General features: G+C 40.4%; 196 protein-coding genes, 8 tRNA genes and 2 riboswitches (1 of these 206 cut by a window edge). Of the genes, 114 read left to right on the top strand and 90 right to left on the bottom strand.

The annotated features are described in order from the left end of the window. The 8 genes from ACWPKD_RS05050 to ACWPKD_RS05015 form a co-directional block, all read right to left on the bottom strand. On the bottom strand, positions 1–334 hold the 5' portion of the coding sequence (locus ACWPKD_RS05050; protein ID WP_455411591.1) for a class I SAM-dependent methyltransferase. The gene continues 284 nt to the left of window position 1, outside the view; only the first 334 of its 618 coding nucleotides appear in the window; the start codon lies at positions 332–334; its stop codon lies beyond the left edge, outside the window. Next, positions 334–642 carry a rhodanese-like domain-containing protein gene (locus ACWPKD_RS05045; protein WP_455411590.1) on the bottom strand — a complete coding sequence of 103 codons (309 nt, stop codon included), beginning with the start codon at positions 640–642 and terminating at the stop codon, positions 334–336. Before ACWPKD_RS05045 ends, ACWPKD_RS05050 begins: the two co-directional genes overlap by 1 nt. Positions 643–697: 55 nt before the next feature. Then, on the bottom strand, positions 698–2,455 hold the full coding sequence (locus tag ACWPKD_RS05040) for an aromatic amino acid hydroxylase (protein ID WP_455411589.1): 1,758 nt from the start codon (positions 2,453–2,455) through the stop codon (positions 698–700). A gap of 109 nt (positions 2,456–2,564) precedes the next feature. Beyond that, the gene (locus ACWPKD_RS05035) at positions 2,565–3,530 is read right to left on the bottom strand and encodes a DUF6340 family protein (RefSeq protein WP_455411588.1); all 966 of its coding nucleotides are present in this window, start codon (positions 3,528–3,530) and stop codon (positions 2,565–2,567) included. A gap of 155 nt (positions 3,531–3,685) precedes the next feature. Beyond that, a complete protein-coding gene (locus ACWPKD_RS05030) occupies positions 3,686–4,072 on the bottom strand; it encodes a group III truncated hemoglobin (protein ID WP_455411587.1) in 387 nt (128 codons plus the stop codon). 121 nt (positions 4,073–4,193) lie between these two features. After that, positions 4,194–4,727 (bottom strand): DUF4136 domain-containing protein, encoded by a 534-nt coding sequence (locus ACWPKD_RS05025; RefSeq protein WP_455411586.1) that lies wholly within the window; start codon positions 4,725–4,727, stop codon positions 4,194–4,196. Positions 4,728–4,806: 79 nt separating this feature from the next. Then, positions 4,807–6,798 carry a urocanate hydratase gene (locus tag ACWPKD_RS05020; RefSeq protein WP_455411585.1) on the bottom strand — a complete coding sequence of 664 codons (1,992 nt, stop codon included), beginning with the start codon at positions 6,796–6,798 and terminating at the stop codon, positions 4,807–4,809. Positions 6,799–7,033: 235 nt separating this feature from the next. Beyond that, on the bottom strand, positions 7,034–7,213 hold the full coding sequence (locus ACWPKD_RS05015) for a DUF5522 domain-containing protein (RefSeq protein WP_455411584.1): 180 nt from the start codon (positions 7,211–7,213) through the stop codon (positions 7,034–7,036). A 28-nt stretch (positions 7,214–7,241) separates the two neighbouring features. Between ACWPKD_RS05015 and ACWPKD_RS05010 the strand changes: the two genes are divergently transcribed. Then, complete coding sequence (locus ACWPKD_RS05010) at positions 7,242–7,568, top strand: hypothetical protein (RefSeq protein ID WP_455411583.1); 327 nt, start codon at positions 7,242–7,244, stop codon at positions 7,566–7,568. A gap of 1 nt (position 7,569) precedes the next feature. Here the strand turns inward: ACWPKD_RS05010 and ACWPKD_RS05005 are convergent, their stop codons facing one another. From ACWPKD_RS05005 to ACWPKD_RS04990, 4 genes are all read right to left on the bottom strand, one after another. Next, positions 7,570–8,871 (bottom strand): hypothetical protein, encoded by a 1,302-nt coding sequence (locus tag ACWPKD_RS05005; RefSeq protein WP_455411582.1) that lies wholly within the window; start codon positions 8,869–8,871, stop codon positions 7,570–7,572. Between the two features lie 202 nt (positions 8,872–9,073). After that, the gene (locus tag ACWPKD_RS05000; protein WP_455411581.1) at positions 9,074–11,029 is read right to left on the bottom strand and encodes a hypothetical protein; all 1,956 of its coding nucleotides are present in this window, start codon (positions 11,027–11,029) and stop codon (positions 9,074–9,076) included. A 286-nt stretch (positions 11,030–11,315) separates the two neighbouring features. Continuing rightward, positions 11,316–16,100 carry a GEVED domain-containing protein gene (locus ACWPKD_RS04995; protein ID WP_455411580.1) on the bottom strand — a complete coding sequence of 1,595 codons (4,785 nt, stop codon included), beginning with the start codon at positions 16,098–16,100 and terminating at the stop codon, positions 11,316–11,318. A gap of 245 nt (positions 16,101–16,345) precedes the next feature. Then, on the bottom strand, positions 16,346–21,052 hold the full coding sequence (locus ACWPKD_RS04990; RefSeq protein ID WP_455411579.1) for a GEVED domain-containing protein: 4,707 nt from the start codon (positions 21,050–21,052) through the stop codon (positions 16,346–16,348). A gap of 632 nt (positions 21,053–21,684) precedes the next feature. Here ACWPKD_RS04990 and ACWPKD_RS04985 point away from each other — a divergent pair. From ACWPKD_RS04985 to hemL, 4 genes are all read left to right on the top strand, one after another. Further along, a complete protein-coding gene (locus tag ACWPKD_RS04985) occupies positions 21,685–23,499 on the top strand; it encodes a T9SS sorting signal type C domain-containing protein (protein ID WP_455411578.1) in 1,815 nt (604 codons plus the stop codon). 61 nt (positions 23,500–23,560) lie between these two features. Further along, entirely contained in the window at positions 23,561–24,460 is a 900-nt protein-coding gene (locus ACWPKD_RS04980) for a 1-aminocyclopropane-1-carboxylate deaminase/D-cysteine desulfhydrase (protein WP_455411577.1), read from the top strand. Between the two features lie 6 nt (positions 24,461–24,466). Then, complete coding sequence (locus tag ACWPKD_RS04975; RefSeq protein ID WP_455411576.1) at positions 24,467–25,297, top strand: glucosaminidase domain-containing protein; 831 nt, start codon at positions 24,467–24,469, stop codon at positions 25,295–25,297. Continuing rightward, positions 25,297–26,586: a glutamate-1-semialdehyde 2,1-aminomutase gene (gene hemL / locus ACWPKD_RS04970; protein WP_455411575.1), complete on the top strand. Its 1,290-nt coding sequence runs from the start codon at positions 25,297–25,299 to the stop codon at positions 26,584–26,586. Before ACWPKD_RS04975 ends, hemL begins: the two co-directional genes overlap by 1 nt. A gap of 58 nt (positions 26,587–26,644) precedes the next feature. Here hemL and ACWPKD_RS04965 read toward each other — a convergent pair whose 3' ends face one another. The 3 genes from ACWPKD_RS04965 to lysS form a co-directional block, all read right to left on the bottom strand. After that, the gene (locus ACWPKD_RS04965; protein WP_455411574.1) at positions 26,645–27,013 is read right to left on the bottom strand and encodes a hypothetical protein; all 369 of its coding nucleotides are present in this window, start codon (positions 27,011–27,013) and stop codon (positions 26,645–26,647) included. Positions 27,014–27,095: 82 nt separating this feature from the next. Further along, the gene (locus ACWPKD_RS04960; protein ID WP_455411573.1) at positions 27,096–27,536 is read right to left on the bottom strand and encodes a hypothetical protein; all 441 of its coding nucleotides are present in this window, start codon (positions 27,534–27,536) and stop codon (positions 27,096–27,098) included. A gap of 121 nt (positions 27,537–27,657) precedes the next feature. Next, positions 27,658–29,361, bottom strand: coding sequence for a lysine--tRNA ligase (lysS, locus tag ACWPKD_RS04955; protein WP_455411572.1), 1,704 nt, complete (start codon positions 29,359–29,361; stop codon positions 27,658–27,660). Between the two features lie 198 nt (positions 29,362–29,559). Between lysS and lipB the strand changes: the two genes are divergently transcribed. Next, positions 29,560–30,255 (top strand): lipoyl(octanoyl) transferase LipB, encoded by a 696-nt coding sequence (gene lipB / locus ACWPKD_RS04950; RefSeq protein WP_455411571.1) that lies wholly within the window; start codon positions 29,560–29,562, stop codon positions 30,253–30,255. A gap of 50 nt (positions 30,256–30,305) precedes the next feature. Here lipB and ACWPKD_RS04945 read toward each other — a convergent pair whose 3' ends face one another. Next, positions 30,306–30,905, bottom strand: a complete 600-nt coding sequence (locus ACWPKD_RS04945; RefSeq protein WP_455411570.1) for a ribonuclease HII — start codon at positions 30,903–30,905, stop codon at positions 30,306–30,308. 196 nt (positions 30,906–31,101) lie between these two features. On the opposite strand from ACWPKD_RS04945, the gene ACWPKD_RS04940 reads away from it, so the two are divergent. The 4 genes from ACWPKD_RS04940 to ACWPKD_RS04925 all read left to right on the top strand — a co-directional run bounded on the left by ACWPKD_RS04940 (position 31,102) and on the right by ACWPKD_RS04925 (position 39,114). Then, the gene (locus tag ACWPKD_RS04940; protein ID WP_455411569.1) at positions 31,102–34,113 is read left to right on the top strand and encodes a SusC/RagA family TonB-linked outer membrane protein; all 3,012 of its coding nucleotides are present in this window, start codon (positions 31,102–31,104) and stop codon (positions 34,111–34,113) included. A gap of 12 nt (positions 34,114–34,125) precedes the next feature. Further along, positions 34,126–35,571, top strand: coding sequence for a RagB/SusD family nutrient uptake outer membrane protein (locus ACWPKD_RS04935; protein ID WP_455411568.1), 1,446 nt, complete (start codon positions 34,126–34,128; stop codon positions 35,569–35,571). A 95-nt stretch (positions 35,572–35,666) separates the two neighbouring features. After that, positions 35,667–37,580 (top strand): putative porin, encoded by a 1,914-nt coding sequence (locus ACWPKD_RS04930; protein WP_455411567.1) that lies wholly within the window; start codon positions 35,667–35,669, stop codon positions 37,578–37,580. A gap of 172 nt (positions 37,581–37,752) precedes the next feature. Beyond that, positions 37,753–39,114 carry a pyridoxal-phosphate dependent enzyme gene (locus ACWPKD_RS04925; protein ID WP_455411566.1) on the top strand — a complete coding sequence of 454 codons (1,362 nt, stop codon included), beginning with the start codon at positions 37,753–37,755 and terminating at the stop codon, positions 39,112–39,114. Between the two features lie 53 nt (positions 39,115–39,167). On the opposite strand, the gene ACWPKD_RS04920 is transcribed toward ACWPKD_RS04925, so the two are convergent. Further along, the gene (locus ACWPKD_RS04920; RefSeq protein ID WP_455411565.1) at positions 39,168–40,844 is read right to left on the bottom strand and encodes a GLPGLI family protein; all 1,677 of its coding nucleotides are present in this window, start codon (positions 40,842–40,844) and stop codon (positions 39,168–39,170) included. A gap of 85 nt (positions 40,845–40,929) precedes the next feature. On the opposite strand from ACWPKD_RS04920, the gene ACWPKD_RS04915 reads away from it, so the two are divergent. The 23 genes from ACWPKD_RS04915 to ACWPKD_RS04805 all read left to right on the top strand — a co-directional run bounded on the left by ACWPKD_RS04915 (position 40,930) and on the right by ACWPKD_RS04805 (position 65,503). Continuing rightward, positions 40,930–41,343 carry a DUF2851 family protein gene (locus tag ACWPKD_RS04915; protein WP_455411564.1) on the top strand — a complete coding sequence of 138 codons (414 nt, stop codon included), beginning with the start codon at positions 40,930–40,932 and terminating at the stop codon, positions 41,341–41,343. Further along, a complete protein-coding gene (locus tag ACWPKD_RS04910) occupies positions 41,334–41,561 on the top strand; it encodes a PspC family transcriptional regulator (RefSeq protein WP_026979462.1) in 228 nt (75 codons plus the stop codon). Before ACWPKD_RS04915 ends, ACWPKD_RS04910 begins: the two co-directional genes overlap by 10 nt. 10 nt (positions 41,562–41,571) lie before the next feature. After that, positions 41,572–42,465, top strand: coding sequence for a ComEA family DNA-binding protein (locus ACWPKD_RS04905; RefSeq protein ID WP_455411563.1), 894 nt, complete (start codon positions 41,572–41,574; stop codon positions 42,463–42,465). A gap of 40 nt (positions 42,466–42,505) precedes the next feature. Beyond that, on the top strand, positions 42,506–43,681 hold the full coding sequence (locus ACWPKD_RS04900; protein ID WP_455411562.1) for an acyl-CoA dehydrogenase family protein: 1,176 nt from the start codon (positions 42,506–42,508) through the stop codon (positions 43,679–43,681). 184 nt (positions 43,682–43,865) lie between these two features. After that, positions 43,866–44,060 (top strand): 30S ribosomal protein S21, encoded by a 195-nt coding sequence (rpsU, locus tag ACWPKD_RS04895; RefSeq protein WP_313804417.1) that lies wholly within the window; start codon positions 43,866–43,868, stop codon positions 44,058–44,060. Positions 44,061–44,129: 69 nt separating this feature from the next. Then, positions 44,130–45,026, top strand: a complete 897-nt coding sequence (locus ACWPKD_RS04890) for a tyrosine-type recombinase/integrase (RefSeq protein ID WP_455411561.1) — start codon at positions 44,130–44,132, stop codon at positions 45,024–45,026. Between the two features lie 34 nt (positions 45,027–45,060). Next, complete coding sequence (gene hpf, locus ACWPKD_RS04885) at positions 45,061–45,363, top strand: ribosome hibernation-promoting factor, HPF/YfiA family (RefSeq protein WP_455411560.1); 303 nt, start codon at positions 45,061–45,063, stop codon at positions 45,361–45,363. Between the two features lie 91 nt (positions 45,364–45,454). Beyond that, positions 45,455–45,528: transfer RNA gene (locus ACWPKD_RS04880), tRNA-Thr, on the top strand. A gap of 33 nt (positions 45,529–45,561) precedes the next feature. Continuing rightward, positions 45,562–45,643, top strand: a tRNA-Tyr gene (locus ACWPKD_RS04875). A gap of 129 nt (positions 45,644–45,772) precedes the next feature. Next, a tRNA-Thr gene (locus ACWPKD_RS04870) sits at positions 45,773–45,844 on the top strand. A gap of 52 nt (positions 45,845–45,896) precedes the next feature. Then, positions 45,897–47,084, top strand: coding sequence for an elongation factor Tu (gene tuf, locus ACWPKD_RS04865; protein ID WP_455411559.1), 1,188 nt, complete (start codon positions 45,897–45,899; stop codon positions 47,082–47,084). Between the two features lie 50 nt (positions 47,085–47,134). Then, positions 47,135–47,206, top strand: a tRNA-Trp gene (locus ACWPKD_RS04860). Between the two features lie 15 nt (positions 47,207–47,221). Next, complete coding sequence (secE, locus tag ACWPKD_RS04855) at positions 47,222–47,419, top strand: preprotein translocase subunit SecE (RefSeq protein ID WP_455411558.1); 198 nt, start codon at positions 47,222–47,224, stop codon at positions 47,417–47,419. 10 nt (positions 47,420–47,429) lie between these two features. Continuing rightward, positions 47,430–47,981: a transcription termination/antitermination protein NusG gene (nusG, locus tag ACWPKD_RS04850; RefSeq protein ID WP_455411557.1), complete on the top strand. Its 552-nt coding sequence runs from the start codon at positions 47,430–47,432 to the stop codon at positions 47,979–47,981. A gap of 66 nt (positions 47,982–48,047) precedes the next feature. Further along, positions 48,048–48,485 carry a 50S ribosomal protein L11 gene (gene rplK, locus ACWPKD_RS04845; RefSeq protein ID WP_455411556.1) on the top strand — a complete coding sequence of 146 codons (438 nt, stop codon included), beginning with the start codon at positions 48,048–48,050 and terminating at the stop codon, positions 48,483–48,485. Between the two features lie 19 nt (positions 48,486–48,504). After that, positions 48,505–49,194 (top strand): 50S ribosomal protein L1, encoded by a 690-nt coding sequence (rplA, locus tag ACWPKD_RS04840; protein ID WP_455411555.1) that lies wholly within the window; start codon positions 48,505–48,507, stop codon positions 49,192–49,194. 22 nt (positions 49,195–49,216) lie between these two features. After that, positions 49,217–49,714, top strand: coding sequence for a 50S ribosomal protein L10 (gene rplJ, locus ACWPKD_RS04835; RefSeq protein ID WP_455411554.1), 498 nt, complete (start codon positions 49,217–49,219; stop codon positions 49,712–49,714). Between the two features lie 54 nt (positions 49,715–49,768). Continuing rightward, positions 49,769–50,140 (top strand): 50S ribosomal protein L7/L12, encoded by a 372-nt coding sequence (rplL, locus tag ACWPKD_RS04830; protein ID WP_026979450.1) that lies wholly within the window; start codon positions 49,769–49,771, stop codon positions 50,138–50,140. A gap of 248 nt (positions 50,141–50,388) precedes the next feature. After that, a complete protein-coding gene (gene rpoB / locus ACWPKD_RS04825) occupies positions 50,389–54,201 on the top strand; it encodes a DNA-directed RNA polymerase subunit beta (RefSeq protein ID WP_455411553.1) in 3,813 nt (1,270 codons plus the stop codon). Positions 54,202–54,453: 252 nt separating this feature from the next. Then, a complete protein-coding gene (rpoC, locus tag ACWPKD_RS04820; protein WP_455411552.1) occupies positions 54,454–58,758 on the top strand; it encodes a DNA-directed RNA polymerase subunit beta' in 4,305 nt (1,434 codons plus the stop codon). A gap of 99 nt (positions 58,759–58,857) precedes the next feature. Beyond that, the gene (locus tag ACWPKD_RS04815) at positions 58,858–59,169 is read left to right on the top strand and encodes a DUF3467 domain-containing protein (protein WP_455411551.1); all 312 of its coding nucleotides are present in this window, start codon (positions 58,858–58,860) and stop codon (positions 59,167–59,169) included. 166 nt (positions 59,170–59,335) lie between these two features. Next, complete coding sequence (locus ACWPKD_RS04810; RefSeq protein WP_455411550.1) at positions 59,336–61,414, top strand: hypothetical protein; 2,079 nt, start codon at positions 59,336–59,338, stop codon at positions 61,412–61,414. Positions 61,415–61,597: 183 nt separating this feature from the next. Further along, a complete protein-coding gene (locus ACWPKD_RS04805; RefSeq protein ID WP_455411549.1) occupies positions 61,598–65,503 on the top strand; it encodes a beta strand repeat-containing protein in 3,906 nt (1,301 codons plus the stop codon). Between the two features lie 47 nt (positions 65,504–65,550). On the opposite strand, the gene ACWPKD_RS04800 is transcribed toward ACWPKD_RS04805, so the two are convergent. Together ACWPKD_RS04800 and ACWPKD_RS04795 are read right to left on the bottom strand one after the other, a co-directional pair. Then, positions 65,551–65,766 (bottom strand): hypothetical protein, encoded by a 216-nt coding sequence (locus tag ACWPKD_RS04800; protein WP_455411548.1) that lies wholly within the window; start codon positions 65,764–65,766, stop codon positions 65,551–65,553. A 65-nt stretch (positions 65,767–65,831) separates the two neighbouring features. Beyond that, positions 65,832–67,421, bottom strand: coding sequence for a peptide chain release factor 3 (locus tag ACWPKD_RS04795; RefSeq protein WP_455411547.1), 1,590 nt, complete (start codon positions 67,419–67,421; stop codon positions 65,832–65,834). A gap of 258 nt (positions 67,422–67,679) precedes the next feature. Here ACWPKD_RS04795 and ACWPKD_RS04790 point away from each other — a divergent pair, with 258 nt between their 5' ends. The 3 genes from ACWPKD_RS04790 to ACWPKD_RS04780 all read left to right on the top strand — a co-directional run bounded on the left by ACWPKD_RS04790 (position 67,680) and on the right by ACWPKD_RS04780 (position 72,091). Further along, positions 67,680–69,653, top strand: coding sequence for a peptidylprolyl isomerase (locus ACWPKD_RS04790; RefSeq protein WP_455411546.1), 1,974 nt, complete (start codon positions 67,680–67,682; stop codon positions 69,651–69,653). Positions 69,654–69,689: 36 nt separating this feature from the next. Continuing rightward, on the top strand, positions 69,690–71,054 hold the full coding sequence (locus tag ACWPKD_RS04785) for a peptidylprolyl isomerase (RefSeq protein ID WP_455411545.1): 1,365 nt from the start codon (positions 69,690–69,692) through the stop codon (positions 71,052–71,054). Between the two features lie 83 nt (positions 71,055–71,137). Continuing rightward, on the top strand, positions 71,138–72,091 hold the full coding sequence (locus tag ACWPKD_RS04780) for an AAA family ATPase (RefSeq protein WP_455411544.1): 954 nt from the start codon (positions 71,138–71,140) through the stop codon (positions 72,089–72,091). A 41-nt stretch (positions 72,092–72,132) separates the two neighbouring features. Here ACWPKD_RS04780 and xrtN read toward each other — a convergent pair whose 3' ends face one another. The 3 genes from xrtN to ACWPKD_RS04765 form a co-directional block, all read right to left on the bottom strand. Then, complete coding sequence (gene xrtN, locus ACWPKD_RS04775) at positions 72,133–73,362, bottom strand: exosortase N (protein WP_455411543.1); 1,230 nt, start codon at positions 73,360–73,362, stop codon at positions 72,133–72,135. Continuing rightward, the gene (locus ACWPKD_RS04770; protein ID WP_455411542.1) at positions 73,363–75,879 is read right to left on the bottom strand and encodes an XrtN system VIT domain-containing protein; all 2,517 of its coding nucleotides are present in this window, start codon (positions 75,877–75,879) and stop codon (positions 73,363–73,365) included. A 76-nt stretch (positions 75,880–75,955) separates the two neighbouring features. Further along, the gene (locus tag ACWPKD_RS04765) at positions 75,956–77,413 is read right to left on the bottom strand and encodes a hypothetical protein (RefSeq protein ID WP_455411541.1); all 1,458 of its coding nucleotides are present in this window, start codon (positions 77,411–77,413) and stop codon (positions 75,956–75,958) included. A 455-nt stretch (positions 77,414–77,868) separates the two neighbouring features. Between ACWPKD_RS04765 and ACWPKD_RS04760 the strand changes: the two genes are divergently transcribed. Both ACWPKD_RS04760 and ACWPKD_RS04755 read left to right on the top strand, forming a co-directional pair. Further along, complete coding sequence (locus tag ACWPKD_RS04760) at positions 77,869–79,530, top strand: hypothetical protein (RefSeq protein ID WP_455411540.1); 1,662 nt, start codon at positions 77,869–77,871, stop codon at positions 79,528–79,530. A 17-nt stretch (positions 79,531–79,547) separates the two neighbouring features. Next, positions 79,548–79,823, top strand: coding sequence for a hypothetical protein (locus ACWPKD_RS04755; protein WP_455411539.1), 276 nt, complete (start codon positions 79,548–79,550; stop codon positions 79,821–79,823). Between the two features lie 59 nt (positions 79,824–79,882). Here ACWPKD_RS04755 and ACWPKD_RS04750 read toward each other — a convergent pair whose 3' ends face one another. Then, positions 79,883–81,019 carry a hypothetical protein gene (locus ACWPKD_RS04750; protein WP_455411538.1) on the bottom strand — a complete coding sequence of 379 codons (1,137 nt, stop codon included), beginning with the start codon at positions 81,017–81,019 and terminating at the stop codon, positions 79,883–79,885. Between the two features lie 32 nt (positions 81,020–81,051). Here ACWPKD_RS04750 and ACWPKD_RS04745 point away from each other — a divergent pair, with 32 nt between their 5' ends. From ACWPKD_RS04745 to ACWPKD_RS04735, 3 genes are all read left to right on the top strand, one after another. Then, on the top strand, positions 81,052–82,164 hold the full coding sequence (locus tag ACWPKD_RS04745) for an acyltransferase family protein (protein WP_455411537.1): 1,113 nt from the start codon (positions 81,052–81,054) through the stop codon (positions 82,162–82,164). A 260-nt stretch (positions 82,165–82,424) separates the two neighbouring features. Further along, positions 82,425–85,196: a bifunctional aconitate hydratase 2/2-methylisocitrate dehydratase gene (locus tag ACWPKD_RS04740; RefSeq protein ID WP_455411536.1), complete on the top strand. Its 2,772-nt coding sequence runs from the start codon at positions 82,425–82,427 to the stop codon at positions 85,194–85,196. A gap of 126 nt (positions 85,197–85,322) precedes the next feature. Next, a complete protein-coding gene (locus ACWPKD_RS04735) occupies positions 85,323–87,587 on the top strand; it encodes an aconitate hydratase (protein WP_455411535.1) in 2,265 nt (754 codons plus the stop codon). A gap of 235 nt (positions 87,588–87,822) precedes the next feature. On the opposite strand, the gene ACWPKD_RS04730 is transcribed toward ACWPKD_RS04735, so the two are convergent. Together ACWPKD_RS04730 and ACWPKD_RS04725 are read right to left on the bottom strand one after the other, a co-directional pair. Then, entirely contained in the window at positions 87,823–88,446 is a 624-nt protein-coding gene (locus tag ACWPKD_RS04730; protein ID WP_455411534.1) for a hypothetical protein, read from the bottom strand. 5 nt (positions 88,447–88,451) lie between these two features. Beyond that, entirely contained in the window at positions 88,452–89,282 is an 831-nt protein-coding gene (locus ACWPKD_RS04725; RefSeq protein WP_455411533.1) for a hypothetical protein, read from the bottom strand. Positions 89,283–89,595: 313 nt separating this feature from the next. Here ACWPKD_RS04725 and ACWPKD_RS04720 point away from each other — a divergent pair, with 313 nt between their 5' ends. Next, positions 89,596–90,756 (top strand): hypothetical protein, encoded by a 1,161-nt coding sequence (locus ACWPKD_RS04720; RefSeq protein WP_455411532.1) that lies wholly within the window; start codon positions 89,596–89,598, stop codon positions 90,754–90,756. Positions 90,757–90,910: 154 nt separating this feature from the next. Then, positions 90,911–92,263 carry a LysM peptidoglycan-binding domain-containing protein gene (locus ACWPKD_RS04715; protein ID WP_455411531.1) on the top strand — a complete coding sequence of 451 codons (1,353 nt, stop codon included), beginning with the start codon at positions 90,911–90,913 and terminating at the stop codon, positions 92,261–92,263. A gap of 7 nt (positions 92,264–92,270) precedes the next feature. Here the strand turns inward: ACWPKD_RS04715 and ACWPKD_RS04710 are convergent, their stop codons facing one another. From ACWPKD_RS04710 to ACWPKD_RS04695, 4 genes are all read right to left on the bottom strand, one after another. Next, positions 92,271–92,795: a GNAT family N-acetyltransferase gene (locus ACWPKD_RS04710; protein WP_455411530.1), complete on the bottom strand. Its 525-nt coding sequence runs from the start codon at positions 92,793–92,795 to the stop codon at positions 92,271–92,273. Beyond that, entirely contained in the window at positions 92,795–93,664 is an 870-nt protein-coding gene (locus ACWPKD_RS04705; protein ID WP_455411529.1) for an alpha/beta hydrolase, read from the bottom strand. Before ACWPKD_RS04705 ends, ACWPKD_RS04710 begins: the two co-directional genes overlap by 1 nt. Before the next feature lie 89 nt (positions 93,665–93,753). Next, entirely contained in the window at positions 93,754–95,202 is a 1,449-nt protein-coding gene (locus ACWPKD_RS04700) for a glyceraldehyde-3-phosphate dehydrogenase (protein ID WP_455411528.1), read from the bottom strand. A 131-nt stretch (positions 95,203–95,333) separates the two neighbouring features. Then, on the bottom strand, positions 95,334–96,725 hold the full coding sequence (locus tag ACWPKD_RS04695; protein ID WP_455411527.1) for a Do family serine endopeptidase: 1,392 nt from the start codon (positions 96,723–96,725) through the stop codon (positions 95,334–95,336). 133 nt (positions 96,726–96,858) lie between these two features. Here ACWPKD_RS04695 and dapF point away from each other — a divergent pair, with 133 nt between their 5' ends. The 5 genes from dapF (at position 96,859) to ACWPKD_RS04670 (ending at position 100,993) form a co-directional block, all read left to right on the top strand. After that, entirely contained in the window at positions 96,859–97,641 is a 783-nt protein-coding gene (dapF, locus tag ACWPKD_RS04690) for a diaminopimelate epimerase (protein ID WP_455411526.1), read from the top strand. 70 nt (positions 97,642–97,711) lie between these two features. After that, a complete protein-coding gene (locus tag ACWPKD_RS04685; protein ID WP_455411525.1) occupies positions 97,712–98,245 on the top strand; it encodes a GNAT family N-acetyltransferase in 534 nt (177 codons plus the stop codon). A gap of 7 nt (positions 98,246–98,252) precedes the next feature. Continuing rightward, positions 98,253–99,293, top strand: a complete 1,041-nt coding sequence (gene mltG, locus ACWPKD_RS04680; RefSeq protein WP_455411524.1) for an endolytic transglycosylase MltG — start codon at positions 98,253–98,255, stop codon at positions 99,291–99,293. Positions 99,294–99,306: 13 nt separating this feature from the next. Then, positions 99,307–100,254: a DUF2279 domain-containing protein gene (locus ACWPKD_RS04675; protein ID WP_455411955.1), complete on the top strand. Its 948-nt coding sequence runs from the start codon at positions 99,307–99,309 to the stop codon at positions 100,252–100,254. Between the two features lie 97 nt (positions 100,255–100,351). Continuing rightward, on the top strand, positions 100,352–100,993 hold the full coding sequence (locus ACWPKD_RS04670) for a peptidoglycan-binding protein LysM (RefSeq protein ID WP_455411523.1): 642 nt from the start codon (positions 100,352–100,354) through the stop codon (positions 100,991–100,993). Here ACWPKD_RS04670 and ACWPKD_RS04665 read toward each other — a convergent pair. Genes ACWPKD_RS04665 through dnaA form a run of 3 tightly spaced genes read right to left on the bottom strand, consistent with a single transcriptional unit; the run spans position 100,990 to position 103,606 of the window. Next, positions 100,990–101,706: an SAM-dependent methyltransferase gene (locus tag ACWPKD_RS04665; RefSeq protein WP_455411522.1), complete on the bottom strand. Its 717-nt coding sequence runs from the start codon at positions 101,704–101,706 to the stop codon at positions 100,990–100,992. The two genes, ACWPKD_RS04670 and ACWPKD_RS04665, sit on opposite strands and share 4 nt — an antisense overlap. A 3-nt stretch (positions 101,707–101,709) precedes the next feature. Beyond that, a complete protein-coding gene (locus ACWPKD_RS04660; RefSeq protein ID WP_455411521.1) occupies positions 101,710–102,177 on the bottom strand; it encodes a low molecular weight protein-tyrosine-phosphatase in 468 nt (155 codons plus the stop codon). 1 nt (position 102,178) lies between these two features. Next, a complete protein-coding gene (gene dnaA / locus ACWPKD_RS04655) occupies positions 102,179–103,606 on the bottom strand; it encodes a chromosomal replication initiator protein DnaA (RefSeq protein WP_455411520.1) in 1,428 nt (475 codons plus the stop codon). 190 nt (positions 103,607–103,796) lie between these two features. Between dnaA and ACWPKD_RS04650 the strand changes: the two genes are divergently transcribed. Then, positions 103,797–104,201: an acyl-CoA thioesterase gene (locus ACWPKD_RS04650; RefSeq protein WP_455411519.1), complete on the top strand. Its 405-nt coding sequence runs from the start codon at positions 103,797–103,799 to the stop codon at positions 104,199–104,201. Between the two features lie 6 nt (positions 104,202–104,207). On the opposite strand, the gene ACWPKD_RS04645 is transcribed toward ACWPKD_RS04650, so the two are convergent. The 3 genes from ACWPKD_RS04645 to ribD are packed head-to-tail and all read right to left on the bottom strand — an operon-like array spanning position 104,208 to position 106,459. Beyond that, on the bottom strand, positions 104,208–104,816 hold the full coding sequence (locus tag ACWPKD_RS04645; RefSeq protein WP_455411518.1) for an IMPACT family protein: 609 nt from the start codon (positions 104,814–104,816) through the stop codon (positions 104,208–104,210). Positions 104,817–104,822: 6 nt separating this feature from the next. Continuing rightward, positions 104,823–105,422: an HAD family hydrolase gene (locus ACWPKD_RS04640; protein ID WP_455411517.1), complete on the bottom strand. Its 600-nt coding sequence runs from the start codon at positions 105,420–105,422 to the stop codon at positions 104,823–104,825. Then, a complete protein-coding gene (gene ribD, locus ACWPKD_RS04635; RefSeq protein WP_455411516.1) occupies positions 105,419–106,459 on the bottom strand; it encodes a bifunctional diaminohydroxyphosphoribosylaminopyrimidine deaminase/5-amino-6-(5-phosphoribosylamino)uracil reductase RibD in 1,041 nt (346 codons plus the stop codon). The genes ACWPKD_RS04640 and ribD overlap by 4 nt, the downstream gene beginning before the upstream one ends. 27 nt (positions 106,460–106,486) lie before the next feature. Here ribD and ACWPKD_RS04630 point away from each other — a divergent pair, with 27 nt between their 5' ends. Together ACWPKD_RS04630 and prmC are read left to right on the top strand one after the other, a co-directional pair. Next, positions 106,487–106,972 (top strand): GNAT family N-acetyltransferase, encoded by a 486-nt coding sequence (locus ACWPKD_RS04630; RefSeq protein WP_455411515.1) that lies wholly within the window; start codon positions 106,487–106,489, stop codon positions 106,970–106,972. Positions 106,973–107,055: 83 nt separating this feature from the next. Next, on the top strand, positions 107,056–107,925 hold the full coding sequence (gene prmC / locus ACWPKD_RS04625; RefSeq protein WP_455411514.1) for a peptide chain release factor N(5)-glutamine methyltransferase: 870 nt from the start codon (positions 107,056–107,058) through the stop codon (positions 107,923–107,925). A 47-nt stretch (positions 107,926–107,972) separates the two neighbouring features. On the opposite strand, the gene ACWPKD_RS04620 is transcribed toward prmC, so the two are convergent. Continuing rightward, on the bottom strand, positions 107,973–109,220 hold the full coding sequence (locus ACWPKD_RS04620) for an ABC transporter permease (RefSeq protein ID WP_455411513.1): 1,248 nt from the start codon (positions 109,218–109,220) through the stop codon (positions 107,973–107,975). Between the two features lie 243 nt (positions 109,221–109,463). On the opposite strand from ACWPKD_RS04620, the gene hisS reads away from it, so the two are divergent. Continuing rightward, the gene (hisS, locus tag ACWPKD_RS04615; RefSeq protein WP_455411512.1) at positions 109,464–110,888 is read left to right on the top strand and encodes a histidine--tRNA ligase; all 1,425 of its coding nucleotides are present in this window, start codon (positions 109,464–109,466) and stop codon (positions 110,886–110,888) included. Between the two features lie 41 nt (positions 110,889–110,929). Here hisS and ACWPKD_RS04610 read toward each other — a convergent pair whose 3' ends face one another. Genes ACWPKD_RS04610 through ACWPKD_RS04600 form a run of 3 tightly spaced genes read right to left on the bottom strand, consistent with a single transcriptional unit; the run spans position 110,930 to position 113,067 of the window. Continuing rightward, positions 110,930–111,880 carry a tRNA dihydrouridine synthase gene (locus ACWPKD_RS04610; RefSeq protein ID WP_455411511.1) on the bottom strand — a complete coding sequence of 317 codons (951 nt, stop codon included), beginning with the start codon at positions 111,878–111,880 and terminating at the stop codon, positions 110,930–110,932. A 9-nt stretch (positions 111,881–111,889) separates the two neighbouring features. Continuing rightward, entirely contained in the window at positions 111,890–112,576 is a 687-nt protein-coding gene (locus ACWPKD_RS04605) for a carboxylesterase family protein (RefSeq protein WP_455411510.1), read from the bottom strand. A gap of 32 nt (positions 112,577–112,608) precedes the next feature. Then, complete coding sequence (locus tag ACWPKD_RS04600) at positions 112,609–113,067, bottom strand: hypothetical protein (protein WP_455411509.1); 459 nt, start codon at positions 113,065–113,067, stop codon at positions 112,609–112,611. Positions 113,068–113,153: 86 nt separating this feature from the next. Between ACWPKD_RS04600 and ACWPKD_RS04595 the strand changes: the two genes are divergently transcribed. The 4 genes from ACWPKD_RS04595 to ACWPKD_RS04580 all read left to right on the top strand — a co-directional run bounded on the left by ACWPKD_RS04595 (position 113,154) and on the right by ACWPKD_RS04580 (position 119,005). Further along, positions 113,154–113,834, top strand: a complete 681-nt coding sequence (locus ACWPKD_RS04595) for a glycerophosphodiester phosphodiesterase (protein ID WP_455411508.1) — start codon at positions 113,154–113,156, stop codon at positions 113,832–113,834. Beyond that, entirely contained in the window at positions 113,831–115,042 is a 1,212-nt protein-coding gene (locus ACWPKD_RS04590) for an NAD(P)/FAD-dependent oxidoreductase (RefSeq protein WP_455411507.1), read from the top strand. Before ACWPKD_RS04595 ends, ACWPKD_RS04590 begins: the two co-directional genes overlap by 4 nt. Before the next feature lie 54 nt (positions 115,043–115,096). Beyond that, complete coding sequence (locus ACWPKD_RS04585; RefSeq protein WP_455411506.1) at positions 115,097–117,673, top strand: ligand-binding sensor domain-containing protein; 2,577 nt, start codon at positions 115,097–115,099, stop codon at positions 117,671–117,673. A gap of 225 nt (positions 117,674–117,898) precedes the next feature. Continuing rightward, entirely contained in the window at positions 117,899–119,005 is a 1,107-nt protein-coding gene (locus ACWPKD_RS04580) for a T9SS type A sorting domain-containing protein (RefSeq protein ID WP_455411505.1), read from the top strand. Positions 119,006–119,077: 72 nt separating this feature from the next. Here the strand turns inward: ACWPKD_RS04580 and ACWPKD_RS04575 are convergent, their stop codons facing one another. Together ACWPKD_RS04575 and ACWPKD_RS04570 are read right to left on the bottom strand one after the other, a co-directional pair. Further along, on the bottom strand, positions 119,078–119,605 hold the full coding sequence (locus ACWPKD_RS04575; protein ID WP_455411504.1) for a hypothetical protein: 528 nt from the start codon (positions 119,603–119,605) through the stop codon (positions 119,078–119,080). A 136-nt stretch (positions 119,606–119,741) separates the two neighbouring features. After that, positions 119,742–120,221: a TspO/MBR family protein gene (locus ACWPKD_RS04570; protein WP_455411503.1), complete on the bottom strand. Its 480-nt coding sequence runs from the start codon at positions 120,219–120,221 to the stop codon at positions 119,742–119,744. 100 nt (positions 120,222–120,321) lie between these two features. Here ACWPKD_RS04570 and ACWPKD_RS04565 point away from each other — a divergent pair, with 100 nt between their 5' ends. From ACWPKD_RS04565 to ACWPKD_RS04555, 3 genes are read left to right on the top strand one after another with little or no spacing between them, the layout of a single operon-like run. After that, a complete protein-coding gene (locus ACWPKD_RS04565; protein WP_455411502.1) occupies positions 120,322–121,407 on the top strand; it encodes a diphosphomevalonate/mevalonate 3,5-bisphosphate decarboxylase family protein in 1,086 nt (361 codons plus the stop codon). 52 nt (positions 121,408–121,459) lie between these two features. Beyond that, complete coding sequence (locus ACWPKD_RS04560) at positions 121,460–122,398, top strand: mevalonate kinase family protein (RefSeq protein WP_455411501.1); 939 nt, start codon at positions 121,460–121,462, stop codon at positions 122,396–122,398. A gap of 42 nt (positions 122,399–122,440) precedes the next feature. Beyond that, complete coding sequence (locus ACWPKD_RS04555; RefSeq protein ID WP_455411500.1) at positions 122,441–123,358, top strand: geranylgeranylglycerol-phosphate geranylgeranyltransferase; 918 nt, start codon at positions 122,441–122,443, stop codon at positions 123,356–123,358. A gap of 60 nt (positions 123,359–123,418) precedes the next feature. On the opposite strand, the gene ACWPKD_RS04550 is transcribed toward ACWPKD_RS04555, so the two are convergent. Beyond that, positions 123,419–126,742, bottom strand: a complete 3,324-nt coding sequence (locus tag ACWPKD_RS04550) for a glycoside hydrolase family 38 N-terminal domain-containing protein (protein ID WP_455411499.1) — start codon at positions 126,740–126,742, stop codon at positions 123,419–123,421. 181 nt (positions 126,743–126,923) lie between these two features. Here ACWPKD_RS04550 and ACWPKD_RS04545 point away from each other — a divergent pair, with 181 nt between their 5' ends. The 4 genes from ACWPKD_RS04545 (at position 126,924) to ACWPKD_RS04530 (ending at position 132,907) form a co-directional block, all read left to right on the top strand. Continuing rightward, entirely contained in the window at positions 126,924–127,826 is a 903-nt protein-coding gene (locus tag ACWPKD_RS04545; RefSeq protein ID WP_455411498.1) for a pseudouridine synthase, read from the top strand. A 40-nt stretch (positions 127,827–127,866) separates the two neighbouring features. After that, positions 127,867–128,229, top strand: a complete 363-nt coding sequence (locus tag ACWPKD_RS04540; protein ID WP_455411497.1) for a nuclear transport factor 2 family protein — start codon at positions 127,867–127,869, stop codon at positions 128,227–128,229. A 38-nt stretch (positions 128,230–128,267) separates the two neighbouring features. Continuing rightward, positions 128,268–130,034, top strand: coding sequence for a DUF885 domain-containing protein (locus ACWPKD_RS04535; RefSeq protein WP_455411496.1), 1,767 nt, complete (start codon positions 128,268–128,270; stop codon positions 130,032–130,034). Between the two features lie 101 nt (positions 130,035–130,135). Continuing rightward, the gene (locus ACWPKD_RS04530; protein ID WP_455411495.1) at positions 130,136–132,907 is read left to right on the top strand and encodes an AsmA family protein; all 2,772 of its coding nucleotides are present in this window, start codon (positions 130,136–130,138) and stop codon (positions 132,905–132,907) included. A gap of 47 nt (positions 132,908–132,954) precedes the next feature. On the opposite strand, the gene ACWPKD_RS04525 is transcribed toward ACWPKD_RS04530, so the two are convergent. Beyond that, the gene (locus tag ACWPKD_RS04525; protein WP_455411494.1) at positions 132,955–138,663 is read right to left on the bottom strand and encodes a PKD-like domain-containing protein; all 5,709 of its coding nucleotides are present in this window, start codon (positions 138,661–138,663) and stop codon (positions 132,955–132,957) included. A gap of 376 nt (positions 138,664–139,039) precedes the next feature. Continuing rightward, a tRNA-Met gene (locus ACWPKD_RS04520) sits at positions 139,040–139,113 on the bottom strand. A gap of 162 nt (positions 139,114–139,275) precedes the next feature. Between ACWPKD_RS04520 and ACWPKD_RS04515 the strand changes: the two genes are divergently transcribed. Further along, entirely contained in the window at positions 139,276–139,668 is a 393-nt protein-coding gene (locus tag ACWPKD_RS04515) for an START-like domain-containing protein (RefSeq protein WP_455411493.1), read from the top strand. 51 nt (positions 139,669–139,719) lie between these two features. Further along, a complete protein-coding gene (locus ACWPKD_RS04510) occupies positions 139,720–140,559 on the top strand; it encodes an aminotransferase class IV (RefSeq protein WP_455411492.1) in 840 nt (279 codons plus the stop codon). Here the strand turns inward: ACWPKD_RS04510 and ACWPKD_RS04505 are convergent. The 5 genes from ACWPKD_RS04505 to ACWPKD_RS04485 form a co-directional block, all read right to left on the bottom strand. Continuing rightward, positions 140,556–141,116, bottom strand: coding sequence for a YqgE/AlgH family protein (locus ACWPKD_RS04505; RefSeq protein ID WP_455411491.1), 561 nt, complete (start codon positions 141,114–141,116; stop codon positions 140,556–140,558). The two genes, ACWPKD_RS04510 and ACWPKD_RS04505, sit on opposite strands and share 4 nt — an antisense overlap. Positions 141,117–141,279: 163 nt before the next feature. Beyond that, on the bottom strand, positions 141,280–141,558 hold the full coding sequence (locus ACWPKD_RS04500; RefSeq protein ID WP_026979330.1) for an HU family DNA-binding protein: 279 nt from the start codon (positions 141,556–141,558) through the stop codon (positions 141,280–141,282). 186 nt (positions 141,559–141,744) lie between these two features. Continuing rightward, positions 141,745–142,692 (bottom strand): methionyl-tRNA formyltransferase, encoded by a 948-nt coding sequence (gene fmt, locus ACWPKD_RS04495; RefSeq protein WP_455411490.1) that lies wholly within the window; start codon positions 142,690–142,692, stop codon positions 141,745–141,747. After that, complete coding sequence (locus tag ACWPKD_RS04490; RefSeq protein WP_455411489.1) at positions 142,692–144,581, bottom strand: RecQ family ATP-dependent DNA helicase; 1,890 nt, start codon at positions 144,579–144,581, stop codon at positions 142,692–142,694. The genes fmt and ACWPKD_RS04490 overlap by 1 nt, the downstream gene beginning before the upstream one ends. Positions 144,582–144,614: 33 nt before the next feature. After that, positions 144,615–145,154, bottom strand: a complete 540-nt coding sequence (locus tag ACWPKD_RS04485) for an AAA family ATPase (RefSeq protein ID WP_455411488.1) — start codon at positions 145,152–145,154, stop codon at positions 144,615–144,617. 148 nt (positions 145,155–145,302) lie between these two features. Between ACWPKD_RS04485 and ACWPKD_RS04480 the strand changes: the two genes are divergently transcribed. From ACWPKD_RS04480 to ACWPKD_RS04465, 4 genes are all read left to right on the top strand, one after another. Continuing rightward, positions 145,303–145,587 carry a DUF493 family protein gene (locus ACWPKD_RS04480; protein WP_455411487.1) on the top strand — a complete coding sequence of 95 codons (285 nt, stop codon included), beginning with the start codon at positions 145,303–145,305 and terminating at the stop codon, positions 145,585–145,587. 9 nt (positions 145,588–145,596) lie between these two features. Beyond that, a complete protein-coding gene (locus ACWPKD_RS04475; RefSeq protein WP_455411486.1) occupies positions 145,597–146,322 on the top strand; it encodes a DUF4290 domain-containing protein in 726 nt (241 codons plus the stop codon). 9 nt (positions 146,323–146,331) lie between these two features. Then, positions 146,332–147,642 carry a UDP-N-acetylglucosamine 1-carboxyvinyltransferase gene (gene murA / locus ACWPKD_RS04470; RefSeq protein ID WP_455411485.1) on the top strand — a complete coding sequence of 437 codons (1,311 nt, stop codon included), beginning with the start codon at positions 146,332–146,334 and terminating at the stop codon, positions 147,640–147,642. 68 nt (positions 147,643–147,710) lie between these two features. After that, a complete protein-coding gene (locus ACWPKD_RS04465; RefSeq protein ID WP_455411484.1) occupies positions 147,711–148,475 on the top strand; it encodes a sulfite exporter TauE/SafE family protein in 765 nt (254 codons plus the stop codon). A 67-nt stretch (positions 148,476–148,542) separates the two neighbouring features. On the opposite strand, the gene ACWPKD_RS04460 is transcribed toward ACWPKD_RS04465, so the two are convergent. Continuing rightward, complete coding sequence (locus tag ACWPKD_RS04460) at positions 148,543–151,026, bottom strand: DUF5686 and carboxypeptidase regulatory-like domain-containing protein (RefSeq protein WP_455411483.1); 2,484 nt, start codon at positions 151,024–151,026, stop codon at positions 148,543–148,545. 49 nt (positions 151,027–151,075) lie between these two features. Then, entirely contained in the window at positions 151,076–151,489 is a 414-nt protein-coding gene (aroQ, locus tag ACWPKD_RS04455; protein WP_455411482.1) for a type II 3-dehydroquinate dehydratase, read from the bottom strand. A 347-nt stretch (positions 151,490–151,836) separates the two neighbouring features. Between aroQ and ACWPKD_RS04450 the strand changes: the two genes are divergently transcribed. Further along, positions 151,837–152,436, top strand: coding sequence for an outer membrane beta-barrel protein (locus tag ACWPKD_RS04450; RefSeq protein ID WP_455411481.1), 600 nt, complete (start codon positions 151,837–151,839; stop codon positions 152,434–152,436). Positions 152,437–152,580: 144 nt separating this feature from the next. Next, a complete protein-coding gene (locus ACWPKD_RS04445) occupies positions 152,581–153,180 on the top strand; it encodes an outer membrane beta-barrel protein (RefSeq protein WP_455411480.1) in 600 nt (199 codons plus the stop codon). A 52-nt stretch (positions 153,181–153,232) separates the two neighbouring features. Here the strand turns inward: ACWPKD_RS04445 and ACWPKD_RS04440 are convergent, their stop codons facing one another. Continuing rightward, a complete protein-coding gene (locus tag ACWPKD_RS04440) occupies positions 153,233–153,829 on the bottom strand; it encodes a porin family protein (RefSeq protein WP_455411479.1) in 597 nt (198 codons plus the stop codon). An 88-nt stretch (positions 153,830–153,917) separates the two neighbouring features. Between ACWPKD_RS04440 and xerD the strand changes: the two genes are divergently transcribed. Next, entirely contained in the window at positions 153,918–154,817 is a 900-nt protein-coding gene (xerD, locus tag ACWPKD_RS04435; RefSeq protein WP_455411478.1) for a site-specific tyrosine recombinase XerD, read from the top strand. 137 nt (positions 154,818–154,954) lie between these two features. Here the strand turns inward: xerD and rny are convergent, their stop codons facing one another. From rny to ACWPKD_RS04420, 3 genes are all read right to left on the bottom strand, one after another. Then, complete coding sequence (gene rny, locus ACWPKD_RS04430) at positions 154,955–156,517, bottom strand: ribonuclease Y (protein WP_455411477.1); 1,563 nt, start codon at positions 156,515–156,517, stop codon at positions 154,955–154,957. Positions 156,518–156,728: 211 nt separating this feature from the next. Then, entirely contained in the window at positions 156,729–157,022 is a 294-nt protein-coding gene (locus tag ACWPKD_RS04425; RefSeq protein ID WP_455411476.1) for a cell division protein ZapA, read from the bottom strand. 3 nt (positions 157,023–157,025) lie between these two features. Further along, a complete protein-coding gene (locus ACWPKD_RS04420; protein ID WP_455411475.1) occupies positions 157,026–157,316 on the bottom strand; it encodes a hypothetical protein in 291 nt (96 codons plus the stop codon). A 190-nt stretch (positions 157,317–157,506) separates the two neighbouring features. Here ACWPKD_RS04420 and ACWPKD_RS04415 point away from each other — a divergent pair, with 190 nt between their 5' ends. From ACWPKD_RS04415 to ACWPKD_RS04405, 3 genes are all read left to right on the top strand, one after another. Next, positions 157,507–159,228 carry a M23 family metallopeptidase gene (locus tag ACWPKD_RS04415; protein WP_455411474.1) on the top strand — a complete coding sequence of 574 codons (1,722 nt, stop codon included), beginning with the start codon at positions 157,507–157,509 and terminating at the stop codon, positions 159,226–159,228. Further along, positions 159,212–161,680, top strand: a complete 2,469-nt coding sequence (locus tag ACWPKD_RS04410; RefSeq protein ID WP_455411473.1) for a TonB-dependent receptor — start codon at positions 159,212–159,214, stop codon at positions 161,678–161,680. The genes ACWPKD_RS04415 and ACWPKD_RS04410 overlap by 17 nt, the downstream gene beginning before the upstream one ends. A 172-nt stretch (positions 161,681–161,852) precedes the next feature. Next, positions 161,853–162,575, top strand: coding sequence for a hypothetical protein (locus ACWPKD_RS04405; protein ID WP_455411472.1), 723 nt, complete (start codon positions 161,853–161,855; stop codon positions 162,573–162,575). Between the two features lie 56 nt (positions 162,576–162,631). Here ACWPKD_RS04405 and ACWPKD_RS04400 read toward each other — a convergent pair whose 3' ends face one another. The 5 genes from ACWPKD_RS04400 to ACWPKD_RS04380 form a co-directional block, all read right to left on the bottom strand. Further along, positions 162,632–163,333: a hypothetical protein gene (locus tag ACWPKD_RS04400; RefSeq protein WP_455411471.1), complete on the bottom strand. Its 702-nt coding sequence runs from the start codon at positions 163,331–163,333 to the stop codon at positions 162,632–162,634. Between the two features lie 89 nt (positions 163,334–163,422). Beyond that, positions 163,423–165,252, bottom strand: coding sequence for an ABC transporter ATP-binding protein (locus ACWPKD_RS04395; protein WP_455411470.1), 1,830 nt, complete (start codon positions 165,250–165,252; stop codon positions 163,423–163,425). Next, complete coding sequence (locus ACWPKD_RS04390) at positions 165,252–166,979, bottom strand: phospho-sugar mutase (protein ID WP_455411469.1); 1,728 nt, start codon at positions 166,977–166,979, stop codon at positions 165,252–165,254. The genes ACWPKD_RS04395 and ACWPKD_RS04390 overlap by 1 nt, the downstream gene beginning before the upstream one ends. Before the next feature lie 30 nt (positions 166,980–167,009). Then, on the bottom strand, positions 167,010–167,966 hold the full coding sequence (locus tag ACWPKD_RS04385) for a glycosyltransferase family 2 protein (protein WP_455411468.1): 957 nt from the start codon (positions 167,964–167,966) through the stop codon (positions 167,010–167,012). Between the two features lie 4 nt (positions 167,967–167,970). Further along, the gene (locus tag ACWPKD_RS04380; protein ID WP_455411467.1) at positions 167,971–168,504 is read right to left on the bottom strand and encodes a DUF4199 domain-containing protein; all 534 of its coding nucleotides are present in this window, start codon (positions 168,502–168,504) and stop codon (positions 167,971–167,973) included. 231 nt (positions 168,505–168,735) lie between these two features. On the opposite strand from ACWPKD_RS04380, the gene ACWPKD_RS04375 reads away from it, so the two are divergent. The 5 genes from ACWPKD_RS04375 (at position 168,736) to mtaB (ending at position 173,592) form a co-directional block, all read left to right on the top strand. Continuing rightward, complete coding sequence (locus ACWPKD_RS04375) at positions 168,736–168,987, top strand: type B 50S ribosomal protein L31 (RefSeq protein WP_455411466.1); 252 nt, start codon at positions 168,736–168,738, stop codon at positions 168,985–168,987. Between the two features lie 127 nt (positions 168,988–169,114). Next, on the top strand, positions 169,115–170,290 hold the full coding sequence (locus ACWPKD_RS04370) for a GlmU family protein (RefSeq protein ID WP_455411465.1): 1,176 nt from the start codon (positions 169,115–169,117) through the stop codon (positions 170,288–170,290). A 1-nt stretch (position 170,291) separates the two neighbouring features. Then, a complete protein-coding gene (locus ACWPKD_RS04365; protein ID WP_455411464.1) occupies positions 170,292–170,621 on the top strand; it encodes a hypothetical protein in 330 nt (109 codons plus the stop codon). A gap of 11 nt (positions 170,622–170,632) precedes the next feature. Next, positions 170,633–172,030 carry an aspartate ammonia-lyase gene (gene aspA / locus ACWPKD_RS04360; protein ID WP_455411463.1) on the top strand — a complete coding sequence of 466 codons (1,398 nt, stop codon included), beginning with the start codon at positions 170,633–170,635 and terminating at the stop codon, positions 172,028–172,030. A gap of 233 nt (positions 172,031–172,263) precedes the next feature. Beyond that, positions 172,264–173,592, top strand: a complete 1,329-nt coding sequence (mtaB, locus tag ACWPKD_RS04355; protein WP_455411462.1) for a tRNA (N(6)-L-threonylcarbamoyladenosine(37)-C(2))-methylthiotransferase MtaB — start codon at positions 172,264–172,266, stop codon at positions 173,590–173,592. Positions 173,593–173,726: 134 nt separating this feature from the next. Here mtaB and ACWPKD_RS04350 read toward each other — a convergent pair whose 3' ends face one another. Together ACWPKD_RS04350 and ACWPKD_RS04345 are read right to left on the bottom strand one after the other, a co-directional pair. Continuing rightward, on the bottom strand, positions 173,727–174,068 hold the full coding sequence (locus tag ACWPKD_RS04350; protein ID WP_455411461.1) for a hypothetical protein: 342 nt from the start codon (positions 174,066–174,068) through the stop codon (positions 173,727–173,729). A 63-nt stretch (positions 174,069–174,131) separates the two neighbouring features. Next, entirely contained in the window at positions 174,132–174,416 is a 285-nt protein-coding gene (locus ACWPKD_RS04345) for a GNAT family N-acetyltransferase (RefSeq protein ID WP_455411460.1), read from the bottom strand. 201 nt (positions 174,417–174,617) lie between these two features. Between ACWPKD_RS04345 and ACWPKD_RS04340 the strand changes: the two genes are divergently transcribed. The 3 genes from ACWPKD_RS04340 to ACWPKD_RS04330 are packed head-to-tail and all read left to right on the top strand — an operon-like array spanning position 174,618 to position 176,556. Continuing rightward, positions 174,618–175,274, top strand: coding sequence for an alpha/beta hydrolase (locus ACWPKD_RS04340; RefSeq protein ID WP_455411459.1), 657 nt, complete (start codon positions 174,618–174,620; stop codon positions 175,272–175,274). A gap of 16 nt (positions 175,275–175,290) precedes the next feature. Beyond that, positions 175,291–176,181, top strand: a complete 891-nt coding sequence (locus ACWPKD_RS04335; protein WP_455411458.1) for a lytic transglycosylase domain-containing protein — start codon at positions 175,291–175,293, stop codon at positions 176,179–176,181. Positions 176,182–176,190: 9 nt separating this feature from the next. Further along, positions 176,191–176,556, top strand: coding sequence for a sulfite exporter TauE/SafE family protein (locus ACWPKD_RS04330; protein ID WP_455411457.1), 366 nt, complete (start codon positions 176,191–176,193; stop codon positions 176,554–176,556). On the opposite strand, the gene ACWPKD_RS04325 is transcribed toward ACWPKD_RS04330, so the two are convergent. Next, positions 176,557–177,258, bottom strand: a complete 702-nt coding sequence (locus ACWPKD_RS04325) for a TlpA family protein disulfide reductase (RefSeq protein ID WP_455411456.1) — start codon at positions 177,256–177,258, stop codon at positions 176,557–176,559. Positions 177,259–177,407: 149 nt separating this feature from the next. Continuing rightward, positions 177,408–177,923 carry a DUF2892 domain-containing protein gene (locus ACWPKD_RS04320; RefSeq protein WP_455411455.1) on the bottom strand — a complete coding sequence of 172 codons (516 nt, stop codon included), beginning with the start codon at positions 177,921–177,923 and terminating at the stop codon, positions 177,408–177,410. 249 nt (positions 177,924–178,172) lie between these two features. Here ACWPKD_RS04320 and rpmH point away from each other — a divergent pair, with 249 nt between their 5' ends. Next, a complete protein-coding gene (gene rpmH / locus ACWPKD_RS04315) occupies positions 178,173–178,334 on the top strand; it encodes a 50S ribosomal protein L34 (protein ID WP_008464848.1) in 162 nt (53 codons plus the stop codon). Between the two features lie 101 nt (positions 178,335–178,435). Beyond that, on the top strand, positions 178,436–181,291 hold the full coding sequence (gene carB / locus ACWPKD_RS04310; RefSeq protein ID WP_455411454.1) for a carbamoyl-phosphate synthase large subunit: 2,856 nt from the start codon (positions 178,436–178,438) through the stop codon (positions 181,289–181,291). A 45-nt stretch (positions 181,292–181,336) separates the two neighbouring features. Here the strand turns inward: carB and ACWPKD_RS04305 are convergent, their stop codons facing one another. Next, on the bottom strand, positions 181,337–181,810 hold the full coding sequence (locus ACWPKD_RS04305) for a YdeI/OmpD-associated family protein (RefSeq protein WP_455411453.1): 474 nt from the start codon (positions 181,808–181,810) through the stop codon (positions 181,337–181,339). A 51-nt stretch (positions 181,811–181,861) separates the two neighbouring features. Between ACWPKD_RS04305 and ACWPKD_RS04300 the strand changes: the two genes are divergently transcribed. After that, complete coding sequence (locus ACWPKD_RS04300) at positions 181,862–182,818, top strand: ion channel (RefSeq protein WP_455411452.1); 957 nt, start codon at positions 181,862–181,864, stop codon at positions 182,816–182,818. Positions 182,819–182,866: 48 nt separating this feature from the next. Here ACWPKD_RS04300 and ACWPKD_RS04295 read toward each other — a convergent pair whose 3' ends face one another. Further along, positions 182,867–183,406 carry a YceI family protein gene (locus ACWPKD_RS04295; RefSeq protein ID WP_455411451.1) on the bottom strand — a complete coding sequence of 180 codons (540 nt, stop codon included), beginning with the start codon at positions 183,404–183,406 and terminating at the stop codon, positions 182,867–182,869. 12 nt (positions 183,407–183,418) lie between these two features. Continuing rightward, positions 183,419–183,775 (bottom strand): c-type cytochrome, encoded by a 357-nt coding sequence (locus ACWPKD_RS04290; protein ID WP_455411450.1) that lies wholly within the window; start codon positions 183,773–183,775, stop codon positions 183,419–183,421. An 88-nt stretch (positions 183,776–183,863) separates the two neighbouring features. Between ACWPKD_RS04290 and ACWPKD_RS04285 the strand changes: the two genes are divergently transcribed. Both ACWPKD_RS04285 and ACWPKD_RS04280 read left to right on the top strand, forming a co-directional pair. Continuing rightward, complete coding sequence (locus ACWPKD_RS04285; RefSeq protein ID WP_455411449.1) at positions 183,864–184,259, top strand: OB-fold protein; 396 nt, start codon at positions 183,864–183,866, stop codon at positions 184,257–184,259. A 296-nt stretch (positions 184,260–184,555) separates the two neighbouring features. Next, a complete protein-coding gene (locus ACWPKD_RS04280; protein ID WP_455411448.1) occupies positions 184,556–185,437 on the top strand; it encodes a DUF5777 family beta-barrel protein in 882 nt (293 codons plus the stop codon). 61 nt (positions 185,438–185,498) lie between these two features. On the opposite strand, the gene ACWPKD_RS04275 is transcribed toward ACWPKD_RS04280, so the two are convergent. The 8 genes from ACWPKD_RS04275 to ACWPKD_RS04240 form a co-directional block, all read right to left on the bottom strand. Continuing rightward, complete coding sequence (locus ACWPKD_RS04275; RefSeq protein ID WP_455411447.1) at positions 185,499–187,541, bottom strand: FG-GAP-like repeat-containing protein; 2,043 nt, start codon at positions 187,539–187,541, stop codon at positions 185,499–185,501. 35 nt (positions 187,542–187,576) lie between these two features. Beyond that, positions 187,577–188,710 carry a hypothetical protein gene (locus ACWPKD_RS04270; RefSeq protein ID WP_455411446.1) on the bottom strand — a complete coding sequence of 378 codons (1,134 nt, stop codon included), beginning with the start codon at positions 188,708–188,710 and terminating at the stop codon, positions 187,577–187,579. A gap of 97 nt (positions 188,711–188,807) precedes the next feature. Continuing rightward, on the bottom strand, positions 188,808–189,350 hold the full coding sequence (locus tag ACWPKD_RS04265) for an acyl-CoA thioesterase (protein ID WP_455411445.1): 543 nt from the start codon (positions 189,348–189,350) through the stop codon (positions 188,808–188,810). Beyond that, positions 189,337–190,725 carry a DNA recombination protein RmuC gene (gene rmuC, locus ACWPKD_RS04260; RefSeq protein WP_455411444.1) on the bottom strand — a complete coding sequence of 463 codons (1,389 nt, stop codon included), beginning with the start codon at positions 190,723–190,725 and terminating at the stop codon, positions 189,337–189,339. Before rmuC ends, ACWPKD_RS04265 begins: the two co-directional genes overlap by 14 nt. A 154-nt stretch (positions 190,726–190,879) precedes the next feature. Further along, a complete protein-coding gene (locus ACWPKD_RS04255; RefSeq protein WP_455411443.1) occupies positions 190,880–192,241 on the bottom strand; it encodes an RCC1 domain-containing protein in 1,362 nt (453 codons plus the stop codon). Positions 192,242–192,602: 361 nt separating this feature from the next. Continuing rightward, positions 192,603–193,442 carry a VOC family protein gene (locus ACWPKD_RS04250; RefSeq protein ID WP_455411442.1) on the bottom strand — a complete coding sequence of 280 codons (840 nt, stop codon included), beginning with the start codon at positions 193,440–193,442 and terminating at the stop codon, positions 192,603–192,605. Positions 193,443–193,453: 11 nt separating this feature from the next. Then, on the bottom strand, positions 193,454–193,861 hold the full coding sequence (locus ACWPKD_RS04245) for a VOC family protein (RefSeq protein ID WP_455411441.1): 408 nt from the start codon (positions 193,859–193,861) through the stop codon (positions 193,454–193,456). A gap of 9 nt (positions 193,862–193,870) precedes the next feature. Further along, a complete protein-coding gene (locus tag ACWPKD_RS04240) occupies positions 193,871–194,296 on the bottom strand; it encodes an SRPBCC family protein (RefSeq protein ID WP_455411440.1) in 426 nt (141 codons plus the stop codon). Positions 194,297–194,452: 156 nt separating this feature from the next. On the opposite strand from ACWPKD_RS04240, the gene ACWPKD_RS04235 reads away from it, so the two are divergent. Next, entirely contained in the window at positions 194,453–195,424 is a 972-nt protein-coding gene (locus ACWPKD_RS04235; protein WP_455411439.1) for an acyltransferase family protein, read from the top strand. 31 nt (positions 195,425–195,455) lie between these two features. Here the strand turns inward: ACWPKD_RS04235 and ACWPKD_RS04230 are convergent, their stop codons facing one another. Beyond that, entirely contained in the window at positions 195,456–196,280 is an 825-nt protein-coding gene (locus tag ACWPKD_RS04230) for a hypothetical protein (protein WP_455411438.1), read from the bottom strand. A 208-nt stretch (positions 196,281–196,488) separates the two neighbouring features. Between ACWPKD_RS04230 and ACWPKD_RS04225 the strand changes: the two genes are divergently transcribed. Then, entirely contained in the window at positions 196,489–196,920 is a 432-nt protein-coding gene (locus ACWPKD_RS04225) for a VOC family protein (protein WP_455411437.1), read from the top strand. 140 nt (positions 196,921–197,060) lie between these two features. Continuing rightward, positions 197,061–198,041: a Na/Pi cotransporter family protein gene (locus ACWPKD_RS04220; RefSeq protein ID WP_455411436.1), complete on the top strand. Its 981-nt coding sequence runs from the start codon at positions 197,061–197,063 to the stop codon at positions 198,039–198,041. On the opposite strand, the gene ACWPKD_RS04215 is transcribed toward ACWPKD_RS04220, so the two are convergent. From ACWPKD_RS04215 to ACWPKD_RS04200, 4 genes are read right to left on the bottom strand one after another with little or no spacing between them, the layout of a single operon-like run. Continuing rightward, complete coding sequence (locus ACWPKD_RS04215) at positions 198,042–198,812, bottom strand: dienelactone hydrolase family protein (protein ID WP_455411435.1); 771 nt, start codon at positions 198,810–198,812, stop codon at positions 198,042–198,044. 52 nt (positions 198,813–198,864) lie between these two features. Further along, positions 198,865–199,644 (bottom strand): ABC transporter ATP-binding protein, encoded by a 780-nt coding sequence (locus ACWPKD_RS04210; protein ID WP_455411434.1) that lies wholly within the window; start codon positions 199,642–199,644, stop codon positions 198,865–198,867. 13 nt (positions 199,645–199,657) lie between these two features. Further along, positions 199,658–200,689: an iron chelate uptake ABC transporter family permease subunit gene (locus tag ACWPKD_RS04205; protein ID WP_455411433.1), complete on the bottom strand. Its 1,032-nt coding sequence runs from the start codon at positions 200,687–200,689 to the stop codon at positions 199,658–199,660. A gap of 1 nt (position 200,690) precedes the next feature. Then, positions 200,691–201,833 carry an ABC transporter substrate-binding protein gene (locus ACWPKD_RS04200; RefSeq protein ID WP_455411432.1) on the bottom strand — a complete coding sequence of 381 codons (1,143 nt, stop codon included), beginning with the start codon at positions 201,831–201,833 and terminating at the stop codon, positions 200,691–200,693. A 94-nt stretch (positions 201,834–201,927) separates the two neighbouring features. On the opposite strand from ACWPKD_RS04200, the gene ACWPKD_RS04195 reads away from it, so the two are divergent. From ACWPKD_RS04195 to ACWPKD_RS04120, 16 genes are all read left to right on the top strand, one after another. Next, positions 201,928–202,290: a DUF5522 domain-containing protein gene (locus ACWPKD_RS04195; protein ID WP_455411431.1), complete on the top strand. Its 363-nt coding sequence runs from the start codon at positions 201,928–201,930 to the stop codon at positions 202,288–202,290. Positions 202,291–202,377: 87 nt separating this feature from the next. After that, positions 202,378–202,893, top strand: coding sequence for a bifunctional adenosylcobinamide kinase/adenosylcobinamide-phosphate guanylyltransferase (cobU, locus tag ACWPKD_RS04190; RefSeq protein WP_455411430.1), 516 nt, complete (start codon positions 202,378–202,380; stop codon positions 202,891–202,893). After that, positions 202,890–203,534, top strand: coding sequence for a Dph6-related ATP pyrophosphatase (locus ACWPKD_RS04185; protein ID WP_455411429.1), 645 nt, complete (start codon positions 202,890–202,892; stop codon positions 203,532–203,534). Before cobU ends, ACWPKD_RS04185 begins: the two co-directional genes overlap by 4 nt. 17 nt (positions 203,535–203,551) lie before the next feature. Further along, positions 203,552–205,234: a nicotinate-nucleotide--dimethylbenzimidazole phosphoribosyltransferase gene (gene cobT / locus ACWPKD_RS04180; RefSeq protein WP_455411428.1), complete on the top strand. Its 1,683-nt coding sequence runs from the start codon at positions 203,552–203,554 to the stop codon at positions 205,232–205,234. Positions 205,235–205,262: 28 nt separating this feature from the next. Beyond that, positions 205,263–206,060: an adenosylcobinamide-GDP ribazoletransferase gene (locus ACWPKD_RS04175; RefSeq protein WP_455411427.1), complete on the top strand. Its 798-nt coding sequence runs from the start codon at positions 205,263–205,265 to the stop codon at positions 206,058–206,060. Beyond that, on the top strand, positions 206,045–206,566 hold the full coding sequence (gene cobC / locus ACWPKD_RS04170; protein WP_455411426.1) for an alpha-ribazole phosphatase: 522 nt from the start codon (positions 206,045–206,047) through the stop codon (positions 206,564–206,566). Before ACWPKD_RS04175 ends, cobC begins: the two co-directional genes overlap by 16 nt. Before the next feature lie 111 nt (positions 206,567–206,677). After that, a riboswitch (cobalamin riboswitch) is annotated at positions 206,678–206,883 on the top strand. 27 nt (positions 206,884–206,910) lie between these two features. Next, complete coding sequence (locus ACWPKD_RS04165; RefSeq protein WP_455411425.1) at positions 206,911–208,749, top strand: TonB-dependent receptor plug domain-containing protein; 1,839 nt, start codon at positions 206,911–206,913, stop codon at positions 208,747–208,749. Continuing rightward, the gene (locus tag ACWPKD_RS04160; protein ID WP_455411424.1) at positions 208,746–209,810 is read left to right on the top strand and encodes a DUF5074 domain-containing protein; all 1,065 of its coding nucleotides are present in this window, start codon (positions 208,746–208,748) and stop codon (positions 209,808–209,810) included. Before ACWPKD_RS04165 ends, ACWPKD_RS04160 begins: the two co-directional genes overlap by 4 nt. 25 nt (positions 209,811–209,835) lie before the next feature. After that, a complete protein-coding gene (locus tag ACWPKD_RS04155) occupies positions 209,836–211,125 on the top strand; it encodes a T9SS type A sorting domain-containing protein (RefSeq protein WP_455411423.1) in 1,290 nt (429 codons plus the stop codon). Between the two features lie 6 nt (positions 211,126–211,131). Continuing rightward, complete coding sequence (locus ACWPKD_RS04150) at positions 211,132–212,100, top strand: T9SS type A sorting domain-containing protein (RefSeq protein WP_455411422.1); 969 nt, start codon at positions 211,132–211,134, stop codon at positions 212,098–212,100. A 6-nt stretch (positions 212,101–212,106) separates the two neighbouring features. Beyond that, on the top strand, positions 212,107–213,096 hold the full coding sequence (locus tag ACWPKD_RS04145) for a T9SS type A sorting domain-containing protein (RefSeq protein ID WP_455411421.1): 990 nt from the start codon (positions 212,107–212,109) through the stop codon (positions 213,094–213,096). Between the two features lie 110 nt (positions 213,097–213,206). Further along, positions 213,207–213,400, top strand: a riboswitch (cobalamin riboswitch). Between the two features lie 77 nt (positions 213,401–213,477). Next, positions 213,478–215,394: a TonB-dependent receptor plug domain-containing protein gene (locus ACWPKD_RS04140; RefSeq protein ID WP_455411420.1), complete on the top strand. Its 1,917-nt coding sequence runs from the start codon at positions 213,478–213,480 to the stop codon at positions 215,392–215,394. Positions 215,395–215,548: 154 nt separating this feature from the next. Beyond that, complete coding sequence (locus tag ACWPKD_RS04135; protein WP_455411419.1) at positions 215,549–216,058, top strand: RNA polymerase sigma factor; 510 nt, start codon at positions 215,549–215,551, stop codon at positions 216,056–216,058. After that, complete coding sequence (locus ACWPKD_RS04130) at positions 216,045–216,485, top strand: hypothetical protein (RefSeq protein WP_455411418.1); 441 nt, start codon at positions 216,045–216,047, stop codon at positions 216,483–216,485. The genes ACWPKD_RS04135 and ACWPKD_RS04130 overlap by 14 nt, the downstream gene beginning before the upstream one ends. A 7-nt stretch (positions 216,486–216,492) precedes the next feature. Next, a complete protein-coding gene (locus tag ACWPKD_RS04125; protein ID WP_455411417.1) occupies positions 216,493–217,020 on the top strand; it encodes a DUF4252 domain-containing protein in 528 nt (175 codons plus the stop codon). Between the two features lie 3 nt (positions 217,021–217,023). Then, a complete protein-coding gene (locus tag ACWPKD_RS04120) occupies positions 217,024–217,557 on the top strand; it encodes a DUF4252 domain-containing protein (protein WP_455411416.1) in 534 nt (177 codons plus the stop codon). Between the two features lie 168 nt (positions 217,558–217,725). Here ACWPKD_RS04120 and ACWPKD_RS04115 read toward each other — a convergent pair. The 3 genes from ACWPKD_RS04115 to ACWPKD_RS04105 all read right to left on the bottom strand — a co-directional run bounded on the left by ACWPKD_RS04115 (position 217,726) and on the right by ACWPKD_RS04105 (position 218,122). Then, positions 217,726–217,807, bottom strand: a tRNA-Leu gene (locus ACWPKD_RS04115). Positions 217,808–217,845: 38 nt separating this feature from the next. Continuing rightward, positions 217,846–217,918, bottom strand: a tRNA-Lys gene (locus tag ACWPKD_RS04110). 131 nt (positions 217,919–218,049) lie between these two features. Further along, positions 218,050–218,122, bottom strand: a tRNA-Lys gene (locus ACWPKD_RS04105). Between the two features lie 128 nt (positions 218,123–218,250). Between ACWPKD_RS04105 and ACWPKD_RS04100 the strand changes: the two genes are divergently transcribed. After that, on the top strand, positions 218,251–218,769 hold the full coding sequence (locus ACWPKD_RS04100) for a shikimate kinase (protein WP_455411415.1): 519 nt from the start codon (positions 218,251–218,253) through the stop codon (positions 218,767–218,769). Here ACWPKD_RS04100 and ACWPKD_RS04095 read toward each other — a convergent pair. From ACWPKD_RS04095 to ACWPKD_RS04085, 3 genes are all read right to left on the bottom strand, one after another. Next, positions 218,761–219,255: a phosphoribosyltransferase family protein gene (locus ACWPKD_RS04095; RefSeq protein ID WP_455411414.1), complete on the bottom strand. Its 495-nt coding sequence runs from the start codon at positions 219,253–219,255 to the stop codon at positions 218,761–218,763. The two genes, ACWPKD_RS04100 and ACWPKD_RS04095, sit on opposite strands and share 9 nt — an antisense overlap. 104 nt (positions 219,256–219,359) lie before the next feature. Next, positions 219,360–219,941: a methyltransferase gene (locus ACWPKD_RS04090; protein WP_455411413.1), complete on the bottom strand. Its 582-nt coding sequence runs from the start codon at positions 219,939–219,941 to the stop codon at positions 219,360–219,362. Next, on the bottom strand, positions 219,928–220,314 hold the full coding sequence (locus ACWPKD_RS04085; RefSeq protein WP_455411412.1) for an RNA-binding S4 domain-containing protein: 387 nt from the start codon (positions 220,312–220,314) through the stop codon (positions 219,928–219,930). Before ACWPKD_RS04085 ends, ACWPKD_RS04090 begins: the two co-directional genes overlap by 14 nt. Before the next feature lie 78 nt (positions 220,315–220,392). Here ACWPKD_RS04085 and ACWPKD_RS04080 point away from each other — a divergent pair, with 78 nt between their 5' ends. After that, positions 220,393–221,442, top strand: coding sequence for an FKBP-type peptidyl-prolyl cis-trans isomerase (locus ACWPKD_RS04080; RefSeq protein ID WP_455411411.1), 1,050 nt, complete (start codon positions 220,393–220,395; stop codon positions 221,440–221,442). Between the two features lie 50 nt (positions 221,443–221,492). On the opposite strand, the gene ACWPKD_RS04075 is transcribed toward ACWPKD_RS04080, so the two are convergent. Further along, entirely contained in the window at positions 221,493–222,446 is a 954-nt protein-coding gene (locus tag ACWPKD_RS04075) for a transketolase family protein (RefSeq protein WP_455411410.1), read from the bottom strand. Between the two features lie 80 nt (positions 222,447–222,526). Further along, positions 222,527–223,378, bottom strand: coding sequence for a transketolase (locus ACWPKD_RS04070; RefSeq protein WP_455411409.1), 852 nt, complete (start codon positions 223,376–223,378; stop codon positions 222,527–222,529). A 241-nt stretch (positions 223,379–223,619) separates the two neighbouring features. Here ACWPKD_RS04070 and tgt point away from each other — a divergent pair, with 241 nt between their 5' ends. The 5 genes from tgt (at position 223,620) to dnaB (ending at position 229,443) form a co-directional block, all read left to right on the top strand. Continuing rightward, on the top strand, positions 223,620–224,750 hold the full coding sequence (gene tgt / locus ACWPKD_RS04065) for a tRNA guanosine(34) transglycosylase Tgt (protein WP_455411408.1): 1,131 nt from the start codon (positions 223,620–223,622) through the stop codon (positions 224,748–224,750). Positions 224,751–224,776: 26 nt separating this feature from the next. Continuing rightward, on the top strand, positions 224,777–225,853 hold the full coding sequence (locus tag ACWPKD_RS04060) for an LptF/LptG family permease (RefSeq protein WP_455411407.1): 1,077 nt from the start codon (positions 224,777–224,779) through the stop codon (positions 225,851–225,853). Beyond that, positions 225,840–226,724, top strand: a complete 885-nt coding sequence (locus ACWPKD_RS04055; RefSeq protein ID WP_455411406.1) for a DMT family transporter — start codon at positions 225,840–225,842, stop codon at positions 226,722–226,724. The genes ACWPKD_RS04060 and ACWPKD_RS04055 overlap by 14 nt, the downstream gene beginning before the upstream one ends. A 77-nt stretch (positions 226,725–226,801) precedes the next feature. Further along, positions 226,802–227,755 carry an acetyl-CoA carboxylase carboxyltransferase subunit alpha gene (locus tag ACWPKD_RS04050; RefSeq protein WP_455411405.1) on the top strand — a complete coding sequence of 318 codons (954 nt, stop codon included), beginning with the start codon at positions 226,802–226,804 and terminating at the stop codon, positions 227,753–227,755. 143 nt (positions 227,756–227,898) lie between these two features. Then, positions 227,899–229,443 carry a replicative DNA helicase gene (dnaB, locus tag ACWPKD_RS04045; protein ID WP_455411404.1) on the top strand — a complete coding sequence of 515 codons (1,545 nt, stop codon included), beginning with the start codon at positions 227,899–227,901 and terminating at the stop codon, positions 229,441–229,443. A gap of 70 nt (positions 229,444–229,513) precedes the next feature. Here dnaB and ACWPKD_RS04040 read toward each other — a convergent pair whose 3' ends face one another. Then, a complete protein-coding gene (locus tag ACWPKD_RS04040) occupies positions 229,514–229,936 on the bottom strand; it encodes a hypothetical protein (protein WP_455411403.1) in 423 nt (140 codons plus the stop codon). A gap of 164 nt (positions 229,937–230,100) precedes the next feature. Continuing rightward, a partial coding sequence (locus ACWPKD_RS04035) for a T9SS type A sorting domain-containing protein (RefSeq protein WP_455411402.1) occupies positions 230,101–230,686 on the bottom strand: 586 nt, incomplete at its 5' end.

Raw genomic sequence — 230,686 nt, 5'->3', positions numbered from 1 at the left:
GCCAAACAGCATATTGCTTTTCAGGGGTAAAATTGGTGATGTCACTTACAATCCAAGTTACCGATTCGGCTTTTTTTCCTAATCGTGCTTTGGCTTTTTCAATTGCTTTTTCGGAAATATCCAATACGGTAATATTCGTGTAGCCTAACTCCAGTAAATGGTCAGCCAGAAAACTGTCGCCTCCGCCTACATCAATAATCGCGTCATCCTTTTGAGCATATTTCTGAACAAATTCTAAAGAAGTTCTGGGAATAGGCTGGTACCAGCTCACTTCATTAAGGGCTTTGGTGTCATAAATGGTTTCCCAATGCTTTTTTCTGTTGAAGTTTTCCATTATAATTTTTGTTGAAGGGTTTCCCAGCCACCGCCATTAATTACGTCAACGCCTTTTTGCTTTAAAATACTGGCCGCCTGACCACTTCGCATACCCGAACGACAACAAACAATAACCGGTTGCTGAAGTTCTTTTATTTCGGAGGTACGCCCCGGTATAGCATCCAAAGGAATGTTTTTGGCTCCTTGAATATGGCCGGCTGCGAATTCGTTACCGGATCTTACGTCTATGATTACGGCGCCTTTTGCAACATACTCGGCAATAGTGTTGGATTTGTTGCTCAGCCCTAATAGTTCCAATAATCTCATGATTTAATTTTTCAACAAAGATACTGCCTCATAAGACGACAGTTTGTAACTTATGTTACGCTGTTGTCTTGTCAAAGATCAAATCCAGTCCGTTTGAGATTAAATGCGCTACTTCAGGACGGGAGATTTTTACGTTTTCAAGATGGTTTAAAACTTTTTCGGTTAAATCTGTATTGTCATCTTTTTGGGATAATTCCACAATTTCAACGCTTAGTAACCAGTCGTTATGATGGTTGGCCGAAACAGCAGCAAAAGCTTCCTTAAGAGTGATTTCGGCGTGTTTACCTTCGCGGATGTTACGCACGTTTTTGTATAAGTTTTCCAGTTCCTCGCGCTCCGGGGATTTTTTCTGTTTAATGGTTTTGGAAGACGGCACATGGCTGATCATGTCAAAGCTGTGCACATCCGCAGGGCCTGAAAAAGCAGAAGTTACTTTTTTACCTACAGCCATATCATAGGTTCCCCATTCTGGTTGGAAAAGAAGGGTGTCTTTATGTTTTACGGTACAGTTTTTAAAGCTGATGATGATGATTTCCCCACGCAGGTTACGAGATCCGGTTACTATTTCCCCGGATACGGTAATGTCGCCTTCGAATTCCAAGGTGATGGTTTCGCCTTCGTAGATGTCGTAAGCTTTTAAATCACGCGGGCTCATGTCTTCAATAGCCAGATTGATGCCTTTCAGTTTCCCGATTGGAGAACCGAAACCTTCTGCATGGTAATTTGTGCCATGTCCCACCAATTCTTTTTCACGGTAAGACAAAGCGGTTTTTCCGGTAGTCTGAACATAAACCGGTTTTCCTTCGTGTTCGATTACATTGGCGAAAACCCCTGAAATCTGTACACCGGTGCTTAATTCGATAGTTGCCAGAGCTTTGGATTTGATCACTTTTTGAATACCGCTTAAACCTCCGGTACGCAAAGCCATTTTATTGGCAAATTCTTCCAGAACTTCATTCAGGTACGCAAAATTTGGCGTCACGAACAATTGCGGTTGTGGTTTGGTGATGTCAAAACTCTGATTGGCAGCACTTATATCGTAAGGTAGTTTTTTTACGTTGTCGGTCATGCACCACGCACTTTCCCCGATAGAGGATAATAACCCGGCACCATAGATTTTCGGCTGATCAACGGTTCCGATTAAGCCGTATTCCACGGTCCACCAGTGCAGGTTTCGGATTTGGGCCATTTCCGATAATTCCCCCATGTCGTTTTGCAGTTCGTCGACGCGTTTTTCAGCGGCTTCAATTTCATCTTTTGGTGTACCTTCTGCTTCTTTTAAGATGGAAAGCAAACGGATGGCTTCGTACATTTCGTAATCTCGTGCCGATGAAATGGCTTTACAACCGATTTCTCCGAAACGACGCAAATATTCAGCATATTCCGGATTGGCAATAATAGGGGCGTGTCCGGCACCTTCGTGGATAATGTCCGGAGCGGGTGTGTATTCGATGTGTTCCAACTGACGGATGTCTGAAGCGATAACCAATACATTATACGCTTGAAATTCCATAAAGGCATTAGGCGGAATAAAGCCGTCCACCGCTACGGCAGCCCAACCGATTTCCTGCAGAATACGGTTCATACCATACATGTTGGGGATGCTTTCGATGTCGATTCCGGTCTGACGTAATCCGTCTAAATACGAGTCATGGGCAACTTTTCCGAGATAATCCACATTTTTACGCATTACATAACGCCAAACAGCCTGATTGATAGGAGTGTACTCGTTGTAATCCTGCGGTTTGATAAATTGTTTTAAATGCTTGGGTAATCTTTCGATTAGTGGGTTGGTCTCGAACGTTGTATTCATGGTTGTGGTGTGTTGATGTATTTCGGGGTAAAGTTATGAAATGTTTCAGGACCTTACAATGATTTTAGCATAGTCGCAACACTGTAATGCACTATCGAAATGCATTTCTTTACTGTACCTGCGATTCGAGTTGCTGCTTTTTCTGCACTCTGTTTTTTAATACGTTTAAATAGCGCAATGCCATTTTGTCGCCATAATCGGTATAGGATTTGGAAGCCCAGTTTACGGCTGCGTCCAGATTTCCGTTTATCTCGTTGATAATGGCCATGTTGTAACAGGCTCTTCCGGCAATTTGTGGGTTGACGTTGTTTACTTCTTTTTCCCAAAGCTCAGCCGCACCATCCCAGTTTCCGGTTTGTGCCCTGCGTTTGCCGATTTCAAAATTAGAGGTTCCTTTTACATAGTAATCTCTGGAAACCCTTATTTTATAGGGTAATGTTTTTAAAGCATAGTCGGCGCCTAAGTTGTTGCTCACCTGCAATACATTTTGCTTTCTGCCTAATATGGCTTCAACGGCTTTCATTGGGCTGATGCCCCTACCGACAGTTGTTGTTACGTTGTTGTTGCCCTGTTCGTCTAAAACGGTACGGTTTTTTACGTCATAAATGCGCCAACCGCTTTTGATCATAGTGGAGACAGTAGCCTGATGTTCAATTATAGGGATTTTTATACCCACCACATTCGCTTTCTCAACGGTTGCTGTTTTGTAATCGACTTTGGTGTCCGTGTCGTAAAAAGACAATTCAAACAGGTAATCTACTTTGTGCTGTTTCGAAATTTTATCTATGGTTTCCCATGGCAAAGTAGCCGGGAATACACTCATTCCCACGGATTTCAGATTGTTGTCCTCGACAAGTTTTACAGCCGTGAAGCCGTTGTTTTTTGTCAGTTCGTTTTGAAGCCCCAACAGGGATTCGTTGGCTCCGTCTTTGTCCAGGTCTTTGCCTTCTGCCGATAAGATTTTGTCGATGGCATCAAAGACTTCGTTTTCTTTGGCCGGAAGCGAACGGTTGATAATGCCGACGGATTTTCCTTTCGATTCAAGATATACAGGTGCCGGTTCGGTGACGTTCATCGTTAATACATTGGTGGAGCTGCACGAAAATAACAGCCCGGAAGCAAAAAGTATCAAGAATGTCTTACAGTAGTTTTTGGTCATGATTATCAACATATTGATTATTTACCAAATGTAAACTTTTTGCGAAAAAATCAAAATAAAAAATCAATTTCTTATGATAAAGGCTTCTGATTTGCCTTGCGGAAATATTCGATTTTGTAGTGGAACATTTCGGCCATTTTACCGGCACGCCATTTGGCTTCCTCAGCTATAGGTCCTGAAAATTGGTCGTCCATGTTTTTGGTGAAAATTTCTATCCAGCGTTCAAAATGCTCTTTACCTATGGGGAGTGTCGCATGCGGCGGAAACGGACTGCCGGAATAAGCACGTACATCCAGTAAGACGGTTTGCCAGAAACCATACATTCTTTCAAGGTGTACCGGCCAGCGGTCCTGTATCTTTTCATTGAATATAGGACCAATGAAATCATCCTCTCGTACTTTATCGTAGAAGGAGTTTACCATTAGTTTGATATCGTCTAAATTTTGTATGTCGTTCATCTGTGCTAATTTGCGGTAAAGATACTATAGTGCCGATAATGAAGATATGATAATTGTCAGCTTTCGGTTTTTTATTGTGATAAGAAAAAAAAGACTGCCCGAAGACAGTCCTGTTTTAATTTTATTTTTTTTCCGGAGGGAATTGCGCTAAAATTTTGGAGACAAATTCCTGAATTCGTTCTTCTTTTTTAGAGTTGTCTTCAGCTAGGTAGCCGCTTCCTTTTCCCTGCCAGATCAGTTCTTTTTTCTTGGCATCTATTAAATCGATGTACAAAGTGCCTTCAGTGGAGGTGGAAACATAGGTTCTTCCGCCCCAAAAGTAAGGGTTCCAGCCCCAGCCCCAACCGTAACCCCATCCGGCGTTGTATTGGTTGACATCAACACGTTCTCTTTCTTTGGTGAAAATATTAACCAACAAGTCCGGTGCATCATTTTTGGTGTAGCCTTTTTTGCCCATTTCGGTATCAATGGCGCGAAGGATTCTTCTTTTGTCTAAATCTGATATTTCGGCTTTGTCAATACCGCTTTTCTGAAAAGCATACGTTTTATACTGGCTGAAATCAACATTTTTGTCAAAATCAGAATCTACCCTTACGGAACTGCAAGCGCCTAATACCAAGAGTAGTGATAGTGCAAGTAATCTAATTGTTTTCATATTTAAATTGTTTCAGGTTTCTAATTACTTGGTTCAAGTTTTAAATCCCGGTCATAATCCGAAACCTGAAACTTGAAAACTAGCTATTCAATAAGGAATCATCCACGATGTTCGGGATGGTTACTTTTAATAACGGTTGAACCTCCATAGCGCGTTTTATGGCAAACATGGCGCCTTCGTTTCTGGCCCAGCTTCTGCGGGAAATTCCGTTGTTTACGTCCCAGAAAAGCATTGATTCTAAGCGTCTTGAGGCTTCTTTACTACCATCAAGAACCATGCCGAAACCACCGTTAATTACTTCGCCCCAGCCAACACCACCACCGTTGTGGATGGATACCCAGGTAGCGCCACGGAAACTGTCTCCGATTACGTTGTGGATGGCCATATCTGCTGTGAAACGGGAACCGTCGTATATGTTGGAAGTTTCTCTGTAGGGTGAATCGGTGCCGGAAACGTCGTGGTGGTCACGTCCCAATACCACATAACCGATTTCGCCTCTGGCAATCGCTTGGTTAAAAGCTTCTGCAATTTTGGTACGGCCTTCCGCATCGGCATATAGAATACGAGCTTGGGAACCAACTACTAATTTGTTTTCCTGAGCCCCTTTGATCCATTGGATGTTATCCGCCATTTGCTGTTGGATTTCAGCCGGTGAGTTTTTCATCATTTCTTCTAAAACATCGCAGGCAATTTTATCCGTTTTGGCTAAATCTTCCGGTTTTCCCGAGCAACATACCCAACGGAAAGGTCCGAAACCGTAGTCGAAACACATCGGTCCCATGATGTCCTGAACATAAGAAGGATATTTGAATTCTCTTCCTAAGGTTGGATTTTCAGCCATAACATCGGCTCCTGCTCTGGAAGCTTCCAGTAGGAAAGCATTTCCGTAGTCGAAGAAATAGGTGCCTTTGGCTGTGTGTTTGTTGATGGCTGCCGCATGACGACGTAACGTTCTTTGTACTTCAAGTTTGAATTGTTCCGGGTTGTTGGCCATCATCTCGTTAGCCTCTTCGAAACTAATGTCTACAGGATAATAGCCTCCCGCCCAAGGATTGTGTAGGGAAGTCTGGTCGGAACCTAAATCAATGTATAGGTTTTCCTCGTCGAATTTTTCCCAAACATCCACGATGTTTCCTAAATAGGCGATAGAAACCACTTCTTTGTTTTCTAGTGCTTTGCGAACGCGGATTACCAATTCGCTTAAATCTTCCACAACTTCATGGATCCAGCCTTGTTCGTGACGGATTCTGGTGATTTTCGGATTCACTTCGGCACAAACGGTTACACATCCGGCAATGGTTCCGGCTTTTGGTTGTGCGCCGCTCATTCCGCCTAAACCGGAGGTCACGAATAAATGCCCTGAAGGATTGGTTTTGATTTTACGGAAACCGTTCAATACTGTAATGGTGGTTCCGTGCACGATACCTTGCGGCCCGATATACATGTAGCTTCCCGCGGTCATCTGTCCGTATTGGGTTACGCCTAACGCGTTGAATTTTTCCCAATCGTCCGGTTTGGAGTAATTCGGGATCATCATACCGTTGGTAACGACTACTCTTGGTGCTTCTTTATGCGAAGGGAACAAGCCCATCGGGTGGCCGGAATACATCACCAAAGTTTGTTCCTCGGTCATTTCGGCTAAATATTTCATGGTCAGACGGTATTGTGCCCAGTTGCTGAACACCCCTCCGTTGCCGCCATAAGTAATCAATTCGTGCGGATGCTGTGCTACGGCGTAATCCAGGTTGTTCTGGATCATTAGCATGATCGCTTTTGCCTGTTCGCTTTTTCCCGGATAATCTGAAATGGGACGCGCCTTCATTTCGTAATCGGGACGAAGACGGTACATGTAGATACGGCCGTATTTTTCCAGTTCTTCCTTGAATTCAGGGATTAAGGTAGCGTGGTGTTTTGGTTCAAAATAGCGTAAGGCGTTTTTGAGAGCCAGTTTTTTTTCCTCGTCCGTTAAGATTTCTTTACGCTTCGGGGCGTGGTTGATTGCCGCTTCGTAGGCTTTTGGTTGTGGTAAAACCGATGGAATTCCTTCCAGTATTTGTTCTTGAAAAGTCATTTTTGTGTTTTTGAGTATTCGTTAATTTGTTCATTCGTAGGGAGAATGACGACTAAGGGTAACGAATGTCAGACCTGTGATAGGACTTGTGTATTTTGACTCTGTATTTTTGTAAATGGATGTCCATTTTTTATTGTTGTGTTGTTTTGTAGCCGGATTGCGTTAGGGATAAAAGCAAAGTACTGTGTACTTGCGGATAGCCCGACCTCGTTTTTTTTAACGAGGGAACGCCCAACTATTTTTTAGTAATCTGTCCTGTTTTTTTGTCAAAGCCATACGGACAATGACGGCAGCCACTTTTGCAGCAGTATCCGCGTTTTAAATGGTACTTTTCAGTAAAGCATTTATAACCTTCGGGCGTATAATAAAAATCTTCCCCTTCTTTTAAATTATTCGGGTTAATTTGTTCATTCATAAAGGCAAATTTAGGAACTTTACCGTTAATGATTATACTTGTAGTTAAATATTTAACGCCGAAAGGTTTCAGAGGTATCACTTTGTTTCCGTTTATCCTGCTGACCCGCAAAGAGGATAGGGAAGATGCGGTGATTGTCAACCACGAAATGATCCATATCCGACAACAGCTCGAGTTGCTTATCCTTCCTTTTTTTATTTGGTATTCCCTGGAGTTTTTGTTCCGATGGTTTCAATATAAAAACCGAAAGACGGCTTACCGGAACATAAGTTTCGAAAGAGAAGCGTATGCCAATGAAAAAGACCTTCACTATTTGAAGCAAAGGTCTTTTTGGAGTTTTTTGAAATTTCTTTGATTTATCTGTACCAGTTTACGCCATCTGACCAAAATTGAATATTGATACCCGCACCAGCCGCTGAATGCGCCGGGAGCGAAGTGGTAGCTGTAAGTGTACCATCCAGATTTTGTACGTTACTTGCTCCTACAGGATCTATGGTTATGGTTTTTGTGCCGGTTCCTCGGGAAATGCTTATCAAACGACCAGTGCACGTGGTGGGATCGGGCAGCTCTACAGTCAAGGTGCCCCCTCCGCTGGCATCAAGGATTACTTTGCTGATGGTGCCGGGTATTGTGTAGGTTGCACCTCCGGCTCCAACGGTTACCCTGACAACTCCAACGGCTATGGATCCGTTTACCTGTAATGTTGATGTTGGCTGTATGGTGGCCGATAGGTTTGTCGGATTTGTATTGATGCCGACTCTTCCGTCTTGGGCAATAATCATTCTTTCCAAATATGTTTCCGCACCGGAATTAGTGCTGAAAAGCATATGTCGGTTTCCGGCAGCTAACTGATAAGACCCTTTTCCTCCAAAAGTAGATGCTCCGCCCGTATTGACATAGCCAATATGGCCTCTGTAGGATGTATTTTGCATAAAGTATATTCCGCTGAACCCACCTGAAGTGGCATTGTCAATTGACATTACCCCATAACCATCCTGATCGTGACGAACCGATAATTTATAAGAAGCCGCAGTGGTTCCTATGCCCACATCGCCGTCTGCTTCGACTCTCATTCTTTCATTTCCGGCTGTTGCGGCCCCTAAAATATCGGCTCCGGGGCTGAAAAGCCCTGTGTTGGTGTCCGTTTGCCAAGAATAGGTTGGGAGGGCTGCCGTTCCTAAGGAATAGGATTGTAATTGCCCGCTGTTTGCATTGGAGATGTTCCAACGATCCACTCCACCGACTCCTGTTTTGATTCGTATGTCCTGAGCATCTGTGGTTCCTAAGAAATTCGTACCGACAGTTGTACCGGCATTTCCGCTTAAAGACCAATCCAATCCTCCAGGAGATCCTTCAAAAGAAACCCAACGGGTTCCGTCCCAGTAGTATAAACCCGGGATAACATTGTTAGGTGAGGCTCCGGCAGTAGCGGTGTTCCAGACGATTGTTCCGGAAATGGGAGCACCTCCCTGCGGATTTACTACAGGTGCAGATGCTGTTGTAGCGGTTAAAGCAACTTGAGGAGGAACAAAACCGTTTGTTGTGGAGTTGATTTCCAAGGCACCACGCGGCGTAGTTGTTCCAATACCAACCTGTGCGTTTGACAATACAAATGCAGATGTTGCTAATAGCGTAAAGAGTAATTTTGCTCGTTCCATATCCATATCATTTAGTTTAAACTTCTATGGGAGGCATGCGAACACTTTGGGTTTTTTGGAAATGTAAAGATATTTTTATTCCATGTGTTTTTTCTTAAATTTTATCTAAATCAGATGAAGTTGAAAAAAATGTCGATGAAGTAATATTGAGATGGTAAAAAAAAAGAGTTCCTGGAAGGAACTCTTTAATTGAAATATCTAATTATTTTTTCTTAGGGCTTTCTTTTTTCTGACTTTTAACAAAACCTTCCGGAATTCTTTCGAATCTCACGTTTTGACCGTCGTAATAAATAGGTGTCCCTTCTTTTTTAGTACCGTCGTCTTGCATTACACCGTTCATTTTCTCGTCAAAGTTGTTAGAAAGAACTGTGTTTGAAATTTCAACACCATTTTCAAAACCAGCTCTTGTTCCAATAGCGGTCCAATTGAAAGAAGCATTGCTGTTTCCGTTTCTGTTTTCTTTGATGTAGAAACCTTCAGCCGTTACTTTGCTTACATAAACGCCGTTAGTTTCCTGAGTTGGTGTTACGGTAACGTTGATTGCTTCTGATTTGGAAACATTGTTTTTGAAGGCTTGTTTGAATGAAATAAAAGCTTCGCCGTTGCTTAACTGACCAACACCTCTAGTGGTAATGTCCACTTCAGTAGAAGAAGCTAAGTACATTTTAGTTCTTTCGGCACCATTGCCTTCGGATAATTGAACAACCGGTTGGTTTACGATCGTGTTTCCTTGAACGTATATGCCAAATTCTTTACCGCTTGAAATCATTCCATATTGGTTACCTTTTACATAACCACCCATGAAACCACCGTTGATACCAAGTCCTACATGGTTGTTTGGGGAAGTGCTCTCTGAACCGGATTTACCAGTGTTGCCCGTTGCTATATCATCGTTTGCACCACCACCATAAACACTGTATCGAGTACCGGCTAAGCTGTTATAGCCTAACATACCGAATTGACCTGAACCTCCTGATCCGAAAACCCCTCCGGCTCCATCAGGAATTGAACCGCCTAGTGTTAGAAGGTCTCCGGCCACACCAAATGCATACATGTTTGTTCCTGAACTAATTCCAATGGAAGCATAGTTTCCGTAAGAACCACAGGTTACACCACTTGCAGTATATGGACCTCCGCTGAAACCTACTCCAGGGGTAACGTTGTTGTTTTCACCAGCTGTTCCCGTTGCTCTCCAAGTACCTGTTGTAGTTTCGTGGATGATACCGTGAACCCCAAGAGGAATGGTTGGTCCTCCGGTTGCTCCGTCAGTTTGACCAAGTACTCCTTCTCCTGTTTGTACGAAGTTGGAAATCGTACTTGGCTGTGTAAGTCCTACAACACCATACCCTGTTCTGTTTGCAAAACCAAACAATCCGATTCCGTTTGAATCAGCGTATCCGGAAACAGCTCTGTTTGCTGTGCTGTTAGGGTATCCTGTAATATTTTGATAAGCTGTTGCTGATGTGTGAGCAGAAATTTTATCTCTTGAATCTTCACCAGAAGCTTTCCCGACTACAGTTTGCCCTTCAATTCGTAATCCGCTTGTTGGCGCAGCATTGGCAGTTGCATACGTAGCTCCAACTGTTAAGTTGCTGTTGTTTCTTAATCTTACTCCTTCTACACCATTTGTTGTAAGTGAGATGTTGTCTGCCGCCGGTCTGAAAATACCGGTGTTTGTATCGCTATTCCAAGTAAAGGCCGGAGTTCCAGCTGCACCGGATGCATAAGTTTGAATCTGACCTGTTGTGTTTGAAATGTTTAAACGATCTGTGCTGTTTGTTTTGAAACGTAAATCTTGAGCATCCGTTGTTCCAATAAAGTTTGTTCCAGCTGCTGTTCCTCCGTTACCGGTTAAACTCCAGTCGCTTGAATTGCCTGTTGCGATTCTGATCCATTGCGTTCCTGACCAATAGTAGAAACCAGGAGTTACATCATTAATAGTAGCTGTATTGTATACAATTTCTGATGTAGTCGGTGTAGATACTGTGGCTGTTGTTGTGTTTACTAAAGCAACTCGAGGAACTAAAAGTCCGTCTGTAGTTGAGGTAATGTCCATAGCTCCCTGTGGGGTAGTAGTACCCACTCCAACCTGTGCTTGCGATGCAAACCCTGTAAGAATCAGAGAGAAAAATAACAATTTTTGGGATAAAAGTTTCATTATTTCAGTTAGTTTTATAACGCGCGAAAGTAGTGGTAAAACTCCAATATCAATTGTTAATATCGATAAAGTGCATTAAAATATCGATGAAATACACTTTTGTAAGAAAAGTAATCTAATATAATTCACAGTTGGCACTGTGAGTGTTATATTTTTACGAATTAATACATTGGTTAATTGATGAATAAATAACAAGAATCAATGTGTATGTGAAATATTTTCAATTAGTTAGCATAAAAAAAGGCTCCGAAATTCGGAGCCTTTTAAGGGTAGGTAAGTAGGTTTGTTAGTAGATGATCTTTTTACTGATTTCCATATCATTTTCCAATGTAATTTTGATAATCAAAGCATTGTTCGAAGAAGTTAATCGGAACAATTCCATTTGATTAGCAGCAACATTTTTGTATTCGTCAATCTTTCTTCCCAAGACATCATAAACCACAATGTTTTTAATAGGCTCAATAGAGGAAGTGATTTTAACAGTATTGTCGGTGAAAACATTTACCGATGCTGCAAGGTTGGCCACTTCTTCGTTGCCAAGGGTAGTTTGAGTGTAACGTAAGTAGAAACGATTATCAAAAGTTCCCGCTTGTGAAGAATAACTGTAAGGAGCTAACTTTAAGTTGTGAACCACATTTAAAAGTTTATCTTCAAGATACACATCAGTATTGCTAAATTCTGAGTCTAAATGATCGATTCCGATAGTGTAAGTACCCTGTGAAGTCGCTTTATATCCAAGAGGAACAACATCTTGCTGCTCAAATGGTAAAGGTCGTCCCTGAATGGTCAGTTTTCGGTTTTCAATCAAGGAATAGAATTTCACAGCATTACCGGCTAAAGACTCACCGTCCAATCCGCGGTCCCATCCTAAAGTGGCACTTTCGGCATATCCTACAAGAATCTGGCTGAAACCTCCGTTGTTATTCGAAAGGTTTAACCATAGACGCTGCTTGGTGAACGTGTCAGTCGTGTTTTCACCAGCAGTATTTCTGTAGAAATTCGAGTTGTTGTTTAAAACACGCATACTGTTATTGAAGGTAACATTTCCTGTTGTTCCGTTTGCCATGGCATTGTCCGCGCTGATAAAGAAGGATTGACCTGAAGCGATATAGGTAGTTGGCATAGTACCACCTGTCGTTGCTGTAGCAGTAGCTCCTAACGAGTTGACAGTAGCATAATCATTTACCGTATAGTTGTATGAATAGTTGCCATAGTACGGATCTGGTGAAGCAGCAGTCGGCAATGTATTGTGTGTCCACAGATAAACTGTTCCGTCAATAACCGGTACGTTGGCCGGATGGTTCAAGAAGCTTACAATGTCTATAGCAGAAGGGTAAGGGTTCCCGATAAGATTCCATTCGTCATCTGCATCTGTTACAACCGTTGAACCACCACTCGGCGTTGTGCTTCCGATATTGGCATTGGTTCCTTTTGAAATTGGCATGGTTACCGTTCCGTTGTTTGGTGTTCCGGTGAACGTAGCAGTATAAGTTTGTTTTGCTCCAGAGGTCGGGAAAGTTCCCGGTGCTCTTGCAATTACACCATAAGTAGGATTCATAACAGAACCTGCGCTTAAAGAGGCCCAAGTACCGTTTCCTCCAGCTACAGTTGGGGTGTAACGATAAATATAAGGAGAGTTTGCGTTAAGGTTTCCAACTGTAAATCCTGAAGCTGCAGTAACAGGGGAATTCCAGTAGGTGTAGTCCAAACGGTACATCGGTTGAGAATTTCTTCTGATGTGGGCAGTACCTGTGTTGGCAACGTTGTTAGTCTGTACCAAACTCGCCGAGTTTTGTAACACTAAATCTCCACCGGCATTGATGTTTACATAATCAACGATTGATAAGTTGTTGGCTGTATTAACCGTTAAAATTGCTCCGGTTTGAATCGTAAGGTTAAGTCCTAATCCGGTATAGCCTGAACCGCTAATAATTGGGTCGTTAGTAACGTTTGGAATTATTACACAGTCGGCAACTGTTGGTACTCCTGCCGGTGTCCAGTTGTTTGCTTTGCTCCAGTCTGTATCTACCGAACCATTCCATGTTTTAGCTGCTGAAACCGTAACAGTTGTCTGATCTGTTTCTTTTAAAGTAGTCCCGTTACATAAAGTGTAAGTTACTTCTGCTGTATAAGTTGTTGTTGCCGTTGGACAAACATTTAAAGTAGCTGTGGTTCCCAAAACAGGACCTGTGGTCCCGGCTCCTTCATACCATTTGAATGAAGTGATAGAAGTTCCGGACGGCACAAAACGCCAAGCTTCATTGGTTACGGTCCAATCTGTATCAAGACCGTTTCTTCCAGGTGCAGTAACAGCCTGTGTTCCCGCTGCATTTTGAACTCCAACGATTGCGTTTCCACCATTCCAGGTTCCGTCGATTCTTTTCTCTTTGATGTAAACTTCGATAATGTTTGTGTTTTCGTATAACACCATCATTCCTGTATATAGGATTGAGTTGTCTGAGAACATCGGAACATTACTCCAAGAAGCTACTAAGGCTCTACATCCTGAATTTAAGGTGATTAATTCCCATCCCACTTCACCGCCTACACTTGGGTCAATGTCATGATAAACACCATAGATGGTGTTGGCGAATAAAGCGCCAGTGGTACTAGGTAAGTTATTGCTGAAAGAATAGCCGGATGCTGTTCCAGCTCTTGTAGCATCGAAAGTTAAAACACCATTCGAACCAATCGAACACGTGTTGTAAGTGTTACCATAGAAACAGAAGTTGAATGGTAAGTTGATTAGCGGCGACCATACGTCATCCTGATTCACACTCACCGGATTGGCTAAACAGCTAAACTGGTAAGGAGGGTTGTACGGGATGGATTGCGCAGTATAGTTAGTAGTGCTTCCTAATTGTAAGTAGGTTGCTTCCAGATTCACACAGTTAGAACCTGATGTACATGTAATAGGAGCCGGATCTGCACCGTTCAGGCCAAGTCCTCCTGAAATTACATTCGGACATCCTAAAGTACTGGTTCCTGTTCCGCCTCCAGGCATACATGGAGTTGTAAAACTAACCGGCCCGATCCAAAGACCTTGACCTAATCCACCTCCGCAATTTGAGCGAACCCAAACATAATAAGTAGTAGATTGTGTTAATGCTGTTAAACCAGTTGTTAATACACCTGCTCCTGTTGATCCCGTTGGGGTAGTTCCTGCTGTAGGAGCCGTCGAACTCGTTGAAAGATAATATTGGTACCCGCTTGCAGGCGCTGGCGCTGCTGCAGTCCAGGAAACGGTTGCTGTTGTTGCGGTAATAGCTGAAACAGTGATATTAGAAGGAATTCCGGCACATGGTAGTGGTGCGGTTACCGTTAATTTGTAGTCTTTTGCCTCTCCATATGTAATGCTGGTACATGGATCAGGGTTGTTGTTGTTATACCAAGCTCTGATTCTCATTCTGTAGTCGCCAATTGGTGTTCCTCCGGGAACTGTAAAACTTCCGGAATGTCCGCCTGCGATGGCTGCAGATCCAAAAACTTTTTCACCTGCATCGGCAAAATCACCGTCATTGTTCCAGTCTACCCAAATGTTGAAACCGTGTGAACCACCTACATAGGTTTCGGAGAAGTTTAAACTTGCTCCAGCTGCCTGAGAAGCGCTGTATGTTGTATAGAAATCACCATAGCCTGCTGGTTGTGAAGAGGCTGATGAATGGCTGAAGTTTGAGAAACCGCCAGTGGTGGTGAAATTAGAGATGTAATCAAGTGTTGAAGTGGTAACAGGGGTACAATAAGCAATCCCCGTAGTTGCATTTCCTGTTAATGGCGTTGTGGTTAGATAAACAGGTCCTGCACAACTGCTGTTGTTATATGAAAACACAAAGAAATAATAAGTAGTGGAGGAGTTTAATCCTGATACTGAAAAGCTTGTGTTTGTGTCAATATCTGCTACAATATTTCCGGCTCCCACTGTTCCGCCAACAGTATACGTAGTATTGTTAGCAGGTGAAGGAGTAGCTCCGGTTGTGTTGTAGACCACTAAATAATTTGAAGGGGCCGGACTTGCCGCTGTGAAAGAACCACTGATGTTGCCGCCCGCTGGTGTTAAACTTAAAGCAGTTGGTTGAGCAGTTGGTGTAGCACATATCGGTCTGGTAGATGCACAAATGCCAAAAGTTCCGTTATTGTCATTTCCGTATTCCCAAAATCTAACGTAGATGGTAGCGCCAGGGGTTAAACCTGTACGGGTGATATACGGCATTAAGCCATTGGCACTGTCGTCGTCGTCACACTCTAATAAAGTTAACGAGCCACATGCTCCGGTATACCAAGCCATGCCACCGTCAGTCATTACGCCGGTTTGCGTGTCAATTGTTACTTCACCTGAAGCCGGTACTACGAATGAGAACCAAACGTCTGATCCTAAGTAGCTGGAGCAACCAGGAGCAGGAGGTGTTGAGGGTGTGGTTGAAGCCGTTGAATTTGCATTCGAATAAGTAGTGTACGTACAAGTTCCTGATGTATTAACCGTTAATGGAATTGCTCCCGTACAATCGTCGTTTGCCGGTGGTGATACTACACATAAACTGTTAAGTATCATGTCGTTGTTATTTCCAACGTTGGATACCTTAATATAATAGGTTCCGTTGTTTAAGGAAACGTTTGAAATGGTTTCTGTTTGTGCACTGTTTGTATTAGTGTCATTGTTGGCACATGCAATTTGAGCAATTCCAGCACATGCTCCAGTCTGAGAAATAAGTTGTATATATAAATTTCTGTCGGCTGAAGAGGCTGTTATGGTTACGTTTAGTGGACCACCGGTTACCGTAAAGGTGTACCAGCCTTCTCTTCTGAAAGTACCTGTTGCGCATACTGATCCATTTGGACCTGTTGATCCAACATTTGGTGCATTTTGACCGGTGTCAACAATTGTATGGTTTGTAATACAGGCACCATTAATTGTTATCGGGGTCGCATTTGAACATTGCGTTCCCTGTCCCCAAATCTGAAATGTAAAGAGCAGAAAAAAGAATAATAATAATAGCCTGCCCTTTTTGAGAAATGCATAATCCTGCTTATTCATTTCGTTTGGATGGCTGATAAAATAGTAGTTTTCCTTCATTTTGGTTGATTAATTTTTAATTTTTAGCAGTTAGTAATTGTTGTGAAAATATCGAAATCTCGCTAAAAGTATTAAATAAATCGATAAAAACTAATTTTTGTTAACATGTTGTGGTTAAATTATCGATGAAATACATGTTTTTTTGAAAAAATAACAAAATTTAAAATAATGTTAAAAAAACGTAAAAATTACCAATAAAAAAAGGCCTCAAAACTTTGAGACCTTTTTTTGTGAAGTTTTAGGATTTAGAAAATGACCTTTTTGGATACTACAACACCATTTTCAAGGGTGATTTTTACAACCAATGTACTCATTGTTGGAGCCAAGTTGTTTACCGTGAAATTGTTGTCGTTGATGTCGTTCTTCTCAACAATCAGTTTGCCCAGAATGTCGTAAACGGCAATTTCCTTAATTGGTTCCATTCCGGATTTGATGTTTAATTTAGAATCTGTGTAAACCAAAACACTGTTCGTTAGCTCACTTACATCGTTGTTACCCAAAGTGCTTTCTGTGAAATGCAGTTCGAAGCGGTTGTCATTTACTCCTGAATTAGTTGTGAATGAATATGGAGCAACTTTTAAATCGTGTGTTACATTAAGTTGCTTGTCTAACAAATAAATTTTTCGGGTTGTTTCTGCAAACATTCCGTCTACTGTTCCAATGGCAATTGTGTAATTTCCGCTTGTTGGAGCTTTGATTCCCAATGGAATAACATCAGCGCTGTCAAAAGGCAATCCTTTTCCTTGGATGTTGAATCTTTCATCGCCAATTAACGAGTAGATTTCAAAATCTGTTTTAACATCTAGAGCCGGAGCATCATAATAATGGTCTTTACCGTGCGTAGCGCCAGTGGCATAGCCTACAAGGGTTCTGCTTCCTGCATTGCTAGGAGAAATCAGGTCTAACCAGATACGGTGCTTTTCAGAAGTTCCTTCGCTATCTCTGAAAAACTGATCGTTACGATTAGCATTACTTCTTAATGTATTTGTAAAGGTTACATTCTCGGTTGTCGCGGCTGAAGTGTGGTTCATCAAGACAAAGAAACCTTGTCCGGCCGCAATCTTACCGTCAAATATTGGACTTAATGATCCCAGGTAGTTGAAAGTAATGTAATCCGCAACAGTATAATTGGCTACAAAGTTCTCATAGAACGGATCTGCAATGGCAGATGATGGTAAAGTTCCGTGCGTCCATAATTTGATAAAACCGGCTATGTTTGTATTGTTTGCCAAGAAAGTGTTCGCATCAATGGCAGACGGATATGGGTTACCGATCAGGTTCCAGTTGTCATCATCCTTAGTAGCCGGCGTTGTGGATACTCCTGTTGCATAATTGGCGCCGTTATAAGTTCCTCTCGAAATTGGTATCGTGATGGTACCGTTATTTGGAACTCCTGTAAAAGTGGCAGTGTAATTCTGCAGGGTCGTGGTGTACGCATTCGGTCCTCTTACAATATATCCTTTACCTAAAGTCATGGTTTCGCTAGTGCCTAACCAGTTTCCGAATCCGTTAGTGTTGGTAGGGATAGTCGGGGTCCATTTCCATTTGTAGCCTGTAGTTCCAGGAGATACATTGTTTAGTCCGAAGTTAGCAACCGGTGAAGACCAGTATACATAATCTAGTTTACGGATGTTAACATTGCGCTTCATGAAAATGTTGCCGGAATTGGCCACGTTGTTCACCTGGATTAAGCTTCCTGCATTTTCGATGTTGAAAATACCGCTGGCGTCAACAGTAACTCCGTCAGTCACTGTTAAATTATTGTTTGATAAAATCTGAAGATCACCATTTGGTCGAACCGTAAGTGTTCTTGCAAAAGCGTTACTTGCGGCAGTGTTGATTTTTGAGTCAAAAGGACCATCATAGATGAATACACAGGTATTAGCATCCGGAACACCTGCTGGTTCCCAGTTGTTTGGATTGTACCAGTTGCCATCCACATTACCTTTCCATAATTTGGTTTTATTGTTTACGGTAATTAATTTAGAAACCGGACATCCGTTAGAAAGCGTCGCGGTTGCTGTGAACGACCATGATGGACTGGTTAACTGTGCTCCGGTTGGTTTAACGTAAACAGTTGAAACGCTTTGCGCAACATATGGAATCGTACAAGCGGCATCAATAAAAGCGTTTACGGAACCTCCGCTCCAGGTGAAAGTCGTGTTCATCGGTCTTGTGCCGTATAGGCGAACATCATCAATGGCCCATCCGTCAGCCCATGCTGAACCACCTGCCAAATGATATCGGAAACGAACCATTAAACTTGGTGCTCCGGCATAAGCGGATAAGTCGAGGGTAACTTCGTTAAATAAACCTGCATATCCCTGAGTGGAAGTGTAAGACTGGATAGTTGTCCAAGCGCCACCTCCGTTAGTTGACACATCGATATCGGCCCACTGAGACGGCTCTCCTGCGTAATAAGAGAAATGATGTTTGAAGCTCAAATGTAAATCCGTGTAGACTGAAGCATTCAGAACAGCTGTTCTTAGAATCATGTCTTTTGGATTAGGGCTGGCAAAATCTGAAACTGATAAAGCGAACTGATCTCCTACGGTTCTGGAAGTTAAAGCCGGCTTCCATACGGCTCCTGTTGGAATGTATGGACTTGTTCTTACGGTCCATTGTGTATTGGCATCCGCAGCAACATTTTGTCTTACTAAGCTTCCGAAAGTACCGTCGTTGAAAGTTACGTTAACTAAGTCTTCGACCATTACATCTCCGGTTGCGCTAATGGATACAACATTGTTTTCGCCACAAACTTCCGGAGTGGAAGGGGTTACGCTGATTACGGATGAAAGGTTTACGGTTGCCACAACTTTCTCTCGGAATAAAGATTCGCAAGTTCCGTTGAAAGCAGCAACATAATAAGTTGTTGTGCTACTGATCGATGGTGTAGTCCAAAGGTTTGTATTGGATGTTCCAACCAATGCGCCGCCTGTTAAGGCATTGTACCATCTGTATTGTGTGGTTCCGGCTGTTCCGTAAGCATATAGATCTACAGTACCCGGCTCACATCTTGAACCGTCTGTAACGGATGTGATTTTAGCAGGGCAATCTGCAATTACGGTAACTGAATAGTCTTCGGTTTCTCCGTTTATTAAAACTCCGCAAGGGCCAAAAGTTTGGGAAGTCTCGTAAGTTCTGATTCTCATGCGGTAGGTCCCCGGTGCAGTCCCCATCGGAACTACAAAACCAAATGAACCGGCAATGGTTTGAACACCTCCCGTTGTGTAGACAAGTTCCGGTGCAGCATCTGTAAAGGTGCCGCTATTATTCCAGTCTACCCATACTTTCATGAATTGTCTTGATACGGCCAAAACATAATCTACGTTGATACCGCCTCCAGGGATTTGGGTTGTGGTAGGTAATCCGGTATAATCCGCGTATCCAGAAGCGGCTCTTCCGGTATTTAAGTTCGACATATTGGTTAAGTTTCCGATTGTCTGAACGCTGTTGATATATCTTGTGCTAACGCTTGAAGTTGCGCTGCAATATCCAGGGTTGGTTACACAAACCGTAAAGGTGCCCTGATTTGTTCCATTTGAATAACTGTATACTCTGATGTAGTAAGTTGCTCCAACGGTAAGTCCTGTTGCTGATGCGGATTCTGCACTGGAGCCTAATGTTGCGTCAATACATCCCATAGATGATAATGTGCCGCAAGTACCTGAGAATACCTGGAATACGACATCGCTCATGGTTCCCGGTGTAACAGTGATGTCTTGTGCAGTGTTTGCGGCCACAAAGCTAAACCATACGTCATCATCAGCTGTTCCTGCACAGCCGGCTTGTGACTGAGTTGCGGTAACTGAAGTGCCTGAGGTTGTTAAGGTACAACTTCCGTTGGTGTTTACGGTGATAGCAGTAGCGCCGGAGCAGTTGTCGTTTGCTATTGGTGTTGTGATGCAGATGTTGAAAGTTCCCTGGCCGGATCCGTTAGCGGCGCTGAATACTCTTACGTAATATGTGTTTCCTATTGTCAATCCGCTTAAGGTGGCTGTTTCTGCAGTAAATCCTGTTGTGGCATTTGTACATCCCAAGTCTGTTAATCCAGCGCATGATCCGCTAAAAGACTGAAATACTGCGTTGCTTAGAGTTGTAGGTGTAACTGTTACAGTATGGGATGTGCTTGTGGCAACGAAACTGTACCAAATGTCATCATCTGCCGTTCCGGTACAACCGGCTTGTGACTGTGTTGCACTGGCGGTCGTTCCAAATGTTTGGGTTGTACAGGTTAAGCCTGAGTTGACGGTTAATCCTATAGCTGCGGCACAATTGTCGTTGGCGGGAACTGGAGGTGTATATGTAATACGAAGTTCGCCTCTGGCGCCATTACCTCCATTATTTGCTCCTCTGGCTCCACCACCACCACCGGCTAAAGTTGATCCGGCGCTTCCGCTACCGTTCGTTGTTCTTCCGGCTCCTCCATTTCCACCACCTGTAGTTCCTCCGGTACCTGCAGTTGTTCCTGAACCACTTGTTCCTGGGTTGGCATTTCCGGCACCACCGCCACCGCCACCTGAATCTCCACTAACTACATTACCACCGCTACCGCCGTTGTAAGCGGTATCGGCTACGCAGTTTGTTGCCAGACCTCCTGCGCCTCCTGTGGCAGCATTTGTAGCTGGGCCTTTACCTCCAACTGCTAAAAATATTGTTGCATTGTTGAAATAGGAATCGCCTCCGTCTGTGGTTGTGCTTGTTCCGCCTGCACCAACGAACAGGTTGTACGTTACTCCTGGTGTTACGGCAATTACTTTTCTGGCGTAAGCGCCTCCACCACCTCCGGCACCTGCATTACCTCCGGTAGAGGATGCTCCGTGACCACCGCCTCCCCAGGCCTCTACAGTAATAGAGTTTACTCCAGGAGGTGCTGTCCATGTTCCTGCTCCTGTAGCTGTAAAGTTGTCTGTAACTGATTGGGCATTAGTTAATAAGGTAAAAAAAGTCATAAGTAGTGTTAAGACTAATTGACTCTCTTTTCGATTAAAAAGATTTAACTCTTTTAGAAATGCTGTTTTTGGTAAAGTAAAATTGGGGTAATTTTTTCTCATAAAATAAAATATTACATGTATTGTAAATTTATCATTTTTATCAAATAATTATTGCTTTATTCGGTATGGTTGCGTCATATTTCAATCATATCCTTAAATTTTTTTATAATTTGTTGTGAAAAACCCGGTTGCTTTTTGAGTCAAAGCCTTTGCGGGTCTTGATTCCTGTGTTTAAATAGATGCAAGCATAGTAAAAAATGAGGGGTTGCGTTAAATTAAAAAATGTTTTCACTGTAACAAAAAACATTGAAAATCACAATATTATAACAAAAAAAGTAAGATTGCACCTTCTTTATGTTATTAAATAGTTAGGTTTATACCTACAAAATTCAAGCTGTTTTTTCTACCGTTGCATCTTACTATTGAATAAGGGAATGAATTATTGTTTTTTAAGCGCCTGATTGTTTGAACTTTGTATTTCAACTGTTTTTTAAGCATTTTAAATAAAAAGTTAAAAATGGTTTGGTGTATAGAAAAAAATGCGATATTTTTGTTTTTAAGTGTCGAACCCTACTAAATTTTTAGCGCTTATGAAGTCAAGATTACTTAAAGGTTCATTGTTGCTGTTGGCGGCAATGTTTAATCAGGAGCAGGTGTCTGCTCAAATGTACGTGAGTCCGAACAGCTATGTGTTTGTTAATAATGAACAATTGTTCATTAAAGGCGATTTAGAACTGAATGCTGCGACAAGTAATATGTATCTGAGGAGTAACGCGCAATTGTTGCAGGGGACTACTGGTTCCGGAGTAAACAAAGGTGTGGGTGCTTTGTCTGTGTATCAGGAAGGTACTGCAGACGGGTTCGATTACAACTACTGGTGTTCTCCGGTAGGGAATGTGTTGTCCTCGACAGCGGTGAATAATCCTTTCGGTATTGCCCAATTGAAAGATGTTACCGGAATCACGACTGCTAACAACCCTGTTATTACATCAGCACTTAATGGTTTGGCATCTCCGCTAACTATTTCCAACCGATGGATTTATAAGTTTACTACTTCCAATGCCTATTCAAACTGGGTGTATGTTGGAAGCGGTAATACCATCAATGCCGGTGAAGGATTTACAATGAAAGGAACTGACGGTACCAGTGCGAATAACCCTGGAGCCAATCAACGATATGATTTCAGAGGAAAACCGAACGACGGAAATATTAATGTTTCAGTTGCCCCGGGGATGAGAACTTTAACTGGTAATCCTTATCCGTCAGCCATCAACCTTAACCTGTTTTTAAGAGATGCTGCTAACTTGGCATTTATTAACGGTACGGCTTATTTCTGGGAACATAACGATGCGACCAATTCACACTACCTTGTGGATTACCAAGGAGGTTACGGAACATATATCGCTAACAATGGTGATTATTCTCCGGGAACTTACACTGCTGCAACTTGGAATACTTATAATGGTGACGGTACTTTAAATACAACCGGAGCGTCAACAGGAAGTACATATAAAAGAATGTTTACTCCAATTGGGCAAGGATTCAAAGTGGAAGGTATTGCTTTAGGTAATGCTCAAATGAAGAACTCTTACCGCGTTTTCGTAAAAGAAGGAACTCTTAATAATTCCGACTTCGAAAGAGACGGAATGCAGGAGCGTGCAAACTGGGATCCTATTCAGAGTGTTCAGGGAGTGGATTATACTCAATATTCAAAAAGAGAGTTGCCTCAAATCAAAATCCATACTGTTATAAACAATCAGTATTCAAGAGAGTCAGCGTTGGCTTTCAATGATTTGGCAACTGATAATATTGATTTGGGAATGGATGCTAAATGTCCTGAGTACAATTTACCAAAAGATGCTTATTTTCCTTTAGATCAAACCAATCAGTACATCATTTCAACATTGCCTTTCGGTATTAGTAAAAGAATTCCTTTTGCTTTCAAAGCAAATGCTCAGACAACATTCAAAGTGACTGTTGGTAATCTGATCAACTTTGATATGGCTGAAAATATCTATATTTATGATAAGGTGGTAGATAAGTATTTTGACATCAAAAATGATTTCTTTGAAATTACATTGCCAGCAGGTACGGTGACAAACCGTTTTGAAATCACGTTTACTGAAGGAACATTATCTAGCAACGATACTGAAATTTCTCAGAGTTTTGTAGTGTATCAGAACAACAATACTAAAAATCTTGTAATCAGCAATCCTGAGATGATCAGTCTTAAAACATGTTCAGTGTACGATATCGCTGGTAAACTAGTGCTTACTAAAGCTGATTTGGGTAACAATACTGAGTATGCTCTTCCAACATCTTCTTTGGCAACAGGGGTGTATGTTGTAAGACTTAATACTGAGGATAACAAAGAAATTGGTAAAAAAGTGATTATCAACAACTAATAGTGTGATATCTAAATAATATAAAGTGCAGCCTTAGGTTGCACTTTTTTTATAGTTTAAAATGCAATCGACCAATCAGGAAGTTTTTTACGGTTTAAATGATGATGTAACGCTTTTTATTAAACGTGAAGATTTGTTGCATCCGTTTATTTCCGGCAATAAGTTCAGAAAACTTAAATACAATCTGGTAGAAGCTCGGGCTAAAGGTTGTAAAACGCTTTTGACTTTTGGAGGAGCATATTCCAATCATATTGCGGCAACAGCGGCGGCCGGTAGATTAAATGGATTTGCTACTATCGGAGTGATCCGTGGAGAAGAACTTGAGTCCAAAGTAGATGAAAACCCGACTTTGTCTTTTGCGTTGTCGCAGGGGATGAAACTTCATTTTGTTTCAAGAGACGAATATTCAGATAAAGAATCAGCTGCATTTCAGCAAAAATTGAAGGAGTATTCCGGCGATTTTTATCTTTTGCCTGAAGGAGGTTCCAATGCTTTGGCGGTAAAAGGCTGCGAAGAGATTTTGACGGAAAGCGATGCCGGTTTCGATTTTATATGTTGTTCTGCGGGAACGGGGACTACGGCGGCCGGGATTATAAATGCTTCAAAGGCAAATCAGAAGGTGTTGGTTTTTCCTGCGTTAAAAGGTTCGTTTTTATCTGATGATATTTGTAGATTTGCCAAAAATGATAATTGGGAACTGATTGAATCCTATCATTTTGGCGGGTACGGGAAAATTGATGAAGAATTGGTGCGGTTTTTGAACGATTTTTACCATCAGACCACTATTCCGTTGGATCCGGTTTATACGGGGAAGATGCTGTACGGTGTTCTGGATCTTGTTAAAAAAGGATTTTTTCCGAAAGGCTCTAAAGTGCTGTGTGTGCATACCGGAGGACTTCAGGGGGTGGCAGGAATGAATCAGTTGCTGAGTAAAAAAAAGATGCCCATAATAAAGTATTAGAAGTTGATGAGAAGAATTATTGTTTTGCTGACCGCCGTTGTTGTATACAGCTGTGGTTCCTCTAATAAGGTAAGGACAACGACTAAAATAACTAAGCCTACCGTAACGGTTAAGAAACCTGTGGTTCATAACAAGCCAAAACCGCAGCCGGAAAATAATACAGAAGTACTGGAGGCGACTTCCAAAGTGGGGGTGACCACAGAGTTGGTTAAACAGTATGTCGCGCAATACAGGGAGATAGCCAATGACAACATGCGAAAACATGGAGTTCCCTCAAGTATAACTTTAGCGCAAGGTATATTGGAATCGGGTGCCGGAACCGGTACTTTAGCACAAAAAGCTAACAATCACTTCGGAATAAAATGCCATACCGGATGGACGGGCGAAAGTGTGCGTCATGATGATGATGCCGAGCAGGAATGTTTCAGGAAATATGAACATCCGTCTGAATCGTATCGCGACCATTCCTTGTTTTTGACTTCGCGCAGCCGTTATGCTACCTTGTTTAAACTTGACAAAGGAGATTATGCAGCTTGGGCTAAAGGCTTACGCGCGGCGGGTTATGCGACAGATCCAAAATATCCGGACAAATTAATCGGTCTTATCGAACGTTATGAGCTTTATAAATTAGATGAAGAGGTCATCGGCAGCGGATATAAGCCCATTGCTAAAATATCGGAATTGCCTTTAGATGAAAAGTCTTATCGCGTAACACAGGGTGATACTTTGTATTCTATTTCCAGAAAATTCAATTTATCGGTTGATCAGTTAATCGAATTAAATAATCTATCTTCCAATGCTATTTCCATTGGTCAAATCCTAAAAGTTAAATCGTAATGTTATACCAAAGAAGCAGCGAACTTTTTGTTGAAGCTGCAAAAGTTATACCTGGTGGTGTGAATTCACCGGTTCGCGCCTTTAAGGCAGTAGGGGGAACGCCAATTTTTGTTAAAGAAGCCAAAGGGGCTTATTTATATGATGAAGACGGTAACCGTTTAATTGATTATATCAATTCCTGGGGGCCGATGCTTTTAGGGCATGCTCACGAACCCGTTGTTAGTGCAGTGATTGAAAAGGCGAAGAAAGGAACTTCTTTCGGTATGCCGACCGAGTTGGAAACCAAAATTGCAGAATTAGCGGTGTCGATGGTGCCTAATATCGATAAAATCCGTTTTGTGAATTCCGGTACCGAAGCTTGTATGAGCGCTATTCGTTTGGCCAGAGGATATACCAAGCGTGATAAGATTATCAAATTTTCAGGTTGCTACCACGGACATTCCGATTCGTTCCTGATTGCGGCCGGAAGCGGATTGAGTACGTTTGGAGTTCCGAATAGTCCCGGTGTAACGGAAGGAACTGCTAAAGATACCCTTTTGGCGAAGTACAACGACTTGGAGAATGTAAAGGCATTGTTTGAAGCTAATAAAAATGAAATAGCGGCCATCATCATTGAACCGGTTGCCGGGAATATGGGTTGCATTCCTCCAAAAGAAGGTTTTTTGAAAGGTCTGAGAGAAGTATGTGATGCGAATGGTACCTTGCTTATTTTCGATGAAGTAATGACCGGATTTAGACTGGCAAAAGGCGGAGCGCAAGAGTTATTTGATATCAAAGCGGATATTGCCTGTTTTGGAAAGGTGATTGGTGGCGGATTGCCGGTTGGTGCTTTCGCGGCCCGAAACGAAATCATGAATTATCTGGCGCCGGTAGGGCCTGTGTATCAGGCGGGAACTTTGTCAGGAAACCCGTTGGCTATGGCGGCGGGGTATGCCATGTTGAATGAAATTAATGAAGATGCTGAATTGTTCAAGCGATTAGAGGAGAAAACAGCCTATCTTGAAAAAGGAATCCGTGCAAAATTAAAGGAGCACCAAATCGTTTTTACCATTAACAGAGTGGGGTCGATGATTTCGGTTCATTTTGATGCCAATCCGGTTTATGATTTTCAGACGGCGGCCAACGGCGATAATGATACCTTTAAGAAATTCTTCCACGGTTTGCTGAAAGAGGGGGTGTATATTGCACCATCCGCCTATGAAACCTGGTTTATTACCGATGCGTTAAGTTATTCGGATCTTGATTTCACTATAGAAGCTGTGGGGAAAGTAGCTCAGGAATTAAAGTAAAACATATAAAAAAAACCACCTTTAAATAAGGTGGTTTTTTTATAACATATTTTTGTAATTATAAAGAAGTATCTGAAACAAGTTGCTTGTAAACCGATGGGTGGTTGCCAAGTTGTTTTAAGATATCCGGCCCTAATACTTTTTGAAGTTTTTTCTCGATGATGGCTTTGATTTCGTCTCTGCGTGCATCGGTCATGTTCGGTTGTGACAGGGCATCGTATTTTTTTCTAAGTACTGCAATTAAAGCATCTTGTGTTTCAGGAGTTAACTGAATTACTGCTGCAACCGCTTCGTAGTCTCTTTTGGCATTTACTTCATTGGCATCCGCAGTGTTTTGTGATTGCGCAGCGCCTTTGTTCTGTGTTTGTGCAGCAACACCAGAGGTGAAGGCTAAAAACAAAACGAAAAATGCAATTATTTTTTTCATAATTTTTTAGTGGTTAATAGTTATAGTTGTCAAATCTAAACTAAAAATGCAATAATTCCAAAATTACGTTAAAATAATAACATTATCTGCCTGATTTGTGATGCATCATTCTGCGTTTGTCCTGTAGGTGTTCTCTGCGGTTTTCCATGCGTTCTTCTTTGTTTTCTTCCCACTTCTGCATTTGCTTTTCGTTTAAGATTTTTTTCATTTCTCCTTTGAAAGCAATCTGTTCGTCCAGCATTTTGTTTTTCATGGCAAAACGTTCGTCGCTGGTTGGTGTTTTACCATCTGTTATGGCAGCCTCTCTTTTTGCTTTGGCTTCTTCTCTTTTTTTGCTTTGCGCAGTTAATAAGGACTTAACTTCTTTTTGTTGTTTGTCATTCAAATCCAGATCAAGGGTCATTTTTTTAACCTGAAGTTCCACGCGTTGCTCCGGAGTTAAATTTACCTGTTCCATTTTTCTTTCCTGTGCCTGAACGGTTAATCCGATAAAAGCAATTACTGCCACTGCTAAATTTTTCATGTCTTTATTTTTTTTGAGTTACAGCTATAGGACAGAGAAAGTTTAAAAAGGTTTAATCCGGGTAATGGAAAATAAAAAAGGCTGCCTTTCGACAACCTTTTCTTTGTATGTATGTTTGGCATTACATAGTCAATTCCACTACTTTGCTTTCCCCGTTAACGGCTACTTTTGTTAAGCCGTGTTGGGCTAAAGTTTTCATGGCTTTGTCCCATTTTTTACCGCTTAAGGCAGCCTGGGTTTTCAAATCGGCCAGTTCCATAGTGTTTTCATTTTTCTGTAACAACTCCACGATTAGTTTTTCTTCGGCTTCCAATTCTAACTGCGGTGTTTTTTTCTCCGGACGCATTTGTGGGAAGAATAATACTTCCTGAATTGACGGATTGTTGGTTAAGAACATGATCAAACGGTCCATTCCGATTCCTAAACCTGATGTTGGCGGCATACCATATTCTAAAGCTCTTAAGAAATCTTCATCGATAATGCCGTTGGCTTCGTCATCTCCTTTTGCTGCAAGTGCCATCTGGGCTTCGAAACGCTCACGCTGGTCAATCGGGTCGTTCAATTCCGAATAGGCATTGGCGATTTCTTTTCCGCAAACCATCAACTCGAAACGCTCGGTCAATTCCGGATTGTCACGGTGGGATTTACACAAAGGCGACATTTCTTTTGGATAATCCGTAATGAAGGTCGGCTGTATAAAGTTACCTTCGCATTTTTCTCCGAAAATCTCATCGATTAATTTTCCTTTACCCATGGTTTCGTTTACTTCGATTCCCATAGATTTTGCTGCTTCGCGTAATTCCTCTTCCGATTTTCCGGTAATGTCAAAACCTGTGAATTGTTTGATGGCATCGGTCATGGTAACTCTTGCATACGGCGCTTTGAAGTTTACTTTGTGTTCTCCGAAAGTAGCTTCAGTTGTTCCGTTCACCTGAGTTGCGCAGTATTCCAAAAGGCTCTCTGTCATATTCATCATCCAGTTGTAGTCTTTGTAGGCTACATAGATTTCCATTGCGGTAAATTCCGGGTTGTGGGTACGGTCCATTCCTTCGTTTCGGAAGTTTTTTGAAAACTCATAAACCCCGTCAAAACCACCTACAATCAGTCTTTTTAAATATAACTCGTTGGCAATCCTCATGTATAAAGGAATGTCTAAACTATTATGGTGTGTAATGAATGGTCTTGCTGCTGCACCACCAGGTATCGACTGTAAAACCGGAGTTTCTACTTCCATATACCCGGCCTCATTGAAGAAGGTTCTCATGGCGGTGAATAACTTGGTTCGTTTTATGAAAACATCTTTTACCTGTGGGTTTACCACTAAATCTACGTAACGCATACGGTAGCGTAATTCCGGGTCCACGAATTCGTCATAAACGTTTCCGTCGGTATCGGTTTTTGGTAATGGTAACGGGCGTAATGTTTTGCTTAAAAAAGTAAAGCCGGAAACACGGATACATTTTGCGCCTACCTGAGTAGTGAACAATTCGCCTTCCACACCGATAAAGTCGCCTAAATCGGTCAGTTTTCTGAAAACGGTGTTGTATAAGGTTTTGTCTTCATCCGGACAAATCACATCACGGTTGAAATACGTCTGGATTCTCCCTTCGCTGTCCTGAAGTTCCGCAAAACAGGCTTTTCCCTGATCGCGAACACTCATCAAACGTCCGGCTACTACAACCTTCTTTCCTTCTTCAAAAGTGTCCTTTATCTGTTTCGACGTATGGTCTACGGGAAACAAATTTGCGGGATACGGATTGATGCCAAGCTCTCTCAACTTGCTCAATTTCTCTCTTCTGATGATTTCTTGTTCTGAAAGTTGCATATAGTATTGATTTTTAAGGGTGCAAAGATAGGTATAATTTAAAAATGAGGCAATGGGATATTTTGGAAATGAGATAATAACGTGATTTGGTTTAAAACCACAGATCTGGTTGCTGCTAACTGACCACCGCTTTCTTTTCTTCGGAAACTATTTTGTACTTTTGTGTTCTGAAAAAAAATAATTTTTTTTAATACTGTCATGAATAAAAAAGTAAGCCTTCAGGATCTGGGGCAAAAAGATTATAAAGAAACCTGGGATTATCAGGAAGTGCTTTTTGCGGATATTGTTGCGCAGAAAGTAGCTAAGCGGGAACGTCCTGAAATTGCGACCAACAACCATTTTTTGTTTGTGGAACATCCGCACGTCTATACTTTGGGGAAAAGTGGGGATCTCTCGAATTTACTTTTAAGTGAAAAGCAGCTTATCGAAAAAGGTGCTACCTTTTATAAAATCAATAGAGGAGGAGATATTACCTACCATGGGCCCGGTCAGATTGTGGGTTATCCGATATTGGACCTGGAGAATTTCTTTACTGATATCCATAAGTATTTGCGTTTGTTGGAAGAAGCAATCATCCTGACTTTAGCAGAATATGGGTTGGAATGTGAAAGAAGTGAAGGAGAGACCGGAGTTTGGTTAGGTGTGGGAACGCCTTTCGCTAGAAAAATATGTGCAATGGGAGTGCGTGCCTCGCGTTGGGTGACCATGCATGGTTTTGCGTTAAACGTAAATGCAGACCTGGGTTATTTTGATAATATCATTCCGTGTGGGATTAAAGGAAAAGCGGTAACTTCTTTGCATGTGGAGCTGGGTGTGGATAAAGTAAACGAAGAAGAGGTGAAACAAAAAATCCTGGAGCACTTCGCTGCTCTGTTTGAAGCGGAAATTGTATAATATGTGTATTTGTATATATTAAGGTAAGGAAGTCGAAAGGCTTCCTTTTTTTATAGATCTAAAGAAAGTTGTTCCGGTAATAGGCGAAAGGACATTCTGTGGTATTTGGTTACGCCATATTTCTTAATGGCTTCGCGGTGTTCTTCGGTGGGATAACCTTTGTTTTTCTTCCAGTTGTACATAGGGAATTCTTCGTGGATGCGATCCATGTATTGGTCGCGATACGTTTTGGCTAAAACCGAGGCTGCTGCAATGCTAAGGTATTTGCTGTCGCCTTTTACGATACAGCTGTATGGAATGTTGTTGATAGGTTTGAACCGGTTGCCGTCTACTATAATATACTCCGGAATCGGGTTTAGCTGCACGATGCATTCCTGCATGGCTTTTATGGAGGCGTTTAAAATATTGATTTGGTCAATGATTTTGGGTTCCAGATGTGTTACTTTAAAACTAAGAGCTTTTTCTTCGATTAAGGGTTTTAGTTTTTCTCTGATTTTTTCGGACAATTGTTTGGAATCGTTCAAGAGTTCCAGTTCGAAATTTTCGGGGAGAATTACTGCTGCTGCGGTTACCGGGCCGGCAAGACAGCCGCGGCCGGCTTCATCTGTTCCGGCTTCTAATATGAAGGTGGAGTGATTGTTAAGTAGCATAATTGTTTTTTGCAAATGTAAAAAAGTTGCTTGTCTTTAGTGTTTTTTAATGGAATAAAAGTGGTGCATTTTTTTAATGTGGTATATTTCTGTAAAATATTTAACACATGGTAAAATGTATAAACCTCTAGTATTATTTGGTTATTTAAGAAAAATTTAAGAAGTTTGCGAAATAACTAACTCAAATAAAATTAATATGAGATCGAAGTTTAAATGGATTTTTGCGCTGTTATTGGCGTTTTCAATGCAGTTTTCCTTCGCACAAGAGAAAACTATTACTGGTACAGTTACCGAAGGTGGTATGCCGTTACCAGGTGTGAGCGTTGTTGTTAAAGGTACAACAAGGGGAGCACAAACTGACATGGATGGAAATTATACCATCAAAGCTAAGAACGGAGAGTCTTTGGTTTTTTCATTCATCGGGATGAAAGATCAGACTTTGGTTGTTGGCGCTGCAAGTAAAATGAATGTAGTGATGCAACCTCAAGCTACACAATTAGAAGATGTGGTTGTTTCTGTGGGGGTGTTTAAAAAAGATGTTAACAAAATTACATCTGCTATTTCAACAGTTGCCGGAGAAGAGTTTGTAAAACAGGCTCCATCATTATCTTTCCAGAATGCTTTACAGGGTAAAGCTGCCGGTGTACAGGTTACTGCAAGAAACGGACAGCCTGGACAAGGTGGTTACGTAACTGTACGTGGTAACGTAAGTATCACTGGAGGTTATAGTGGTGCTACTTATGTAGTGGATGGTGTTTTCGTAAGTGAGTCTGAGGCTACTGCGATCGCTCCTCAGGATGTTGAGTCTTTAGTGGTGCTTAAAGACGGTGCTGCTGCTGCTATCTACGGTTCAAGAGGAGGAAATGGAGTTGTGGTTATTACTACTAGAAGAGGTAAATTGGCTACTAAAACTTCATTCGAGATCAACAACTCATTCGGTTTCACTGAAAGAATTAAAGATCCGTTCCGTTTGATGAACGTTGATGAGAAAATCCAATATGAGACAGAGTTAGGTGATGGAAACATTATCGGTATGACTCCTGCTCAATTAGAAATTGCAAGAGGTTACAATGTGGATTGGCAAGATGAACTTTTGAGAAAAGGTTCATTGCATAACTTTACATTCTCTGTGACTTCAGGTGGTGAGAATACAAATCATTTCTTCTCTATCGGTTATAACAAAGATACTGGTATCATTGATAACATCGATGGTTACAACAGAATCACATCTGCTTATAACGGAGAGTCGAAACTTAACAACTATCTTAAATTTGGTTTAAATGTAAGAGGATCTTATGAGACTAATACTTTACCAAGGGATAGATATAACGCTCAGAACCCGTTTGCTGCAATGATGTGGTACAACCCTTATGAGCCAGTTTATGACAGAGATCCTAATACAGGTGAGTTAATTTTGGATGTTAACGGACAACCAAGCTACAACTTGACTCATACAGGTTTCCCTATTGCTGAGGCGATGATCAACAACCCGGAAGAAACTAGATTCTTCAGAGGGTATGCAAGACCTTATATGGATGTAAACATCCTTAAAAACTTAGTGTTCACAACTAGATTAGGTTTGAACTACGAAAGATACCAAAGAGAGTATTTCGTTAAGCCAGGATCGGTATTAGATGGTTACGTAGGTGACCCTTCTGCTCCAGGTAGTAAAACAGATAACGGTTGGGATAACTTAGACTTACAGTGGACTAACATCTTAAACTACAAGTTTACTGTTGCTGAAAATCATAACTTCAACGCAATTGCGATGTATGACTATCAGAAAATCAACTTCAGATCTCACACTCAAACTAGAAAAGGATTTATCGGTGATTTCCCAACTTCAGGAACTACCCCAACTGCAGCGGGTGTTGCTAGAACTGAGGAGCTTCAGTACGGTATCTTCGGAAACTTAGATTACGATTACAAAGGGAAATATTTATTGTCTTTGTACGGACGTCATGACAACTCATCTTTATTAGGTGCTGAAACTAATGGAGCTTTCGCAAAAGGTGCTTCAGCTGGTTGGGTTGTAACTAAAGATTTCTTTACTTCTAGCCAGTATTTGAACTACTTGAAACTAAGAGCTTCTTGGGGTCAGTTGAATAATACTAACGGTGCTACAAGATACGGTGTTATTGACACGTTCTCTTCTACTAACTACGCTGGTGTTCCATCTACTATCCTTAACGGAAGCAGAATCGGTAACCCTGAGTTGAAATTCGAGCAAGTTGAGAAATTGGATTTAGGTTTTGAATCAAGAATGTTTAACGACCGTCTTGCTTTAACAATGTCTTATTTCAAAGATAAGAGAAGTGATTTCTTATATGCTGACGTTACTCCAGGTGAAGGTTTTGCATTAACTAGAAACGTTGGAGATTGGGAAGCTAAAGGTATTGAGGTTGAGTTAAAAGGTTTCGCTATTAAAAAACAAGATATGAACTTGTCTTTCTATGTGAACGCTGCTCAATTCGATCGTAACATCAACAGCTTAAACCCTCCATTCAGTGATGAGATTTTAAGAGGTTATACAACTAATAAAGTTGGATATGCACCTGATACATTCTTCTTAGTAAGATATGCTGGTGTTGACAGTGCAACTGGAGAAGCTTTATATTATGATGTTGACGGTAACATCACTAATGTATATTCTACTGCTAATAGAGTATTGTTAAAAGATAAAACTCCATATGCTAAATATGAAGGAGGTTTCGGTATGGAATTCAGCTACAAAGGATTTGATTTGTCAACTGATTTCGTATTCAAACAAGGAAACTACATTTATAACTTAAGATACAGAGACTTATTGTCTGATGGTGTTGCAGTTTATGACAACCAGGTAACTGAGGCGTTAGATTACTGGACTCCAACAAACACTGGTGCTTCTCAACCGGCTCCTATTCAATTGAATGGTGGTGTTGATACTAACCAGGATTCTGACAGATGGTTACAAGATGGTAGTTATATCAGATTTAGAAACCTTAACGTAGGTTATACTTTTGGTAAGAATGTATTAAAGAATTTACCATTAGAAAGTGTTAGATTCTACACTCAGATCCAAAACATTTACACTTGGTCTAAATTCCAGGGAGATCCTGAGATTGGTATTGGTAACGCAGAGTCTGGTACAGTAGTTCCAGGAACTTATGCAGGTTACTCTTATCCAAATACTAAGTCTTTCTTGTTTGGAATTAATGTTAAATTTTAAAAATAGCTCATTATGAAAAAGATATTATTGAGTGGATTAATTTTAGCGTCTTTGTTGACTTCTTGTGATAAAGAGGACTTAAAATTATACCCATACAATGCAGTAACAGACCAAACAGTTTTGCTTACTGATAAGGATTTCAATAACGCTATCCTTGGAGGATATAGTTATATGATCAAAAACTTAGGAGCTGAAGGTTACGGGCAAGAATTGCTTATTGATTCTGAGGTTGCTACTGATAACGTTATTATTAACACTCAGGGACGTTTGTCAAACAGAGACGGTTACAGATTTACTTCTACTCCTAACAGTTCTCACTTTGATTTCTATAATTCAGCGTACAGAGCTGTTTATATGGCGAACTTAGTAATGGAAAACCTAGGTAAATTACCTGAAGGAGCAAGTAAAGATAACTATGAAGGTGAAGCTAGATTCATCAGAGCTATCAATCACTTGGAGTTGTTGAGAAACTACTCTAAAATTCCAACTCAGTCTGGTGATGCTTTAGGGTCATTAGGTGTTGTTTACAAAGAGTCAACTGATATTACTGAGAGACCTTCTCGTTTAACAGTTCAGCAGTCTTACGATAAAGTTTTAGCAGATTTAATGATTGCTAAAGACAAAATCGGAGCTACTGTTGTTCAGGGAAGAGCTAACAAAGCAGCTGTTTACACTTTGTTATCAAGAGTTTACTTGTATATGGGAGATTATGCTAACTGTGTTGCAAATGCAGATTTAGCTATCGCTAATTTCTCAGGAACTGTTTCTACAAGAGCTCAGTTCTACACAAGTGCTTCTTCTGGTTTATGGGAAGATTCTAACACTGGTGGTGTAGTTTTCAAATTGAGAATTGATCAAATTGATGCAACTACTCCTGGAGTAGCTTATTCTCAGGCTGTTGGAGCGTCTATCCGTTCTGAGTATGTTATCACGAAAGAACTTTTTGATTTATATCAGGCTACTGACGTTAGAAAAGCTGCTTATATTAAAACGGCTCCTTTCTCTGGAAACAACTACAACAATATTGCAAAATATGATGGTAGAGGTTCAGGTTTAAGAAACTTAGTAGATATTAAAGTATTAAGAATCGAAGAGGCTTATTTGAACAAAGCTGAGGCTGAGTACAGACTTTCAGGTGGTGGTTTAGCTGCTTTGGATGCTGTAAGAGCTCAAAGATATTTGCCTTTCGTATCTGGAGGTGAAACTGGTACTGCTTTATTAGACGCGATCTTACTTGAGAGACGTTTAGAGTTTGCTTTTGAAATGGATAGATTCTATACATTAAAAAGACTTAACTTGCCAGTACAAAGAAGTTTAGTGGATGGTCATTTTGCTGACGGTACAGGAACTCCAAGTGAGGCTCCAACTTTGGCTGCTGGTGATTTCAGATGGCAATTCCCGATTCCTCAGAATGAAATCGATTTGAATAACAATATTCAACAAAACCCTGGTTACTAAGAATTAGTAGCTATATTAAAACCCCGCATTTGCGGGGTTTTTTTATTTTTAAAAATTTGCCTATTTCTCTTACCTTTGTCATCTAATAAAAAAATATGAGGCAAGGTTTTATTTGTTTACTGCTTTTCTTTTTTTCACTTCCGGTGTTAGCGCAAATCAATCAGGATTTGCAAGTTCCAAAAAAATCAGCAACGGCAGAGGGCGAAAAAAAGGCTCCTGTAGATCTGTATAAGATTATATCCCTGGATAATGATACCACTTATGTAGATACTACTTTGACCATCCAGCGGGAGTATAAGTTTAATTACTTGCGAAAAGATACTTTTGGACTGCTTCAATTTCTTAATGAAGGCCAAACCTATAATGTTCTTGATTTCGGTTTGAAAAACTTTAACCCTTATCCGGAGTTCGGTTTTGCCGCGAAACATTTCGCGTATATGGAAGTCAAGGATATTAACTATTATAACGTGCCGACTCCTTATTCGGATTTGTATTTTAAATCGGTTATGGAACAAGGGCAGAATCTTGATGCCTTCATTTCGGTGAATACATCCAAAAACCTTAATTTTTCGGTTGGTTATAAAGGTTTACGTTCATTGGGTAAATACACTAATCAGCTTTCCAGTACCGGTAATTTCCGTTTCATCACCAGCTACAACACGACGGATAAAAGATATTTTCTTAAGGCACATCTTACGGCACAGGATTTTCTTAACCAGGAAAACGGTGGAATCGTCACCCTTTCGCAGTTTGAAGACGGTGAAAATCTCTACAGCGAAAGGCCTAGGGTTGACGTGTATTTCAGCGATGCAAATTCCTTGCTTAAAGGTAATCGCTTTTTTGTAGACCATTCTTTCAGACTGAGCAAGTCAAATCCAAATGGTATAGTGCTGCACCATCAGTTCAATTTCGAATATAAATTTTTCGAATTCAACATGACCGCAAATGACCGCTTTGGTGATAGTTTCAATACAACGATCAACAATAAAACCCGTTACAACAGGATGTACAACAAAATAGGGGTGGCCTATTCAAATGTCTCGTTGGGGGATTTTCAGTTTTTTGTGGACAATTTCGAGTACAATTACTTCTATTATCGAACCGTTACACTTACCGACGGAAGTGTGATTCCTAATAAAAATAACGATCGTATCAATACCTGGGGTGCGCAGTATGCTTATCAGAAGAATAAGTGGAAGGGGAATGTGATGTTCTCCAATTCTCTGACCAAGCAGTCGTTGGCTAACATTGAAGCAAATGTCCGCTATGCTTTGAACGATAAAAACACGTTTTCCCTGAAGTACCAAAACATGAACAAGTTGCCGGATTTGAATTATGTTTTATACCAAAGTGATTACGTAAACTACAACTGGTACAACAATTTCAAGAACGAAAAAATCAACAGTTTTGAAGTAGAAGCGAGAACCCAATGGCTGAATGCTTCGTTGCAATACACGGTTATGAATGATCATTTGTTCTTTGCAAATGAAAATCCGGTTTACACTTCGGAAGACGTTGCTGAGCAATTGCTTGTAAAACCGTATCAGTACGATAAAACCATCAACTATTTATCGGTGAAAGCTTCCAAGGAAATCAAGTTCTGGAAGATGGGCTTGGATAATACCGTTTTGTTTCAACAGGTGGAGCAAGACAATCCGATCCTGAACGTACCGAAATTCGTAACGCGCAACTCCCTTTATTTCGCCGATCATTTCTTTAAGAAAGCGCTTTATATCCAAACCGGGGTGACTTTGAATTACTTTACCAAGTACAAGGCGAACGATTACAATCCGTTGTTAGGAGAGTTTTATATCCAGAACCAAAAAGAGATAGGCGAGTTCCCGATGCTGGATTTCTTTATCAACGCCAAAGTGAAAACTTTTAGAATGTTTCTTAAAGCCGAGCATTTTAATTCCAGTTTCACCGGCTATGACTATTACACGGCGCCTAACTATCCTTACCGCGACTTTATGGTGCGTTTTGGGGTGGTCTGGAATTTCTTCAGTTAATTTTTGGAGCGAAGGGTTAGGATTTATCAGTAAACCATTTTCCCGCTGTCCGTTATATCTCCGCCAAAAAAAGACGGAGGATACCACTCCCATCGGGGCTAAAAAGGAATCCATTTTACTTTTTGGAAACAGGTTAAATATCAATACATTTGCAGTTCGCAATTTTTAAAAAATGAAATACGTAGAAAACATATTAGGGACTATCGGTAACACACCGATGGTAAAACTAAACAAGATCACCGCTGAAATTCCGGCTTTGGTTTTGGCAAAAGTGGAATACTTCAATCCCGGACAATCGTGTAAAGACCGCATGGCCTTAAAAATGATCGAAGATGCGGAAGCAGACGGCCGTTTAAAACCGGGCGGAACCATCATCGAAGGGACTTCCGGAAACACAGGGATGGGTTTGGCTTTGGCAGCGATCATCAAAGGCTATAAATTAGTGTGTGTAATCACCGATAAGCAATCCAAAGAGAAGATGGACATTTTACGTGCCGTAGGCGCAAAAGTAATCGTATGTCCAACCGATGTGGAACCAACCGATCCGCGTTCGTACTATTCAGTATCCCGAAAATTAGCAGAAGAAACACCAAACGGCTGGTATGTGAACCAGTACGATAACTTATCCAATACCAAAGCAAATTACGAGCAAACCGGACCGGAAATCTGGGAGCAGACCGACGGTAAAGTGACGCATTTTGTAGTGGGTGTTGGAACGGGAGGAACAATCTCAGGAGTAGCTAAATACCTGAAAGAACATAACCCGAACGTGAAAGTATGGGGAATTGATACCTATGGTTCGGTTTTTAAAAAATATAAAGAAACCGGCATCTTTGATGAAAACGAAATCTATTCGTATGTAACCGAAGGTATTGGGGAAGACATCTTACCGGAAAACGTAAACTTCGACCTGATCGACGGTTTTACTAAAGTAACGGATAAAGATGCTGCGGTTTACACGCGTAAACTGGCTTTGGAGGAAGGACTTTTCGTAGGGAACTCTTCCGGAGCAGCCATCAAAGGATTATTACAGCTAAAAGATAATTTCGGACCGGACGATGTGGTAGTGGTGTTGTTCCACGATTCAGGATCCCGTTATGTTGGAAAAATGTTCAACGACGACTGGATGCGTGAAAGAGGTTATCTTGAAGATGAAATCACCAAAGCGGAAGATCTTATTCAGGATCACATTGACAAGCCATTGGTTGTCGTGCGTACCGAAGAATTAGTGTCACACGCTATCGACCGTATGCGCAAACATAAAATCTCTCAAATCCCGGTGATCGATGTAAACGGTTTTGTGGGCTCGGTAGATGAAACCGATTTGTTTCAAAGCTATGTAGCTGATAAAAACGTGGCGGAAAAACCAATCCGTGAAGTGATGGGAGCGCCTTTTCCTGTTGTGAAATTAGGCACTCCGGTTGATGAAGTGTCCAAGTTGATCAACAAAGACAATCAGGCCGTACTGGTAGATTTAGGAAACGGAAAACACCACATCATTACCAAGCACGATGTGATTAATTCTATAAAATAATACTATATAAAAAAAGCCGTTCAAACTGAACGGCTTTTTTTATATATGTATGTCTAATTCCCAATCAAAGCACCGGATACATTCCAGGCACTGAAACTACCGCCTTCCGGGGTGCCTTGCGGTATTTTAATGCGTATGCTGTGCTTTCCGGCTTTCAAATCACCTATAGGGATAATGGTCGGATTGGTTACCATGCCCGGGCACCAGTTGGAACGGCTGTAATCCGATGAGGATAATCCGTTGTTGAAATTACCGGAAGCTGGGTTGAATAAACGATAACTTCCGCAATCCTGACGCCATGGAATAAAAGCGTGAATTTCTTTTCCATCCAAAAGAATGGTGTTTTTCTTCTGCAGGTATTCGTCGCCGTTTTCCCATCCGCCGTGACCGGTTGTGGTGTAACGCAAACGTGCATCTTTTACATCTTTGTCCAAAGTGAACTCTACCACTAAGCCGTTTTCGCTGTTGAACATGGTACTGTATTCCTGTCCGGCCATTTCCATGACGTTGGTAGTGTTGAACAGCGGCAAAATGAAATTGTCTTTTGCGGTTTGGTTTTCTTCACTGTGAATGGTAATGTTTAAGGAGATTTTATGACCGCCTTTGTCATAATTTCCGATGAAAGCACCAATCCAGACTTCTTTATCGCTTAACGCAGAATGCAGTTCCGAGATGTCCTGACGGTAAGGAACGACTTCATGCCAGGTTTTGTCTTTTAACTGGATGTGATTGTATTGTTTGATACCAAATGGGGTAAAGAAGCGCATCAGTTCCAATAAAGGAGCATACGAATCGGTTCGGACTACGCCTTGGTATTGTTTCCCGTTTCCGTTTTCATAAACCGGAAGTGTTTTAGAGCCGTTTTTTAAACCGTCCAGGAAGGAGATTTTCTGATCCGTTGGAATCATAAAGACGGATCCTGTGCGGTCATACGCATCACCGTTGGATTGTTCGGTTGCATCCACAAAAATCTGGCTGCCGTTTTTGATGGCCGGGAATTTTACTTTTCTAAGGATAATGGTTCCGTTGGCAAAACGCAAAATGCTGTCGTTCGATTTAGAAGCATCCGAAAAATTGATGGTTTCGTTTTCGAAAATTTTCAGGGTAGTGAAGCGACTTTTCCAAAGTAAATCACGATAGCTTAACAAATCTACCTGTTTAGCTTTGTCGAACGATTGCTTTTTATCGGTTTTTGATATTTTCTCAATTTTAGTAGCGGTTACCAGGAAATTGTTGTTGCGGTTTGTTTCCAGTACCAGTCCTAAGCTTTGTCCTAAAACCGATGGAGCCCCTTTGATTTTAAGGTCTTCGGTAAACCATAAATCGATATGGTTGGAATTGATAACGGTCTTTGCTTTTCGGCACTTGTAGCCTAAAATGGTTTTGGTTTCATTGGTGATTTCAAAAGACTGTTTGGTCAGGGAAACACTGTCAATGGTGCTTACCTGGTTTGTTTTGGAAAGTTGGCCAATCTGAAGGTAACTTTTCTTGTTGTGGCGAACAACGGTTTGTTCGTATGGGAATTCGGCCTTGTCTGAAATGATATTTTGAGAAGTGATTAAGGTTTCGTTGTTGTTGGTATAGATTAGGATAGGGTCCTGGTTTTCTAACAGCTTCCCGTTTGAACTTCTTAAATACGTGATTTTGTAGTTTGGGTTTTCTTTTTTTTTGTCTTGAGCGTAGGAAATTCCCAAAAGGGATAAAAATAATAATGTAAGAATTTTTTTCATTTTTTGCTTAAGTAGTTTCCGCAAAGATAAAAGTTTCCTTATATTAGCGCTTTATTTATAAGCCATATTAACATAATTACACGCCATGAGTGAAAATTTTCTGCATTACGTCTGGCAGCATCAGTTATTTGCTGTCGATCAGCTTCAAACCGTTCAGGGGGAAGCCTTTGAAGTCCTAAATGCCGGCGAATGCCTGCAACACACCAAACCTTATTTTTTTAATGCACAGCTGCTTGTCGGGACTTTACGATGGGCCGGGAATGTTGTCGTTCAATTGAAATCATCCGATTGGTTTTCTCAAAAGGAAGAAATCAGGTCGTTCGAAAATAACTGTATACTGCTGGTGGTTTATGAACATGATATGCCAAAGGATTCAAGTGGAGATGCCAAAGTGCCTATACTGGAATTAAAGCACTATCTCGATCAGAAACTTATTGATCGTAGTGAATGGCTAAGTGTTAAAAAAATAATTAAATTTGTGGCTGTACTATGGGACTAATCACCAACATCCGTCATTTTTTTGAGAAACATGGTTTCGAAGTGTCGTCGCGTCTTGCTGATAAGCTGGGGATGCGTACCACGAGTGTCCGTTTGTTTTTCATCTACATTTCATTCTTTACCGTAGGATTGTGGTTTGGTGTATATCTGACTTTGGCTTTTTTACTTCGCCTGAAAGATATGGTCTATACGAAGCGCAGTTCGGTTTTCGATCTGTAATTTCCGTGTTATGCATAATGAGGTTGTACTCAGTGTGAAATTCACACGGGAGCAGCGTGCCGGTATAGCAACGTTGCTGGTTTTGATGGTGGTCATCCAATTGCTTTATTATTTTTATTTTTCAACGGTTTCTCCCGAAGTAGTACAGCTTTCCAAAGAAGAGCGGGAATGGCTGGCGTTGCAGGAAGAAATCGATAGTCTGAAAGCGGAAAAAGGCTTGGAAGGAAATAAGATTTATCCGTTCAATCCCAATTTTATATCCGATTATAAAGGATATGTGCTTGGCATGTCTGTGGCGGAAATCGACAGATTGCATAAATTCCGTGCCGGTAACAAGTATGTGAATTCCGCGGAAGAATTTCAGAAGCTTACCAAAGTTTCGAATGCTTGGATGCGTAAATATGCGCCTTATTTCAAATTTCCGGATTGGGTGACCCGGAAAAAAACAACGTCTTTTAACCGGGACAGTTTTACTGGGTTTGAGACGAAGAAAGAAAAAATAGTTATTGTTGATATTAATAAGGCTACTCAGGAAGAACTTATGAAAGTTTACGGGGTCGGGCCAGGTTTGTCGGAGCGGATTTTGAAAGAACGTGATAAGCTTGGGGCTTTCGTCAGTATGGAACAGCTACAGGATATTTGGGGGTTGTCCCCTGAAGTGATTGGTAATCTGAACAGGTATTTCAAAGTTGTTTCGTTGCCGGAGATTAAAAAGATAGCAATTAATAACGCTTCATTGAGGGAACTTCAGCAACTACCGTATTTTAGATATGCGCTGGCTAAGGAGATTGTCACGTATCGAAGTATGAGCGGGGAAATTAAGTCTAAGGAGGATTTGATGAAAATTAAGAATTTTCCAATTGAAAAAGTTGATATAATTGCTTTATATTTGGACTTTAAATAACACATCAACAATAATACAACAGAAAAACAATTCAAGCCGTATGGATTCAATGTACTTTACAGAAGAGCATCAATTATTTAGAGAAAGTTTTCGGGATTTTTTACACAAAGAAGTCGTTCCGCATATTGAAAAATGGGAAAAAACAGGAACCATAGAACGATTTATCTGGAAAAAATTCGGAGAAATGGGCTTTTTTGGTTTGCGTTACCCTGAAGTTTACGGTGGATTGAACCTGGATTTGTTTTACACTGTTATTTTTTTGGAAGAACTGCAAAAAATTAAATCATCCGGTTTTGCTGCCGCGATGTGGGCGCATTCTTATTTAGCGATGACCCATTTAAATGCAGAAGGGGATGAGCGTATTAAACAAGAGTATTTAGCGCCAAGTATTTCCGGGGATAAAATAGGTGCTTTGTGTATTACAGAGCCCTTTGGTGGTAGTGATGTAGCCGGGATGCGCACGACAGCTGTTAAAAGCGGGGATAAATATATCATCAATGGTTCTAAAACTTTTATAACCAACGGAGTGTATGCGGACTATTATGTAGTTGCAGCCAAAACAAACCCGGAGTTGGGGAATAAAGGGATAACCATGTTTTTGGTGGATGCCAATCTTAAAGGGATATCTGCTACAAAGCTTGATAAATTAGGATGGAGAGCCTCCGATACGGCTGAAATCGCATTTGATAATGTGGAGATTCCTGTGGCGAATTTAATGGGTGAGGAAGGAAAAGGATTTCCGTACATCATGCAGCATTTTGCATTAGAGCGCTTAATAATGGCTATCAATGCTCATGCAAGAGCGGAGTATGCTATTGAATATACTATTGGGTATATGTCCGAGCGTGAGGCGTTTGGAAGAACTATCGATACGTTCCAGGCTTTAAGACATACCATGGTAGAGCATGCTACTGAAGTTGAGCACTGTAAATTGTTTAATTATTCAGCAGTTGCCCGATTAGATAAAGGTGAATATGTGGTGAAAGAGGCAACCATGGCTAAATTGAAATCCACAAAAGTAGCCGATCAGGTTATTTACGATTGCTTACAAATGCTGGGCGGTTATGGTTATATGGAGGAATATCCGTTGGCGCGCTTGTTCAGAGACAGTCGTTTAGGGCCAATCGGAGGAGGGACCTCCGAAATATTAAAAGAGATTTTAGCGAAAATGATAATCGACAAACAGAATTATCAGCCCGCAGTAAAACACAAATAAAATATTTTAGAAAATAGGGTATAGAAAATAGAAAGAAGAGCCAAGATGCAAGAAATTGTGACTTGGCTTTTTTTGTGTGGATTTATAATGTTGACTTGAAGAGAAAAATAATTCAAAATTTATAATTCATAATTAAAAATAAAGTCATAAGTTTGCGGCCTAAATGAGAGGAGGTGTCTAAACTATGTTAATTATTCCAATTAAAGACGGGGAAAATATCGATAGAGCATTAAAGCGCTATAAGAGAAAATTTGATAAAACTGGTACAGTTCGTCAATTAAGAGCACGTCAGCAGTTCACAAAACCATCAGTGGTTAGAAGAGCTCAGATCCAAAAAGCACAATACATCCAAGGTTTAAGAGACTCTTTAGAGAGCTAGTAGATTTTTGAATGATTCTATAACCGTTAGTAAACGAAGTTTTATAACTTTGTTGCTAACGGTTTTTTTATGCTTACTTCCCAACAGGCTTATCACGATTATCTTTTAAAGGAGAAAAACTATTCTCTCCATACTATTACGGCCTATCTGAAGGATATAGTCGAATTTGAATCTTTTTTAAAATCGCAGGATGAAGCCGTGGTTTTGGAACAGGTGAATTACGGGCAGATCCGGAGTTGGATTGTTGATCTGGTGGAAAAAGGGATTTCGAACAATTCTGTAAACCGTAAAATTTCGTCACTTAAATCTTTTTACAGGTTTCTGTTGAAGTCTAAACAGCTTGAGGTGAATCCGTTGCAGAAGCACAAATCGTTGAAAACGCCTAAAAAGGTTCAGATTCCGTTTTCTGAAAAAGAACTGGAAATGGTTTTTGACGAGAATGATTATCCGGATGATTTTGAGGGAATCCGCAACCGCTTGATCATTGAGCTTTTTTATACCACAGGTATGCGCCGTGCAGAATTGATTGCGTTGGAAGTGTCAAATTTCAGTCCTTATGCTAAAACTTTAAAAGTGTTAGGGAAGCGAAACAAGGAGCGGGTCCTTCCGCTTTTGGAGTGTACGGCGGTGTTATTGAATGGTTATCTGGAGGTTAGGAAATCGGTAGTTGGTAGTTCGTCCGGCAATTTGTTAATTTTAAATAAAAACGGTCATAAAGTTAGTGAAACGTTTGTGTATCGTTTAATAAATAGTTACTTTAGTAATGTCTCTGAAAAAGTAAAGAAGAGTCCGCACGTTCTTAGGCATACCTTTGCGACGCATTTGCTGAACAATGGTGCCGATTTAAATTCAGTAAAGGAATTGTTGGGTCACGCCAGTTTATCTTCCACTCAAATCTACACGCACAGCAGTTTGGCTGAACTGAAGCGAGTTTATCAAGATGCCCATCCGCGCAACCAAAAATGATTCTAAACGTTTAACCCAAATAAAATTTTTAATTATGAAAGTAAATGTTCATGCTGTCAATTTTAATATTGATAAAAAATTAGTAGATTTTGTACAAGAGCGATTAGATAAATTAGAAAAATATTATGACAGGGTGGTCTCATCCGATATTTTCTTGAAGGTTGAAAATACGAGCGATAAAGAAAATAAAATAGTCGAAGTAAAAATTAACGTGCCCGGAGATGAATTTATGGTTAAAAAACAGAGCAAATCTTTTGAGGAAGCGGTTGATTTATCTGTAGATTCTTTAGAGCGACTTTTGTTAAAGCGAAAAGATAAAATCAGAGCGCATAGCTAAAAATAAAAAAAAAAGAAAAATTATTTTGATTAAAAAATAAAATCCCTACATTTGCAGTCCGTTAGAAATAGCGGACTTTTTTATTTTCAATGCCGGTGTAGCTCAGCTGGCTAGAGCAGCTGATTTGTAATCAGCAGGTCGTGGGTTCGAGTCCCTCCATCGGCTCAAATATGATAACGTATTGAAAATTAAAAAGTTGGGGAGATACTCAAGCGGCCAACGAGGGCAGACTGTAAATCTGCTGACTAAGTCTTCGCAGGTTCGAATCCTGCTCTCCCCACAAAGTTTTGATTGTAGAGGTGTCAAAAGCTTGCTTTTGTAAAGCTTGGAAATCAAAGCTTTGAGTAAGTTCACCCTTACGGATCACAAGTTTTCTTGTAATCCTGAACGGTTGAAACTTGCAGTCCTTGCCGGTGTAGCTCAGGGGTAGAGTGCTTCCTTGGTAAGGAAGAGGTCACGGGTTCAAATCCCGTCATTGGCTCAAAATTGAATTTTGAACACTAATTATATAACTAAGATTAAATTATTAAATCATGGCAAAAGAAACCTTTGATCGTTCGAAGCCCCATTTAAATATCGGAACTATCGGACACGTAGATCACGGAAAAACAACTTTGACTGCTGCTATTACTAAAGTATTAGCTGATGCTGGTTTATCAGAAGCAAAATCTTTCGATCAGATCGACAACGCTCCTGAGGAAAAAGAAAGAGGTATTACTATTAATACTTCTCACGTAGAGTATTCAACTGCTAACCGTCACTACGCTCACGTTGACTGTCCAGGTCACGCGGATTACGTTAAGAACATGGTTACTGGTGCTGCTCAGATGGACGGTGCTATCCTTGTAGTTGCTGCTACGGATGGTCCAATGCCACAAACTCGTGAGCACATCCTTTTAGGACGTCAGGTTGGTGTGCCTAGAATGGTTGTTTTCATGAACAAAGTAGACATGGTTGATGACGAGGAGTTATTAGAGCTTGTTGAAATGGAAATCAGAGATTTATTGTCTTTCTATCAGTATGATGGTGATAATGGTCCTGTTGTTAAAGGTTCTGCTTTAGGAGCTTTAAATGGTGAGCCAAAATGGGTTGCTACAGTTATGGAATTGATGGATGCTGTTGATAACTGGATTGAGTTACCAGCTCGTGATGTTGATAAGCCATTCTTGATGCCAGTTGAGGACGTGTTTACAATTACAGGTCGTGGAACTGTTGCTACAGGTCGTATCGAAACTGGAGTTGCTAATACTGGAGATGCTGTTGAAATCATCGGTATGGGTGCTGATAAATTGACTTCTACAATTACAGGAGTTGAGATGTTCCGTAAAATCCTTGATAGAGGTGAGGCTGGAGATAACGTAGGTTTATTATTACGTGGTATCGATAAAGCTGATATCAAACGTGGTATGGTTATCATCAAACCAGGTTCTGTAAAACCACACGCTCACTTCAAAGCTGAGGTGTATATCTTGAAAAAAGAAGAAGGTGGACGTCACACTCCATTCCACAACAACTACCGTCCACAGTTCTACGTACGTACAACTGACGTAACAGGTACTATTTCTTTACCTGCAGGAGTTGAGATGGTTATGCCAGGTGATAACTTAACTATTGACGTACAATTGTTAAGCCCAATCGCTTTATCAGTAGGTTTACGTTTTGCTGTTCGTGAGGGTGGTAGAACTGTAGGTGCTGGTCAGGTAACTGAAATTTTAGACTAATTATTAGTTGAATATAAAGTCGGCAGTTTTTGCTGCCGGCTTTTTAACAAACGGGCGTAGTACAAGGGCTAGTATAGTGGTCTCCAAAACCATTGATGGGGGTTCGAATCCCTCCGCCCGTGCAAAATAAAAATACAATGACAAAAGTTGTTAATTACATAACAGAAGCATTTGAAGAGTTAAAAACGAATGTGACTTGGCCAGCATGGTCAGAGGTGCAGCGTTTGACAATCATTGTTGCTGTATTCTCAGTTCTATTTGCTTTGGCTACTTGGGGTGTTGATACTGTGTTTGCTAAAGTATTGGGAGTTTTCTTTAATTGGTTAAAAGCTTAATTTTTTTGATATGACGGATAACAATGTCAAAAAATGGTATGTAGTTAGAGCTGTTAGCGGACAGGAAAACAAGGTGAAAAACTATATCGAAACGGAAATTAACCGTTTGGGTATGGCTGATTATATCTCGCAGGTGTTGGTGCCGACTGAAAAAGTGGTACAGGTGCGTGACGGGAAAAAAATTAGCAAAGACCGTGTCTACTTTCCAGGCTATGTAATGATTGAAGCTAACTTAACCGGAGAGATTCCTCACATCATCAAATCCATCACGGGTGTGATTGGTTTTTTGGGTGAAACTAAAGGAGGGGATGCTGTGCCGTTACGTCAGGCGGAAGTAAACCGAATGTTAGGGAAAGTGGATGAGCTTTCAGTGAAAGTGGATCACGGTGCTATTCCATATTCGGTTGGAGAAACAGTTAAAGTAATTGACGGACCTTTCAACGGTTTCAACGGAACGGTTGAGAAGGTGAATGAAGAAAAGCGTAAACTTGAAGTGATGGTGAAGATTTTCGGAAGAAAAACACCATTGGAATTGAGCTTTATGCAAGTTGAAAAAGTATAATAACGTTACATGTATAAATCCACATCAATCGCTTCCAATTGATAGATGTGCTAAATTTTTTTAAAAATGGCTAAAGAAATTAGTAAAGTAGTTAAACTACAAGTTAAGGGAGGTGCCGCGAATCCTTCGCCACCGGTTGGACCTGCTTTGGGGGCTGCTGGGGTTAATATCATGGAGTTCTGTAAGCAGTTCAATGCTAGAACACAAGATAAACCCGGCAAAGTTTTACCAGTACAGATTACTGTGTATAAAGACAAGTCTTTTGACTTTGTTGTTAAAACGCCGCCGGCTGCTATCCAGTTAATGGAAGCTGCTAAATTAAAGTCTGGTTCAGGGCAACCTAACCGTAAAAAAGTAGCTAGCGTTACTTGGGACCAAATTAGAACTATCGCTGAAGACAAAATGGCTGACTTAAATGCTTTCGAAATCGAAAAAGCAATGAGTATGATTGCCGGAACAGCTAGATCTATGGGTATAACAGTATCAGGAACAGCTCCTTTTTAATCTTTAATAAGAAAAAGACATGGCAAAATTGACAAAAAAGCAAAAAGAGGCTGCAGCAAAGATTGAGAAGAATAAATTATACTCTTTAAAAGATGCTTCTGCATTACTTAAAGAAGTTGCTTCTGCAAAATTTGATGAGTCTGTTGATATCGCAGTAAAATTAGGTGTAGATCCACGTAAAGCGAATCAAATGGTAAGAGGTGTGGTTTCTTTGCCACACGGTACAGGTAAAGACGTGAGAGTATTAGCATTGGTTACGCCGGATAAAGAGGCTGAAGCTAAAGCTGCTGGTGCAGATCACGTAGGATTAGATGACTATTTACAAAAAATCAAAGACGGTTGGACAGATGTTGATGTAATCATCACGATGCCTGCGGTTATGGGTAAATTAGGTCCATTAGGTCGTATTTTAGGACCTCGTGGTTTAATGCCAAACCCTAAAACTGGTACTGTAACTATGGAAGTAGGTAAAGCAGTAGAAGAGGTGAAATCTGGTAAAATCGACTTTAAAGTAGATAAAACGGGAATCGTTCACGCTGGAATCGGAAGAATCTCTTTCGACGCTCAGAAAATCCAGGAGAATGCTCACGAGATTATTCAAACATTAATTAAATTGAAACCAACTGCAGCAAAAGGAACTTATATTAAGTCTATCCACATCTCAGCTACAATGAGTCCTGCAATTGCTTTAGATCCTAAAGCAGTATAATTGGTAGTTAAAAGTTTTTAGTATGACTAGAGAAGAAAAATCAATCGCTATTGAAGATTTAACTGCACAGTTAGCTGGTGTAAATGTTGTGTACTTGGCAGACATTTCCGGACTTGATGCAGATACTACTTCAAACTTAAGAAGAGCTTGTTTTAAAGCAGGTATCAAATTAGAAGTTGTTAAGAATACTTTGCTTGCAAAAGCTATGGAGTCTTCTGAGGCTAACTTCGGTGACCTTTCTACGGTTTTAAAAGGAAACACTTCAATCATGATTGCAGATACAGCGAACGCTCCTGCAAAAATCATTAAAGAATTCCGTAAAAAAGGAGACAAACCTTTATTGAAAGGAGCTTACATCAATGAAGAAATCTACATTGGAGATAACTTACTTGATTCGTTAGTATCAATCAAATCGAAAGAAGAAGTTATCGGAGAAATCATCGGATTACTTCAATCACCAGCTCAAAGAGTTATTTCTGCTCTTCAAAACCAATTCAAAGACGAAGAGGGAGCTGAATAAATTGCGCACTAATTAATTATTATATTTTACAAATCATTTTAAAAGATAGAAAAAATGGCAGATTTGAAACAATTCGCAGAACAATTAGTTAACTTAACAGTTAAAGAAGTTAACGAATTAGCAACAATATTAAAAGACGAGTATGGTATCGAGCCGGCTGCTGCTGCTGTAGTAGTTGCTGCAGGTGGTGGTGATGCTGGTGCTGCTGAAGAGCAAACTGAGTTCACTGTAGTATTGAAAGATGCTGGTGCTTCTAAATTAGGAGTAGTTAAAGCGGTTAAAGAATTAACTGGTTTAGGTCTTAAAGAAGCTAAAGATTTAGTTGATGCTGCTCCTGCAAACGTAAAAGAAGGAGTTTCTAAAGATGAGGCTGAAGGTCTTAAGAAAGCTTTAGAAGAGGCTGGTGCTGTAGTTGAGCTTAAATAAGCTTACTTAAGTTATAAAAGCAAGGTTTAGGCCCTGAGAAGAACTCTCAAAGGCCTAAACCATTTTGCGTATAATAAATTATTATTTTAAATAAGTTTAAATACGCATTATTTTAATCTATACGAAGAAAGAAAATGAAATTACAACTTTCTGTTCATTTTCAGAGATGTATCGGTTATTTGAAGAAAGTATAATTACACTGTGTTTTCACACAAAAACTACTTTTTTAATCAAAATTTTGTCCATTGATGTTAGCAAATCAGACTGAAAGATTAAATTTCGCCTCGACGAAAAACATCCCTGATTACCCGGACTTTCTGGATATTCAGGTAAAATCTTTTAAGGATTTTTTCCAGCTGGAAACCAAGTCCGACGAAAGAGGAAACGAAGGTCTCTATAATACCTTCATGGAAAACTTCCCAATTACGGATACAAGAAATCAGTTCGTATTGGAGTTCCTTGATTACTTTATTGATCCACCAAGATATACAATTGAAGAGTGTATAGACAGAGGTCTAACCTACAGTGTGCCGTTAAAAGCACGTTTGAAATTATACTGTACAGACCCGGAGCATGAGGATTTTGAAACAATTGTACAAGATGTATATTTAGGTACCATCCCTTACATGACACCAAGCGGTACATTCGTGATCAACGGTGCAGAGCGTGTGGTAGTATCTCAGTTACACCGTTCTCCTGGTGTCTTCTTTGGACAGTCTTTCCATGCCAATGGAACCAAATTGTATTCAGCTAGGGTAATTCCTTTTAAAGGTTCTTGGATTGAATTCGCTACCGATATCAACAGCGTGATGTACGCGTATATCGACAGAAAGAAAAAATTACCTGTAACGACTTTATTCCGTGCCATCGGATTCGAGCGTGATAAGGATATCTTGGAAATTTTTGACCTTGCAGAAGAAATCAAAGTTTCCAAAACCGGTCTTAAAAAGTATATCGGACGTCGTCTTGCTGCGCGTGTATTGAACACCTGGCATGAGGATTTCGTAGACGAGGATACTGGAGAAGTAGTATCGATCGAGCGTAACGAAATCATCTTAGACCGTGATACGCTTTTAGATAAAGATAATGTAGAGGAAATCGTAGAAGCTAACGTGAAATCGATCTTGTTACACAAGGAAGATAACAATCAGGCGGATTATGCGATCATCCACAATACGTTACAGAAAGACCCAACAAACTCTGAAAAAGAAGCTGTTGAGCACATTTACCGTCAGTTGCGTAATGCAGAACCGCCTGATGAGGAAACGGCTCGCGGTATTATCGATAAATTGTTCTTCTCGGATCAACGTTACAACTTAGGTGATGTAGGTCGTTACCGTATGAACAAAAAATTAGGTTTGGATATTCCTATGGACAAGCAAGTGCTTACCAAAGAGGATATCATCACTATCGTGAAGTATTTGATTGAATTGATCAACTCTAAAGCAGAGATTGATGATATCGATCACTTATCAAACCGTCGTGTTAGAACAGTTGGTGAGCAATTGTCTGCACAGTTTGGTGTTGGTCTTGCACGTATGGCAAGAACAATCCGTGAAAGAATGAACGTTCGTGACAATGAGGTGTTTACGCCAATCGATTTGATTAACGCGAAAACATTATCGTCGGTAATTAACTCATTCTTCGGAACCAACCAGTTGTCTCAGTTCATGGATCAAACGAATCCATTAGCGGAGATTACACACAAGCGTCGTTTATCTGCACTTGGACCTGGAGGTTTATCCAGAGAAAGAGCTGGTTTCGAGGTACGTGACGTTCACTATACGCACTACGGACGTTTATGTCCTATTGAAACTCCAGAGGGACCAAACATTGGACTTATTTCCTCATTAGGGGTATATGCGAAAGTAAATGGAATGGGATTCATTGAAACACCTTACCGTAAAGTTGAAAACGGTGTGGTGGATCTGAAAAACGAACCGATTTATTTAAGCGCTGAAGAAGAAGAAGGTAAGTTGATTGCTCAGGCGAACATCGACATGGATGACAACGGAAAAATTACTGCTGAGCGTGTAATTGCACGTGAAGAAGGAGATTTCCCTGTATTGGAACCAACCGCTGTTCACTATACCGACGTAGCACCGAACCAGATTGCCTCGATTTCCGCATCGTTGATTCCTTTCTTGGAGCACGATGACGCGAACCGTGCGTTGATGGGATCAAACATGATGCGTCAGGCCGTACCATTATTACGTCCTGAATCACCAATTGTCGGAACCGGTTTAGAGCGTCAGGTAGCTTCGGATTCAAGAGTCTTGATCAATGCTGAAGGAAACGGAGTTGTGGAGTACGTAGATGCTAATGAAATTACCATCAAATACGACAGAACTGAGAGAGAAAGAGCGGTAAGCTTTGATGCAGACGAGAAAACCTATCAGTTAATCAAGTTCAGAAAAACCAACCAGAGTACGTCTATCAACCTTAAACCTATCGTAAGAAAAGGGGACAGAGTTGTTAAAGGACAAGTGCTTTGTGAAGGATACGCAACGCAAAACGGAGAGTTAGCTTTAGGTAGAAACCTACAGGTAGCGTTCATGCCTTGGAAAGGGTACAACTTCGAGGATGCGATCGTGATTTCTGAAAAAGTAGTTCGTGACGATATCTTTACTTCCATCCACGTAGACGATTACTCATTAGAGGTTCGTGATACGAAATTGGGTAACGAAGAGTTAACGAATGATATTCCAAACGTTTCGGAAGAGGCTACTAAAGACTTGGATGAAAACGGTATGATCAGAATCGGAGCCGAGGTAAAACCTGGTGACATTTTAATCGGAAAAATTACACCAAAAGGAGAATCAGATCCAACACCGGAAGAAAAACTATTAAGAGCGATCTTCGGTGATAAAGCTGGTGATGTGAAAGATGCTTCATTAAAAGCGTCTCCATCGTTACACGGTGTGGTTTTAGATAAAAAATTATTCGCGAGAGCGGTAAAAGATAAACGTAAGCGTTCTAAAGACAAAGACGATTTAGCGGTTCTTGAGTCTGAATTCGAAGTGAAATTCGTTCAGTTGAAAGACAAGTTAGTTGAGAAATTGTTTGAAATCGTAAACGGAAAAACTTCTCAGGGTGTAATGAATGATTTGGGTGAGGAAGTATTGCCAAAAGGTAAGAAATACACGCAAAAAATGTTATACGCTGTGGAGGATTTCGCACACTTAACAAAAGGTCAGTGGACTACCGATGACGAGTCAAATGCTATGGTAAATGACTTGATCCACAACTATAAAATTAAGTTGAACGATTTACAGGGAGCGTTACGAAGAGAGAAATTCACGATTACTGTTGGGGATGAATTACCATCAGGAATCCTGAAACTTGCTAAAGTATACATCGCTAAGAAACGTAAACTGAAAGTAGGAGATAAGATGGCAGGTCGTCACGGTAACAAAGGTATCGTTGCGAAAATCGTTCGTCAGGAGGATATGCCATTCTTAGAAGACGGAACACCGGTAGATATCGTATTGAATCCACTAGGGGTACCATCTCGTATGAACATCGGACAGATTTATGAAACGGTATTAGGATGGGCAGGTAAGAAATTAGGAAGAAAGTATGCAACGCCAATTTTCGACGGAGCATCTCTTGACCAGATCAATGCCTTGACTGATGAAGCAGGTGTACCAAGATTCGGACATACGTATCTGTATGACGGAGGAACCGGAGAGCGTTTCCACCAGCCGGCAACTGTGGGTGTGATCTACATGTTGAAATTAGGACACATGGTAGATGATAAGATGCACGCACGTTCTATCGGACCTTACTCGTTGATCACGCAGCAGCCTTTAGGAGGTAAAGCACAGTTTGGAGGTCAGCGTTTCGGAGAGATGGAGGTTTGGGCTCTTGAAGCGTACGGTGCATCAAGTACTTTACGAGAAATCTTGACAGTTAAATCGGATGACGTAATCGGTAGAGCAAAAACTTACGAGGCAATCGTTAAGGGAGAAACTATGCCAGAGCCAGGTTTGCCGGAATCATTCAATGTATTGATGCATGAATTGAAAGGTCTTGGATTAGACATCAGATTAGAAGAATAACAAACAAAGCAGTATTCAGTTCCGATGTATCGGAGCTGAATACTTATTTATAATACGTTTTTAAGGATTTATACCCGTAACCCGTTCCGATTTTTTATAATAATGCACGGCATTTTATAACTAGCACTTCAAATGAGAGTTTGAGGTTTAGAGAAGTAATTCGAGGTGGCAGCGTAATGATTTAATCCTTCTTAAGGATAAAACATAAGTCTAAATCAAATTTTAATTGCAAATAAATCAATAGTAAAAACTATGATGAATAATAGAAATAAAGATAAAAATACGATCAAAAGATTTAACAGGATTTCCATTGGTCTTGCTTCTCCTGAGTCGATTTTGGCTGAGTCAAGAGGTGAGGTTCTAAAGCCGGAAACCATCAATTATCGTACTCACAAACCTGAGCGTGACGGTCTTTTCTGCGAGCGAATTTTCGGTCCTGTAAAAGATTACGAGTGTGCTTGTGGTAAATACAAAAGAATCCGATACAAAGGAATCGTTTGTGACCGTTGTGGGGTAGAAGTAACAGAGAAAAAAGTACGTCGTGACCGTGTTGGACACATCAATTTGGTGGTGCCAATTGCTCACATCTGGTATTTCCGTTCACTTCCGAACAAAATCGGTTATATCTTAGGTTTACCGTCTAAGAAATTAGACATGATCATTTACTACGAAAGATACGTAGTAATCCAGCCGGGTATCGCTAAAGGACCGGATGGAGAATCTTTAAACAGATTAGATTTCCTAACAGAAGAAGAATACCTGAACATTCAGGATTCCCTTCCGATGGAAAACCAATATTTGGATGATACAGACCCGAACAAATTCATCGCTAAGATGGGTGCGGAATGTATCATGGACTTGTTAGCCCGTACCGATTTAGATGCTTTGTCATACGAATTGCGTCACGCTGCTAACAACGAAACTTCAAAACAAAGAAAAACAGAAGCGTTAAAACGTCTTCAGGTAGTAGAATCTTTCCGTGAGGCTAACAACAACAGAGAGAACCTTCCTGAGTGGATGATTTTAAAAGTGATCCCGGTGATCCCGCCAGAATTACGTCCGTTAGTGCCGCTAGATGGTGGTCGTTTCGCGACTTCGGATTTGAACGACTTATACCGTCGTGTAATTATCCGTAACAACCGTTTGAAACGTTTAATGGAGATCAAAGCGCCGGAAGTAATCTTGCGTAACGAAAAGCGTATGTTACAGGAATCTGTAGACTCGTTATTCGACAACACAAGAAAAGCTTCTGCTGTTAAAACAGAATCGAACAGACCGTTAAAATCGTTATCGGATTCCTTAAAAGGTAAACAAGGACGTTTCCGTCAGAACTTACTAGGTAAACGTGTGGATTATTCAGCACGTTCGGTAATTGTTGTTGGACCTGAGATGAAAATGTACGAATGTGGTCTTCCGAAAGATATGGCTGCTGAGCTGTACAAACCATTCGTTATCCGTAAGTTAATCGAGAGAGGAATTGTTAAGACCGTTAAGTCAGCTAAGAAAATCATCGATAAGAAAGAGCCGGTGGTATGGGATATCCTTGAAAACGTAATCAAAGGACACCCGGTACTACTTAATCGTGCTCCTACTTTGCACCGTTTAGGTATTCAGGCTTTCCAGCCAAAACTTATTGAAGGAAAAGCGATTCAGTTGCACCCGTTAACGTGTACGGCGTTCAACGCGGATTTCGATGGTGACCAGATGGCAGTACACTTACCGTTAGGGCCAGAGGCTATTTTAGAGGCACAATTGTTAATGTTGGCTTCCCACAATATCCTTAACCCTGCCAATGGTGCGCCAATCACGGTACCTTCTCAGGACATGGTTTTGGGTCTGTATTACATGACCAAAGAACGTTTGTCGACTGAAACGCACAAGATTTTAGGGGAAGGTTTGACTTTCTATTCTGCAGAAGAGTGTAACATTGCGCTAAACGAAGGAAGAGTTGAGTTGAATGCTCGCGTTAAAATCAGAGCTAAAGACTTCAATGAGAATGGAGAATTAGTATACAAAATCATCCAAACTACTGCAGGAAGAATCTTGTTTAACGAGGTGGTTCCGGAAGCAGCAGGATACATCAATGACGTATTAACTAAGAGAAACTTAAGAGATATTATCGGTCACATTTTAAGTGTAACTGATGTACCTACAACAGCAGCTTTCTTGGATAATATGAAAGATATGGGGTATAAATTCGCATTTAAAGGAGGATTGTCCTTCTCTTTAGGTGATATTAGAATCCCGGAACAGAAAAATCAGTTGATTGCAGATGCCAGAGAGCAAGTTGAAGGTATCTCTATGAACTATAACATGGGTCTTATTACCAATAACGAGCGTTACAACCAGGTTATTGATATTTGGACTTCAGCCAATGCGCAATTGACAGAATTAGCAATGAAAAATATCCGTGAGGACCAACAAGGTTTCAACTCGGTATATATGATGCTTGATTCTGGAGCGCGTGGATCGAAAGAGCAGATTCGTCAGTTAACCGGTATGCGTGGTTTGATGGCTAAGCCTAAAAAATCAACTGCTGGTGGTGGTGAAATTATTGAAAACCCGATCTTATCGAACTTTAAAGAAGGTCTTTCGATCTTAGAATACTTCATTTCTACCCACGGTGCCCGTAAGGGTCTTGCGGATACGGCACTTAAAACGGCGGATGCGGGTTACTTAACGCGTCGTTTACATGACGTTTCCCAGGATGTTATCGTGAACTCTGTAGATTGTGGTACCTTAAGAGGTGTTGAAGTTTCTGCTTTAAAGAAAAACGAAGAGGTTGTTGAAACCTTAGGGGAAAGAATCTTAGGACGTGTTGCGTTACAGGATGTGATCAATCCACTAAACGGAGAAGTTATTATTCCTGCAGGGGAGCAGATTACTGAGGCAATCGTTAAAGCAATCGATGTATCTCCGGTAGAAAGAGTAGAGGTTCGTTCTCCGCTTACATGTGAGGCAGAAAAAGGAATCTGTGCTAAATGTTACGGAAGAAACCTTGCAACAGGTAAGATGACGCAGAAAGGTGAAGCGGTTGGTGTTATTGCAGCACAGTCAATTGGTGAGCCGGGTACACAGTTAACACTTCGTACGTTCCACGTTGGAGGGGTTGCTGGAGGTATCTCTGAGGAATCAAGCATCATTGCACGTTTCGGAGGTAGATTGGAAATTGAAGATCTTAAAACAGTTAAAGGAGAAGATAACGAAGGAAACGTTGTGGATATCGTAATCTCCCGTTCAACTGAATTAAAATTAGTAGACGAAAAAACAGGTATTGTTTTAAATACCCATAATATTCCTTACGGTTCAAGCATTTTCGTAAAAGACGGAGACGTAGTTGAAAAAGGTGCGACCATCTGTAAATGGGATCCGTATAATGGTGTAATTATCTCTGAATTTACCGGTAAGGTAGCTTACGAAGATATCGAGCAAGGACAATCGTTCATGGTTGAAATCGATGAGCAAACCGGATTCCAGGAGAAAGTTATTACCGAAGGAAGAAATAAAAAATTAATCCCTACTTTATTGATCTACGGAAAAGACGGCGAACTGATCCGTTCGTACAACTTACCGGTAGGAGCTCACTTAATGGTGGACAACGGAGAGAAAATTAAAGCAGGTAAGATTTTAGTTAAAATCCCACGTCGTTCTTCGAAAGCGGGAGATATCACGGGAGGTCTTCCAAGAATTACCGAGTTGTTAGAGGCTCGTAATCCTTCGAACCCGGCTGTAGTATCTGAAATCGACGGTGTAGTATCGTTTGGAAAAATCAAACGTGGTAACCGTGAGATCGTTATTGAGTCTAAATTTGGTGAGATCAAGAAATATCTTGTGAAATTATCGAACCAGATCTTAGTTCAGGAGAATGACTTCGTAAAAGCAGGTATGCCGTTATCAGACGGGGCAATCACTCCGGAAGATATCTTAAGAATCCAGGGGCCATCAGCTGTTCAGCAGTATTTGGTGAACGAGATTCAGGAGGTTTACCGTTTACAGGGGGTAAAAATCAACGACAAACACTTTGAAGTTGTTATCCGTCAGATGATGCGTAAAGTACAGATTCAGGATCCGGGTGATACGTTGTTCTTAGAAGAGCAATTGGTTCACACGTCTGATTTCATCACTGAAAATGACAAATTATACGGAATGAAAGTGGTGGAAGATGCCGGTGATTCTCAAAACCTAAAAGCAGGTCAGATTGTATCACCAAGAGAGTTACGTGATGAGAACTCCTTGTTGAAACGTAACGATCAGAACTTGGTGGTGGCAAGAGATGTAGTTCCTGCAACAGCTACTCCGGTACTTCAAGGTATTACAAGAGCATCGTTACAAACGAAATCGTTTATCTCTGCGGCATCGTTCCAGGAAACAACGAAAGTGTTGAACGAAGCAGCTGTAGCTGGTAAAGTTGACGATTTAGAAGGATTGAAAGAGAACGTTATCGTGGGTCACAGAATCCCTGCCGGAACCGGTATGAGAGATTACGATAACACTATCGTCGGTTCTAAAGAAGAGTTCAACGAATTGTTGGCTGCTAAAGAAGAATTTAACTACTAGTATTTAATTTCTTAGTATATTTATAAATCCTAACAGTGTTTTACTGTTAGGGTTTTATATTTTAGCACTAATATTAAACTACTACTTAAAAGTATCACAATGAGCGACAAGAACAATCCACAGGGGCAGATCAATATAGAATTAGACGAGCAGACTGCAGAAGGTACGTATTCAAATTTGGCAATTATTAACCATTCCAATACCGAGTTTGTTTTGGATTTCGTTAGTATCATGCCGGGTGTTCCTAAGGCGAAAGTAAAATCAAGAATTGTGTTGACACCACAACACGCGAAACGATTGTTAAGAGCTTTGGGGGAAAATATCCATCGTTTTGAAGCAGCACATGGAGAGATTAAAGAAGCGGAACAACCGCCAATCCCTTTAAACTTTGGTCCGACCGGGCAGGCTTAATTCAAAATGAAATATCAGATACAGACGATTCAGGATAGTGGTTATTATTCTGAGTCGTTTTTTTTTTTTTTTTGCTTCATTGCTAGTAGATTATGCTTTAAAAAATCTTCTTTTTTTGTTCGAGTAAATAGTTTTTGATATTTTTACATACCCTAACCCCAATTTTATGAATAAACATTACTTTAACCTGTTTGGTTTGCTTGGCTGCAAATTGAACACAGCTCTACTGATACTGGTTTTTTTGACATCTTTTTCGCTTCAGGCACAGGTTGTTTTTACAAATGATCTGGATGAAATTACCTCCGAGATATGTACGGGTTCCAATAAAAAACTGGCGGTAAGTGTTACTAAAGGAACCTGCGCTGATTTTTTAGGCAATGTCGATGCTACGGCGTTTGTCTGGCAGGTTGAATCAGCTCCTAACGTTTGGGTGGGAATCAATGAGTATCCTGTAACAGGGGTTTCGTACAGCATTGAAAAAAGAATCAATACCAACGGAAACGTAATCACCAATATTTTAACGGTTAATACTACAACGTCAACTCCGGAAGTCAGCCTGAAATACAGAGTACTTGCTCAGGGCTCAGGTGGCTGTGCACAGGCAACTTCGCTTACGGAATCCGTGGCAGTTAAATATTACAGATGGAACGGTTCGCTAAACAATGCCTGGACGGAAACTGCCAATTGGAATTGCGGTAAGCTGCCAACTTCAACCAGTGTTGTGGTGATACCGGCTGCGGCAAATCCTGCGGTAATATCCACTACGGTGCAGGTAAAGGAAATTATTGTGGAAAATGGTGGGGAGCTTACGGTAACTACCGATCATAACCTTACGGTTAACGGTCCTGTTACTGTTCTGGGAACCGGAAATTTCACCTTGCAGAACAACGCAAACTTATTGCAGGGTTCTTATGCCGGGGGAAATACCGGTAAAATTAAAGTAGCCCGAAACAGTTCGGCACTGGTGCGTTTGGATTATACGCTTTGGGGTTCTCCGGTTGTCGGACAAAACCTTTTGAATTTTTCGCCCTTAACCTTGACCAACAGGTTTTATACTTATAATTCAGATACGAACCTATACAACACCATTGATCCGGCTACCAATGATTTTCAGCTGGCTAAAGGATATTTGATTAGAACCCCTAACAACCATCCGACCACGGCAACGGTTTGGAACGGAATTTTTGCGGGTACACCCAACAACGGAACCATTCCAGTAAGCCTTTATAACGGAGGGGTGGGCAAAAAATTCAATGCGATTGGGAACCCATATCCTTCGCCTATCCGAATGAGCTCTTTCGTAACGACCAATATCGGAAAAATGACCGGGACGATTTACTTCTGGAGAAAAAGCAACAGTACTGCTACTGAGCCGGGTTATTGTACCTGGACTTCTGCCGGATTTGTTAGTAATGGGGAAGCGCAGGTTTTCGATCCAAACGGCATCATCAGAACCGGACAGGGTTTCTTTGTGGAAATGTCCAATAATGAGACCAATATCGTTTTTAACAATACAATGCGAATTGCCAACAATGCCAATCAGTTTTTCAGAAACCAGCAAGAAAAAAACGAAGCCGAAGGAATTTTGTCCGGTGATAAAATAAAACTGAACGTTGACGGGGGAAAAGGTTACAGAAACCAAATGCTTTTGGGGTATTTTGACAATGCTACCAACGGTGTGGATTTTGCTATCGACGGAAAAGAACTTATGGAAACGCCCCTTGCGCTTACCATGACACTTGATGGAGAAGATTACACAATTCAGGGGAAAAACAAATTTGCTCATGAAGATATTGTGCCGTTGAAATTTAAAACGCATACAGCCGGAGAATTTGAGATTTCAGCAGAATCTTTGGAAGGTGTGTTTGCCGGAAATCAGCAAGTGTTTCTTAAGGATAATTCGGTCAATAAAATTCATGATTTGAAAATGTCAAAATATCGTTTCGTGTCGGACTCCGGTGTTTTTGAAAACCGTTTCGAATTATTGTTTGAAAAATTTGAAATGAAATCACGTGTTCAGCTTGATAATGTGACCGTTTATAAAGCAAACAATCAGTTGGTTATCACCTCAGACAAAAAGATCCTTGATGTGAAAGTTTTTGACGTGCAGGGAAGACTTTTGAAAGAACTGAAGAATCTCTCGTCTGATCAGACTAACATACCATTGCAGGTTGATAATCAGGTGCTTTTGATTCAGATTCAGACGGAAAGCGGCTCGTTACAAAGTAAGAAGATTGTTTTCTGATAAAAGATTTAAATAAGAGAATAAAAGAGCCTTTCCGTTTGGAGAGGTTTTTTTATTCTCTAATTAGAGGGAATTGACTGTTAAAATTAAAAATAATGTGTATTTGGTCGATTTTTTTTCTGAAAAACGAGCCTCTTATCTTATAAATAGTTAACTTTAAAAGTGAACTTTAAATGTAATGGTATGGAGTATACAATTACGCAACTAAAATCGGCCTTTGCCAAAATCGATTTTAAAGCGGCATTACTTCTAATGCTGCTTTGCGGTTTGTCAATGAAAGGTCAGACAATCCAGGTCAATACTGTCGCCCCTAATCCGGTTTGCGGCGGGCAACTCGTTACCTTAACTTTTACGGCAACCAACGGAAACGGGAATAATAAGCATTATAAAGACACTACTGTTTTTTCGGCTTATTTAAGTACGAATACAGGTGCTGCTCCCTTTACTTTATTAGGAACCGTTGCGCTACAGCCTTATACGTTTCAAGGTGGTAATGGAGTAGTGAATGCCAATGTTGAGGGAACTATTTTGTTGCCGGTTACTGCTTCGGGTGCCTATAAAATAGCAGTCGGGTCCACAGGGCCTGATTTTGATGCCAGTACCGGTGCCGGCGCATCTTCCGATTTTACGGTTAATGCTGCTCCAACGGGTGGTGCAATCTCAGGAAGTGCCACTGTATGTCCCGGAACCAATAGCACGCTTTTGACTTTATCCGGGTATACCGGGAGTATCGTGAAATGGCAATCGTCCACGGTAAGTGATTTTTCTTCCGGTGTTGTTGATATCAGCAATACTTCTGCAAGTTATACTGCTGTTAATATATCGGTTTCAACCTATTACAGAGCGGTGCTTACTAACGGAACCTGTCAGTCGAATAGTGGGGTAGGAACGGTTACGGTAAATCCGAATGCAGGAACTGCGGCTTCAAATCAGTCCATCTGCTCCGGAACGCAACCGGCGAATATTGTTTTGTCCGGAAGTACAGGAACCATACAGTGGCAATCGTCCACAGATAATGTTGTTTTTAATGCTATTACAGGAGCCACTGCTGCGACTTTAACATCTGCTCAGATGGGGAACTTAACGGTGACGACCTATTATCGTGCCATGGTTACCGGAGGTTGTGGTACGGTGAATAGCAATGTGGTGACTGTTACGGTTAGCCCGCCTTCTGTGGGTGGAACGGTAGCCTCAGATGCGACAGTGTGTTCCGGAAACAACTCAACAGTCTTAACACTTAGCGGACATACCGGGACAGTGATTAAATGGCAGTCTTCTACGCAGCCCAATTTTAATAGTCCTACGGATATCGCTAATACAACCACAACTTTAACGGTTGTGGATTTAGTATCAACCACTTATTACAGAGCTGTAGTACAGAATGGAGGTTGTGCCGTTGCGAACAGTGCCAATGTGAAGATTACGGTTCAGAACGGACCGATGGGAGGGACTTTGTCGGGTAGTGCGACAGTTTGCTACGGAGCAAATATTACCAACCTGACACTTACAGGCTATAGTAATACTATTCAAAAGTGGCAATCGTCTCCGGTAAGTGATTTTTCTTCCGGAGTAGTCGATATTGCTAATACAACTGCAAATTTAACGGTGTCAAACTTAACCGCAACAACGTATTATAGAGTGGTGGTGGTGAATATGAATTGTACGGCCTTCAGTACAGTTGCTACAATAACGGTTAATCCAATGTTGGTGACATCCATAAGCGGTACAAACAGTCCGGTTTGTTCGGGAAATGATGCCGTGTTCAATTTGACCGGAACTTCCGGAGCTACCGTAACGTATAATATTAACGGCGGAAGCAATCAAACGGTTGTGCTGACTGGAGGAACGGCTGCTGTAACCGTTACAGGAGCGAGTTCGGATCAGACTTTGAATTTAGTTTCCGTTGTCTTGTCAGGATGCTCTCAAACTTTAAGCGGAAGTTCTACAGTTACTGTGAATCCGGCGCCGGTAGCTTCAATAAATGGTAATAACAGTCCGGTTTGTTCCGGGAATGATGCTGTGTTCAATTTGACCGGAACTTCCGGAGCTACCGTGACGTACAACATTAACGGCGGAAGCAATCAAACAGTTGTGCTGACTGGAGGAACGGCAGCTGTAACCGTTACTGGAGTGAGTTCGGATCAGACTCTGAATTTAGTTTCCGTTGCCTTATCAGGATGTTCTCAGGCATTGTCAGCAAGCTCTACGGTCACCATAACGTCATCGCTTTTTGTCTCAATAAGCAGTAACAACAGTCCGGTTTGTACCGGTAATACGGCAATTTTCAATTTAACCGGATCTTCAGGGGCTACCGTGACGTACAACATTAACGGCGGAAGCAATCAAACGGTTGTGCTGACCGGGGGAACAGCTTCTGTTACGGTTGCAGGCGCTACTTCGAATCAGACCTTGAATTTGATTTCCATATCATTATCTGGATGTTCCCAGGCCTTAACAGGAAGTTCTACCGTTACGGTGAATGCTGTAAATAGCTGGACAGGTGCTGTTGATACGAACTGGAACCAGTCAGGCAATTGGAGTTGCGGGACTGTTCCTAATGCAAATTCCAGCGTAATTATTAACTCTGCAACGGTAGTTGTTTCTTCTGCCAATGCTTTTGCCAATACGGTGTCATTAAACGGAACGGCTTCTTTAACGGTTAATTCGGGATACAATATCACCCTTACCAATAACATGGCAGTTGCTTCTGGAGCGTCTATGGTTTTGCAGAATAATGCTAATTTATTGCAGATCAACAATGCACCGAATATCGGAAACATAACCGTGTATCGAAACAGTTCAGCCTTAATGCGTCTAGACTATACCTTATGGTCTTCACCGGTTGCCTCGCAAAATCTCTTAGCGTTTTCGCCTTTAACAGTAGCGACACGTTTTTATGTTTACAATTCCGCGACTAATGTGTACAGTGCCATTACGCCAAGTTCCAATAGTTTTCAGACGGCAAAAGGTTATCTGATCAGAATGCCGGACAACCACCCGACGACACCTACCAAATGGGGAGGGGTTTTCAGCGGAGTTCCTAATAACGGCAACATTTCATTCAGTGCTTATAACGGAGGTTCCGGATTTGGGTACAATGCGATAGGGAACCCGTATCCGTCTCCGGTGGATTTGAACAGTTTTGTAAATGGTAACAGCGGTAATATAACCGGTACACTTTATTTCTGGAGAAAAACGAATAGTGCAACGACCGAACCGGGTTATTGTACCTGGACCACGGCAGGTTTTGTAAGTAACGGAGAAGCACAGGTGGTGAATCCAAACGGTATTTTAAGAACAGGACAAGGCTTCCTTGTGGAGATGTCAGGTAGCGCCACTACTGTTTCGTTTACCAATAGCATGAGAGCTGCCGATAATGCCGATCAGTTTTTCAGAAGTACTGCCGGCAGAGACTTGACCGGTGACCGAATCTGGCTTAATGTGGATAGCACTTCCGGTGCCAACAACCAGATGTTGCTGGGGTATTTCAACAGTGCAACTTTAGGAGTGGATTATGGTATCGACGGAAAAACAATAGAAGATGCCCCGGTTTCCCTTACCATGGATATTAACGGCGGGAATTATATCATACAGGGAAGACCTGCGTTCGTGAATACAGATGTGGTTCCGTTGCGCTTTAAAACCTCGTATTCAGGTGCTCATTCGATTGCCATAGATCATGTGGACGGTGTTTTTTCAGGAACTCAGAACATTTATTTGCGAGACAATCTTTTGAGCGTAGTGCACGATTTGAAAGCGGCTCCGTATTCGTTTACATCCGCGGCGGGAACTTTTACCAATCGTTTCGAAGTGTTTTATGATACTACTTTAGGTGTCGGATCAGGTAATGCGTATGCAAATACTGTGGTGGTTTACAAGAACAGCCCGACCAGTCTTGCTATTTCAGCCAAGAATATAACTATCGCGGATGTTAAGATTTACGACTTGCAGGGAAGAGCGATTCAGGGACAGTCGGATATCAATGCATCTGAAATTGTTATCTCGAATCTGAACCTGGCCAATCAAATCCTATTGCTGGAAATTAAAACCACAGAAGGAGTTGTTATCCATAAAAAGATACCTTTCTGATAAGATGAAATAATAAAAAAGCCGACTACATGTAGTCGGCTTTTTTATTATGCGTTTTCTTTTTTACGGTTTCTGAAATAGTTGAAAGCGAATAAAATCCCAAACAATCCCAGCCAGATCAGTTTGCTATTGATTGGTGCTGTCGGCGGATCATCGTCTTCCAGTCCTCCGCCTCCGTCATCGGTACCGGGCTGTGCGAAAGCAACAAAATCCGATAGGAACAGAAAGCTGAAAAGGTAAAGTTTTATTAGGTTCGATTTCATGCTGTATACGATTTGGGCTGTAAATATATAAATTCTTGTTATGGTTTTGATTTTCAAAATGTTAATTATTCAAATTCCGATGTGAAAAGCAATTTTACACTTGGGTATTTGCTCTGCGTCATCTGAATGGAAAAATCTGAATCGGCAAGAAAAACCATCTGTCCGTATTTGTCTGTGGCAAGGAATTTCTGTTTGATGCGCTTAAATTCTGAAAATTCCTCGTTTTTAGGGTCTTCCGGTTTTACCCAACACGCTTTAAACGCCGGGAAGTTCTCATAAGAACATTTTGCACCGTATTCGTGCTCCAAACGGTATTGGATAACTTCATACTGTAATGCTCCAACGGTTCCGATTACTTTACGGTTGTTCATTTCCAAAGTAAACAACTGTGCCACACCTTCGTCCATTAACTGATCGATACCTTTTTCCAATTGCTTGGCTTTCATCGGATCGGCATTGTTGATGTAACGGAAATGCTCCGGAGAGAAGCTCGGGATTCCTTTGAAATTCATCACTTCGCCTTCTGTCAGCGTATCACCGATTTTGAAATTTCCGGTATCGTGTAACCCGACAATATCACCGGGATACGAAATATCAACGATCTCTTTTTTCTCGGCAAAGAAAGCATTCGGGCTGGAAAATTTTAAATTTTTTCCATGACGCACGTGCAAATAAGGTTTGTTTCTTTCGAAAGTTCCGGAAACGATTTTTATGAAAGCCAGACGGTCACGGTGCTTCGGGTCCATGTTGGCGTGGATTTTAAAGACAAATCCTGAGAATTTATTTTCGTCCGGTTTTACTTCACGGGTGTCGGAATCTTTTGGTCGTGGCGTAGGAGCGATTTCAATGAAACAGTCCAGTAATTCACGTACACCAAAATTATTTAAAGCCGAACCGAAGAATACCGGCTGTAAATGTCCGTTCAGGTATTCGTCACGGTCGAACTTCGGATACACTTCGTCTACCAATTCCAGTTCTTCACGAAGTTTGTTGGCCGGTTTTTCTCCGATGATTTTTTCCAGTTCCGGATTGTTTACATTGTCGAACGCGATGGTTTCTTCAATATTTTTACGGCTGTCTCCTTCAAAAAGGTTGATGTTTTTCTCCCAAATGTTGTAAATCCCCTGGAAATCATACCCCATACCGATAGGGAAACTTAACGGGGTTACATGAAGTTTCAGTTTCTTTTCGACTTCGTCCATCAAATCGAAAGCGTCTTTTCCTTCACGGTCTAATTTGTTGATGAAAACAATCATCGGGATGTTGCGCATGCGGCAAACTTCCACCAATTTCTCAGTCTGTTCCTCAACCCCTTTTGCAACGTCGATTACTACGATTACGCTGTCAACGGCGGTTAAGGTACGGAAGGTGTCTTCGGCAAAATCCTTGTGACCCGGAGTGTCCAGAATGTTGATTTTTTTGTCTTTGTAGTTAAAAGCCAATACGGAAGTGGCTACCGAGATCCCTCTCTGGCGCTCAATTTCCATGAAATCGGAAGTGGCTCCTTTTTTGATTTTATTGCTTTTTACGGCTCCGGCCTCCTGAATCGCACCACCAAATAAAAGCAGTTTTTCAGTAAGGGTTGTTTTACCGGCATCGGGGTGGGAAATAATCCCGAAGGTTCTTCTTCGCTGTATCTCTTTTTGAAAACTCATCAGACAAAATTTTGTGGGGGCAAAAGTACTTATAATAATTGTTTTATGAAATCTTTACGTAAGATGTTATAAAGTAGTAACCTTAGAAACCTGTTTTTGGTGTCTAAAACAATAATTAAACATGAATAATTGCCTTGAATGTGTAATGGATTGGCTTAAAAATCCTATTTCGTTTATAAATATCTAAAACTCTTGTTAATAATTTTGTATTTATCGCCTAATTACTACATTTGTGAATTGCAAAAAATTCAGGAATCAATGAAAAACATTAAGCTGTTATTAGCCTTATTAGTTGGATTTACCGTACACAGTCAGATACCGAACTCAAATTCGAAAGTTTTATTTACAATCGACGACAAACCGTACTATACAGATGAGTTTGCGAGGGTTTACAAAAAGAACCTCGATCTGGTAAAAGACGATTCCCAAAAAGATCTGAATCAGTACTTACAGCTTTTTATCGGATACAAGTTAAAAGTGAACAAAGCCAATAGGTTAGGTCTGCAGAATAATGTGGCCTATCAGAATGAATTGCGTTCCTATCGTACCCAGTTGTCCAGAAATTACACTACGGATACCAAGGTTACCAAAGAGCTGATTCAGGAAGCCTATGAGCGTTCCTTAAAGGAAATTAACGGCTCCCATATTTTGTTTACTGTGGATGAAAATGCCGCACCTGCTGATACCTTAAAGGTTTACAATCAGGCTTTGGATGTGCGTAAAAAGATTTTAGGCGGAGAAAATTTTGAAGAAGCAGCCCTGAAATATTCACAGGATCCGTCTGCTAAAGATAATAAAGGAAATTTAGGCTGGTTTTCAGTGTTCCGAATGGTGTATCCTTTTGAAAGCGCGGCGTACAAAACGGCTAAAGGTCAAATTTCAATGCCGGTAAGAACCCGTTTTGGGTATCATTTGGTAAAAGTGAATGATATCCGTGCTAACAGAGGACAGGTTAGTGTGGCGCATATCATGACTTTGAAAGGAGAGAATCCGGCAGAAGCGGAAACAGCAAAAACCACCATTGAAGAGGTCTACAAAAAGCTGAAGCAAGGTGAGAGTTTCGAAAGTTTGGCCCAACAGTTTTCTCAAGATAAATCATCGGCCGGTAAAGGCGGTCAGTTGCAACGTTTCGGTTCAGGGGAGTTAAGCTCTGAAGCCTTCGAAAATGTTGCTTTTTCATTAAAGGACAACGGTCAGATTTCGGAACCTTTTAAAACGGAATTCGGTTGGCATATCGTAAAACTGATCGAGAAACACCCGGTTAAACCAATCGAGGAAGTGGAATCTGAATTTGATTCTAAAATTAGAAAAGATGATCGTTCCAAACGAATCAATGCTTCTTTAAACGAAAAATTAAGCAAGAAGTATCCGGTAAAACGTGATGATAAAGTTTTTGCTTCGGTTAAAGCGTTGATCACGGATAAGTATTATACACAGGAGTGGGATCTTCCAACAAATATGAAAGATTTCAATATTAAGTTGTTAACGGTGAATAACGATAAAAACATTAATGCTACGGCTTTCATCAGTTATATCAATTCCCAGCAAAAAAATAATATCAAAATCAAACCGGTTGCAAAATTGGTGGATCATTTGTACACGAAATTTGTGGAAGAGTCGTTAGCTAATTATTATAACGATAATCTTGAAAAAGAATTTCCGGATTTTTCCAATGTAATGGACGAGTACCGCGACGGGTTGTTGTTATTCGACTTAATGGAAAGAGAGATTTGGCAAAAAGCGAAAACCGATACATTGGGGCTTCGTCAATTCTACGAAACCAACAAAGCGAATTATCAGTGGAAAGACAGAGTTCAGGCCAATATTTTTTCGTCTACCAAAGAAGATGTAGTGAAAAAAGCACAGGCATATCTGAAGAGTAAAAAATCAATCGATTTCATCAAAGAAAAGCTGAATACCAAAGATGCGGTGGAAATCATGGTGAAATCAGGGATTTATGAGCTTGACGGCGATGCTTTACCAAAACACAAAAACCTGAATAAAGGCGTAACCGACATCGTAAAAGAAGGGAATTATTATTTTGTGACCCAGATTAACGATAAACTTCCAAGGGCGACCAAAACATTAGATGAGGCCAGAGGAAGAGTGATTAACGATTACCAACAATATCTTGAACAGAATTGGGTTAACGAACTGAAAAAAGAATTTTCCGTAAAAGTAAACGAGCAGAATTTTGCCAAGGTTAAAGAAGAATTGTTGCAGACGAAATAGAGAATAAAGAACGGCTTCGGCTATAAAAATGAAATAATGAAATTTACGATTAATAAGATTGCCCTGATTTTTGGAATTACGATTGCTTTTTTGAATGCTGCTTATGCGCAGCCTAATTCCAAAAAGAAGTTAGATGGTGTTGTAGCGGTAATTGGGGATTATGTGGTTTTGGATTCTGATATCGATAAAACCTTTGTTGAACTTCAGGCGCAGGGAATGCCAACCGGAAGTATCACCAGATGTGAGATGATCGGAAAGTTGATGGAAGATCGTTTGTATGCGCACCAGGCCATTCAGGACAGTATTGTAGTTACAGATTCGGAAGTAAACGAATACATGAACAATCAGATTGACGATATGGTGGAGCAGGTAGGTTCCATTGAAAAGGTAGTGAAGTTTTACAATAAAAAGAATGTGGAGGAATTCAAAACGTACTTTTTTGATGTGATCAAAATGAATAAACTGGCTTCCCAAATGCAACGAAAAATTGTTGACGGTGTAGAAGTGACGCCTGAAGAAGTACGTACCTTTTTTAAAGCTATTCCTAAAGAAGACCTTCCGGAATTCGGCGCTGAAATGGAAGTGGCTCAAATTGTGGTAAAACCGGCTATTTCCCAGGCGGAAAAGCAAAAAGCGATTGATCGCTTGAGAGAGATTAAGAAAGAAGTGCTGGAAGGAGCAAGTTTTTCAACGCGTGCCGTTATCTATTCAGAAGACAGAGCTTCCGGGGCTTCCGGTGGTTATATTAAAGTGACCAAAAAAGCAGGTTTAGTTAAAGAGTTTAAGGAAACCGCTTTCAGTTTGCAGGAAGGTGAGATTTCCGAACCGTTTGAAACCGAATTTGGTTATCATATCATTTACCTGGAAAAAATCCGCGGACAGGAATTGGATGTGCGTCACATTCTGATCGCACCAAAAGTGACCAAAGAAGCGCTTGCCGAAGCGAAAACAAAAATTGAAACGATCCGCAAACGTATTGTTGACGGGGAGATTACATTTGCAGAAGCTGCTAAGCAGTTTTCAGATGAAAAAGAAACGCGTAACAACGGAGGGGTTTTAATGAATCCGAGAACGATGGAAACCCGTTTTGAGTTGACCAAGATGGATCCGGCTTTGTACAGCCAGGTTTCGGAGCTGAAGGATAAAGAAGTTTCGTTGCCTTTGATCGATCAGGAGCAAAACGGAAGCAAGCATTATAAGCTGATTACCGTAACCAATCGTTTTGATGCCCACACGGCTGACTTTGCTACCGATTATATTAAGATCAAAGAATTGGCTTTGAAAGAAAAACAGATCAAAGCGATCGGTAAATGGACCGAAGAAAAAATCAAAGAGACGTATATCAAAATCAACGGAGAATACAAAGATTGCACCTTCACCAATAACTGGTTGAAAAAATAACTGTAAATTATGCATTATAAGTTATGAGGGACAAGTTGTTTAACTCATAATTCATTAACGCTAAACTCATAACTTTTAAGAAGATGTCAGACGTAACTGCAATTCAGAATCTGGTTGAAAAACAAAAAGCCCTTAAGGCGGAAATTGCTAAAATCATTGTGGGTCAGGATGACGTGGTCAATCAGATCGTATTGAGTATTTTTTCCGGAGGACATGCTTTGCTTGTAGGGGTTCCCGGCTTGGCCAAGACCCTTATGGTTAATACGATTTCGCAAGCTTTGGGATTGGATTTCAAACGGATTCAGTTTACTCCGGATTTGATGCCGTCTGATATTTTAGGAAGTGAAATTCTGGACGAAAGCCGCAACTTTAAATTTATCAAAGGACCGATTTTCTCCAACATTATCCTGGCAGACGAGATTAACCGTACGCCTCCGAAAACTCAGGCTGCCCTTTTGGAAGCCATGCAGGAGAAAGCGGTAACGATTGCCGGCCAGCACTACAAACTGGATTTGCCGTTTTTCGTTTTAGCAACACAAAACCCTATTGAGCAGGAAGGAACCTATCCGTTGCCGGAAGCGCAATTGGACCGTTTTATGTTTGCCGTGAAACTGGATTATCCGAGTTTTGCCGAAGAAGTTCAGGTGGTGAAATCCACTACGACCGATAATGATGTAACGATCAACGCCCTTTTTACGGCTCAGGAAATTATCGATTTTCAGCATTTGATACGAAGAATCCCTGTGGCGGATAACGTGATTGAATACGCTGTGACTTTGGTGTCGAAAACCCGTCCTGATAATGCTTTGGCAACAGATTTTATAAAGAATTACCTGGATTGGGGAGCAGGACCGCGTGCCTCTCAGAACCTGATTTTAGCCGCTAAAACCCATGCGGCCTTAAACGGAAAGTTTTCACCGGATATTGAAGATGTTCAGGCGGTTGCAACGGGTATCCTTCGTCACCGTATCATCAAAAACTACAAAGCGGATGCGGAAGGTATTTCAGAAGAAATGATTATTAAGAAATTGTTTTAAATAAAAAGGCTCATAATTATGAGCCTTTTCTTTTAATAATATTATACTCTGCCCGTTTCATTCAAGAGCCTTATCGGTTCGTTGTAAACGAGTTTCATGAACATTACTTCAAGGAATGAAGTGTATTTTTTACGGCCACATTCATACCACCAATACGAATAATACGCAACGGAATTTTTCTCCATTTTGGCTACCCATATTTTTTCATTACCAACAGCTATTTCTTTGGACTCGGTAATTGTATAGCCGGCACCGGTCCAGCATATTAAGGGTTTATGCGACGGGGTTTTGATGTAAATGAGTTTCTCAGGGGTAGCAATTTTAAAAACCTCTTTATTCACCCAAACGCCTTTCGTGGTGTCGTATTTAGGATCCAGATTGCTGAGGATGTCGTCGTTTTTTTCTTTTCTCATTTCCAGGCTTGTGAGCAATACAATGCCAAAAGCAGCAGTTAGTGGAAATAGTTTTGATGTGATAGCTGCAGGGACAGTTTCTTTTAGTTTGGGTTTGAAATATCGTATTAAAAACAACATCGGGATCACCTGGTACAACACGAAACAGAACAAGCCTACGGTATGATGCAGTAGGTTTTCTTTTGTGCAATTCAATAGCACCAAAGTCATAATCCTGAAATAATTCGAAATGATATTCAGCAGTATGATGAGGGTGCAGAATGCCGTGATTTGCAGTATTCCGAAATAGAGGCGTTGTTTTTTTTCTTCTAAAGTGAGTAACAGAGCTCCTGTTAATAATCCGGTTTTGAACATCGATAATCCCATGCAAGCGGTGTCAATGGTGATTTTAGAATTGTTAAGGTAAAAGTTTACACCTTCAATGCGGTCAATCGGCATGAAGTTTTTTAAGGTTGTGAAAACCGCATAACACAAGGTCTGTTTGATTTCTGTCGTTAAATGTTCAAAAAACTTATTGAACAGTGACGAAAACAATAAAATACAGATAAGCGCTATGAACGAAAATTTTCCCGTGAAGTAATAATACAGCAAGCAGACCAGCAAAGTCAGTGACAGAAAATGCAGGGATTTGGTATGCAGCCGATAGCTTATGAATTCAAAAAGGACAATTAAAAAAAGGAGCAGGTAGCTGATTTTGAAAGTGGTTGCTCTTCCGCCGATAACAAATAATCCTACTGAAAAAAGGACTCCGAAAAAATCGTTTTCGAGGCCAAAGGCAATACTGCTGCCGTTCAGTGCCATAAGGCAAATAAAGGTCAGTACAGCAACAGTATTTTTATTTTCAGTAAGGAAATTCATTTATGAAGTTTGTTTTTTGTGTTTTTTGTAATAGAAAAACGCAACAGTTAAGGTAATTACGATCATCGCCCATTCATGAGGTTCAGGAACGGCCCCATCATTGTTTATGGAAGCATTTCCCAAAGTGTTTACATTTTTCTCAATACCGTTCTTTTCATAATCGGCATCGGTTTCCAGTACGATAAGTGATGAAATCGGTGTTACGATGTTGGCATCTGTTGCTAAAGAAACGTATTTGTTGTTGGCCAATGAGTCCGATTGAATGGCTATCTGTTCGTCCAGAACTTTTCCAAAAGCATACATTCTGTAAAGATGGTTTGAACCATTACTGCCTTTTTCGTCTGTTTTTGAATTTTCTTCGATGGCAATGTCAGCAGGTTCTATGTTGATACGGTTCTCTGCCTTCTTTAAAGTGATAAACTGATTTTGCTCGATAAGTTTCAGGCAGTTTTTCAAATCGGTCTGGATGAAATCCACATACTTTTGTTCTTTTACGGTTTGCCAGTAAGGATTGATTTCTTCTGAAATATTGATTACCCTGATGTTCTTTTGTTTAGTGCCGGATTTTATTTTTTTAAGATAGTCGGAGGTTTCCAATTCTTCAAAATTGGCCGAAAATGTTCCGCATTTGGTCACAATCAGACTGTTTTCCTTTAGTTGGTATAACGGAAGCAGGGAATAGTGCAGGTTCTCAAATTGCGGTAGGATGTTCTCGGGATTTTCAGTGTTTATTTCCTGTTTCTCGTTGTTGATGAAAACATAGTATTTGGTTTTGTTTTTAGTTGCAAAGGCTTTTATGTCTTCTTCAGTCCAAGTGCTGGTGATGTCCAAAATGATTTCCGATGGCACAAATGAAACCGTGGCCTTTTCAATCGGCTTAACTTCATAAATATGGTTTTTCCAGGCAAAGGATTTTGTGGAACCGGTGTTTTTTAAAGGCAGCACGGCTTCCCATTTGTCAAGGCCTTCAGATTCGTTGATATAATAGTTGTTCTTTACTTCGAATTCTTTGTCGGCTTCGAATTTTTGGTTGCCCACTACCTGGATTCTGGAGATGGTTTCGGCATTAGAAATGTTCGGCCCTTTAATATTGAGGCTTTGGTATTTCATTTCGGTGTTGTTGACGCTTAAAGGTGTGGTGAAACCGCATTTAAAAGTTCTTGGCAGGTCTTTGCTGATCGGAAATACTCTTACCACCACTTTGTTACCTTCTTTCCATTGCATTAAAGAGGGGTCCCGAGCTTCAACACCAACAACTTGATCGTATGCTTTTTTTGCTTTTTCTTTTGTGGTCAAAACCCCTTTGCGCTCTATGCCGTTTACCCATAACGAGAGCGATGTGGCCACGGAGCCTTCCGGAAGTTGAAAAGAGTAGATGGCTTCTTTGTCGCCCCAGGAATCTTTCTCACAGATAATATCCATGGTGATTTCGGTATAGGCTAACCTTTCGTCGGCGTATATTTTTACATCTTCTTTTATGTTTTTGGTAACCAAATCCCTGCCGCTCCATAACTGTTCTTCGGTTTCAAGGCGTTTGTCGAAATTTGATTTTAGGATGTTTATCCGGTCATCTTCACTTAAAGCAAGGTTGTCGGTTAAGGAATAAGCTATGTTTATAAAAGGGTTGTGTGTTTTTCTTTCATTGTATTGTTTCGTGCCAAAGGAGTCAAAGCCTCTGAATTCGAAGAAGTTGTCTGCATCGACATAGACTAAGCCTTTTTTGAGTAATATTTCGTTGAAGAAATTAGGTTTAAGATTTTGGGATACCGTTATATAGGCTGGAAGGTCGTTGTTGTTATCAAATGATTTGGTGATCATGTTTTCACTCATCTTCTTGCTTTCTCTGTCGAGTTGCATGGCGAAGAGAATCTGGCTCAATACAATTACTGAGACACCGGCGCCAAACCAAATAAGGTTTTTTCGGGACAGGAACGTGACTTTTACAAGGGTAATCGTGTGGCACACAAATACGATAGCTGGTACTAAACCGTAGAATCCCAAACCTAAAGCCATAATCCCTATAAATGATATTGGCCCGTAAGGAAGCAGGTAAGTCATGTAATAGACAATCAACAGGAAGGAAACACCATTGATGAAATAGGAAATCGGTGTGAGAAGCCTGTCTTTGTGAGTGGTGTAGATGAAGAAGTTTGAGAGGCAGAACGCAAAGGTCGCAACATATACCCAAATGGGTAAATTTTCAAAAATATTGATGAAGATATTGGTGCAGAAACAGCCGATAAACCAGTTCAGGAACAGAAAAGGAATTAAATGAAGGTACTTTGTTCTGTTTCTTAAAATTTTAAACGACAGGGTTACTCCGTAAACGAATTCAATAATCAAGCTTAAAAAGCAAATCGATTCCAGAACATCATTCTTGAATTCTATTCCCAGTAGCGAAACGGCAAGCATGGTTATACTGAAAATAGTTACGACAATACTGATTGTGACCCCTGTTTTTTCAGTGTAGGTTTTTAGTAAGGCAAAGCGGTGATCCATAAAAATTATGATTAACATTAAAAGTACTTTGAATTACAAAGTTATTTAATTTTTCATTCCCACCTAATTTTTCTTACTTTATTTTTTAAGTGTATTAAAAAGCAATGTTTTGTACGAAGGAGATTAAATCTTCTTCTTCTGAAAGGCCCAGTTTTTTCTTCAATCGGTAGCGTGCTGTTTTGACGCTGGCAAGTGAAATTCCCAAAACGGCTGCAATTTCATCGGATTCCATGTTTAATTTGATAAGTAATAAGGTCCTTAATTCAGCAGGAGTGAGGTTGCTGTATTTTTTTTTGATTGAAGGGATATAGCCTTTGTGTACTTTTTCGAAATGTTCTTTAAAAGTAAGCCAGTCCGTATTGGTCAAAATTCGCATTTGTGTTAGTTGGGCGATTTTTAAAGACTCCTCTGCTTCAGCATGATTGGTGGAAAAAAGGTTTAATCGTTCTTCCATTTCATCAATCAGTTTGGATTTGTTTATCAGGTTGTGGGTGAAATATTCTAATTCGGTTTGGTTTAATTTTAATTTGGATTCATACAGCCTTTGGTTCGTTTCCAACAGTTCTTTGTTTTTCTTATTTCTGAAATGAAAATAAGCAAACGAACCACTACCGATAACGAGTAAAAAAACAATAAAAGTCAGGTATATTATTTTTTGCTGATTGGCCAGTTTTTTGTCTTTCTGCAAGGAAACAATCTTTTCTTCTTTTTGTTTGGTTTCATATTTAGTGGCTAATTCCTGTATTGTTTTTTCTTTTTCAAGATTATAAATAGTGTCTTTTGTTTTGATGGATTTTTTATAGTAATCGAATGCTTTATTCGGGATGTTTTTTAAGTTGTACAATTCTGATAACTTCATTAAAGCAATCCTCGATTCCTCAATTTGCTTGTTTTTATGCGCTATTTGTAAAGCTAAATTTGTTTTTTCAATGGCTAAATCTATTTTTCCCTGTTCTTGTAAACAGCGACTGATATTTAGTAAAATAGCAGGTATGTCATTCTTTTTACCGGTAGTTTCATAAATGGATTGTGCTTTTTCCAGGAAAACCTGTGCCTCTTTCCAATTGGCTTTTCCCATATACGCTATTGCAATGTTATTGTTGTCATCTATTTGGCCTATCGTATCTTTTAATTGGACTTTTATAGCCAATGCATGTTTTGATAATTCAATAGATTCATCATATTTTTTTTCATAAAACAACATTGATGATTTAGACGATTCTAAGAATGAAATGCTTTCAATGTCTTTTATTTTGGAGCTGTTTTGTAAGGCATTGTTTATTACTGAATTTGCGGTTTTAAAATTTTTTGACAGATATAAATCAACAGCGAGTCTTCCAATTTGATCATAATGTTTTTTTTCTTTATCTAAAATTGTAGATTTTTCCAATAATGAAAGGGCTTTATAACGTAATGAAATGGCTTTGTCGAATTTGCCCAAATACGAATTGGCTTCAGCATTTTGGGCTAGTGCTAAAAACAACTCTCTGTTTAAACCCTTGTTGTTAAGATTGACAATGGCTTTTTCATAATAGATTTGCGCAGAATCCATTTTAGAATCCTTTTCAAAAATGCAGCCGGAGTACAAATTGTAAATTCCAGTTTTTACTTCAGATTCTGGAGCTGTTTGGTTATAGGTACTAAGTTCTTTTTTTAGCGACTTAAAATTCTTTTTTTCATAAAGAGAATACAGCCTGTTTTGAAAAGCGTCAATTTCACTAATTTCAGAAGTTGTTTCATTTTTAGAAACACTGTTTTTTTCTTCTGATTGTTTACAGGAAAACAACAAAAGGATAAAGCAAACAGGTAAAATGATGTTTTTTAAATTCATCTTAATTGAAATGTCTTGTATACTGCAAAATTATTACAATTATTGCTTAACCCTGTTATTTACAGCGCTTTTTTAGGTCGATACAGCTTCTTGTATACCCTTTTGTAGTCGCTTGATATCGGCGGCGTATTCAATTCTTCAATACTTTCGGCCCGTAAATAAATTAATACTACGTTATGAAAAAGATATTTATTTTGTCTTTAGTTTTATTTGGTTTTCAATCCTATGCACAGGTGGGAATCGGGACAACAGCCCCAGGTGCAACGCTGGATATTGTTGCCGCAAATCCTGCAGGAGCGACCACCGGTGTAGATGGTATTCTTATTCCCAGAGTTACCAGACAAAGAGCTCAGTCCATGACTGCAGTTCCTACGGCTACCATTATTTATGTAAATGAAGTGGTTACCGGAACCGCAACCGGAACCGCAGTGAATATTACGGCTGTAGGTTTTTACCATTATGATGGTGTTTCAAATACCTGGAAAAACCTGTCTACTTTAGGTGTTGTAGATGCAGATTGGTATAAAACAGGAACTACAGCTACACCAACAGCTATTACAGATGACATGTTCCATACGGGTAATATATCTGTAGGGAAAAATACGGCTTCTGTTTCTAAAGTGGATATTTTAGAAACTGCTGCTGCTAAAAGCAAAGTAGTTAATGTTACTTATACAATTCCATCTGCTACAAATGTAGAGGCAAGTTTAATAAGTACAAATACCAATGTGACTGTAACTCCAACAAATGCAAATCCTACTAATATAATTGGTTTAAAAAATAGTTTATTGGGGTCGGCTTCACATGCTTCTTCTCCATGGGTTCATACAAGGACTGGTGTATATAATGATTTGTCAAGTCCAAATGCAACAGGTTTTTATTATGGAACGTACAATAAATTTGATACAACTAATGGGTCTGGTTTTTTAGCTTGTTCAAAAACGGGAGTGTATAATTTATTTGCAGGAACAGGCGCTCCGGGTTGTACAGGTATGGAGAGCAATTTTACCACTTCCAGTTTTGGAAGTTCCCCTTTATATGGAACCAAAAATACTTTTTCCAGTGCACAAGGTGGGGCACCTGCTTATGGTTTGTATAACGATTTTAAATTTACGGGTGCAGTTGGAGCAAGTTATAATGCATCTCAGTATGGTGTGTACAATAGTTTAACCAATAAAGAATCTGGCTCCAATTATGGAGTTTATACAACTATAAACAATACGTTAACCGCTTCTTCATATGGGGAATATATTGATATTACTTCTACAGGAGCAGGAGCTGGTTCGAAAACTGGTGTAGCGGTAGTAGCTGGTGGTACGCCAGGAACAACTCAGCCTATAACGGGTATTTATTCAAGTGTGCCTGGAACTACTGCAACTAACAATAGATATGCAGCTCGCTTTTTTGGAAATGTATCTATCGGTTTTGCGGGTGGTGATGATTATTATCTTCCGGTTAGTAGAGGGACAAACCCTTTATTTGGTCAAATCCCTATTACCACTTCGGTTAATTCAGGACGAGAAACAATTTGGTCTCCGTTTTCATTTCAAAATACAGCTGCTACAAGTGTAATTGCTAAATATTTTGGAGCATTTGCTTCGGCTACGGATTGGGTTAATGGTGCAACAAGGGTTTATACCATCACCGACCCCGATTGTAGAACGAGCAGTTCTGTTACTGTGTCTATTACAAACGGGACTGTAGCGGCAGCAGATGATTTTAAGATTGAATCGGTTTCTGTTGCTAACGGAGAATTTTATGTTACCGTAACAAATGTTTCCGGAGCTGATATTGCCGGAGGGTATTCCATTCCGTTTTCTTTTACGGCATTTTATTAATAGTAAATGTATTGATGATGAGAATAATAATTTATTTGTCACTTTTATTAATAGCCGCTATTGGATACAGTCAGGAAAAAGTGTCCGCGAAATCGAATACACCAATAGCTGCTGTTGTGGTGAAAATGTCAAAGCCTGTCGTTGGAGCCAATCTGAAGAAATCTGTTGAAAGAAATGATATTACGATAACAAAACAAAGCACGCCTGTAGGAAATAGAGTTGTGAACTATATCGGGACGCCTAAAACAACTTATGTGGAATCCATTGCGGTTGTTAAGAAGGAAATGCCATAGATAAATGGCAGTTTGATTTTTTTTTGTTGGTTAAAATGCTACCTTTTAGGTAGCATTTTTTATTTCTGCAGTTTGTTATCTAACTCGGCATCGTAGAAGAAAAGGAACATACTGCCCATCATGTCCTGATCGATTTCAGAAGTATTGTTGCAGGTCATGACCAGTTCGTATTGGTGGTTGCCGTAAAACCAAACTCCATGTTCAGAACTAAAAGTTTCGATTTTCTGTAAACCGATTTTGTTTTTGTAATTGGTGATGTCGCAGGTGAAAACCGTCTTGTTTTCAGTTTTGTCAAATACACTGATGGAAGTCGCAAACGGGTGCACGTGCGGGGCAGAAAAATGCAGACGCAGGCTGTCTTTAATCTGAAGTTGTTCGTCAATTGAACTGCGATAGGTTTTAATGCCTTTCGGAATTACCCAATGTCCGGATAACATGTTTCCTGCTTTATCGCAATACGTATGATTTTTAGTTTCCACAGGAATACATTGATTGCTGGCCGGATCTAGCGGTTCTTTAAACGGATTGTTTTTGTTAAACGGCAGCTGGATATAAACCGTTTTACTCATCAGTGGTTTTTGAGAGCGGTCGTACTGCTGATACTTGACATTTATTTCGTGTTTTACTTTCTGATAAATGTTAGGCAGATTATGGTTAAGCGTTTGCGTGGTCACAAAAAGAAAATCTTTACCAATTACCGGAACACCGTAGCCTTTTGGGAAGTCAAAAGCTTCCAGTCCGTGCGAAAGCGAAGTCATTCTCGGGTATTGTTTTCCGATTCGGTCTTGTAAATCCCATTGTTCGTAATACTGAACATCATTAATGTCAACATTCATATGACAGATGAAATCGTTGGAAAGCGGCTTATCGGTTTTAGAATCAAAAGCCTTTACGCTGAAACCGGTAATCCATAACAAGCGATCAGAGTTTTCCAATTGGATATAGCGTGATGCTTTCGGGCCTTCCATGGATTTGTAGATGCCGTCGATCACGAAAGTAGGGGAAAGCATTTTGTAGACCTGCGCATCGTTTTCCACCAGCCAGTTTTTGTCCACCAAACCGGTTTTCTGATAAACGAACGTTTTGATAATCGCCTGATGTCTGTTCGACAGATTGCAATATACCAGCGTTCCAAAAAGACTGGAAAGGATAAAAGTAAAGAGTAAATATTTGTATATATTTGAGCGATTAAGCATAGCAGACTGTATTCCAAACAAATGTACTATAAATGAGAGGAGAAAACCAAAAAACAACCCGAATATTCGGGCTTGATTTCGTAAGGGCTACGGCTATTTCTTTTGTATTGTTTTCGCATCTTTATTACGTGATTGGGAGTCAGGATCCGCTGTTGATTTCTTTTAGCGGATTGTTCGGTTATGCCGGTGTGGAACTTTTCTTCGTATTGAGTGGTTTTCTGATCGGGACCATTCTTTTGAAGCTGTTTCTAAAGGAAAATGTTCAGTTTTCAGACCTTTTTACTTTTTTTAAACGCCGATGGTTTCGAACCCTTCCGCTGTATTATCTGGCCTTGCTGCTTAATGTGCTTATTGCGTTTTTGATGGGGTATTCCAAAGAAGGGTTGTGGCGCTATTTCTTTTTTCTTCAGAATTTCAATGCAAGCCGTATTACAATCTTCCCGGAATCGTGGAGTTTGTCCGTAGAAGAATGGACGTATCTGCTGCTGCCGCCATTGATATTTTTGGGATGGAGGCTGTTCGGGAAAAAGATGAAACTTGGTTTTCTGTTGGTTTGTCTAACGGTGGTCGTCTTGTCGCATTTGTTGCGCTACGTTTATTTTCTGGAGCATCAGACCTCGGACATGGTGGTCTGGAATGCCGATTTTAAATCCATCGTCCTGCTGAGGATTGATGCTATCGTGATAGGGTTTTTGGTGGCTTGGTCGTACTATTATTACAAAGATTTTTTAAAACGCATTGCCGTGTATCTTTTAATAGTTTCGGTACATCTGTTTCTGTTGCAGTTTATAGTACTGAACCTTATGGGAGTGGATCTTCTTACCAGTCCGGTTTACCTGCATGTGTTTTACTTTACCCTGTCTTCCTTAACCTTTGCGTTTGCGATTCCTTTTTTTGTGTTCTGGACCACTTCGGACAATCTTATTGGGCGCTTTATTACTTTTTTGAGCAAGGTGTCTTATGCGGCTTATCTGGTGCATTATTGTATTATGAGCGCTGTGTTTAAATTTCTTATGGATTGGACCGGGTTACAGTTGCCGACTTTTTTATTGATAATTGCCTATCTTTTTTTAACACTTTTTGTTTCTTATTTGTTGTATCGTTATTACGAAAAACCGATTATGGATTTGCGCGACAGATATTAGAAAACTGCCAAATTGTTAGTTTTGAAACGCGTTTTTTTCGAAATCGACAAAATATTTTTCAAAAATTAAGAAATCGTAAAAAAATTAGCTAATTCCTGTGTTTTGATGAGATAAATTCATTAAAATAGAATCTTTATAAATAATATTCTTTTGAAATTAATGAAATGCTAAATATTTTTTAATTCACTTAAGAATGATTAGATTTGTGCAACTTTTTAAAATAAACCAGTAATAACATAACTTTTTCAAATACTATTGCAATGAATATTTATAGCGATTATATCAAAGAAATCGAAGAAAGAAAAGGGCAGGGGCTTCATCCTAAACCTATTGACGGTGCGGAATTACTAAGTGAGATTATTGCACAGATTAAAGATCAGAATAATCCGAATCGCGAAGATTCTCTTAAGTTTTTTATTTACAACACATTGCCTGGAACTACTCCGGCTGCTGGTGTTAAGGCAAAATTCTTAAAAGAGATTGTTCTTGGAGAAGCAGTGGTGAGTGAAATCACGCCTGCTTTTGCTTTCGAATTATTATCCCACATGAAAGGTGGTCCTTCTATTGAAGTATTGCTTGATTTGGCTTTAGGAAATGATGCGGCTATCGCTAACAGTGCTGCTGAGGTTTTAAAAACACAAGTATTCTTATACGATGCTGATATGGATCGTTTAAAAGTTGCTTATGAAAATGGTAATGCTGTAGCAAAAAACATATTAGAAAGTTATGCTAAAGCAGAATTCTTTACGAAACTTCCTGAAGTAGCGGAAGAAATCAAAGTGGTGACTTTTATTGCAGGAGAAGGAGATATCTCAACCGATTTACTTTCACCCGGAAACCAGGCGCACTCACGTTCTGACCGTGAATTGCATGGAAAATGTATGATTACGCCTCAGGCTCAGGACGAAATCAAAGCTTTGCAGGCGCAACATCCTGATAAATCCGTGATGCTAATTGCAGAAAAAGGTACAATGGGTGTAGGTTCCTCTCGTATGTCAGGGGTGAACAACGTAGCACTTTGGACCGGTAAACAAGCCAGTCCGTATGTTCCTTTTGTGAACTTTGCTCCGATTGTTGCAGGAACAAACGGTATTTCTCCAATCTTCCTTACGACGGTTGATGTTACCGGTGGTATTGGTTTAGATTTGAAAAACTGGGTAAAAAAGACAGATGCTTCTGGTGAATTAGTTCGTAATGAAAGTGGCGATCCTGTTTTAGAAGAAGCTTATTCTGTAGCAACAGGAACGGTACTTACCATCAATACAAAAACAAAGAAATTATACAACGGCGATAAAGAACTGATTGATATTGCTAAGGCATTTACGCCTCAAAAAATGGAATTCATCAAAGCAGGTGGTTCCTACGCAATCGTTTTCGGAAAAAAAATTCAAACCTTTGCTGCCAAAACTTTACGAATTGAAGCGCCGTTGGTTTATGCACCTTCAAAAGAGGTTTCAATTGAAGGGCAAGGTCTTACGGCTGTTGAGAAAATCTTCAATAGAAATGCTGTAGGAACTCTTTCTAAAAAAGCACTACATGCAGGTTCTGATGTTCGTGTAGAAGTAAATATTGTAGGTTCTCAGGATACTACAGGATTGATGACGGCTCAGGAATTAGAATCGATGGCGGCAACGGTAATTTCGCCAATCGTTGACGGTGCTTACCAATCGGGTTGCCACACCGCTTCGGTTTGGGATAAAAAAGCGCAGGCAAATATCCCGAAACTGATGCAATTCATGAACGACTTCGGTCTGATCACGGCTCGTGACCCGAAAGGAGTTTACCACGCAATGACCGATGTAATCCACAAAGTGCTTAACGATATTACTATTGATGAGTGGGCCATCATCATCGGTGGTGACTCGCATACCAGAATGTCCAAAGGGGTTGCTTTCGGAGCAGACTCAGGAACGGTTGCGCTTGCTTTGGCTACGGGCGAAGCTTCCATGCCAATTCCGGAATCCGTGAAAGTTACCTTCAAAGGAGACATGAAAGGGTATATGGACTTCCGTGATGTGGTGCACGCTACACAGTCTCAGATGTTGAAGCAGTTTGGTGGTGAGAATGTATTCCAAGGTAGAATTATCGAGGTACACATCGGAACCCTTACGGCGGATCAGGCTTTCACATTTACAGACTGGACTGCGGAAATGAAAGCAAAAGCGTCTATCTGTATTTCGGAAGATGATACTTTGATCGAATCCTTAGAAATCGCGAAAGGCAGAATCCAGATCATGATTGATAAAGGGATGGATAACGCTAAACATGTTCTTCAGGGATTGATCAATAAAGCGAATAAGAGAATCGAGGAGATCAGATCAGGTGAAAAACCGGCTTTAACTCCAGATGCAAATGCTAAATATTACGCAGAAGTTGTGGTGGATTTAGATCAAATCGCAGAACCAATGATTGCAGATCCGGATGTAAATAATGCAGACGTTTCAAAACGCTATACACACGATACTATCCGACCGCTTTCTTTCTACGGAGGAACGAAAAAAGTAGATCTTGGTTTTATTGGGTCTTGTATGGTGCACAAAGGCGATATGAAGATCCTTGCGCAAATGTTGAAAAACGTGGAAGCTCAAAAAGGTGAAGTTAAGTTTAACGCGCCTTTAGTAGTTGCTCCTCCAACATACAACATCGTTGACGAATTAAAAGCGGAAGGTGACTGGGAAGTTTTACAGAAATACTCTGGTTTCGAATTTGATGATAATGCTCCTAAAGGTGCAGCACGTACGGAATACGAAAACATGTTGTATTTAGAGCGTCCGGGATGTAACCTTTGTATGGGTAACCAGGAAAAAGCAGCAAAAGGAGATACTGTAATGGCGACTTCAACCCGTCTTTTCCAGGGAAGGGTTGTAGAAGATTCAACTGAGAAAAAAGGAGAATCATTGCTTTCCTCTACACCGGTTGTGGTATTGTCTACCATTTTGGGTAGAACTCCAACCATGGAGGAATATACTGCAGCGGTAGAAGGTATTAATCTGACTAAGTTCGCACCTTCTCATAAGTTGTTGGTGAAATAATTGAAAGAATATCCAATCGTAATTCAAAAGCCTAAGTTGAAAACTTAGGCTTTTTTTATTATAGCTGCTCTATTTTTTGTAAATTGTAGGATTAAAAAGGAATAACAACATAATTATTTAACTACTATGGCATTTGATATAGAAATGATTGAAAAAGTGTATGCCAGCATGGCTTCCCGCGTGGACAAAGCACGTGAATTGGTTGGCCGTCCGCTTACACTGTCAGAAAAGATTTTGTATTCCCACCTTTGGGAAGGAACGCCGTCACAAGCGTTTACAAGAGGTAAAGATTATGTGGATTTCGCTCCGGACAGAGTAGCGTGTCAGGATGCAACAGCGCAGATGGCCTTATTGCAGTTCATGCATGCCGGTAAAAATAAAGCTGCTGTCCCGACAACCGTACATTGTGACCACTTAATCCAGGCGAAAGTTGGTGCCAAAACCGATTTGGCCGTTGCCAATACACAATCAAAAGAGGTTTTCGATTTCCTTTCTTCGGTGTCAAACAAATACGGTATCGGATTCTGGAAACCGGGTTCAGGGATTATTCACCAGATTGTATTAGAGAATTATGCTTTCCCTGGCGGTATGATGATCGGTACGGATTCGCATACAGTAAATGCAGGAGGTTTAGGAATGTTGGCTATAGGTGTCGGAGGTGCCGATGCGGTAGACGTAATGTCCGGAATGTCCTGGGAGTTGAAATTCCCGAAACTTATCGGCGTTAAATTGACCGGGAAATTAAACGGTTGGACCGCTCCAAAAGACGTGATCTTAAAAGTGGCTGATATTCTTACCGTAAAAGGTGGAACAGGTGCTATTGTTGAATATTTCGGAGCAGGCGCGGAATCGATGTCCTGTACCGGAAAAGGAACGATCTGTAACATGGGGGCGGAAATCGGAGCGACAACTTCTACTTTTGGTTATGACGATTCCATGAGAAGGTATTTAACCGCTACCGGTCGTCAGGATGTAGTAGATGCAGCGGATAAAGTGGCATCTTACTTAACTGCGGATAAGGAAGTCTATGCTGATCCGGCGCAATATTTCGACCAATTGATTGAAATTAACTTATCTGAATTAGAACCCCACATCAACGGGCCTTTCACTCCGGACCGAGGCACTCCGGTTTCTAAAATGAAAGCAGAAGCAGCCGCAAACGGATGGCCCATCAAAGTAGAGTGGGGACTAATCGGTTCTTGTACGAACTCTTCTTATGAGGATATGTCCAGAGCAGCTTCCATCGTAGAACAAGCGGTGGCACACGGCATCACGCCAAAAGCGGAATTCGGAATCAACCCGGGCTCGGAACAAATCCGTTACACTATCGAGAGAGACGGTATCATTGCTACTTTCGAGAAACTTGGGACTAAAGTGTTTACCAATGCCTGCGGACCCTGTATCGGACAATGGGATCGGGATGGGGCAGACAAACAGGAAAAAAATACTATCGTTCACTCGTTCAACCGTAACTTCTCTAAGAGAGCGGACGGTAACCCAAATACCCACGCTTTTGTAACCTCACCGGAAATGGTAGCGGCGTTAGCAATTTCAGGGCGTTTGGATTTCAATCCAATTACGGACACCTTGTTGAATGATAAAGGGGAAGAAGTAAGATTACAGGCGCCCAAAGGAGATGAATTACCAACCAAAGGTTTTGATGTGGAAGATGCAGGATTTCAAGCTCCCGCTGCAGATGGTTCATCTGTACAAGTGGTGGTTTCTCCAACATCGGATCGTTTACAGTTGCTGGCGCCTTTCGATGCTTGGGACGGTAAAAATATAACAGGAGCAAAATTGTTAATCAAAGCATTCGGTAAATGTACGACTGACCATATTTCAATGGCGGGCCCTTGGTTACGTTTCCGTGGCCATTTGGATAACATTTCCAATAATATGTTAATCGGTGCAGAAAATGCTTTCAACGGAAAAGCAAATTCGGTTAAAAATCAATTGACTGGTGAATATGCAGAAGTTCCTGCGGTTCAAAGAGCGTATAAAGCGGCTGGAGTTCCGTCTGTCGTTGTGGGAGATCACAATTACGGTGAGGGTTCTTCTCGTGAGCATGCGGCTATGGAACCACGTTTCTTAGGTGTGAAAGCGGTATTGGTGAAATCCTTCGCCCGTATCCATGAAACCAACCTTAAAAAACAAGGGATGTTGGCCTTGACCTTTGCTAACGAAGCGGATTACGATAAAATTCAGGAAGATGATACCATCAACTTCTTAGACTTGACTGAATTTGCGCCGGGTAAACCGTTAACCCTGGAATTTGTTCACGCCGACGGTTCAAAAGATATCATCATGGCGAACCATACCTACAACGCCGGTCAGATTGGCTGGTTTGTGGCTGGTTCTGCTTTAAATTTGATTGCGGCTGGTAAAGCGTAATTTTAAAGATATAGAATGTAATAAAAAACCTTGCTTTGGCAAGGTTTTTTATTTTTGGTAAACTTTTTAGATAGTAGTTATAACCGAGACTATTCTTTTTTTAGTGGAAAAAGTCCCTTTCTATTTTTCAAATGAAACCGGTGAATAAACAACAGAGAACAGCATGCAAGTGAGAAATACTAAAATTGATTTTTTTGCATGATGTGTTGATTTTAATGGTTTTTTAGGATGAATACTAATTAACATCACCGTTTTCGGTACTGTAATGATCATTTATTTCGGTTAAAATATCAAACACCTGTTCTTCATTTCCTTCATAGTGTCTGCGGATCCAGAAGCTGTAGGCCCAAGATATTACATTGTCAAATTCGCCGAAATCGGAAGAATCATTGCCTAATGTTGCTAAAATTTTAGCCGTGGCGGCTTCTGATCTATACGATTTTATTTTGTCTAATCGGGTACCCGGTCCCTCATAGTCAGGGTCATTAGGGTCAAGACTTTCATTGTAAGCGTATTTTCGGTATAATTTGTCTTTATCTTCATCTGAAATTTTAGAAGACTTTAAATCTTGATGTGTGATCAATAACAATTTCAGGGTTCTGTCTAAAGAGGTTTCGTGGTATATTTTTTTATCGATCAAGGTGTATAATAAAGGCTTGTACTTTTCAAAGTAACTGGCTATATTTTCAGGTTGCTCCTTAGCCTCGATCATTATCCTTGCGAGAGAATAAACGTCCTTGTTTTCATCGTTTTTGAACCAATCGTCTTCCAGGTCTTCACTGGAATAAATAGGGAATTGTCTGAGGTAGTGAACGATTTCCATTGATTCCGGTAAGTTGTCTAGCAAAAAAGTATTCATTTTTTCTAAATCTCCCCGTTCTTTAATAGGGTCAGGTTCGTCAGTGTCGGATGTAGTCTGGTATGGAAAAACAAACAGATGTAAGAAGAATTCTTCAAGTGCTGCCGAAACATTTTTCTCATCCTCAGATGGATCCTCCCACAAATAAGCAAAACTGATTTCTCCGTCTTCATATTCTCCTTCCCCGTCCCCTTCTTCTTCAAAAAAAGTGAAACTTCCGATAAAGAATCAAGCACCACCCCTGGTTTATAATCTTTACAATATTGATGGTATTTTGTAACCGCCAAAAAAGGAGAAATAAAAAACAGGACAATAATGATCGTTAGGATAAAAGCAGAAAGTTTATTGTTTTTTCGCAGCGCAGTGGTACCCAGAAACAAGGCTCCTGTAACAAAGCTGATGAACAAAACGGCTACCATAAAAACGGCGAAATTTTGAAAAAAGGCTTTTGTTTCATAGATTAAAACCGGTTTTTCCGAAGTAAATCGGGTAAAAAGCGAAAAAATAAATAATCCGAAGGAGAAATAAAAACTGCTGAAAAAGGTATATTTCCAAAACAGTGACTGCTTGTTTTTTTGAGCTCCGGTTAACTCAGTCGAATCTTTCGTGGTGTCTTTTCTTTTGAAAAAAGATGTTAAGAACAAAGCAATCAGAAAACTGATCGGAACAATGAAAAACAAAAGGCTTAAGGCTATGTAAAATTCATTCGGGTGTATGGTGTCAATCTGTAGAGGGGTTTTTGTTACATCAAACGGATTCAGGTAATAGATTGCTGCTAGAATCAGCAGTGTCAGTATTTCAATTAAAACGGCTAATTTATAAGGTTTTGAATTCATTTGTCGGCGAGAGTCAGGAAGTTGTTTTTATGTATGAATAATCTTAGCAAACATAGGTAAAAAAGTAGGTTTTGCAACTCTTAAGTAGGAAATTTTCTCAAAGTTCAGTCGGTGACGAATGGTTCGTTAAAACACAATTTTATCAGAAAGTTTAGCACGTTCCAAGGAAAGGTTAGCAATGTTCTCTTTACGGACAGACAATCTTTAGTAAGACTAATACAGCAAACTAAATTTAAAAACGATTTTTTTTGTAGTTTTTTATGTATAATTTGGCTGACAATACTAAACTTTTATCATCAATTGTAAATAATTTATGTGTTTAAAACAGCAATCAGTATATCAAAAACTTTTCGGTGTATTGGTGTTGCTTTTTTTGAGTGTTTCTTGTGGAAAAGAGACGAAAAAAGAAACAGCAACCAATACAAAACAAGCGCCTGCTAAAGTAGAGCCTACTAAAGTAATTCCAATTTCAAAGCTGGAAACCGAATTGCTGAAAAAGTTCATCAAACAGGAAATTGAGGACACCACAGAAGGAGAGCCAACAATCAATTTAAAAGAATATCCGTATTCCGTTGATTTTTATGTGGAAGGGGACAGTCATACGGTCTATTTTTCGATTATAGCTTCCGATGATTTCAATGACGACGGGATTACCGATTATATTGTTGACCGGACTTCCGAAGGGATGCTGGGTGGAAACGTCAATTCCAATTCAGAATTCATTTACGTTATCATGAAAGATGAAAGTAACATAGCGGAACAGCATTCGGTTTTGACCTATGCGCCGTTTTCCTATAATATTTTAGACGAACTGGAGTATAAAGACGGGAAAATTAAAATCGGGGCAACCAAAAATTTCAGGACCTACATGACAAATGAAGGTGAAACCACGGATCTTGTTTTTGAATACCAAAATGGAAATCTCTATGAGGAATCGTATCTGTCAAAATGTAAACTGGCCGAATTGGAGGATAAAGTTATTTTTAAACCGATAGCCGGCGTTACAAAAAGATCCAGAAGCATTGAAATGCATAATTATACGGAAACCATCGAAGAAACGTATTCGTTGAAAGATACTATTATTCATGCAGGGCTTTCGGGTTGTGATAACCGACTGTTTGAGTATAGAATTATCATACCTTCCACAAAAAGTAAAAACAGAAATGCTGCTTTTGTAAAACAAACCCTGATTGCCAAGTTGCAATTTTTAGCTGAAAACACGCTGTTTCCGGAAGATATTGAACCGCTTGTGGATTATCTTGCCGAAAATGAGATTAAGAAAAATGAATTTGTGGTGGATGAAAACCTGTACTGTCATTTTTATGTTGATAAGGATGTAACGACCACGTTGTCAATAACGGTGAATGTAGAAAGACGTGACAATCCCTATCAGATTGAAAACTGGGACATCACCACCCGAAATAAATTGCCAAAAGAAGAGGGGTTGGAAGAGGGGTCGGAAGAGGAGGAATGATAAGTTGTTTTTGTCTTGCTAAAGAGTAGGAATTTTGCCATTCCGTTAAAAAGCAACATTAAAATAAAGTTAAAACGCCCTCATTTGCCGGGAGTTTTTTTATCTTGCAACCCTTTCGAAAATTGGAATTCCGGTTCCCCATAAGTATATGCAGATGAGTTTTTTTAGATTTTATACAGCACTGTTTTTAATAATTTCCATGTCGGTTTTTTCTCAGGAAAAGGTGAAACACGTCGTGGTTAGTGGAGAATCGGTATATAGTATTGCTAAAAAATACAACGTGACGGAAGCTGAAATTTTCGAACTCAATCCAAAAGCTAAAGGATTGCTGCAATTGGATATGGTGCTTTACATTCCTAAAAACGCAAAGAAAAAAGGGGAAGAAAAAAAGAAGAAAGCCACACCAAAAGGACCGTCCCATAAAGTGGAATCCGGAGAATCCCTGTACACCATTGCCCGTAAATACGACACTACTGTTGAAAAACTGCGTGATGCTAATCCGCAATTGGATTCAGATAACCTTCAGTTAGGAGAATTGTTAGCATTGCCAAAAGGAGCTAAGAATCAGGAGGAAGAGCAGCTTTCAAAATCAGAAAAAAGAAAAATCGCTAAGCTTCAGGGTAAATTGCAGAAGCATACGGTGGCTTCTGGAGAATCGTTTTACGTTATCGCCCGAAAATATAATGTTTCAGTCGAAGAGCTTAAGAGAGCAAATCCACAAATCGTTAACAATAAACTTGATGTTAAAGACGTAGTATTTATTCCGGGAACGGAAGATGAGGTAAAAGAACAGAAAAGCAATACGGAAAACACTGATCCTGTTGCTGGGGTTAAGCCGAATCCGGCAAACGAAAATGCGCTTTTTCATGAAGTTTTGCCTAAAGAAACCAAATACGGGATTTCCAAACGTTACGGAATATCCATTGCAGAACTGGAACGGTTAAATCCTCAAATTGCTAATGGTTTGGAAGTTGGGCAACAGCTTAAGCTTAAGGAAGTGCTGAGAATTGACGAGGCAAAAGACGTGGCTGTAAGTGATGATACAAAAGATATTGCATCCGCTTCAAATGAAGAAGAGTCCAGAGTTAAAACTGAGGCATTGCCATTGTCCGCAGACGCTGCCATGAAAGCCGATTTTCTGATTGCTAAAGCTTCGGATTACCTTGGAGTGCGTTATCGTGGCGGCGGAACCGACAGAAATGGTTTCGATTGTTCAGGGCTTATGTTTACTACGTTCAAAAATATCGACATGACTTTGCCGCGATCGTCTTCAGATATGGCTGCCAATTCAGGTGTAAAAATCGACAGGAGCCAGGCGCAAAAAGGCGATTTGATTTTCTTTGCCACACGCGGAAGATGGGTTGGTCACGTGGGTATGGTTACCGAAGTTCTGGAAGATGAAATCAAATTCATCCATTCCTCAACCAGTTCAGGTGTGATTATTTCTTCAACGAAAGAACCTTATTACGCGAAAAGGTTTGTACAGATTAATCGCGTTTTGGAATAATCTTTCGTTATTCTCTCCAATTTTGTTTTTCGATTACATATTCAAAGTTTAACTTCTCCGGTTCACCGTGATAAGCCACTTCAATGGTTCTTACTTTTGCGGCACCTAACCTTTCAATGGCTTTCTGGGAACGGATGTTGAGTGCTCCAATATGAAAATACACTTTGTCTAAAAACTGAAAGGCGTAATCCAGCATGAGTTTTTTAACCTGTGGATTGTACGTGGAGCCCCAATACGCTCTTGCATAAAAAGTATAACCTATTAGAATGCTTTTTTCTGATTCGTTGTAATCATAAAACCTAGTGCTGCCGATTGCAACATTTTTTTCTTTATCCAAAATAAGAAAAGCGCCTCCCGAGGCCATTGCGCCTTCAAAAAAGTTTTGAAAAACCTCTCTTTTGTAGCGGTCTTTGTTGGGATGTTGTTCCCAGATGGGCGGGTCGGAAGCTACTTGGTACAAGGCTTCGAAATCTGTTTCTTTCAGCGGTGAAAGTTTTACGATATCGTTTTCTAATATAGGTTGCAGGTTCATTAGTTTTCTTTTTTTGGATACAGAAATCTTAAAGCGTTAAATACCGCAGGATGCGTAACTGTGGCATGGTCTTCTTCGGGAATGTAGTCGAAATAAACCTTTGCGGATTTGCTCTTGCCGGATTTGATTTTCTCGTAGAGCAAATTGGCATCTACTTCCATTACATGGTTATCGAAAAAAGGCGATAAACCTTCCTTGCCCACACCAATATAGATTTCTTTTTTAGCAGTGAAATTTTCTGTCAGGATACCGGGTGTTGTTTTTAGCAATTCGCCGTCATTCCACCATAGGCTTGGGCTTATGATTATATATTGATCAAATAGCTGTGGTTTTTTGAAAAGAATTTCGGTAGCAAGTAATCCGCCTAATGATTGTCCGATAATCATTTTGGAATTTGACGTTTTGTACTTCTTTTCGATATAAGGCTGAAGTTCTTTTTCAATGAAGTTGATAAAGTTTTCCGATTTTCCGGCAGTTGGCATTTGCTGTTTAAGGATTTCAAGAGTGGCGGGTGATGTGAAATCCCTTTTTCGGTCAACATTGGCGATCCCTACCACTATAGATTCCGGTATACGGTTAATCCATGGAAAAGTATTGTATTGTATAAGTCCGGCAACATGAATGAAATCTTCATCAGCAGCACCATCCAATAAGTAAATTACGGGATATTTTACCGTATCGTTTGTTTTATAAGATTGCGGTAAATAGATGTTGAGGGTTCTTTTCTCTGATAATATTTTGGACTCGATTTCCCGTATTTCGCCTAAAACGAAAGATTTGGTCTGTGGTTCTCTTTTGCTGTTTTTTTTCTGGGCGGATGTGATGGTTATTCCGCAAATCAGCATAATAAATAATAGGATTCTTTTCATCTGAAAATGATTGACGACGATTTTCAAATGTAATAAAAAATCCGCCTCAATTTCTCGAAACGGATTCTTTACTATAAGTTGTATGACTACTAGTAGTACATGTAACGTCTTACTTTTGCAATGTATTTTGCTAAACGGATTACCTGGTGGCTGTACCCGTACTCGTTGTCGTACCATACGTACATTACCACGTTTTTCCCGTCTGCGGAAACAATCGTAGCGTTGCTGTCGAAAATAGCCGGAGCTGAAGTTCCAACGATATCCGAAGATACTAACTCATTGTTCAGGGAATATTTGATCTGCTCTACCAAGTCGCCTTCCAAAGCATATTTTTTCATGATTGCGTTCAAATCTTCTCTTGTGGTTTCTTTGCCTACTTCTAAGTTTAAAACTACTAAGGAGCCATTAGGAACCGGTACACGGATGGCATTTGAAGTTAATTTTCCAGCAAGGCTTGGTAACGCTTTTGCAACCGCACTTCCAGCGCCAGTTTCGGTGATTACCATGTTTAAGGCAGCAGCTCTACCACGACGGTATTTTTTGTGCATGTTGTCTACAAGGTTCTGGTCGTTTGTATACGCGTGGATAGTTTCCAAATGTCCTTTTACTACACCTAACGTTTCTTCAATAGCCGCTAAAACCGGAGTGATCGCGTTAGTAGTACAAGAAGCTGCTGACCAGATTTTTACTTCGTCCGGGTTGTAGCTTTCGTGGTTCACACCGTAAACGATGTTCGGTACACCTTTACCAGGAGCGGTTAATAAAACTTTGTCAACACCTTTTGAAGTTAAGTGACGGCTTAAGGCTTCCTCAGTTGTGAAAGCACCTGTGTTGTCAATCACTAAAGCATCGTTGATACCGTATGCCGTATAGTCAATTTCTTCCGGAGTGTTAGCTGTAATGATGTGAACTGTTGCTCCGTTGATTGTTAAAGCGTTGTTTTCCACGTCTGCAGAAACAGAACCTTCAAAATCACCATGCACTGAATCGTAACGTAATAAAGAAGCACGTTTTTCCAATAAAACCGCATCACTTTTATCACGGGTAACGATAGCTCTTAAACGCAATTGCTGTCCTTTACCTACTTTAGCCATCATTTCACGAGCCAATAAACGACCGATACGTCCGAATCCGTAAAGAACTACGTCTTTAGGTTTGATTTCAGAAGTGTCTTTGGCATCTCTTAATTTGTCGATTACGAAAGCAGTAGCGTCGTTGTATTTGTCGTCTTCCAGGTGGAATTCGTAAGTCAATTTACCGATATCAATTCGGGATGGCGGTAAGTCCAAAGCCTGAATAGCGCGTGCAATTTCCACAGAATCGAAAACGTTAATCGGTTTCTGAACGAACTCTCCCGCATACTCATGCAAGTTGATGATGTCGCTAACGTTTCGGTCAATCAACTGGTTACGGAAAAGCACCAATTCGATTGATTTATCGTACCATAAATCACTGATAATTTTGATGAATTCTACACCGGCTCTTCTTCTGTCTGCCTGAAAAGCCAATTCTTTTTCGTATAAAGCGGAATTGTTCATGTGTTATTTTGTGTTGTTAAAATTTGGTGCAAAATTATTGATTTTTAATCAGATTACGGAAAAATATTTTGTGAAAAATAAATAAAAAACCCGATCACAGGACCGGGCTTGAGTATTTGGTTTTGAATCCGTTATAAAAACATTTGTAAGTGTTCGCCTCTTTGGGTGATCAGCTCTACTCTGGATTTCTGATTGTTGGATTTCGAGTTCAAAAGTCTGGAAGCCTGTTCCATAGAATTGATTTTGTTGCCGTCGATTCTTAAGATGACACTTCCGCGCAATACTTCGGCATATTCCACATATTCTTCGTTGGAAACTTCTTTGATTTTTACCCCTTCATTGATACGGAAACGTTTTTTGTCTGTGGCATCAAGGTCTTCAAATTCAAAGCCGTTATAATCGACGTTTACCAATTCCTTTTTGGTTAAACGGACCGGTATGGTTTTCGAATCGCCGTCGCGGATAATGCCTACCTGAACCACGTCGTTCGGTCGTTTGGAATTGATGTAGGATGTTAAATCGGTATAACTGTTTACCGGTTGGCTGTCTAAACGAACAATGATGTCGCCTTCTTTCAGCCCGGCATTGTGAGCTCCCGAAGCTTTGGAAACGGAATTCACATAGAAGCCCTGGGTTTGTTTCACGCCGAATTCTTTAGAAGCCACACTGTTCAGTTCTCTTCCTTCCACACCTAAAACCCCGCGTTGTACGTTACCGTATTCCATCAAATCTTCAATGATTTTTCGGGTGATGTTGGACGGCACGGCAAAGGAATACCCGGCATAACTACCTGTAGGCGAAGAAATCATCGTGTTGATTCCGACCAATTCCCCACGGGTGTTTACTAAAGCACCACCGCTGTTCCCCGGATTCACCGCCGCATCAGTTTGAATAAATGACTGGATGCCGTCTTTGCTTAAATTTCTGGCTTTCGCTGAAACAATACCGGCCGTAACCGTCGAGTTTAAGTTATACGGATTTCCTACCGCCAATACCCATTCGCCAACGCGCATGCTATCGGAATTTCCAAAAGTGGCGTATGGCAGTTTTTCTTCGGCAACTATTTTTAATAACGCGATGTCCATTTTGCTGTCCGTTCCGACCAGTTTAGCTTTATAGGATTTGTTGTTGTTTAAGGTGACTTCCAGTTCAGTGGCGTTCTGGATTACGTGGTTGTTGGTCACAATGTAGCCGTCTTCCGATACAATCACACCGGAACCGGTTCCGATTTGTGTTTGCTGTTGTCCGCCACGATAGCCATAATAATACTCCAGCATTGGGTTGGTAGGGATTTCGGAAACCGTTACGTTTTTAACGTGTACCACATAATGTACGGCGTTTTCCGCAGCGGTTGTAAAATCGGAATTTTCAGCGCCCAGGCTTACATTTCTTGCATAAGAATCGGAGGCTACCGAAAGTTTGCTTTTTACCCCGGAATTTTCCTCCAGAAATAATTTGTATGCGCCAAGCGTTATTGTTCCGCTTAACAGAGATACGACTAATAAGCTTGAAAATTTATTCATAATGTAAGGTTTGTTTAAAGATTTAACAGTAAAATTAAAAACTTCACGAATTCAAAAAAAAGGTTTAACGCCCGTTTAACACACTTTAACGTGTCATTAATATTTGTACTTTTGTTACTTATTACAACTTCAGATGCACTACGTATTTTACAAATATCAGGGGACAGGAAACGATTTCGTAATGATCGACAATCGTGACTTACATTTTCCCAAAAATGATACCAAACTTATTGAACAACTGTGTGATAGACGTTTTGGTATCGGAGCTGACGGTTTGATCCTGTTGGAAAACGATGAAACTACCGATTTTCGCATGGTTTATTACAATTCGGACGGTAACGAAAGTTCCATGTGCGGGAACGGCGGCCGCTGTCTGGTGGCTTTTGCCAAGCAATTGGGAATCATAGAAACGGAAACCACTTTTATTGCAACTGACGGTTTACACTACGCGACCATCAATTCGGAAGGGATTGTTTCGCTTCAGATGAAAGATGTCGATGAAGTACAGGAGCATGAAAATCACGTTTTCTTAAACACGGGCTCACCGCATCACGTTCAGATGGTGGAAGACCTGCATATTTTTGATGTGAGGAATCAGGGCTCAAAAATCCGTTACAGCGATTTGTACGGTCAGGTCGGAAGTAATGTGAATTTTGTATCCCAAACTGATGAAAATAAATTTGCCCTGCGCACTTATGAAAGAGGTGTGGAAGATGAAACCTTGTCCTGTGGTACGGGTGCAACGGCAGTAGCAATCGCGATGAAAGCCACCGGTAAAACGAATAGTTCTGTTATCGAATTGAAAGTTGAAGGTGGAACACTTGAAGTTTCCTTTACGGAGAAAAATGGGTTTTATACCCACGTTTTTCTGAAAGGGCCTGCAACATTTGTTTATTCGGGAGAAATAAATATTTAATTACGAATTACGAATTACGAATTACGAATTACGAATTACGAATTACGAATTTTAAACTTAATAATCTGAATTGATTACCTTAAAAGGAAATACGATCCATTTACGAGCGCTCGAACCGGAAGATTTGGAGTTTGTCCATGCTATTGAGAACGACGAAACCATTTGGGAGATGAGCAATACGCAAACCCCGTACAGTCGTTTTCTGATTCGGCAGTATCTCGAAAATGCACATCAGGATATTTATGAAGCCAAACAATTGCGCCTGGCGATTTGTAAAAACGAAACTGCTGAGGTAGTTGGTCTGATTGATTTGTTTGATTTCGATCCTAGAAACCAGCGGGCAGGTATAGGAATCGTTATTCAGAAACCCGAACACCGAAACCAGGGAATCGGCAGGGAAGCATTGGATTTACTGATTAAATTCTCCTTTACCCAATTGCAATTGCACCAGTTGTATGCAAATATCGGAACCGAAAATGTGGCAAGTATCAACCTTTTTACTAATTTTGGCTTCCAATGTGTCGGGATAAAAAAAGACTGGATCCGTTTCCGGAACCGGTATACTGACGAAGGCTTGTATCAATTAATTAACCCAACTAACTAATATAATTTTGAACCCAAAAAGACTTATTTCAATCATTTCCGTAGTGATATTGCTAGCTGCAACGGCTGTTGGTGTAGTGGTATACATCAAAGCATTTACGGGAAACACTAAATTTAACGAAGACGAAGTTTTTGTATATGTTCCAACGAATTCCACTTATGAGGATGTGAAAAAAATCATGGAGCCTTATGTGGAGAACATGGATAAATTCAGTTTTGTAGCTGAAAAAAGAGGGTATGCGGCCAACGTAAATCCGGGAAAATTTTTGTTGACTAAAGGGATGAGCAGTTTTGGTATTGTCTCTTCGTTGCGTCACAATGTTCCGGTTAAATTGGCTTTCAATAATCAGGAATCGTTGTCAAAATTAGTGCAGCGCATCTCTACTCAGTTAGAGCCTGACAGTTTAACCTTAACGGAGGTTTTTACGGATTCGACTTTTATGGCTGAAAACGGTTTGAACAAAGACAATGTTTTAGCGATGTTTATTCCGAATACGTATGAGTTTTACTGGAATGTTTCACCGACTAAACTGCGTGATAAATTAGCCAAAGAATACCGAAAATTCTGGAACGAAGAACGTCAGGCAAAAGCTAAAGAACTGAACATGACGCCGGTTGAAGTTGCTACTTTGGCTGCTATTGTTCATGAAGAAACTACAAAAGCGGACGAAAGACCAAAAGTGGCTGGTGTTTACCTGAATCGTTTAAAACAGGACATGCTTTTACAGGCGGATCCGACTGTGATTTATGCTGTAAAAGAAAGATCCGGGGATTTTGATACCGTTATTAAAAGGGTGATGTATAACGATTTGAAAATCAATTCGGCCTACAATACCTATATTCATAAAGGCTTGCCTCCGGGACCAATCGCGATGCCTGATATTTCCGCGATTGATGCGGTTTTGAATGCTGAAAAACACGATTTTGTTTATTTCTGTGCAAGTGTGGAGCGTTTCGGATATCATGATTTTGCGAAGACTTATGAAGAGCATCAGGTGATTGCTAAAAAATATGCCGACTGGGTAGCCAAACAAGGGTATCAACGCTAATTTTTTGAAGCGGATTTTAAAAAAATATAATACTGTATCGCAAGTGTTTTTCGAAAGAAGAGTACTTGCGATTCTTTTTTTGTTGTTTTCGGTTGCGGTTCATTCGCAAAATGCAGTGGAGTCCTTTTTAACACCGGCTGATTCACTTGATGTAAAGCGGAGAAGTACGGTGTATGTAGGTGAAACAGTTTTGTTGGGCGGAACTTTAGTGGGCTTGAATCAAATCTGGTACAAAGATTATCCGAAAGCATCCTTCCATTTTATCAACGATAACAACGATTGGCTGCAGATGGACAAGGCAGGGCATTTGTTCTCGACGTATCATCTCGGTCGGTTTGGAGCTGAAACCCTTGCGTGGAGCGGAGCTAATAAAAAACAACAACTAATTTATGGAGCGACTCTGGGTTTTGCTTTCCTGAGCGTAGTGGAAGTTTTTGACGGATTTTCACAGGAATGGGGTGCTTCCTGGGGCGATGTGACGGCCAATGTCGCCGGGACCGGTTTGTATGTTTCTCAGGAGTTGCTTTGGAAAGAACAACGGATCACACCTAAATTCTCGTTTCATACCACTAAATATGCTTCGTTGCGACCTAATACATTGGGGGATAGCTGGAACGAACAGTTGTTGAAAGATTACAACGGTCAGACCTACTGGCTTTCGGCTAATGTATATGCTTTTACCAAATCGAAATATGTTCCGCAGTGGCTGAATCTTGCCTTTGGTTACGGTGCAGATGGGATGGTTTACGGTAGTTCTGAAACGCCTTCGGATGAAGTTGTTATCGAAACACGAAGAACCAGACAGTATTATTTAAGTTTCGATGTTGATCTTACCCGAATCAAAACAAAATCGCATACGCTTAAAACACTTTTCTCTGTTTTTAACACAATTAAGGTGCCGGCTCCTACTTTGGAAATCAATCAGTTCGGCAGTGTTAAAGGGCATTTTATCTATTTTTAACAAAGTTTAACTTATTGATTTTCAGTTTTCTATTTTCTGGCTTATCTTTGTAGCCGGATAATTCATCACGGTGACAGCGTATGAGAAACAAAAATTTATGACAAAAAAATGGACTTACTTTACAGGGTTAACACTTTTGATTACGTTGATTAGCTCAGGTTTTAAAGCATTTGAACCGGAAAAATTAGAAGGCTTTCACGTAGAAGAAGACGAAGTGATTAACTACCTGGTTCCTACCAAAGAAGAAACTGAAAAAGTTTATTATGATTTACCTTTTACCGGAAAATCATATGTAGGGTTTAAGCAAGCCATAGCGGTTAAAGAATCTCTAGGGATGTACAGATTGGTAAACCCGTTCGGTTATATGGGAAAATACCAGTTTGGAAAAAGTACTTTGAGAACGATTGGGATTAATAATACTTCAGAATTTTTGCGTAATCCCAGACTACAGGAGAGGGCATTCAAAGCACTTTTGGCTCGAAACAAATGGGAATTGAGAAAAGAAATTAATCGTTATGATGGGCGAATTATAAACGGCGTTCGTATCACGGAATCCGGTTTGTTGGCTGCTGCACATTTGGGCGGCGCGACTTCGGTGAAAAGTTTTTTACGAACAAACGGAAGAAATGGTTTTACAGACGGTTTCGGAACTTCACTGAGAAGTTATATCAAAAGATTCGGAGGTTATGATACCTCGAACATTTTGGCTAATCCGAATGCGAAAGTAAAATTAGATTAAGACATTTTGTGAATAATGAAAATACAAGGTCGGTTGTGTAAATCGGCCTTATTTTTTTTCCATTGGTTCACGGTCAGTGTTTTGATGTATTCGGTAGGAAGTGTGATATCGCAGGCCACACATAAATGAGTGTTAGGCTGTAAAATCTGCAGTAAGTCTTCCATTAATTTATTGTTGCGGTAAGGTGTTTCAATGAATAACTGCGACTGATTTTTCTCAAACGAAAGCTTCTCAAAATTCTTTAAAGCCGATTTCTTATCCGACTTGTCTATCGGCAGATAGCCGTTAAAGGCAAAACTCTGTCCGTTCATACCGGAAGCCATAATTGCCAGTAAAATAGAGGAAGGACCAACCAGTGGAACCACCTGAATTCCTTTTTCATGTGCGAGTTTCACGATAACCGCGCCGGGATCGGCAACGCCCGGACAACCAGCTTCACTCATCAATCCCATATTTTTACCTTCCAGCAAAGGCTTGATGAACTCGTAATGTTCGGATTCTTCAGTATGCTTGTTTAAGGCGAAAAGTTTTAATTCCGGCTGTTTTTTCTCAGGATGAACGCTTTTTATGAAACGACGTGCTGTCTTTTCATTTTCCACAATATAATGGTCAATAAAATCAAGGGTTCGCTTTATGGTTAACGGCAAAACTTCTTCAGGGTTCATTTCGCCTAAAGTGGTCGGTATCAGATAAAGTTTACCAAGCGTATTCATGATTTATGAGTGTTTTGATAATAATTTTTCAGCAATAAGATTACAGACATCGTCCAGCATATCGTAAACGTCTTCAAAACCGTTTTGTCCGCCGTAATAAGGGTCTGGAACATCAATGTTTTCACCCGGGAACCTTTCGTTCAGAATCATGGCGACCTTTGTTTTAGAAGCTGTATCCGGAGCCAATACGAGTACATTTTTGTAATTGGAATTGTCCATCACATAAATGTAGTCAAAATTTTCAAAATCGTTTTTGCTGAATTGTCTCCCGCGCTGGTGCGTGATGTCAAGGCCTCGATTTTTTGCTGTCAGGATGGAACGCTTATCCGGTTCTTGTCCAACATGCCAACCACCGGTTCCTGCGGAATCTACGATAAATAATTCTCTGGGTAATTTGGATTGTAGTATGCCTTCTGCTAAAGGGGAACGGCAAATGTTCCCCAAGCAGACCATTAATATTTTTACGGGCATTTTATAAGGAAAGCTTTTTGTGAATGTCTTCCACGTATTTTTTGAACTGTTTGTCCGTTGAAACTAAATTATCAACGGTTTTACAAGCGTGTAAAACGGTAGCGTGATCACGGTCTCCGATTTGGGAGCCGATAGTGGCTAACGACGATTTGGTGAATTTCTTAGCAAAGAACATCGCCAATTGTCTCGCCTGAACCACATCGCGTTTTCTGGTTTTCGATTGTAATGTTTCCACATCTAACTGGAAATAATCGGATACCACTTTTTGGATGTAGTCGATGGAAACTTCGCGCTTGATGTTCTTTACGAATTTCTCTACCACCTGTTTTGCCAATTCCAACGTAACTTCTCTGTGATTGAAAGATGATTGTGCGATTAAAGATATAATGGCACCTTCCAGTTCACGGATGTTGGATTTGATGTTTTTGGCAACGTATTCCACGATTTCTTCCGGCATTTCCACTCCGTCACGGAAAAGAATGCTTTTTAAAATTGCAACTCTTGTTTCGTAATCCGGTTGGTGAATTTCGGCCGAAAGACCCCATTTGAAACGGGATAACAAACGCTGCTCGATGTCCTGCATGTCTACAGGAGCTTTGTCGGAAGTCAGGATAACCTGCTTTCCGTTTTGGTGTAAATAATTGAAGATGTGGAAAAAAACATCTTGGGTTCCTGCCTTACCGGAAAGGAACTGTACATCATCAATAATTAATACATCTATTAATTGGTAGAAATGAATAAAATCATTTCGGGTATTTTTCTTTACGGAATCCGTGTACTGTTGAGTAAACACTTCGGCAGAAATGTACAACACTGTTTTCTCCGGATGTTTTTCTTTGATCTCAACCCCGATGGCGTGAGCCAAGTGTGTTTTTCCTAATCCAACACCACCAAAAAACATCAATGGGTTGAACGAGGTGCCTCCCGGTTTGTTGGCAACGGCCAAACCTGCGGAACGGGCCAAACGGTTGGATTCGCCTTCCAAAAAGTTATCGAAGTTGTAATTGGAATTTAACTGCGATTCGATTTTTACATTTCGGATGCCCGGGATTACAAAAGGGTTTTTAAGTTCAGGGTTTTTATTTTGGATAGGAGCATCCACTTCCTGTGGTTTTACGGCAGGTCGACTGTTACTTGGTAGCTGCTCCGTGAACGGAAGTTTGTTACCAAGTTTGTTCTCCATTTTAATTTTATAAAGTAACTTTGCACCCGGTCCAAGTTCTTTGGTTAAGGCAACTTTTAACAATTTTACATAATGCTCCTCAAGCCACTCGTAAAAGAATTTACTGGGTACCTGAATATACAGAGCATTATCAGTAAGCTCGACTGCCTTGATTGGTTCGAACCAGGTTTTATAGGCCTGATCCTGGATGTTGTCTTTTATGAAAAGAAGACAGTTATTCCAGACCGATTGCGCAGTTTTGTTCATATATTCAAGCATAAAATTGATTATTAATTGTCTTACAAAAAGTTAATCGAAGGTTACCTTTTTAAGATTTGGGAAGACAAATATGTGGACAAAATTTTTTAAAAAAAAATCATTTTGATATTGATTTTGTAAAAAAAAAATTGTACGCAATTTTAAAATATAATTTAGAATAAATTAACATAAAATTAAGATGAGAAATTTCGAGTTTCAGGTGAGGGTGCGCTATGCGGAAACAGACCAAATGGGAGTGGTTTATCATGGGAATTATGCTCAGTATTTTGAGATGGGACGCGTGGAATGGCTAAGAAACATGGGGATTTCCTACAAATGGATGGAAGAAAACGGAATTATGCTGCCGGTTGTCTCGCTGTCCTTTAATTTTAAAAAACCGGCGCGGTACGACGACCTGCTGACGGTGAAAACACTCTTCAAAAAACAGGCTTCCGTTAAGATAGAATTTGACTATGAAATCTACAGTGAAAAAGGAGAGTTATTAACAACCGGCCACTCGATGTTGGTGTTCGTGGATGCCAAAACCGGACGCCCAGTTTTGCCACCGGAATATCTTACAAAAAAATTAAACGAATTGGTATAAACGGATTTATTCTTTTTCTGAAATTTCCACCTCAAATAAAGTAGAAAAAATGTCGTATACCATTTCGGCATTTTTTTTTCGGGTAGCGATTTCGATTTCGCAGGCCATCTCCATTTTCTGGGAAACGATATCTAGGTTTTTTTCCTTAATGATGCGCATGACTTTGTTCATGTTCTTATAGTCAAACTTTATAAGGTAGTGGATGTTGATTGTTTTTTCTACAATGTCAGAAACTTCAAGCGCCATCTGTGCGGCAGTTTTGTATGCGGTTATTAAACCTCCTACGCCTAATTTTACACCACCGAAATAGCGGACAACCACTACAAGTACATTGGTGACATCAAAAGACTGGATCTGTCCGTAAATGGGCATGCCGGCAGAATTGTTCGGTTCGCCGTCGTCGTTTGCCCGGTACTGTATTTTGGAGGTGCCCAACTGAAACGCATAACACCAATGTCTCGCGGAATAGTGCTGTTTGCGTAAATCCTCTAAAATGGCTTTGATTTCCTCTTCCGAAGTAACCGGATAGGCATAGCCGAAAAACTTACTGTTTTTTTCTTTGTAGAGCGCTTCTTCCGAAGGCGCGGAAAGGGTTTTAAAAGTATCTTTTTCCAAAAGCGATTACCAACTTTTTTCAAATAAATCTACAACATCTTCTTTGCCTACCTGTAAATTCCAGACGTGCATCCCTAAATTGGCGGCTACATCGGTGTTGTGTTTGTTGTCGTCTATAAAAAGGGTTCTTTTCGGGTCAAGGTCGTGACGGCTAATAATATAGTTGAAAACTTCAGGATCGGGTTTTCTCAGACCGGTTTCAAAAGAGAAATATACTTTTTCGAAGCATTGGTAAAATTCCCGGCAGAAAGTCATACCTACTTTATGTTCGAATTTGTCGATATGGGTTCTGTCAGTATTACTTAAAAGGAACAAACGGTATTTGCCCGAAAGACGTTGTAAAAATTCCAGACGGTATAGTGGGAAATCTAACAGGATGGCATTCCAGGCTTCGCGGATTTCATCCAATTCCTTGTTGGGGATATAGCGCTGAAAACCGGTGAAAAACTGAAATTCGTCAATTTTGCCTTTTTCGTAGCGTTTGTTAAGGCTGTCCAAGTCTTCGTTCCAGCATACCAAACCGATTTTTCGCATATGATCAAAGGGAGCCTCCTGACTCAAATTGATAAACACATTTCCGAAATCAAAAATAATTGTATCAATCATACATTTCTGAAAATTAAAAGTTCGTCATCCAAAATCACTTGCTTTTTAATCAGTTTTCCCAAAAGATTTGGTGCCGATATTCCGTTTGTAAAACTTGCTTTTCCTTTAAAAACCAATGCTTCATCCCAAAGATCGGCATCGATAAAGGTTTGCAGGGTTTTTCTTCCGCCTTCCACAATGACCGACTGGATTCCATGTCTGAAAAGAATGTCGGAAATGGTGTAAGCTAAAGAAGTATCAAAGTTACAACTTTCGTAAAAAAGATTGTCAGAATTCGTAAAATTTTGATTCTCCGTGATGAAAATTGTTTTGGTTTTATTGTCTTTTACAAAATACTCGTTTGTGATTTTACCGTTTCTGTCCAAAACCACACGGATTGGGTTTTCCCCAGACCAGTCGCGAACGTCTAATTTGGGATTGTCATCCAGAACGGTTTGGGTGCCGACTAAAATCGCCTGCTCTTCGCTTCGTATTTTGTGTACCAATTGTCTGGAAAGCGTGTTGGAAATCCAGACCGGTTGTTGTTTGTCTTTCGTTAAAGGAGCAATGAAACCGTCTTCGGTTTCCGCCCATTTCAAGATAATATAAGGACGTTTTTTTTGATGAAACGTAAAAAAACGTTTGTTGAGTTCATTACACTGGTCTTCCAGAATGCCGATGGTCACATTTATGCCGGCTTCCATCATTTTTTTGATACCGTTTCCGGCTACTTTGGCAAATGGGTCGATGGTGCCGATAACGACATTCGGGATTTTGTGTTTAATAATTAAATCGGAACACGGTGGTGTTTTTCCGAAATGGCTGCACGGTTCCAGGCTTACATAAATCGTCGATTTTGAAAGTAAAGATTTGTCCTCTATGGAATTGATCGCATTGACTTCGGCATGAGGCTCGCCTGCTTTTTGATGCCAGCCTTCTCCAATGACCTTACCTTCATATACAATCACACTGCCGACCATTGGGTTAGGGTAAGTGGTTCCCAAACCATTTTTGGCCAGTTCAATACAGCGACTCATGTATTTTTCTTGTATCTTCACACTGCAAAAATAAGTTATTTCCTGACAATGAATGAAGTGATTATCCGAGAAATACAAAAGGCTGATAATATAACGGTTGCTATGGTAATTCGAACGGTTCTGGAAGAATTCAACGTACCGAAAGTCGGGACTGCCTACGCTGATCCGCAGTTGGATTGTATGTTTGAAACGTATTCCGAACCCAATTCGGCTTATTTTGTAGTGGAAAAAGACAGCAGAATAATAGGTTGTGCGGGAATAGCTCCTTTAGCCAATGGTTCTCCCGAAGTTTGTGAATTGCAGAAAATGTATTTTCTTCCGGAAACCCGCGGCCTTGGAATTGGCGCTGCGATGATGGAAATATGTCTGCAAAAAGCCAAAACGCTTGGGTTTAAAAAATGCTATCTGGAAACCATGCCTTATATGGAAGCCGCACAGAAACTGTATCTGAAAACCGGGTTTGTCTATCTTGAGGCTCCCATGGGATGTACCGGCCATTCTTCCTGTCCTGTATGGATGATCAAAGACTTGTGATTTTTTGATTAGAGATTAACTGTTTTGGAATTTGGAATTTCCACTCCGTAATTCGTACTTTGTCATTCGTAATTCAACCCAAAATGCTTCTTAAAGAATATAAAATCAATTTTGCCCAGGAACTTGCTTCAATTTATGACGAGCAGGAAATCGACAGTTTCTTCTTTATTTTATTGGAAGCTTTTCACGACATGAAGCGTGTCGATTTGGTTTTAAACCCGGATTTTGAGTTAGACGGAATGCAAGTGCTGCAATGGGAAACCGTTTTGGATCAACTGAAAAAACAAAAACCGATACAGTATATATTAGGAGAGACAGAATTTTATGGCTTGCCCTTCTTTGTTAATGAAAATACCCTGATTCCGCGACCTGAAACGGAAGAACTGGTGGATTGGATTCTTAAAGAGTCAAAAGTCAAGAGTCAAGAGTCGGAAGTCAAAATTCTGGATATAGGAACCGGTACGGGCTGTATTGCGATTGCTTTGGCCAAAAACCTTCCCAATGCAAAAGTATTTGCGATAGATGTATCCGAAAAAGCGTTGGAAGTCGCCCGAAGAAACGCTAAGCGCAATGGGGTAGAAGTTGAGTTTTTGCATCAGAGTGTTTTAGAAACCAATGATTTGGGGCAAACCTTCGATATTATCGTTTCGAATCCGCCGTATGTGCGCGAACTTGAAAAAGAAGAAATCAAAAAGAATGTCCTCGATTACGAACCGCATTTAGCCTTGTTTGTAGAAGATACCGACGCGTTAGTGTTCTACCGGAAAATATCTGAATTGGCCATAAAAAACTTATCCGAAAACGGACAATTGTATTTTGAAATCAATCAGTATTTAGGGAATGAAATGAAACAACTTCTCCAAAGGCTGAACTTCAGAAATATTGAACTTAGAAAGGATATTTACGGGAATGACCGGATGGTTAAAGGAACTCTACAGTCTCAGTCCCGGTAATCAGTCGTAAAATAACTGTAAAACTGTGACTGAAAACTGCGACTTTTTTACTCATACCTAAGCGCCTCCACCGGATCCAGCTTAGAAGCCTTAATCGCAGGATACAAACCGGAAAACAAGGCTACTACAAGAGAAGTAACCACCGCAGCAAAAATGGCCATCCAGGGAATCGAGAAGTTAAAACTCAGAGCCGCCGATAAGGCATATCCGATTAAAACCCCTAAAATAATTCCAACCAATCCGCCTAATTGCCCGATAACCAGGGTTTCGGTAAAAAACTGCCAGGCGATGGTACTCTTTTTAGCTCCCAACGATTTGCGGACGCCGATCTCACGGGTACGTTCGGTTACGGAAACCAGCATGATGTTCATAAGGGCGATGGAAGAACCGAATACAGTAATGATCCCGATTACCCAGGCACTGATGCTTAATACTTCGGTGTTGGAAAGCAAAGTGTTGATGAGTTCGTCGCTGCGTTCAATCCCGAAATTGTTTTCTTCCACCGGATTTAGTTTGCGCACGCGTCGCATGGTAATGGTTGCATTGTCCACGGCCTGATCCATCAAATCTTTGTTGGCGATCATTACGCTCAAATCGTAATTAATGTTCGGTGCCGAAAACAAGGAGCGTGCAACCTGGATCGGGATCAAAACCCTGAAATCCTGATTGTTGCCAAACGTTGCGCCTTTTTCTTTTAAAACCCCGATTACCTTAAATTTTGCCCCGCGGATAGAAATGGTTTTGTCCAGCGAATTAACGTCTTCAAATAAATCTTTATCAATATCGGAACCTAAAATGCAAACGGCATTGTTGTTTTCAATGTCGAATCCGGTGAAGTTTCTTCCTTTGGTGGCCACTAAACCCTTGTTCGGAAGGAAAATATCGTCCACGCCCATAACCGTTACTTTCGGGTCGGTCTTATCGGATTCGTATTTGATTTCTGCCGTTGAAGTAGCGGTGAACGAAAGCGAAGTCGAAGTAAACGGGTAGTCGTACTTGTCCTTAAATTCTTTTACCTGCGGATAACTGATAATTGGGTTTATCTTTTTCTCACCTTCATTTCGGTTCATGCGTTCGGAAAAATCATACTGACTGATGGAAAACGTATTGGCGCCCATCGAGGCAAAATCCTTCATGATCGTATTTTTCAGTGCCGAAACCAATGTAAGGATCCCAACCAAAGCGGTAATCCCGATGGCGATGATCAATACCGTTAAAACCGTTCTCAGTAAGTGGGTTTTAATGGAATCGATGGCGATTTTTGTGTTTTCTCTGAATAATCCGGCGTTCGACATAGTAGCAATTTGTCACCAAAATACGGCATTTGTTACAAGTTTCCTAAAACAGATTTATAAAATTCTTTAAAAAGTAAGATATTTGCAAAGTATTTGGAGCGAAACTTTAGGGTTTATCCTGATACGCTGTTCCCGTTTTCCGTCTCGTTTTCATAACGAGACTGCAACCGGGGCTAAAGAAAAACTATTGGGTGTGTTTGGAACCGAATAACCAAATAACCCATCAACAAATAACCCAAAGTAATGGCTCAAAAACCAAGCATACCAAAAGGAACCCGTGATTTTTCGCCAGCCGAAGTAGCTAAGCGTAACTATATTTTTTCCATTATCAAAACGAATTTCGAGAAGTTCGGCTATCAGCCTATTGAAACCCCGACCTTTGAAAACTCGGAAACCTTAATGGGGAAATACGGTGAAGAAGGCGACCGTTTGATCTTTAAGATTTTAAATTCCGGGAACTTTTTTTACAATAAGAATAAGATCGAATTGCCGAAATCCATAGAAGAACTTCAGGTAAATTCCGCAGAAACCATTACTTTGGAGCAGCGCATCGAACTGAACAAATTTACCGGACGAATTTCAGAAAAAGCTATGCGTTACGATTTAACGGTTCCGTTCGCGCGTTACGTGGTACAGCACCAAAACGAGATAGAGTTTCCGTTCAAACGCTACCAGATCCAACCGGTTTGGCGTGCGGACAATCCACAGAAAGGACGTTTCCGCGAATTCTATCAGTGTGATGCGGATGTGGTAGGTTCTAATTCACTTTGGCAGGAAGTAGAACTGGTACAATTGTACGACAGTGTGTTTTCCGCTTTAGGATTGGAAGGTGCGACCATCAAAATCAACAACCGAAAAATACTTTCCGGAATTGCAGAAGTAATCGGCGCATCGGATAAACTAATAGATTTTACGGTAGCCTTAGACAAGCTGGATAAAATCGGTGAAGACGGGGTGAAAAAAGAAATGTTGGCGAAGGGTATTTCAGAAATCGCATTGGAAAAAGTACAGCCGTTGTTCCACTTTACAGGTACGATTGCGGAGAAACTGGAAAAACTTTCGACTTTATTAGCGTCTTCAACGGAAGGAATGAAAGGCGTGGAGGAACTAAAATTTATCTGTGAGAACGTGATAGTTTTAGGCTTGGACAAATCTGTTTTAGACCTGGACGTTACCTTAGCGCGAGGGTTAAATTATTATACCGGAGCTATTTTTGAAGTAGCGGCGCCAAAAACCGTTGCCATGGGTTCTATCGGAGGAGGTGGGCGTTACGACGACTTAACCGGCATCTTTGGTTTGAAAAACATGAGTGGTGTGGGCATCTCCTTCGGATTGGATCGTATCTATCTGGTGCTGGACGAACTGAAGCTTTTCCCGGAAACCGTTACATCAACCTCGAAAGCGTTATTCTTAAACTTCGGTCAGGAAGAAGCCTTGTATGCCATGAAAGCTATTACCCAATTAAGGAAGGCTGGTATCAAAGTGGAAATGTATCCGGACAATGCCAAAATCGGGAAACAATTCCAACATGCTGACAAACGTGGTATTCCATATGCCATTATTGTTGGCGGTGATGAAATTGCGAACAATCAATTCGCTTTGAAAGATTTGGCTTCCGGTGAACAAAAGAAAGTAACTTTTGAGGAACTGAAAGAAATACTTAAATAAAAACAAAGGCTGTCGAAATGGACAGCCTTTGTTTTTTGTACTTATCGTTCCGATCTGAAAATCTCCCGAACCGCTTCCTCATAATGTTTGCTGTTTCCGGCTTTCTTTATCTTTTTAAAGGTTTTTTGCGGATTGGAAAAGGATTCCGAAAAGTATTCCCAAAACCCTAACATTTTCATTTTTATCGGCGTTGGACCTTGTAAATAAGCGTCGTAATCGCGGTAAATCGTGTCGTGGAATTCCTCGAAAATCTCAAATCGGTTTTTAGGGTATTCGGTAGTATTGTTTTTGATCATGCTTGGGAGAAACGGATCGGCAATCAAACCCCGGCCAATCATAAAATGATTGATCGAAGGAAAACGCTCCTTAAGCATCCGGAATTTTTCCACCGAGGTGATATCGCCGTTATAATACAATTTGTGTTTGGAAACGTCAAGGCATTTTTGAAACGAATCCAGATCGACGCCGCCTTTGTACAATTGCTTTCCGATGCGCGCGTGAATGGCAATGTTCTTTATCGGATATTTTTCAAGGATCGGGAACACGTCTAAAATCTCGGTCGGGTTTTCATAACCCATGCGCATTTTCATCGAAACAATGATGTCTGTTTCCGTATGCGCCCTTTCTAAAATCTGATCAATACGCTCCGTATTGCTGATTAAACCGGAACCCATTCCGCATTTGGCTACCATGGGATACGGGCAGCCCAAATTCCAGTTGAGTTCGTTATAGCCTAATTGTTTTACATACTTGGCCACGAACAAAAATTCCTCGGCATCATTAGTAATAATCTGCGGGATTACCTGTAATGTATTGTTGTTCTCAGGAAGGATATCTCTCTCATAAGAACCTTTTACTACTAATTTTCCGTTCAGTTTTATGTACGGAGAATAGAAAGTGTCAATCCCTCCAAAATAGTTGTGAAAAGCATTTCTGAAACGAAAATCCGTAAAACCCTGTAAAGGTGATGATAGAAGCGTAATGTCTGACATGTGTGTGAATTACAGTTGTTCTTTCTTTTGCTTAAATAACCAATCATACAAGGCGTCTTCATGAAACAGACGTTCCACATTGCTGTGATTGCCGCCCTCAATGACCGTAAAGGTAACATCGGCATCCGGTTTACATTTTTTAATAGCATTCACCACTTTTTCCGATTCTGATATCCGAACGATATAATCCTTATTGCCATGCTGAATCCACAACGGAAGGGTTGCCAGTTTACAGCCATCGGCGACATTTCCGCCTCCGCAAATAGCAACGGCTGCAGTGATTTTATCGGCGTGTTTTCCGGCGAAATGTAAAGTGCCGTAAGAGCCTAAACTCATCCCGCAAACGTATACTCTTGCTAAATCGGTATTGTAATTTTTCTGCACATATTCCAAAAGCTGTAAGACCTTATCCGGGTTCCAAGGGCCGGAAGCCAATTGAGGGGCCACAACAATTCCGGGTATTTTTCGACCTCTTTCAATGGCACGCAGTACCCCGTAACGTTTTACGCGGTTTAAATCCGTACCGGACAAACTTCTGCCGTGAAGAAAAATCAATACGGGTTGTTTTTCGTTTTTTTTATTTTCGGGCACCTGAATCCAAAACGGATAATCGGTTTGACCAACAATGGTTTTAAGCTGTGCGAAGGTGTTGCTGTAGGCAAACAAAATCAGCAGGAAAAGGAATGTTTTTTTCATGGCATTTAGGAATAGGCGCAAAGGTACTTTTTTTATTTTAAAGGCCTAAGTGTGTTGCTGTAGGTTATTTTATAGGGATTCGGCAAGGAATTGTCTTTCATTACATAAATGAATTTGTGTTTTTTGGTCTGGCCGCTTTCAAGCAGAAGTTCCCGTTTGCTTTTTTTGTCCGATATTTTGGTGTTTGCAGCGTTTTCAATTCTGAGATAGCCTGCAATTCCGGTACCTAAATTGGTAATCGGGTTTCCTTTGTAGAGTTGTTTTGTTTCGTTGGTAACCGCCAGATCTTCGCCTGTAAAGCCTTTGGTCAGGATTATCACGGAATATTTTTTGTCTGTCGCTTTCATTTCGCTTAGGAAAACCGATTTACTTTTTTCAGAAACCGATTTGAAATCGTCACGGTACTGCACAATAGGTTCGTTAACGGCCTTTTTTGAAGAACAGTTTACAAGAATAAAACTGAAAAATAGGAGTAGCAGTGCTTTTTTCATGGTCATTTGCAATCTTCTGTTTTAAATTTAACGAACGGCACTACAATCTATTATCTTTGCTTAGTTAAATAAATGTCAAAGTTGAAATGGTTCATAAAATAGGACATCGCGGCGCAAAAGGATATGTGGCGGAAAATACGCTGGAATCTTTTCAGAAAGCAATCGATTTAGGTGTTGATGCTATAGAACTTGATGTGCACGTGGCGGCCTGTGGTGAATTGGTTGTGTTTCATGATTTTACGGTAGACAGGATGACAGACGGCAAGGGCGAGGTTCATAAATTGACGCTTGAGGACCTGAAACAACTGAAAATATCCGGCCAGTACCAGATTCCTACTTTGGCTGAAACTTTCGATCTAATTGACCGTAAATGTTGGCTCAATGTAGAATTGAAAGGACACGGAACCGCCGAACCTGCTGCTAAACTCATTGAAGAATACGTAAACCGTAAAGGCTGGCAGTATGAAGATTTCGTGGTGTCGAGTTTCCAGAAAGATGAATTGGAAAAGGTTAGGGACTTAAATCCAAAAATACGATTGGCAGCACTTTCGCAAGCGAGCGTGGAGCAGGCGTTGGAATGGGCCGATGAACTTTCCGCGTATGCGATTCATCCGCATTTTTCCTTATTGACTGATGATAATATCGCCGAAGCCAAACGAAAAGGCTATAAAATAAATGTATGGACCGTGAATCATGACGAAGATATCCAACGCTTGGAATCGTACGCGATTGATGGTATAATTTCCGATTTCCCAGACCGATTATGATTTCCAATTACGACATACTTATTGTCGGCGGTGGTGCTGCCGGTTTTTTTACGGCCATCAATATTGCTGAGAACAATCCCAAATTTAAAATTGCGATTCTCGAACGCGGAAAAGAAGTTTTGACCAAAGTGAAAATCTCCGGAGGTGGCCGATGTAACGTGACACATGCCTGTTTCGTACCTAACGAGTTAGTAAAATTTTATCCGCGGGGCGAAAGAGAACTTAAAGGGCCTTTCCATCAGTTTTGTTCCGGGGATACAATCGAATGGTTTGAAAAACACGGTGTCGCATTGAAAATTGAAGAAGATGGCCGTATGTTCCCCGTTTCGGACAGTTCCCAAACCATCATCGACTGTTTTATGACGGCTGTAAAACAATTGGGGATTGATGTTTTGACCGGACAAAGTGTGCAGTCGCTATTTAAAGGGGATAATTACTGGAAAGTGGAAACCAACCTGCAAAGTTTCAAATGCGATAAACTGGTAATGACCACCGGGAGCAATCCGAAAATGTGGGAGCTGATGGAAACCTTGGGACATTCAGTAATCGAACCGGTTCCGTCGCTTTTTACCTTTAATATAAAAGATAATAGAATTAAAGATCTTATGGGGGTTTCGGCATTGGCTTCCGTAAAAGTAAAAGATTCCAAACTGAAAGCTTCAGGGCCATTGCTGATTACGCATTGGGGGATGAGCGGCCCTGGTATTTTACGCCTTTCAGCTTGGGGAGCCAGAGAATTGGCGGAAAAAAAATACAACTTTATTCTGCAGGTAAACTGGTTGCATGAAACTGATTTCGAATCGGCATTGGAAGCCCTTAAGGAGTTAAAAGAAGAAAATGCCAAGAAACTGGTACTGAAGTTTTGTCCGTTTGATTTTCCGAAGCGTTTATGGGAAAGTTTGCTTACTGCCTCTGCGATTTCGTCGGAAACCAAATGGGCGGATGTTTCCAAAAAACAGCTTTCGGACTTGGCCAATCAGCTTACCAACGGTCAGTTCCAGGTGAACGGTAAAAGCACGTTCAAAGAAGAATTTGTAACGGCCGGCGGTATCGATTTGAAAGAGGTTAACTTCAAAACCATGGAAAGCAAATTGCACCCGAACTTATTTTTCGCCGGAGAAATCCTGAACATTGACGCCATTACGGGAGGTTTTAATTTTCAGAATGCCTGGACCGGTGCTTTTTTAATTGCACAATCAATCGCTTAATTGTAGTAAATTAATTACTTTTTGTAGTTTTGCGCAGTAAATTCGTATAGATTCATGCGTTTAAACTATTTTTTGACACTTTTTTGTGTCTTTTTTTGTATAGCGTCAGGGCAGTCACAGCAAGGGAAATTTGTAAATTTTACCCAGGAAGACGGCTTGCCCAGCAACGAGGTTTACGATGCCTTTCAGGATAAGAAAGGTAGTGTGTGGTTTGCTACAGACAGGGGAATTGCGCATTATGACGGCTATGAATTTAAAAAATTTGAACCAAAAGAAGGGCTGACCGATATAACCGTTTTCGATTTTTTTCCACAGGAAGACGGAAAGGTTTGGTGCTCTACCTTCAGCAATAAGATATTTTATTTCAAAAACGGGGAAACTAAATTTTATACGTATAAGTTCAATGTTTTGCTTGAACAGTATTTGAAAAAGCACAAGTATTCTACCTTTTTTCTTAAAAGTATCGTTACAAACGCTAAAGGAGAAGTGTTTCTTTCGAATAATGAAGTACTTCTTAAAGTAGATGCCAACGGGAAAGTTTCCGCCATCAAAGGAAGAAAAACGGATGCTAACGGAAAAGCCGTAAATGATAAAAAAGAGCGTTATGTGCATACTTGGCGCATCAATAATGAGCAATCAATCAGTTATCTTTCACCTGAAAAATCAGATTTTCTACAGCCGTATTGTTCTGCCATGCATAGAGGGATTGTAACGGTTTCGCCCACTATTAAACTAGTTGTTACCGATCGATTGGTATTTATGCACAAAAAAGGTAGTCAGTTGAAGAAAATCAGTTTTCCGAATCATGAACCTATCGAGGCCGGCACTTATGGCAAGTCACTTTTTTGGATAGGTTTTAGAGGGAAAGGAGTTAAGATTTTTGATTTTGAAGGCAATTTGAAAAAAACTTTTCTGGAAAATCACTCGGTATCAAAAGTGATGAACGATTGCTTCGGAGGACTTTGGGTGACTACAATAGATTCGGGCGTTTTTTATTTAGCACCTAATCAGATCACTACCCGTGTTTTTGACAATTCCGGAGTTAGTTCGCTTACCAGTGATGCTGACGGGGCTTTGTTTGTAGGCGTTTATAATGGTGATGTCTACCGAAAAACATCCAGCAGTGCTTTTGAAAAAATCCACAAAGGAGTGATTAATATTCCGGGACAAGTGCAGTTTTTTCCGGAGCAGAACAAAGTATATTGCTATTCAGATAATAAAGTATTTACTTCAGAGGGGGAGCAGAACGATAAAATAGCCGGAGTCCTCAAAATTTCGGATGATAATTCAAAGGCCTTAGTGTTTTCACAATATGGTGTTTATACTGTTTTGGAAGCCGGTAAGGTCATTTCGGACACCTTGAATTTCAGGATCCATGACATTTCTTTTGCTAACAATAAGTTTTATTTAGGAACCATTAACGGGGTTCGAGTTTTTGAAAAAAACAAAGTCTATCAGAAGAACCATCCTCAGTTAAACTGCCGGATCGACGATTTGGACTATGTGGCTTCGAAAGGCGTTTTTTATATGGCTACTTTAGGAAAAGGCGTTTTGGTTTATAATCCTACTACGAACAGCGTTTTTTCAATTAATAAAAGCAACGGGTTGTCAAACGACTTGGTTACCGAGATTTATGTGGAAGACCAGAATACTATTTGGGCCTGTACCAATTATGGTCTGAACCGGATACGCTTTGGCGGGCCCAAAAACTATACCATTGATTATATTACATCATCCAACGGCTTGATGGGGAATCAGGTAAAGGATGTTGAGGTTGTCAGGGATATGATCTATGTAGGAACAGCTAAAGGGCTTTCCATGTTTTCAAAGGCTCAGTTTGAGAAAATATTTGCACACAAAAAGTATTTTTTAGGGCTCAAGAAATTGGTCGTTAATAATGAAGTTCAAAACGAAGTTGCCGATAATCTGGAATTAAAACACAATGAAAATCAAGTTGATTTCTTTCTGGATGCAGTTTCTTTTTCAGACAATAAAGAACTGCTCTATCGTTACAAATTACAAGGATTGGATAAGAATTGGAGGTATACCAAAGAGCGGAAGATTTCGTATGAATTCATCCCGTCGGGAAACTATAAATTTATAGTGCAGATAGTGGAAGGAGGAAGGCTTTTGTCTCAGGAAAAATTAATTGTTCCTTTTTGTGTGAACAGTCCTTTTTGGAAAACCTGGTGGTTTGTCGGATTGATTGTCGTACTGTTAGGGGTGTTACTGTATGTGTTTTTTAAAATCAGGGTCCTTACGTATAATAAAGACATTGTCAGGGAGTTGCTGCGGCTTGTGATGAAAAAAATCAAACGGAAAGAAAAATATTATTCGTTCAGGGAATCCGGTAAGGAAATTCGTGTAAGAACATCAGAAATTATGTTTGTTAAATCGTCCGGGAATTACATCGACATACTTGCAGATGGTAAGAACCACACGGTGCGTTGTAAAATAAGCGATTTTATCGATCAGGTTCCGGATTCACTCGAATTTCTCCGGGTGCATCGCTCTTACATTATTCGTATTGACCGGGTGGAACAGAAAACCAGAAAGGCTGTTTATATCGGTTCGCATGAAATTCCCGTTGGGGAAACCTATTTGGAAGAACTTGATAAAATTGTTTTTTAATACTTCTAAATATAGTTTTTAATGTTTTTATAATGTAGTTTATGGATTACGAAAATTAATTCATCACTGAAAACAATAATTTCATCACTTAGCTTTTTTTCTTACAGGAAATCTATAAGGTTTTCGTCACTATTTTATAGGGTTTTCGTCACAAATTGTTGTTTTTTAGCTTTTTATGAACTATTGCATCTTTAGTTTTGTAGGAAATTTAAAACTAAAAATATTATGAAAAAAACTATTCAGAAAACTTCAAAGCAGTTCATGATCGCTTGCCTGCTTTTAGTTGTCTCCATTGCTTCGCAGGCACAAACCCTGAGTATGACAGGCAGTAATGCAGTGAGTTTATCCGCACCAGTGGTGTCAGGGTCTACTTATACTTACAACGTAGTAATCCCGTTTTATGAAACGAATCTGACCGGGACCTATAATCTAACCTACAGTGGTACATTTAGTTGTGGGTTAGGGTATTACAAACACATAACGTTGCATAAAGGTTCTATGTTTGTTGCACAGTCCTCTTACAGTAATGCTGTGTCCTTTTCAGGTGCAATACCTTTAGGAAGCAATGTTTATACGATGAAAGTTTACTGCGCAAACAGTGCTCCGGATTTACCCTCTCAATTGATTGCTACCCGTTACATCAATATTAATGTTACCAAAGAGGCTACACCTGCTGTAAGTTTGAGTCTTTCCCCTTATTGTAAGACAGCTGCACATGTATCGCCTCCTCAGTATAATGGCTATATCGGATTTAATGTGTCCGGAAATTATTCCAATGCAGGTAAATTATATCTAAGAGTAATGCCGGCAGGTGCTTGTCCGCAGTATGATTATCCGGTGGTCTATTTAAATAATTCAGGATTAGCCACGGCAGTTGTTGGCCCGGGGATGAATTTTTACGATTGTTCGGCTAATACAACCTACAATGTAAAAATGGTGTATAAAAGTTCGGGAGTGTCTGGAAATATTGAAGTTGAGTTAGGAACCGGATCGATCGGAACCTATGGTTGGACTAATTATTCCTGGACAAAAACCTTTAAAAGTTGTTTGAATAAGTTGGAGCCAATACCGGATGAACCAATTGAATTGAAATCAGCAACTGTAGTATATCCTAACCCGGTTAAGGATGTGGTAAACGTTAAAGTCGGAGAAGGAGAAAAAATACTTTCGGTTTCCGTTCTTGATTTTTCAAATACTATCCAAAAGAATGTTGCTGCAAAAAGATCAGTTTCCGAGCAATCCATTGAAGTAGCAAATCTGAGAAACGGAATCTATATTCTGGAAATTGTAACCGATAAAGGTGTTAAAAGAGAGAAATTCATCAAAGAATAACGTAAGCAAACAGCTGTCGTGCTCTTGAATTTTAGATAATTAAAAAGGTTCTTGTATACAAGAACCTTTTTTTTATTCAAGACCGCCAACCAGGGAATCCTGCCAGGCTTTCAGATCCCGCCATTTGCCTTCATATGCCAAACGCGCTTGTCTTGGCCAGGTTGTTGGATTGTATTTTGCGAAGCGTTCACCGGCTTTGGCTAAGATTTCATTACAACGGTCTACGGAAGTTTCGGATAATGCTTTCCAGCTTAAAATACCGGAAGTGGTAAGAAGTTCTTCAACCTTGGGCTCTATGCCTTCAATGACTTTTAAATCGTTTTCCGATACATGTTTGCCAATAACAGAAGAGGCTAGCTCTTCATCAAAATCAGCGTGAATGGGAGGTCCTGCCGAAAACCCTAAGATGTGTGCTCCGGATTCGCTTTGGGATTTATAAGCATTCAACTCTGATGACAGCCTTGCGGCTTTCGATCTGTACTTTTCAAGTTCTTCTTCAAGATAAGTTAGGCTGCTGCCTCCAAGGACACCGGATCTTCCTATCAGATAACCTAATAACACACCAATCAGGGCAATAATAACGACTACTAGTGAACTCATAGACTTACTTTTTTAATTTGTTTTTAGTGAAATTCTTTTTTGTTAAGATAGTCTATAAAGTTACTTAAAATGTTATATATTAAACACTTATAAAGTATTGAAACAGATGAAAAGCGTAAAAAAACGATAAACGTGATTAGCGGTTCAGCCAGAAGATTGCTGCGTTCAGGATTCCGGCAAAGGAAACCCAGATGAGGTAGGGGATTAAAAGCCATCCGGCCAATTTATCCACTCTTTTGAATACGACAAAGGTTTCGTAAATCATCAGCCATAGCAAAGCTAATTCTGCCAAAGCTAAAAGCGGATTGTGTAAACCGAAAAACAGATACGACCATAAAAAATTAAGGGTCAACTGAATTGCAAAAAACTGTAAGCCTTTGCGAACATTTATCCGATCGGTGTCCATCTTGTTCCAAACCAAGCCGGCGGCCACTCCCATCATAATATATAAAGTTGTCCACACCGGTGCGAAAACCCAGTTGGGTGGATTAAACCCTGGTTTTTCAAGTGTTGGGTACCAGGTGGTAATGCTTTCTTTTGTAATGATTCCTGAAAAATAGCCGACACACAAACAAGTGGCGACTACCATCAGTACTTTGGTTATTCTTTGGTTCATAGTTTAGTTTCTCCCTTCAAAAATAGGAAATTATGAAGAATATGAAAGAGAAGAGTGTCAAACAACCGAAAATAGTATCTTTGCTCAAATTTTCAAGTGTATGATTTCGGAAAAGGATTTTATCCAGAACGACTATGTTTTAACAGCAGAAAGCGGAAGTTTTCAGTGGAGTGCGCCCAGCAATATTGCCTTGGTAAAATACTGGGGAAAGAAGGACAATCAGATTCCTGCCAATCCTTCCGTCAGCTTTACATTGAATAACTGTAAAACCATTACAAAGCTTGCTTTCAGTAAAAAGGAAAACGACGGAACTTTTTCCTTTGATTTGTTTTTTGAAGGGAAACCGAAAGAAGATTTCAAACCGAAAATTTTAAAATTTTTCCAACGCATCGAGGCATATTGTCCTTATTTAAAAGATTTTCATTTTACGATAGATACGGAAAACACGTTTCCGCACAGTTCGGGGATTGCTTCGTCAGCTTCCGGTATGGCAGCTTTGGCAGTGAACGTGATGAGTCTGGAAAAGACTTTGAATCCATCGATTTCGGAAGATTATTTTATCCAAAAAGCATCTTTTTTAGCGCGATTGGGTTCCGGAAGTGCCTGCCGCAGTGTAAAAGGACAAGTAGTGGTTTGGGGAAATCATGCGGAGATTAACGGAAGTTCTGATTTGTTTGGGGTGGAATTTCCATCAGCATTGCACGAAAGTTTTAAAAACTATCAGGATACGATTTTATTAGTGGACAAAGGAGAAAAGCAGGTTTCCAGTACGGTAGGTCACGATCTGATGTTCGGGCATCCGTTTGCGGAACAGCGTTTTTTACAGGCGCACCACAATTTATCTGCCATGAAAAGCGTTTTGGAAAACGGCGATGTGGAACAGTTCATCAAAATTGTGGAAAGCGAAGCTTTAACCCTGCATGCCATGATGATGACCTCGATGCCGTATTTTATCCTGATGAAACCTAATACCTTGGAAATCATCAATAAGATATGGAAATTCAGAAACGAAACGCAAATCCCGGTTTGTTTCACACTGGATGCCGGTGCCAATGTGCACGTTTTGTACCCGGAAAAGGTAAAAGAAAGCGTGTTGCAATTTATTAAAGACGAATTAGTTGGCTATTGTCAAAATGGTCAGTACATTTGTGACGAAATTGGCAATGGCGCTGTAAAATGTAATTGATTTTTTACTACATTTACCTTACTTAAAGACCAAAATAAAACTAAAGCAAAAAATGAAAGGACCGCTTTTTTATTCTAAGATTTTACTTTTCGGAGAGTATGGGATCATCAAAGATTCCAAAGGTTTGTCTATTCCTTATAACTTTTATAACGGCGCTTTGAAAGTGGATGAAAATCCATCGGAAGAAGCTGTAAAGTCTAACATGAGTTTGAAAAAGTTTGTGTCCTATCTAGAGGATTTACAAGCCGAACAACCGGAATTGGTAACTTTTAATTTTGCAACTTTAAAAGCCGATGTGGTTCGCGGCATGTATTTCGATTCCAGTATCCCGCAAGGGTACGGGGTAGGAAGCAGCGGGGCATTGGTAGCGGCTATTTACGATAAATATGCCAACAACAAAATCACGGTTTTAGAGAATTTAACCCGTGAAAAATTATTACAGCTGAAAGCGATTTTCTCACAGATGGAATCGTTCTTCCATGGAAAAAGTTCCGGTTTGGATCCGCTTAACAGTTATTTGAGTTTACCGATTTTAATCAATTCCAAAGACAATATCGAACCAACGGGGATTCCTTCGCAAAGTACGCAAGGTAAAGGCGCCGTGTTCTTGATTGATTCCGGAATTGTGGGTGAAACAGCACCAATGGTAAGCATCTTCATGGAGAATCTGAAAGAAGAAGGTTTCCGCAAAATGCTGAAATCCCAATTCATAAAACATACCGATGCCTGTGTGGAAAACTTCCTGCACGGCGATATGAAATCCCTTTTCGCCAATACCAAGAAATTATCAAAAGTGGTGTTGAACCATTTTAAACCGATGATTCCGGAGCAATTCCATCAGGTGTGGCAAAAAGGAATCGACACTAACGATTACTACCTGAAATTGTGTGGTTCCGGAGGTGGCGGTTATATTTTAGGTTTCACCCAAGACCTTGAAAAAGCTAAACAATCGTTAAAAGATTACAAATTGGAAGTGGTGTATCAGTTTTAAAAGGTAATTTTAAGCTTTAACCCAAATTTCAATTTACAAACCATGCTCACAAGAAAAACAAAATTACTGCTGATGAAAATCCTCAGTTTGTTTTCCGTAGTGCGCGGTTATAATATCCCCATTATTGTTTTAGCGCAATATTTATCTTCAATATTTATTCTGGCTCCGGAAAAAAGAGCGCTTGATGTGCTACTGGACTGGCGTTTATTCATTTTAGTTTTCGTTTCGACCTTGACCATTGCTTCGGGGTATATCATTAATAATTTTTACGATTCTGAAAAAGACCTGATCAACCGTCCCAACAAATCGATGCTGGACCGTCTGGTGAGTCAGAAGACAAAATTGCAGGTGTATTTCGTAATGAATTTTTTGGCTACTGCTTTAGCTTATATCATTTCCTGGCGGGCAGCTTTATTTTTCGCGGTATACATTTTCCTGATCTGGTTCTACTCGCATAAACTGAAGAAGTATCCGATGATCGGAAATTTAACCGCTTCCTTGTTGGCAGTGTTGCCTTTCTTTGGTATTCTGCTTTATTTTAAGAACTTCTATCATGTGATATTTGCCCATGCTACTTTCTTGTTATTGCTGATTCTGATTCGGGAAATGATTAAGGATCTGGAAAATATCAAAGGCGATATGGCGAACAATTACCAGACCATTCCGGTACGTTTCGGGGAAAAAATATCCAAGCAGATGATTACGGCTTTGACGCTTTCCACGATTATTCCGGTATTCATCCTGATTGAAAAATACGATGTGGGCTACATGGATATTTACTTTTACATTAGTCTTATCGTGTTGATTTTTTTCCTGCTGAAACTCTGGAAATCACAAACCCATAACGAATACCTGCAACTTCACAATATCCTTAAATCATTGATTGTGGCGGGTGTTTTCTGTATTGTACTGATTGATCCTTCGGTTTTGGTGCACGGCAGAACTGTATTGAAGCTATAATTTTACTTAAAAAAAACCGAAACAACTTTCCAAGGTACTTCCGAAAAGTTGTTTTCTAATTTACAATTTCAACAAGAACTCAGACACTCCCATAGCTGCCATTTTCACCTCGGCAGTAGCCGGTTTGTTGTCTCCTGATTTCATCTCGATGAAAGAAACTGGTTTTAAGGCTTTCCAAACAAATTTAGTTTGCTGTACAGACTGTTCCGGATTGAACAAACGAATCAAATAGGTTCCGTCTGCATTTGGTGTAATGCTGCTCACCACAATTTGTTGATTGGTCAATTCAAAAAGGGCCATAGGAAGGGAGAACTCTTTTTTAACCGGCAAAGCAATTAACGGCTGTGTAAATTCCGCCGCAGCTTTTTCCATAGCGATATCTTTAACATTGTCATGTGGGCGCAAAGCGTAGCGGACATGAAGCTCTCCCTCCTGATCTGCCTTGTAATTGGTGTGCCAATAATTGTTCATCACATAGCTGAACCAGGTCGAAGTTGGTTTTCCTTCTTTTTTCCATTCCTTATGTCTTTGCTGAACGGTCTGTCTTTCGTCTATGATATTGCCCGGTTCCATCAAAGGTATTTCAAGTAACATCAATTGCATCCCTTTGTCGGCTTTGGAAACATCCAGCCATCTTCGTCCGTATAAATAATCCATGTTCGAACCCGGCAACTGATCCTTTAAATAATGCATAGTGCCGTAGCCTGCATCGATAGTGGTTTGGGTTAATGAAGCATTAAACGGATACCCAAAATGAACTGCTTCTTTGGTTCGAACCGCTTTTTTATCTAAAATGTTTTCAATTAAAACTGCATCGCTTCCGGCATACAATGACACTATTCTTTCCAATTTATTAGCTCCCGGTGCATCCGAAACAATTGATATTGTAGTGACTACCGGTCCATTTTCTATGATTTTTATTTTTACGTTACCGTTAGTTACGGCTTCCTCCGGATTCATGCCCGGAACATACCAATAGCTATTCAACCCTTGATTGTTAAAACTACCAACATAGTTGAAATTTGTTCCCATATTCAAATCAATAATACTGCCGTTGTTTTTATCCCAACGGAACCCTATTTTTCCATTTGACACCGAATTCTCGGTTAGCGTAAATTTAGAGACAGATGATGAAGGTGCTTCATTTACAATTTCATAGGTAGCCGTTCCAAATGCCGGCACATCAGTGGCCATAAAAACATAGTTTCCGTTGCTCAATTTTTGTAATGGTAATCTATTACCCGCCTTGTCTTTTACTGATTTTCCTGTAACTGTCGAGGCAAAGAACACTGGCCCGCTTCGTTTCCAGGAAGAGGTGTTCAAAACGGCAATTTTTTTGGATTCCGGATTGCTCAACGGTTGCAACAGGTTTTTCTCCAAAGCATTGATCTGCTGGTCTCCATCGAGCATGAATTGTTTTTTAATACGCCATTGTTCCGTTACAAATGGGACATCAGGTTCTGTAGTACTATTGTGTGCGCCCCATGTATGCTCATGAAACAGGATAACATTAGTCCAGGCTTCATAAAACTTTTGAGCGTTGTATTCTTTTGGGTTCAGCATCGAATACAGTGTAGTCAATTGTTGCAGGCGCAAACTGTTAACCCTGTTTTTGCCCTCTTCGAAAGCGGTAGAAACAGCGCCATCTTCCCAATACGGGGTTATGTCTCCTTTTACGGTCGGAATCCTATTTCCGTATTTTTTTTCAAAAGTTTCAAAAAGCTGGTCGGTTGTATTCAGTACAATTTTTGGTGAAGCATATTTTTCGTTCCATTGTTTTACAAAATCTGAAATTCCGGTATCAATTGGCCCGTTATCAGCAACTACATTATAGCGCCATTGTACCATTTCATAAGGATAACTCGTTTGAGTAAGCTCTTCCAAATAGGTTGCAATTTTTTTAGGTCCTCGGTCGAATACCCCTCCGGCCAAAGTTCCGTGCCAAGAAGAATATCCTCTGGCTCCCGTCCAAAACAATACTTTTTCCTCTCCTGAAGGCGAAGTCCACCACACCGGCTTATCTCCCCATGTCTTTACAAAATGCCCCACTCTGTCTCCCAAATAAGGATGATCGTTCCCTATAAAATTTGGGCCGCTTGAAAAATATTTTACTCCTCCTTTGGATAAAGCCGTCACGGTAGTCCATGCAAATCCCGGAATATCCGAAATCATGGCGCTGTTAATCTTGAATCCAAATTCTTTTCGGAGTTGCGCTGCGTAGTCTGTGTAATGAAACATTTCCTCAGGCTGGCTCAAGCCGGTAAGGATATTGGCGTACAAAGCCGAGAGACAAATGCTTCCCTCTTTTACAGCCGCAATAAATTTTTCTTTTTGTATTGGCGAAGCCTGCTTCAGATAATTTTCGACCGCCCAAAGCGATTCGATATTCCATTTGAATTTTGCCTCTAGAGGGAAATCTTTGGTTTTTTCAATCATCACCAAAGCATCGTCGATATTCTTAATGTGAATTTTCAATACCTCAGGCTGAAGGTGGGAATAACCAATATCCGTATGGGAATGGTGTATAAAATTCAATTCCCGATAGACAACCGGTTTTAAACGTATGAATTTGTTAACCAATATTTTTCCGGCAGAAGAAACAAAAAACGGTATACTGTCTTCTTTTGTTACGGCATCGACCGGTATGTCAAAACTATTCACACCGTCTTTAATTGTAAAGGAATAGGATTCTTTATTGTTGATTTTGATATTTAGTTTTTCAACTTTTCCGAAATGCAAGGCTGTCAGTACGATAGGCTGTTTTCCGTTTTTTAAAAGAAAAGGCATCAGATTTACTTCTACTTTTTCTTCGAATGAAAATTTGAAAGTCATGTACCAATCATTGCTGTTTTGTGCTTGTCCCACCACCTTAATCCGAATTGCTTTTCCGGGTTTTACTTTATTTATCGGTAAACGAAGAAACGCCAATCCATGAGCATCATACGCCCCGTCTTTTTTGGTTTGCTGAAAAACCAAGGCAGAACTATCAGAAGCCGTGAAATTCCAATCAGGCATTTTGTTTTCGGGCAATGTCGTAAAGGTTAACAATTTCTGATCGTCAACATATAAATCGAAATTGCGGTTTCCTTTGCTTGTACCCGTCGAATGCGCCGCTACCCAACTGAAATAAACGTAATCCCCTTTGCTGTTTTTAGGAACCGGGGCCGTTTCCCATTCGATTGTTTTTTTTCCATCGGTACATCGGGTTAACAAAGCGGTAGTGGCATAGTCCGGAAAAGCTGAAAAATAAGTAATGTTCTCCCCACTGATTTCTTTTGTAAAACCATTAATCCAATTTATTTTTCCAAAATATGGAACCGTAGTTTGTGATTGTCCCTGAAAGCAGATTACAAGCAGGAATATAATCCGGAATATTTTTTTCATTTGTATTTTATTTTGAGGCATTCAAATGATAACTATGAATTTTTAGTAATGTATAGTTTTGTAAATATACTTTATTTAATGTTTTGTTTATAAAGCGCAACGAAGCACCCTCCCAAATTCCTGATTATTAATTCTCATTTACCAAATCCTAATTGCGTATCTTTGCAAAAATTTTACTGAAATGAACAACGGAAAAGGAAATAATAAAAGAGGCGCGTCTGCTGGAAAAGGAAAAACCGGATTTGGACCAAAAAAACCAAGTGGTAGCGGTAAACCGGCCTTCAAAAAAGACGAGAAGAAAACGGGTTTCCCAAAAGCCAAACCTTCTTTTGATAAACCAAAAGGACCGAAAGCACCTAAAAAGCCATCCAATCCTGATGAAATCCGCCTGAATAAATATATTGCCAATTCCGGAGTGTGTTCGCGTCGTGATGCGGATATCTACATCCAGTCCGGTAACGTAAAAGTGAACAACGAAGTGGTGACCGAAATGGGGTACAAAGTAATGCCCGGTGACGTAGTAAACTTCGACGGATCCATCATTACGCCGGAGAAAAAAGAATACATCTTATTGAACAAGCCAAAAGGATTCACGACTTCCAAAGAGGAAGATATGAATTCCAATAACGTGCTGGATTTGGTGCGTAATGCTACCCGTGCAAAGTTGCAGGCGGTAGGGCGTATGGACAAAACTACAACCGGTTTGTTGCTGTTCACCAATGATACAGACATGGTTCGTAAGTTTACGGCTCCGAATCAGCGTTCTTCGAAAGTATACCAGATTTCTTTGGATAAAAACCTGAAATTTGAAGATCTTGAGAAAATTTCTTCGGGATTGACCATTGATAATTTCCGAGTTTATGTGGAAGAAATCAGTTATATCGAAGACCAGCCGAAAAGCGAAATCGGTCTGAAAATGAAAACATCTAATGTTAAGGTGGTGCGCTCTATTTTTGAACACTTAAAGTACGATGTGCTTAAGGTAGACAGGGTAGTGTTTGCAGGATTGACCAAAAAGAATTTACCACGCGGTAACTGGAGATTCTTAACCGATCAGGAAATCATCAATTTGAAAAATATATAACAACCCAAATCCCGCATTGTCGGGATTTTTTAATCAGAATATGAGTCCAGAAACTTTACAATCTATTGCCTTTCGTTGGTTTGATGCCTTCAATACCCAACAACTTGAGAAATTATTATCCCTTTACGATGACGAAGCGAAACACTTCAGCCCGAAACTGAAAATCCGTCAGCCGGAAACCAATGGGCTGGTCGTTGGAAAACAGGCCATGCGCGTTTGGTGGCAGGACGCCTTTGACCGTTTACCAACGCTTCATTACAAAGTAACCTCCTTAACTGCTAACGGCGACAGGGTGTTTATGGAATATATCCGTCAGGTGGAAGGAGAAGAAGATATGCTGGTGGCTGAGGTACTGGAAGTCCGTGACGGAAAAATCATTGCCTCTAGGGTGTATCACGGATAAAATTTGTAGCTTTACTCTTCAATCTTCAACTCAGATACATGAAAAAAACAGTTTTTCTTTCCGTGGCTATGGCCCTTTCACTGCTTTTGGTGAATTGTAAAAAAGAGGAAAAAATGGTAGATTTTAAATCGATAACCGAAAACTATTTCAAAGGAAAAAACGAATTGAACCCGTTGGATGCCACTTTGAACGGGCAAAACGAATACAACGATCAGTTTGTTTTTGAAATGACGGATGCCTATCGTAAAAAGCAGGGTGATTTCTTTAATAGATTCGAAAAAGAGCTTTCAGAAGTGGATACGGTAAACCTTTCCCCGGAAGAGAAAATCAGTTATCAGATCATCAAATGGGAAACGTCCATCGGAAAAGATTTACTGAAACAGGAAGCCAATCTGATGCCGGTCCAGCAATTCTGGGGAACCCATTTAACGATGTCGCAGTTTGCCAGCGGTTCATCGGCACAACCGTTTAAAACCGAGAAAGACTATCGCAATTTCTTAAAACGAATGGAATCCTATTCGATATGGATTGATTCGGCGATGATTTATATGGAAAAAGGTATCCAGAAGCGAATGGTTTTACCGAAAGCCCTGACTGAAAAACTGATTCCGCAATTTGAAGAACAAATCACCCCAAAAGTAGAAGACAATCTTTTTTATTCGACTATAAAAACCTTCCCGAAAGATTTTACGGAAGCGCAAAAAGCGGCCCTGCTAAAAGACTATTCAAAAGTCATCACGGAAAAACTGATGCCACAGTACAGCAAAATGGTAGACTTCCTGAAAACGAAATACCTTCCGGCTTCCCGTTCCACCAGTGGGATTGGCAGCTTGCCAAACGGTAAAGACTTGTATGCGGTTTATGTGAAACAATGGACCACTACCGAAATGAAACCTGATGAAATTCATGCGCTGGGGTTGAAAGAAGTAGCCCGTCTGAAAGCGGAAATGGAGAAGGTGAAAGAACAGGTTGGTTTCAAAGGAACAATTGTGGAATTTTTCGATCATGTGCGCAACAAGCCGGAACTGAAACCGTTCCAAAAACCGGAAGAAGTGATTGCCAATTTTGAGGCCATCCACAAAAAGATAAAACCGAATGTAGATAAGTTTTTCTCGTTACAGCCTAAAACGCCTTTTGAAATAAGAAGAACAGAGGCTTTCCGTGAAAAAACCGCAAGTGCCGAATACGTGCAGGGAACTGCTGACGGTTCTAGACCGGGTATTTTCTACGTGCCGATTCCGGATGTGAAAAGCTATAATTATTACGGAGACGAAGATTTGTTCCTGCATGAAGCGATTCCGGGACATCATTTCCAGATTTCCTTACAGCAGGAAAATAAAGAATTGCCGGATTTCAGAAAGTTTAATTGGTTTGGTGCTTATGGCGAAGGCTGGGCATTGTATACCGAAAGTTTGGGTAAAGAATTAGGATTGTATTCCGATCCGTACCAGTATTTCGGGATGTTGGGCAATGAAATGCACCGTGCTATCCGCTTAGTGGTGGACACCGGTTTGCACAGCAAAGGCTGGACTCGCGAACAGGCCATTAAATATTCCCTTGAAAATGAAGCGGAAAGTGAAGCCAGTATTATTGCGGAAATCGAACGCTACATGGCAATTCCGGGACAGGCGTTGTCGTATAAAATAGGGCAGATGAAATTGCTGGAACTGCGTCAGAAAGCACAAACGCAGATGAAAGCGAAATTCGATATCAAAGTGTTCCATCAGAAAGTATTGGAATCAGGAGTAATGCCGTTGGCTTTACTTGAAAATAAAATCAATGCATGGATTAAAACGGGAAATTAATTTCCCGTTTTTTTGTGCTTAAAACTTATTTAACAAATATTTATGAGCAATTAAGTAAGTGAATACGTTATAAAATGAAAGTTGCGTATTAATTTTGTACTATGAATGCAAAGTCAAAGAAAATAGCACTTAAGTTGTTGAAAATTTCAGGGATAACCTTTGGTTCTGTTATTGCCCTGATGTTCCTGATGCCTATACTTTTTCCGGGGACCATAGCCGAACAGGTAAAAGCTTTTGCCAACCGTAAGTTAAATGGTGAACTGAATTTTAAAGAAGCCAAACTTTCTTTTTTCAATCATTTTCCGTCCTTAACGCTAACCTTAACGGATTTCTCGCTTAAAGGTTCCGCGCCCTACAAAGACAAAACGTTGCTGGTTTCAGATGAAGTTGCTTTTGGGATTAATCTTGCCAGTTTGGTAACAGGCGAAGTGAACATTGATGAGATTTTCATTTCCAATGCCGATATGAATGTTCTGGTGAACGAAAAAGGAGAAGCGAATTACAACGTTTATGTTTCGGATAAAAAGAAGGTCGAGAAAGATTCATCGTCCGTTTCGTTGCGTTTGGACAAAATATTGATTGAGAACAGTCATTTGGTGTACAACGATCAATCAGCTAAAATTCTGATGGACGCCAAAGGTTTCAACTACAGAGGGAAAGGCGACTTGGACAAAGCGATTTTTGATCTGAAAACCAAAATGGATATTGATTCCTTTGATTTTATTTTCAATGGCGAAGAATATCTGAAGGATAAAAAAGTAAACGCCGATTTGCTGACCCAGATCAATACCAATTCCCTGAGTTTTATTTTTCAGGATAACAATCTGATCATCAATAAACTTCCGATAGATTTTAAAGGACAACTCGATTTCCTCAAAAGTGGTTATGATATCGACATCAACTTAAAATCGGAAGACAGTGAACTGCATGATTTCTTTACCGCAATGCCTCCTCATTATGTGAAATGGCTGGAGAAAACCCAGCTGGAAGGAAAAACCGATTTGCTTTTAACGTTCAAAGGCCGTTATAATGTGGCTGAAAACAAAAAACCAGACCTGGCTTTCAATATGAAGGTACGTGACGGATATGTTGCGCACAATCAGGCTCAGATTCCCGCTTCTAACATTTATCTGAATTTTGAAACGAAGCTTCCGTCATTAAACACAGACAAACTGAATGTGAAAGTGGATTCTTTGTTTTTCAATTTAGGCAAAGATTATTTCAGCGGCATTGTTGAAACTAACGGAATCGAAAGCCCGAATGTAAAAGCTAAAATCAAATCGCAACTGGATTTAGGGAAACTGCATCGTGCCCTTGGGATTCAAAATATGGATTTTAAAGGTGTTTTAAATGCCGATATCAACATGAACGGTGTTTATAACAAGGAGAAGCATTTCTTTCCTGTAACCAAAGGAAATCTGGTATTGCAGCATGCCTCTTTGAAAACCGATTATTATCCAAATCCAATCGAAAATATCAACCTTACTGCAAGCGTTTTGAATACCAGCGGGAAATATAAGGATTTGACGGTACGTGTAAAACCTGCCCAATTTGTTTTTGAAGGCAAACCGGTTTTTGTGGATGCCAGTTTTACGAATTTTGATGATATTCTGTACGACATCAATGCTAAAGGTGAAGTGGATTTGGCGAGGATTTACAAAGTGTTTTCCCGAAATGATCTGGATGTGAAAGGCTACGTGAAAGCCGATTTAACCTTGAAAGGAAGACAAAGTGATGCCACCAACGGTAATTACAATAAACTGAATAATAAAGGAACGTTAGTGTTGCGGGATATTCATACGAAGTCTGATTATCTTCCGAAACCGTTTGTGATCAAAGAAGGGGTTTTTACGTTTCATCAGAACAATGTGGCGTTCCGAAATTTCCTTGCTACTTACGGACAATCCGATTTTAAAATGAACGGACAGATGCAGAACGTGATCAATTTCATCATGTCGGATAAGTCGGTTTTAAAAGGGAATTTTAAAGTAGATGCCAATTATATCAATGTAGATGAGTTTATGGCGAATGCCTCCGCTTCCGAATCAAAAACAGCTTTGGAATCGGACACAAAAAAAACATCTGCAGAAACCGGTGTGGTAATTATTCCATCAAACTTTGATTTCAATCTGACCACGAGTATTAAAAAAATCAATTTTGAAGGACTTAATATTGACAATCTGAATGCCAATCTGCAAATGAAAAGCGGCGTGATGAAACTCAGTAATACCATTTTCAGTCTTATCGGAAGTACGTTTAGAATGGATGCTACTTACGGAAGTTTAAGTCCGCAGAAAGCAGCGTTCAACTATCAGATAAAGGCAAAAGATTTCAATGTAAAAAAAGCCTACAACGAAATCAAAATGTTCCGCGACATGGTATCGGCGGCTGAAAATGCGGAAGGAATCGTTTCCGTGGATTATAAAATAGCCGGGCATCTCGACGGCAACATGAAACCGATTTATCCTTCGTTAAGCGGAGGAGGTGTTTTGTCGGTTCGCGATGTGAAGATGAAAGGCTTTAAACTGTTCAACACGGTAAGCAGTAAAACAGGAAAAGATGCTGTGAAAGATCCGAACTTAAAAGAAATCGACATCAAAACCACCGTGAAGAACAACATCATGAACATCGAACGCTTCAAGTTTAAAGTAGCCGGTTTCAGACCAAGGATTGAAGGACAGGCCTCTTTAGACGGAAAACTTAATCTGAAAATGCGATTGGGCTTACCACCTTTCGGGATCATTGGAATTCCGCTAAAAATTACCGGTACTTCCGATAATCCGAAAGTTAAAATCGGGAAAAATTCAGAAGATTTGCAGGAAGCCGAATACGAAGGCGCAGCAAATGATACCATTACAAAGGTTTATCCTTAAAAGATTTATAAATAAAAAAAGCCCTTTTCAAAAGGGCTTTTTTTTATTTATTTAACTACAATTTTTTTGCTGAGCAGGCCATCGGAAGTTTTCAGGTTCACGATGTAAACGCCGGATCGTATGCTTTGCACCGGCAGTAAGATGTTCGGTTGGTTTTCGTCTTCAACGTCCCATTTTTTTATCGATTGCCCAATCAGGTTGAACAGTTGTACTTCCTCAATGCGTAAATCGGTTCGGTTGTTTTTGATGTTCAGAATATTGTCAGCATCTACAAAAACATACAGTCCGTGTGTTAGTTCAGGATTATCATCGCCCAAAGTCACATTGCTGAAGCGTATCGAAAAACGATTGTTGTATTCGGCGATTGGAAGACTGGCTTCAAAAGCACCCGCTCTCAAATCATGGTAAATACCGGTTTGATTGTCATACAAATAAATCTGGGTTTGCTGCGGAATGTTTTCCAGGTCATCCAATTTGATTTTACTTACACCGCTCTGCGCTACTTTTAAGCCGATTGGAAGGATTTGTTCCGGATTGAAGTCTTTCACTGCCTGGATTACGAATTTACCCCCTAAAACGTTCCAATACATGTCTTCGCGATTAGGATCGGCCATTGGCGCGTCGTATCCGATGTCAAACTGATTGGAAGCGATGTTGTCGGCTCCAAGTAAAAGCTGTCGGCGTAATCCGGAAGGGGATTCATAGGCCAGCCTGATTTTAGATCGGTTATCGGTATCGGCAATTTCATTTTGATTTCTGAAGAATACCGAGTTGGCAGGTGATTCATTTCTGAAAGCACGCTGACTGTTTTTTAGCACCACATTACCACCTGTAATTGGACTTGTCATACCGGATGCTCCGGCAATATCGGTGCGGATGAAAAAACCTTGTGCCACTGGGATGTAACGTCTTGGGATTTTGGATCCGGTTGTATTGTTGTCGTTAATCAGCGGATCGTTTGAAATCGCCACTACGCCACCCATTAAGGTATAGGTTGCATAACCGCCTACATATTGGGCCAGATAATGGCTTTGTCCCCCGAAATGATCCCAAAAATATAAAGCGCCGTTGAAAACATTGGTGGCCGCGTTTCCGCCATCTTTAATGTTATCCATGATAAAGGCATTGGCATCTAAAGCAGAGGCATACGGATTACCGATCAGATACAACTGATTCAGCGCAATGTTAAGTGTGAAGGTTCCGTTATTCGGTTTTCCTGCAAAAATATAATTCTGATATTCCGTGTTAGGAGCTGTTCCGGTTACGCCTTTCATGGTATAGCCTTCGCCCACTTTAACACTTCCGGTGCTTCCGATAAGTTGCCATGAGTAATAACTTGTGCTGGCAATCGTATATTTGTAAATCCAGTTATTGCTTAATCGGATCGGGTTGGTTAAGGCGCCATCGGCAAAAGCCACTCCGTTGCCAAAGGTTATATTTGGCGTCCCGAATGGGTCAGCTCCAGAATTGGTTCCGTCCCTTAAAACTTCACCAACCGTGTAAGTCGTATTGTTAGAACTTACCGGAGAAGACCAGTAATTGTAATGGAAACTGCTTTTTGTTCCCTGTTGGTCTTTAATCAGTTTTCCGGTTCCGCCGGCAGGATTGGCCACTGTTCCGTTTTGTACCAATTGTGCTTCTCCCACCAAACGCAAGTCGCCGCTTGTCAGTGTTAAATCATTGGCAACGGTAAGGCGAAGGAAATTAGGAGCATAAACACCTATGGCGCTGTTGGTACAATTTAAAGTGAGGTTATAATAGTTTTCAAAGAAATTATTTTCGGTCGCATTGTTCATGTACTGAATCATGCTGGCAGTGCTGCTGTTAAAAGTAACTGTTCCTGTTCCCGGTACAAAACTTCCGCTGTTCATCCAATTACGTTTGATATGCAAATTGGAATTGGCTGCCATGGTAACCGAAGCCCCAGGACTAATTGTGATGTCACGCGCTATTGCAAGAAAACTGTATGTGGCTGCAAAAGGGCTCAACGGATCAATAATAGGCATTCTTGGCATTCCGGATGGAATCAAAGCATCTATCGTTGCGGTAGGTAAGCCTCGTTGCCAATTGCGGCAGTCAAACCAATCGGTACTTACCAAACCTGTCCAGACACCCGGCGTTCCGTTTAGTACGGTAATGGTTGCCGAACCGGTAATATCTGCAGGTAAGGCGGTACATCGGGAATCATTTAAGGCAGTTATTGTATAAGTCTGGTTAGAGGTTACGTTGGTTATGTTGAAATTATATGGATTTGTATTAATGTTGCTTACTGTGGTTGAGGTGGTTCCGTTGGTATAAGTAAAGCGCCACGGACCTGTACCAGTAAAAGTAACGGTCAAAGTTGCAGTGCCTCCGAAGCAAACATACTGATCGGTTCCTAATACGGCTGTTGGTCTCGGGTTAACAGTTACTGTTACATAAGCCGTTCCGTCAGTGCCAAAACTGTTACATCCGTTTAAGAAAGAAGTAACGGCATACGTTGTAGTCACGGAAGGTGTAACTGTTACGGTAGTGTTGTTGCTTATTAGAGTACCAGTAGTGGCATCTACCCATTGTGTTGAAAGGTTTAGAGGTGTTTCCGGAATAGCGATATTATCTACAGCCCATGAGCTGTTAGTGTTCCCGATATAAGCAAAACGGATTCTTATATTAGGCTGTCCTAAATAAGCGCTTAAATCAATTGAACGAGTATTGGTGTTGAAATTAAGGTAAGGTGTTCTTGATGCTGGACCTGTTGCAGACCACAAGGTCGTGTAAGTTCCTCCGTTTACCGATATCTGTATAGAAATAGACGCTCCGGCCTGGAGGTTATAGGCATCTGCAAAAGTTAAACTGGCTGAGGTTAGTCCAAAAGTGTTAAACGTTGGCGTATAAAGATAGGATGTGTTTCCAGGGGCAAAGGCACCGTTTACTATTGCAAATTTACCACTCGAAGTATAAGTAACTCCGGAATACGTTCCACCATTGGTGGCACTTAATTGCCAAGGATTAGGGTTGGTATTGCTGGATCCTGCATTTAGACAGTTACCGCAACCTCCAACCATCCATCCGGTAGGGTTTGAATTGCTGAAATCACCGCCAGTCGCAACATTTCCGCTTGTGGCAAAACCGCTTTGCGCAGTCAATACTGAAGAATCGCCATTACATATGGTGGAAGGTGTTGCTGTAACCGGGTTCGGTTTTATGTTAGGAATCACATTGATCATGCTTGAGCTTGAATAGGCTAGTGCGCACAGCGGTCCGTTTTGTACCACCGCTCTGAAAACCGTAGTTTGCGTTATGTTGGCGTAATTATAAGTGTCGCTAGTGTTGTTAATAGCTGTCCAGTTTATTCCTGCGTTGGTGGAAAATTCCCAACGGACAACATTGCCTCTGTGGCCGCTTAAATATAAAGTTCCATTGCCTACATGGCATACGGTTGTAACGTTGATAACAGGTGTTATATTCGGCTGTGAGATTGTTACGGCTCCTCCAACAGATATTGCTTCCACGGTAACTGTAGCTATAATCGGTGTGCCGGAACAGCCACTGCGTACCGGTGTGATCGTAAACTGAACGGTTTGCTGTACTCCGGTTGTATTAGTCAATGTTCCTGTAATACTACCGCTGCCACTTGAAGCGATACCTGTAACATTGGCGTTATTGTCTCTTGTCCAATTATATGATGTTCCTGAAATTCCGGTGAAGGCAATTGTAGCAATCGGATTGCCGGAACAGATGGTTTGAGAACCGGTTACTGTAGCGGCAGTTGGAGTAGGGAAGACGGTTACCGTAGCTGTAAAATTGGTGCCTTCACAAGTGGTGTAAAAAGGTTCAATGGTGAAGGTTACGGTTTGGTTGGCAGATGTATTGTTGATTAAGCTGCCTGAGATATCTCCGCTTCCGCTGGAAGGGATTCCGGTTACATTTACAAAGTTGCTTCTTGTCCAATTGTATGTCGTTCCTGCAACGTCACTGCTTAAAATAATAGTACTGATGGCATCGCCTGAACAAATACTTTGTGACTGAGGTGCTGCAGAAGCATTGTTCGGTCTCGGATTTATTAAGGCTGAAACCGAAAATGGTGACCCTGTACAGCCGTTAGCAGTTGGGGTAATGGTGAAGTTTACCGTTTGTGGGGAAGTAGTATTATTGGTTAGTGTTCCGGAGATAGTTCCGGTTCCGTTATTGGCAATTCCTGTTGTGTTTACTGTGTTGTCTCTAACCCAGGCATATGTGGTTCCGGATACATTACTGGTTATTCCGAAGCTTCCTAACGCCACACCCGAACATCTTGTCTGATTGGGTGCAGAGGCACTGATAACCGGTATTGGATTGACCACGATGTCGATGAGTAAATCGTTTCCGTCACAGCTGTTTGCAGTCGGTGTTATGGTAAAGCGAACGGTTCTAGGTGCGTTGGTAGTGTTGGTCAGGCTGCCGCTTATGTTGCCGCTTCCGCTGCTTGCAATCCCCTGAACTATACCTGAGGCAATATCGCCGTTATTTCGGATCCAGTTAAACGTTGTTCCGGCCACATTTCCGCTAAAATTAATATTTGTTATAGCGTCACCGGAGCAGATCACTTGATTACCTGTACTCGCTGAAACATCAGGTGTCGGATTAATCAAAGCTGAAACAATAATTGATGCGCCATCGCATCCGTTAGCGGTTGGTGTAATAGTAAAGTTTACGGTTTGCGGCGCATTAGTGTTGTTGGTCAGGGTTCCGGTGATGGTTCCTGTTCCGTTGTCAGCTATACCGGTAACATTTATTGTGTTGTCCCTAACCCAGGCATATGTGGTTCCGCTGACATTACTTGTAACCCCGAAACTGCCCAAAGCTACTCCGGAGCATCGTGTCTGATTGGGTACCGAAGCATTAGCTACCGGTGTTGGATTCACGATTACCGTAACAGTAATGGGGGTGCCGTTGCATCCGTCTGCATGAGGTGTGATGGTGAAAGTGACTGTTCTCGGCGTAGTAGTTGTGTTTACTAAAGTTCCTGAAATATCACCACTGCCGCTGGCCGCAATTCCGGTTACGATGCCGGAAGCTATATCTCCATTATTTCGGGTCCAGGTAAAAGTGCTTGCTGCCACATTTCCGGATAACAATATTGGTGTTATTGCCGTGTTGGAACAAATGGTTTGTGTGCTTATGGAAGCCAATGCATCCGGTTCGGGTTTTACCAGAACTGTTGTTGTTATTGGTGTTCCGTCACAGCCGTTAGCCGTGGGTGTAATGGTAAAAGTTACGGTTTGCGGAACAAAAGTAAGGTTGGTCAGTGTTCCTGTGATGTTTCCGCTGCCACTGCTGTTAATGCCTGTTACATTTACAGTGTTATCCCTTGTCCAATTGTACGTGGTACCAGGTACCGATCCCGAGAAATTCATGGCTAAGATTGCCAGTCCCGAACATCGCTCCTGATCAGGATTTGTAGCTACAGCTGTTGGAATCGGATTAACTGTAACAGATCCCAGATCGGTGTAAAAACAATCTAAGGTAACATTGTATACGGTATAGTCTGTTGAAGTTGTCGGGCTAACGTTAAAGGTGATGTCACCATTTGAGCCTGGAGTCTGTGAGTCAATCAGGGTTGCTCCTTCCAATAATTGATAGGTTTCACCTGCGACAGCATCACTTACAACAATAGAGGCCTGTTCACCGTTACAAATCTCATCATCTGATACGTTTTTCTGTACGGCGCAGTTTTGTCCATAGGATATATAGGTAATTAGCGAAAATAAAATCCCAAAAAAGTAGTGTTTTTTCATAATCACAAAGTTTATTGTTGAACAAATTTGTAAGCTCTAAACTTTGGGATCCTTTATCGGCAGCTAATGTCAGGTGTTGAAAGGCAACAAAAAACCTTAACGCTGCTTTTATGAATATATAAGTAAATATTGATTTTAAAAGCAGCTTTGCCGGGAAAAGGCATTATTTTTGGAATTCTACAGCTAAGCTAACGATAAAAAAAACAACTATCCGGATTAAGCAGATTCTTTTCGATAAATAGAATTTATTCACGATGAATTACAGTAAAATTCCGTTGAAATCAATCAAAAAACAGAAGGAAATTACAAATTGTGACAGGATTGGGTGAAAATTAAAAACCCTAACTACTTTTGAAACAAGTAATTAGGGTTTTAGTAGCGAGGACGGGAGTTGAACCCGTGACCTCAGGGTTATGAATCCTGCGCTCTAACCGACTGAGCTACCTCGCCATTTTGTCGGTCTTACATCCTTGCTGAATGCGGGTGCAAATATAAAACTTAATTTAAACCTTCCAAACATATTTTTTAAAAAATATTTTTTTTCATTTTTTTCGATTTTCCTTTTTTTTATTACAGTAATTACTATATATTTCGAAAAATTAAATAATTAATATGGAAGGTAAAGTTAGATACGAATTAGAGTTCCCCATCATGTCATCGCCTCAACTACTATATCAATACATATCTACACCTTCGGGATTGCAGGAGTGGTTTGCAGATAATGTAAACTCACGCGGAGAATTTTTTACATTTGTTTGGAACGACTCAGAAGAAAGAGCGCGTCTGGCTTCTAAGAAATCCGGTGAAAAAGTCAAGTTTCGCTGGGTAGATGAAGACAATAAAGATGCAGAATATTATTTTGAGTTACGAATTCTGGAAGATGAAATTACCAAAGACGTTTCGTTGATGGTGGTGGATTTTGCAGAAGAAACTGATTTAGCAGAGGCAAAACAGCTGTGGGAAAATCAGGTTTCCGATTTAAAACATGTTATTGGATCCGTTTAATTTCAATTTATAAAGGTTATATTTGCCCTGGATTTTATTCAGGGTTTTTTTATGATTAATTATAACGGTTCGCTAACCAACGAGTTGACAATTCCGGTTCAGGAAAACAGAGGTTTTTTATTTGGAGATGCTGTTTTTGAAACTATTAAAGTGTTGGACAATAAGGTGCTTTTTCTCGAAGATCATTATTTCAGACTGATGGCTTCGATGCGAATCGTGCGTATGGAAATCCCCATGAATTTTACCATGGAATATTTCGAAAGCCAAATCCTGAAGCTGATCGCCTCGCTTGCACCTTCTGCTTCTTACAGAGTGCGTTTTTCCGTATACCGCCAATCCGGTGGTTTCTATCTTCCGAAAACCAATACTATCGATTTTATCGTCACGGCTTTACCGCTTGAAAATGCTTTGTATGCTATTACAGAAGGCGATTACGAGGTGGAATTGTTCAAAGACTTTTATATGACCAAGCAGTTGTTGTCTACCATCAAAAGCAATAATAAAATGGTTCAGATTACCGGAAGTGTTTTTGCGGATGAGAACGGTTATCAGAACTGTTTGCTGATGAATGATGAAAAGAATGTGATTGAAGCCCTGCAAAGCAATTTATTCATGCTGACCGGAAACAAACTGATCACTCCGCCGGTATCCGATGGTTGTCTGAACGGAATTATGAGAAAACAGCTTTTGGCAATTGCCCGAAAAATGGAACAGTTGGAAGTGGTGGAAGAATCGATTTCACCTTTCGATCTTCAGAAAGCCGATGAGTTGTTCCTGACCAATGTTATTCAGGGGATTCAGCCAATAACCAAATACCGCAAGAAAGAATACCAATCCAAATTGGCTTCGGAATTGCTTGTGAAATTAAATGCCCAGATCCGTTTGGGTTAATTTAGGATAGGGTTTTCAGGTGCGTTGGACCAAATCAGGTATTCGCCGCCTTGTTCCATGATTTTTTCTTTCCAGAAATGGGTGGCCGATTTTCCGATGATTTTGTTCTCATAACTGTTTTTGGAAACAATCCAGGAGTTTTCTTCCAGTTCGTCTTCCAGTTGATGGGAATCCCAGCCGGTGTAACCTAAGAAAAAACGAATGTTGTTTTTCTTGATTTTTCCCTGATTGATCAGGTTTTTAGTGTATTCGAAATCACCTCCCCAATAAATCCCGCTTGAAATTTCAATACTGTCCGGGATAAGGTCCGGAATGTTGTGGATGAAATACAGGTTGTCCTGTTCTACCGGTCCGCCGTTGTAAATTTTGAAATTCGCATTGATTTCCGGGATCAGGTCGTGGATCGTGTAACGAAGCGGTTTGTTCAAGATGAAACCTACCGATCCGTCGTTATTATGGTCGGCTAATAAAACTACGGATCTGTTAAATGACAGATCGCCTATGATTGAAGGTTCTGCAATGAGCAAATTTCCTTTTTTTGGTTTTAAAGATATCATCTTGTCATAGGTTTTAGGTTACTATTTAACACTTTTCCCTTTAGATTAGAATTAAATTTAGCGAAAAAAACATATTAGCCCAAAATAAAACCAATGAAAATCGTTGAAAAGTAAAAAAAAAGCCCCGATTTTATCGGGGCTTTATATTTTCTTTCGTCTAAAACTATTTTTTGTTTACAGAACCTTCTAACTCAGCTCCTGCTTTGAATTTTACTACGTTTTTAGCAGCAATTTTGATAGTTTTTCCAGTTTGAGGGTTTCTTCCTTCTCTTGCAGCTCTTTTAGATACTGACCAAGATCCGAAACCTACTAAAGATACTCTTCCACCTTTTTTCAAAGTTCCTTCTACGTTTTTCAAGAAAGATTCTAAAGCTAATTTAGCAGCTGCTTTAGTGATACCTGCGTCTGCAGCGATTGCATCGATTAATTCTGATTTGTTCATAATAAATAGTTATTAATAGATTGATTAATTAATTAATGTCCTACAAATTTATATGAATTTCCCGATTACGCAAGTGTTTTTCAGTTTTTTACAAAAAAAACGCCTAAATTGTTGATAACTCAGGCGGTTTGTTAATAAACTTACTTGCATTTTCCGATTTTTCGCTACTCTTAGTGTTTACAAGGCTTACAGCGCAATAGCATTTTCATTGAAGGAGATTCCGTTTAAAAGTTCCGGGGTGGTCATTCTTTTTTTGCCCGGAAACTGTAAATTTAGGATTTTGATGAAACCGTCTTTTACGGCAATTCTAAGTTCTTTTTTAGTGGATAGGATGGTGCCGGCCGGATGCGGATGCTGTTCTTTCTCAAAAAGCGTTTCATAAATTTTTATGTTCCATTCCTGACCGTTGTCCTGAAAGAAACACCATGCCGCTGGATAAGGGCTCAAACCGCGTACCTGATTGTGGATTTCCGCACCGGGTTTGCTCCAGTCGATTTTGCAATTGTCGCGATTCAGTTTGTAAGCGGTTTTGATTTCAGGACTGTCCTTTTGAAGTGTTGTCGTTGCTTCTCCTTTTTCAATCAACGCTAAAGTATTTACGACGGTTGTGCTTCCCAATGCCATCAAACGGTCGTGAAGTTCTCCCGCTGTTTCGTTTTCACCGATGGAAAGTTCGTCGCTTAGGATCATGGCACCGGTATCGATTTTGTCGTCAATGAAGAAAGTGGTCACACCGGTTTTGGTTTCCCCGTTGATCACCGCCCAGTTGATAGGTGCGGCCCCACGGTATTCCGGAAGTAAGGAAGCGTGTAAATTAAACGTTCCGAATTTCGGCATGCGCCAAACCACTTCAGGTAACATACGGAAAGCCACGACTACCTGAAGATTTGCATTAAGGCTTCTTAGTTCCTCCAGAAATGTTTCGTCTTTCAGGTTGGTCGGTTGCAGTAAACGCAGGTTTTTTTCCAGTGCATATTCTTTTATGGCCGAGTATTTGATTTTTTGTCCGCGACCAGCTGGTTTGTCGGCAGCGGTAATTACCCCGACGATTTCGTAACCGTTCTTATATATAGTATCTAAAATCCCCACGGCGAACTCGGGAGTTCCCATGAAAACGATGCGTAATTTTTCCATTATACGATTGAGTATTGATTCTGATTATTTAAGGTCACCTTGTTGTTTTCCAACAGGATTCTGAGTGCAAAGATAGTTTCCTCGGAAGTTAAATCCAGCGAATTTTCGATTTCTCTTGACGTTAAAGCTGAATTTTGAAGTAAAACGATAATGCTTTGGGCAATTTCAATTGGGCTTTTCGGTTCTTTTTTCTTCTGGATGCAAACGGAGCAATTGCCGCAATCCGCGAGTTCGGTTTCACCAAAATAGGTGAGCAGCAATTTGCTTTTGCAGGTGGTTTTATCGGAAACTAAATGTATTACCGCTTCAAACTGTTTGGCTTTCAACTCGTTTTGCTGTTGCAGAAACTTAGCTACCCGATTGATGGTGAGCTCGTCTTCCCGTACTTCATTGAAGGTTAAGATGCTGTCATTTGATTGGGTTATCAGATTGCAGACTTCTTTTTGTTGCATTCGTTTTAAGGCAGAAAGAACTTCTTCTTCGGAAGTGGTCGCCTTTTTAGCAATCAGATTGGTATTGAGCGCCGTAGGCATATCATAGACCCCGACGTAATTTCTTAAAATGGCAGTCAGTACGGCTTCATCGGCAGGATTGAGACTTAAATAACGCAGCATTTCACGGCTGTCCAATAAAAACTGTATCGTGATTTTTTCCGAAAATTCTTTGGAAAGTGTCAGGATGCCCTGATTGTCCAAAAACTGCAAAGCGTTAAACGTTTTGAGTATTGGAAACTTATAATGACCGCAAAACTGATTCAGGTTGAAGGAAAAGCTCTCGTTGATGCCTTCCCCATACCCGATCTGGAAGTAATTGTTGAGTTTGATGTAGACTTCTTTTAGGAATGTCTTATCCGGTAAAACGTCTAAAAATTGTGCCTTAGTGGTTTGAATATCCGAAGGTGCCAACAATAAAACAGCAAAGGCTTTCTCTCCGTTTCTTCCAGCACGACCGGCTTCCTGATAATAATTCTCCAGATTTTCCGGCAGTTGGATGTGAATGACGGTTTTTACATTAGGTTTGTCAATGCCCAAGCCGAAAGCGTTGGTGGCTACAATCGCCTGAACTTCATCGTTCAGCCACAATTGCATGTTTCTCTCTTTCTCTTTGGTGGAAAGGCCGCCGTGATAAAACGTACTCGTAAAGCCTAAAGCGCTGATTTGCGCCGAAACATCGTGGCAGGCTTTTCGATTTCTGACGTAGATGATGGAAGGTGCCGGGTTTTTGGTTAATATCTGCTGAATCCGGAACAACTTGTCTTCGGCTTCGAAAACCATATAAGCGATGTTTTCCCGTGCAAACGATTTTTTAAACACCTGAGGCTGTTGTAAACCAAGTTGGGTGCAGATATCTTCCTGAACTCTTGGTGTGGCCGAGGCGGTCAAGGCTAAAAAAGGAACTTTAGGAAAAAATTCTTTAAGCTTTGAAATCTTCAGATAAGCCGGCCGGAAATCATGCCCCCATTGCGAAACACAATGCGCTTCGTCTATGGCGATTAGGTTGATGGGCAAACTTTTGATGCGTTCCAATACCCAATCCGACTGTAAACGCTCCGGGGAAAGATAGAGGAATTTGTAATTTCCGAACTGACAATTGTCTAATAAATCAATGGTTTCATCTGTCGAAATCCCACCGGTTAAAGCAAGCGCTTTGATGTCGCGCTTCTGTAAGTTGGCAATCTGATCCTTCATTAAAGCGACTAACGGAGAAATCACCAGGCAGATTCCGGGTTGCAGTAAAGCGGGAATCTGAAAACAAATCGATTTTCCGCCACCCGTTGGCAACAAAGCAAACGCGTCTTTTCCGTCCAAAACCGATTGGATGATCAAATCCTGCGGGCTTCGGAAGGAATCGTGGTTCCAGTATTTTTTAAGAAGGGTTAAAGCGTCCAAAGGCTGTTCGTGAAAATTCTACACGAATATAAGTTATTTCGACAGATTGTCAAGGATAAAATTGATGCGGTTGTTCAGGGTGTCTTTTGGAACTTCTATCAGGGAATACCCGTATTTTTCGTAAGTTTCAATAAGGTGCTGTTGAATTAAAACGGCCTGTTCGTAGGTTTCATAACGCGCCTCGTCGCTGGTGTAGATTTCCTCCCAAGGCGGAAGGATGAATATTCGGCTGTATTTGTGCTCACGGCAAGCCTGATCGAAAAAAGCAGGATAAGCATCGCCGATATAGTGCATATAGGCTAAAACATCAGGAATACCACGGTCGATAAAAACAAAATCGTCATTTTCGTTAACGGCGCTCTGAAACTGTTTCTTTCTGCCTTCCAGTAATAATTCGCTGAATAATAGTGGTTTTTCAAGAAATAACTGCTCGATTCCCTGTTTGCGGGCCTCGTGGATAACTTCGCGCGAAACCTCGGGATAGCATACGTATCCTTTTTCGGTTAAACCATTGATAACCGTGGTTTTACCGGAACCTGGTCCGCCGATAATTAAAACAATCTCCTTAGCCACTTTTTTGAAATAAGGGGCAAATTTACATTTTTTTGTCAAACCGATAAAGCAGTTTTTGATTTTCTGTGTTTTAATGGTTTAAAAACTCGGAAATCATCATTCATTATTCATAACTCTAATGTATATTTGCTTTTATTTTTGATTGAAGATGGATAAGAAAACCGAAGAATTTTATCAGCGCCTGAAAGAAGAATTAATCAATTCGACTATTTGGCCTTCTGAATATTTGTATAAATTTATAGTTCCGACAGATCCGGAAAAAATTACAGCCATAGAAAATTCGTTTAACGGAATGGGAGCTGTTATCAACACCAATAAGTCTAAAGCGGGAAATTATACCAGTGTGTCCATCAACGTCAGAATGAACAGTGCCCAGGCGGTAATTGATAAGTATATCGAGTTATCGGCTATTGAGGGAATTATTTCTTTATAAAAACAGAACATGCAATTTACACCAGAAGAAGCCGTACATCATCTTGAATACAATGCCGAGCGTTCGCACCTGATCATTCCGGAATACGGTCGTCATTTGCAGAAACTGATCGATCAGGCCACCCGACTTGAAGACAGAGCAGAGCGAAACAAAGCGGCTAAATATATCATTTCCGTAATGGGAACCCTGAATCCGCATTTGCGTGATGTACCTGATTTTCAGCACAAGCTTTGGGATCAGATTTTCATCATGTCCGATTTTAAACTGGATGTGGATTCGCCATACCCGATTCCGAGCAAGGAAATTCTGCACCAGAAACCGGGACCTCTGAATTATCCACAGAACTTTCCAAAGTATCGTTTTTACGGGAACAATATCAAGTACATGATTGATGTGGCCAACAAATGGGAAGACGGTGATCTGAAAAATGCTTTGATCATGGTAATTGCCAATCATATGAAAAAATCCTATCTGAGCTGGAATAAGGATACCGTGAAGGATGAAGTGATTTTCGAGCATTTATACGAACTTTCCGGCGGGAAAATTAATATGACCGCTACAGACGAAGAGCTTTCCAATACCACGGATTTAATGCGTGTGAACAAAAAGCAGTCGAACAAAATGCAGCACGGCAGCATCATTAGCAATAAGCAGAAAAAGCACAGCAATCAGAATAATCAGAATCAGAATCAGAAGAACAAGAAACCAAATAATAATAACAACAACAGAAAATAATACAAGCCGATGGGAACATTTAAAATTGAAGGTGGAATCCGATTGAAAGGAGATGTTACGCCACAGGGTGCGAAAAACGAAGCTTTGCAGGTTTTGTGTCCGGTGTTGCTAACCTCGGAGAAAGTTAGGGTTACCAATATCCCTGATATTATTGATGTAAATAAACTGATTACGCTTTTAGGAAACTTAGGCGTTAAAATACAGAAAAACGGTCCCGGTGATTATACGTTCCAGGCTGATGAAGTAAACGTAGATTATTTGAAAACAGAGGCTTTCAAAAAAGAAGGCGGAAGTTTAAGAGGTTCCATCATGATCGTGGGGCCGCTTTTAGCACGTTTTGGTTGTGGATACATTCCGAAACCGGGCGGAGATAAAATCGGACGCCGTCGTTTGGATACCCACTTTGAAGGGTTTATCAATTTAGGCGCGAAATTCCGATATGAAAGAGCGGACCATTTTTATGGAGTGGAAATCGATGGCAGATTACAGGGCGCTTACATGCTTTTGGATGAAGCTTCGGTAACAGGGACAGCAAACATCGTGATGGCGGCTGTTTTAGCTGAAGGAACTACAACAATTTATAACGCTGCCTGTGAGCCGTATTTGCAACAGTTGTGTAAGATGTTGAATTCGATGGGGGCCAAAATCACCGGTATCGGTTCAAACTTATTGACTATCGAAGGGGTGGAAAGCTTAGGCGGATGCGAGCACAGAATCTTACCGGACATGATCGAGATCGGTTCCTGGATTGGTCTGGCGGCAATGACCCGAAGTGAAATCACTATCAAAAATGTGAGTTGGGATAACTTAGGGGTTATTCCGAACGTATTCCGTAAATTGGGAATTACCGTGGAAAGAAGAGGGGATGATATTTATATTCCGTCGCATGAAAACGGATATGAAGTGAAAACCGATATCGACGGTTCTATCCTAACGGTTGCCGATGCACCATGGCCTGGCTTTACGCCGGATTTGTTGAGCATCGTTTTGGTTGTGGCAACTCAGGCAAAAGGCGATGTACTGATACACCAGAAAATGTTCGAAAGCCGTTTGTTCTTCGTGGATAAACTAATTGATATGGGCGCGAAAATCATGTTGTGTGATCCGCACCGTGCTGTTGTTATGGGGCACAATTTCCAGTCGCAACTGAAAGCTACCACGATGAGTTCGCCGGATATCCGTGCGGGGATTTCCTTATTGATTGCCGCTTTAACTGCAAAAGGAACAAGTACTATCCAGAATATCGAGCAGATCGACCGAGGGTACGAAAGAATTGACGAGCGTTTAAGAGCCTTAGGTGCTAACATCGTTCGCGCATAACTTATGTTTTATGAATAATTATAAAGAGCTGAATTCGAATGAGTTTGGCTCTTTTCTTTTTGAGAATTATGGAACTTGATATTTTATTTTTTCTTTGCCTCGCTTCTTTTTTTGCCGGATTTGTAGATGCCATTGTTGGAGGCGGCGGTTTGATCCAAACACCGGTTGCCTTGATTTTATTGCCGAATTATTCCGTGGCTTCCATCATTGGATCGCTTAAAATACCGGCTTTCAGCGGAACAAGTTTTGCCGCTTTTCAATACCTGAAAACGGTAACCATGAATTGGAAGTTGTTGATAATTATGTCAGTGGTGGCTTTTGCTTCCGCATTTGTCGGTTCAACAGTGTTGACACAGGTAAGCAATGATTTTATGAAGCCTTTGCTTTTGGTGGTTTTGATATTATTGGCGGTGTATACCTTTATGAAGAAGAATTTCGGCCAGCATCAGGATAAAGAGTTCTCCCTTAAAACCCAAATGTTCTATGCGGTTATCATTAGTGTAGCGGTTGGTTTTTATGACGGGTTTATCGGGCCAGGTACCGGAAGTTTTCTGGTGGTGGCTTTTGTGTCTGTTTTAGGCTTTGATTTCTTACATGCCTCGGCCAATGCCAAAATGGTTAATCTGGCTACGAATTTCGGTTCGATCTGCCTTTTTTTGCTGAAAGGGAAAATAATTTGGGCTATGGCAATCCCAATGGCTTTCTGTAATGCTTTAGGCGGTTTTTTAGGGGCAAAACTTGCTATAAAGAAAGGAAACAGCTTTATCCGTATTTTCTTTTTGATCGTGGTTATCGGAACGCTGATTCGGTTTGCGTTCGATGTTTTTAAATAATTGTTTTAATGAAACAAAAAAAGCGTTAGAAACTTCCAACGCTTTTTTTATACAATAGTTTGGATTGTTAGTCTATGATGTTCAGGAATTTAAGTCCGAAAACTATGCCATCTGTTTGGAAGCCGTTTTGGTACGAACGCACATAATCAATGCGCATCATCCTGAATTTTCCAAAACCAACATTGTCAAATCCAACGGTGAATTCCTGATACGGTTTGAAATCCGGTTTGTTCAACTGATGAAAGCCTAAAACCAAATTCCACTGCAGTTTGTTTAATAATGGGATCTTATTCATCAGAAACCCTTTATCGTTGTGTTCAATGTGGGTTTCAATAAAAGCATCATTCGTACTGCTGCTGTAATACGGCAGCATGTTGAAAACATTCAAATATCTATCGGCTGTTCCGATGTGCGTTTGGTTGCCGTTGAAATGTTTATAATCCACAAAGGAAATATCTTCGGCATTGAAAAACTTCCCGGCTTTCAGGCGAATAGCGAAATCTCCTTTGTTACCAAGCGTTTTGTCATAATCCGTTTGTCCGGAAACAAAATCGTAATTGTACTGGTCTTTGTTAGCCGCAAATCCTTTTTCGTAACTGAAGGAAAGTGTAGGGTAGTCGTTGTTGCCAAAGTTGATACGCCCGTCCGGTCGGGTCACATATTTATTTCCAAAACGGATTCTTGTTCCGATACTGGCTTTCATCAGATTGTGTCTTTCAAAAGCAGGAAGGGTGTTGTCAAACGGAGTCAGCGGGTTATTAGAGGTGTACTCTTTGTCGTTTTTGATCAATACATAATCTGTGTTGTTGAAAAGCGGCTTGCGTGTTGAATATTCGAAACGTCCGTTAAGCCAAACCCCGTTTAACACCGATTGGCTGTATCCTAAACTAACGAATTCTTTATTATAATATTTGGCATAATTGTCCTTAAAGAAAAGCGTACTTACCGAATTTACCAGGTTCGAAATCGGATTGGATGGATTAAACTGATTGATACTGCTTCCGCCGCTTGCGCTAACCGTTGCGTAATTGATGTTGTTGAAACGATGTGAAAAACTTCCGTTGATGCGCAGGCGTTCTTCGGCAAACCCATAATTAAAGGTGGAATTTATATTGGTGTTGGTTCCTTTTTCTTCATTTCGCTTGTGGAAGGAGAAACCGGAATCGAAATTCCAACCCTGAACGGTGTTGTAGCCTAAAGAAGAAATATTCAAAAGACCTTTATAATTGAACGACCATTTATGGTAAGTGTCTCTGTAGGTGTAACCGGTTATCAGTTTCTTTAAACTGAATTTGTTTTTTTTGGCATCAATCGAGTCAAGGTATACCTGTGATTTTCGGATGGTCTGGATGCTGTCTTTTCTGTGATAATCCCCGATTTCTTCATCGGTTAATGGAACCGGTCGGTTGGTATTCCAGAAAACCGTGTCTTTTTTATTGGCATCTTTTACGATTTTGGCAATCTCATTAGTAAACGTCTTCTTCTCAAACTGTTCTCTGAAAACATAATTACTGAAAACATGTGTAAACTTCCCGGTAAAGCCCATGCCGAAAATGGAAGCCTTAAAATCGATAGTCTGCTGGTTTTTGGCCCAAACCTTTGTCGTAGGATTGTAATTGAAGTTTTGTGTAAAGGTGATGTTTTCCAGAATCGGCTGTTGCATGCGGTAGCCTTTGCTGTTTAAATCCACGGCATAAATGGCCCAACTGTCTTCTACTATATATAGGTAGCCTTCAAAAACCGGTTCTTTGTCACGGCGCGGTGTAACTTTGATTTTATTGATGAGTTGGTTGTGATCATCCACGAAAGTGCTTTCCAGTTTGTAACGGTAATAGCTTAAAGCATTGTCAGCAATCGGGGAAACCATGTTGATGTCCATTTCCACATAATTGGCGTAAAAGTCATAATTGGTGCCCTGTGCCGTGTTGAAACTGAAGCCGTTATCGTTACCGCTCACTTTTGAAGCAATAATTTCTTCTTTTATTTTATTAGGTTTTTCAAAGGCGATTTTAGAAACCGTTTCAGAAAGGTACAGAATACCTGATCTGGTAGAATCTAAGGCGCCGTCAAAATCGCCGATTTCCATGCCCATGAATTTCTTCGGGATGTTCTTGGCCCTGAAGATTCCTCTCGAATAAAAATCCGCTTCGTATTTGTCGGTTTTATAGGAGTTCTTTTTTCGGTTTTTGATCGCACTGCGGATTATGGCATAGGCCGGATCTTCCTTGCTGGGCGTGATGACCATTTCCGCAAGGGTGTAATTCTCGTCTTCCAGGGTTATATTAACCGTATGCGGAGTCGTGATGATTTCCGTTGTGACCTTTTGGGTTTTGTATCCTAAAGATTGAAATATTAAAGTGTATTTCCCTTTTCCTTTTACGGACAGTTCGTATGAACCGATGTCGTTAGCCGAAGTTCCGTTGTATGTTCCTTCAATAATTACGGTGGTGTAGGGGATAGGGGCTCCGTTTTTATCGGTTACGGTTCCTTTGATTTGTGCAAATAGGCTTGTCGATACGAGTAAGGCTAATAAAAATAAAAAATTTCTCATGTTAGTGTTTAAAGGGTAGACGCATTATCGGTCAAAATGGTTGTATGGATTATAAAAAAGATTTGATGGCAAGTTCGTAACTGCCCAGACCGAAACCGATGATGACACCACAAGCATTAGGGGAGATATAGGATTGATGCCTGAATGATTCCCTTGAAAATGTATTTGAAATATGAACTTCAACAGTAGGTGTGGTAACGGCTTTGATTGCATCTGCAATTCCAATGGAGGTATGGGTATAGGCAGCTGCGTTTAAAATAATACCATCATAGGTAAACCCGACTTCGTGTATCTTGTTGATAATTTCGCCTTCAATATTTGTCTGGAAATAGTGCAGGTTTATGGAGCTGTATTTCTTTTTCATCAGAAAGAAAAAGTCTTCAAAAGTTTCGTCACCGTAGATTTCCGGTTCTCGTTTGCCCAAAAGATTTAAGTTTGGTCCGTTTATGATAATAATGTTCATAGATTGTCTTTTTGTAAATGTAGTAAAATTGTTATAAACCTTCTGAAATTATAGTAAAACCTGAATTTTTTTTGGGCTCTTTTGACTGTTTTATTTCTGATGAAGTATGATTTTAGATGAAAAACATTAAAAGTGTAAGAAAAAACTGTAGTAAAAAAATGGTTTTATAACGATGGTAGGAAAAAATTAATCATTTTTTAACAAAATTTAATTTACTAAATATCAACATGTTAGATGTTTTATACCTTGAAAATCCCAGTATTGTTAATACTTTTTTTGAGTAGGGATTTTTTCAGAAATGTTTTTTTATAGATTTGCCAAGTAAATTTTTAAAATTTAAACTAAACATGAAAAAAATTATTTTATCTGTAGCAGCAGTATTCGCTTTCGGATTTGCTAACGCTCAAGAAGAAGTTAAAGAAGCTGGTAACGGTGGATTTGCAAAAGGAGATTTATTTGTATCTGGTGCTTTCGGATTCAGCTCTGACAAAACTGGTGATGCTAAATCTAGCTCATTCGAAATCGAGCCTAAAGTTGGTTATTTCGTAACTGAAAACATTGCTATCGGTGCAAAATTAGGTTTTGGTTCTGAGAAAGCTGAAGATGCAGCTGGAAACGAGACTCAAGATGATTCTTCATTCACTTTCGGAGCATTCGGTAGATATTACATGACTCCTGCTAACCAATTCTCTTTATTCGGTCAATTAGGTGTTGATTTCACTAACACTGAAGATAACTTGGCTGATGCTAAAATGAAAGAATTCGGAATCAACGCTGGTTTAGGTCTTAGCTACTTCGTATCTAACAACTTCGCTATCGAGGCTTCTTGGGCTGGTTTAGGATACACATCTAACGATAACGGTGGTAACGGTGCTGACAAAACTAATTCTTTCGGATTAGACGTTGACATGAGAGCTATCAACTTCGGTTTGATCTACAAATTCTAATCTGAACTTCAGATTACTATATGAAAAGCCCCGATTTATCGGGGCTTTTTTTGTTAATTAAATTGTTGATATCTAGCCTTTTCGGGATTTAAGAGAATTTGTTTTTATAGATAATTTTAAGTAATAATTTAAAAACAATTATCTATGAAAAAAACGTTAATGATTTTATCGGCAGTATTCGCTTTCGGATTTGCCAACGCACAGGAAGAAGTTAAAGAAGCTGGTAACGGTGGATTTGCAAAAGGGGATTTATTTGTATCTGGTGCTTTCGGATTCAGCTCTGACAAAACTGGAGATGCTAAATCCAGTTCATTCGAAATCGAGCCTAAAGTTGGTTATTTCGTAACTGAAAACATCGCTATCGGTGCAAAATTAGGTTTTGGTTCTGAGAAAGCTGAAGATGCAGCCGGAAACGAGACTCAAGATGATTCTTCGTTCACATTCGGAGCATTCGGTAGATATTACATGACTCCTGCTAACCAATTCTCTGTATTCGGTCAATTAGGTGTTGATTTCACTAACACTGAAGATAACTTGGCTGATGCTAAAATGAAAGAGTTCGGAATCAACGCTGGTTTAGGTCTTAGCTACTTCGTGTCTAACAACTTCGCTATCGAGGCTTCTTGGGCTGGTTTAGGTTATACATCTAACGATAACGGTGGTAACGGTGCAGACAAAACTAATTCATTCGGATTAGAGGTTGACATGAGAGCGATCAACTTCGGTTTGATCTACAAATTCTAATTAGAAAAAGTTGTTAAATAAAAATGCCCCGATTTCGGGGCATTTTTTATTGCTAGAACTTAAATCCCAGTCCGGCCTGGAAGACTTGGTTTTTGGAGCCGCTATCCTTTATTACTTCGTTAAAACTTTGTGTAAAACGTCCTGTAAGGAACAGGCCTCCGGGAAAGTTCAGGGATACACCGGCTGCGATAGCGGTGTCAAAATCATTGACATCGTTGGTTTCTACCGATGAATCTTCATTTTCGTATTTCTCACCTACTTTTAATCCAAATTGTGGTCCGGCTTCAATGCTGAATGCTCTGCCTAAGTAAATTTTCGCTAAAACCGGTACATTGATATAATCCAATTTGTATTGGGTTTCGTAATTGGTTCCCAATACGGTCTGGTTGATTTCAAAGCCTTGTCGGGAATAGAGTACTTCGGGCTGAATCGCGAAAACGTTGTCTACAATAGGGATTTCACCTACGAATCCGATATGGAAACTGGTTCTGGGATCGGGGCCTTCATCAAAATCGCCTTTGGTAATGGTGGAGTAATTCAGTCCGCCTTTAATTCCAAAAGAAGAATTTGAAGGATTTTTGTCCTGTGCTTGACCCAGGGCGCTAACAAATAAAACTAAACCTGCGAATAAAAAATTTAATGTCTTCATGATAATATATTTTTAGTTTCTATATTTAAACCACAAATCATGCCGAATAGTATTTCGTTGCGGCAATTTTAGAATTTATTTAACGTAGATGAGTGCATGGATTTCTTACATAAAAGAGTATAAAAACTACCTGAAACTGGAGCGGGGATTGTCGCAAAACACTATTGATAATTATGTTTTCGATATTGAGAAGCTTGTTGGTTATCTGGAAGAAAATGCCATCACGGAGAACCCGGTGGTGATTTCGGAAGAAACGGTTCAGCAGTTTATTTATACGATTTCGGAGCAAGTAAATGCAAGATCCCAGGCGCGCATCATTTCGGGGCTGAAGAGCTTTTTCAATTACCTTATTTTTGAAGATTACCGGAATACGTCGCCATTGGAGTTGATTGAGGTGCCTAAAACGGGACGAAAATTACCTGATACGCTTTCGTTGGAAGAAATCGATAAGCTGATAGCGGCTGTGGATTTGTCAAAAGAAGAAGGGGAGCGCAATCGCGCCATGCTGGAGACGCTATACGGCTGCGGACTCCGGGTTTCCGAACTGGTTTCGCTTAAAATTTCCGATTTATTTTTTGAGGAAGGCTTTCTGAAAATCACCGGGAAAGGAAACAAGCAGCGGTTTGTGCCGGTCAGTCCGTCAACTCAGAAATACATTGTTTTTTATAAAGACCAGATCCGAAATCATCTTGTGATACAAAAGGGTTTTGAAGATACTCTTTTTCTTAACCGTAGAGGGAAGCAGTTGACTCGCGCCATGGTTTTTACCATCATCAAAGATTTAGCGGTTAAAATCGGCTTAAATAAAACGATCAGTCCGCATACGTTCAGGCATTCCTTTGCTACGCATTTACTGGAAAACGGGGCCGATTTGCGTTCCATACAAATGATGCTTGGGCATGAATCGATCACTACCACGGAAGTGTACATGCATTTGGATCGAAAACATCTTTCTCAGATTCTGAATTCGTTTCACCCGAGGGGTTAGAGGGTAGTTTCTAGTCTCGGTTTTCAGTCTCAGTTTTCGGTAAATAAATAAAGACCTGTTGAAAAACAGGTCTTTATTTTGTTAATTAACTATTTGTGTTCTGTAGATTACTGCAAACTGAAACTGAATACTGTTTACTATTTCGCAATGTTTACGGCTCTTGTTTCGCGGATAACCGTAATCTTCACCTGACCCGGGTAGGTCATTTCGGTTTGGATTTTCTGTGATATGTCGAACGATAAGCTTCCGGCCATTTCGTCACTTACTTTTTCACTTTCCACGATTACACGTAACTCACGTCCCGCCTGAATCGCATAAGCATTTTTAACTCCGTTGAAACCGTAAGCGATATCCTCAAGGTCTTTCAAGCGCTGGATGTAAGAATCCAATACCTGACGACGTGCTCCTGGGCGTGCTCCTGAAATAGCGTCACAAACCTGGATGATCGGAGAAATCAGGGACTTCATTTCGATTTCGTCGTGGTGTGCTCCGATAGCGTTACATACTTCTTCTTTTTCACCGTATTTCTCAGCCCACTGCATACCTAAAATAGCGTGTGGCAGTTCGCTTTCCGTTTCCGGTACTTTTCCGATATCGTGTAATAATCCGGCTCTTTTTGCCAGTTTTACGTTTAAGCCTAATTCGGCAGCCATGATACCACAAAGTTTAGCTACTTCACGGGAGTGTTGTAATAAGTTTTGTCCGTAAGAAGAACGGTATTTCATTCTACCTACGATTTTGATCAATTCCGGGTGTAAACCGTGGATACCAAGATCGATTACCGTACGTTTACCTACTTCGATGATTTCTTCCTCGATCTGTTTTTGTGTTTTTCCTACTACTTCCTCAATACGGGCAGGGTGGATACGACCGTCGGTTACCAATTTGTGCAATGCCAAACGGGCTACTTCACGACGAACCGGGTCAAAACAGGAAAGGATGATCGCTTCCGGGGTGTCATCAACAATGATTTCCACACCGGTTGCTGCCTCTAAAGCACGGATGTTACGACCTTCACGGCCAATGATTCTTCCTTTTACATCATCGGATTCAATGTTGAATACAGAAACACAGTTTTCCACTGCTTCTTCCGTTCCAACACGTTGGATGGTGTTGATGATTACCTTTTTAGCCTCTTGCTGAGCTGTCATTTTAGCTTCTTCAAGTGTTTCCTGAATGTAAGCCATGGCGTTGGTTTTAGCTTCTGCTTTTAAGCTTTCCACTAATTGGTTTTTAGCATCTTCAGCTGATAAACCTGAAATGGTTTCCAGTTGCTCTACCTGGCTTTTGTGAAGTCTTTCAACTTCCTGTTGCTTTTTGTCAACGTGCTCTAACCTGTTGCTGTAATCGGTAATTTTATGTTCGATTTCGTCGTTTAGCTTTTTGTTTTTGGCTAATTCGTTGGAAACCTGAGATTCTTTGTCTCTTGTGCGTTTTTCAGCTTCGGCGATTTTTTTGTCTTTGGCTAAAATCTCTTTCTCATGTTCCGATTTTAATTCCAGAAACTTTTCTTTTGCCTGAAGCAATTTATCCTTTTTAATGGATTCTGCCTCGACTTTTGCATCTTTCAGAATCGAAGCTGCTTCTTTTTTAGCATTTTTGATAAGATTGGAAACATTCGCTTTTTCTAAGTACTTAGCGATTCCGAATCCTGCTCCGATTCCGGCCAGACAGCCGATAATTATAATTAATGTGTTCATAAAGTGTTTTAAAATTATATATAAAAAAAGCCTACATTAGGGGTATTGCATAAACTCGTAAGGACAAGTTTTGAGTTAACTCGCTGTTCAAGGACCTGCTCAAAGGCAGTTTGCTTTAGAAACGATGATTTACTCATTTGAATTTGTTAGTGTTGAGTTTATCAAATAGGTACTAATGTAGGCAGTATCTTGATTTATGTAAAGAACGTGTTTATTTGGAGAGTATCGCACTCAAGGTGTCATCCATTTTTTTTAGGCGTTCCAAAGCATCCTGATAATCGACGGATTTGTCAATCTGCTTTTGTTCCAACTGCGACGCGAATTGCAACGCAGACATGGCCAGAACATCCTGTTTATCGCGAACCGCATAGCTTTCTTCGAATTGCTTGATCATGGCATCAATCTTTTTGGAAGCGGTTCTAAGTCCTTCTTCCTGCGAGTAATCCACCGTTAGTGGGTAGACACGGTCTGCGATTGATATTTTGATTTTCAGCTTTTCACTCATTTCTTAATCAGAAAGTTGGGCTATACAATAATCTATTTCGCGTATTAATGAATTTATTTTGAGTTTTGTTTCTCGTTTGTTTTCGTCACTGCCTAATAATGAATTGGTCATTTTGAGTGTTTCATACTGCTTTTTCAATGCCTGTATCTCTTCTGCCTGTCCGGATATCACCGAAGAGGATTTTGATAAATCGTTTCGCAACTCCTGGTTTACGCGTTCCAAACTTTCCATTTTCTGGACAAGCTTAGTTATTTTAATTTCAAGAGAATCAACGATTTCAGATAATCCACTCATTGCAGACCTTTTTCATTACATGATTTACAAAGTTAGTATTCCATTTGAAATATAACAATACTTTTATCTAAATTTTCGAAAATCTTATAAATCAAATCCTAATATTTTGAGAAGGAGCGTGTTATAAAATTAGGTTTGACCCTTTATTTTATAGGGATTTTTTTATACATTAGCCTAAATTGTTCGATTTATGAAATTGTTTAAGATTATTATTTTTTTATCCGCCGTATGTTTTGGTCAAAGCCAGCCTTATCCAAAAGATTATTTTCGTTCACCCCTTGATATTCCGCTCTATGCTTCCGGAAATTTCGGAGAGTTGCGGGGCAATCATTTTCATTCGGGGTTAGATTTTAAAACCCAGCAAAAGCAAGGGTTAAGTGTTTTTGCCGCAGCCGACGGTTATGTCTCCAGGATTAAAATATCCGAAGGCGGTTACGGTAAAGCCCTCTACATTACCCATCCAAACGGTTACACGACGGTTTACGGCCATTTGAAAATGTTTACCGGTGCCATCGAAGATTTTATCCGAAAACGACAGTATGCCCAGAAGTCCTATGAGATTGAGCTCTATCCTTTAGCCAACGAACTGGCAGTAAAAAAAGGAGAAATCATTGCGGTTTCCGGGAATTCAGGCAGTTCGGGTGGGCCGCACCTTCATTTTGAAATCCGCGATTCAAAAACGGAGCAGATCATTAATCCGATGTTTTTCGGTTTCAACATCATGATGCCGGATACCAAAGTGCCCATCATTAACGATTTGATAGTGTATGCTGTTGGAGACAGCGCCGTGGTGAACAGTTCGCAGCGTCCTTTGCCGGTGCAGTTGTCGTTACAGCCTGACGGGAATTTTTTGGCGAATAAAGTTTTAGCCAAAGGAAACATCGGTTTTGCCGTGAATGCCTATGATGTAGCCGATAATAATTTCAACTGGAACGGAATTTACAAAGCCGAAACCTTTTTGAACGGGAGCCGCTATTTCAGTTATACCTTTGACAAATTTGCTTTCGATGAAACGCGATACGTAAATAACTTTATCGATTACTATCGCTACAAAACCCTGAAGCAAACGGTTCAGAAGTTGTTTTTTAAAAGAAACTATCCGTTTTCGGTGGTGAATGGAAATGCGCGAAACGGTCAGATTTCGGTGTTGCCCAATTCGAATTATAACTACCGAATCGAAATTTCCGATTTTCAGGGAAACAAACGAATGATTAACATTCCGATTCAGTATTCGGAGGCGCCAGCAACCATAAACAGAGAAGAAAAAGTTACGCCTTACTTTGTAAAGTCTAAAAACGACAACAGCTATACAAAGGACAATGTTTCGGTGTTTATTCCGGAGAATGCCTTTTATGATGATTTTTACATGAATTTCGAAGTGAAAGACAATGTGCTTTACCTTCATGATGAAACGGTTCCGGTGCATCACAACATTACGGTTACTTTTGACGTTACCAACATACCGGGAATCCTTAAGGAGAAAACTTTCATTTCGAGAATGGACGGCAATAAGAAAGAATATTTTACCACGTACAAAAAAGGCAACTTGTTTTCTGCCCGAACCAAAGATTTGGGGAAATTCTTTTTGGCTACCGATACCATCGCCCCGAAAATTTTCAAACCGAATTTTAAAGAAGGGGAAAGCCTGGACAAATCCGATACGCTGAGTGTTCACATTGATGATGATTTTTCCGGAGTTAAGGAATACAATGCTTATCTGAACGGAAAATGGATCCTGATGGACTACGATTATAAAACAAATTTGCTGGTGCACCATTTTAGTGATGCACTTTACGAAGAAGGTAAAAACGAATTAAAAGTGGTTGTTTCGGATAAAATGGGAAATTCCACTACCTTTGAAACTCATTTTTTGAAAACTAAAACCATTGACCCTGTTGAAAAAGATAATTAAACTCCTTAATATCTGTATTTTACTGATTGGATTTTCGGCAATTGCACAAACCGCCAGGATTAAAGGAATCCTATTGGACGAATCCAACAAACCGATTGAAAAAGCAACCATCAAAGCCGATGGCAAAACCACCGATTCCAACGAAAACGGGTTTTATATTTTGACGATACCCGCAAATCAAAAAGTGACTGTTGAGATAACGCACATTTCTTTTAAAAAATCATCGTTTTCCATTGAATTGAAGCCTAATGAAGATTACGAATTGAACGTAGTTTTGAATGAGAGCACGGAACAATTAGAAGGAGTAATTGTTTCGGCAGGCGGTAGAAAAAGAATTGAAGGGATTACCACGATAGAACCCAAAACCATTCGTTTGATTCCGGGAGCTAATCCAGGTGTGGAGAATATTCTTAAAACACTTCCCGGTGTTTATTCGAACAGTGATTTAAGTACCTCCTACGCCGTTCGGGGCGGGAATTACGATGAGAATCTTGTCTATGTGAACGAAATCGAGGTGTACCGTCCTTTCTTAATCCGTTCAGGGCAACAGGAAGGTTTGAGTTTTACCAATACGGAAATGGTTGCCAATGTGGATTTCTCTGCTGGTGGATTCCAGTCCAAATACGGCGATAAATTGTCGTCGGTTTTGGATATTACCTATAGAAGGCCAACAAAATTTCAGGCGGCTTTAGATGCCAGCTTGTTAGGCGGTAGCGCTACTGTTGATTTAGTTTCCAAAAATCAGAAGTGGAGTAATATTACCGGAATCCGTTACCGAAACAACAGTTTACTTGTTAACAGCCAGGAAACGGAATCCAATTTCAAACCCTCTTTTGCCGATATTCAGACGCAGCTCAATTATGATGCTTCCACCAAATGGCAGTGGAGTTTCTTGGGGAACATTTCACAAAACAAATACCATTATCAGCCGTTAAGTCGTCAGACTAATTTCGGTACCATCGACGATCCGATTGCTCTTTTGGTGTTTTATCAAGGACAGGAAAAAGACGAATATTTAACGTTGTTCGGAGCGGTGAAATCCGTCTATGCGCCAAATGAAGATTTTAAATTGAAATTCATTGGCTCGGCCTATCACACGCAGGAACAGGAATATTTCGATATTTTGGCTGAATACCGTTTAGGGGAAGTGGATACCAATATCGGTTCGGAAACTTTCGGGGATGTTGTGTTTTCAAGAGGAGTAGGTTCGCAGTTAACGCACGCCCGTAACAACCTCGATGCTTTGATTTTCAATGCCGAAGTAAAAGGATTTCACGATATCAAGAAAAAAAATAGTCAGGTGGAATGGGGTTTCAAATACACCCGTGAAGACATCCGTGACAGAATAGTGGAATGGGAAGTGATTGACTCTGCCGGCTTTTCGCTGCCGAATCCAGACATAGCGGTTCCAAACGATCAACCTTATAATCCTTATGTCGGACCTTTGGCGCCCTACCAGAATGTAAGAGCAACCAATTTTGTAAAAATCGACCGTTTTTCGGGTTATGCCCAGTGGAATTACAGAGGAAATTTAGGCTCCAACAAAATCTGGATTAACGGAGGGGTAAGAGCCCATCAGTGGAATGTGACCGGCGATAAAATTGAAGGGAAGAGCCAGGTGGTTTTCAGTCCGCGTGCCCAATTTGCCCTTAAACCACAATGGGAGATGGATATGGTTTTCCGATTGTCAGGAGGATTGTACCACCAACCGCCTTTTTACAGAGAATTAAGGGATTATAACGGGGTAGTGCAGCCTGATGTAAAAGCACAGCAGTCTTTTCATGTGGTGCTTAGTAATGACTATAGTTTCAAATTGTGGGACCGACCGTTCAAATTCGTTTCCGAAGCGTATTATAAAGGGCTTTCCGATGTGAATACTTATACGATAGACAATGTTCGTATACGTTACAGAGCTAATAACGATGCAACAGCGTATGTTTACGGAGCCGATTTCCGCTTAAACGGAGAATTTGTACCGGGAACGGAATCGTGGTTCAGTTTCGGCTATCTTAAAACGGAAGAAAACCAGAACGGAAGAGGCTATATCGACCGTCCGACCGATCAGCGTCTAAAATTCGGTTTATTGTTCCAGGATTATATGCCAAACTTGCCGAATGTAAAATTGTACCTGAACTTGGTTTACAATACGGGACTTCCGGGTGGATCTCCATCGTATGCCGATCCTTACCAATACCAACTTCGTCTGAAAGATTACCGTCGTGCGGATGCCGGATTCTCTTATGTTTTCAAAGATGCAACGATCCAATCCAATAGAAATTGGTTGAAGCACTTAACAGAGTTGTCATTAGGTTTGGAAATCTTCAATATGTTCAACAACCAGAATGCCATTACCAACACCTGGGTGCGTGACGTATATACGAAAAGCCAATACGGTATCCCGAATTACATGACCACAAGAACTTTTAACGTGAAGTTGAATGTACGATTGTAGTTACCATTGAAATGTTTTATATTTGATAGACCAATCTGTTTGCTATGAAATCGCTACGAACACTTATTTATTGAAAATCATGGAACTCCGATGAAAGTAAATGGTGTGAGATAAATACTTATGATTTAAAAAGCGATACCATATATGACCGCTAAAAATTAATTTTGCATATATGAAAAACTTCTCAAAATATGTACTGATTGCTGCTCTTGGGCTTATGGCAAGCTGTAAACAGGAAGCTGAAAAACCTAAGGTGATTTACGAAGATCAGAAAAACAATGCTGCCAATTCGGTTAAGAAGGATTCTTCACAGATCAAAATTGCGGATTTGCCGGTACATATGGAAGGTACCAAATACCTTATCCATGCTATTGGGGATGTGAGGGTTTCAGCAGAAAGAGGAAGTTACGGTTCGAGTAAAACGAATTCAGTAAGTTATGCCATTTCGAATTACAACCGTTTTGAACTTACAGGCTACTTCCAGAACCTGAAGTTTCAGCATATCGATTCCACAACGATTCGACCGTTAACGGATAAAATCGTGCAGATTCAAACAGCAACATATCTGAACACCTTGTCCGACAGAACCAAAAGACAGATTTTAGTTTATTCTTTAGTCGATTCCGATACCAATAAAGATAATAAGATAGATTCCAACGACATCAAATCGCTTTACATCAGTAATTTTAACGGGACTAATTTTGTGAAACTGTCTGCGGAATTACAGGAATTGATCGACTGGAGTTTAGTGGAAGTTCAAAACCGCCTATACTTCAGAACCATTGAAGATAACAACAAAAACGGGGCGTTCGACAAAAACGATAACGTGCATTATTACTTCGTAAACCTGTTGGGCAAAGAATGGAAGGCTGAAGAATACAAGCCGATTCAGTAATTAGTCGTTAGTGATTAGGTTGCTTCCTTAAAATAGGTGAATGGAAATTTTAATCTTTATATTAAAATATCACTTTCCAGATCCGATTTTTCGATGGTGAAATCAAAGCCCAGTTTGGAAACCACTTCAATCACCAGTTTTTTATACCAGTTTTCACTTTTGGGATGAATGTAGATGGTTTCAATCAGTTTGTTGATGTCCACATTTATTTTCAACCCGTCGTTGATGGTTAATTTTTGCGGCGTAACATCGGATATGACACGTATTTCATTCTCATACTGAAAACTTTTTCGCTTGAAAAGGAACGGGAAGAAGGCATCATCAAAAGGAATGTGTTCTTTTTTGTAATCGATGTAATTCACTTCACCGATGTACTGTTCAAAGTTGCGTTCCAAAGCCAAAGCTTCTTTTAGACGGCCAATCGTAGACTGAATCGCCAAACCTTCGTGGTTTTTGGTAAACACCTGCCACATCGCAAAACTTTCATATTCATTGGTGTGCCAACTGCTGATAACTACATTTTCACGATGGGATTTGTAGTAGTCTAAAAACTTCGGATTGTTTTCGGAGATCTTTCTGATTTCTTCAAAAGTCGGTTCGCTGAAGGTGCCTTCGTACTGGTCTTCAAACTTGTCGGAACGGGACATAAACATTTTTCCGGAAATCAGGATATCCAGAAATTTGGACAAATCCATGTACTTCCAAATAACAGTATCCGGATTCGCAGGGAGTTTGATATTTGGGTTGTTTATGTACATTTTATAGTGAGTGATTTAAAAATTTAAAAGTAGAAAAGAATAACGCTAAGTTATAAAGTTTCAAAATTTAAATTGTGCTAAATCATAAATTATTCAAAGGACTGCATCATTACCAGTTTGGAATACATGCCGTTTTCTGCCAACAGTTCTTCGTGTGTGCCGGTTTCAAGGATTTTTCCTTTTTGCATTACCACAATCATGTCTGCTTTTTGAATGGTGGAAAGACGGTGAGCAATAACAACCGAAGTACGGTTTTGCATCATGTTTTCCAACGCCTGTTGTACCAAACGTTCGCTTTCGGTGTCTAATGCGGAAGTTGCCTCGTCTAAAATCATGATTGGCGGGTTTTTTAAAACGGCACGCGCAATCGAAAGACGTTGTTTTTGACCGCCGGAGAGCTTGTTCCCGGAATCACCGATGTTGGTATCGATCCCGTTTGGCAGGTCTTTTACGAATTCATAAGCATTGGCAATTTTTAAAGCATGGATGATTTCATCATCGCTGGCATTTTCTCTTCCTAAAAGCAGGTTGTTTTTGATAGTGTCGTTGAAAAGGATACTGTCCTGCGTTACCAATCCCATCAAGTTTCGAAGCGAATGCATGTTCATGTCTTTGATGTCGATGCCGTCAACTTTAACGTGACCTTCCTGTACATCGTAAAAACGGGTCAGAAGGTTGGCGATGGTGCTTTTTCCGCTTCCGGACTGTCCTACCAAAGCAATCATTTTTCCTTTTGGAATTTCAAGGGACAAATTATCGATTACTTTTTCGTCTTCATAGCGGAAAGATACATTTTCCAAGGAAATCGAATGGTTGAAATCCGTTTTGATAATCGCATCTTCTTTGTTTACGATAGGATTTTGGGTTTCCATTAAATCAAAAACCCTTTCAGAAGCGGCTAAACCACTTTTTACCTGGTACGATGCTTTTGATATTGCTTTTGCCGGTGTTAAAATCGTATAAGCCAGTGCTATATAAGTTATGAAGGCTGTGCTGGACAAACTCTTTTCAATCAAAACCAAATGACCGCCATACCATAATAAAGTGGCGATCGTAAGTATTCCCAGGAATTCGCTCATGGGAGAGGCCAGGTTGTTTTTGTTGGAAATGTTGTTTGACAGTTTTAAAAGACGCTCCAGGGATTCATTGAAACGTTTTGTAAAAGTCTTTTCCGCATTGAAGCTTTTTACCACTTTTAATCCGGATAAAGTTTCGTCTAAGGTCGAGATGAACAAGCCGGATTCCTGTTGAACTTTAATGGATTTTGCTTTAAGGCTTTTTCCGATTCGGGAAATAATCAATCCGGAAACCGGAATAAATACAAAAACAAAAAGCGTAAGTTTTGAACTGATGACAAACATCGTGGCAATAGAGAAGATAATGGTCAAAGGCTCCCTTACGATCAATTCAAGGATCTGAAAAAAGGAATTCTGTACTTCACCAACATCTCCCAGCATTCGGGTCATCACATCACCTTTTCTTTTATCAGAATAGTGAGAAATCGGCAAATTGATGATCGTGTCGTATAATTTTCGGCGCAAATCTCTTAAAACGCCATTGCGCAATCTGGAAATGTGGCGTGAGGCCAGATAATTAAAGATGTTTTTCAGAAATGCAGTGACAATTACAATGCCAATTACCAAAAGCAGGGTGTTTTGAACCCCGTGTTCGTCTGATATTTTAGTAATGTTGTAATTGAATAAATCCTGCCCGTATTGCTTCAGATCTGATATTCCCGTGTAAACAGGTTTGATTTCCACTCTTTCGGTTTGCTTAAAAAGCACATTCAGCGTGGGCATTATCGAGATCATCATTAAAGTACTGAAAAACGCATAAAGAACATTGTAACCAATATTCAGTACCACATCTTTCTTGTACGCCAGGGCAAAAGGAATTATTTTCTTTAAATTTCTATCCATTAGTTCAGTTGCATTGCAGCAATTATGTTTTTGATTTTGTAATCCAGGAAACTGTCGGCTTCCGGGATGTCATCAGTATGTTCCACAGCGCAGTTCACGCTGAAATAAAATTTTATTTTCGGTTCGGTTCCGCTCGGGCGGGCGCAAATCTTACTGCCGTCTTCCAGATAGTAAATCAATACGTCGGATTTAGGAATCGAAATACCAAACTCTTCATCGTTCATCAGATCCCTTCCTTTGGAAGTCTGGTAATCTTCAATACACACCACGCGTTGGCCATTGATTTCTTTAAGCGGTTTTTCACGTAAATCCACCATCATCTGCTTGATTTCGCCGGCACCTTCAATACCTTTCTTGGTGATGGAAATCAGGTGTTCTTTGTAGAAACCGAAATCCACGTACATATCAAGCAAGGTTTTGTATAAGGAGCTTCCATTTTCTTTAGCTTGTGCCGCAATTTCGCAAACCAGCAGGGTAGAAGCAATCGCGTCTTTATCGCGTACGGCATCACCTACCATGAAACCAAAACTTTCTTCTCCGCCTCCTATGAATTTCTGATTTGGGAAATCCTTGATCATTTTAGCAATCCATTTGAAACCGGTTAAGCCTACTTTGCATTCCACCTCGAATCCGGAAGCCAGTTCCAGCATCATCGGTGTGGAGACAATTGTTGATCCAACAAATTCTGTTCCAGTCAGTTTCTGGTTCTTTTTCCATTGCTGAAGCAGAAAATGTGTCATGACAACCATTGTCTGGTTTCCGTTCAGTAAGATCATTTTACCTTCGGCATTGCGAACGGCCACTCCTAAACGGTCAGAATCCGGGTCGGTACCGATTACGATATCGGCATTGGTCGCCTCGGCTAATTCCAGAGCCATAGTCAGCGCTTCCGGTTCTTCCGGGTTGGGAGATTTTACGGTTGGGAAATTCCCGTCCGGTTGTGCCTGCTCTTTTACGATTTCAACATTGGTATAACCTGCTTTTGCCAAAACGTCAGGAACTACCTTAATGGAAGTTCCGTGTAACGAGGTGAAGACAATCTTTAAATTTTCTTTAGCAGAAGCGGCAGTGTTAAACGTCGCATTTTCAATAGCGGAATCGATAAAAGCTTCGTCAATTTTTGTGTCAATATATTCAATCAGCTCCGGATTGGATTCAAATTTTATTTCGCTGAAATCCAGAGCCTCAATTACTTGGATAACCTCGTGGTCCTGTGGTGGAACCAATTGGCCTCCGTCTTGCCAGTACACTTTGTAGCCGTTGTATTCCGGTGGATTGTGAGACGCAGTCAACACGATTCCGGCATGACAGCCTAAGTGCTTAACGGCAAAGGATAATTCCGGGGTCGGGCGCATATCGGAAAAAAGAAATACTTTGATACCGTTAGCGGAAAATACATCGGCAACCACTTTGGCCAACGTATCGCTGTTGTGACGGCAATCGTAAGCAATGGCAACTTTCAGTTGTTCGCCCGGGAATGATTTTTTCAGATAATCGGATAAGCCCTGCGTATTTCTTCCCAGTGTATATTTGTTGATGCGGTTAGTCCCAACGCCCATGATGCCACGCATTCCGCCTGTTCCGAATTCAAGGTTTTTGTAAAAACAGTCTTCCAGTTCTTTCGGGGCAGAAGTCATCATCTCGCGGATGGCTTCCTGAGTGTCGTTGTCAAATGTTGGGGTCAACCAGATATTTACCTTGTCTAAAATTGCTTTCTCAATATACATTTCTCTTCAATAATTAAGTTAACGCGAACCTTACAGGTTGATTTCTTTGGCAATCTTGTAACGTTCCTCATTGCTTTTGGTTCGTAAAATAATCTCGCCCAGAAAACCGGCAAGAAAGAGTTGTGTTCCGATGATCATTGTAGTCAGAGCAATGTAAAACCAAGGGTTGTTGGTTACTAAAATAGCAGCTTCGTGGCTGTAGATTTTATAAAGTTTCATAATTCCGATGTAGCCGGCCGATAAGAATCCGATCAGGAACATCACCACGCCTAGAGCGCCGAATAAGTGCATCGGGCGTTTGCCGAATTTCGACAAAAACCAAATGGTGATCAGATCCAGAAATCCGTTGATGAAGCGGCTCATCCCGAATTTGGAAGAACCGTATTTTCGCGCCTGGTGGATTACAACCTTTTCGCCAATATTCCCGAAACCGGCATTTTTAGCCAAAACCGGAATATAGCGGTGCATTTCCCCGGAAACTTCCACGTTTTTTACCACAATGTTTTTGTAGGCTTTCAGGCCGCAGTTGAAATCGTTCAGTTGTACCCCCGAGGTTTTACGGGCGGCCCAGTTGAATAATTTCGACGGCAGGTTTTTGGCCACCACCGAGTCGTAACGTTTCTTTTTCCATCCGGATACCAAATCGAAATTGTCTTTGGTAATCATGCTGAAAAGCTCCGGTATTTCGTCCGGACTGTCCTGTAAATCGGCATCCATGGTGATGATGACATCGCCCTGGGCTTTGGCAAAACCGGCATGTAACGCCTGGGATTTTCCGTAGTTTCTTAAAAAACGGATCCCTTTAACATTTGGGTCTTCAATGGAAAGTTTCTCTACGATTTTCCAGGAATCATCGGTACTGCCGTCGTCTATGAACATAACTTCATAGGAGTAATTGTGCTCACGCATGACTTTGACAATCCATGAATGCAGCTCGGGTAACGATTCCTGTTCGTTCAGTAAAGGAATTATGATGGATAAATTCATTAAATTATTCTAAGTTGTTCGAGGATTTATTTCTGAAGATTAAGGCTAATATCGATCCGAAAACAGCAGAAAATATAAAATTGAAAACCAGTCCTTTGGATAAATTGCCGATAGAATAGTTGTCGTTTCCTTGCATTGCAGCGGCCTGTTTGGCAATCTGTTCAGTAGGAGCTCCGAATTTTTTCATCATATTTACCGTAGTTTCCAAAGCAATTTCGTTTAGCGTGTCTTTTGCTTCCAGATCAACAAAGTTGAATAAAACAATATTGAAAGCTACAGACATGGTAGCGCCAATCACAGCGGCGATAAAGTATACGGTGAACGCATCTTTAAAAGTAATCAAGCCGTCAAGCTGCTTTTTTGTTTTTGAAACAAGAACCACTCCGATTACAATAAATGTAGCGATAATGGCGAATCCTAACCACATGTTGACAAATAATTTTAAATCAACTGCATAGATGACTGCGGTGATCAGAATTGAAATGATTCCCATGGCAATTCCGTAGTTTATTCCGTTTTGTTTTACAATTGGATTCATAGTTTCCTGGTTTTTGGTTTAAATAATTTACAAATATAACAATTCTCAAGTATCAGCGGTTAGTTGTCAGTCTTTAAAAAAAGTTACACAATTATTTGAAATTAAAAATATAGTTGTAAATTTGCAGCCTGAAATAAAAAGTTTATAAACAAAAAAGTTACGGTTCGTTTATACCTTTTAGGAAATAAAAGCATCAGGACGACTGTAACCATTAATAAAAAAGATTTTACCATGAAAAAAGGAATTCACCCGGAAAATTACAGATTAGTAGCTTTCAAAGATATGTCTAACGAAGATGTATTCATTACTAAATCTACAGTAGAAACTAAAGAAACCATCACTGTTGACGGTGTAGAGTACCCAGTATTCAAAATGGAGATCTCAAGAACATCTCACCCATTCTATACAGGTAAATCTAAACTTATCGATACTGCAGGACGTATTGATAAATTCAAAAACAAATACGCGAAATTCAGCAAATAATAGCTGTTTTTACACGATACAGAAGCCTTCCAAGTTTGGGAGGCTTTTTTATTTTTATCTGAGGGAAAACTTTGTAACTTTGGATTTCCGGTTAACCAAATAACCGATTCAACAAATAAACAAGAAGATGAACTACATACTTTTTGACGGAACCGTTCGTAATGCACTCCTTCCGTTCACCTTTACACGACCTGTGGCCGACATCCGTGTTGGAATTCTGACCATCCGTGAGAAATGGGAAAAATATCTGGGATATACCACCACTACGTTAACCGAGGAATACCTGATGGAAAAATTCCCGATGGTGGAAATGGAAGAAAACATCATGATCAACGCTTCTTTTTTGCCTAATGAAATTCTTTCGGAAATGGTACGTTCCCTTGAAGCGAATCAGGCTATTTTCTTCAATGATGAAGTAATTGCGTTTTACAGCAGGGAAAATCAGGAAGAGGTGAATTTTGATGAATACGAAATCATTGAATACACCCAGGACTGTATACAGATTCAGCATACCTGGGATATCTTCTCTAAAAACGATATCGCCTTGCGTGAAGATTTCGAACTCATCACCGAAGGCCGTTTTTCGCAACCGATTCCTAAAAGCGTAAATGTAATCGCTCCGGAAAATATCTTTATCGAAGAAGGAGCCAAGCTGGAATTCGTGACCTTAAATGCTTCAACCGGGCCTATTTATATCGGGAAAAATTCCGAGATCATGGAGGGTTCCGTAATCCGCGGGCCATTTGCTTTGTGTGAAGAAGCACAGGTGAAATTGGCAACCAAAGTCTATGGTGCCACAACCGTTGGGCCACACTCGAGAATTGGAGGGGAAGTGAATAACTCGGTTTTGTTCGGATATTCCAATAAAGGACATGACGGTTTCTTAGGGAATTCCGTTTTAGGGGAATGGTGTAATATTGGGGCAGACAGCAACAACTCAAATCTTAAAAACAACTACGAAGAAGTAAAACTCTGGAGTTATGAAACCGAAGGATTTGCCAAAACCGGACTGCAGTTCTGTGGCTTGATGATGGGCGATCACAGCAAATGCGGTATCAATACCATGTTTAATACCGGAACGGTAGTGGGCGTGAGTACCAATATATTCGGAAGTGGTTTTCCACGCAATTTCGTGCCTAGTTTTTCCTGGGGCGGGGCTTCCGGTTTTACGACCTATTTAACCAAAAAGGCCTTTGAGACGGCAAAGATCGTAATGTCACGCCGCCATCTTGAATTCACGGAACAGGATGCTAAAATTCTGGAACACGTTTTCGAGGAAACCAAAAAATTCAGAAAAGAATAATATGATAGGGATATTACTGATATTCAGCGTAGGGAAATATTTTTATCAACTGGCTGATAATTACAATAAGAATAAATGGGTATATGCCATTTTAGGAGTAATAAGTTATTATGCCGGACAACTTATCGGAGGGGTTATCCTGGGGGTGTGTTCGATGGCATTTGATATTGAAGTCGACTGGGATGATAATGTGTTAATGACTGTGATAGGATTGCCTATTGGAATTGCCACATGTTGGCTGTTTTATTATTTGCTTAAGAAAAAATGGTCCAAAGCGGTAGTTGAGCAGGACTCCATTGACGATATCGGCAGAAGCCAGGAAGAAATTTAAATACCAAGCACATGTACAGAATAGAGAACGATCTGCTGGGCGATTTGCAGGTTCCGGCGCAGGCCTATTACGGGATACAAACGCAAAGAGCTATTGATAATTTTAAGATTTCAGGGGTGAAGCTGCATCAGTTTCCTGAATTCATCAAAGGATTGGCCTATGTAAAATGGGCTGCAGCCGAAAGCAATTTTCAATTGGGATTGTTAGACGAAAATCTGAAGAACGCTATCGTTGACGCGGCCAAGGAAGTGCTTACCGGTAAATTCGATCTGGAGTTCCCGGTAGACATGATTCAGGGTGGTGCAGGTACGTCCACCAATATGAACATCAACGAAGTAATTGCCAATCGCGCTCTGGAACTTATGGGGCATCAGAAAGGGGAGTACCAGTTTTGTTCGCCTAATGATCATGTGAACCTTTCGCAATCCACCAACGACGCTTATCCAACAGCAATTCGTATTGCGTCGGTTAACTCTAATATTCAGCTGATCGAGCATCTTAAAGACTTAATCGCTTCGTTCCGGAAAAAAGGAGAGGAGTTCAAACACGTACTGAAGATGGGAAGAACCCAATTGCAGGATGCTGTTCCGATGACTTTAGGAATGGAGTTTGAAGCCTTTGCAGCAACACTGGACGAAGAAGTGGATAGGTTAACCCACAACTGCAACCTGATGCTGGAAACCAATATGGGGGCTACTGCCATCGGAACGGGAATCAATGCAGCACCGGGATATGCAAAACTTTGCGCCGAAAACCTGGCAACTGTAACGGGACTGGCCATTTTTACAGCACCCAACTTAATTGAAGCAACGCCGGACACCGGAGCCTACGTGATTTACTCTTCGGCACTTAAAAGGATGGCGATTAAAATATCCAAAATCTGTAACGATTTGCGATTGTTGTCTTCCGGACCGCGTTGTGGTTTGAATGAAATCAATTTACCACCGATGCAACCGGGCTCTTCCATTATGCCGGGTAAAGTGAATCCGGTAATTCCGGAGGTGATGAATCAGGTGTGTTACCGTGTAATCGGTAATGATCTGACGGTTACCATGGCGGCTGAGGCAGGACAGTTGCAGCTTAATGTAATGGAACCGGTTTTAACGTATGCCATCATGGAATCCATGCAATTGCTGTCTAATGCGATGGATACGTTACGTGAAAAATGTATCGACGGGATTACAGCCAATGTGGAGCATTGTCGCGAAATGGTGTTGCACAGTATCGGTATAGTAACGGCTTTGAATCCGTATATCGGTTATAAAAACAGTACCAAGATTGCCAAAGAAGCATTGGAAACCGGCAAAAGTGTTTACAATCTGGTATTGGAACACAATATTCTAACGAAAGAACAACTGGACGACATCCTGAATCCGGAAAATATGCTGGCACCTAAGAATTTAAAATAACGATAAATAATCCCGACAGTAGTTGGGATTTTTTTTGCACAGTGTTGTATTAGGTCTGTATAGATTTTAGGAGCCGGTTTCAAGAGTTTGATTTTCAGTGTTTAGGGTTTTGGGTGGATGTGTTTCTGCAAAGAATTGATATTTAGCTTTTTAATAATTTTTTCAAACCGATTTTTGTGTGTAGCTTTGCAGCCTCAATTTTTTGACAACGATTTCATCAATTGAGCTACAGTATGGAAAACAAGAAAAAAGTAGCCTTTTATACTTTAGGCTGTAAACTGAACTTCTCAGAAACATCAACCATTGTACGCAGCTTTCAGGACGAAGGATTTGACCGGGTGGATTTTGAAGAAGTTGCCGATATCTACGTGATCAACACCTGTTCGGTAACTGAAAACGCCGACAAACAATTCAAACAGATCGTAAAAAAAGCCATGAAGCTCAACGACAAAGCGTTCGTTGCGGCCGTGGGCTGTTATGCGCAGCTAAAACCGGAAGAACTGGCTGATGTGGATGGCGTGGATTTGGTTTTAGGGGCGACCGAAAAATTTAAAATCACGGATTACATCAACGACTTGTCTAAAAACGATATGGGCGAAGTTCATTCCTGTGAAATCGAAGAAGCTGATTTTTACGTGGGAAGTTATTCCATCGGCGACAGAACCCGTGCGTTTTTAAAAGTACAGGACGGTTGCGATTATAAATGTACCTATTGCACCATTCCTTTAGCGCGTGGGATTTCCCGTAGCGATACGATGGAAAACGTAATGAAGAATGCCAAAGAGATTTCACAGCAGGGCATCAAAGAAATCGTATTGACCGGTGTGAACATCGGGGATTACGGTAAAGGGGAATTCGGGAACAAAAAACACGAACATACTTTTTTTGAACTGGTTCAGGCCTTGGATAATGTGGAAGGCATCGAGCGTTTGCGCATTTCGTCCATCGAGCCGAATCTGTTGAAAAACGAAACCATAGAGTTTGTATCACAGAGCCGCACTTTTGTACCGCATTTTCATATTCCGTTGCAATCCGGAAGCAATGATATTCTTAAAAAGATGAAACGTCGTTACCTGCGTGAATTGTATTCCGAAAGGGTAGCGAAAATCCGTGAGCTAATGCCGGATGCGTGTATCGGGGTGGATGTGATTGTCGGATTTCCGGGTGAAACCGATGAACATTTCCTGGAAACCTATAACTTCCTGAATGAACTGGAAATCTCTTATCTGCATGTGTTTACCTATTCCGAACGGGATAATACCGAAGCTGCTGAAATGGAAGGCGTTGTGCCGGGTAATGTCCGTGCGAAACGAAGCAAAATGTTACGCGGATTGTCCGTAAAAAAACGCCGTGCTTTCTATGAGAGTCAAATCGGAACCAGCCGAACCGTATTGTTTGAAGGGGAAAACAAAGAAGGGTATATCCACGGATTCACCGAAAATTACGTAAAAGTAAAAACCCCTTGGAATCCGGAATTGGTTAATACCTTACACGCGATCAACCTGACAAGAATTGATGAAGATGGCAGTGTGCGTATGGAGTTTTTGAATGTTGAGGCGTAAGTAGTTGGTGTAGGATCAAGAGACAAGAATCAAGAGACAAGAATCAAGAGACAAGAATCAAGAGACAAGAGTCAAGAAGCAGGTAAATAGGCAGCATTAGATTGTCTTTTTTCTACTTCTTAGCTCTTTTTTCTTTAATACCTGTAATGAAACCTCAATTTCGTGATCCGGTAAACGTTTTCGCCCAAGCGTTCCACAAACTCGAATTTGTTGCGTCCGGGCTGGGTAAAGGAAACGATGGACTGGGCGGAAATTTCATAATACATGCCGTTGCCTTCCAGCATGAAACGATCACCGGTATTGCGGTAAGCCGATCGGATTAATTCAAATTCAAAAAGATTCCAGGTAGCGTAATCTGCGGAAAAGTCACCCGAAGAAGTGCAGATGCCTTCTGTTATGTCTGTTTTGCTGCCGTAATATTTGTCGATTTCTTCAAAAAAGTGAATGATATCGGTATAGAATTCCTCTGAGCTCATGCCCTAAATGTACAGCTTTTTCAGAAATAAAAAAGCCGCTTTCTTTTGAAGCGACTTAATTTTTTAGATTTTTATGCCCGGAGGAAGTAATTCTTTGTAAGTAGGGTTTTTTTTGAAGAAGGCCGCCACTTTAGGATGGATGGGTACGACTCTCCATTTTTTTTCTTCGGCAATTTCCAGGATCTGTTTCAGAAAATCAGATAAGGATTCCGAATTGTCAAGCTGCTCGGGAATATTTACTTTGGTCAGGAAAATCTTTTTCTCCTGAAAGGAATATTCAATCGTGAGCAAGTGACCGTCTACTGTCGTTTCAAATTGTCTTGAAAATTCATTGTTCTTAATAGTCATTGCGGTGTGTTTAGTTGTGCGGAAAATATTCTGCAAAGTTACTCATTTGACAATCAATATCAAAGCGGTGATTTGTTGTGGAAAACTGCCGAAAATTGATTTTTGCCCTAAAATTAAGACTCCGGAATTCGGTATAAACCGCTAAAAGTGCTATTTTTATGAAAATTTCAATTGTAATCCAAGCCGTGTTTAGTTTCAGTCATGAGTAAAATTCCAGTTTATTTTATGCCGGGTCTGGCAGCGAGTCCAAAAATTTTCGAAAAAATCCATTTGCCGGAAGAGCAGTTCGAAACGCATCTGCTGGAATGGTTTTTGCCGGAAAGAAAAGAATCGCTCGAGCATTATGCCAAAAGGATGTCGGAGGAAATAAAGGATGAAAATGCGGTTTTGATTGGGGTTTCCTTTGGTGGGATATTGGTTCAGGAAATGGCTAAAATCATCCCGGTGCGAAAAACGATTATCATTTCGAGCGTGAAATGTCAGGGGGAATTCCCAATACGGCTTAAAGTGGCCCGAAATACAAGAGCTTACAAGCTTATTCCGATGGGTATTTTTTCCAACATCGAATTTCTGCTGAAATATGGAATGGGGGAAAAGGTGAAAGAGCGATTGGAGCTGTATAAAATGTATCTTTCGGTTAATGATAAAATTTATCTGAAATGGGCGATTGAAAATGTGTTGAACTGGAAGCGGAAAAAACCGGACCAAAACGTAATTCACATCCATGGGGATAGTGACGATGTTTTTCCGATTAAGAATATTAAAGATTGTAAGGTGGTGAAAGGCGGAACCCATGCCATGATTCTGTTCAAACCGAAATGGATGAACGAAAACCTGCCGAGAATAATAGCCGAATAATTTAAAAAGAGAAAGTATGAAAGTGATTAGAAAAACCTTAGTGATTGCCTCGGTTGTCGTAGTAAGCGGATTGTTTATTTATGCGACGTCCAGTTTGCGAACCGTGCATTCGTATGTGCACACGACCTTGCCTGCGGATATGAATTTCTGCGGGGAAAAAGTGCCGATGCAACTAGCGGATGTGAGCGAACGTCTGGACAGGGAGTTGACCGTGAATATTAACCTTCATGCTACTACGGAGTTGGTGATCAAAAGAGCCAATCGTGCTTTTCCGGTAATCGAACCGATACTTAAAAAATACGGAGTGCCTGACGATTTCAAATATTTGGCCGTTATTGAAAGCGGACTGATCAATGCCACTTCGCCTTCCGGGGCTAAAGGGGTTTGGCAATTCATGCCGGCAACAGCCAAAGAAATTGGGATGGAAGTAAGCGAAACCGTGGACGAGCGTTATGATCTTGAAAAATCCACAGAATTTGCCTGTAAATACCTTTTGAAAGCCAAAGAAAAATCTGGAAGCTGGACATTGGCAGCGGCATCCTACAACGGCGGTTTAAACGGTATTCTTCGCATGATGGAAGAGCAGAAAGTGAATGATTATTACGATATGTTGCTAACGGATGAAACCTATCGTTATGTGTTCCGAATCCTTGCTTTAAAAGAAATCATGCAGAATCAGGAGAAATATGGCTATCAAATGCCGCCAACAGTATTGTATCCATTACTTCCGACTAAAAAAGTAGAAGTGAACGCGAATATCGATAATCTGGCGCAGTTCGCAATAGATCAGGGGGTTAATTACAAAATCCTGAAAATTCACAACCCATGGCTACGTGATAAAAAGCTGGTAGTGCTGCCGAATAAAGTTTATACCATTCAAATCCCGTTGGAGGGGTATGTAAAATAAATGAGAGCTATGACGTTAACAACATTGCTTATGCTGATGCTTATCGGGCTTTTAGCCGGTACGCTCAGTGGGTTGGTCGGTGTAGGAGGAGGAATTGTAATGGTTCCGCTTCTTTTGTTGTTGGGTTTTTCACAACATCAGGCACAGGGAACGAGTCTTGCGGTTTTAGTGGTGCCTGTTACAGCGGTGGCGGTCTATAATTATTACAAAGAAGGTTATATCGATTGGCGATTTGCGGCGGTAATAGCGTTGTTTTTTGTAGTGGGCGGTTACTTCGGAAGTAAGCTGGCCATCAGTATCGATCAGAAAATGCTGAAGAAGATTTTTGGGGTGATCCTGTTGTTGATTGCCGGAAAAATGATTTTAGGGAAATAGTCAGTGATTCACCCATCGGCTTCGGCTGTATCTTTCATTGAAAATGAGGTAGCTGAGTCCTTTTTCAAACCAGTTGTAATTCAATTTAAAGGAATCAGCATAACTTGTTTTTGGACCCGGATTGATGCCGCCTCTGCGAACATCAATCAGGTACATCTGTTCGTCTATGGAAAAAGTAGTGGGAATTCCTAAGGTGTGCTTTAAGGTGGAGACCATGTAACTGTCCCGGTTATACGTTTCATGGGCGTAACACACTTCAATACGCCAGCTGAATTTCTGGGCCAATTTTTTCATATCGTGTCTTCGGTCCCAAAAGACTACTACTATCTGAACGTCTTTTTCGTATTTCTTAGCAAGTTTGTTTAAAGCGGGAATTTCCCCTTTGGACGGCACGCACCAGGAGGAATAGGTGAGCAGGTAAATCGGTTTTTGAATGGTGTTCAGGTGCAGTCGTTTCTGATGGACCCGTTTAAAGCTGAAATTATCGAATTTTGTTCCGATGAGGTGATTCTGTACCAACGAATCGAATAAGTTTTTCCCCAATACTATGTTTCCTCTTTCAAAAGCAGCATTGGAATTTTTGATGTAAGGTTTGATGTTTTTATGAATGTTGTAGGAGAACAATTCATGGGCGCTATCTTGTGCGAAAACCGCAGAAGATAGAAGAAAAAGAAGGATAAACAAGTGGTAAAGTTGTTTCATTTTCTTCGTTTTTGGATACTCAAAATTACGTATTAAAACGCGGAAGGGTTTTCTTTGTCGGTGAGTGGTGAATTTAACCGATATATTGCGTTAAAATAAAAAAAACGCCTGTAAAAGACGTTTTTAAATTATTGATAATCAGGAAGATGTTAGATTTTTTTCATTTGCTCTTTCATCATTTTGATCTGGTCTTTCAGCATATTCTGCTTGTCCAGTTTTTTAGCTTCGTTCAATAAATTGGTAGCCTCCACTTTTCTTCTTTTGGTCATGGCGATTCCAGCTAACTGTAATTTTGCCAAGGCTAAATCCTGATCCATGCTCAAGCCTAATTCGATGGCTTTTTTGAAGTATTTCTCCGCAGCCGATAAATTGGTTTGTGATACCATAATACCGTGCAAATAGTTGAAGTAACCCTGTTGTTTTCTTACCAAAGCCGTTTCCGGGTTTTTAATGTGGGAAAGCCATTTTTGTGCGCCTTCCATATTTTGTTTTCGTATCTGAAGAAAAGCCAATAGGATGAATTCGTTCTTAAAATAAAGAAAAATGAAAACAGAGGAAAGTAATATTAAAAAGATTCCGTTTCCGATACTGTTATCTACTATTTGCCAGATTCCTAAAGCAATAAGAAGCCCGGCAAGTATTAATTTGATATTTCTGTGAAACATAATGTGTTTAGTTTTGGATTGCAAATGTAGTAAATAGAAACGAGTCGCCAAATTAGTTTTCGCAAACAATAAATGCATAAAAAGTGTATCTTTGCAAAGCATTTCCGGACAGGATTTACAAAAAGTAAAATATTTTTAAAAAAGGACTTGCTAGAAATAAAAGTCTTTGTATATTTGCACTCGGTTTTGAAGCGACAGAATCTTTCAAAGCTGGGACCAATTTAAAATCACGATTTAAAGATAAAAGCAATGAGTAAGAGAACGTTTCAACCATCGAAAAGAAAAAGAAGAAACAAACACGGTTTCATGGATAGAATGGCTTCTGCTAACGGAAGAAAAGTATTAGCACGCAGAAGAGCTAAAGGAAGACATAAGTTAACGGTTTCATCTGAACCTAGACACAAAAAATAATGGTTTTTTAAATCATAAATAGAGCGTTACTTTTTATCGGTAACGCTTTTTTTGTACCTTTTTGATAAATTTTTACGCAACACATACAACAACACAACAAAATGCCTAAAGACACTTCAATAAAATCGGTTTTAATTATTGGTTCAGGACCTATCGTTATCGGACAAGCGTGTGAATTTGATTATTCAGGTTCGCAATCGGCACGTTCTTTACGCGAGGAAGGAATCGAAGTAATCCTTATCAACTCGAACCCGGCTACCATCATGACGGATCCATCCATGGCCGATCATATTTACTTAAAACCGCTTACCACAAAATCCATTATTGAAATCCTTAAAGCGCACCCACAAATCGATGCTGTATTACCAACAATGGGAGGTCAGACGGCTTTGAACTTATGTTTGGAAGCTGATGAAAAAGGGATTTGGCAGGATTTCGGAGTACGATTGATCGGAGTAGATGTTAACGCGATCAATGTAACGGAAGACCGCGAGCAGTTCAAACAATTATTAGAGAAAATTGACATTCCGGTAGCGCCGGCAAAAACAGCCAATTCGTTCTTAAAAGGAAAAGAAATTGCTCAGGAATTTGGGTTTCCGTTGGTAATCCGTCCTTCGTTTACCTTGGGAGGAACTGGAGCTGCTTTTGTACACAAGAAAGAAGATTTTGACGATTTGTTAACCCGTGGTTTAGAAGCTTCTCCAATTCACGAAGTATTGATTGACAAAGCGCTTTTAGGCTGGAAAGAATACGAATTAGAATTATTAAGAGATAAAAACGATAACGTAGTAATCATCTGTACTATCGAAAATATGGACCCGATGGGAATCCATACCGGAGACAGTATCACGGTGGCGCCGGCCATGACGCTTTCGGACAGAACGTTCCAGAGAATGCGTGACATGGCGATTTTGATGATGCGCAGTATCGGAAACTTCGCTGGAGGATGTAACGTGCAGTTTGCGGTTTCTCCGGATGAAAAAGAAGACATCGTTGCCATTGAGATCAACCCGCGTGTATCGCGTTCATCCGCATTAGCATCAAAAGCAACAGGATATCCGATTGCAAAAATTGCTACAAAATTAGCGTTAGGGTATTCGCTTGACGAATTGCAAAACCAGATTACCAAATCGACTTCGGCTTTATTCGAACCGACTCTGGATTATGTAATCGTGAAAATCCCGCGTTGGAACTTCGATAAATTTGAAGGCGCTGACAGAACTCTTGGACTTCAAATGAAATCCGTAGGAGAGGTAATGGGAATCGGGCGTTCGTTTCAGGAGGCTTTACACAAAGCAACCCAGTCGTTGGAAATCAAACGTAACGGTTTAGGTGCCGACGGGAAAGGATACAAAAACTACGACCAGATTATTGAAAAATTAACGTATGCGAGCTGGGACCGCGTTTTCGTAATTTACGATGCGATTGCGATGGGAATTCCATTGTCAAGAATCCACGAAATCACGAAGATTGACATGTGGTTCTTAAAGCAATACGAAGAATTATACGCTTTAGAGAGAGAAATCTCCAACTATAAAATAGATACACTTCCGAAAGATTTGCTTTTAGAAGCGAAACAAAAAGGATACGGTGACCGTCAGATCGCGCACATGTTGGGTTGTCTGGAAAGTCAGGTGTACAAGTTGCGTGAGGACATGGGTGTGAAACGTGTTTACAAATTGGTAGATACGTGTGCGGCTGAGTTTAAAGCGCAAACGCCTTACTATTACTCGACTTTCGAAGCAGAAATTCAAAGACCGGACGGATCGCGTTATGTAGACAACGAAAGTGTTGTAACCGACAAGAAAAAAGTAGTGGTGTTAGGTTCGGGACCAAACCGAATCGGGCAAGGTATCGAGTTTGACTATTCTTGTGTTCACGGGGTTTTAGCGGCTGCGGAATGCGGTTACGAAACCATCATGATCAACTGCAACCCGGAAACGGTTTCCACAGATTTTGACACGGCAGACAAATTGTATTTCGAGCCCGTGTTCTGGGAGCACATTTATGACATCATCCAACACGAGAAACCGGAAGGTGTAATCGTTCAGTTAGGTGGTCAGACAGCGCTTAAATTAGCAGAGAAATTAAACAAATACGGAATCAAGATTTTAGGAACCAGCTTCGATGCTTTGGATTTAGCCGAAGACCGAGGCCGTTTCTCAGACTTGCTAACCGATTTACACATTCCGTTCCCGAAATTCGGTATCGCTGAAAGTGCTGAAGAAGCTTCAAAACTAGCCGATTCGTTAGATTTCCCGTTATTGGTTCGTCCATCATATGTGTTGGGAGGACAGGGAATGAAAATCGTAATTAATAAACAGGAGTTGGAAGAACATGTAATTGATTTGTTAAAATCGATTCCCGGAAATAAATTGTTGTTAGACCATTATTTAGATGGTGCTATCGAAGCGGAAGCTGATGCAATCTGTGATGCTGACGGTAATGTATATATTATTGGAATCATGGAGCATATTGAGCCATGCGGGGTGCACTCCGGGGATAGTAATGCAACTTTACCGCCTTTCAATATCGGGGAATTTGTGATGCAGCAGATTAAAGACCATACATATAAAATTGCCAGAGCCTTGAAAACGGTTGGTTTGATCAACATTCAGTTCGCTATTAAAGACGATATCGTTTATATCATTGAGGCGAATCCAAGAGCTTCCCGTACGGTGCCGTTTATTGCGAAAGCATACGGAGAGCCTTATGTGAACTATGCGACAAAAGTGATGTTAGGGCATAATAAGGTTACGGATTTTACATTCAATCCTCAATTGAAAGGATTTGCCATCAAACAACCGGTATTCTCCTTCAGCAAGTTCAAAAACGTGAACAAAGCGTTAGGGCCGGAGATGAAATCTACAGGAGAAAGTATATTGTTTATTGAAGATTTGAAAGACGATCAGTTCTACGAGTTGTACTCAAGACGAAAAATGTACTTAAGTAAATAAGTCAAATTTAGTATATGAAAATCCCTCAGTTGAGGGATTTTTTGTTTACGGAACCCGTGTGCTCTTTTCGTTGCTTTTGAGTTGTGCAATCACTTTTTCAATGTTGCGTTGCAGTGTTTCTTCGGTCTTGATAAAACCCATATAGCGGATGATTTCTTTTCTTCTGGAAGGTGTCAGGCTGTTGAAAGCATCCGTTAGTTTATTTACTTTAAGTTTGTGTAAAAATTTGGGTGGCATCGGAAATTCTTTTTCCGGATCGGAAGTGTCTTGTTCAATAATGAAATGAGCCGTTTCGCCTACAGCTGTTTTTCCGCCTTTCATCATAATCAGGTTTACAAACAAACGGTACGGAGCTTTTTTAACGGGAACCAATGATTTGTTGAATTCAAAGCCGTTGATAGTGCCTTTAATTCGGATGTAGCCTTTAACGGCCTGTAACTGCTGTGTAATTTTCTCAGGCACATCTACCGCCCAATTGATTCCGATTTTGTAAATTTCTGCTTTAAAAGTGTACTGCATTTTAATGTAACTTTGATAGTTCAATTTAGGTAAAAAACAGCAAACAATTCTATGGCTTTTTTAAAACGAATCAATTCCCGTGCAAAAACAGAGAAGAACTCTGGATTCGGGACCAATGCTTCCAGTTACGGCGGTCGCTTTATTGAAAAAAACGGCGATGCCAACGTTAAAAAAGTAGGTATTGGTTTTGTGGAAAGCATCAGTTGGTATCACACGATGCTCGTGGTGCCGCGGTGGAAATTCATGACGGTTATCTTTGTGTTTTATCTGCTGGTTAATCTTTTCTTTGCCAGTGTGTACAGTTTAATCGGGGTGGAACATCTTAACGGAATTGTTGCGGATAACCCTTTGGATAAATTCGGGCAGGCTTTCTTTTTCAGCGCACAGACCTTTACTACGGTAGGGTACGGGCACATTAGTCCTTCGGGGTTTTGGGCCAGTTTTGTGGCTTCCGTTGAAGCGCTTTTCGGATTGTTGAGTTTTGCTATTGCTACAGGTTTGTTTTACGGGCGTTTCAGTAAGCCGAAAGCTTTTATCCGATTTTCAGATAATGCTATTATTGCACCTTACGAAGACGGAACGGGGCTGATGTTGCGCATGACGCCGTTCAAGAATACTAATTTAACCGATGCAGAAGCCCGAATGACACTGGGAATGAGTGTTGAGGAAGATGGGAAAATGGTCAATAAGTTTTATTCCCTGGAATTGGAAATGGAGCGGATTAATGCCTTAACGCTAAGCTGGACTTTAGTACACCCAATAACGGAAGACAGCCCGTTGTATAACATGTCAAGAGATGATTTTGAGCGTGGTAAGGGTGAGCTGGTGGTTTTTGTTAAGGTCTTTGATGATATGTTCAGTGCTTCGGTGGTTAAGCGAACTTCTTATACTTTTGATGAAATTGTTCACGGGGCTAAATTTTCACCCATGTTTTCGCGCAGTGGCGACAGCAGTAAAACATTGCTCTTTATTGATAAACTGAATGCTTTTGAAGCTGTAGAGTTATAAGTAAAAAGCCTTTCCATTCGGAAAGGCTTTTTTAATTACTAATACAATTTATTTAAGAATGCAATTTAATCCGATGTTTACTTTTTTGGAAACTTTATTACTTACGACTTTAGGAATCTGAATGTTAAAATCGTCTGAGTTTACCGAGAAATTTGTAATCACTTCAATGCCTTCGGCGGTTTTTCTGATTTTTGCAGGAACCGTTATTTCTTTTGATTTCCCATGAAGTTCCAATATGCCTCTTATGGTGAAATCACGGCTGTTCTCTGATAATTTTGCCATGTCAAAACCGTGAACCTTTCCTTTGAAAGTGGCTTTAGGGTATCGGTTGCTTTCAATGTAATTTTCATTGAAATGCTCTTCCATCAGTGCTATTTTGAAACGGAAACCCTTTATAAGTGCCAATGCGGCAATTTCACCCGTTTCTGTATTGAGTACAACGGTAGTGTTTTTGTTTTTAGCGGCAACTTCTTCAAACGACGGTACGGATGCCTCAAATTGAAGATCGGCTGTTTTGGTGGATCTTTTCTGCGAGAATCCGGTTAGGCAAATGAATGCCGAAACGAATAAAAGTATATATCTGTTCATGGTGCTATGGTTTTATTCAGGGTAATTGGCGTTTTTCCAGGCAATGATTTTGTCGATTTCCGATTGCGGTAAACGTGTTCCGCCATTCGGCATCATTCCCGGAGCCCCTTGAGGCCTTGATATACGGTCGATTAATCCGCGGCTTATGATGGCAGCCTTGACAAAATCATAATTGATAAGCGGCATCGGAGCCCCGTTTACAGGAGGCTGGTTGTGACACATGATGCAGTTGTTGTTTATGATTGCCTTTACAGTGTTGTTATAGGTTATCTGCTCGGGAATTTCTCCATAAAGATCAGATTCCGAGTCGCTACTGCAAGAAGTTAGTGTGATGAAACTTGCCGTCAATAATAAAAACCTTACACGCATATCGATTTATTTATTATTAAAGTTAGTGTTTAAAATTTGAATATTAAAAAAATATTTCGTTAATTTTGTAAGAAATGATTTGAATACAATGAAAAAAGTTGGCTATTTACTATTGCTGCTTCTTGTTTTTCTGATGGCTTGGGCTATTTACATGTATCTGTATAAAGACCATAGAGATATTGCATCGGAAAAAGGAAGTTTTGACGTTTCAGCAGACTTTATTTATCAAGAATTCACAGTAGATGAGCAAAAGGCTAATGCTAAATATCTGGATAAAACCATCGAGGTAAGCGGTACCATTTCAAAAATCGATACTGCTGAAAATACGATTGTTATCGATGAAAAGATGTTCGTTTCCCTGGAAGGTAAAATCCCGACTGGGTTAAAAGAAGCACAAGCCGTAAAAGTAAAAGGAAGGTTCCTGGGATATGATGAATTACTCGGCGAGATGAAAATGGATCAAAGTACAATACTGAATAATTGATGCTTAAGAATGCTGAGTTTTTTTTTTGATTCAGATGTCTTATCAGCAGCGGCATGTTTTTGATATTGCGCTAAAGGAACATTGCAGGAAATAAAGCGGCCTTACAGGCAAATCCAAATCGTATTAATTTATAAACAATGATGGTTATAACCTGATAACCTTGGCTATGTAGAGTGCAGGAATGCGTCGCTACTTTTTTTATGTGCAATAGCATGGAAGTAACGGCAAAAGAATTAAGATTCACCGTCGCCGGAGGCTTTTGTTAAGGGGACTAAACATTAGTAATTCAGAAATTTATGAGGATACAAATAGCACTTTTGACATTTTTGATGCCTTTTTTAGGGTTTTCTCAAGATGACTTGCTTTCAGAAATAGATACCGTTAAAGTCGATACCCGTGTGGAATCGGCTTTTAAGTCTATGAAAATAGTTAATTTGGAATCGACCAAACTCGCCGCTAAAGGAGATTTTTATTTTATAGTGGCCCACCGTTTCGATTATGTGAAGAACGGGTTCGATGATTTTTTCGGATTGGACAATGCCAACACCCAGTTGAAATTTGTTTATGGCCTGACGGATTGTTTAACACTGCATGTGTCCCGAAGCGGATTTCAGGAAACGTATGACATTGCGGCAAAGTATCGGATTAAAGCACAGGAGAAAGACGGTTTTCCGTTTACGATTGCAGGTTTTAACAGTATAGCGATCAATACGGAAATGAAGGAAGATGTTTATCCGGAAATGGAATTCAGCAATCGGTTGAGTTATGTAACACAGCTATTGGTGTCCAGGAAATTTTCCGATAACTTTTCGTTAGAAGTGGCGCCAACTTATTTTCATGAAAATACGGTGCGTGATATTCTTAACGATGACGGTACGGTGGTTTCTCCAAATCCTCAGGATAACAGTCAGTTTGCCCTTGGTTTGGGCGGAAGATACAAGATTACCAAGCGCTGGTCGGTCAATATGGATTATGCCGCACATTTGAACAGGGCTTCCGGATCGGCTTACCGTAATCCACTTTCCATAGGAGTAGATCTGGAAACCGGAGGGCATGTTTTTCAGATGCATTTTACCAACTCCAGAGCCATGCACGAAACCGGTTTTTTAGGTCAAACTTCCGGACGATGGGATAAAGGGGAAATCTGTTTCGGATTCAATCTGGTAAGAGTTTTTTAAAGGATATATCATATAAAAAAAGCCCCGACATTAATCGGGGCTTTTTCATAGTTATACCTTTTTAATTCTTGATGAATTTAGTTGAGTATTTGTTACCGTTGCTGTTTTCGAAAACAATCAGGTACGTTCCGCTTTGCAGCTCGCGAACGGAAACAGAATTGTTAAGTGTGGCTTCCGTTTTTATTTTTCGGCCTGTCATATCAAAAATGCTTACGCTCTTAACAGATTCTAACCCTGAGGTGTGGTTGAAGTGGATAAAATCATTTGCCGGATTCGGATAGATAGTGAATCCGCCCAAGGTGTTTTCAGCAAGTCCTAAAGTGCTTCCTTCAATTACGTTTAAGTTTTGATTTGGTGCCGGGTTAGTGATGGTGTCAACTATTCCTGAAGGCCATCTGATGATTACCTGTGAAACTTGAGTAGCCGTTCCGATTCCGAAATGTGCGTTTAAGGTACTCATGTATTCAAAACCTTCACCACTTCTTACATCACGGATTTGTTTTCCCCATGAACCGTAGATCTCAATACGCGCTCCAATCCCGTTTCGGTTACTTTGGATGCCCTGTAATGAAACTTTTAACCAGTTGTTACCGTTTGGTACTGCGTAAAAGATTTTGTTGTTATTGGCAATATCCAAAAAGCCGTCATTGTTCAAATCTCCTACAGAACCGATCGCCATACCGGCATAGGTAGACGGTGCAAAAACATTATTCCCCTGATTGAAGGAAATTTTGTTACCGCCGCCCATAATGTCCACTTTACCGTCATTGTCAAAATCGTAGGCGATATAATCCCTGCTTATCGAAGTATCGCTTCCAAAGCCTGATGTAGCTGTGATATTGGTATAGGCTTCTTCAACACTGTTTGTAGTGTCCAGATTGTTTTTGAAGAATTTATGGCCTGAACCACCGTTAGCACCTACAAAAATGTCCATATCACCATCATTGTCAAAATCTGCTACGGCTGAAGACCATGACTGAACCGGAGTTGAGTTGATTTGTGCGATAGCAGAAATATCGGTGAAAACGCCATTGCCGTCATTTCTGTGCAATTCGCATGGAGGTCCGGAACACTTTGAAATGAATAAATCCACATCGCCGTCATTGTCAAAATCACTCCAGATAGAAGCGTAATTCCCGCCTGTTGAAAGTGTTCCTACATTATACGAACCGGAAGTGACACCACTTTGGTAATGGGTAAAACTGTTTCCGGGGCCGTTCAGGTAATAAACGTTTGGTGCTACGTCATGACACGAAAAAGCATCCAGGTTTCCATCATTATTAATGTCAACAAAATTCGTTCGCTGACAAAAGATGTATTCAGATGGATTAATGTTTGAATAAGCTGTCCCGGTTCCGTTAGATTGCCAGAAAGATAAACCGCTGCCGCTGCCTAAAACTAAATCGTTGTAACCATCTCTGTTGTAATCCCCGGCTGCCATGCTCCAGGTTGGCATATCGCTGGTTCCGGCAACGGTATAGGTGGAAACTGAAAAGGCTCCCGGTGTTGTCTGATAGTGGATTTTCAAACTGTTTGTGCTTACTCCGACTATATCGTCTTTGTAATCATTATTCATGTCCGCCAAACAAATATTATAAGTACTGTTTACGGTTGAAATAGTTTGAGAAGTATAACTAACAGGAGGTGGCACCGGTGGGACGTATGGGTTTTCTATCAATTGGAAAGAAAATCCAAGGGAACTCCATCGGTTATCCCAGGCAATATAATAGGTTGTTCCGGCATTGGCTGTAAAGGTAGCCACAGAGGAATAGTTGGATCCGGAATCGTCATCGCCGCCAACACAGGCCAAAGTGCCGCAAGTCCCTGAGTAAATGTGAACACGGGTGTCTTTTCTTGGATTGTTGGCCGCAATGTCTGATGTGATCGTTACGTTGTAGTTAGCACTTGGGGTATATGTATACCATTCGGCAAAGGTAGCCCCGGTTCCATTTGAAGCGCAAACCGGCGTAGGTACTTGAGAGCCATTGATACCTGTAATTACGTGCGTACCGGATGAAATAACAACAGCAGAGGCGCAGGTGTCTTGAGCATAAGACCACCAGCTGGCGGTTAATAATAAAAAAATTGGAGTAATTTTTTTCATGCTTTAGTTGTTTTTGGTTAGTAAAATAAGTTGGTTTATTGGCAAGGGCTTAAAGAATTGATCCATTGTTCCATCATGGCTACTCCTTCTGTGTGAACAAGTGTCCTTCCGTGTAATGGCATTCTGTAAGTTTCGTTTGTGGTATTGATTCTGTAGTATAACATTGATTTGTTGATGTTGCCGGGAGCCACAATTTTGGCTAAAGTAGTTGGGAATCCCTGCATGTCTTCCGTATCGACGCAGGCTCCCATCATAGTATTTCCGTTTGTTCCGCCTGTTTGACTGAAAGCGAAGCGCATAGGCCTGTAATCACAATGCTTGTTGTCTGTATGGCAGTGAGCACAATTAATGTCTACATACGATCTCGCGCGCAAATCAATCGGTTTTGAAGTGTCTTCGTAATCGACTGTTGAATTGGAGGCAGTAGGCAGGGCAAAATTATCATTCAGATAGCCTTGCGAAATCCATTTGATTAATTGGTTTTTTACTTCGGAACCATAGGTGTAATTGAAATTCAGGTTCTGAGGTTTAATACCGATAGGGAGATAAATCGTCTGTTCCACATTGTTTACCGTCTGTTTGGTTTTATGGCAGGTAATGCATTGAACTTCTGAAGGAATTCTGTAGGAGACATTCTTGATTTGATTGTTTTCGTCCATCCATGAAATATCCTTATAGCTTCCGTTTAAATCAAGAAAGGCCTCGGTTTGCTCGTCATTCCAGACATAATTGGCAAAAATCCATCCGGTGGCTTTTCGGATCATGATTCTTGTTTCGATCAGTTTAGTTGTGTTGGAAGGTTGAACGTGTTCGTAATAAAAGTTTTTTATCAGCGCTGCTCCAACAGGAAGTTCCAGAACATTTCCGTCGCCATTGTAGGTGGCTTTTACTCCGGAGGGCATCCACACAAATCGTTTCTTATGAGCATAATCACTGAATAAGGCACTAGCAGGTTTGAAAGGGAGCACGCCTACGGCAGGAGTAAGGTATTTTAGGTCTCCGGTGAAGAATTTATAATCCGAAAGTTTAGGGTAGGGAACCTGAGTTAAATCTACACTGACCGGAGTGACCGGAGTGTATTGTTCATCACTCGAATTACAGGAAAGTGCTGTAAATAAAGCGATTAACGAAAATACACCCAATAATTTTAAAAAGTAATTTTTTTGCATATTTGTTATATAATTCTAATCTATATATTCAAATATATAATAAAAATATCCTTTTTGTAGGAATTTGTTCAGATGTTAATAAAATTTATTGAAAATGTTATAATTCTAACTTTACATTAAAACCTGTAAGATTTTTTAATGCAGTATCAGAAGTATAATCCAGGGCGCTTTCAATAGCTTTCCCTTCTTTTTTGGTGTTTATTCGTCGCAAAGATTCGTAAAAACGACGTACTTCTTCCAGATTGGTCAGTATTAATCTCGGTACAGGTGTCGGGTTTTCGTTTTCATCTTTGGCAACCATCGTAAAATAGGAAGAATTGCAATGTTTTACTTTTCCGGTCTGAATATTTTCGGAAGTCACACGGATACCCACAACCATTGAAGTTTTACCAACATAATTTACAGAAGATTTCAGCGTAACCAATTCGCCTACTTCAATCGGATTAAGGAAATCGACCGTGTCAACCGAAGCTGTTACGCAATACTTGCCAGAATACTTTGAAGCACAGGCAAAAGCGATCTGATCCATTAAAGAAAGAATATATCCGCCATGAATTTTTCCGCTGAAATTGGAATGCGAAGGCAGCATCAGTTCCGAAAGGGTTATTTTAGAAGCGCTTACTTTTTTATAGGTCTCCATAAGGTTGGTTTTCAGGTGTGTTCTCTTTTTCTAAGGCTCTGTTTAAGACGCTGTCCGGAAGCGATTTTTTAGCTTTGGCTCCCATTTTCTTCAGTTTTTCAACGCTGGTGATCAGGTTTCCTTTTCCGTCTACTAATTTGTTCATGGCATTACCGTATTCGCTTTTGGCTTCGTCCATTTTTTTACCGATTTTGATCAAATCCGATACAAAACCTTCAAATTTATCATACAAAGCACCGGCCTGTCGGGCAATTTCATACGCATTTTCCTGTTGCTTCTGATTGGTCCACATGCTGTCAATCGTACGTAGTGTAGCTAGAAGGGTAGAAGGTGTAACAATGACGATATTTTTTTCAAAAGCTTTGTTGTAAAGTGAATTGTCTTCGTTTAAAGCAATCGCGAAGGCCGGTTCCATTGGAATGAAAAGCAATACGAAATCCGGGCTTTCTATTTGGTACAAGTCCTGGTAGTTTTTGTTGCCTAATTGTTCGACATGGCGTTTTATGGACGTTACATGTTCTTTCAGGAAAGCGTTTTTGTTCTCCTCATCGTCTTCATTGATATAACGTTCGTAGGCGGTCAGCGAAACCTTGGAATCCACTATCATTTTTTTGCCGTCGGGTAAATTGATCACCACATCGGGTTGAACACGGGAGCCATCTTCAGTGGTGAAACTTTGCTGTACTTCGTATTCGCGTCCTTTTTCCAATCCGGATTTTTCCAGCACGCGTTCCAGGATGAGTTCACCCCAGTTTCCCTGCATTTTGCTGTCACCTTTCAGGGCTTTGGTCAGGTTCAATGTTTCTTTGCTCATCTGCTCGTTCATTTCCTTTAGTCCTAGGATCTGTTGACGAAGTGCCGCATGATAATCGATACTTTCCTTGTGGGTATCTTCTACTTTCTTTTCAAAAAGGTGGATTTTCTCCTGAAGCGGGTTCAGGATATTTTTCAGGTTTTCCTTGTTTTGTTCCGTGAATTTTACCGTTTTTTCTTCAAGGATTTTATTGGCCAGGTTTTCAAATTCTTTGGTGAATTTTTCCTGAAGCTGATTGACTTCTTCTTTCTGTTCTTTACTGCGCTCCCAAAGATTGTCAAAATCGGCTTCCTTTTTTGTTAACTGGATGGAAAGTGCGTCTTTTTCAGTACGGATGCTTTCTTTTTCGGCGGATAATTGCTGGGTTTGTTTTTCGAACTGAAGGCGTTCGTTTTGAAATTGCTGTTTCAGCTGTTCGATTTGTGATAACAGGCCGTTAATCTTTTCTTCCAGTCCGGTTTTTTCAGATTTCGACTGATTGCTGAAAATGATTTTTCCGATATAAATCCCTAGTAATAAAGCGGTTGTGAATGAGGCTAATACGAGTAAAGTCTGTGACATGGTTTTGTTTTTTAATACCGGTAAAAATAGCAAAATTATCTGATTGTATGTGTAAATTGTATAAACAACAAATGTGCTGTTCAGATAAAAAAGCTTTATCTGTACAAAAGTTAAAGAAAGTGATTTTTAAAATTAAAGCGTTGTCTGTAGGACTTTATGGTTTTTTAAAAAACCGGGTTTCAAAGCTTTCAGTCTGGGTTTGAACCTGCAAAAAATACAGGCCCGTTTGCAGTTGGTCTACAGGTATCTGTGAAACATTTCCGGATTGTTCCAGAACTTTCTTGCCTAAAGTATCATAAATGCCTATTCGTTTTATTTCGAACGTATTTGCAGTACTGATATTGATCAGATTGCTCGCCGGATTTGGATAAACTGTAACTGAAGAAGTGCTAAAGTCTTCTGAACCAAGTGTTGTGCATATTACAGGAGTAAGTGTGTTTCTATGACTGAAATTGCCGATTCCAAGACGACCGTCTGTGTTAAAACCACAACTGTAAATGCCATTTGTTTCCGTTATGGCAATTGTATGCTGATAGGATAAAGCTATATTACTCCAATCGTAAATATCGTCAACCAACGTAGGAGTATTTTTGTTGGTGTTATTGCCGATGCCCAGCTGACCGTAGCTGTTGTAACCCCAAGCCCATAAGGAGCCGTCATTTTTTATGGCAACGGTGTGATAGCCACCGGCACTTACTTTTTTCCAATTAGTATCCGTTCCGACCTGGACCGGTGAAAAACTATCGGATGTCGTGCCGTTTCCTAACTGGCCGAAGCTGTTTTTTCCCCAGGCCCACAGTGTTCCGTTTTGTTTTGTGGCGACCGTGTGTAAATAGCCTTCGTCTATAGTAGTCCAATCCGTATCCGTTCCGATTTGTACCGGAGTTGTTCTGTACATTGCGGTACCATCACCCAGTTTCCCGCTACTGTTGTCGCCCCAGGCCCATAAGGTACCATTGGTTTTTATGGCAAACGAGTTGTTGTCTCCTGCACAAATGATCAGCCAGTTACTGTCGGAGCCAATTTGAACCGGTGTGTTTCTGTTAGACGATGATCCGTCGCCTAACGCACCGTAGGCATTACTGCCCCAGGCCCATAGCGTGCCGTTTGTTTTAATGGCTAACGTATGATTGTTTCCTGCAGCAATAACTCGCCAATTATGCTCCGAGCCTATTTGTACGGCAGAAGAATTGTTGGAATTGGTACCGATACCTAATTGTCCGCTGTTGTTAGAGCCCCAGGCCCACAGGGTGTTGTTCTCTTTGATGGCTACCATGTGGTTGTAACCGGAAGCAATGGTTTTCCAGTCTGTGTTGGTGTTGCCCTGAGTAGGTGAATTTCTGTTTATGGTCGAGCCATCCCCTAATTGACCTTGGCCATTGAAGCCCCAGGTCCATAAGCTCCCATCCGTTTTGATAGCTGCGGACTGTCCGTTTTTGGCAGTAATGGACAACCAACATTGCGGGTAGGTTAGTTGTGAATGCAAGACCGAAAGTAAAAGTAATAATCTCATCATAATCCCTGACTTTATTAAGTTTAACTTCTCTTAACTTGCCGAAAACAGAGATTTTGGAACTGTTTACAGCAAACTGTAATAAACCGGTCGGCTTGTATGAAATTGATTTGGCGGCATTTTCATAACCAATATAAGAAAAAAATATATAAGTTGCTGATAATTATCTTTTTATAACGAAATTATCCGATAAAGTAAATATAATCGGAAAAAGATTCTGAATTTAACAAAGGGTTATTTTTAATGTAGTATGTAGTTTACAATACTTTTTCCATTGAGTGAGAGGAATTCGTCTTGTTAGATTTAACGGAAAAAGTATTGCAACTGAAAATCGGTACGCATGCAGCTGAAACAAAACAGCTTTTTAGGCATTCAGTAAAGCCTCAATATCAAATTTTTTCATTTTAAGGAAAGCCTGGGCCACGCGTTGTGCTTGTTCGGGGTTTTTCATCAGGTCGCCTAAAATTTCAGGGATAATCTGCCACGAAACTCCGTATTTGTCTTTGAGCCAACCGCACATGCTTTCTTCTCCGTCTTGGGTAAGTTTGATCCAAAAATAGTCGATCTCTTCCTGGTTTTCACATTCCACTACTAATGAAAGTCCCTCGCTGAAAGTAAAACCGTGCGGATAACCGCTATCCATAGCCATAAACACATTATTGTTCAAAGTGAATTGTGCATGTTTTACGGTCCCGGTAACATCTGGTTCTTCTTCCGTATATTTCAGGATGCCGGTAATGCTTGAATTTTTGAAGATTGACGTGTAAAAGTTCAGTGCTTCCTCCGCCTTTCCGTGAACTGCTTCGGTAAACATTAAAGTAGGTGTGAATTTTTGACCGACATCTTCAAATTTACCATAGGATACCTGCCAGTTTACACCAAATTTGTCTTTCACCCAACCGTATTTTTCGCTCCAGGGATATTTGTCCAGAGCCATCAAAACGGATCCTCCGTCTAATAGGTTTTTCCAGAGTGCATCTGTTTCCGCTTCGGTTTCACAGACCACAAAAAAGGAGATGGAGGGATTGATGCTGAACATCGGCCCACCGTTCAAACACATGAATTTTTGTCCGGAAGCTTCAAAAGTGGTAACCATCGGATTCGTTTCAAGAATTTTGGAATCTTTGAAAACCGAACAATAAAAATCAGCGGCTTCTTTGGCCCGGCCATCAAACCATAAGCAGGGATAAATCGGATTTTTCATGATGTTTCAGGTTACTGTTGTGGAAACTGACTCATGTCCATGTAAAAAACTTCCCAGAAATTCCCGTCCGGATCTTCAAAACTTCGTTGTTGCATGAACCCGTAATCTTTGGGTTCTGTCGGTTCTGTTCCCCCTGCTTTTAAGGCATTATCTGCCGTTTCGTTCATTTTTGCCACATTTTCCATGGATAATGAGTTGATTACGGCTGTGGTTTTGGTTGTATCGGCCATCTCTTTTTTAATGAAACCTTTGAAACGGTCGTGCGTGAGCAGCATAACAAAAATTTCTTCACTGAAAACCATACAGGCAGCAGTGTCATCCGTGAATTGCGGATTGTTGTTAAAACCGATGGAGGTATAAAAAGCCATGGCTTTGTTAAGGTCTTTGACCGGAAGGTTGATAAAAACTTGTGATCTCATAGCGATAGCTTAATGGGTTTCGGTATAACGTTTGAAGTTGTTAAGAATGGCCTGCCAGCCGTCCTGCTGAAGTTCCACGGGATGAACATCTTCCGCTTCGAAAATTTCGGTAACATGGGTTTCGTTGTCCAGCGATTCGAAAAGGATCTGAACCTTTCTTCCGTCGGCGATGGTGTATTCGATAAGTTCGTTGGGTTTTATTTCGGTATAGTTTCCTTCAAAGTCGAAACCGAAACTGCCGTCTTTGGCTTCCATACGGTAATTGAATGAGCCTCCGTTTCTTAAATCGTTGGTGGCTTTGGGAGTATGCCAGTCATTGGAAGCATTGTTCCATTGGGTGATGTGTTGTGGTTCGGTCCAGAATTCCCAGGCTTTGTGTACGGGAACATTTACTGTTGCGGCAACCGTAATGGTGTTTTTTTCTGTTGTAGCCATTCGTTTAATTTTAGAGAATTGATTACTATTTAAAAATCAGGTTTATAAAGTTACAACAGCTTTTTTAAACTTTTATTTTATTACTGTTAAATGTAGGAAATAATCGATGATTTTATATGATGCGTTTTTGCTATATTTGGTCATAATCCTATTACGATGTCACAAAACCGAAACGCTTCCCTTGATTTTGTTAAGCTATTGCTGGCCTTTCTTATCATAGCGTTGCATATTTTTCCGATTAAAGGTCTTAGCGGTTGGCAGGCATTGGTTTCCTATGAAATTGCTAACGGGATTACAAGAATTGGAGTGCCTTCCTTTTTTATTATTTCGGGGTATTTGCTTCGGAAGAAGTTAGACGACGGTTTATACTTGAAAAGATACTGTAGGCGTATCGTTATCCTTTACCTTGTTTGGCAGCTTATCTATTTACCCGATATGATCCGTTCGTATCGTTTAGGCTGGTTTGACACCTCAGAGCTTGTTTATAAACTGATTTATGGTTACTGGCATTTGTGGTACCTGCTGGCAACCGTTATCGGGGTGGGATTGCTTTATTTGTCAAGACGATGGGCTGTAAAACAGAAGATGGTTTTAGGGGTTTCCTTATTTGTTTTAGGATATGCTTTTCAATTGCTGTATAAAGATAAAAGCCTAGATGTTTTTCCTGTTTTGAAAGTTGTTTATGAAGTAATGGGCACCACTCGGAACGGGCTCTTTTTTGCTTTTCCTTTCCTGCTGTTAGGAACCTTGTACGAACACTGGAAAATTAAAAAGGAAACGATTGCTTATCTGATGCCTTTGTTTTTTATCGGGCTTTTGCTGGAATCCTATTTTTACTTTACACTAAAATTAGGTGCTCTGGATTTTTATGTTTTTATGCTGCCGGTCAGTATGTTGGTTTTGTTGTGGGCAGTGGAATCGGGAATAAACTGGAACATCAGTATACCTTCGAGTCTTTCGCTGGGCATTTATCTTTGTCATCCCTACATGATCCGATTGGTGTATGAGTTTTTGCCGCAGCGTAGCTTCGATTATATCGTGCTGAAATATTTCCTGATTTGTATTCTGGGTGTTCTCGGATGGTTTTTGCTGAAGAAAATAAATGAACGGTTTCCGTATTTGTTATAAAAAAAGCCCTGTTTTTGAACAGGGCTTTTTTTTATCGCTGATTAAAATTACTCAGGGAAATACTATTGTTTCCGGCTTTGCTGGTGTAAATGTTGAAATGTTTCGGGAACTCTTGATCCGATGGGTAAATATCCGGTTGCGGAAATGATTGTGAAATCAGTTGACTGTCACTTTTTATAAAGTCAAGGGACACCATTGGGTCGATGAAAGTAAATAACCCGTTATAGCTTCCTAAAAATAGGGCATAGTCTAAAGGTTTCGGATCTTTTTCGGCAACTAGCCAGTGGTTACCAATTTTTGCTTCCGCACGTGAATTTTTTGCAAAAGGTTTATACCCGGCAGCAAAGTATCCTGGAGGCGGATAATTGTTGAAAAAAGGTTCGGAAATATCTGAAAATACTGGAATTCTCATTCTTTCTTCCATGGAAATCATGTAAAAATGGATATCCAAATGGGCTTTGGATAATATTGGATTTTTCGAACCGCCGCTGTCCCAGTTCAAACCAACATGATCGAAAGGAATTTGGTCTTTAACTACGTTTGCAAACGGTATGTTAACCGGGCTTTCAAAGTCTCCTGATTTAGGAAGGCTTTCGTACACTTCAGGGGTAATATCGATTCCGATTTCCATAAGTTCTCCGGATTTGTTAAAGGTGACCCAGGAAAATACAAAACCATCTCCAACCGCTACATAATCACCTTGGATGGTTTTACCGGCAAGAGCCTGTGTTGATAAACCGTTTTGTTTTTTTGATTGATCGATATTACTACTCAAAATATCTTCTTTCTCACACGAAAAAAGAATGAGTACTGAACTAAGTAAGAGAATTTTTCTCAAGAGATACATCTTTTCCATACACTACAATTTTTAGAATTAGTAATAATGCTTTTGGAAACTCGTTTTTTTAACTATAAAGGTACTCTAAATATCACATAAACACCTGATTATCAAGTGTTTATTTCGTTTTTTTAAAACTTTTTTTCTTTCGGGTGGCATAGGGGAAACTTATTTGTAGGATTGGAAACTTTATGTAAATTTGAGAATAAACCAAATACAATAAATTATGGCAGTAGTAAATCCTTATCTTACCTTTAACGGTACTTGCGAAGAAGCGTTTAATTTTTACAAATCAGTTTTTGGAGGCGATTTTCCTTACGCCGGGAAATTTAAAGACATGCCGCCTTCCGATGAGTTTTCTATTTCAGAATCCGATAAAGAAAAAATAATGCACATTTCCTTACCTATCGGAAACACAGTTTTAATGGGAAGCGATGCAACAGAAGCCTGTGGAGGTCTTTCAACTTTCGGGGATAATTTTGCGGTATCGATCAATGCGGAAAGCGAAGATGAAGCGACGCGTATTTTTAATGGCCTTTCTGCCGGCGGAAAAATTACCATGCCGTTGAACAAGACGTTTTGGGGAGCTTATTTTGGGATGTTTACGGATAAATTCGGGATCAACTGGATGGTGAACTACGATTATGAGCAAAAGTAATCCATACGCAATAATACAAATTAAAGCCTTGCATTTTGCGAGGCTTTTTTGTTAATTAACTGAAATATAATGTTTTATAAACATTTAACTTACAAAAAAGTCTTATCTTAGGGTGTTTCAATTTTTAAAAATTGGAAGCCATGAGCGAGATCGTTTTAACACTGCTCGGAGGTTTGGTCCTCTTCCTGTACGCGGTAACCAGTCTTTCTGATGTTATTCGGAAAGTTACGTCCAAAAAACCAAAAAAATGGCTGTTGCATTTCACCAAAAATACTTTTACCGCCATACTTACCGGTACCATAATTACGATTCTTCTGGATTCCTCTTCCGTTGTAATCATTATCACAATTGTTTTGGTGAATTCCGGATTGCTTACTTTCAGGCAGGCGATGGGGATTGTGATGGGGGCCAATATCGGAACGACCATCAGCAGTCAGATTATCGCGCTGGATGTTGCTAAATATTCACCCATTTTACTGATTATAGGGATGGCGGTTCTGCTGATCACTTCAAAAGAACATATTAAACGATATGGCCAGCTGTTCATTTATTTCGGAATGCTGTTCTTTGGGCTGTTCATCATGGAGAATGCCATTTCACCTTTAAAACAGGATCCGGTATTTCATCAGTGGATGCAAAAAATGGACAATCCGATAACTGGATCGATAACGGGAGCTCTTGTTACTCTAATCATACAGTCGTCATCGGCTACGGTGGGTATGGCGATACTTTTGGTGAAAAAAGGAGCGATTAGTCTAGTGGGTGGTATTGCCATTATGCTGGGTGCCGAACTTGGAACCTGTAGTGATACCTTACTCGCTACTATTCGCGGTAACCGACAAGGCATTAAAACCGGGCTATTTCACCTGATTTTTAACTTCACCTCGATTGTCATCTGCTTGCTGCTTTTTATGCCTTTCGTGTATTTTGTGGAATGGATGAGCGGTGAATCCACATTGGAACAGATGCTTGCCAACGCACATTTCCTCTTTAATTTTTTAGGTGTAATAGTATTTGTTTGGTTTTTACCCGCTTTTGAAAAATTCCTCAACAAGATTTTACCTGAAAAAATCACGCATAACCATGAAATGCCATCAAAACTGCCTGAATTGGATGAATAATTAAAACAATTCTTTAAAGAAGCTTAACATGGCTTTCCAGGAACGTTTATCCGCTTTTTCATTGTAAGCGACACCTTTGGATTTGTCCGAACCAGCATCTTTGTGGGTAAAGGCATGAACGGCATCAGCATAATAAATCATTTGCCAATCTGCTTTGGCGGTGCGCATTTCGTCCTGAAAAGCCTTTATTTCAGTATCCGGAACAAAGAAATCGTCTGCCCCGTGAAGCACCAGCACTTTTGGAACAATGTTTTCAGTTGGTCTTGCGGCATCCTTTCCTAAACCACCGTGAAAAGAAACCACACCTTTTACCGGTAAGTTCATCCTTGCCGCTTCCAAAGCACCGCTTCCGCCGAAACAATACCCGATTACGGCAATTTCATTCTTATTCGCCCCGGATTTGATTAGTTCGTCCAACGCCAGTTGTATGCGTTTTTGATAATCAGCGTAATTCTTTTTGAAGTGGCCTGCCATTTTTCCGGCTTCCTGAGCATTTGTCGGTCGTTTGTCGGTTCCGTAGATATCGGCCACAAAAGTATAATAACCCAATTTGGAAAGTTCCGCGGCGCTTTCTTTTGAATGGGTATCAATCCCCATCCAGGCCGGCAGAATCAACACACCTGCTTTTTTAGGATTTGCTTTGGCGGGTTTTCCTGAAAAACCTTCAAGTTTTTGACTGCCATCAGCGTATGGAACGGCTTTCAACTGTGCTTGTGTAGTCATAATTGATGTAATTAGTACTGCCAGGGTAAGAAAAGAATTTGCTTTCATGACTTCCTTTTTTGAAAGGATAAAGTTACGAAATACGGCCGTAAAAATGGTTTTACCGAACGATAAATTTCCCTTTTTCCGGATCGAAAAAGATGTGGTCGTCTTTGAAAATCGTGTTGAAAGTACCGTCGGAAATCAGGTTACAAGGCTCGTTCTGAACTACTTTTCCTTCTGTCATCACAATCATTTCGTGACTTAACTGAATGGCCAAATCGACATCGTGGGTGGAAAACAAGATGCATTTCCCGGTTTCGTGACTTAGTTTTTTCAGAAGTTTGAAAAGTGCCACTTTATGCACCAGATCCAAATGTGTGGTAGGTTCGTCAAGAATGATTAGCGGCGTGTCTTGGGCTAAGGCTCGGGCCACTAAAACATTCTGCAATTGTCCGTCGCTTATTTCGTAGTGTTTTTTATGGATCAGATGCGAAATTTGCGTCAGTTCGATGGCTTCTTGGATTTTTTCGCGGTCCGTTTCGGTTAAAGTGCCAATCCAGTTGGTGTAGGGTTGTCTTCCTAAAGCGATGAGTTCAAAAACTGTCAGATTGCTTGGCGGTAGCTTTTCGGTTAATACCACACTCAGGTTTTGTGCTAATTGCAATGGTTCGTAGGCGGCTATTTCTTTTCCGTTCAGAAAAACTTTTCCTTCCAGCGGCTGTTGGATTCCGGTTATGGTTCGTAATAAGGTCGATTTTCCGATACCGTTGGCGCCAATCAGTGCAATCAGTTTTCCTGCGGGCAGTTCCAGGTTTAAATTTTGAGCAATCACCGATTTACCGTTCTTTGAGGTATAGCCGGTAGTCAGGTTTTCGGTATGTAGTATGCTTTTTTTCATCGGAACAGGAAACTTAATTCATCATTTTTCGTTTTCGGACTAACAGCCAAACCACTACCGGGGCGCCAATAATCGAAGTTATGGCATTAATCGGTAAGGTTACTTCCATGCCTGGCATTTGGGAAACCACATCACAGATCAGCATTACCGAAGCGCCCAAAAGCAGTGTGCTCCAATACAAAACGGTATGGTTGCTGGTCTGAAACAATAATTTTGCAATGTGTGGCATCGCTAAACCTATGAAGGCAATCGGTCCGGCAAAAGCAGTTATGCTTCCGGTTAAGATACTCGTGGTAATTAAAATCGTCAAACGCGTTCTTTTGAAATTCAATCCTAAACTTCTCGCGTAATTTTCACCTAAAAGTAACGTGTTTAATGGTTTTACGTTGACTAAACTGAACAGCAACCCCATCAGCACACAAACCGATAAAAGCAGTATGGAGCTCCAGGACAAATTGCCAAGATTCCCCATCGACCAGAACGTGAATTTCTGAAGCTGTTCCGCCGAACTGAAATACGTCAGGATGTTCACAAAAGCATTGGTAAAACTACTGAACATCAGACCGACTATCAATATTGCCATGGTATCCCTTAATTGTTGTGACACCAAAAGCACGGCTATCAAAACCATAAAACTTCCAAAAGTCGATGCTAAAACCAAACCGTAAGGCGACAATAAAACCGAACTTAAAAAAGGCGGTAAAAAACCCGCGCCTAATATTACAAAGGCCACACTCAAACTTGCTCCGGAACTTAGGCCGAGCACATCCGGTCCGGCAAGCGGATTTCGGAACAACGTCTGCATTAAAAGCCCGCCGATCGAAAGTCCCATGCCTACCAAAATGGCTGTAATGGCTTTGGGCAAACGATAATTGATGATGATGTATTCCCAGGTGGATTTACTGGCCTGGCCGCCACTAAGGCTGTTGAAAACTTCCTTGAAAGGGATAGTCACGGAACCGAAGCTGATGTTTACCAGCAACAGTACCCCCAAGGCCAATCCAAGGAGCAGGAATAAAATCGTATTTCGTTTGGTGTTCGCCAATTTATTTAAGTTTTACCGCAAAGGTAAGTTGGTAGTTCGGTAAAAGTTCCGGGTGAAATATTTTTACATAATCCTTTAAGACTAAATCCGGACGGCTTGGCCCTAATTCATAGTAAACCGTTCCGCCGGTAGCCCCTAATTTTGCTTCAAAGGTATAAACGTTTTTGTTTTTAAAGGCTTTAAACTGACTGTAATGCGGGTTGCTTTCTTCCAGTTCTGCTAACGTTTGGAAGGTTCCAGCGGCAATCCAGCAATCTGCATTTTTGGCTTTGTCCAGCACATCTTCGAAGGATAAACCTAAACTTCCGGTGCCTTCCACATCTTTCCAAAGGTAATTTGCCTTTGCATCTTTTAAAAACTGGGCCACCCAACTGTTTCCTTTGGCTACGAACCACTGTTCCTGGTACATGTTTCCGTAAAGAACGGTAGCTTCTGTCTTGGTTGTTTTAACCGATTCTAAAGCGTGTTGGTAGTTTTTTACAATATTGTTGAATAATTTTTCAGCCTCTTTTTCTTTGCCGAATAAAGCTGCATATAATTTTATCCATTCTGCTTTTCCCAATGGGGACTGTTCCATCCAATCGCCCTGTATCATTACTTTCAGTCCGCTTTTTTCAAGGTTCTGAATCATCGGGTTGTTGTTGTCTACCCCAAAAGTGACAATTAACTCTGGCGCCAATTCGATCAGTTTTTCCATGTTCAGGCGTTCGTTTTGCCCAACATTTTTTACCTGCCCCTGATGGATTAAAGCCCTTGTTTTTTCAGAGGAGATATAATCGGTGTGTGGGAATCCGACCAATTTGTTTTCCACGCCTAACATTTCAAGAAACGGAATATTCGTAGTTGAAGTGACCACTATGGATTTCAGGGGAACGGGTATGATCGTGTGTTTTTGTAAGCTGTCCGGAATTACGGCGTTTTTTTCCTGTAAGATATAGGTGAAATCTTTATCGGCATTTGGCCACGGATCGGTAACCTTAACAATGGAATAGCCTTTGTATTTGAAGATGCTTAAGCCGCTGGCATATTGTATTTCGTTTTCAACTACAGCTTTTTGGGTTGTGGAAACGGCTTCGTTTTTTTTGCATCCGATGAGTGTCAGCAATGCGGAAAAAAGAAGGAATTTGTAAAAAGAATATTTCATTGTGTTGTTTTTCATCGACGCAAAGGTATAAGAATTTGCAAAAAAATACTGCAAACTATAAAATCTGAAAAAGCACAAATAGTATCTTTACGGCATGAATGCCATCAGAGAAAAAAAATGTTCGACCTGTGGAACCCCATTTAATTGTGGGGATGCCTTAACCGGAAATAAATGTTGGTGCAATGATTATCCGCCGATTTTTGCTCCGACCGATGTAGTGGATTGTTTGTGCCCGTCTTGTTTTAAAACCGCCTGTTCGGTAAAAATTGACGAATATGTTGCCACGATAACACCGGAAAATGCAACGGCGAACAGAGCAAAAGACTTACCCGAAACCATGAGCCTGATCGAGGGCATCGATTATTATGTCGAAGAAGGAAACTGTGTTTTCAAACCCTGGTACCATCTCAAAAGAGGGTATTGTTGCGGAAAGGAGTGCAGGCATTGTCCGTATTAAGAGAATAGAGCAAAGAACAAGAACAAAGAGAATAGAATAAAGAATATTGCTTACAGCCTATGGCTTATAACTTAAAGCATAAAAAAAATGATTTATCTGATAACAGGAGGGGAGCGCTCCGGAAAAAGTAGTTACGCTCAGAATCTGGCGATGGAACTTTCCCAAACGCCTATGTATGTGGCAACGGCCAGAAAATGGGATGGTGACTTTCAGAAACGCATCGACCGCCATCAAAGTGAAAGGGATCAGCGTTGGATCAATGTTGAAAAGGAAAAATTCCTGAGTGAAATCGATTTCACCGGAAAAGTGGCCATCGTGGACTGTGTAACGCTTTGGCTGACGAATTTTTTTGTTGATACCAAAAATGATGTCGCACTAAGTCTGGAACAGGCAAAAGCCGAATTTGATAAAATAGCGGCTCAGAAAGAGGTAACCATCATCATTATTACCAATGAGATTGGGATGGGCGTGCATGCGGAAACCCATATCGGACGTAAATTCACCGAGTTGCAAGGCTGGATGAACCAGTATCTAGGAAAAAATGCCGATGAAGTTGTTTTTATGGTATCCGGTATTCCGATGAAAATAAAAGAGAAAAAATGAATACAGTGATTTCCTGGAGTGGAGGAAAAGACAGTTGCTATGCCATGATGAAGGCTGTCGCTGACGGACTTACCCCCAAAGTAGCCTTGAACATGATGAACGAAAATGGTAAAGTATCGCGTTCGCACGGTCTGCCATTGGTTATTTTGAAGCAACAGGCTCAAAAAATGCAACTCCCGTTAGAAGCGGTGCCGGCAACCTGGGGCGATTATGAAGCTGAATTCATCAAAACACTGAACTATTTAAAAGCTGAGTTTAATCTGGATGCTGCCGTTTTTGGCGATATCGATTTACAGCCGCACAGAGATTGGGAAGAGAAAGTGTGTGATGCCTCATCATTACGGGCTGTTTTACCGCTTTGGCAACAGGACCGGCTTACTTTGGTCCACGAAATGATCGATGCCGGTATTGAAACCATGATCGTATCGTGCAATACACAAATGGGTGAAAGCTATCTTGGAAAAATTCTAACCAAAGAACTAGCCCAGGAACTGGAATCGAAAGGTATTGATGCCTGCGGAGAAAACGGAGAATTTCATACCTTGGTGGTGAATTGCCCTTTGTTTTCAGAACGCATAAAATTACCGGAATACACAACCAAAACCTATAACGACTATTGTTTTGTCGTTTGGGACGAATAATTTGAAATACTTTTAAGATGACCGATTTATATGAAATTTTGAAATCCCGCCGCGACACCCGTCATTTTACAACGGATGCTGTCCCGGATGCGGTTATTGAGAAAGCGTTACAGGCAGGTCATCTGGCACCTTCCGTAGGATTGACGGACGCCACAAAATATTATCTGGTTACTTCGTCAGAAGTAAAGAGAGCGGTTAAAGAACTTTTTCTGGAATACGATGCAAAAGCCGCCTCATTAACCGATGATGAAAAGCAGAAAACCCAATACAAAAACCTGAAACTGGAAGCTATTGAGGAAGCGCCGCTGGGATTGGTTATCTGTTACGACCGTTCGGTTTTGAACCATTTTACCATCGGAACTGTCGGGAGTAATGAAGCGATAAAGTTCAGTGCTGTTTGTGCTGCGCAGAATATTTGGCTGTCACTTACCGAGCAAGGCTATTCCATGGGTTGGGTTTCCATTTTGAATTATTATCAGTTTAAGAAACTTATCGGATTGCCCGAACATATCGAGCCGTTAGGGTATTTCTGTATCGGAAAACCGGCTACGAATTACGACAACCAGCCTATGCTGCAGCAACTGCATTGGAAACAAAAATCTGAAAAACCATTCGTTGCGGAAATCAATTCCATTCATCAGTTGGAAAACGATAAAGAAATACAACTGATAAAACCCGATGATGAGGTAACAGCAGTATTTCAATCGGCTTTGCAACACAAAATCGATAATAAAACCAAACCAACTGGGGCTTTAGGAGTTTTGGAACAGCTTGCCGGTCAAATCGGAACAGTTTTCAAAACCTTATCCCCGAAAATCATTCAGCCGAACATCGTTGTGTTTGCCGCCGATCATGGTATTGCGAATCACGGCGTTAGTGCTTATCCGCAGGATGTGACCCGGCAGATGGTTACCAATTTCCTTGACGGAGGAGCCGCCATCAATGTGTTTTGCCGCCAAAACGGAATTCAATTATCGATTGTTGATGCCGGTGTGAATTATGATTTTCAGCCGGTAGCCAATTTAATAGCTGCAAAAATCGACAGAGGAACCCAATCGTTTTTACACGGACCGGCCATGAGTCCGGACCAACTGCTGTTGTGTTTTGCCAAAGGAAGTGAAATCGTTTCCGCTATTGCCCAAAAAGGGAGCAACTGTATCGGTTTTGGTGAAATGGGCATTGGCAACACTTCCACGGCTTCTGTACTGATGAGTATTATTACCGGAATTCCTATTGAAGAATGCGTAGGGAAAGGAACCGGAGTGAACGACGAAAAGCTGAAATTCAAAATTGAAATTTTGCGAAAAGCAATTGATTCCTATAACGGTGAAGAGGATCTGGAAAGTAAATTGGCTTATTTCGGCGGTTTTGAAATTCTGCAGATGGCAGGCGGAATGCTCGAAGCTTATAAAAACAACATGCTTATTTTGGTGGACGGATTTATTTGTAGCGTCGCCTTTCTGATTGCCTCAAAGAAGAATCCGGAGATTTGCAACAATGCGGTTTTCAGTCATTTGTCTGCAGAACAGGCACATAGTAAACTGCTTAATTACCTGAATGCAAAAGCAATTTTGCAACTCGATTTACGATTAGGCGAAGGAACAGGTTGTGCAGTTGTGTTTCCTATTTTACAATCCGCAGTTGCCTTTTTGAATGAGATGGCAAGTTTTGAAAGTGCGGGGGTTAGTAATAGAGAATAGAAGTAAGAGCAAAGAATAAAGAAGTAAGATGAAAAAAGAACTTGATATATTTTTTACGGCTTTGATGTTTTACACGCGTATTCCGTGTCCTAAGAATATCACGCACGATCCGGAATATTTGAACAAGGCCACGCGCTATTTTCCTATTGTGGGATGGATAGTGGGTTTGATTACCTTTTTGGTTTTTTACGGTGCGACATTCATTTTTTCTTCCGGAGTAGCTGTTGTGCTGGGTATTATCGCGGGCATTTTGGTAACCGGGGCTTTTCACGAAGATGGTTTCGCTGATGTATGCGACGGTTTTGGCGGAGGCTGGACCAAAGAGAAAATCCTGATGATCATGAAGGACAGTGCCATTGGAGCATACGGTGCCATTGGTTTGGTGTTGTTGTTCGGGCTTAAATTTATGATGCTTCAGGAGCTGTTTGCGTTTCCTTTTAAAATCAGTTTTCTTACTTGGGAAATTGTTTTATTACTGTTTGTAGCGGCACATTCCATTAGTCGTCTGGCTGCTATTTCCATAGTGTTTACACATCAGTATTCCAGAGAGGATGCTTCGAGTAAAAGTAAACCGATTGCACAACAATTTACATGGGTAGAAGTGGCTGGTGCATTAGTTTTTGGATTGTTGCCTTTACTGGTGCTTGCTTATTTTCAATGGGAAATGATTTTAATTGTACTTCCCGTTTTTGCGACCCGTTTTTTTATGGCGCGTTATTTTCAGAAATGGATTGACGGTTATACGGGAGATTGTTTGGGCGCTGTGCAACAGGTTTGTGAAATCGTTTTTTATATGTCGGTAGTAGCGTTATGGAAATTTATTTAGTACGTCATACTGAGACGAATTGTGATAAGGGAATTTGTTACGGTCAGGCCGATGTGGGCTTGAAATTCCCATATGAATCAGAATTTGAAGCCATCCAAAAACAACTTCCTCCCGATGCTTTGTTTTATTCCAGCCCCTTGCAACGTTGTACGATTTTGGCAGATTATTTATCGAACTCCAATTATCGAACAGATGCCCGTTTAATGGAAATGGATTTCGGCAATTGGGAACTTCAAAGATGGGACGATATTTCCCAGGAAGAACTTACACCTTGGATGAAAGATTTTGTAAACGTAAAAGTGCCCAATGGTGAATCCTTTGTGGAACTGCATAACAGAATCTTTTCTTTTATAAAGCAACAATTACTGCCTTCTAAAACACCTATTGTCGTAGTTGCTCACGCTGGACCAATCAGAAGTTTTCTTTGCCATCAGACCAAGCTGCCTTTAAAAGAAGCCTTTTCGAACAAAGTGGAATTTGGCCAGGTTGTCAAAATCATTATTTAAATACTTCACAGACTATATTTTCTGCAATTCTTTTATAAGCAAGAATAGACGATTTTGACGTTTTTAATAAAAAATTTTCAATAAGAATTGTATTACATTGAAAAAACGTTAATTTTGCTCTCGAATTTTGGTTGTTGTTTAGCGATTTGTTAAACAGCATTAAAAGGGAATCAGGTGAAATACCTGAGCTGTACCCGCAACTGTAAGCTATCAAGCTTGTTATTATCTGCATAACCACTGTCTCGTTGCAAACAACGAGATGGGAAGGTGAATAACAAGACGCAAGCCAGGAGACCTGCCTTATTCATTATAAATTAAAAATCTTCGGGAAAAAAGATTTAGAAATGATCAGGAAAAATCTCTTTACGGTTTTAATGCCCTTGTTGTGCTGTATTGTATATGCGCAGCAAAAACCAGTTCATAAACTTGATGAGCTCATAATTGCTGACGCGCAACTTAAAAAGTTTTCCGAAACACAATCCTTGCAAGTGCTGAATGATTCGGTTTTAAGGAAAAGTCAGCCGCTGTTAACCCAATTACTTGCTTACAATACCTCAATTTATTTTAAAGAATATGGCTTGGGGATGATTTCATCTCCTTCGTTCAGAGGTACAACCAGTTCGCAGACCGCAGTGGTTTGGAACGGAATCAATATCAATTCCCAGCTTTCAGGCCAAACCGATTTTAATACACTCAATGCTTCTGATTTCAGTTCAATACAAGTGAGGGCAGGCGGAGGAAGCGTGATTTACGGAAGTAGCGCCATTGGGGGAAGCATTCATCTCAATAATGATTTCTTTTTTAAAGACACTTTTCAAAATAGGCTGCGTTTGGAGTATGGTAGTTTTTCAACCAGCCTTGCTAATTATTCTTTGAAAGCTGCATCGGAGAAAATCTACTGTGGTTTTACCATCACCCGTTTTGATTCTGAAAATGATTATGAAATACCGGATTCGGAAAGGAAAAATTTAAATGGAGCTTTCTATAATACCAGTTCAAATCTAACTTTTGGGTATAAGATCAACGCTGTTAACACACTAAAATTTTACAGCTATCTATTCGAAGGTGAACGACACCTGTCTTTGATTTATCCAACGGAAACGCCAACAAAATACAATAATCTCAATCTTCGCAACCTTTTGGAATGGAATGTGGTTTCAGGAAAATTCAATTCAAAAGTTAAACTGGCCCTACTAAATGAGAAATACAAATATTATCCCAATATAAAGAATGAGCAGTTTACCTATGGACAAGTTGAAACGGCAATGATCAAATATGATTTGCTGTACGATTTGGCAACGGATATGAAACTGAATGTTGTAGCGGATTTTACCCAAAACAAAGGGAAAGGTTCTGATATAGAAAGCAAAAGCCGCCAGATAAGTTCTTTTAATGCAATGTTTAGTCATAAAGTTAAGCGGTTTTTGTACGAAATCGCCGTGAGACAGGAAATCACTACAAATTACAGTAGCCCGTTTTTGTATTCCGGCGGGATGAAATACCGTTTTTCAGATTTTTATACCTCGCGGTTGAACGCTTCCAAAAATTTCAGGATTCCTTCTTTTGATGATTTGTATTGGATGAATGGAGGTAACCCAAACCTACAACCCGAAACCTCAAAACAACTGGAATGGGGGAATGACTTTACTTTAAAAAAAATGTCGTTTGAACTCGTAGGCTTTTATAATGATATCAGCAACATGATCCGTTGGCTTCCGGCAGGTCAGCTATGGACACCGGTTAATATCGATAAGGTGAAATCGTATGGAATAGAAGCCAAACTGAACGGGAAATTAAAAATAGGAGAACATCTTTTTAGCTGTTTCGGAACCTACGCGTACACGGTTTCTGAAAACAAGGAAATCCAAAAACAACTCATTTACGTGCCTTATCACAAGGCAACGCTTTCCCTCGGTTACCATTTTAGAAAACTGTCGGCTTTCGGGCAGCATATGTTTGTAGACGAGGTGTTTACGCGTTCCGATAATAATCCACGGTACAATCTTGAGGCGTATTGGGTCTCAAATTTTGGCTTGGATTATGATTTTGGAAAAAAGAACAGCTATAAAATCGGGCTCAAAATGCAGAATGTCCAGAATGTAAAGTATGAAAGTGTGGAAGGCCGTTTCATGCCCGGCAGAAATTTCACTGTATATGCAATCCTAAATCTTAATGAATCATGAAATCAACATGGAAATTGTTTTTAACTGCGACTCTGGTTTCAGTTTTTTTAGCATCCTGTAACAAGGACGATACTTTTGAAAAGGCCCCGTTAGGCGATTACGAAAACGGCTTTTTTGTGCTTAATGAAGGGAACAGTAACCCTTCGACCGCATCGGTAACTTTTATAAGAAATGACGGAGCGGTGGAACAGGATGTTTTCGGGAATGTCAATCCTGATGAATTGGGTATGGGAAGCTATTTACAATCCATGTTTTTTGTGGAAGATAAGGCTTTTATCATATCGGGCTCTGCCAATAAAATTACAGTAGTGAATCGCTTTACTTTTAAATACCTGACTTCAATTACCACGGATTTGGAAAACCCGAGATATGGCGCTTTGGTGAACGGCAAGGTTTACATTACCAACGCTGCTGATTTTTCAAGCAGTACAGATGATTTTCTTACGGTTGTGAATCTGGAAAACTATTCGACGTCAACCATTGCTCTTGCAAACTGGTCTGAAAAAGTATTGGAGTACAATGGTAAATTATACATCGCCAACGGTTGTTTTGGGAACGGTAATACTGTTACGGTTTTTAATACGGTTACCGGAACTGCAGAAGAAGTTATTGCTTTAGGAGGGACAAATTCTCCCAATTCGATGGAAGTGAAAGACGGGGTTTTATACGTTTTGACTTCTGATAGTTCAAGTGCCGGTGCAATTTTCAGGATCAATCTGAGCAACAATCAAATTGCTTCTTCGGTCTCTGTTCCGTCTGAAATTGACAATCCGAAACAATTGGATATTGAAAATAACCAGCTCTTTTTCACGTCCGGAACTTCTGTTTACAGTGCCGGTTTAAGCACTGTATCAATCAGTACAACACCAATAATGACGTACAATTCAACATCAGCTTGGGGGCAGATGTATGGGTTTGAAATCCATGAAGGTAAAATTTATATTGCTGATGGTGGGGATTTTGCTTCCGATAGCGCCGTATATCAATACTCTATGACAGGCGCCTTGCTGGATACTTATGCTGTAGGAGTTGGTCCCAATGGCTTTTACTTCCAATATTAATATGAAACTTTTTTAATTCACATAAATGATGAACAAATACTTTTTTTTAGTTACACTTTTTGTTTTCGGCCTTAAAGGATGGTCACAGGCTTATCTTGATGGGATTTTTGTCCTTAACGAAGGAAATATGGGGAGCAATGCAGCTTCTGTGAGTTTTATCAATCAGAACAATCAGGTCGTGGATAATATTTACGGTGCAAGAAACAATAACAGTCCCTTGGGGGATGTTGGGCAAAGTATCGGATTTCACGAAAACATCGCCATGGTCGTATTGAATTTTTCAAATGCCGTCAAAGTAGTTAACCGTGAAACCTTTGTTGCGGAAGCCACAATAAATACAGGCCTGACTAATCCCCGCTATGTAGCTTTCTACAACAATAAAGCTTATGTAACGTGTTGGGGCGATGGCTATGTTACTACAGATGATTATCTGGCGGTAATTAATTTAGGAACCTATCAGATAGAAAGCACTATTCCAATGCCGGAAGGTGTGGAAAGAATTGCAGAAATTAACGGTAAACTTTATGTGGCTCATGCAGGCGGTTACGGTTACGGAACAACGGTTTCAGTTGTTAATCCTTTGACTTCAACAATAGTGGCAACAATCACGGTTGGCGATGTGCCTAATTCGATGCTTGTAAAAGATAATTATCTGTATGTACTGTCAGGAGGAATGCCGTCTTGGAGTTCAAATGGAGAAACCTCTGGAAAATTGTCCAAAGTCGATTTGGGAACCAATACCGTTGTTTCGGAGTTAGTCTTTTCAGGAGTTCAGCATCCGTTGAACCTAAATGCAGATGCCGATTACCTGTATTATACCATTGATGCAAATGTTTACAGAATGTCTTTTTCAGATGCGGGATTGCCAACTGCTGCTTTTATCGCTACCCCTGTTACGGATTTTCTTGGGATTTATGGAATGGACATAATCGACAACAAAATTTACATAGCGGATCCAAACGGATTTGCGGCCAATGGATTTGCCTATGTTTATTCCAACGCCGGGACTTTGCTTACCACTCATACGGTTGGAAATATTCCAAACCACTTCTACAAATCGAATCAAAGTAACTTAAGTAATGAAAATAATCAGACGCTACAGTTTGCGGTTTATCCTAATCCTGCAACTGAAACGTTTTTTATTGCTACCGATAAAGAGGTAAATGTGACGGTTTACGATTTGACAGGTAAACTGGCGAAAAAGCAACCATACACCCTTTCAGGTATTAATGTGTCGGACTTGTCGAAAGGGATTTATCTGGTGGAAATTAGTCATGAAAACCAGAAACAGCTTCTGAAACTGGCCGTAAAATAAAGTGTAATGCAGAAGATGATTTCGTTATCGGCCGTCATGTTTTTATCGGTGCAACTTGTAGCGCAATCCTATGCACCTGCAGCCGGCTTGTCAGGTTCTACAGCGATCCATAAAAGTGATGCTTGTTTTGTCGGATGGGCGACTGCTGTGAGCATCGTAAGAGGTTATAAGAAAATTGCAGAGCCTGGTTTAGGTTTTGCAAGTGCCGGAGTAGCGGGGAATGCTGTAGGCTTTCCCTCGGGAGCTATAGTAAGCCTTGGAGATGGCGGGCAGGCAACGGTAACTTTTAACAAACCTATAATCGACGGCCCGGGCTTTGATTTTGCTGTTTTTGAAAACGGGAACACAGGTTATCTGGAATTGGGACTTGTAAAAGTAAGTTCGGATGGGGCTAACTTTTTCGGTTTTCCTGCACACAGTCAGACCCCAACCAATGCCCAAATAGGAACTTTCGGAACGCCCTCTGCTCCTTATCTGAACAATTTGGCTGGGAAATATGAAGGTACTTACGGAACACCTTTCGATTTGAGCGAAATGCCTAACCATCCGCTTTTAGACAAGCAAAACATCACACATGTGAAAATTATTGATGTAGTGGGAAGTGTTGAACCGGCTTATGCCACTTACGACAATTTCGGGAACGCCATAAACGATTCCTATCCTACGCCTTTTGATGCGGGTGGCTTTGATTTGCAAGCCGTGGGGGTTATTCATCAGCAGGTTTTAAGTACAAATGATTTCGAGCAGAATGGTTTTTTAATGTATCCAAATCCGTCAGATCAGCTTATTTTTTTTGATAAGCTTCCGGTTGATGCAGTTAGAATTTATGATTTGTCCGGCCGATTAATGAAAAGCATTGTCCAAAGCAATATACAGTCGGTTCAGGTTTCGGATTTGCCTGATGGTATTTATGTCGTCGAACTGCTTTCGGAACAAAAAATAAAAAGAGAAAAATTAATTATTAAACACAAATAACACATTATGAGAAAATTACTTTTACTTACAGTATGCTTAATTGCAGGAATGACTAATGCGCAATCGTATCCGCCACCTGCCGGACAATCCGGTTCCACGGCTATTCATTACACCAGCGGTTCTTTTGTGGCTTGGGCAACAGGCGCAACGGTAACAAGAGGAAAACAGGATATTTCCAACGGAAGCAGTGCCAATGCCAGTTTCGGGACAACAAGCGAGGCACTTGGTTCTCCTAACGGTAGTACCATGACAGTTGTGAGTCTTGGGGACGGCGGTTCTGCGGTGGTGACTTTCAATCAGCCTATTACTAATGGAACAGGCTATGATTTTGCCGTTTTTGAAAATAGTTTTTCTGATACCTTTTTGGAGTTGGCATTCGTTGAGGTAAGTTCGGATGGTACAAATTTTTTCAGATTCCCGGCACACAGTGAAACACAAACTTCGACCCAAATTGGCGGTTTCGGTGCTGTGGATTGCCGTTACCTTAACAATCTTGCCGGAAAATACAAATTGGGTTATGGAACGCCTTTCGATTTGTCAGATCTGGCGGATAACGCATTGTTGAATAAAAGTGCCATTACCCATGTGAAAATTATTGATGTGGTAGGCTCTATCAATGCATCTTATGCTACCTATGACAGTTACGGAAACAAAGTGAACGATCCGTTTACAACACCTTTTGCTTCAGGCGGATTCGATTTGGATGCTGTGGGCGTTATCAATCAGGGAAGTGCAAGAATGGCGTCACCGGCTGGGACGGCGGTACCCTTTGCTGTGGAATTCAAATTTTATCCAAACCCAGTAACGGATGTCGTTTATTTCAACTCAAATGCTCCTTTTTCTGCAAAACTTTACGATTTGACGGGTAGAGCAATCAAAGTTCTTCAAGAAGGAAATCACGAACAATTAGTTGTTACCGGTTTGCCTTCCGGAAATTATTTGCTTGAAGTAATCAGTGGTGAAGAAAAAATCATCAAAAACCTAATGATCAAGTAGTCTTTAAAAAAAATAGTATTTTACTTATAAAATATTTTGTTTTCAGAAATTTTCGTAACAGAATAATTAAAAAACAGGGGAAATTTGCATAATTCGCAATTGTAAGGTTATATTTGTACCCGTATTGAGGTTATGGACTCGTTTTTTTTTGCGAGCCATTTAAAAGGGAATTAGGTTCAAGACCTAAGCTGTACCCGCAACTGTAAGCTAGAAAGCTTGTTGTTAACTGCAAACCACTGTCACAAGACGGGAAGGTAGACAACAAGACGCAAGCCAGGAGACCTGCCTTTATGCATTGAGTATCGAACTTTCGGGAAAAAAAGTTTGGGTATGGGTAATTCTATGCTTTTCTCCCAGATTATTAAATTATTTTAAGCTAAAATGAACAAAAAAACGGTTCGCTTTGGTGCTCTTGCAGTATTGTTTGCAATGAATACCTATGCGCAGGAACAACAGTTGGTAACAAAATTGGATGAAATGGTAATTACCGATTCGAAATTTGAATTGCCAAAAGAAAAATCAGGAAAAGTAATCACTAAAATCACTGCAGAAGATCTAAAGAAAAAGCAAGGACAGTCCGTTGCGGCAGTATTGAGTACGGTAGCCGGTGTTGAAATCAACGGAAATCAGAGCCGTACCGGAAAAGATTTAGGACTTTACATCCGCGGAGGAAGAAATCATCAGGTTTTAATTTTAATTGACGGTGTGCCGGTAACGGATGCTTCCGGAATCAGTCTTTCTTACGATTTACGTTTATTGCCGGTTGAACAGATCGAAAGTATAGAGATCATGAAAGGCGCGTCAAGTACTTTGTACGGTTCAGGTGCAGCAACCGGAGTGATCAATATTACCTTGAAAAAAGCAGCTAAAAAGGATATCGCCGGAAATGCTTATATTAATATGGGGACTCATACGGTGGCCAGAAAATCTAACTACCGTCCTAAAGAATTCAATCAAGGGTTTTCCTTTAACGGAAACACAGAGAAATTCAACTATTACGCGGCCTTGAACAGCACGGAGAGTAAAGGTGTTTCAGAAGCAAAACCGTTCGATCCTAGTACAACTTTTGAAGACGATCGCTTTTCAAGAATTAATTCGATGGTTAAATTGGGCTTTACACCAACTAAAAAATTAGCTTTCGATGTATTTGCAAATTACGACCGTATGAAAAATGATTTTGACGGTGGTTCTTATGCAGATGACAGTGAGAACTTCAGTAAATCTGAGCAATACAGAATTGGTTTTTCTCCTAAATACAAATACAATAAAGGAGAGTTCGTGATCAATTCCGGAGCAAACATGATTGAAAGAGAAATCTTCTCTTACGGAACCATGTTCAACTACAAGTCAAGAAGTGTAAATGCGGATGTTTTTAATAAATATCAGGTAATGTCCCAATTGTTTGTGGTTACCGGAGGACAGTTCCAGTTTCACGAAATGTCGAACGAAAGCCCGTATGACAACATTCCGAACGAAGTGGCGAAATTCAACATGATCGATCCTTATGTTACTGGGGTTTATACTTCGGATTTCGGTTTGAACCTAAATGCCGGTGCGCGTTATAACATTCACAGTAAATATGGTAATAACCTGGTGTATAACATTAATCCTTCGTATAACTTTTCAAATTTACCTTTGAAGCTTTTGGCTTCGTACAGTACAGCTTTCGTTACGCCTAGTTTGTACCAGTTGTATTCTCCTTATGGTGATTTGGAATTAAGTCCTGAAAAAGATGCAACAGCTGAAGCAGGTTTTGAAGTGGCGTTACTTAAGAAAAAAATCACACTGAATGCCGTGGCTTTTCACAGAGAAGAAAAAGAAGCGATCGGGTTCGATTTGATTACGTATAAGTATTTCAATGTAGACGGGAAAAATATTGTAAAAGGAGTGGAGACTACGGCTTCGTATGCTTTGAATGACAATATTAAGTTTACTGCAAATTATACTTTTTCAGAACTTGAAAGACAGTCAAGAGTCCTTAATCCAAAGCACAAAGGGAATGCTTCGGTTGATTATCGTGCCTCATCCCGTTTAGGGTTTAATGTGTCGTATCAGTATGTTTCCGACAGAATTACTCAGTATACCGTTTATGATCCGGTTACCTGGGAAGGAATATTGGTTACAGAGAAATTGAGCGAGTATCAGTTATGGAATGCTAATATCCGTTACGAGTTGTTGAAAAACAGAATGAACATGTTTATGGCTGTAGACAATATTTTAGACAGAGATTTTGTGGAAGCAAGAGGATACAGCACCCGTGGAAGAAATTTCAAAGTAGGTCTGAACATACTTTTTTAATAGTAATTATATTTTTTCATGTATGTCAATCCCGATTCAAACGAGTCGGGATTTCCTTTTTAGGGAAAGTTTGAAAAATTTTTATTGTACCTTGTAACAAACCAAAGAGTAGTTCGTCTTGATTGTATAAACCAAAACCAACCTAATATAAATTATGAATCAGCAGGAGTTTGTGAAACTGATCTCTCCTTTTAAAGACAAGCTGTTCCGGATGGCCAAACGGTTGCTGGTAAGCACCGAAGAGGCCGAGGATGCAACTCAGGAGGTTTTGGTGAAGTTGTGGAATAATAATGAAACACTTTCCAAATATTCAAGTGTGGAAGCTTTTGCGATGACGATGACCAAAAATTACTGTCTGGATCAGCTGAAATCAAAAAGGGCATCAAATTTGCAAATAGTTCACAGTAATTATTCAGACCGAAGTGCAAGCGTTCAGAAACAGATTGAAGACAAAGACAGTTGGAACTGGGTGGAAAAAATCATAGCGTCCCTCCCGGAACAACAACGACTGATTATTCAGATGCGGGATGTGGAAGAATATGAGTTTGCCGAAATTGCCCAGATACTGGATATGAATGAAACAGCGGTTCGGGTAGCGCTCTCAAGAGCAAGGAAAGAAATTAGAGAACAATTGGTTAAAAAACACAATTATGGAATTGCATAACATTGAAATACTAATAGAAAAATACTTTTCAGGAGAAACCAGCATCGCCGAAGAGAAGGAGCTTAAAGCGTACTTTTCCTCTTCAAATGTGGCGCCCCATTTGGAAAACTATCGTGCGGTTTTCGGTTACTTCGGTCAGGCTAAACAGGAACAGTTCACCAAAACAGTACCACTACAACCCAGAAAACGAAATTATGTAGCGTGGTTATCTGTGGCGGCCAGTGTGGCAGTCTTAGCCGGAGCTTATTTCTTTATGACGCAGGAACCGACCCATCAGCAGGACTTAGGGACTTTTGATGATCCGGAGGTGGCTTTCGCCGAAACGCAAAAAGCACTTCAGATGGTTTCTGAAAACGTGAATGACGGAGTGAAAAGTATCGAATACGTTCATGAGTACAATCAAACAACAAAAACAATCTTTAAATAATCAAAAAATGAAGAAATTATTTTTAACAGTAGTTATAGCCTTGTTTTCAACAGCAATGTTTGCCCAGTCTGCCTTCGATAAATACGACGGGCCGGAAGGTGTTAAAGCTGTCATTGTAAATAAGAAAATGTTCGAATTAATGAGTAAGGTAAAAGTGGATGCTTCCGACAAAGAAGCGCAAACCTATATGTCTTTGCTTAAGAAATTAGACAATTTAAGAGTGTTTACTACCAATAATGCAAAATGGTCTTCTGATATGAAGTCGACTGTGGGTACTTATTTGAAATCCAATCCGCTTGATGAATTGATGCGGGTAAACGATGGTGGAAAAACAGTAAAAATTTATGTGAAATCCGGAGCAACCAGCAGTCAGGTAAAAGAACTTTTAATGTTCATTGACGGTGTAAATGTGAAAGGGAATGAAACTGTTTTATTATCTTTAACAGGTAATTTTGACTTAGATGAGATTTCTGCCCTTACTGAGAAAATGAAGTTGCCGGGTGGTGATTCTTTGAAAAAAGCCTCTAAAAAGTAATATATGATTCGATTACTGCTTTTATTATGGGTTGCGGCTCTTGCACTTATAGGGTGTGAGCAAAAACCGACTTTACAGAAATATTTTGTAGAAAAGAGCGAAAGTAAAGGTTTTACGGTGATGGATGTTTCACCGACAATACTGAATCTTGAAAAAGCGAAACTTTCCAATGATGAAAAAGAAGTTTTGGGGGCCTTCGAGAAGGTGAATATCCTGACGATGAAAGCTGATGGAAAGAACGGGAACGAGATTCAGGCGGAGAAAGAAAAAATCGCTACCATATTAAACGATAAGAAATACGAGTCGTTGATTAAGGTGAATTTAGGAAAAGACGGAGCCGAATTTAAATGTGTGGGCAAGGATGAACACATTGAAGAGTTTATTCTTTACGGAAGCATGAAAGAAAACGGTTTGGCGGTTGTCCGGATTACCGGTAACGATATGAATCCAACTACGGTAATGAAAATGCTTCAGCTGATGCAGAAATCCAATATCGATGTAGACCAACTCAAACCTTTACAGGAGTTGTTTAAATAATAAAAAAAAGTCCCGGATTTGGGACTTTTTTTATGCAATTATATGAGGTTTAAGTGACCACGATCAGATTGACTTCGTCCTTCTGAAAAGCTCCGCTTTGAAAATAAAAAACCAGCACAAAACTTTTAAAATAAATTTTATAGTTTCATGCTGGGTTTTATTTATTCGTGACCACGATCAGATTCGAACTGACACGTCTTGCGACACCACCCCCTCAAGATGGCGAGTCTACCAATTTCTCCACGTGGCCTTAAACAAAAAAAGTCAAACAAAACTGTTTGACTTTCGTGACCCGGCTGGGATTCGAACCCAGGACCCCATCATTAAAAGTGATGTGCTCTACCAGCTGAGCTACCGAGTCTTGCATTATCAGGAAATATTTTTTAAATAGGATTAACTTCGTTGATCCCTCAAAGCTCCGCTTTGAAAATGAAACTAACAAAAAAGTTTAAAAGCAAGCTTTACACTTTTTCTTTTATTTTCATTTATTCGTGACCCGGCTGGGATTCGAACCCAGGACCCCATCATTAAAAGTGATGTGCTCTACCAGCTGAGCTACCGAGTCTGTAATCATTTCCTGATTGCGGGTGCAAATATAAGGCGTATTATTTATTTTCCAAGGGAAATTTATTATAAATTTGACTTTTTTTTAAAACGTTTTCTTAAGCGCTTAATTTATAAGGTTTTATTCGAATGCAAAAAATTGTTTTAGTAGGCTATATGGGCTCCGGAAAGACAACAATCGGGCAATTATTGTCCGAAAGTATGGGGATTCCTTTTTATGATTTGGATCATATCATTGAGAAAAACACCCAAAAAACCATTTCAGAACTGTTTTCGGAAATCGGAGAATTGAAATTCCGGAAGCTGGAACACGAATCCCTGAAAGAAATACTGGCTTCGGATCAGGATTTTGTGTTGAGTCTTGGTGGAGGAACGCCGTGTTATGCGAATAACCATCTTTTTTTGCAGCAGGAAGGCATTGAGTCGGTTTATCTGAAATCGTCCGTTAGCGAGCTTGTAAAGCGATTGTTGCCCGAAAAAAAACATCGTCCGCTTATTGCGAAGATGGACGATGCCGAATTTGAAAAGTTTGTTGCTAAGCATTTGTTCGAGCGAAGCTACTTTTACCATCAGTCGAAAGCAATTGTATCGGTTGATGCTAAAACACCTTCGGAAATTGTCAGCGAAATAAAAAACGGATTAGCTTAAGTAGGCGTATTCGTCTTCGTTTTCAAAAACAACCTGTATGTGTTCCTGTAAGGAAGTCGATAAAGAAATGCCTTTGAAATCTGCTTTTACGGGATATTTTTTATGATTGCGGTCTACCAGCACTGCGGTTTTGAATTTTTTCAGCGGAACATCCAAAAAGTGTTTTACACCATAAATAAGAGTGGTTCCTGAATTTAAAACATCGTCAATCAGTACTAAGCCTTTGTTTTCATATTCTTCTTTCTTCAGCGAAGTGATAATCTCGTCCTGCGGATTGTTTTTGTTGATTTGTACTTCACATAGGATTACATTAAGATCAGAGATCTGTTCCAGCTCGGAAGCGATTTTTTTGGCAAACGTATAACCGCTGTTGGCAATACCGGCCAAAACTACCTCGGATTCATCGGCAAAAGTTTCGTAAATCTGGTAAGCCATGCGTTTGGTTTTATGCTGAATCTCTGTTTTGTTTAAAATGATGTTTTTCATGCGGTGTTGTTGTTTTGCGTCAAACCTCTTTAAAAGGACGTTGTTTATATTCCATCCAAAAATAAAGAATTTTTAACGAGGTTGCTTTTTCTGAGAGTTAATTATTATTTTGGAAGAAAGATAAAGAACAGTTCTCTTCCGGCGCGTGGTTTGATTGAGTTGTGAGCGCTTTCGAGTGTTTTAATTGTAAACTGTTCCGAAAATAAATCCAGGTATTCTTCTTTGCTGCCTCCAAAGGGCGGGCCTTCTGTTGTTAAAGGAAAGTTGAATAACAGCCCGAAAAGCTTTCCGTCCGGTTTCAATAAAGAATGCATTTTGGAAACATATTGCTTCCGCAGAGAAGGGTTCAACGCGCAGAAAAACGTCTGTTCCAGAATTAAGTCAAAAGTATCTTCCAGTTCGAAAAAATCGCTTTGGATAAGATGTTCTTTTGGAAAACCCGGGATACGTTCTTTAAGGTTTCGGAGTGGTGTTTCGGCAAAATCGGCCACATAAATAGTAGTGAAGCCTTTCGAATACAGATAATCTGCCTCATGTCCGTTGCCTGCGCCGGGAATCAGGATTTTAAGGTTTTTGTCCTGGATTTGATCAATGTATTCTTTTAATGGTGTTGTGATGGTTCCAACATCCCAGGCTGCATCGTTTGTCTGATAGCGGTTTTCCCAATAGTCTTTATTCAAGTTCATTGTCTTCAGGGTCTAAAGTGTAATCATCAATGTCGCGGCGGTCTTTTTTGGTAGGACGACCCTGTCCTTTGGTGCGGTAATGTTCTTTTGAAAGCCGCAGCATTTCCAGATGGGCGAAAGCTTCCGGCGGTGTTTCGTCTTTGCGGTAAATGTCGACCAGTTTGGCTCCAACACGGCTTTCCGGAATATCCAACACGGTCAAAACGTAATTAATCTGGTCTTTTCGCAAGGTGATTTTATCGGATGGAAAAACATCCCTGGAAGGTTTTGCTTCTTGTCCGTTGACGGTGATATGCCCTTTTTTGCAGGCTTCTGTGGCGATACTTCGGGTTTTGTAATAGCGTATGCACCATAAATATTTGTCAATTCTCATCGGAATTCGTTAAAATCAATGTTAATAGTAGTACAAAAATAAAGTAAAATTGTATCTTGCGCCATTAAAATTCAAGTTATGATGAATAAGATTTTTTCCGTTTTAGGTATGTGTTCTCTTTTGGTTTTTGCCAGTTGTCAGAAGGATGATTCTTCGGGAGCAACACCGGCAAGACCTCATGCTGAAGTGTACCCTGAAGATTTGGCAAAAATTGAAGCGTATCTGAAAGCTAATTATGTTGAGGTTAATGATACAAATTTAAATGGGGAAGTTGAAGTGGGAGAGGTTACAATCGCTCCTAAAGATGCTACCCATACGGTTTCTATTTGGGATCAGACTACGTATCCGTTATTGAGTAAAATCGTAAAATTATACGATATTGACTTTAAGGTTTACTATTTGAAACTGGATACTAAGGGTGATACGGATGCTGATGGAGATAAGCCTAGCGGTGTAGACAAAATCCTGGCAAGTTATAACGGTTTGCTTTTAGACGGGACTCAGTTTGAATACACGCCTAATGCAGTGGAATTGAATTTAATTGAGACGGTTAAAGGTTGGAGCTATACGTTCCCTGAATTCAGAGCTGGAGTAAATACACTTAACGGAGACGGAACCATTACGCATTCTAATTTTGGATCAGGAATTATGTTTTTGCCTTCAGGATTAGGATATTACAATAGAATTACTGCAAAAATACCAGCTTATTCGCCATTGGTTTTCATTTTTAACCTGAACAAGGTTACGTATCTTGATCATGACAATGATAAAATTCCATCGCGTTATGAGTACGTTATTAATGCAGACGGGACTTTGTTGGACAGTGATGGTGATAAAATCCCTGATTTTGGTGATGAAGACGATGATCAGGATGGTTATCTGACTAAAAATGAAATTAAATATGATGTAACGGATAATAGTACGACTCCAAGTACGGTTCGTACTTTTTATTACCCTTATTTCGGGGCGTCTGTTGATGATCCGGCTACTCCTTTAGTTGACGAGACTCAGGGTATTCCAAGATGTTTTACAGGTCCGGGTTCAACACCTGTTCCGGCAGATTTTACAGAGCCGGCACGTGTTAGAAGACATTTAGATATAAACTGTAAACCTCCCTACGGAGGCTAGTATAAAAAAACCGCTCATTGAGCGGTTTTTTTATTTTATGTAAAAAGGAATTATTTTCTTTTCATTACTTTTTCCACAGCTTCCACAATCGCCTGATTGTTCAGCTTGTATTTGTCCATTAATTGTTCTGGTGTTCCGGATTCTCCGAAGCTGTCATTAACAGCAACAAATTCCTGTGGTTTCGGGTTGTTTAAAGAAAGTACTCTTGAAACGCTTTCTCCTAAACCTCCTAAAATATTGTGCTCTTCCGCAGTAACCACACAACCGGTTTTCGCTACCGATTTTAAAATAGCTTCTTCATCCAAAGGTTTAATAGTGTGGATGTTGATTACTTCTGCAGAAATTCCTTTTGCTTCCAATGTTTCAGCAGCAATTAGGGCTTCCCAAACCAAGTGGCCTGTTGCGATGATGGTTACATCAGTTCCTTCGTTTAACATAACTGCTTTTCCGATTACGAATGGCTCATCAGCAGGAGTGAAGTTTGGAACTACCGGACGGCCAAAACGTAAATAAGCCGGACCGTGGTGGTCTGCCAATGCAATCGTTGCCGCTTTAGTCTGGTTGTAATCACATGTATTGATTACAGTCATTCCTGGTAACATTTTCATTAAGCCGATGTCTTCTAAAATCTGGTGCGTTGCTCCGTCTTCCCCTAAAGTTAGACCTGCGTGAGAAGCACAGATTTTTACATTTTTATCCGAATAAGCAACCGACTGACGAATCTGGTCGTACACACGTCCAGTTGAAAAGTTGGCGAATGTTCCGGTGAAAGGAATTTTACCGCCTACTGTTAAACCGGCAGCAATACCGATCATGTTGGCTTCTGCAATTCCAATCTGGAAAAAACGCTCCGGGTGATTTTTTTTGAAATCGTCAAATTTTAAAGAACCGATCAAGTCTGCGCATAACGCCACTACATTTTCGTTCTTCTGACCTAGTTCGGTCATTCCTGCTCCAAAACCGGAACGGGTATCTTTACTTCCTGTATTTGTATATTTTTTCATTTGAATTGTAATTGAAAGATTTAAAAATTGAAAGATTTAAAAATTCTGCTGTCAGAAATTAAAAATTGTCAATCTTAATTCTAGTAATCGATTTCGTCTTCAGAATAGTTTTGTGCTAAGGCGGCAGCTAACTGTTCGTCGTTAGGTGCTTTTCCGTGCCAAGCGTGCGTGTGCATCATGTAATCCACTCCGTGACCCATTTCGGTATGTAGTAAAACACAAACCGGTTTTCCTTTTCCGGTCAATGATTTTGCGTGTGTCATTCCGGCAATGATGGCTTCAAGGTTGTTTCCTTCTTTGATTTCCACTACATCCCAGTCGAAAGCTACGAATTTCGCTTTTAAATCGCCCATGCAAAGTACATCGTCTGTGGAACCGTCAATCTGCTTTCCGTTTAAATCTACGGTTGCAATTAAGTTGTCCACTTTTTTAGCCGATGCATACATGATAGCTTCCCAGTTTTGACCTTCCTGTAATTCACCGTCACCGGTTAAGGCATAAACCAAATGGTTGTCCTTGTTTAGTTTTTTAGCCTGAGCAGCTCCGATAGCCACAGACAATCCTTGTCCTAATGAACCTGATGCCATTCTAACACCTGGAAGCCCTTCGTGAGTGGTAGGGTGTCCCTGTAATCTTGAATTTAGTTTTCTGAAGGTGGCTAATTCTTTTACCGGAAAATAACCGCTGCGGGCTAAAACACTGTAAAATACTGGTGAGATGTGTCCGTTTGACAAGAAGAAGATGTCTTCGCCAATACCGTCCATATCAAATTCCGGTTTGCGCTCCATCAGGTGTTTGTACAGCACTACCAAAAACTCGGTACAGCCCAGGGAACCTCCCGGGTGACCTGAATTTACAGCGTGAACCATACGAAGAATGTCTCTTCTGACCTGAATCGTTAAATTGCTTAATTGTTGAATGTTAGGTTTCATTGTGAGTGTAAAAGTTAAACTGGTGCAAAGATAATCAGATAATTGAGATTTTTGGTATTTGCGGGTTCGGTTATTTGTGGATTTGTTGATTCGTTATTTGAAGGTTTCGTTATTTGTTGATTCGGTTATTTGAGGATTTGGTTATTTGGAATTTGGAATTTCAAGCAGATGTTAATTAAATTCATAATTCATAATTCATAACTCACAATTCTTTTATCTTTGCCGATTGTAAAATGTTTATATGAAGTTCGATTTAGTACAAAAAGACCCACAAACCAAAGCAAGGGCAGGATTTCTCACCACAGATCACGGGGTAATTGAAACGCCTATTTTTATGCCGGTGGGAACCGTTGCTTCTGTTAAAGGAGTGCATCAGCGAGAATTGAAAGACGATATCAATCCGGATATCATCTTGGGAAATACCTATCATTTATATTTAAGACCACAAACCGAAATCCTTGAAAAAGCAGGCGGATTGCATAAATTCATGAACTGGGACCGTAATATTTTAACCGATTCCGGTGGTTATCAGGTGTATTCGCTTTCTTCCAACCGTAAGATTAAAGAAGAAGGGGTGAAATTCAAATCGCATATCGACGGATCGTATCATTTCTTTTCTCCTGAAAATGTTATGGAAATCCAACGCACCATCGGAGCCGATATTATCATGGCTTTCGATGAGTGTACACCTTATCCTTGTGATTATCATTATGCGCGACGTTCTATGCACATGACACACCGTTGGCTGGACCGTTGCATCAATCATCTGGAAAAATTACCTTTTAAATACGGATACGAACAAACATTTTTTCCGATTGTTCAGGGAAGTACCTATAAAGATTTACGTGCCCAATCAGCGGAATATATTGCCAATGCAGGAGCACAGGGGAATGCTATCGGAGGACTTTCGGTAGGGGAACCGGCAGAAGAAATGTACGCGATGACTGAAGTGGTTACGGCAATTCTTCCGGAAGACAAACCGCGTTATCTGATGGGTGTGGGAACACCAATCAATATTTTGGAAAATATCGCCCTTGGAATTGACATGTTCGACTGCGTAATGCCAACGCGAAACGCACGAAACGGAATGTTGTTCACGGCGAACGGAACCATCAACATCAAAAATAAAAAATGGGCGGATGATTTTTCACCTATCGATGAAATGGGACATACGTTTGTAGATACGGAATATACTAAAGCCTACTTGCGTCACCTGTTTGCTGCAGATGAATATCTTGGAAAACAGATTGCCACTATACACAATTTAGGGTTTTATATGTGGTTGGTTCGTGAGGCCAGAAAGCATATCTTAGCCGGAGATTTCCGTCAGTGGAAAGAAATGATGGTGCGTAACATGAATCAGCGTTTATAAATCAGAAATCAGAATTCGGTAGTTCAATGAAGATAATTGACTGGTACATTCTCAGAAGATATTTGGTGACATTCACGGTAATGTTGCTGCTTTTTATCCCGATTGGGATTATCATTGATGTTTCCGAAAAGGTAAACAAGATGATTGAAAACAAAGTGCCTTTTCAGGACGTTTTACTGTATTATCTGGATTTTACTGTTTATTTTGCGAACATGCTTTTCCCGATATTCCTGTTTTTGTCGGTGATTTGGTTTACCTCAAAACTGGCCAATAACACAGAGATTATCGCGATTTTGAGTTCGGGGATTTCCTATACAAGATTTCTTCGTCCTTATATCATTGGAGCAACGATTGTTTCGCTTTTTGCCTTATTGATGGCATTGGTTTTAGTACCGAGTGCCAGTAAAGGGTATAATGATTTCAGGTACACCTATCTGAAAAACAATCCGAAGGTGCGCGAAAATATGGATGTTTACCGTCAGATCAGTAAGGACGAGTTTATCTATGTGAGCAACTTCAATTACATTTCTAAAATGGGTTTTAATTTTTCTCTGGAAAAGTTTAACGATAACAAATTAGAGTATAAAATTACTGCGAATCGAATCAGGTGGAACGAGCAGGACAGTACCTACTCTTTGTTCGGATTTAAAAAAAGAATTGTAGGGGAGCTGGATGATCAGTTGATTTCTGCCGAACAGCGAAAAATGAAACTTGATTTCGATGTTGATGATTTAACACCGGTAGTTTACATTGCAGAAACCATGACACTTGGCGAGCTGAATAATTTCATTGAGAAAGAAAAAGTAAGAGGTTCTTCAAATATCAACCGTTATATGGTTGTGAAATACCGAAAATACAGTTTGCCGGTTTCGGCTTTCATCTTAACGATTATCGCAGTAGCGGTTTCTTCGATGAAGCGCCGCGGCGGTATGGGAATTAATCTGGCTTTGGGGATTGCCCTGGCCTTTACGTTTATCTTTTTTGATAAGGTTTTCGGTGCTTTTGCAGAAGCTTCCAGTATTCCTCCTTTTGTAGCGGTATGGTTGCCAAATGTTATTTTCGGATTCTTAGCGGTTTATTTACTTCGAAATGCCAAACGATAAATTAAAAAGTTATTTTCATCTCCATTTTATAGTATTTGTTTGGGGATTTACAGCAGTTTTAGGAAAATTGATTACCCTGGACGCCTTGCCGTTGGTTTGGTACCGGATGCTAATAGCCGTTTCCTTAATATTTGTGTATATAAAGGCTTCCAAAATATCGTTAAAGATTTCAAATCGACTTGCCGTTGCCTTTCTTTTTTCGGGCTTGGTCATTGCGATGCATTGGTTCACTTTTTTTCAGGCGATTAAAGTTTCTAATATTTCCGTAACCCTGGCCTGTTTGTCTACCGGCGCACTTTTTGCCTCCATTTTAGAACCGATCTTTTACGGGAAAAAAGTGGTGCTCTATGAAGTGTTTTTCGGGCTTCTGGTGGTTTTGGGACTTAGTATCATTTTTAAGGTGGAAGGTAATTATGTGGAAGGGATTCTGCTGGCTTTAACATCAGCTTTTTTATCTGCCTTATTTTCAGTAATCAACGGAAAGTTCGCAAAGGATAACGATGCGGCGATAATTACTTTTTATGAATTGCTCGGCGGAGTGGGTTTCTTTTCGCTCTATTTGCTCTCCAACGGTAGTTTTACCGCAGATTTCTTTCAACTGTCGCTTAAAGATTTAATGTGGTTGCTGGTTTTAGGTTCGATTTGTACTGCTTATGCTTTTTTGGCATCGGTTAAAGTGATGAAATATCTAACACCTTATACGGTAATGCTTACCATTAACCTGGAACCGATTTACGGTATCGTTTTAGGGATTCTGGTTTTTACCAACAGCGAGAAAATGAGCCCTGAATTTTATATTGGAGCCTCAATTATATTGGTAACAGTTGTCTTAAACGGTGTAATAAAAAATTACAAGAAAGTTAAAAACTAATTACGAAATAGTTCCCGCAATGTAAAATGAAAATTTTATCTTTGTCGGGCAAACTAAAATCAAAAGAATCAGACAAAATGGAATACTTAGATTTTGAACTTCCGATTAAAGAACTTGAAGATCAATTGGATAAATGCCAGATTATTGGTCAGGAATCGGATGTAGACGTTTCCAATACCTGTAAGCAGATCCAGAAGAAATTAGAAGAAACTAAGAAAGAGATATATAAAAACCTTACTGCCTGGCAGCGTGTACAGCTTTCCAGACACCCGAACCGCCCTTATACCATGGACCACGTAAGAGCTTTGTGCGGGGATACTTTTCTGGAACTTTTTGGTGACAGAGGAGTGAAAGACGACAAAGCGATGATCGGCGGGCTTGGAAAAATCGGCGGACAATCGTTTATGATCATTGGGCAGCAGAAAGGATACAATACTAAAACCCGTCAGTACCGTAACTTCGGTATGGCAAACCCTGAAGGTTACCGCAAAGCATTGCGTTTGATGAAAATGGCTGAGAAATTCGGTATTCCTGTAATCACTTTGGTAGATACTCCGGGAGCTTATCCTGGTTTGGAAGCTGAGGAAAGAGGTCAGGGAGAAGCAATTGCCCGTAATATTTTGGAAATGATCCGTTTAAAAGTGCCGATTATTACCATTATTGTTGGGGAAGGAGCTTCAGGAGGCGCTTTAGGAATCGGAGTTGGTGATAAAGTTTATATGTTAGAGAATACCTGGTATTCTGTAATTTCACCGGAGTCTTGTTCTTCCATCCTTTGGAGAAGTTGGGAATACAAAGAGCAGGCTGCAGAAGCTTTGAAGCTGACTGCTTTCGATATGAAGAAACAGAACCTTGTGGACGATATCATTCCGGAACCACTTGGTGGAGCACACTTCGACAGAGAGACAACATTCAAAACTGTAGAGAAATACATTCTTAAAGCCTTTGATGAACTGAAAGATTTATCAACAGTGGAATTAGTAGCGCAGAGAATGGATAAATACAGCAAAATGGGCGAATATAAAGAGTAAAACCGCCTGTTCGCAAAGCATACAATCCGAGGCCTTACCGCTTCGGATTTTTTTTGACTTATTAACAATGAAAGGCGAGTTGTTAACAATGGTTTATTAACAACTCAAATTTAATTTCTCTAAAAATTGGCTAATTTAGCAGCATGGAAAACCTCAGAAATATAAACCCTGTTAAAGTGGATAAAACTACCATCATTAACCTTGAAAAAGGGAAACTGCCACCACAGGCGCTGGACCTTGAAGAAGCGGTGCTTGGTGCGATGATGATCGACAAAAAAGGGGTAGATGAGGTAATCGATATTTTAAGTCCGGAAGCGTTTTACAAAGATGCCCATAAATACATTTTTGAGGCTATCGTTCAGTTGTTTAACGATACCCAGCCGATTGACTTATTAACCGTTTCCGCACAGTTAAAAAAGAACGCCAAACTGGAACTTTCCGGTGGTGATTTTTACCTGATCCAGCTGACGCAGAAAATTTCCTCTTCGGCACATATTGAGTTCCATTCCAGAATTATTCTTCAGAAGTTCATCCAGCGAAGCCTGATCCGTATTTCCTCTGAAATCATTGAAGAATCGTACGATGAAACTACCGACGTTTTTGATTTGCTGGACAAAGCCGAATCTAAATTATATGAAGTAACACAGGGAAACATCAAGAGAAGTTCGGAAACGGCGCAAAGCTTGGTGATTCAGGCCAAAAAGCGAATTGAGGAAATAGCCAATAAAGAAGGTTTGAGCGGAATCCCGACCGGTTTCCACGATCTGGACAAATTAACCTCTGGTTGGCAACCTTCCGATTTGATCATTATCGCAGCACGTCCGGGTATGGGTAAAACCGCTTTCGTATTGTCGATGGCCCGAAACATGGCGATAGATGCAGGAGCTCCGGTAGCATTGTTCTCTCTGGAGATGTCCTCCGTTCAGTTGATTACGCGTTTGATTTCTTCCGAAACCGGATTGTCTTCTGAAAAACTGAGAACCGGAAAATTAGAAAAACACGAATGGGAGCAACTTTCCATCAAAGTGAAAGATCTGGAAAAAGCCCCTTTATATATTGACGATACCCCATCACTTTCCATTTTCGATTTGCGTGCAAAAGCGCGTCGTCTGGCTTCCCAATACGGGATTAAGATGATTGTAATCGACTACCTTCAGCTAATGACAGCCGGTGGAAACGGAAAAGGAGGCGGAAACCGTGAGCAGGAGATTTCAACCATTTCCCGAAACTTGAAGGCATTGGCAAAAGAGTTGAACGTTCCTGTGATTGCACTTTCGCAGTTATCGCGTGCCGTGGAAACCCGTGGGGCGAGCAAACGACCGTTGCTTTCCGACTTAAGGGAGTCCGGAGCGATTGAGCAGGATGCCGATATTGTATCGTTCATCTACCGTCCGGAATACTATAAAATTGACGAATGGGATGATGAAGAACGTACGCCAACACAAGGTCAGGCAGAGTTTATCGTGGCGAAACACCGTAATGGTGGACTGGACAATATCCGTTTGAAATTCATCGGAAGTTTAGGTAAATTCGACAATCTGGACGATTTTGGTTCTTCTTTTGACGCTATTCCTTCGGGTATGAATATGGATGATAATCCGTTTATAACGCCAAATCTGCCGAGTCCAAATGATGCCTTCGGAAGCAATATGAACAGTTTTGATGACGACAGTGATGTCCCGTTTTAAGAATTCAGATCAAAAATAATACTAGAAAAGCTGTCCATTGGACAGCTTTTGTGTTTTTTAATCAAACCGGTTAAAATGCCGCTTTTGCAGTATTGAAATTATCAGTGGTTTGGATGGTGTCACCGTTTTCATTGAACATGATGCCGCCGCTTCGTTTGTTGGTAGCCAATTCAACGTTTAAAATGATACGGTTCAAAACCACTCTTTGCCCGTTAATAACCACTGAGGTTGGTGGCATATCCGACATGAAATCCAAATAGCCCTGAATGCCCATCGGATGTAAAGTGATGTTCAGTTCGCAATTGTCAATGGAAACCAATTGGGCCAGCCCCATATTTTTTTCGAAATTCCAGGAATAGGAAAACACACAGTTTGCATTTGCGATTACTGGTTTTACTCCTTTGTACAAATGGCTTAAAACCAATGAAAATGTTGCCTGAGAAGGTACAGTTTGCGCTGCGGCAACTTGACTTTGTGAAGTTTGTTCTGACATGATTATATGATTTAGTGGTTATTTACTTTCCTCAAAACTATCTATTAAATAAATGGGATTTATGCGTGAAAACACCTGTTTTTGGAAGTGATTTAACCCTGTAAATAAAAAGACCGGTAGGTTTTTAAACGTACCGGTCTTTAAGTAGTGGCTGAAAAATCAGTTTATTTATCAAGAATAATTTTCCTGTTAACGGTTTTACCGTCTTTGGATTGGCCTGTTAGGAAATAAACTCCTGCCGCAGCATTAATTTCAATTGTTTGTTCTACCCCTGAAAAAGTTGTGAATGATTTTACAATCTGTCCTAATTGGTTCATAATCTGGAACCTTCCTTCGAAATTGGTTTTTATGTTAATTACGCCATTAGTCGGATTCGGGTAAACTACCAAAGAAGGAGCTGTTTCAAAAGTAGCTGCATCAAGAACGTTGGTACAAATGGATGTAGCAGTACAGCTTCCAATAGTAACAATTACAGCATAATTTCCACTGATGGCAGGTGTAAATGTTATGTTGGTTTCGCCTCCTACAGGAGCATTTGCATTGTTGCAATCAATCCATTGATAAGTTGCACCGGTCTGATTAGCGGTTAGCGTTGAACCACTTAATGTAACGCTGCTGTCGATTACCGCTGGTTGATTAATAGTGAAAGATCTCGTGGTCTGACATCCATTAGCATCGGTGATGGTACACGTATAGGTTCCGGCAGCTAATCCTGTAGCGGTAGCCGCAGTTCCACCAGTTGGAGCCCAT

The sequence above is a fragment of the Flavobacterium pedocola genome, assembly GCF_053764385.1.
The sequence above is the reverse complement of the archived record's forward strand: the minus strand, read 5'-3'. Positions and strand labels throughout refer to the sequence as shown.

Excerpts from the sequence above, each read along its gene's own strand:
- ACWPKD_RS04740 (WP_455411536.1), top strand. The coding sequence starts at position 82,425 with ATGAATATTTATAGCGATTATATCAAAGAAATCGAAGAAAGAAAAGGG.
- ACWPKD_RS04665 (WP_455411522.1), bottom strand. The coding sequence starts at position 101,706 with ATGAATACGCTTGGTAAACTTTATCTGATACCGACCACTTTAGGCGAA.
- ACWPKD_RS04450 (WP_455411481.1), top strand. The coding sequence starts at position 151,837 with ATGAAAAAAATTATTTTATCTGTAGCAGCAGTATTCGCTTTCGGATTT.
- ACWPKD_RS04345 (WP_455411460.1), bottom strand. The coding sequence starts at position 174,416 with ATGACTATTAAGAACAATGAATTTTCAAGACAATTTGAAACGACAGTA.
- ACWPKD_RS04585 (WP_455411506.1), top strand. The coding sequence starts at position 115,097 with ATGCGTTTAAACTATTTTTTGACACTTTTTTGTGTCTTTTTTTGTATA.
- ACWPKD_RS04265 (WP_455411445.1), bottom strand. The coding sequence starts at position 189,350 with ATGGAGACCTATAAAAAAGTAAGCGCTTCTAAAATAACCCTTTCGGAA.
- ACWPKD_RS04130 (WP_455411418.1), top strand. The coding sequence starts at position 216,045 with ATGGAATTGCATAACATTGAAATACTAATAGAAAAATACTTTTCAGGA.
- ACWPKD_RS04980 (WP_455411577.1), top strand. The coding sequence starts at position 23,561 with ATGCAATCGACCAATCAGGAAGTTTTTTACGGTTTAAATGATGATGTA.
- ACWPKD_RS04185 (WP_455411429.1), top strand. The coding sequence starts at position 202,890 with ATGAATACAGTGATTTCCTGGAGTGGAGGAAAAGACAGTTGCTATGCC.
- ACWPKD_RS04445 (WP_455411480.1), top strand. The coding sequence starts at position 152,581 with ATGAAAAAAACGTTAATGATTTTATCGGCAGTATTCGCTTTCGGATTT.
- ACWPKD_RS04085 (WP_455411412.1), bottom strand. The coding sequence starts at position 220,314 with ATGAGAATTGACAAATATTTATGGTGCATACGCTATTACAAAACCCGA.
- ACWPKD_RS04465 (WP_455411484.1), top strand. The coding sequence starts at position 147,711 with ATGGAACTTGATATTTTATTTTTTCTTTGCCTCGCTTCTTTTTTTGCC.
- ACWPKD_RS04210 (WP_455411434.1), bottom strand. The coding sequence starts at position 199,644 with ATGAAAAAAAGCATACTACATACCGAAAACCTGACTACCGGCTATACC.
- ACWPKD_RS04550 (WP_455411499.1), bottom strand. The coding sequence starts at position 126,742 with ATGAAAAAAATATTCCGGATTATATTCCTGCTTGTAATCTGCTTTCAG.
- ACWPKD_RS04530 (WP_455411495.1), top strand. The coding sequence starts at position 130,136 with ATGAATGCAAAGTCAAAGAAAATAGCACTTAAGTTGTTGAAAATTTCA.
- ACWPKD_RS04660 (WP_455411521.1), bottom strand. The coding sequence starts at position 102,177 with ATGCCCGTAAAAATATTAATGGTCTGCTTGGGGAACATTTGCCGTTCC.
- ACWPKD_RS04630 (WP_455411515.1), top strand. The coding sequence starts at position 106,487 with ATGAATGAAGTGATTATCCGAGAAATACAAAAGGCTGATAATATAACG.
- cobC (WP_455411426.1), top strand. The coding sequence starts at position 206,045 with ATGGAAATTTATTTAGTACGTCATACTGAGACGAATTGTGATAAGGGA.
- ACWPKD_RS04200 (WP_455411432.1), bottom strand. The coding sequence starts at position 201,833 with ATGAAATATTCTTTTTACAAATTCCTTCTTTTTTCCGCATTGCTGACA.
- ACWPKD_RS04350 (WP_455411461.1), bottom strand. The coding sequence starts at position 174,068 with ATGAGCTCAGAGGAATTCTATACCGATATCATTCACTTTTTTGAAGAA.
- ACWPKD_RS04480 (WP_455411487.1), top strand. The coding sequence starts at position 145,303 with ATGGATAAGAAAACCGAAGAATTTTATCAGCGCCTGAAAGAAGAATTA.
- ACWPKD_RS04420 (WP_455411475.1), bottom strand. The coding sequence starts at position 157,316 with ATGAGTGGATTATCTGAAATCGTTGATTCTCTTGAAATTAAAATAACT.
- ACWPKD_RS04960 (WP_455411573.1), bottom strand. The coding sequence starts at position 27,536 with ATGAAAAATTTAGCAGTGGCAGTAATTGCTTTTATCGGATTAACCGTT.
- rplK (WP_455411556.1), top strand. The coding sequence starts at position 48,048 with ATGGCTAAAGAAATTAGTAAAGTAGTTAAACTACAAGTTAAGGGAGGT.
- ACWPKD_RS04975 (WP_455411576.1), top strand. The coding sequence starts at position 24,467 with ATGAGAAGAATTATTGTTTTGCTGACCGCCGTTGTTGTATACAGCTGT.
- ACWPKD_RS04810 (WP_455411550.1), top strand. The coding sequence starts at position 59,336 with ATGAATAAACATTACTTTAACCTGTTTGGTTTGCTTGGCTGCAAATTG.
- ACWPKD_RS04935 (WP_455411568.1), top strand. The coding sequence starts at position 34,126 with ATGAAAAAGATATTATTGAGTGGATTAATTTTAGCGTCTTTGTTGACT.
- rmuC (WP_455411444.1), bottom strand. The coding sequence starts at position 190,725 with ATGTCACAGACTTTACTCGTATTAGCCTCATTCACAACCGCTTTATTA.
- murA (WP_455411485.1), top strand. The coding sequence starts at position 146,332 with ATGGGAACATTTAAAATTGAAGGTGGAATCCGATTGAAAGGAGATGTT.
- ACWPKD_RS05025 (WP_455411586.1), bottom strand. The coding sequence starts at position 4,727 with ATGAAAACAATTAGATTACTTGCACTATCACTACTCTTGGTATTAGGC.
- ACWPKD_RS04080 (WP_455411411.1), top strand. The coding sequence starts at position 220,393 with ATGATGAATAAGATTTTTTCCGTTTTAGGTATGTGTTCTCTTTTGGTT.
- ACWPKD_RS05030 (WP_455411587.1), bottom strand. The coding sequence starts at position 4,072 with ATGAACGACATACAAAATTTAGACGATATCAAACTAATGGTAAACTCC.
- ACWPKD_RS04215 (WP_455411435.1), bottom strand. The coding sequence starts at position 198,812 with ATGAAAGCAAATTCTTTTCTTACCCTGGCAGTACTAATTACATCAATT.
- ACWPKD_RS04930 (WP_455411567.1), top strand. The coding sequence starts at position 35,667 with ATGAGGCAAGGTTTTATTTGTTTACTGCTTTTCTTTTTTTCACTTCCG.
- ACWPKD_RS04610 (WP_455411511.1), bottom strand. The coding sequence starts at position 111,880 with ATGTCAGACATTACGCTTCTATCATCACCTTTACAGGGTTTTACGGAT.
- ACWPKD_RS04725 (WP_455411533.1), bottom strand. The coding sequence starts at position 89,282 with ATGAATTCAAAACCTTATAAATTAGCCGTTTTAATTGAAATACTGACA.
- ACWPKD_RS04300 (WP_455411452.1), top strand. The coding sequence starts at position 181,862 with ATGGCTTTTTTAAAACGAATCAATTCCCGTGCAAAAACAGAGAAGAAC.
- ACWPKD_RS04050 (WP_455411405.1), top strand. The coding sequence starts at position 226,802 with ATGGAATACTTAGATTTTGAACTTCCGATTAAAGAACTTGAAGATCAA.
- dnaA (WP_455411520.1), bottom strand. The coding sequence starts at position 103,606 with ATGAACAAAACTGCGCAATCGGTCTGGAATAACTGTCTTCTTTTCATA.
- ACWPKD_RS04640 (WP_455411517.1), bottom strand. The coding sequence starts at position 105,422 with ATGATTGATACAATTATTTTTGATTTCGGAAATGTGTTTATCAATTTG.
- ACWPKD_RS04380 (WP_455411467.1), bottom strand. The coding sequence starts at position 168,504 with ATGAATCCAATTGTAAAACAAAACGGAATAAACTACGGAATTGCCATG.
- ACWPKD_RS04555 (WP_455411500.1), top strand. The coding sequence starts at position 122,441 with ATGCTCACAAGAAAAACAAAATTACTGCTGATGAAAATCCTCAGTTTG.
- ACWPKD_RS04670 (WP_455411523.1), top strand. The coding sequence starts at position 100,352 with ATGACAAAAAAATGGACTTACTTTACAGGGTTAACACTTTTGATTACG.
- ACWPKD_RS04155 (WP_455411423.1), top strand. The coding sequence starts at position 209,836 with ATGATGAACAAATACTTTTTTTTAGTTACACTTTTTGTTTTCGGCCTT.
- secE (WP_455411558.1), top strand. The coding sequence starts at position 47,222 with ATGACAAAAGTTGTTAATTACATAACAGAAGCATTTGAAGAGTTAAAA.
- ACWPKD_RS04760 (WP_455411540.1), top strand. The coding sequence starts at position 77,869 with ATGAAAAAGATATTTATTTTGTCTTTAGTTTTATTTGGTTTTCAATCC.
- ACWPKD_RS04290 (WP_455411450.1), bottom strand. The coding sequence starts at position 183,775 with ATGCGTGTAAGGTTTTTATTATTGACGGCAAGTTTCATCACACTAACT.
- ACWPKD_RS04605 (WP_455411510.1), bottom strand. The coding sequence starts at position 112,576 with ATGAAAAAAACATTCCTTTTCCTGCTGATTTTGTTTGCCTACAGCAAC.
- ACWPKD_RS04390 (WP_455411469.1), bottom strand. The coding sequence starts at position 166,979 with ATGTATATTGAGAAAGCAATTTTAGACAAGGTAAATATCTGGTTGACC.
- ACWPKD_RS04765 (WP_455411541.1), bottom strand. The coding sequence starts at position 77,413 with ATGGATTCTGCGCAAATCTATTATGAAAAAGCCATTGTCAATCTTAAC.
- ACWPKD_RS04505 (WP_455411491.1), bottom strand. The coding sequence starts at position 141,116 with ATGATATCTTTAAAACCAAAAAAAGGAAATTTGCTCATTGCAGAACCT.
- prmC (WP_455411514.1), top strand. The coding sequence starts at position 107,056 with ATGCTTCTTAAAGAATATAAAATCAATTTTGCCCAGGAACTTGCTTCA.
- ACWPKD_RS04735 (WP_455411535.1), top strand. The coding sequence starts at position 85,323 with ATGGCATTTGATATAGAAATGATTGAAAAAGTGTATGCCAGCATGGCT.
- ACWPKD_RS04900 (WP_455411562.1), top strand. The coding sequence starts at position 42,506 with ATGGATTCAATGTACTTTACAGAAGAGCATCAATTATTTAGAGAAAGT.
- ACWPKD_RS04620 (WP_455411513.1), bottom strand. The coding sequence starts at position 109,220 with ATGTCGAACGCCGGATTATTCAGAGAAAACACAAAAATCGCCATCGAT.
- ACWPKD_RS04145 (WP_455411421.1), top strand. The coding sequence starts at position 212,107 with ATGAGAAAATTACTTTTACTTACAGTATGCTTAATTGCAGGAATGACT.
- ACWPKD_RS04720 (WP_455411532.1), top strand. The coding sequence starts at position 89,596 with ATGTGTTTAAAACAGCAATCAGTATATCAAAAACTTTTCGGTGTATTG.
- ACWPKD_RS04055 (WP_455411406.1), top strand. The coding sequence starts at position 225,840 with ATGCCAAACGATAAATTAAAAAGTTATTTTCATCTCCATTTTATAGTA.
- ACWPKD_RS04755 (WP_455411539.1), top strand. The coding sequence starts at position 79,548 with ATGAGAATAATAATTTATTTGTCACTTTTATTAATAGCCGCTATTGGA.
- ACWPKD_RS04590 (WP_455411507.1), top strand. The coding sequence starts at position 113,831 with ATGATTTCCAATTACGACATACTTATTGTCGGCGGTGGTGCTGCCGGT.
- ACWPKD_RS04940 (WP_455411569.1), top strand. The coding sequence starts at position 31,102 with ATGAGATCGAAGTTTAAATGGATTTTTGCGCTGTTATTGGCGTTTTCA.
- ACWPKD_RS04570 (WP_455411503.1), bottom strand. The coding sequence starts at position 120,221 with ATGAACCAAAGAATAACCAAAGTACTGATGGTAGTCGCCACTTGTTTG.
- ACWPKD_RS04800 (WP_455411548.1), bottom strand. The coding sequence starts at position 65,766 with ATGAAATCGAACCTAATAAAACTTTACCTTTTCAGCTTTCTGTTCCTA.
- ACWPKD_RS04985 (WP_455411578.1), top strand. The coding sequence starts at position 21,685 with ATGAAGTCAAGATTACTTAAAGGTTCATTGTTGCTGTTGGCGGCAATG.
- ACWPKD_RS04235 (WP_455411439.1), top strand. The coding sequence starts at position 194,453 with ATGTCACAAAACCGAAACGCTTCCCTTGATTTTGTTAAGCTATTGCTG.
- ACWPKD_RS04325 (WP_455411456.1), bottom strand. The coding sequence starts at position 177,258 with ATGAAACAACTTTACCACTTGTTTATCCTTCTTTTTCTTCTATCTTCT.
- ACWPKD_RS05040 (WP_455411589.1), bottom strand. The coding sequence starts at position 2,455 with ATGAATACAACGTTCGAGACCAACCCACTAATCGAAAGATTACCCAAG.
- ACWPKD_RS04040 (WP_455411403.1), bottom strand. The coding sequence starts at position 229,936 with ATGTCAGAACAAACTTCACAAAGTCAAGTTGCCGCAGCGCAAACTGTA.
- aspA (WP_455411463.1), top strand. The coding sequence starts at position 170,633 with ATGTACAGAATAGAGAACGATCTGCTGGGCGATTTGCAGGTTCCGGCG.
- ACWPKD_RS04160 (WP_455411424.1), top strand. The coding sequence starts at position 208,746 with ATGAAATCAACATGGAAATTGTTTTTAACTGCGACTCTGGTTTCAGTT.
- rpsU (WP_313804417.1), top strand. The coding sequence starts at position 43,866 with ATGTTAATTATTCCAATTAAAGACGGGGAAAATATCGATAGAGCATTA.
- ACWPKD_RS04945 (WP_455411570.1), bottom strand. The coding sequence starts at position 30,905 with ATGCTACTTAACAATCACTCCACCTTCATATTAGAAGCCGGAACAGAT.
- ACWPKD_RS04285 (WP_455411449.1), top strand. The coding sequence starts at position 183,864 with ATGAAAAAAGTTGGCTATTTACTATTGCTGCTTCTTGTTTTTCTGATG.
- ACWPKD_RS04805 (WP_455411549.1), top strand. The coding sequence starts at position 61,598 with ATGGAGTATACAATTACGCAACTAAAATCGGCCTTTGCCAAAATCGAT.
- ACWPKD_RS04370 (WP_455411465.1), top strand. The coding sequence starts at position 169,115 with ATGAACTACATACTTTTTGACGGAACCGTTCGTAATGCACTCCTTCCG.
- ACWPKD_RS04125 (WP_455411417.1), top strand. The coding sequence starts at position 216,493 with ATGAAGAAATTATTTTTAACAGTAGTTATAGCCTTGTTTTCAACAGCA.
- ACWPKD_RS04400 (WP_455411471.1), bottom strand. The coding sequence starts at position 163,333 with ATGTACATAAACAACCCAAATATCAAACTCCCTGCGAATCCGGATACT.
- ACWPKD_RS04245 (WP_455411441.1), bottom strand. The coding sequence starts at position 193,861 with ATGAGATCACAAGTTTTTATCAACCTTCCGGTCAAAGACCTTAACAAA.
- ACWPKD_RS04090 (WP_455411413.1), bottom strand. The coding sequence starts at position 219,941 with ATGAACTTGAATAAAGACTATTGGGAAAACCGCTATCAGACAAACGAT.
- ACWPKD_RS04060 (WP_455411407.1), top strand. The coding sequence starts at position 224,777 with ATGAAGATAATTGACTGGTACATTCTCAGAAGATATTTGGTGACATTC.
- ACWPKD_RS04305 (WP_455411453.1), bottom strand. The coding sequence starts at position 181,810 with ATGCAGTACACTTTTAAAGCAGAAATTTACAAAATCGGAATCAATTGG.
- ACWPKD_RS04770 (WP_455411542.1), bottom strand. The coding sequence starts at position 75,879 with ATGTTAATCATAATTTTTATGGATCACCGCTTTGCCTTACTAAAAACC.
- ACWPKD_RS04275 (WP_455411447.1), bottom strand. The coding sequence starts at position 187,541 with ATGAAAAAAATTACTCCAATTTTTTTATTATTAACCGCCAGCTGGTGG.
- ACWPKD_RS04580 (WP_455411505.1), top strand. The coding sequence starts at position 117,899 with ATGAAAAAAACTATTCAGAAAACTTCAAAGCAGTTCATGATCGCTTGC.
- ACWPKD_RS04330 (WP_455411457.1), top strand. The coding sequence starts at position 176,191 with ATGACGTTAACAACATTGCTTATGCTGATGCTTATCGGGCTTTTAGCC.
- aroQ (WP_455411482.1), bottom strand. The coding sequence starts at position 151,489 with ATGAACATTATTATCATAAACGGACCAAACTTAAATCTTTTGGGCAAA.
- lysS (WP_455411572.1), bottom strand. The coding sequence starts at position 29,361 with ATGCAACTTTCAGAACAAGAAATCATCAGAAGAGAGAAATTGAGCAAG.
- ACWPKD_RS04565 (WP_455411502.1), top strand. The coding sequence starts at position 120,322 with ATGATTTCGGAAAAGGATTTTATCCAGAACGACTATGTTTTAACAGCA.
- rpoC (WP_455411552.1), top strand. The coding sequence starts at position 54,454 with ATGATGAATAATAGAAATAAAGATAAAAATACGATCAAAAGATTTAAC.
- fmt (WP_455411490.1), bottom strand. The coding sequence starts at position 142,692 with ATGGAAAAATTACGCATCGTTTTCATGGGAACTCCCGAGTTCGCCGTG.
- ACWPKD_RS04795 (WP_455411547.1), bottom strand. The coding sequence starts at position 67,421 with ATGAGTTTTCAAAAAGAGATACAGCGAAGAAGAACCTTCGGGATTATT.
- ACWPKD_RS04475 (WP_455411486.1), top strand. The coding sequence starts at position 145,597 with ATGCAATTTACACCAGAAGAAGCCGTACATCATCTTGAATACAATGCC.
- ACWPKD_RS04150 (WP_455411422.1), top strand. The coding sequence starts at position 211,132 with ATGCAGAAGATGATTTCGTTATCGGCCGTCATGTTTTTATCGGTGCAA.
- ACWPKD_RS04995 (WP_455411580.1), bottom strand. The coding sequence starts at position 16,100 with ATGAAGGAAAACTACTATTTTATCAGCCATCCAAACGAAATGAATAAG.
- ACWPKD_RS04575 (WP_455411504.1), bottom strand. The coding sequence starts at position 119,605 with ATGAGTTCACTAGTAGTCGTTATTATTGCCCTGATTGGTGTGTTATTA.
- hemL (WP_455411575.1), top strand. The coding sequence starts at position 25,297 with ATGTTATACCAAAGAAGCAGCGAACTTTTTGTTGAAGCTGCAAAAGTT.
- ACWPKD_RS04335 (WP_455411458.1), top strand. The coding sequence starts at position 175,291 with ATGAAAGTGATTAGAAAAACCTTAGTGATTGCCTCGGTTGTCGTAGTA.
- ACWPKD_RS04195 (WP_455411431.1), top strand. The coding sequence starts at position 201,928 with ATGAATGCCATCAGAGAAAAAAAATGTTCGACCTGTGGAACCCCATTT.
- ACWPKD_RS04890 (WP_455411561.1), top strand. The coding sequence starts at position 44,130 with ATGCTTACTTCCCAACAGGCTTATCACGATTATCTTTTAAAGGAGAAA.
- rny (WP_455411477.1), bottom strand. The coding sequence starts at position 156,517 with ATGAACACATTAATTATAATTATCGGCTGTCTGGCCGGAATCGGAGCA.
- ACWPKD_RS04545 (WP_455411498.1), top strand. The coding sequence starts at position 126,924 with ATGAACAACGGAAAAGGAAATAATAAAAGAGGCGCGTCTGCTGGAAAA.
- ACWPKD_RS04730 (WP_455411534.1), bottom strand. The coding sequence starts at position 88,446 with ATGAATACTTTTTTGCTAGACAACTTACCGGAATCAATGGAAATCGTT.
- ACWPKD_RS04910 (WP_026979462.1), top strand. The coding sequence starts at position 41,334 with ATGGGACTAATCACCAACATCCGTCATTTTTTTGAGAAACATGGTTTC.
- ACWPKD_RS04120 (WP_455411416.1), top strand. The coding sequence starts at position 217,024 with ATGATTCGATTACTGCTTTTATTATGGGTTGCGGCTCTTGCACTTATA.
- ACWPKD_RS04140 (WP_455411420.1), top strand. The coding sequence starts at position 213,478 with ATGAACAAAAAAACGGTTCGCTTTGGTGCTCTTGCAGTATTGTTTGCA.
- dnaB (WP_455411404.1), top strand. The coding sequence starts at position 227,899 with ATGGAAAACCTCAGAAATATAAACCCTGTTAAAGTGGATAAAACTACC.
- hpf (WP_455411560.1), top strand. The coding sequence starts at position 45,061 with ATGAAAGTAAATGTTCATGCTGTCAATTTTAATATTGATAAAAAATTA.
- ACWPKD_RS04425 (WP_455411476.1), bottom strand. The coding sequence starts at position 157,022 with ATGAGTGAAAAGCTGAAAATCAAAATATCAATCGCAGACCGTGTCTAC.
- ACWPKD_RS04510 (WP_455411492.1), top strand. The coding sequence starts at position 139,720 with ATGATTAATTATAACGGTTCGCTAACCAACGAGTTGACAATTCCGGTT.
- ACWPKD_RS04220 (WP_455411436.1), top strand. The coding sequence starts at position 197,061 with ATGAGCGAGATCGTTTTAACACTGCTCGGAGGTTTGGTCCTCTTCCTG.
- ACWPKD_RS04780 (WP_455411544.1), top strand. The coding sequence starts at position 71,138 with ATGTCAGACGTAACTGCAATTCAGAATCTGGTTGAAAAACAAAAAGCC.
- ACWPKD_RS04965 (WP_455411574.1), bottom strand. The coding sequence starts at position 27,013 with ATGAAAAAAATAATTGCATTTTTCGTTTTGTTTTTAGCCTTCACCTCT.
- ACWPKD_RS04925 (WP_455411566.1), top strand. The coding sequence starts at position 37,753 with ATGAAATACGTAGAAAACATATTAGGGACTATCGGTAACACACCGATG.
- ACWPKD_RS04515 (WP_455411493.1), top strand. The coding sequence starts at position 139,276 with ATGGAAGGTAAAGTTAGATACGAATTAGAGTTCCCCATCATGTCATCG.
- ACWPKD_RS04595 (WP_455411508.1), top strand. The coding sequence starts at position 113,154 with ATGGTTCATAAAATAGGACATCGCGGCGCAAAAGGATATGTGGCGGAA.
- cobU (WP_455411430.1), top strand. The coding sequence starts at position 202,378 with ATGATTTATCTGATAACAGGAGGGGAGCGCTCCGGAAAAAGTAGTTAC.
- ACWPKD_RS04750 (WP_455411538.1), bottom strand. The coding sequence starts at position 81,019 with ATGCTTAATCGCTCAAATATATACAAATATTTACTCTTTACTTTTATC.
- carB (WP_455411454.1), top strand. The coding sequence starts at position 178,436 with ATGCCTAAAGACACTTCAATAAAATCGGTTTTAATTATTGGTTCAGGA.
- hisS (WP_455411512.1), top strand. The coding sequence starts at position 109,464 with ATGGCTCAAAAACCAAGCATACCAAAAGGAACCCGTGATTTTTCGCCA.
- mtaB (WP_455411462.1), top strand. The coding sequence starts at position 172,264 with ATGGAAAACAAGAAAAAAGTAGCCTTTTATACTTTAGGCTGTAAACTG.
- rpmH (WP_008464848.1), top strand. The coding sequence starts at position 178,173 with ATGAGTAAGAGAACGTTTCAACCATCGAAAAGAAAAAGAAGAAACAAA.
- ACWPKD_RS04715 (WP_455411531.1), top strand. The coding sequence starts at position 90,911 with ATGAGTTTTTTTAGATTTTATACAGCACTGTTTTTAATAATTTCCATG.
- ACWPKD_RS04250 (WP_455411442.1), bottom strand. The coding sequence starts at position 193,442 with ATGAAAAATCCGATTTATCCCTGCTTATGGTTTGATGGCCGGGCCAAA.
- ACWPKD_RS04990 (WP_455411579.1), bottom strand. The coding sequence starts at position 21,052 with ATGACTTTTTTTACCTTATTAACTAATGCCCAATCAGTTACAGACAAC.
- ACWPKD_RS04075 (WP_455411410.1), bottom strand. The coding sequence starts at position 222,446 with ATGAAAAAATATACAAATACAGGAAGTAAAGATACCCGTTCCGGTTTT.
- ACWPKD_RS04280 (WP_455411448.1), top strand. The coding sequence starts at position 184,556 with ATGAGGATACAAATAGCACTTTTGACATTTTTGATGCCTTTTTTAGGG.
- ACWPKD_RS04135 (WP_455411419.1), top strand. The coding sequence starts at position 215,549 with ATGAATCAGCAGGAGTTTGTGAAACTGATCTCTCCTTTTAAAGACAAG.
- ACWPKD_RS04165 (WP_455411425.1), top strand. The coding sequence starts at position 206,911 with ATGATCAGGAAAAATCTCTTTACGGTTTTAATGCCCTTGTTGTGCTGT.
- xerD (WP_455411478.1), top strand. The coding sequence starts at position 153,918 with ATGAGTGCATGGATTTCTTACATAAAAGAGTATAAAAACTACCTGAAA.
- ACWPKD_RS04705 (WP_455411529.1), bottom strand. The coding sequence starts at position 93,664 with ATGAAAAGAATCCTATTATTTATTATGCTGATTTGCGGAATAACCATC.
- nusG (WP_455411557.1), top strand. The coding sequence starts at position 47,430 with ATGACGGATAACAATGTCAAAAAATGGTATGTAGTTAGAGCTGTTAGC.
- ACWPKD_RS04560 (WP_455411501.1), top strand. The coding sequence starts at position 121,460 with ATGAAAGGACCGCTTTTTTATTCTAAGATTTTACTTTTCGGAGAGTAT.
- ACWPKD_RS04600 (WP_455411509.1), bottom strand. The coding sequence starts at position 113,067 with ATGAAAAAAGCACTGCTACTCCTATTTTTCAGTTTTATTCTTGTAAAC.
- rplA (WP_455411555.1), top strand. The coding sequence starts at position 48,505 with ATGGCAAAATTGACAAAAAAGCAAAAAGAGGCTGCAGCAAAGATTGAG.
- lipB (WP_455411571.1), top strand. The coding sequence starts at position 29,560 with ATGAATAAAAAAGTAAGCCTTCAGGATCTGGGGCAAAAAGATTATAAA.
- tgt (WP_455411408.1), top strand. The coding sequence starts at position 223,620 with ATGAAGTTCGATTTAGTACAAAAAGACCCACAAACCAAAGCAAGGGCA.
- ACWPKD_RS04095 (WP_455411414.1), bottom strand. The coding sequence starts at position 219,255 with ATGAAAAACATCATTTTAAACAAAACAGAGATTCAGCATAAAACCAAA.
- ACWPKD_RS04440 (WP_455411479.1), bottom strand. The coding sequence starts at position 153,829 with ATGAAGACATTAAATTTTTTATTCGCAGGTTTAGTTTTATTTGTTAGC.
- ACWPKD_RS04540 (WP_455411497.1), top strand. The coding sequence starts at position 127,867 with ATGAGTCCAGAAACTTTACAATCTATTGCCTTTCGTTGGTTTGATGCC.
- ACWPKD_RS04255 (WP_455411443.1), bottom strand. The coding sequence starts at position 192,241 with ATGATGAGATTATTACTTTTACTTTCGGTCTTGCATTCACAACTAACC.
- ACWPKD_RS04375 (WP_455411466.1), top strand. The coding sequence starts at position 168,736 with ATGAAAAAAGGAATTCACCCGGAAAATTACAGATTAGTAGCTTTCAAA.
- rplJ (WP_455411554.1), top strand. The coding sequence starts at position 49,217 with ATGACTAGAGAAGAAAAATCAATCGCTATTGAAGATTTAACTGCACAG.
- ACWPKD_RS05000 (WP_455411581.1), bottom strand. The coding sequence starts at position 11,029 with ATGAAACTTTTATCCCAAAAATTGTTATTTTTCTCTCTGATTCTTACA.
- cobT (WP_455411428.1), top strand. The coding sequence starts at position 203,552 with ATGACCGATTTATATGAAATTTTGAAATCCCGCCGCGACACCCGTCAT.
- ACWPKD_RS04175 (WP_455411427.1), top strand. The coding sequence starts at position 205,263 with ATGAAAAAAGAACTTGATATATTTTTTACGGCTTTGATGTTTTACACG.
- ACWPKD_RS05035 (WP_455411588.1), bottom strand. The coding sequence starts at position 3,530 with ATGAACGTCACCGAACCGGCACCTGTATATCTTGAATCGAAAGGAAAA.
- ACWPKD_RS04460 (WP_455411483.1), bottom strand. The coding sequence starts at position 151,026 with ATGAGAAATTTTTTATTTTTATTAGCCTTACTCGTATCGACAAGCCTA.
- ACWPKD_RS04535 (WP_455411496.1), top strand. The coding sequence starts at position 128,268 with ATGAAAAAAACAGTTTTTCTTTCCGTGGCTATGGCCCTTTCACTGCTT.
- ACWPKD_RS04395 (WP_455411470.1), bottom strand. The coding sequence starts at position 165,252 with ATGGATAGAAATTTAAAGAAAATAATTCCTTTTGCCCTGGCGTACAAG.
- ACWPKD_RS04385 (WP_455411468.1), bottom strand. The coding sequence starts at position 167,966 with ATGAATTTATCCATCATAATTCCTTTACTGAACGAACAGGAATCGTTA.
- ACWPKD_RS04500 (WP_026979330.1), bottom strand. The coding sequence starts at position 141,558 with ATGAACAAATCAGAATTAATCGATGCAATCGCTGCAGACGCAGGTATC.
- ACWPKD_RS04695 (WP_455411527.1), bottom strand. The coding sequence starts at position 96,725 with ATGAATAAATTTTCAAGCTTATTAGTCGTATCTCTGTTAAGCGGAACA.
- dapF (WP_455411526.1), top strand. The coding sequence starts at position 96,859 with ATGCACTACGTATTTTACAAATATCAGGGGACAGGAAACGATTTCGTA.
- ACWPKD_RS05005 (WP_455411582.1), bottom strand. The coding sequence starts at position 8,871 with ATGGAACGAGCAAAATTACTCTTTACGCTATTAGCAACATCTGCATTT.
- ACWPKD_RS05045 (WP_455411590.1), bottom strand. The coding sequence starts at position 642 with ATGAGATTATTGGAACTATTAGGGCTGAGCAACAAATCCAACACTATT.
- ACWPKD_RS04905 (WP_455411563.1), top strand. The coding sequence starts at position 41,572 with ATGCATAATGAGGTTGTACTCAGTGTGAAATTCACACGGGAGCAGCGT.
- ACWPKD_RS04405 (WP_455411472.1), top strand. The coding sequence starts at position 161,853 with ATGAAAAACTTCTCAAAATATGTACTGATTGCTGCTCTTGGGCTTATG.
- ACWPKD_RS04340 (WP_455411459.1), top strand. The coding sequence starts at position 174,618 with ATGAGTAAAATTCCAGTTTATTTTATGCCGGGTCTGGCAGCGAGTCCA.
- ACWPKD_RS04700 (WP_455411528.1), bottom strand. The coding sequence starts at position 95,202 with ATGAACAATTCCGCTTTATACGAAAAAGAATTGGCTTTTCAGGCAGAC.
- ACWPKD_RS04920 (WP_455411565.1), bottom strand. The coding sequence starts at position 40,844 with ATGAAAAAAATTCTTACATTATTATTTTTATCCCTTTTGGGAATTTCC.
- ACWPKD_RS04790 (WP_455411546.1), top strand. The coding sequence starts at position 67,680 with ATGAAAAACATTAAGCTGTTATTAGCCTTATTAGTTGGATTTACCGTA.
- ACWPKD_RS04650 (WP_455411519.1), top strand. The coding sequence starts at position 103,797 with ATGAGAAATTTCGAGTTTCAGGTGAGGGTGCGCTATGCGGAAACAGAC.
- rplL (WP_026979450.1), top strand. The coding sequence starts at position 49,769 with ATGGCAGATTTGAAACAATTCGCAGAACAATTAGTTAACTTAACAGTT.
- ACWPKD_RS04230 (WP_455411438.1), bottom strand. The coding sequence starts at position 196,280 with ATGGAAAAGATGTATCTCTTGAGAAAAATTCTCTTACTTAGTTCAGTA.
- ACWPKD_RS04785 (WP_455411545.1), top strand. The coding sequence starts at position 69,690 with ATGAAATTTACGATTAATAAGATTGCCCTGATTTTTGGAATTACGATT.
- ACWPKD_RS05010 (WP_455411583.1), top strand. The coding sequence starts at position 7,242 with ATGATTATACTTGTAGTTAAATATTTAACGCCGAAAGGTTTCAGAGGT.
- ACWPKD_RS04240 (WP_455411440.1), bottom strand. The coding sequence starts at position 194,296 with ATGGCTACAACAGAAAAAAACACCATTACGGTTGCCGCAACAGTAAAT.
- ACWPKD_RS04915 (WP_455411564.1), top strand. The coding sequence starts at position 40,930 with ATGAGTGAAAATTTTCTGCATTACGTCTGGCAGCATCAGTTATTTGCT.
- ACWPKD_RS04320 (WP_455411455.1), bottom strand. The coding sequence starts at position 177,923 with ATGTTTCACAGAAATATCAAATTAATACTTGCCGGGCTTCTTATTGCT.
- ACWPKD_RS04225 (WP_455411437.1), top strand. The coding sequence starts at position 196,489 with ATGGCAGTAGTAAATCCTTATCTTACCTTTAACGGTACTTGCGAAGAA.
- ACWPKD_RS04270 (WP_455411446.1), bottom strand. The coding sequence starts at position 188,710 with ATGCAAAAAAATTACTTTTTAAAATTATTGGGTGTATTTTCGTTAATC.
- ACWPKD_RS05015 (WP_455411584.1), bottom strand. The coding sequence starts at position 7,213 with ATGAATGAACAAATTAACCCGAATAATTTAAAAGAAGGGGAAGATTTT.
- ACWPKD_RS04415 (WP_455411474.1), top strand. The coding sequence starts at position 157,507 with ATGAAATTGTTTAAGATTATTATTTTTTTATCCGCCGTATGTTTTGGT.
- tuf (WP_455411559.1), top strand. The coding sequence starts at position 45,897 with ATGGCAAAAGAAACCTTTGATCGTTCGAAGCCCCATTTAAATATCGGA.
- ACWPKD_RS04100 (WP_455411415.1), top strand. The coding sequence starts at position 218,251 with ATGCAAAAAATTGTTTTAGTAGGCTATATGGGCTCCGGAAAGACAACA.
- ACWPKD_RS05020 (WP_455411585.1), bottom strand. The coding sequence starts at position 6,798 with ATGACTTTTCAAGAACAAATACTGGAAGGAATTCCATCGGTTTTACCA.
- ACWPKD_RS04295 (WP_455411451.1), bottom strand. The coding sequence starts at position 183,406 with ATGAACAGATATATACTTTTATTCGTTTCGGCATTCATTTGCCTAACC.
- ACWPKD_RS04710 (WP_455411530.1), bottom strand. The coding sequence starts at position 92,795 with ATGAACCTGCAACCTATATTAGAAAACGATATCGTAAAACTTTCACCG.
- ACWPKD_RS04745 (WP_455411537.1), top strand. The coding sequence starts at position 81,052 with ATGAGAGGAGAAAACCAAAAAACAACCCGAATATTCGGGCTTGATTTC.
- ACWPKD_RS04070 (WP_455411409.1), bottom strand. The coding sequence starts at position 223,378 with ATGAAACCTAACATTCAACAATTAAGCAATTTAACGATTCAGGTCAGA.
- ACWPKD_RS04365 (WP_455411464.1), top strand. The coding sequence starts at position 170,292 with ATGATAGGGATATTACTGATATTCAGCGTAGGGAAATATTTTTATCAA.
- rpoB (WP_455411553.1), top strand. The coding sequence starts at position 50,389 with ATGTTAGCAAATCAGACTGAAAGATTAAATTTCGCCTCGACGAAAAAC.
- ACWPKD_RS04815 (WP_455411551.1), top strand. The coding sequence starts at position 58,858 with ATGAGCGACAAGAACAATCCACAGGGGCAGATCAATATAGAATTAGAC.
- ACWPKD_RS04525 (WP_455411494.1), bottom strand. The coding sequence starts at position 138,663 with ATGAAAAAACACTACTTTTTTGGGATTTTATTTTCGCTAATTACCTAT.
- xrtN (WP_455411543.1), bottom strand. The coding sequence starts at position 73,362 with ATGAATTTCCTTACTGAAAATAAAAATACTGTTGCTGTACTGACCTTT.